We start from the raw sequence: 169243 nt of genomic DNA on the forward strand, positions 1-169243 counted from the left end.
AACCCGCTATATTCGAGGGAGTCGTATCGGTCGTCGGTGGTGGTGCATCACAGTTGATTACGGCAACCTGCACATCACGCGTCGTGAAACCCATCAGATCACCCGTCTGACGATCATAATCATAAGTCTTGAACGCAAGAACAAACTTCCCGTTGATCGTCGGCTGGAACGTTGCCGTACCGGTGCTCGGATCAAAATAATACGGATAGCTCGGATCGCTCGCTATCGGATCTGTCAATGAATAACAATATGCTGTAGCCGGCGCAGGTGGAGGACATGCGTAGGGAATATAAACGTATGGAATAAGAGTTGCCGAGTTTCCTCTGGGTTGCTGATTTACGGAAACCATACTGTCCAGATCCGGATCCTGGGGAGCATTCGGAAAGCTCACTTTATTGCCACGACAGAAATAAGGAATAGGATCAAGTGTATAACGCGGTGTGTTCACACGTGCTTTCTTCGTGATGTTGATCATCGCATCTACGAACAAGTCATATCCGCTGGGGCCTTGAAGATTTTGAATAGCACTATTTCTCGCGCCTTCATGCCACCAGAACACCCAGTCGGAACAAGGGCCGGGAAGCGTAACAACCAACTGCCAGCGGTGACGCACGAATGCAGGACGCAGCGCTACAGAAGTAGCATCGAGCGTACGGCAGGAGTTGATTTTCTTGAACGTATCACACAACTGATCCAGTGTGTCGATCTGAGGTGTACCCATATCGCGGCTGTCACCGGGAAGACATTTTGAGATAGATTCCCAGTTCAACGTCTCGGTTTTACTAAGATCGATCGCCCCGAGTTCACAGGCCTTATATACGTTCAGCGTAATTTTATAAGTATAGGGACTTGCGGCCGTGGGAACATAATCCACGCTGATATCAGCAGCCGCAAGGTGACTCGCCTTCGACTGAAAGGCTAGCATGACAGGCAGCAGATATAGCAATCCACGAAAAATATTCTTTAAAGCTATTTTCATAAAATACTATTTAAAAGGGATAGGGAGTTTAATTGTCTTATTAGCGGATCAATGTTACGTTACCTTGTTTAGAGACTTTCTTACCTGATTTGGTAACGGCTTCAACGGTATAAACATATACACCCATTGGCTGAGGCTCTCCTTTATAACTACCATCCCATCCTTCTTCAATATTGGTGGTTTCAAATACAAGCATACCCCAACGGTTGAATACCTTAAGAGAAGTAAGCGTCGCATCTCCGAGATGTGCAGCTTTGAATGTCGTATTGTCGCCGGAGCGTCCGGGAGCAAATGCATTCGGCATATCCACATAAGAATCCGGTGAAACGAATACATAAATGGAATCTTCAGCCACGCAGCCTGCTGCAGACACCGCACGTAATCTATATGTTGTATTCAACAATGGTGCAATTTTCGGACGCGAAGAAGACGAATCCCCATAATCCAGGAAACCGGTAAGCGGGAACCAGGTATAGTAGAGTGCGTTGCCTTCCGGACTTAACTCTATTACGTCACCGGGATAAATACGCGCACTGTCCGGCAGATAAATCACGGTACGCGGGAATACACTTACTTTAATGCTGGCAGAGTCCACACAAGAGTTACTGTCTGTACCGATCACCACATAATCCGTAGTAAACGTCGGTGATACACGCGGATGCAGAGAGTGGATAGAATCAATGTTCGTGGTAGGCTTCCAGGTAATTGTCTTAAGTAATGCATCACCCGCTACCAGCAGTGTGGCTGAATCACCGGGACAAATGGATGTATCATTTCCTTTTGTGAGGAACGCGCGTGGATTCACTGAATATACAGCGCTGTCTGTTGCAGAACAGTTAGCACGAGTGGTGGTCACTGTGAAATGTATTGTTTCAGAACGATATCCTGTAAAGTAAGTAACAAACGTATCTGCGCGGGATAATGCTCCTCCGGGATACCATTTGTATTTATACAGAGAGAATACATCCGGAGACGGATTAATATCCGCAAACAGGTTCAGCGTATCGCCGAAGCAGATAGATTTATCAGGACCTATATCTACAGTAGGTGTTTTGTCTACCGTGATCACAATTCGTTTCACGGAATCGGTACAACCTACACGGGAGGCTGTGAGTGTGTACACCAGTACACCGGTATCTGTTCCCGGAGGAGTGATCGTTGTTACACCGGGAATAAATTCGGTTGGCGTGGATACTCCTGTAGGAGGGTTCCAGGTATAAGTATAAGTAGAGTCGTTGGTTGCACCGCGGCTTACATCTCTCCATCCCTGAAGCACCACGGATTTGCCGCTACAGATAGCGGTATCACTTTCGCCTTTCTGCCGGAACTTATACCCCAGTCCGGTCATGGAATTCTGCAGGGTATCCCCGGTTAATATATAATATCCTTTCAGGAGATGCACGACAATTGTATCTTCTTTATAACACTCGCTTCCAGGCGTGGGAGTTACTTCCAGGCGATATACCAGTGAATCAGGTAATGTCAGCGGATCTACTCCGTTAGGGATACGCAGCACAGGCGAAGGATCAGTTGAATCGCTCAGGTAGGTACCGGGAATCCAGTGGTACGCGTACGTAAGTTCGGGTTGTGGATTCAACAGGTTTGAGTTCATTTGCAGTGTATCATAAATACACATAACAGTATCCGGACCTGCATTGATTCTCGGATTCACAACAACGATTTTCATTTCCGCCTGATTTGTATTCAGCGCGGGAAGATCCTGGCGTTTACAACCACCGGGAATAGACGGGGTCTCCACCAGATACACAGTTGTGGAGGACGGTCTCACCGAAGCACACGGAGGATAAGTGGTGATGCCGAGCGATCCAGTGGGGAAACCTGTTCCGGATGTTGTTGTGGAATAGGTATAAGTTCCTCCTGTTGCCGAAGAATCCGGTGTAGGACAGAGGTAAGATGTATCACCAAAACAGATAAACGTATCTGTGGCGACAACATTCAATGTTTCAACAATATGGAATGTGATCGTATCCCTGCGATGAACCTTCGGTGCACCCGGACGACAAACATCGCTTTCGATAATCATACGCTTTACACCCTGGTCTGTTTCGTTCGGAGTCCAGTCCAGACATCCGGTAACGACATTGGTTCCTGAACCGGCATATCCTGTAGGAGTGATTGTGGAAGAACCGGAAGTTGGTGAAAATGTAAGGTGATCGTCTTTTACATTCGTGATGGCAACTGAACCGTCAGTGGAAGCGATATTGAAACATACTCTCATGGCCACGTTGGGACAAATCTGCACACGACCGGCCGTATTCACGAATGCCTGTATCATGGAAGTAATGCTGAATGTAACATTGTTAGGAGTACATCCGTTATTTACAATAAACTGAATATCGCGCATCACCGTACCTACAACTTTTGTACCACGACGTTTAACCACATAAATAGTCATCATTGCCTGCTGAGCAGCTGAAGCCGCAGCCGGTGTAAGCGTCATTAAGCCGGAGGTTGCACCGAAATTAAAGGTACCACCGGTAGGAAAAGGATCTGTTGTTAAAGATGTTCCGGGCTTAGAACCACCGAAAGCATAACTGGTGGGAGCAGGAGGAATCAGACATGCAGACTGGTTTTCAGAAGCTGTCTGAGGATCAATAAGAGAATAAGAAAGCACATCTCCGTCAGCATCAACACCCGCATAATTAAAGGATTGTGGCACTCCGGCACACATGTATTGGATGAGATCTGTACTGAAAGCAGGAGAAGAACTCTTAGGTGCATCAATGTTATTGAGCGTAGCCTCCGTATACATATTGTTGGTGGCCAGGGCAGCATAGTTGGTGGATCCCGCATTACGCGCATCCAGCGATACAGCAAACTTCCATGTTGCACATTTTGAAGGCAATGTGACAGTGCCCTCATAAACCCATTTGCGGAATCCTTTCAAAACGGTAGCAGGAGAGGTACAGGTAGTAGCCGGTGCGGAAGTACAGCCGTTTCCGGGATCAACAATTGTACCATTGCTGCTTAAAGGAGTTTTCTTGGTCAGCAGCACACTTCCGTTATCGGTATTACAGGTATTAAAATAGCACACGCGAATATTCGCAGGCTCCGTACTACCACCGCAGTCGCGGTAGAAAGTATACGTAACCAGGTAAGTAGAGTCACTAACCCACTTATATGCCAGTTCTGCAGCTGCAACCCTGTTCGCAAGCGCATTTTCCGATGATAAAAGGAAAAACACGGCGGACAGCATTAATAATAGGGTCGAGGAAAGTCTTTTCATTACGCTAATTTTTTTCAAATGCTAACAAATTTATTCTTTCTGGAAGAGTTATGCAAGTTTTGTTAAAAAAAAATTTCACTATTCATTATACTTCCAACTAATCTAAGACGGCGTTTTTTAAAGATCGGTTGGCTACTTATACAAACTTTTTGAAAAAAGGGACTACATCATTAATTTCCAGTTGCTTCATACACTTAAAGTGCCCTTTCGGACACTTACCGTAACCCAGTTTGCTGCAAGGGTGGCAGGAAAGATTTTTTCGCTCCAGCGCAACGTGTTTTTCCGCTACATTGGAATTCATATTATTAAAACCATAATAAGGAAACATGCCCATTTCAGGACTGGTATTGCCCCACAGCGAAACAATCGGCTTTTGAAAAGCCGCGCCAATATGCATCAAGCCAGTATCATTGGAAACCAATACTTTAGCGTATTTGACAAGATCTGCCGATTCGTTCAGGGAAAATTTGCCGCAGGAATTGTAGACCTTGAACGGAGCAATACCCGCAATCTCTTCTCCAGCTTCCCGGTCTTCCGGACCTCCCAAAAGGATAACAGGTATAGGACTCAGTTCACAAAGACGACGCCACTGCTCGACAGGCAACTTTTTAGTTGCGTAAGACCCGCCGATCACAAACCCGACATACCCTGCCCAATGGCTCATAGGAATATCTTTGTGGGTCGTCTTTTCCGCCTCAGGGATAAAATAGTCCAGACCTTTGCCATCATTGTGCACTCCAAGCGGTTTTACTGCTTCAAAATAACGTTCCACGATACTTTTATCGGGCATCAGGTTTATTTTGAGGTTGACCAGCAGCCATTTCCGCACGTTGAGCTTAGGAAAATCGTATGCTGTAACGCCCAGAGCTTTGCGAACGCGTGCGGAACGGACGTTTTTATGCAGATCGATTACTACCTCAAACTGTTCCTGCCTCAATGCAGTAATCATAGTGGCCCAGTCTTCGTCCAGTGTATGGATTTTCCGGATGTACGGGTTGGCTTCCAGAACAGGTACGAACGATGCTTTGGTAAGGTAGTGTACTTCCGCTCCCGGAATCTGTTGCAGACACCGTACAATGGGAGTCGTGAGCACAATATCCCCTATGGATGAAAAGCGGATGACAAGTATTTTCATTCGGGAAAAGTAAAGATTCTGCGCTTATTTTCGTCCACCGGACCAGCGAAGCGCGTAGGAAATATAAAAATTGAAGTCGAAAGCGAGATTTTTTTCCGCGGCACCAAAACCGGCGATTCCTTCCGGCTTCAGATCGCCGACCGACTTCTGATTCAGCGCGAACTTCGACCGGACGGTCCAGCCGGCAAATACCCCTCTGAATAATTCCAGCTTCATGCCGCCGGACAGTTCCAGCCAGTGAAGGCTGAAATAGTCGGAGGGTATGGTCCCGGAGGTTTTGTTGCCGAGACCATCATCCGTATTATACGCAGCCGCTCCCCGCTTTACCACGGCAACACCATAACGCAGGCCTACAAATGCAAGACTCCAGTCGTTCGGCCTTTTCCGGGGGAACAGCGCCTTATCGATTCCTGCCTGCACGAAAAAGTTGTCTGAGTTGTAGCGCAGTACAGGATAATTTACAGTTGAACTTCCGAAACCCGCTTCTGCTGCGAAATAAAGCTCCTTTTTAAAATAGTAATCAGCGCTTAACTCATAACCATGAACTTTATCAGAAAGTACGTTACGCGCAATCCTGCTGATATCAAACCCAAGCCTTAATTGTTTCTGACTTGCCTGAACAGCGGGTGCAGCAGGCGCAGGTGTTACCGTATCGGCAACCTCCTCTGCATGCACCATTACCGGGCAAAGCAGCAAAAGCATACTAAAAAAATATCCCGACGTTCTGGACATTCGCTTTAGTGGTGATTTCAGGATTAATAATGGCAACCGAATCCAGGTTATGACGTGTATACGGAAGCTGTTTCAAATGGTAAGTGTAAGCATATCCGCAGGCATTTGAATAAAATGTCAGCTTGCTCTCGTAGATAAAAAATAACGTGTCCGTCATGCTGTACCCGGAATCAACCTGCAAGGTCCAGCGTACTGTGTCCTTCAGTGGCGCCAGCACGATAGAAAAGTTGGACAATCCCTTGGCTCCGTAATACCAGTAACGCGCAGAGTCAATATCCAGACAAACAAAATTTGCGTTCTGCAAAGCGGTATCTGCATATGTGTTACTCGTAGCGTCAAAGCGGGAACAATGCACCGCTACGGTAGATAAGGTAGGTACCAGACAAGGATTGTCAGCACTGTTGCATGCTGCCAGAAATGCAAAAAGACAAATGCCGGCAGTAGTTACTGCCGGCTTATGTGCCTGCTTATTCACCATCCAGCAGGGAAAGGATTTTATTTACATCGTCCAGAGCCTTATCGATCTGACCCTGCAATTGATTGCGCTCGGAGCTCACGCCCTGAGCCTCATCCAGAGCGGGCTTGAGGATATTGATCTGCATCTGTGCCTCGGCAAGTTGCATGTTGCGTTGTTCCAGCTCCGCTTTCAAACGATTGATCTCGTCTCTGCTTTCCTGGAATTTCTCCACCAGGACAGCCACCTTTTGGTGTAATACTTCAAGTTCTTTCATTACGATCTGATTTGTGCTTGTAACTTATTTTGATAGGTTGAAATTAATGTTTGCATGAACCCTTCGATTTCTGTGTCGGTCAGGGTTTTGTCCGTCAGCTGGAAGGTGTAGCTCAGGGCATAGGATTTCTTGCCCGCGCCCAGCTTTTCACTTTCGAAGACGTCGAACAACGAGAATGATTTTAATGCAGGAATCTGCAACTGGCGGGTCACCTTCTGAACATCTTCATACGGCGTGGCTTTGTCGAGTACAAGCGCGAGATCTCTCTGCACCTCCGGAAATCTGGGCACTTCCGTATAGCGTATCTTCACCCTGCTCATTGCATCATACCAGTTCGGCCAGCTGATCTCGGCATAATACACTTCCTGTTTAATGTCGAATTGCTTCAGTAAGGTATCATCCACGCGCTTAGCTGTTGCGCACACCTGATTTTTGATCTTCCATTCCAACACCTGTGCTTCATTTAACTGAACCGATAATTTATCGAGTCCCGATAAACGCGCCAGCTGATCTACTACCGATTTCAGAAAAAACAGGCTCCCCGCTTCTGCCTTCTGACTCCAGGATGCCGCACGGGCATTACCGCTCAGCCACATTGCCAATACAGCTGATTGCTGGTATTTACCTGTTCCTTCCGAAGCATAAATATTGCCGAACTCAAATAAAGCCAGATCGGGATTCTTCCTGTTGATGTTGTACTGTAATACTTCCAGTCCGCTTTCCAGCATTGAAGGCCTTAATACGTCCAGTTCGCTGTTCAGCGAATTGATCATCCGCACCAGCGTCTCATTACCGGGATAATACCTGCTATTCGTAATGCTATTCGTGATAATTTCCTGAAAGCCCATTCCGCAAAGCGCTTCAGCGATCTTTTCTCTCTGAGGACGATCTGAAGGCAAAGCTTTTACCAACGAAATATTCAGGCGTGCAGGTATCTCTATTTTATCAAGTCCGTCAATACGCAGTACTTCTTCAACAAGATCTGCAGCCTGGGTCACATCATTTTTACTGAAAGGAACACGCACGGTAAATCCATCTTCAGTCTCACTGACAAATTCAAATTGCAGTGAGCTCAGGATATTTCTGATCGCTGTATTGCTGTATGCTTTACCGCTCAGCGTGCGGATGTAATTATATGTTGCAGCTACTTCCACAGGGGTCAAAGGCTGAGGATAAACATCCTGTAAGCCGCCGTTTACAGACCCTCCGGCCACCGCAATAATCAGGCTCGCAGCCCGCTGTAAAGCAGGAACCACGTTTCTGATGTCGACACATTTTTCAAAGTGTGTGGCAGCGTCCGTGCGGAGACCGTGGCGCAATGAAGTACGGCGGACAGATGCTCCTGAAAAATAAGCGCTCTCAAGGAAAATACGTTTCGTAGCAGATGTAACACCGCTATTGTTGCCCCCGAATACTCCTGCAATACACAAAGGTTTTTGCGCATCGCATATCATCAGATCTTCGGCAAACAGGCTGCGCTCTTTTTCATCAAGCGTCACAAATTTTGTGCCTTCCGGGAGACGACTTACATGAATCTCGTTGCCACTGATCGTATCGGCATCGAACGCATGCAGCGGCTGACCGAACTCATGGAGTACGTAGTTGGTAACATCAACGATATTATTGATAGAACGGATGCCGATCGTCGCAAGCGATTGCTTCAGCCAGTCGGGAGATTCAGCAACGCTTATTCCATCGATGCTGATGCCGGCATAGCGCGTGCAGGCGTCCGGAGCCTCGATGGATATGGTAACAGGTCCGGGGCTGCCGTTAGCAAATGCTTCAGGATCCGGCATCACAACAGAGTACGATGTGCCTTCATGATGAGACAGATAAGCACATACATCTCTTGCCACACCGATATGACTCATGGCATCACTTCTGTTGGGTGTCAATCCTATGTGAATTGCCGTATCAGGCGCAGTAAGTCCGAAATATTCGGCAGCCGGCGTACCCGGAACGGCTTCAGCCGGAAGAATCATAATTCCTTCATGGCTGTTGCCCAGACTCACTTCATCTTCCGCACAGATCATCCCCTCGCTTTCCATACCGCGGATCTTGGCCTTTTTAATTTCAAAAGGAGCGCCGTCAGAAGGGTGAACGGTTGTTCCCACAACTGCAACAATCACTTTTTGTCCGGCTGCCACATTAGCCGCTCCGCAAACGATATTCAGCGGACGCTCGCCGCCAACGTTTACAGTCGTTACTTTCAATTTATCAGCATTGGGATGCGGCTCACAGCTGAGCACTTCCCCTACAAAAATGCCCCGCAATCCACCTTTGACAGATTCCACCAATTCAGTACCCTCCACCTCAAGACCTATAGAGGTAAGGATACCCGACAGTTCGGTAACCGACAGGTTTTTGGGTAAATAGTTAAGTAACCAATTATAAGAAATCGTCATCGAAGCGAAAAAATTTTGCCAAAGATAACCCAAGCAGGGAGGAAAAGGAAGGAAATAAAATTTGACGCGGACAAATTTACGTTTCCACAATGCAAGGGGTATAAACTGTAGAAAGCAGCAAAACGCAGGTGTACAATTTGTGCAAATCTGTATAAAAATGTGAAAAAAGGAATAGCGCTGTGGATTATGTTTAAATTTATGTGGATTACTACTGGACAGTATCTGCACAAAGTGAATAAAACAAAATGCGAGAAATCATTCGGCAGGCGTCCTTTTTGTATCTAATTTAGCAGCCCCGCGGAAAAAACCGGCGAATAATTAATGATTTTTTTACATTGATTTTTCCGTTAAAGTTTCAGCGTACAGCACCGATCATAACCGTAAAAACAGAACGAACGCAGCGATGGCAGTGAATGTAAAAAAAGACTTCGGCAACTACAGAAAAAACAAAACAGATATTTCCTCCTCCCTGGTATATGGCAAGATTCCGCCACAGGCCAACGAGCTTGAGGAAGCTGTACTGGGCGCCATCATGCTGGAAAAGGATAAAATGGCAGAAGTACTGGAAATTATCCAGAGCCCGGATTGCTTTTACGTAAGCGCACATCAGAAAATATACGCATCTATCCGCTCTCTTTTTGATAAGGGTATGCCTGTGGATCTGCTTACAGTGACCGAGGAACTGCGTAAAACAGGAGATCTTGAGTTTGTAGGCGGCCCGTACTTTCTTACCAAACTTACGATGAGCGTTGTCTCAAGTGCGCACGTGGAAGCCCATGCGCGTATTGTAATGGAGAAATTTATCCAGCGCGAACTGATCCGTATATCCGGAGAAGTGATCAGCGATGCCTACGAAGACAGCACCGATGTATTCGACCTGCTGGACAAAGCGGAGACAGGATTATATGAGATCACGGACAAACACCTTCGCAAAAACTTCAAAAGCCTTACCGATGTACTGGTGGAAACAGTCAAGGAAATTGAAGCTGCAAAAAACAACAAATCCGATCTTACCGGTGTACCGAGCGGCTTTGTGGAACTGGACCGGGCTACTGCAGGCTGGCAGAAAAATGCGCTGATCATTGTGGCAGCACGTCCCGCAGTCGGTAAAACAGCATTCACGCTGAACCTTGCGATGAATGCCGCAAAAAACTCGGAAAAGCCTTATCCTGTTGCTTTCTTCTCCCTGGAAATGGGCGCCGGTGAGCTGGTAAAAAGGATGCTTTCGGCAACCACCGAAGTAAGCATGGATGCGATCACCAAAGGACGTATGGAGGAGCATGAATTTGTACAGCTTACGCAGCGTATGACCAAGCTGGCAAATATGCCCATCTATCTCGACGACCAGGCTGCACTGAATATATTCGAATTACGCGCCAAGGCACGCCGTCTGAAGCAACGCCACAACATACAGATGATCATCATCGATTACCTGCAATTGATGAGCGCCGGTAACGATAAAGGACCCGGCAACCGCGAACAGGAGATCAGTAAGATCTCACGTGATCTGAAAGCACTGGCAAAAGAACTTGAGATTCCGATTATCGCACTTTCCCAGTTGAACCGTGCCGTGGAAAACCGTAAAGAATCCAAAGTTCCGCAGCTGAGCGACCTCCGGGAATCGGGAGCAATCGAACAGGATGCCGATATGGTTATGTTCCTGTATCGTCCGGAATATTATGGCATTGAAAACAACGAAATGGGTGAAGCAGTTGAAGGCGAAACGCACATCCACATTGCCAAAAACCGTAGTGGCAGCACAGCAACCATCAAATTGCAGTTTATCAAGGAATACCAGAAATTTGTGGATCTGCCGGACACAAGTTTTGGTAGCTTTCAACCGATGGACAATCCTCAGGCAGGCATCCGCCGCGATCCGGACGGGTTTGGTGACTCCAAATTTTTCATCGCCGGAGGCAATAATGGCGGATTCCAGACGATGCCTTCCAAGGCGAATAATGTAAACTGGGATGATGAGGAAGACCCGAACGGCGGATCAAAAAATACGCGTCGCGGCGGCCTCGGCAACAGCTTCGGAAGCGGTCAGGATGAAGAAGCTCCTTTCTAAATGAAACAGTAAACAAAAGCAATGACGAAACAATACTGGCTTGTAAAATCAGAACCTTTCAAATACAGTTGGGACAATTTTGTACAGGAAGGTCAGACAATGTGGAATGGTGTGCGCAACTACGCTGCCCGTAATAATCTCAGGAATATGCAGATCGGAGATCAGGTATTGTTCTACCACTCCAACGAAGGGCTCTGCGTGGTAGGCATCGCGGAAGTTATTACAACTGCATACCAGGATCCAACCACTGAAGAAACTGCATGGGTGGCAGTGGATCTGAAACCGGTAAAAGCACTGAAGCACCCGGTGACACTGAAAGCAATCAAAGAAGAGCCGGAACTGGCTGAGATTTCGCTTTTAAGACTGGCCCGCCTTTCCGTGCATGCGCTTACACCGGCAGAGTTTAAGCATATTGTAAAAATGGGCGCTTAATACGCAAAAACAACTTTATAAACGAAAGGGCTCTATCCACCGGATGAGCCCTTTTTATGTTTATTGCAATTCTGTACAATTACCGGCCAAGTACAACACTGATGCCGCCTTTCACGTACGTGACCGCCGGGTTAATTGCGTAATCGGCTCCCAGCGTGAGGTACACGGTTTGTGACCTCGTCAGGTTAATATCAAATCCTCCTCCGACTGAAATGCCACGTGATGTAGTGTTGCCGTCTCCGTATCGGTAGTCTCTCGTATCAAATTACATAATTGTGCCCGTAAAGCGCATCGAAAAAAGGCGAAAATATAAATTCAGGAAAAGGCCGCAATTTAATTCCCAGATTGTACGTGAGCATAGACAAGGTGATACCTGTACCTAATGTACATCCGATATGCCGCTCGGGGAATATCGCTAAACGCGCACCTATCGTAGCTCCGAACTCCAATCCCGTACCAATGCCGAAACTCAGAACATTATCAGACAAACTGTGCTTTTTTACAGCAGGCTGATCTTTGGCATAAACATGAGTACAGAGACAAAACGCAGGGAAGATTACTTTGATGATTTTTTTCATGATGTGGTGACTTGTATTGAAAATTAACGTGAAGATTTTCGAGAACGTCCGCCCAGTCCCAGCGCCCCCAGGAGCGAACGGGTAATGATGCTGGCTGCTGTGCGGCCCACCTGCCGCATGATCGGGTTATCAAGTATTTTATCCAGTGCCGAGTCTTCCGCATCCTTTTTTTCCGGTGCAGCAGATTTTGCCTCAGACGCGCTATCAGCTGCAGTTTGCAACTTCTCCGTCAGCATTTCATAAGCACTTCGCGAATCTATTTCCTGAGCGTATTTTGACGCAAGTACGGATTTAGCTGCAATACTGCGTATTTCATCATCGCTCAGAATATCCATACGACTCTTCGGTGCAATGAGCATTACATGTGCAAGCGGTGTGGGGATTCCTTTTTCATTCAGCATAGTGATCAATGCTTCGCCGATACCCATCTGCGTGATCAGCTCGTCTGTCTGATAGAATTTTGTTTCCGGATAATTCTCCGCCGTCTGTCTGATGACTTTACGGTCCGCCGCAGTAAATGCGCGCAATGCATGCTGCACTTTTAATCCGAGTTGCCCCAATACCGATGCCGGAATATCCATCGGGTTCTGCGTGCAGAAAAACACACCTATGCCTTTAGAACGGATGAGTTTGATAATCGTCTCTATCTGCTGCAGCAAAGCGGTTCCGGCATTCTGGAAAATAAGGTGTGCTTCGTCGATAAACAACACCAGCTTCGGACGATCGAGATCTCCCTCTTCAGGAGATACTGCATAGAGTTCTGCCAGCAACTGCAACATGAAAGTGGCAAACAGTTTCGGACGGTCCTGCAATTCGGTAACACGAAGTATATTGATCATTCCCCTGCCATCATCACTGATACGCATCAGGTCTTCCACTTCAAAACTTTTTTCCCCGAAGAACAGATCCGCTCCCTGTTGTTGCAGTTCTATCACTTTACGCAATATCGTACCCGTAGACGTGGTAGCGATTTTACCATACTCCTGCTCTATATCTTTTTTACCCTCGTTGCTGATGAACTGAAGAACCTTAATAAAATCTTTCAGATCGAGCAGGGGGAGCTGATGATCGTCGCAGTATTTGAAGATCATCGAAACAAGCCCCGATTGCGTGTCATTCAATTCAAGAATTTTACTCAGCAGCACCGGTCCGAATTCCGTTACCGTCGCGCGCAACTGTATCCCCTGTTTCCGGCTGAGCGTGAGCAACTCCACGGGATATGCCTTTGGCTGATACTCCATTTCCAGTAAGTGGTAGCGTTCTGCCAGCCGTTCATTCAACGCACCTGCAGCCGCTATGCCACTCAGATCTCCTTTGATATCCAGCAGCAGCACCGGCACACTATTGTCGCTCAGCACTTCGCTGATCACCTGCAGTGTTTTTGTCTTCCCGGTACCTGTTGCACCGGCAATTAGCCCGTGCCTGTTCATGGAACGTAAAGGCAGCAGTATATCGGCTCCGGAAACAACCTGTCCGTCCAGCATACCTACGCCGATCTTCGCCGCTACGCCTTTAAACGCGTAACCCGATTGTATTTCCGATAAAAACTGAGTAGCGTCTGATGCCATAATATGATCTGTTTATTTATAAATGTAAATATCCCGCGTGCCCGAGAAACGCAAAAAATTCCATCAGGTAGGCAATACCCAGATGCACGATCACACCTCCGTATATAGAGCGTGTACGATACGCGATCACACCCAGCAATAAGCCGCCGAAAAAAGAACTGATCGTTTCTCCAAGAGGCTTTCCGTAATGAATGGTCACGTAATACGCGCACATAGGCAGGATCGCCTTATGCCCGAAGCGGGATGCAAAAGCAAGAATGATAAACCCGCGGAAGAAAAATTCTGTTACAAGAAAATCGGAACCATATACCAGTTCGTAAATGCCCACACAACGTGCATAATCCGGTGCTGTTGCATCCACTCCTATTTTTGAATAGCGTGGATAGGTATTCAGAAAATCGGGCTGTGTACCGGCCCAGAACAACAGGGGTACCATAATGGCAAGCATCATGAAGTACGGAGACAACACAACGCCTTTGACCTTAAAGCCATAAAAATTCTGTCTTGTCCTGTCTGCAAAAAACCAATAAACAAAGCAGGGAATCATCAGTGTGACAAACCCTCCGAGATTGTAAGCAACCTTGTGCTGAAAAGTAGACCTGTCCGTAATCCCGTCTCCGAACATCCAGGATTTGAAATCGAAGTCTGATCCGCGGAACGCAAATAATCCGATTGCCAGCGCAATAAGCAGCCACCAGTTGCCGCTTTTGAGGAACCTGAAATCACGTTCCGCAACCCCCTGCAGCACAAATGATCCGATAAAAGCAATGGCATACAGACCACAATAACGGATCACCTGTGTGGAAAGAGGTGATGCACTTTCAATGTAGCTTTCGTAAAAATGATTGCGGTAGGCAAAAAAAGTAAGAACCGTTGCCAACAGCGCCGTGAGGATAAAGGAAGCCCATTTGAAATCTTCCCGGTAATAGGAACCCAGGATTCCGAACAGTTTTTTCAAAACGTGTGGATTTTATTGCCAGAAAGATAATACCTGATCGGCATGTATTTTGCTTTTCACCTTATCGATGATCTCCGCAATGATGCCTTTTTCATCGATCAGAAAACTCGTACGGTGTGTCCCGGTGATCGTACGCCCCATGAACTGCTTTTCACCCCATACACCGTATAAATTCACAATGTGCAGCTCTTCGTCCACCAATAATGTAAAGGGCAGCTGATGCTTTGTCTCAAACTTTTTATGTTTCTGCTCAGAATCCACGCTCACACCGAGTACGGTGATTCCGGCAGCCTTCAACGCACCGAAATTATCGCGCAGATTACAGGCCTGAACCGTGCAGGTGGGGGTATCGTCATGCGGATAGAAGTACAGTAACACTCTTTTACCTTTAAAATCTGCAAGCGATACGGGATTACCGTTCTGGTCCTTTGCCGTGAAGTCCGGCGCCTTATCTCCGGCCTTTAGGTGTTTCATACTATAAAAAATTTCACGCAATATAAGATCATTGAGCTGATGTACGATTTAATGATACTTTTGCAGGAAACGAAATAATACCGAATGAAGATCACTCCCGGTTCTATCAAAACAGCAGATTTACACGCTTTCCTGCTCGGCTCTATCGCTCCCCGCCCTATTTGCTTTGCAGGTACGGTAGACGAACAGGGCAATCATAACTTATCTCCCTTTTCTTTTTTCAATGTTTTCGGCAGTAAACCGCCGATACTGATATTTTCCCCTGCACGCCGGGTCCGCGACAACACGATCAAGCATTCTCTCGAAAATGCGATTGCCACGAAAGAAGTGGTCATTAATGTAGTCAGCTACGCGATGGTGCAACAGATGAGTCTTGCCAGCTGCGAATACCCTAAAGGTGTGAGCGAGTATGAAAAGGCGGGTTTTACACCAATTCCTTCCGATATGGTAAAACCATACCGCATTAAAGAATCTCCGGTAAGCCTTGAGTGTAAAGTGCTGCAGGTGATCGAAACCGGCAATGAAGGTGGGGCGGGCAACCTGGTAATCTGTGAGGTTCTGTGCATGCACATAGACGACAGCGTGCTGAACGAGCAGGGTAAAATCGATCCGCATAAAATAGACCTTGTCGCACGTATGGGCGGAGATTATTATTGCCGTGCATCCGGGAACGCGGTTTTTGAAGTCGCAAAGCCGAATCTGAAATTAGGTGTGGGGGTGGATGCGCTTCCGGAATCTATCAGAAACAGCCATATTCTTACCGGGAATCACCTTGGCATTCTTGGCAATTGCACCACTATCCCTGCCACTTCGGACATTGAGAACGATGGCCGCCTGGAGCAGATATTAAGCGACTTTCAGGCCGGTCCGCAAAGAAGAGAGGCATTACACCATTATGCCAAAGAACTGCTGGATGAAGGAAATATCGATAAGGCCTGGCAGATATTGCTGGTCTGAAAAATCCGCCTTCCGGCGGATTTTTTTTTGTTGTTTCAGAATAAAATATCATTAGTTAACATGTGCTTAGCGCCACGCCATCTGCTTTCCGCACATTTTTGAAGCATGAAAAAGATCATCACTTTATCAGCTTTCAGCGCCGCAATCCTGTTAATGGCCACCACCGGCTGTAAAAAAAGCGATAGCTCATCCGCCAATTGCAACACAACATGGAGCTTTTCCAAAGACATCCAACCGATACTGGCAGGCAACTGTACCTTATCAGGATGTCACGACGGATCCACGATGCCGCTGCTCACCAATTATCCTAATGTAAAAGACGCGGCAGCTCAGATCAAATCTGCCGTGTCCAGCGGCAGTATGCCGCGCGGACGCAGCATATCCACTGCAGACAAAGATGCATTGCTCTGCTGGATCGCTGCAGGCGCGGAGAACAACTAACTTCCGTAGCGCGATAAAAAGGGCTATCTTTGACAGGCAACTCAATCATGGAAAATCCGAATCTTCGAGCGAACAACTCCTCCCCTGGCGATAAGGAATACGAAAACAGTATCCGGCCGCAGAGCGTGGAGGATTTTTCCGGTCAGCCGCAGCTGGTCGAAAATCTGAAGATATTTGTCAAAGCTGCCAATCAGCGCGGCGAAGCACTGGATCATATACTTTTTCACGGACCTCCCGGTCTCGGAAAAACAACGCTTTCACGTATTGTCGCAAATGAACTGGGTGTAAATATCAAGGAGACAAGCGGACCGGTGATTGAAAAACCGGGAGACCTTGCCGGCATCCTGATCGGACTGGAGGCACGCGATGTGCTGTTTATCGACGAGATTCACCGTCTCAGTACCGTAGTGGAAGAATATCTGTACGCGGCTATGGAAGATTACCGGCTGGACATCATGATCGACAGTGGCCCTGCTGCACGTTCGGTGCAGATTGGCTTAAAACCCTTTACCCTCGTGGGGGCTACCACCCGGTCGGGATTGCTCACTACACCATTGCTGTCGCGATTCGGGATCAAATTCCGGCTCGACTATTATCCTGCCGATGTACTGCAGCGGATCATTTTGCGGTCTTCAGACCTCCTTCAGGTGAAAACAACTTCCGACGCAGCAATGGAGATTGCACGACGCAGCCGCGGTACGCCACGTATCGCAAACGGATTGCTGCGCCGCATGCGCGATTTTGCACAGGTACTCGGTAAAGGTATAGTGGACCTCGGTATTGCGGAGCATGGATTACGCGCACTGAATGTAGATGCCAACGGACTGGACGAAATGGATAACCGTATTTTATCCACGCTCATCGACAAATTCAAAGGCGGGCCTACCGGCATCAATAATATAGCAACAGCCGTGGGAGAAGAAGCCGGCACAATTGAGGAAGTGTATGAGCCATTCCTGATCCAGGAAGGCTATATTGTACGCACGCCCAGAGGAAGGGAAGCAACCGAGAAAGCTTATAAGCACCTGGACAGAAGCGGCTGGAAGGGCAATATGAACTCTTTATTCTAGGGGCTTTACCAAGTCCCTAACATTTGCCTGATAACGCTTATTATAGTTTTTTATAGCTTTGCGGCATGATTATGCATGCAAAACATTCTGAAAAGACACAATATTTCCTTGACCTCGAAGACCGTCATGGTGCCCACAACTACCATCCGCTGCCCGTGGTCCTGGAAAAAGGTGAAGGTGTGCATGTCTGGGATGTAGACGGTAAACGCTATTTCGATTTTCTGTCCGGTTATTCCGCAGTAAACCAGGGCCATTGCCATCCCCGTATCATACAGGCGATGATCGCACAGGCACAGAAACTCACGCTTACTTCCCGCGCATTTCATAATAATCAGCTTGGAGAATATGAACGCTACATCACCGGTTTATTCGGATACGACAAAGTGTTGCCGATGAACAGTGGGGTGGAAGCGGTGGAAACAGCCGTCAAGCTGGCGCGCCGCTGGGGGTATGAAATAAAAGGTATTCCGCAGGGGCAGGCTAAGATCCTTGTATGTGAAAATAATTTTCACGGTCGCACCCTTAATGTTATTTCCTTCAGCAACGACCCGTCTGCCCGGATCAATTACGGCCCTTTTATGCCCGGCTATGAAACGGTCCGTTACAATGACATCAGCAGTCTCGCAGAGGCATTGAAAGACAAAAATGTAGCTGGCTTCCTGATCGAACCTATCCAGGGAGAGGCGGGAGTGGTAGTGCCGGATGAAGGCTACCTTTCCAAAGCAGCGGCAATGTGCAAAGAAGCCAATGTGCTGTTTATCGCCGATGAAATACAAACAGGGCTGGGCCGCACCGGGAAAATGCTCGCCTGCGAACACGAAGCAGTACGCCCGGATATGATAATCCTCGGGAAAGCCTTATCCGGTGGCACTATGCCGGTGTCTGCTGTATTGGCTGATGATGAAATCATGATGACCATCAAACCCGGAGAACACGGAAGTACCTATGGCGGCAATCCATTGGCCTGTGCTGTTGCTGTTGAGTCGCTAAAAGTATTGCAGGAAGAAGGTATGTGCGAAAACGCGGCAGTGCAGGGCGACTATTTCCGCTCCTGCCTGCTTAACCTGAGTAGCCCGCATATAAAAATCGTAAGAGGCAAAGGCTTATTTACGGCTGTTGTAGTGAATACGGACAGTGGAAACAAAGATGCGGCATATACACTTTGCATGGAAATGATGGGAAACGGCCTGCTCGCAAAACCGACTCATGGTGATAAAATACGCTTTGCGCCACCTTTGGTCATCACGAAAGATCAGATCGATGAATGTGTCGCGATCATTGCGAAAAGCCTCAATGCACTATAATAAAAAAGCCGGTTCAGAACCGGCTTTTTTATTGCGATCAGTTTCGCTTGTCAATACCCCAGTATAATTTCTGACGAATCGTTTTCAGAAAATTATGCTCGTGCGGCCGCACAAGCGATATCGTGAAATGTTCTTTACGGATAGCAAGCTGCGTTTCGCTGGTAATCGCTTCAGACCGGGAGTCGAGCGTACACAGGAATGTATCGGAACGTCCTTCCACCTCAAATGAAATAATTCCGTCGTCAGGCACCACAATACTCCGCACATTCAGGTTATGCGGTGCCACAGGAGTAATCACAAAGTTTGAAGCCTGCGGGAACACAACCGGTCCGCCACAGCTCAGAGAATAGCCGGTAGAACCCGTGGGCGTAGCCACAATCAGCCCGTCAGCCCAATAGGTGTTCAGGAATTCACCGTTGAGATACGTGTGGATCTTGATCATCGAAGAAGAGTCTTTCCGGTGAATCGTAAATTCATTGAGCCCGAAAGGACTGTCGCCAAACAATGGAATATTGGCATCAAGGTGCAGCAGGCTGCGCTTTTCAATCGAATAAGAACCCTGCATCAGCGAACTCAGGGCATCATCCACCTCATCCTCGGAGATTGCCGCCAGAAAGCCCAGGCGACCGAGATTGATTCCGATCAGCGGGATATTGGACCCTCCCACGAAAGTAACCGTATCCAGCATGGTGCCATCGCCACCGAAACTAAACATCATTTCCACACGCGCGGGCAGATCGTCTGAACCGCTGAAAAAGCCTTTGGGAACGTCTTTCAGCTGCAGAAAACTTTTGATGCGCTGGTAAAAATCATCGTAGAACAACATATGCAGGCCATAGCCCTCAAGCTTATGGATGATGCGCTGAAGCGTCGGTATATCTTCAGGCTCAAAGCTTCGGTTATAGAGTGCTACTAGCATAATTCGATTTACTCACTGTTGGCGTGCAAATATATTCCATTTTCTCCCAAATGATTCCAGGCAAACTCAATACGCAGTTTCAGATCATAGGCGGTGATAATATCCACGCCCACACCAGCAGAATACAAAACGCGGTTCGCAAATGTATTGGATGCCGGTACATTATTGTTGGCAGCATACCCCGCATCAAAAAATACTTTAGGATAAATCCAGAGTGGAATTTCCGGCAGGTACCGGAATCCCAGTTTGCGGAATCGCTTATGCACCAGCTCATACTTCAGGTTGCAGCGCACAATACCAAAATGCTGTGCCTCCACAACGTAGTATTCGTAACCCCTGACCACATTGGATTTATATCCGAGCCCGGAGGCGAGTGCATAGGGCTGTGCGCCACCAAAATTAGTCCGCCCGCGTACGATCAGCGAAGCGAGCAAATCGTGGGGTAAACGCTTAAAATAACCAAATTCAACGGCAGCCAATATTTGCTGCTGCTGCATCCCCTCCTGGCCATAACGCGCATTCAGCATCGATACCAGCTTCACTCCCTTGCGCGGATAGTTCCAGTTGTCGACCCCGTTGTATTCAAAACGGTATGCCAGTTCCGCATAACGGAGATTGCGGGAGCCGCCTTCAAAGTAAGCCGGATTGAGTTGCACAACCGAATCGCCGACTTCCGTACTGTTGAGTCCCAGCGAGACAATATGGCGTATCGCGTATGCGGGCCGGTAGATCCAGGATACGGCAGCATAGCTGTTGCGGTAGATAAACCGGTCTGCTTCGTGCGCAAACAGCAGTTTGTTATCAACGGTAGCATAGGCCAGTTCGCGACTCCGGGAATAACCTCCCGACAATGCGATACCGTGTTTTTGTTTGCGATCAAGATAAGGGAATGTGTAAGTACCTGTGAGCTGCTGGGTATAACCTGCGTGCACACTCAATGTAAGACGATCCAGATTGCCGGTAACATTTTTATGTTGAACGTAAATGCCCAGATTGATCCGGTCCAATGCATGATGCTGCTCCTCCCACCATACATTGAAGTTGCGGTCGGCCAGCTGCAGATCTGCCTGGGGAAGCAGGAACCATTGCTCCTTCAGGCGTATCAGCAAAGAGTAATATCCGGGATCGGAAGTATCGGCCTGTACTTCGATAGCTGAGAACAGGTTGAGATTATACAAACGCTGGTAAGCCAAACGGCATAGGAACGGAATGGAATCCGCAGCGATCGTTTGCCCTTCCGGAAGATTGATCTCCCGCAGAATAACATAAGTGCGTGTATGCTTATTCCCTTCAACAGAAACCGACTGCAGAACCCGGCGGGGTGTGCCGGCTGTGGCAGGTTCCTGCGCATTCGCGAAGGACATAATGGTACAAACCAGTAAGTACAGCAAAAGAGTGCGCTTCCCGGCAGGCAATTTCCCGGTGAATGTCTGCAGGTGACTTACCATTCATATTCGCGCTCTACCCTGTTCTTCAATCGTCGGACGAGATTGTAGGTTGCAGGGCAATAAGCCAGGTTTTGGATAAAAGTATCATTATAATTGTCGAACGGCTTTTTATGGTGATGCGGGAATTCAGCGCAGTCGACAGGACGTACTTCATAAATGCTGCATTTATTATCTGCCTGTAAAAACTGACAGGGTTGCGTAACATTTACCCAGTCTCCGGCGTCAGGCTCTTTATACAGCCACTTAGCCTTGAATTCTTTAGGCGTCATTTGCAGGTGGGCGGAAATGCGGATGATGTCCTCCTTCGTGAAGGTAGGAGTCATTGTCTTGCAACAATTGGCGCAGGAAAGGCAATCCGTTTCTGCCCAGGCCTTTTTATCTTCTTCAGCCACAAGTTCCGGCATTTCTTCCGGAACAATATCATCCAGCTTTTTCAGGAAAGCGGTCAGTTCAAGGTGTTCGGAAGCAAGCCTCCGTTTGAATTGTGGAAATTTCATTTAGTTATGGTTGGAACGCCCGAGAGGATTTTGCAGTAGTTCGTTGAATTCTTTCATGATGGTGTCGACGATCTCCCCTGCCGGACGGATATCTCCGATCAATGCACTCACCTGCCCTATTTCAAGTTCACCTTCTTCCATATCTCCGTTCAGCATACCCTGCTTGGCCCTGCCTCTGCCCAGCATTGCTTCAAGTGCTTCGGTAGACGCTCCATTTTTTTCGGCATCCTGTATACGTTCTGCGAAAGGATTGTGCAGCAGCCGTACCGGCGTGAGCTTCTTGATGCTGAGCATCGTGTCTCCTTCCTTCGCTTTTACGATCGCTTCTTTAAATGCTTCGTGAGAAGATGCTTCCGGTGTTGCTACAAACCTGCTGCCGATCTGTACACCATCCGCACCGAGAATCATTGTTGCCAGCATCGTACGGGCATCATAAATACCACCGGCTGCAATCAGGGGAATAGTGAGCTGCTTGCGCACAGCGGGGATCAGGCAAAGCGTTGTCGTTTCCTCACGACCGTTATGACCACCCGCTTCAAAGCCTTCGGCCACAACTGCATCGCAGCCTGCGTCCTGGCACTTCAATGCAAATTTGGCGCTGGAAACAACGTGTACTACCGTAATACCTTTTTCCTTGAGCCAATGCGTCCATGTTTTGGGATTGCCTGCAGAGGTAAATACGATCGGCACCTTTTTTTCAACGATGATCTGCATGATCTCATCAATATTCGGATACAGCAGCGGTACATTCACCCCGAAAGGTTTCTGCGTTGCCGCTTTGCATTTACGGATATGTTCGCGCAGGACATCGGGATACATACTGCCCGCTCCGATCAAACCCAGTCCGCCTGCATTTGATACTGCAGCTGCGAGGCGCCAACCACTGGCCCATATCATACCTGCCTGGATAATCGGATATTGAATACCCAGCAATTGTGTTATTCTGTTTGAAAACATGTAAGAGAATTAGGGATTCTTAACAGATGCAATAGTGAACATCTGCACGTAATTATCGGCGATCGCTGAAGAAGTCGGGCTGGTAGAAGTGATGATACCAACCGCTGAAAAGCCCGGGAAACCAGGTGCCGCAAACCAGGTGTTCAGATTGGCATTCAGCTGCACATTCGTTTCCTTATTATTTGCCACAATTGCATTTGTGGAAAGTGGCAAAGTCACTTTGCGTATACCGTAATACGGTTTTGAGAAACCGGCAATGTGATAAATGAGCGGGAAACCGTTGCTCTGCAGCGTACCTTCCATCTTGGCCATAATGTAACCTGTTTTCCAGGTCCAGAACATACCATAGTCGGGGCTAAGATCTCCCGTCTGCGCGCCGCTTACGTTCCGGGCGCTATCCACTCCTATCAGGAATTCCATGGCAACATAATTACCTGACGGCATCTGCGAAATGGAAAAACTAAGTGAAGACGGTTCTTCTGCCCGTACCAGGTGATAACTCTCTTTCTCGGCAAACCTGTTTCCGGATGCATCAACGAACACAACATTGCTGATATAATAATTGAACGTCCGAACCGAATATTCGTCTCCATCAGGTGCAGTGTAAGGTTCTGTCCGGTTCAGTACCAGATCCTGCGAATCTACCTTATTGTGAAAACTGACTTTCATCGTACCTGCTCCCACAGAGTCTATAGGCGTGTTCGATACCGGATTTTCGGGCAGCGCTTTTTTTCTGCAGGAAGCAAGAGCCAGCGCCATAAGCGCAAAAGAAAACAACTTTTTCATAACAAGGTTTTGATTCAGATCATCCAAAAATACAAACAAGCCCAGTAAAAGCGGGGTCTTTTTTCGAAATGTATCCATATTAATCGCCAACCCGGGAGTAACTTTGCAGCCATGCATTACCTGAGCGTCGAAAATCTGAGTAAGTCCTTCGGGATCAGACCCCTGTTTAGCAATATCAGCTTTCATATCAATGAGGGAGATAAAATTGCCCTTATCGCCCGCAACGGGAGCGGTAAATCCACATTACTGAAAATCCTTTCCGGTCTGGACCAGCCCGACAGCGGAAAGGTGTGGGTACATAAAGACGTGAACGTAGCTCTGTTTGAACAGGATCCCAGGTTCGACGAAGAAAAAACCGTGGCAGAAAACATTTTTCATGCGGACCATCCGGTTGCCAAAGCAATCGCAGCGTATGAAATGGCATTGGAACAGGGAGACGCAGGAGCGGAAGCACTCGCAGTTGCGCTGATGAAAATGGACGAATTAAGTGCCTGGGATTTTGAAGCGAAAGTGAAACAGATATTGGGCAAACTGAATATTCATCAGCTGAATCAACCTGTGGGCACACTTTCCGGAGGTCAGCGTAAGCGCGTCGCGCTCGCCCAGACGCTTATAGATATCGGATTCGAACACCGCCATATCCTGCTGATTATGGACGAACCCACCAACCATCTGGATGTGGAAATGGTGGAATGGCTCGAATACTACCTGAACCAGGAAAAAATCACACTGCTGCTCGTAACGCACGACCGTTATTTCCTGGATGCCGTGTGTACGGAAATATGGGAACTGGATGGCAGCAATCTCTACGTCTATAAAGGCGATTATGAACGCTATATGGAACAGAAGGCCGCCCGCATCGAAAGTGAGCAGGCGAGCATCGACAAGGCAAAGAACCTGTACCGCAAAGAACTGGAGTGGATGCGCAAGCAGCCAAAAGCCCGCACCACCAAATCCAAAAGCAGGCAGGATAATTTTTATGATGTAGAGGCAAAAGCAAAACAAAAGATAACGGATACCCGGGTGAGCCTTCAGATGAAAATGAACCGGCTCGGAGGAAAGATCGCAGAGATGAAAAAGGTATATCAGTCTTTCGGTGATAAAGTGATCCTGAAAGGCTTTGACTATACTTTCAGTAAAGGCGAGCGACTGGGTGTGATCGGGAAGAACGGTGCAGGCAAATCCACATTCCTACAATTGCTGCAGGGGCATATGCAACCGGACTCCGGTAAGATCAATATCGGAGATACGGTGGTCTTCGGGAATTTTTCCCAGCAGGGACTCGAGTTTAAAGAGGACATGCGTGTAATCGAATTTGTCAGGAACATTGCAGAAAATTTCCCGCTGGCCCAGGGCGGAACGCTCAGCGCAGCACAATTCCTGGAATTGTTTCTGTTCGGTCCTGAACAGCAATATACTTATCTGTCTAAATTAAGCGGCGGGGAAAAGAAGCGACTTCAGCTGCTTACCGTGCTGTTCCGCAATCCGAATTTCCTGATACTCGATGAGCCGACGAATGACCTCGATCTTCCGACCCTGGGAGTACTCGAAAGTTTTCTTTCCGATTATCCGGGATGCCTCCTGATCGTTTCCCACGACCGGTATTTTATGGACCGGCTCGTAGACCACCTGCTGGTATTTGAAGGCGACGGAAAAATATCCGACTTTCCCGGAAACTACAGCGATTACCGGATATGGGAACGCATAAAGGAGCGGGAAGGGCAGGTGCAGCAAAAGGCTGTTGCGGAAACAATTCCCACCGAAACCCAAACGACCGCTCAACGCCCTGCTGTAAAAAAGAAATTGTCATACAAAGAACAAAAAGAGCTGGAACAGATAGAGCGCGAAATGCCCTTGCTGGAAAAAGAGAAAGAAGAAATTGCACAGAAAATGAGCAGTACCACCGGCTACGACGAGCTGCAGAAACTAAGTTTGCGCGCCCAGGAAATCAGCGACACACTTGATATCTATGAGTTGCGCTGGCTCGAGCTTAATGACTAAGGATTAACAATCCGGCAGAGTCTAAAAACATTATATTTGGATAAAGAAATATCAAACTTATGAAACCCTCTCCTATAATGCTGTTGCTGTCTGCCCTCGCGCTAAGCACCGCTTCCTGCAGCAGGAAAGACGATACTTCCGCGGGCAAAGGCGGCAATGCGACATTGGTATGTGCTCCGGCCCATCACGGCGTTTATAAGAATATCACTAACGCAAAGGTGTATATCAAGTACAATGCTCAGGACAAACCGGCAGGCTATGATGATTCTGCAACCTGCGTATGGACCGACGGTAAGCCTACGGCAACCTTCAGCGGACTGAAAACAGGAAATTATTATCTGTATTCCAATGGTTATGACACCACCATTAACTCCGTTGTGGAAGGAGGGATCAGCTACCAGATAAAGACAGAAACCAATCAGACCGTCACAATCCCCGTTACAGAAGGGGATTAATAAGGACAGCATGTTGCGATGTGCATAACATGTGAATTTCTTTATAGCGTCATAGTGATTGGAAATGCGGCACTGATTGCCTTTTTAATAACTTTGAGTAAAACCGGTTTATATGTACGACGACGATAACATGGACGAAGAGCGCAGACCGATAGAAGTATTGATCGAGCGATATGAACAAATAAAAAACGGCGATGGTGCCGGTATGATGGACGAAGAGGATTATGAACGCATCATCGAATATTTTTTCCAGAACAGTAACGACGCAGAGGCATTGCTTGCCTGCGACATTGCGGCCACTTACTACCCTTTTTCCAGCGCCATTCTGCTCTTAAAAGCTGAAATCCTTACCCAGACTCAAAAGTACGGCCAGGCACTCAATACACTCGATGATCTTGAGAAATATGACAACGCCAATCTGGGAGCTGTACTGTTGAAATCAGACATATTACTGAGCCAGTCGAAATATGAGTTTGCAGCCTCCTACCTTGCGGAAAGTGCGGAAAAATTCGAGGGGAAAGATAAAATTGAAATACTGCTTGAGCTGGCCGATGTATACGACGAATGCGAATCATTTGAAGAAGTGTACCGGACACTGAAACAGGTGCTGAAACTGGACTCGCGGAATGAAGAGGCGTTGCAGAAAATCAGCTTCTGGGCCGAGTTTACGGAACAACTCGAAGATTGTGTACAATTGCATCTCCAGCTCACACAGGAAGATCCGTACAGCACGCTTGCCTGGTTTAACCTGGGCGCCTGCTACCAGGGATTGAAAAAATATGAAGATGCTATAGATGCTTATCAGTATTGTGTGGCAATCGATGAAAAATTCGAATTTGCCTACCGCAACCTGGCAGACGCCTACATGCGGCTGAAGCAATATGATAATGCACTCGAGGTATTACAAAAGCACCTGGAAATAGGTAAGCCCGAAGATGTAATCTTTGAAGCGATGGGCTATTGCTGGGAAAAACAGAAAAATTTTTCCCTGGCACGGCATTATTACCGGCAGGCATCTAAGCTGAGTCCGGAGGATGATGTGATTTTCTTTAAGATCGGAGAGACCTACTCACGTGAGAAAGACTGGGAAAAAGCGATGAAAGCCTATTCGGTTGCATTGAACATCAACAAGGAAAATGCAACTTATTGCCTCGCAATCGGAAACTGCCTGATGGAAATGAATGTTCCGAACGAAGCACTGCTGTGCTACGTAAACGCAGTTCGCCTGAAACCGAATGTAAAAACCACCTGGATCGCGTTGATACGTGGCCTGTTTTTCGCAGGTCACTTCGAAGAAGCACTCACACAACTGGAAGTGGCAAAAAGTAATTGCGGCGACAAACCCGATTTTTACTATCTCCAGGCGGCGGTATTATTCGAAATCGGGAAAACCAAGGAAGCTCTGGTGCAGCTTGAAAACGGTTTGTCCGGCAGTATCTCCAGGCTGAAACTGTTCACGCAACTGAACCCGGATTTTATCAAGCGGAACGCCGTGGCGGAATTGATTTCCCGTTATAAGAAGAAATAATAAAGCGATGCGCTTCACAGCATACTTCAATGAATGCCTGTCTGTAACCGGACAGGCATTTTTGTTTGGTTTACAGCATAGTATTTGCTTCAAAACCTTACATTTGCTAAATGGCGTACATCCTAATAATTTGTTAATATCCTTAAAACCCACAAAGTACCCAACCTTTTTCCACATCGCTTCGTCTTTTCTATTGTATGATTTTTTTAAAACCCTAAATCAAATTGCCTATAGAAATATCATACACACAAGCACCTGAACCTGAAGATCTTACCGCCATTATTGCCCGATGTGCATGTAATGACCGGGGAGCTCAGGAAAAGTTGTACAAAATGTTTCAGCCGAAGATGTTGTCCATGGCCATTCGCTACATGAACGACCGCTCTATGGCTGAGGATGTTGTGAATATGGGATTTCTGAAGTGCTTTCAAAAAATTGACAAGTATACCTTTCAGGGGTCTTTTGAAGGATGGTTGCGAAAAATTGTATTACGTACCGCGCTGGATACGCTCAGAAGCAATGAACGGTACAATGAAAAAGTAATATTTGTTGAAAAAGAACAGCTTATAGAGAAAGACCATGGAGACCGGATGTATTACGATCAGTTGATACAACTCGTAAATACATTACCGAAAACAACCAGATTAGTATTCAATTTAAGTGTTATGGAAGGAATGCAGCATAAGGAGATAGCGGAAGAATTAGGAATAAGTGAAGGGACTTCCAAATGGCATTTGAGTGAGGGACGGAGAATTCTCAAAGAGAAAATTGAAAAATTGAATTTACACCATTAAAAATGTACTGCCTTAATGAGTAAGGAGATGATGAACATAGATGATTTCGTGCGGGAAAGGCTCGGGATGCATTCCGAAAAGGAAGATCCCAATGCCTGGCTCAAAATGAAAGCATTATTGGATGAGGAGATGCCTGAGCGGGCGGTACCGTTCTACTTCAGGCTAAGAAAGCCCTTGGCATTCATGGGCGTGGCACTGCTTTTAGGCGCACTTTGTGTGGGCGGATATGAAGTAAGCGGACTACGCTCACGCAGAGCTGGCAGCCCCGGAGGTTCGGCAGAAATGTCTTCATCGGTAAGATCTGCAGCAAGCGGAAACGGAATAGCACCTGCTGCTTCTCAAAATAATAATAATAATAGTACTACAGCCCCTGTTAACAGCCCCATCACACCATCTGCGGACGAAAACCGCATTGCGGATGCAGGTAATCCCACCCGCTCCACCAATGCCCACACCAACGTCGGCAACCATTTGCCGGTGTCACCAGATCATCACAGACAACCTGATCACGCTAAAAACAAAGAGGCTCATTCAGCCCCTGTAAACCCTACCCCTGAACACAATACAGTAACAGCGTCTGCTCAACCGGATGGTGTAGTTGCAGACAACACGCTCCGGAAAATCAGACAGGCAATTGATCTGGCAAAGCAATCCGGAGCAGCAACAACCACAGAAAAGCAAAGTACGGCAGCTACTGCCGAATCATATGCAAACAGCGATGCTCCCGGAGCTGTTACCGGAAAACAAATTGCAAAGCAAACTACTGCGGCGGCCCACAACAAGCGGCACCCTGCCGGAAATATTGCACAGGCCGGAAAACCCACGACTGCTTCCGGATCGGACAAACCGGTTCAACCGAACAGCTCAGTTCTTCCTGAAGCTGATAACGCATCAGCGCAGGATGCACGCCGTCGCGACTCCATGAACACCCTGAGCGTTGTGAACAAACCGGTAATGACAGATCGCAGATCCAAAACCGTCTCCTTTGTAACCGACACAGTACAGGAATCGAAAATTGCGCTGCCGGAAACACCATCGACAGCTGCCGAAAATAAAGGATATGCAATCGGCAACACTGAAGCTACACCTGATAAAAAAGAACTGAAACAGGCCGAAAAAGAAAGTAAAAAAGTCAACAAAACTTTGTCTCAGACAGAAGCAAAGCATCAGGCTGACGTATTTAACGGTGCTACTCCTAAAGGACTGTCGACTGCTGACAACACAGTTGCTGCATCTGCTCAGAATACAACGGTGAGCGGAAAACGGAAAAATGCTATTGCTAAATTCATAGAGCAGCTGGATATACCGGGCAAAGCGGAAGAAGCCAAACGCAGCGTTCGCAACGCTGACTATTATTTCGGATTCTCTGCGGGCGGCAACTATTCGCTCTCATCAGCCAATGAATTCAAAGGATTCCAGTTCGGCCCCACAGGCGAAATCGTATTCAACAAACGTTGGAGCTTCTTTGCAGCATTGCGTTATTTTAACCGGAGCGGCGCAAACCATCAGGTAAATGACAATTACTCGAAAGAGGTTTCGAGCAACGTCGCCGACAGTATACGCGGAGCGAATTATTATTTCACCATATTCAACGATTCCACATCACGGCACTTTACATTCTCTACTGTGCAAAGCCTGGAATTGCCGCTTACTTTCCGCTATGCGATCCGGAATTTTTACCTGATGACCGGGATGAACGTGGTATTTACGCTTCCCGTAAACGTAGAACTGTACGAGAAAAATGAAGGAGTGCAAAGCTCCCGTGTGATAGCCACAAACAGCACCAACAAACCGATACTTGAAGAAAACAGCGGTACCTATTCCACTAAGGACTTTAAAGGCCGCCTGGGACTTGGCTATATCGTTGGAGCAGGATATCGTTTTGCGCCTGCCTGGCACGCAGACCTGCAACTGACAAATACCTTCTGGGATGCATCCGGTCAGGCAACAGCAAAAGAAGTATCGAAAAACTTCTTCCGTATCCCGTCTGTGCAGTTATCCATTGGCTTCCAGTTCAACAGAGGCAGCAAACGCACGACATTCGGGCCGACGGATAACCAGACACGATAGTTTATTCTTGTTTTTGTATAAAGGTTGAAGAGGCGGAGCAGGTAGCGATACCTGCTTTGTCTTTTTAATATCTTGCAGATAGATATGCAATCTGCTATTTCGGCGAAGCGCATGTCAGAAAAAAACACCACTTTTACGGTATGGTCACAGTAAGAAACCTGGTCAGGAGATTTGGTGCATTAAGTGTCGTGAACGACGTGTCGCTTGATATAGCAAAAGGAGAGCTGGTGGCAATCACCGGCGCATCGGGAGCCGGGAAGAGTACATTGCTGCATCTGATGGGCGCGCTGGACAGCCCGGATGGTGGTACCGTACGCATTAATGGAGTCGATGTGTTCGGCTTATCCGCAAAAAAGCAGGCAAAGTTCAGGAATGAGCAACTGGGGTTTGTATTCCAGTTTCACCATCTGCTGCCGGAATTTACGGCTATAGAAAACGTGGCCATGCCGGTATGGATAGCCGGAAAATCCAGACAGGAAGGATTGGATCGCGCTCAGGAGCTACTGGAGCTTGTGGGATTAGGTGCGCGTACCAAACATAAACCTTCAGCGTTATCCGGAGGGGAGCAGCAACGGGTGGCGATTGCACGGGCGCTGGCCAATAAGCCTGCTGTGATCATGGCAGACGAGCCTACGGGAAACCTGGACAGCGCCAATGCAGAAGCTGTACACAACCTTTTCGTCGATTTACAGCGGCAATTGGGTCAGACCTTCATTTTAGTGACCCATAATACGGGTCTGGCTGCTATGGCCGACCGTCATCTGGAAATGCGTGACGGCAGGATCGTTTCCGAAAGCCGCGATAGAGGCGCATAAGAGTTACCGATTGTTTTTAAAGAAAGATGGAAAAATCCTTTTTGAATACGCCAAAAAGTATATTTTTGCACTCATAAATTTTAAATGCACAAGCTATGTCTGAAATTGCAAACCGCGTAAAGAAAATTATCGTTGACAAATTAGGAGTTGACGAATCAGAAGTAAACAACGAGGCCAGCTTCACCAACGATCTCGGCGCAGATTCTTTGGATACAGTTGAGCTGATCATGGAGTTCGAAAAAGAATTCAACATTTCTATTCCTGATGAACAAGCTGAAACTATTACCACTGTAGGTCAGGCAGTTTCATATCTGGAAGAACACGTAAAGTAATTTAACCCCCTCTTTTTTTATTTGATGAAGTTTCCGTTTAAACGAGTAGTCGTTACCGGTATCGGTGCCCTTACTCCATTGGGCAATAATGTACCTGCATATTGGGAAAACCTGGTCAATGGTGTATCGGGCTCCGATTTCATCAAGCAATTCGATGCCTCTAAATTCAAGACTCGTTTTGCTTGTGAGTTGAAAAATTTCAACCCTGAAGATTATTTCGAACGTAAAGAAGCCCGGAAACTCGATCGCTTCACTCAGATCGCAATGGTTGCGACCGATGAAGCGGTTAAAATGGCTGGTCTGGATACGGCAGACGTCGACAAAAACCGTATTGGCGTGATCTTCGGATCCGGTATCGGCGGGATGATCACCTTCATTGAAGAAATGAAGAATTTCGCATCCGGAGACGGAACCCCACGCTTCAATCCTTTCTTTATTCCCAAGCTTATTCTCGACATTGCTGCCGGTCATATTTCCATGAAATACGGCTTCCGCGGTCCGAATTTTGCCACAGTAAGCGCCTGCGCCACCTCCACAAACGCCCTGATCGACGCTTTTACCTATGTACGCATCGGTAAAGCAGACGCGATCATCTGCGGCGGTTCTGAAGCGGTGGTTACGGAAGCCGGAATCGGCGGATTCAATGCAATGAAAGCGCTCAGCGAACGCAACGATGATCCTAAAACAGCCAGCCGCCCCTTTGATGTGGATCGTGACGGGTTTGTACTGGGAGAAGGAGCGGGAGCGATCGTTGTTGAAGAATACGAACATGCGAAGCGCCGCGGCGCAACCATCCTTGCCGAAATTGCAGGCGGTGGTATGAGCGCCGACGCCTATCATCTGACAGCACCTCATCCGGAGGGGCTCGGAGTGATCAATGTGATGCGCAATGCACTGGAAGATGCGGATATGCAGGCTTCTGATATCGACTACATCAACGTTCACGGTACATCCACGCCACTCGGCGACGTAGCGGAGATCGGCGCGATCCTGAATGTCTTCGGAGAGCATACTTACAACATGAACATCAGCTCTACAAAATCCATGACGGGTCACCTCCTGGGAGCCGCCGGAGCTATTGAAGCAGTTGCCAGTATCAAAGCGGTGATGCACGACATCATCCCTCCTACCATCAACCTGTTCAACCTGGATCCTCAAATCGACAGCCGGCTGAATCTCACCCCAAATGTGGCACAAAAACGCACCGTACGTGCTGCGGTTTCCAACACATTCGGATTCGGTGGACACAACGCCTCTGTAATTTTCAAAAAAATCCAAGACTAAACGTTTGTGCGGCGGGTACTTACACGGTTAAAGAATCTGTTTCTCCCCGATAAAGAACTGTCTGCCCAACTCGAACACCTGCTGGGGTTCAAACCCAAGCATCTGCCGTATTATCAGCTGGCCTTGCTGCACCGCAGTAAGAACGATGAACTTGCGCGCAATAACGAGCGGTTGGAATTCCTCGGAGATGCCTACCTGGGCGCAATTGTGGCAGAATACCTGTTCAAAAAGTACCCCACACAGTCGGAAGGCTATCTGACGGAAATGCGCTCGCGTATCGTACGCCGCGAAACCCTGAACAATGTAGCGAACCGAATGGGCCTTCAGAAGCTTGTACAGTACAATACACAGGACAGGGGCATCGAACGCAGTCACATCTTCGGTAATGCGCTGGAAGCGCTTGTAGGGGCCGTTTATCTCGATCAGGGGTATACACGCACCCGCACCTTTGTGATCAAGCAGTTCCTCCACGCGTATGTAGACGTGGAAATGATGGCCAGCACAGACACCAACTACAAAAACCAACTCCTGAACTGGGCTCAGACCAACCGGCAGAGCCTCAGCTTCGAACTCATGACCGATAAACGGGAGGGTGCCCGGCGCATGTTTACGGTAGGAATCTTCCTCAATGACGCATTATTTTGCGAGGGAACGGCTTACAGCAAAAAAGAAGCCGGCCAGGTGGCTGCACGTAAAGCGCTGGAACTTATTGCCGGCAACCATTAATATCCGAAAACAATCAATTTTTATTGCGCAGGTAATATATCGATCACTCTCATCTGGAGTGCGGTATTGCCGTTAAATTCATTTTCGTCGAGCGTAAACACGATGTCAAACGGGCCTGCCTGTGTGTATGAGAATTTATCCGCAAGGCGGAATCCGATTCCCTCCATAATAATCCCCCTGCGGTTATGTACGCTGAAACGGATATGCTGGTCCTTTACAATGCGCGTTCCGTTCTGATAGTCCCATACATGCCTCACGCGAAAAACCGGACGCATATTGGTGGGGCCGAAAGGTGCGAATTGTTTGAGGATATTATAAAAAGCGGGCTTTATGTCCTCCAGCAGAATATCCGCATCTATCGCGATTTCGGGCGTCAGCAGGCGTCTGTCGATACGGCGCGAAACCACTTCTTCAAAGCGCTGTACAAACTCTCCGTATTTACCGTCTTTAAGCGTAACACCGGCGGCGTAGAAGTGTCCTCCGAAATTCTCCAGCAGATCGGCACACTCGCACAATGCTTCGTATACATTGAACCCCTGTACAGACCGGGCAGAGCCCGATATCTTTCCGCTGCTGCCGGTAAGTATAATCGTGGGACGGTAGCAATAATCAAGCAACCGGCTCGCGACAATGCCCACCACTCCTTTATGCCAGTTTTCGCGGTATAAAACGGTGGAAACCTTACGCGGGAGCAAGGGATCGCCTTCGAGAATACCCATCGCTTCTTCCGTTATCGCTTTATCCACTTCCTTACGCTCGTCGTTATCAGAGATCAATTCCCCTGCAAGCGCATAAATTTTCCCGGGATCCTGTTCAATGAACATGTCCACAGCTTTGCGGGCATCATCCATACGCCCGGCGGCATTTATCTTCGGACCGATAGCAAAAACCAGATCCGACAGGCAGATCCGTTTACTGAGTCCCGATATATCTTTCAGGGTTTTGATCGAAAGGCTCGGATTATCGTTTGCGTTCGACAAACCGAAATAAGCCAGGAGCCGGTTTTCGCCGTCTACCGGAACGATATCTGCCGCAATGCTTGTTGCAACAAGATCCAGGTATTGGTATACCGTGGAATTATCAAGTTTCCATGCAGTCGCCAGCGCGCTGATGAGCTTAAAGCCGATCCCGCATCCGGAAAGTTCTTTGTAAGGGTAAAGACAATCTTCCTGTTTCGGATTCAGGATCGCGTAAGCGGGGGGAATCTGCGCTCCGGGGGTATGGTGGTCGCAGACGATCACATCCACGCCCTTAGACTGCGCATATGCAATCAGGTCTACCGATTTGATCCCGCAATCCAGCGTGATCATCAGCGTATATCCGTTATCAATCGCAAAGTCAACACCCTGCTTCGAAATACCGTATCCTTCCCGGTAACGGTGCGGGATATAGTAAGATACATTGGTGCCTTCACGCTGTCGGAGGAAAGAGTACATCACAGCCACGGCAGTGGTTCCATCCACATCGTAGTCTCCGTAAACAAGAATACGTTCGTGCCACTCCACAGCCTCAGTTATCCGCGCAACTGCCTTATCCATTCCTTTCATCAGAAAAGGATCGTGCAGCATACCCAGCTCCGGACGGAAAAAGCGTCTGGCGGCTTCGTAGTCATCGATGCCGCGCAACACAAGCAGACGGCACAGAACGGGATGGATCTGCAATGCCTGATGCAGATCATCCACCTTGCGGGAATCGGCAGGTTTCAGTACCCAGCGTCTATTTACGAGCGGCAGGGCCAAAGTCCAGGTCTTTTACGGAAGTGTGGTATGCAGCAACCCAATCCTTCAACTGATCACCAAAAGCGGCGGTCTCAAAAATGGTTTTAAGGTTGGGGACATTCATTACGCGCTCCAGAAGTGCATCCTGGGCCTTGATACATTTCATCACCGTATCATAGGGTGTATGACTGAAGGAGACCATTTCATAAATGGAGATAAACTGTTCGGGGAACATTTTACCCAATTCTTTTTCCAATCGCTTTCTTTCCAGGAACACAGGATCTGCAACTTTATCGCGCATCTCCACGAAGTTCATGATCGCCAGTTCGCCGACTGCATCACCGTTACATTTACGCTTTTGCTCGTACGCACCTAATATTTTTTCCCAGTCGTCACCGTACTCGTCCATCAAGCCGAGCAACACCGTACAATCTTCGAAACCGGCGTTCATACCTTGTCCGTAGAAAGGCACAATCGCGTGTGCTGCATCTCCGATCAATGCGCTTTTATCACCCATATGCCATGGGAAGATGCGGGTAGTGATCAGAGAAGCTGTAGGGTTGTTCCGGAAATCTTCCAGCAGTGTAGGCATCAGCTCTACTGCATCCGGAAAATTCTTCAGGAAGAACGCCTGTACGTCGGCATCCGATTTCAATGCCGCAAACGAAGCTTCCGCCCCTTCAAACGGAAAGAAAAGCGTGCAGGTGAAACTTCCGTCGGTATTAGGCAAAGCTATCAGCATGTAATTATGCCGCGGCCAGATATGCAATGCTTCTTTTGCAAGGCGGAATCCACCGTCTTCCGCCGGCGGAATAGTAAGTTCTTTGTAACCATGCGCAAGATAAAACTGCGAAGCATCCACGCGGTCTGCAGTAACATAGCCGCTGCGCAATGCAGAGAATGCGCCATCCGCACCAAACAGCAGATCGGCCTGTACTTTCACTTCTTTATCCTCATGCTGGAAAGTCAGTTCGTTGGTATGCACATTCACGTGCGTACAGCGATGATCGAAGAATATAGTTGCCCCCGCTTCTTCTGCAACGGTCATCAGTTTCTTATTAAGCTCACCGCGACTGACAGAATAAATTGCTTCGTTGTTTTTACCATATTGCTGGTAAGCAGCACTTCCGTCGGGCATGTGCAGGCTGCGTCCGAACATCGGGATAGCGATCGGTTCTATCGCCTCTTTGATACCGGCAATTTCCAGCGCATTCCATCCACGCACACTCACAGCAAGGTTGATCGACCGACCGGCTGCGATACGTGCGCTGCGCATATCAGGACGACGTTCGTATATCGTGACTTTATAACCTTTTTTGCTGAGAATCACTGCGAGCAGCGAGCCAACGAGGCCGGCTCCCAGGATGGTGACAGATCTGGACATATCATTTGATTTTTGCGGAACAAAAGTAACAGACTATTTGCAAAAGAGGGAATGAATCGAAAAATATAGATATGATGTTTACGAACTTACGGAAACGCCATTTTTAACCATATTATCAGCGGCTTTAATAAAATGCGGATTACCTTTGCATCTCCTATTGTAAACAATATAATTTTATGCATAACGGACACTTTCATTACCATCAACCCGTAAACGAACCGGTACTTTCCTATGCTCCCGGAAGCCGCGAACGCAAAGCGTTGCAGGAAGCCCTGAAAACACTGAAAAGCAAAACCCATGATATCCCGATGTACATCGGTGGCCAGGAAGTGCGCAGCAATAAAACATTTACGCTGCGTGCACCTCATGAGACCGCTCATGAGATCGGACAGTTCCACGTAAGTGACAGAAGTCATATCAATCAGGCTATCGAAGCAGCGCTTGCAGCGCGTGAACGTTGGGCCAACACCTCATGGGAACACCGCGCTTCCATCTTTATGAAAGCTGCAGAATTGCTTGCTACCAAATACCGTTTTGTGATGAATGCGGCAACGATGCTCGGACAAAGCAAGAATGCGTTCCAGGCAGAGATCGACAGTGCCTGTGAACTCATCGACTTCCTGCGCTTCAATGTGCATTTCCTGTCCAATATTTACAGCGAGCAACCGATATCTCCGCAAGGCTTCAACAACCGTATCGAATACCGTCCGCTGGAAGGTTTCGTGGTGGCGATCACACCTTTTAACTTCACAGCTATCGGCGGAAACCTTCCGACAGCTCCGGCGATGTGCGGTAATGTAGTCGTATGGAAACCGGCCAATACGCAGGTGCTTGCCGCTTCTATTTTCATGCAGATATTGATCGAAGCAGGATTGCCTGCAGGTGTGATCAACCTGATCTATCCTTCCGGAAGCGAAATCGGTGACGTATGTTTCAATCATGCGGATTTTTCCGGCATTCACTTTACCGGATCTACGGGCGTGTTTCAGCAGATATGGAGCACAATCGGAGCGAACATCGGCAAATACAAAACGTATCCGCGTATTGTAGGCGAAACAGGTGGAAAAGACTTTGTATTTGCACACCCTACCGCCAACGCGGATGCCGTGGTGGCGAATCTGGTGCGTGGCGCATTCGAATATCAGGGACAAAAATGCTCTGCCGCCTCACGCGCTTACATACCTTCCAATCTCGCGGAAGAAATCAAATCGAAACTGATTGCAGAGATCAAAACCCTGAAAATGGGTCCTGTGGATGATTTCACCAATTTTGTAAATGCGGTGATCGACGAAAAATCGTTCGACAAACTGGCATCTTATATCGACAATGTCAAAAACAGCAATGGTGCAGCCAAAATTATTGCCGGCGGCGGCTACGATAAATCCAAAGGCTGGTTTATAGAGCCTACTGTTATTGAGGCATCCGATCCGAAATATGTAACCATGTGCGAAGAGTTGTTCGGACCCGTCCTGAGCCTCCACGTGTATGAGGCAGACCAATGGGAGGCAACACTGAAAGTGGTGGATGAAACCTCCCCTTACGCACTTACCGGTGCTATTTTTGCACAGGACCGCTACGCACTTGAGGCCATGACGCAGAAACTCACGAATGCTGCAGGTAATTTCTACATCAATGACAAACCGACCGGCGCTGTGGTAGGACAACAGCCATTCGGTGGCGCGCGTGCATCCGGAACGAATGATAAAGCCGGTGCTCCGCTGAATCTCTATCGCTGGCTGAGCTTCCGTACGATCAAGGAAACGTATGTACCGGTAACAGATTACCGTTATCCGTTTCATCAGGCAGATTAGTTTTAACACAGCCTGAACGAAATATGAACTAATTTACAGTATTATCAAATCTGATTCAATCAATGAGTACACACAATTTTTCGGATTACCGCGTGGAGGAAACAACGATCAACGTTGGTAAAACAGCGTCTGCGACGTATATGTCTCAGGTGTTCCTGTGGATGTTCGCTGCGCTTGGAATTTCCGCAGTCTTCGCATTTCTTTTCGCTTCGTCCCCTTCTTTGCTGAGTGCGCTGGTGCATTTCAATCCGGCTACGGGCCGTGGCGGGCTCAGTATCCTGGGCTGGGCGGTGATGCTTGCTCCGATCGGCTTCGTTATGATGATGAGCTTCGCTTTTCAGCGCCTGTCTTATGGAGCCCTCGTGGCATTGTTTCTCGCATACTCTGCTATCAACGGAATCAGCTTCAGCTTCATATTGCTCCAGTTTACTGCGGGTTCGGTTATTTCCTGCTTCCTTTCCGCAGCAGTAATGTTCGGGGTGATGGCAGTAATGGGCTATACAACGAAGAAAGACCTTACTTCATTCGGCCGCATTCTTTCAATGGGTCTGATAGGCATCCTTGTTGCTATGGTGATCAATTTCTTCATGCATAGCAGCGGATTGGACTACCTGATCAGTATTGTAGGCGTGGGTGTGTTTGTAGGGCTTACCGCATGGGACGTACAGAAACTGAAGAACATCGGCACCGGTGTGGAATACGGAGAGATTTCCGCTTACGACGGTAAAAAGATCGGGATCCTGGGCGCGTTGACGCTTTACCTCGACTTCATCAACATCTTCCTGTTCCTGCTTCGTTTATTCGGTTCACGCAGAGATTAAACAATCGCATTTTCAAACAATAATCTAAAAGGCCGCCGTTGGGCGGCTTTTTTATTGCCTTTACCACGTGTGGCTCCATTTTTGGTATAAAAACATTATTTTGAGAAGAATGAACGATTGAAAGGCTTGAGGACACTATGACTATGCGGCGATTCCTGTTACTACTATCACTATTACTCCTTATTTTTTTCCGGCATACCACTGCGTTTGCCCAGAGAAAGAATACCGGCTTAAAATCGCTTGATGAGCAGGCGGCCGAGATACTCGCGCGACCGGAAATCAAAGCGGAAAGAGAAAGGCTCCGGTTATTTACGGATTCCCTGCTCCGGCGCAACGAACATTCCGACAGTAGTATTGCTGCTGCGAAACATCTGAAACACATAAAGGGAATCATCCGTGATTTCAATACCGGTGAAGGTATCCCATTTGCACAGCTGCTGTTCCCGCATAGTGCGGAAGGCATTGCCACAGAGCTTAACGGAAGCTTCGACTGGCTGCCGGCTTCTATCCCCAACGACAGTTTGCGCATCAGTGCTTTGGGTTATAAAACATTGTTCCGGCGTATTGATACAAGCGGTGAGGAAATTATCCTGTCTTTTGAATTATCCCGCTCCGACAATCTGCTCAGGGAAGTGATTATACGACCGGGAGAAGACCCCGCTATCGCGCTTGTCAAAAAAGTGATCCGCAGCAAACCTCAAAACAATCCGGACAAGTATATCAACTATAAATACGAGTTGTACAATAAGCTCGAACTGGATCTGGTAAGAATGACACGCGAACAGTTCCAGAAAATTCCGATGATGAAACCTTTTGCGTTTATCTTCAACAACGTGGATTCTTTCTCGGAAGAAACGCCTTTTCTTCCCTTGTTCCTCACGGAAACTTTATCGGATTACTATTTTCAGCGCAATCCGAAAAAGAACAAAGAGATCGTGAAAGCGAGCGAAGTAAAGGGTGTCAACAATGAAAGCGTAACGCAGTTCCTCGGAGGCATGTACCAGCAGATCAACCTGTACAATAACTTCATCGATGTGTTCGGCAGGCAGTTCGTAAGTCCGGTAAATAATAATGCTCCGTTTTATTACCGTTACCAGATCAGGGACACCCAATACGCTTACGGATACCGGCTGATTCTCGTGCAGTTTGAACCCAGGCGCGATGCAGAGAACTGTTTCGTCGGCGATATGTGGATTGCAGATTCTGTTTATGCATTGCAGCGCGTGAGCCTGGATGTTTCTAAAAACGCCAACCTGAACCTGGTGAACCGCGTGAGCCTGTACCAGGAATTTGCGCCGGTGGGAGATACGCTCTGGTTCAATGTGAAGGATAAATTCATTGCAGATTTTACGGTGCCTTACGGTGGTAAAAAAATGCCCGGATTTATTGGCCGCAAAACCACCTCTTACAAAAACATCCTGCTGAATGACAGCAGTGTCGCGGAATTCGTAAACGACAAAAAACTGAAACAGGATGTGATCGTACTGGAAGACGCAAGGGAAAAAAGTGCGCAATACTGGGCATCCGCAAGACATGATTCGCTGGATAAAAATGAGAAGGCCATCTATGCCACGATCGACACTTTGAATGCCATGCCGATCTTCAACCGCACAAAAAACTTTATCCTGTTTCTCACGAAGGGTACGCAGAACTTCGGGCCTTTTGAGTTCGGCCCTTATTGGTCGGTATATAACAACAACCCGATCGAGGGAAATCGCTTCCGCTTTTCCATGGGAACCAATCCCAAATTATTCAGGGATATTTACCTCAACGGGTACCTCGCGTATGGTACCGCAGATAAACGATTTAAATACAAACTGGCAGGCTTGTGGCTCATCAACAGACACCCGAGAGAGCGGCTGTATGTATCCTATACATCAGATCTGGATCGCAGCATCAGCTACTATTCGGAAGCCGCTACAGACAACTTCCTGAGTAATATGCTGCGCAAACGTTACCTTCCGTTTAAACTCGCGTTTGTAAAAGATCTGCGTGCCGAGTATTACAAAGAATATTTCAATGGATTCAGCCATGAGCTGAGTTTGCTGCGTAAAGACTTTAATCCTTACGATCCGTTGCCCTCAGCCGGTATATTTCAGGACAATAATGGTCAGACGATTGATCATGTGACCAATACGGAAGTAGGTATCCGGTTGCGGTTTGCCTACAAAGAGAAATTCCTTGAAGGAGATTACTACCGACTGAGCCTGGGCAGTAAATACCCCATCGTATCGCTCCGGTATGCAGTAGGGCTTAAAGGCGTGCTGGGCAGCGACTACGGATACCACAAACTCACCATGAATGTTTCAGACATCCTGCATCTGCCGCATCTGGGAACGATTTCCTACAACTTTTTTGCCGGTAAACATTTCGGAGTGCTGCCGTACCCGCTGCTGGAAGTGCATCCGGGCAACGACTATTATTACTACAGTCCTTATGCATTCAGCATGATGAACCGGTTTGAATTCCTGAGCGACACGTATGCCGGATTTATGTTCGAGCACAATATCGGCAGCGGTTTATTTGGCTACGTTCCTCTGTTGAAGCGTGTAAAGCTGCGCCAGTTCTGGACCCTGAAAAGTGCGATCGGCTCACTCTCGCCAGAAAACAAGGCGTTGAATCTGAATAAAGGGTTTGAATTCAAAACCCTGCAATCTTCTCCGTACGTGGAAATAGGTACGGGTGTCGATAATATATTCCAGCTGTTCCGGATCGACTTCGTATGGCGTGTGGCGCCACATCCGCTTGCAAACGAGCCTCTGGAAAACAGGTTTGGTATCTTCGGAAGCTTCCGCGTCGGCTTTTAATATGCCCCTATGTTAGATGGTCCCTGATCATCCAGATTGGACCCGTACAAAGGAGCCATGCCGGCATTCTTCGCAGGAGATCCGTCTTTCAGACGATAGTTCCATTTGTCGGTATCGTCAAACAACGGGTCGGTGTTGAAAATACAATTCAGGAAGGTGACGGCCGTGTTATAGCTCTTGGCTTTGACCAGGCAATTTTCAATTTGTACGTCAAATGCAGTAATGCCGGCATTCTTGTTATTGCAGATCAATTCATCATCGAGCGAACCATAGATGATACAATTGCGCATCCGCGCTTTCAGATCACCGGGAATAAAACCTGTATTGCTGGTATCAAGATAATTCAGGAGACTTACGACAGGAGCGTCGGAATGCGTCACCCAGCGGCTGCCATAGTTTACAAATGTGCACTGACTGAAGTCGACGTTGCCCCCCTGATACACACCAATGTTCTGCGAACCGCAGGTAGTAATAAGTGAATTCAGCATTTTCACTTTACCGCCGAATGTCAGCAGGCCATAACCAAAAGCGTTTTGAATAGAGCAGTTCTCAATAAGAACGCCGTCGGCGGGATCGGAAACCAATGTATTATTGTCTACCTGGATAGCTGCCGGCTGCACATAAGCTGTAGTGCCGTTTGAAAAAGTAAGAGAGGTGGAAGCTCCGCCGTTCTTGATAATGGCCCAGCGCAACCGATTGTTCTTACTGTCACTTGTAAAGTAGAGTCCGCCCCATTCCCCGGGAAGATCCAGGTAAGAGAAATAAGACCTGTCGATACGGTCGCTCTGAAAGACCACACTGTCATTCTTGGTACCGTTGATGATCAGCGACCCTTCAATGAACAGACGGGAGTTGGGGTGAACATAAATGCGCGTGCCGGCTTCCACCGTCAGCACGCTGCCCTTCGTTACGTTGGGATTGTTCAGTATCACGTAAGGAAGCCGATTGTCCCATGTCTCCGTACCAATGGTGTCGTATACGTAACGGGCATTCTGACCGAACGCGACAACGGGCACTGTAAAGTCTTTTCCATTGAGCGTGGCAATGAGTTTATCTTCTACAAGAAAGGGAGACAGATCTGAATTGGGATCTATAGTCACCGTGCTGTATACATACATGCTATCGTGCGCTGCCAGGCGCTGTTGGGTGACTTCATTGCCGGAGATACCGTTTACATTCAGATGAAACGGAGAAGTGCTTCCCTTTTCCAGCCGCACAGAACTTACGGTTACCGGCTGATCCTGGTCGTTGTATAATTTGATCTTATAGGTGGCGCTGCCTACTGAGGTGAATACGGTATCGAAGAGCAAGGTATCCGCCGAAAAACGCAAAGCTCCGCCGTCTGTCAGCAAAGCCTTTTTCTTACAGCCGGAAAGCGCAACTCCGGCGATGAAAGCGAGCATTAATACAAACAAACTGTTTCTGAGTATGATCATGGTAATAGTAGTATCGGACTGCACCGTTTCGTGCGAAATTACACTTTTTGCCGCGCGCATCACTACAAAACGTTCTTTAGAGGATTTTCGTATATGATCGTTTTGAGTACCTTTGCATCAAACAAAACATATATGAAACACACTTTACGCGCTACACTCACCCTGCTGGCCATCGGCCTTTTTACCCTCAGTTCCTGTAATAAGCTGAAGGATCTTGCCAAAGTGACGCTGAACATCCAGAACGAGGACGGTGAATTTGATATTCCGGCTACCAGCAGCCTGATCGATATCGTGATTGAATCCAACGATGTATACCTGAACCTGGACAGCCTGATCTCTGCCCAAAACAGTAAAGTAAGTTCCAAAAACGTAAAGGAAGTACACATCAAATCCTGCCAGCTGAAATTAACCAACGGAACTGCAGACAATAATTTTTCTGCCCTGCAATCCTGCAAACTGGAAGTAAAATCCAATGTGAATACTACCTACACAGCACTTGCCCAGGTGGATAATAACCCGGACAGTACAGCTTATGTATTGAATCTGCCGGTGAACGACCAACTGGAACTGAAAGATTACTTTCTGAGTGCAAACACATTTTCTTACCGCATCAGCGGCAAAACAAGAAAACCTGTGACTGCTCCGCTGCATTGCCAGATAATTGTGAACTACTCGTTGGTTGCAGGTTTGTAAGCAATACAGACAATAATAGCATATTAAGGCTGTCTTCACCATAAGGCAGCCTTTTTTATAAACTACGCAGTTCAAACAGACAGCAATCGCGCCACGAAGTTTTCCCAGGAGTATTTTTGCTTCTCGAGAATAAGGGAAGCGTGCATTACAGAGTGATCCGGTAATTGCAGGAACCGGTCGATGGCGGTTGCGATGGATTCCGGTGTGGGATCGGCAACAAAACCTACCCTGCCATCGGGAACATTTTCGGCGAGCCCGCCAACATTCGTCACAACCATCGGCTTTTCGAAATGATAGGCTATCTGCGTAATGCCACTCTGTGTGGCAGTTCTGTAAGGTTGCACAATCAGGTCTGCCGCACAGAAGTAATAGCGCACCTGATCGTTTGGAATAAACTCCGTGAACAAATGCACGCGGCCTTCCAATCCTTTCGACCGGATTATATCAGTGTAAAAAGAGGCATCGCCATAAAATTCCCCGGCTACAATCAGATCGGTCTTACCCCCTCTGATACGCGGATCATCCAATGCTTCCAGCAACAAATCGAGTCCCTTATACTTCCGGATAAATCCGAAGAACAGGAGGTAGTTCCGTTCTTCAGGCAAACGCAGCTTTATCAGTGCCTCACTACGGGTTACCGGCGCACCGTAATTGTCATACAGCGGATGCGGCGTATACAATGCCGGCTTATCCGTAAACTGCTTTAAGTCCTGCAGCACGTCTTTACTCATGGTGAGAAACGCATCACAGGGTTTTAAGAAGTACTTCGTGAACTGCATATCTCCCGGTCGCTGTTCGTGCGGAATCACATTGTCCGTGATCGCGACAATACGGGTATGACCGTTACCGCGTACCCGTCTGAGAATTGTGCCGAGGCAAGGCCCCATAAATGGGAGCCAATACCGCACAATGACAAGGTCCGGCCGCTCATTTCTGATCTTATTACCCCAGTATATCCAGTTGAACGGATTGATTGAATTGATCACACTCCTGATAGTGAGTCCGGCAGGTGCAGGCTCGTCTGTAAACTGGGATTTGCCCGGGAACAGAAAAGAAGGATACTGAAGGGAAAAAGAATAGATCGTCACCTGGTGTCCCTGTTCCTGCAGCGCATAAGCCATGCGTTCGTTGAACGTGGCGATGCCACCGCCTCTCAGGGGATGTGCCGATCCGAGTATGATGATGTTCATGGTTGCTTGCTTATGGTACCGGAGCGGAAATCGCGCTGGGCTTTTTCGAAATCCGAAGGTATGCCAATATCGATAAAATAGGTATCGGCACGATAACCGGCCAGCCGCCTGAGCGGTACTGAAGGCTCGAGGTATTCCTTTTCAAAAGAAAATACGCCATCCTTTGTCTTCGCAAGGAAACTGGTTCTCTCAATAATGTATACACCACCGTTGATCAGTCCGCTTTCGCGAAAAGCCTTTTCATGGAAAGCAGTGATCAGCTGCTGATCGTCGATCGTTACGGCGCCATAGCGATCGAAATCCTCCATAGGTTTTAACGCCAGCGTCACTTCGGCATGCCGCGTCTCATGAAACCTCAGCATTTCCGAGAGATCCACCTGGAACATTGTATCCCCATTGATCACCGCTACATTAGCTTCACGCGCTTCGTTCATGGCCAGCCGGATTCCTCCGCCTGTCCCGAGCGGTTCTTTTTCTATGACGAAATCAATTATCAAGGGGAAAGTCCTGAGACCGGGATGCCCGGTGATCACTTCGTGCATATAGCCAAGCGATAGTATTACGCGGGAGCATTTTTGTGCCACAAGATAGTCGAGAAGATAAAACAGGAAGGGCTTCCCTGCAACTTCGGCCATACATTTGGGCTGTGCGCCGATCACACTGCGTAAGCGTGTTCCCAGACCTCCCGCTAAAATGATACACTCCATAATGCTAATAATTTCAGACCTGCCAGCTGGACAGTCCTTTTCCGGTAAACTGATAGTCTCTGAATTCCCCGCCGTAGCCTTGTAATGCCCGTTTTACAGCATAACGCGTATTGTCGGGACAATAGAACATCATAAAGCCGCCGCCGCCTGCACCACTGATCTTTCCACCCGTTGCACCGGCAGATAAAGCCGCTTCATAAATGCTATCCATTTTCTCGTTGGATATTCCCTGGGCCATTTGCTTTTTGTACCGGAATCCGTAATCCAGAATATGCCCGATCTCATCCACATTCCCTTTCAGCAAAGCTTCCTTCATCATGCGCGCCTGGTCCTTCAGCCGATGCATCGCTTCTATGGATTCCTGATTCTTATCCACCACATTCCGGCTCTGGGCTTCTATGATGGTGGAAGACAAGCGGCTGGTGGCAGTAAAATACAGTATCAGGTTATTCTCCAGTTCCTGCAGATACTGCGGTTTGATACTCAGCGGATTTACGATCACCTTATCATCCGCAAAAAACTCCATAAAATTCACACCTCCGAATGTAGCGGCATACTGATCCTGTTTGCCGCCGGCCATCTTCAGTTCTTCCCGTTCGATCACATAAGCCATGTGTGCAATGTCATATTCTCCGAGCGGTAACGAAAGCCATTCGGCAAATGCCCCGAGGATTGCTACCATCAACGTGGATGAGGTACCTAATCCGGAACCGGCAGGAGCATCCACGAATGTAGTGAGCCGGAACCCCTGCGGCATGGCACCATAGTGCTGTACGAGATGATTATAGACGCCTTTTGCGAGATCGAGATGTCCGTCTGCCGGAAGCACCGGCTGCAAAGTAAACTGCGCCTGTTCGTTGCGATCGATCGCATCGATGATGATATCGGAGGATGGCAGCAATTCTATTGTTGCATACGCATACAGGGAAATTGTAGCGTTGAGGATGGCACCTCCGTACTGATCGCAGTACGGACTTACATCTGTACCTCCACCGGCCAGACCTATACGTAAAGGTGCTTTACTCCGGTAAATCATTTATTGAAACTTTTCGAAGTAAGTCTGAATCTGTTGGGTACATTTCTGTGCGGCACTCTGCGACTTGTCTGCATACCATTCTGCAGTCCAGCGTATTGCTTCTTCTGCGGAAAGACGCGGTGTCCATCCGAGGATTTCTTTTGCTTTGGTGCTGTCGAGCATGAGCAAACGCGCTTCGTGCACTGCCGTGGTATCTGTGTTTTTCTGGTAGGCATCTTCCTGATGAAATACAGAAAGGAAAATGCGTGTCAGATCTTCTACCGTTTTTTCATCGGTATGATCGGGGCCAAAATTAAAAGCAGCATTGTATGCCGTCGGCTGCTGGTACATGCGCGCCGCAAGCAGCAGATAAGCGCCTATGGGCTCCAGCACATGCTGCCAGGGACGGACAGAAGAAGGGTTGCGCAAGGTTACTTTATCTCCGAACTCGATTGCACGTACGATATCCGGCACAATACGATCGACAGAGCGGTCACCGCCGCCGATCACATTTCCTGCACGAACAGAAGCCACAGATTTCTGATGTTTTGAAAAATCAGCCTCACTGAAAAAAGAACGTATATAAGATGCAATCACAATCTCCGCGGCTGCTTTACTGGCAGAATAAGGATCATGCCCGCCAAGTTTATCTTCCTCGCGGAATGCCTGTCCGCGTTCAGGATTTTCATACACCTTATCCGTAGTGATCATCACGCCGGTACAACGTCCCGGCAGACGACGCATCGCTTCAAGCACATGCGCGGTACCCATCACATTGGTAGCAAACGTATCAACAGGTTCCTGATAGCTCGGACGCACCAATGCCTGTGCTGCGAGATGAAAAACAAAGTCAGGTTCGAAACGCACCAGTTCCGTCTGCACACGATTCAGATCGCGTACGTCGGCAATCACAGAAGAACGGCACAGTTCCTCTCCGCCGATCTCATTGTACAGATCATTTTTATTTTCCGGAGCAAGGGAATAGCCTTGTACTTCGGCTCCCAGCCAGTTCAGCACCTGCAGCATCCACGCACCTTTAAAACCCGTGTGCCCCGTGAGGAATACCTTCTTTCCGGCAAATGTCTTTTTTAATAGTTCCAGCATGATCAATATGAATAAGCTTCTTTACCAATTTTTCCAGGCAGCACCTGTTGCCCACATTTCCTCCAGTTCCTCTTTCTCGCGGATGGTATCCATGCACTTCCAGAAACCGTGGTGGCGATAAGCAGCGATCTGACCATCACGTGCCAGATCATTCATCGGCTGCCGCTCCCACATGATATCATCTGCATCTGCGTGCAGATAATCTTTGACACCCGGCTCGATCACGAAAAATCCTCCGTTGATCCAGGTGCCACTATCGGCGGGCTTTTCCTCAAAACCGTTGATTGAGCCGCTTTCCTCCATGTTGATCACTCCGAAACGACTGTTGGCCTGGATCGCCGTCATGGTACAGATCTTGCCGGTTGAGCGGTGAAAATCTACCAGTTTATTGATATCCACGTTGCAAAGACCATCCCCGTAAGTGAGCATAAAAGTTTCATTACCGAGATAAGGCAAAACGCGGCGCAAACGGCCGGCTGTCATGGTATCCAGCCCCGTGTCGATCAGCGACACCTTAAACGGCTCGGCAAACTGCTGGTGCACTTCGATGGAATTGCTCGCGAGGTCCACCGTCACATCCGCGTTGTGCATAAAGTAGTTGATGAAATATTCTTTGATCATCCAGCCCTTATAACCGAGACAGATGATGAACTCATTGTGCCCGTATGCGGCATACGATTTCATAATATGCCAGAGAATCGGTTTACCGCCGATCTCGATCATAGGTTTGGGACGAAGAATGGACTCTTCTGATATACGGGTGCCGCGTCCTCCGGCAAACAGAACAACTTTCATTGTCAGGTTATTTTTCTGGTGAGTGTATGTTATTTGAAGCCGAGATCGCCACGCAGTTTCTCCGGAAGCACAGGAACCATATTCCTGGGCAGCAGGAAGGAAGTGAGCTCCGCAACCTCTTTAAAAATATAGTGTGTATCAGCTGCCGATTTGAGATAGTCTGCACCGGTGCTACCACCCGTACCCACACGCTTTCCGATGGTACGCTGTACCATATGAATATGACGATGGCGCCACATGGAAAGCATTTCATCGATCTCCAGCAGATAGCTGATCAGTTCGAACGGCAGATGCAGCATCGGATGATCACGATACAGCATAATGAACAATGCGCTTCTGTTGGCCGCACGACTGAAACTGCGTCCCTCAGGATAAGCTACAGAATTGGTAAACAGCTTTTCAAATGTGGCAAGGTTGCCCTGCTCATTTTCGGAGAGGCTTTCACGATACGCCTTTTCATACACATCCCAGAACGATTCCACGCCCATTTCCTTCCAGTAGTCCACAGAGTCTGCGAACGGCATACGCTCCAGCCAGCGATTCAGCAACACCAGCAACGACTCATCAGCCTCAGCCTGCTTCACGCGATTGATATCCGCTTCATTGAGCTGTGAGAGGTAATAACCTTTTCCGAAACGCGCGTCATAAGCCAGCCCCAGCTTTGCCTCGATCATCTTGAACTGGATACTCTGGAAACCCGAGGCCGGGCGCAGCAGGTCGCGGAAGTCCAGGAAATCCAGCGGGGTCATCGTTTCGATGATCGACATCTGCTGCACGCATAATTCAAGAATCTTGCACACGCGCCCGATGCGGTGCACAGCATTGTATATATCGGGAGAATTGTTGGAGATTTCTTTCTGACGGAAAATATCGCAGACAATGTTCACTTCGAACAATACGAGTTTAAACCACAACTCATACGCCTGATGGATCACAATGAACAGCATCTCATCGTCTGCTTTGATGCCTTCTTTTGTGCTTTCCGGGAACTGGGCATTCAGGATTTTATCCAGTTGCAGATATTCGCTGTAGTAAACAGGTTTTCGTTGCTTTAGGTCCTGCATATTTTTCGTCTGTTTTAGTGAGTACAAATTTAATCCCGAACTTCTTTTCGCGATAATATGTATTTGTTTAGAATAGCTTTTTGAGTACGTTCTGAATTACGTGCGGTTTACCCAGTGTGTAAAAGTGCAGAATGGGCACTTTGTTTTTCAGCAGATCGCGGCATTGCGTCAGCAGCCACTCCTCACCTATCTGTTCACACGCCTCATCCGTTTTTGCGGCAAGCATCTCTTTTGTAAGTTCCAGTGGGATGTCTACGTTAAATACGCTGGGCAGCACGCTCAGCTGGCGCTTGGAGGTAATGGGTTTCAGTCCCGGAATCACCGGCACATCAACACCCAGCTCGCGGCATTTATCCACGTAATGATAATAATGGCTATTATCGAAGAACATCTGGGTGGTCACATATTCGGCACCCAGATCGATTTTACGTTTCAGGAAATAGATATCCGTTTCCAGGTTCGGCGCTTCGAGATGCTTTTCCGGGTAACCGGCCACACCCACGCAAAAATCGCTTTTCAGACCATCGATGATATCCGACTCCTGGTATTTACCCTGGTTCAGTTCCATTACCTGGCGCACAAGTTCCTCGGCATAACGGTGACCGTTGGGGTGTGCCGTGAAAAACTTTTCGTTTGCAGCAGCATCCCCGCGCAGGGCAAGCACATTGCTTACGCCAAGGTAATGCAGATCGATCAATGCATTTTCTGTCTCTTCCTTACTGAATCCCCCGCAGATGATATGCGGCACTGCATCAATATTATAGCGGTTCATGATGGCCGCACAGATGCCTACAGTGCCGGGACGTTTACGGATCTCCACCCTTTCGAAACTGCCGTCCATACGTTTCTTAAATACCTGCTCAGCCCGGTGATAGGTAACATTGATAAAAGATGGTTTGAACTCAACGAATGAGTCGAGCACCTTAAAAATAGAATCAATACCTTTTCCTTTAGCCGGGGGTAAGATTTCAAGAGAAATGATGGGTTTGGATGCCTGTCTGATGTGTTCCGTAACTTTCATCTGGGATGATTATTGATAAAAAGCGCGTAAAAATAAACTTTCGCGACGAACTATACCGACTATTTTGAAAGCCGGATATGGGTAAAACCAGGGGTAAGCCGGAAAAAGGCTACTTTTGCGGTCCATATCCTTAAAAATCAGTCAAGGTGTCCATAAGACCGATCATTGCAATAGCCGTAGCCGCACTTGTTACCGCGGGTATATATTTCGGCGCGAACAGAGTACCACCACCGCCTAAAGGACAGGAAGGCCCGATGTCCGGGCGCGGTCCGATGCAACAGCAGATGCAGGCAGCTTCGCTTGACCTGGATTCATTTGAGAACGCCGTAAAACGCGGATTTCCGCAGCATGCGCTGGCGTCATTCCAGAAAGTGGAAAGACAACTGCAGTCGACCCATGATTCCAGCCAGATGCAACCACTTTTCCAGGAAATGGGCGATATCTACAAGGAGCACAAAAACCTGCCCCTTGCTGCTTATTATTATTACTTATCTGCAAAATTGGCAAATTCGGAAAAAAGTCTCACCTTTGCCGCCCAATTGTTGCTGGACCTGGCACGGAAAGAACACGAAGAAGGCCTGCAGCACTGGGAAGCAGCCAACGCAATTGCCGGTTTTGAAAAGTTACTTCAGTTAAATCCGGGTAACGATTCTGCAAGAATCAGCCTTGCCGAATGCTATTTCGGAACAGGCGAAGCAATGAAAGGTGTGGTGCTGTTGAAAGAAATCACGAATAAAGACCCTGAAAACAAAGCGGCAAACCTGCTTTTGGGACAACAGGGTTTAGTATCGGGACAGTTTGACAAAGCCAAGCAACGTTTTGAAACCGTACTGAAAAATGATCCTGAAAACCTGGAAGCGATGCTGGGACTGGCAGAAGCACTGAAGGGAACGGGAGAAAAAGAAAAAGCGATTGCGCTTTTGCAGGATTGCAAAAAACTGATCAAAAATCCTGAGTTCGCAAAGGATATTGACGAGTACATAAAAACTTTTAAATAACAAATTAAATTATTTAGATTATGCCTTGTGGTAAAAAAAGAAAACGTCATAAAATCGCTACGCACAAACGCAAAAAGCGTTTGAGAAAAAACCGTCATAAAAAAAATAAATAGTTAGTACGATTCTGTACCAACCTGGGCATATCTGCCCGGTTTTTCAATCTGCATCATATTTATAATCAGTCCCCTTGTGTATTCTTTCAAGCTGTAAAGCGACAGAGAGTACACAGGGAGGCTCTTTTATATTATCCCTTGCAGCATTGGGATCAATGGAGGATTTATTTTTTTAAACGACGGTAGCCATGACTAAAGAACTAATTATTAATGCTTCCGGCGATACGGTGGAAATCGCGTTGCTGGAAGACAAAAAGTTGGTAGAGCTACATTACGAACAAGGAAAGGATGATTTCGCCGTCGGAGATTTGTATCTGGGTAAGATCAAAAAACTGATGCCCGGTCTCAACGCGGCCTTTGTAGACGTAGGATACGAAAAAGATGCGTTCCTGCATTACACCGATCTGAGTCCTTACTTTCAATCGCTGGTTAAATTTGCCAAACAATCCGTAGACGGGAATACTTCCTGGGGACCGGATTTCAGCAAATTCAGGGTCGAACCGCTGATACAAAAAGCCGGAAAAATCACGGAAGTTGTTCACCAGAAACCGGAAATACTCGTTCAGATACTGAAAGAACCTATTTCTGCAAAAGGGCCACGCCTCAGCTGTGAAATTTCACTGCCCGGCCGTTTCCTGGTATTGACGCCTTTCGGCGATTCTGTTTCTGTTTCCCGGAAAATACACTCTGCAGAAGAGCGTAAGCGCCTGCAAAAGATCGTGGAAGCCGTGAAGCCCCGCAATTACGGTATGATCGTTCGTACCGCTGCAGAAGGAAAAGGAACGGAAGAACTGCACGCAGATGTGGAGGAACTGGTGAAAACCTGGCAGAACCTGCAATATACCCTGAAAGGCGCGAAGGCTCCCCAGAAGGTATTAGGAGAACAAACCAAGACCACTTCTATCCTGCGCGACCTGCTCAATGAAAGTTTCCAGCGTGTTGTAGCCAACGACAAAAAAATTGCGGACAGCGCCCGTGAATACATTGCGCGAATTGCCCCTGAGAAAGCAGATATCGTTTCTTATCACAGCGGCAACAATAACATTTTCGAACAATACGGTGTTGCCAAACAGGTAAAAGCTGCTTTCGGTCAGACCGTGAACATGGGAAGCGGTGCGTACCTGATCATCCAGCATACGGAAGCCCTTCATGTCATTGATGTGAACAGCGGCACCCGCAGCGCCGACGCCGGTCAGGAACAAAATGCACTCGCCACCAACCTGGAAGCAGTAGCAGAAATTGCCCGGCAAATGCGCCTGCGTGACCTTGGTGGGATTGTTATCGTGGACTTCATCGATATGAAGCTGCCCGAGAACAAGCGGCAGGTACTGGAAGCTATGGAAACGGCTATGAAACCGGATCGTGCACGCCATACCATTCTGCCCATCTCGAAATTCGGTTTGATGCAGATCACGCGTCAACGCCTGCGTCCGGAACTGAACATCAATACTTCGGAAGAATGCCCGACCTGTAAAGGCACCGGTAAAATAGGACCGACCATCCTGCTTTCCGATAATATTGAGAAAGACCTGAGTTACCTGGTAGATCAGGGACATCGCGAACTGACACTTCGTGTACACCCGATCGTGGAAGCGTATCTGACCAAAGGCTGGTTCTGGAGCTCACTGCGCCATAAATGGAGCAAACAGTACAAAACACGTCTTAAGGTGCTTGCAGACAACAGCTATCCGATGACACAATACCGTTTCTTCGACGAGAAAACGGACGACAGCATCAACCTGTAATCAGTTTGAAAGACATTTCTCCCGGCGCCCGTATCATACGGGCGCTTTTTTTGTTTAAAAACCTTGCCGTATATATACAGCAAAAAAAGGATTGTCGTCAGGTAATAAACGGTAGCCGCTCATATCCGCTTCCGGCAGGCGCTGTTTATCTAGCACGACAATATCGGCATTCACGGGTGCATTACCACTGATCTGATTCAGAGAGAACGGCGCGCCGGCGTTATGCTCATTGCATTCAAAAGCTAAAGTTTCAGCGAGATAAAAACTCATGTCGCCCGGTGTATGAGCAACGGAAGAAGCGAGACTGAATTTCGGTTCAAGACGTTTACAATAATGCGCCACAACGTAATCTATCGCGTTGCTTTCCGCATGTTTATGGATAAATCTTGCTGCGCATATAATCGCCGGTAACAGAGTAAAAGCCGCCAGGTGTGCGACGGACAGTTTACCTGCCCATTGACCGGCATACGAAAGTGCCAGCCTGCGGATCCCGTTCAACAAAAAGCCTGCTCCCAGACACAAAGGGATAATCAGGTGAATCCAGGTTCTGGTAAAAGGAATGACCCTGTGCACAAAAACAACCGGAACAGGAGAAAGCAAAAACAACAGTACCAGGAATGCCGCCCACCGCTGCCTTACTCCGGCGGTAAATAATGTAAGCAGTACCACACCCAGTATACACCACACAAGCACAAAACTCTTCGGATCTGCTCCTGTAAAGAAATCCCATATTTCATGGAGGTGAGCATTCAGATTGTTCTTCAGATAGGTTATATCCCGCGGGGTAATGCCGTTGTTTTTATAAAGAGACTCTTTACCATTTCTGAGTATCACAGGCAGGTACAACAGTAAGGTCGTCGCGGGGACCAACAGATGCGACACCACAAATTGCCGGATGTGTTCCCTGGAAGGATGCCTGCACAATACTACCAGTAAAACGGTGCTTGTGACCACCAGACAATACAGGAATGAAGGAATCGTGAAAAGACCCAGTACGGAACTGAAAGTATACACGAAGAAATATTTGCCCCTGTCTTCCCCCGCGGCAATACGAAGGACGGCATATATGCATAGAACAGCAAAAAGCAGCATCAGCGCATAACCCCTTGCCTGCGTTGCATACAGCAATACAGGCAGGGAAAAGGCGAGTAAAACACTGCATACAAGGGCTACAGACGCGGGGAAAAGCGAGCAGCTGAGCCTGAAGAAATAGTATATCCCCGCCAGTGCTGCTAACACGCTGACAATACGTATTGCAATAAGGACATTTACCGGCAGGAGCAGCGGTACCGCAGAGAACAGGTTGAACAGAATATGATTGTTCGGTAATGGATAAAAGGCCAGTGAAGCAAGCAGACCTTTTCCGGAAAAAAACCGGTACGTAAAAACCTCATCGTAATGAGAAGGCAAATGGGTGATCCCATAGAGCAGAAAGCAGGTATACAACAGTAGCAAAAAGCCTGCCAGATAGCGGATTCCGCGGGGAAGTGCAACGATAAACAATTGGTTACTGCGCCCCATTTGTGCGCAATAAAGGGAAAATGCAGCAGGTTTATATAAGCCGTTGCAATAGCCGGTGATAATCTCCGCCGCCTTTTTTATTGCCAGGAATTCCAGAGCCAGGAACAAAAGGCGCGCAAACCACAAAATGACAAGCAAAAAATCTGAAGATTTCCCCTCAGCGTCTGTTACATCCAGATAGAGCTGCCTGCGGATGCCCGACAGGATCTCCAGATAAGTGTTGGAAAAGAGGTACCATAAAATAATACCTAAAACTGCCGCCAGGACAGCACGGAAGAAACACTCAATGCCAAAAGCTATGAAAGATCCATGTTTCATGCGGAGAATCACGAGACAACATGCGGTGCTGCTGTTGTATTCTTTCTCTTATAAAACAACAGGATAGCCATTCCGATAACAATCAAAACCGCGGAAATAATCTCTGCCTGCGAAGGATGCATGAATCCCCAGTCGTACTCATAATTCACGCGGATCTTTTCGATAAGGAAACGCTCCACACCATTCAGCACCAGGTATAAACCAAATAATTTTAACGGCTGTGTGAAACGCCCGCGCACACGCCAGAGCAGAAAGAACAAACCGATACAGGTAATCGCTTCATACAATGCAGTCGGGAAAACGCTTACCGGCAATACGGTGCAATAATTGCCGGTACAACCCGGCATCATAAGTCCTTCGTTGTTTACGTTATGTGCATAGTTCATCCCGAGGAACCAGTCCGGCAACCATGATGGTGCAGGGACATAGGCATGCGGAATATTGGAAAGCTCATGCATGTTTTTGAAGTCGCTGTATCGCATGAACCAATCGGGGAAAGCTTTTACCACTTCCTGGAATTTGGTTGCCGGAGCCAGGTGCAGTGCACCCGACATATCGCTTACATAGGCACTGTTAAAAATCCCCCAGTCGCCGTCTCCGGAAAAGTGACAGCCCAGACGCCCGATGCCATAAGCCAGCATAAGACCGGGTCCCGCTGCATCGCACAATACATCAAACGGGATTTTATATTTACGGGCATAGAAATAAATCAGTACGGTAGCCGTGATCAAGCCTCCGTAAAAAGTAAGTCCGCTTCTGGAAAAGAGACTGCCGATAGGGTCCTGGAGAAAGTAGTCCCATGATTCAAAAGCATTGAAGACCTTCGCACCCACGAGTCCGCCGATTGCGGCGAGCATCAGGATGGCGCCCATACGCTCGTGCGGCCAGACCATTGCCTTTTTCTTTACCTTTTTACCGGTAACGGGATCCTTTACTTCGATCTCTCCTTCGGTAGGCACCAGCAATCCCAATTGCTGCTTTCTGCGCATTTCTTTTGTAATCACATATAGAGCCGCCATAAAAGCAAGTGCCATCAAAAAGCCAAACGTTTTGAAGACACCTACCCACTCAGGAACAGGAACATGAAACAATTCCTGGAACAAATATTGAAAATCAGGATACATATAAGGTCATTTTACCGGAAGGTCCGCCGCGAAAGTTGCGAAAATACGGAATGGAGCGAAAGATCAGGCAAAAGCGTCCAACATTAATGGCGCTTACACGTATATAGAAAAAACATTTGCGGTAAATTGGTAGCTTTGGTTTTGACATACCGCTTTGCAAGGTTATATTTGCGAAAATTTTACAAATCTGTTACAAAAGTACTTTTCTGTATGATGACTTGGAAGCAACACTTCACCTCTTCGGTCGGCAAAAAATTGGTGATGGCCTTTACCGGCTTATTTCTGATTGCATTTTTGATTGTGCACGTTTACCTGAATGCACAGATTTTCCTGCCGGACGGGCGAGAGAAGTTTCTGGCGGGTGCACATTTTATGGGAACCAATGCGCTGACGCGTGTCCTTGAGATCGGGCTGGTTGTGGGCTTCCTGGCACACATTATCCAGGGTTTGATGTTGTGGAGTCAGAACAGCAAAAAGCGCAGCAATGGCAGATACGCTGTGAAAGCAGGTAATGCCACCAGCAAATGGTACAGCCGTTCTATGGGTCTGCTGGGCACGCTGGTATTGTTGTTCCTGATCATGCATACCGCTCAGTTCTGGATCCCTAACCGTGCGAACCAGTTCGCAACCGGTGAGGAAATCGACCTGTATGAAAAAATGAAAGTTACTTTCCAGAATCCTATCGTTGTAGTGTTATACGTGGTGGGTTGCATTTCACTGTGCTTCCACCTGGTACATGGTTTTTACTCTGCATTCCAGACTTTGGGAATGGGAACGGCGCGCTATAAGACAATGATCCGCAACATTGGTGTTGCATTCGCGATCATTGTTTCTATCATGTTCGCAATGATGCCGATTGCCTTTTTCACAGGATGGGTTGCATAATCCGACTCTGTTCAATCATTGACATTAACCTTCGAGAAAAAAATTAAAATATGCCTCTTAATAATAACATTCCGGCCGGCGAATTGGCGACCAAATGGGAAAAATACAAGTCTACCTGTAAACTTGTAAACCCCGCTAACAAACGCAGCATAGAAATCATCGTGGTGGGAACCGGTCTGGCCGGTGCATCTGCAGCCGCCACACTGGGTGAACTTGGTTATAAAGTAAAAGCATTCTGCTTTCAGGATAGTCCGCGCCGTGCGCACAGTATCGCTGCTCAGGGTGGTATCAACGCTGCAAAGAACTATCAGAACGATGGTGACAGCGTATACCGTTTGTTCTACGATACGATCAAAGGCGGTGATTACCGTGCACGCGAAGCAAACGTGCACCGCCTCGCGGAAGTGAGCGGGAATATCATCGATCAGTGCGTGGCGCAGGGTGTTCCTTTTGCACGTGAATATGGCGGATTGCTCAGTAATCGTTCTTTCGGTGGTACTCAGGTACAACGTACATTCTATGCGGCCGGACAAACAGGTCAGCAATTGCTGATCGGAGCATATCAGGCGCTGGAGCGTCAGGTGGCTCTCGGTAACGTGACTATGTATTCCCGCCACGAAATGCTGGACATCGTTAAGATCGATGGAAAAGCACGTGGTATCATTGCCCGCAATCTTGTAAGCGGCGAACTGGAACGCCATTTCGGTCATGCTGTATTACTGTGCTCCGGCGGTTACGGAAACGTATTCTACCTCTCTACAAACGCTATGGGCAGCAATGTTACTGCCGCCTGGAAAGCGCATAGAAAAGGAGCTTACTTCGGTAATCCGTGTTTTACGCAGATCCACCCTACCTGTATCCCGGTAAGCGGAGATCATCAGTCGAAACTGACGCTGATGTCTGAATCCCTGCGTAATGATGGCCGTATCTGGGTTCCCAAAAAGCAGAACGACACCCGTAAGGCTAACGAAATTCCTGAAGAAGAAAGAGACTATTACCTGGAGCGCCGCTACCCTGCGTTCGGTAACCTCGTTCCACGTGACGTGGCAAGCCGCGCAGCAAAAGAAAGATGTGATGCCGGTTATGGTGTGGGCGCAAGCAAGCAGGCGGTCTACCTGGATTATGCTGCTGCGATCCAGCGTTATGGAAAAATTGAAGTGAGCAAACAAGGTATCGAGAATGCCGATGCCGCCACCATCACCCGCCTGGGTAAAGAAGTGGTAGCTTCCAAATACGGAAACCTTTTCGACATGTACGAAAAGATCACCGGAGAGAATCCTTACGAAGTTCCGATGCGTATATATCCTGCGGTACACTATACCATGGGCGGATTATGGGTGGATTACGAACTGATGACAACCGTTCCGGGCCTGTACGCACTGGGTGAAGCCAACTTCAGCGATCACGGTGCCAACCGTCTCGGTGCCTCTGCACTGATGCAGGGTCTGGCAGACGGATATTTCGTTATCCCTTACACGATCGGTAACTATCTGGCAGACGATATCCGCACCAAAGCTATCCCTACAGACCATCCTGCATTCCTGGAAACAGAAAGAGAAGTACGTTCCCGCATTGAGAAACTGATGTCGATCAAAGGAACCGAAAGCGTGGAAAGCTTCCACAAACGTCTCGGAAAAATCATGTGGGATAAATGTGGTATGGCACGTAACGCAGCGGGCCTGAAACAGGCAATTACAGAGATCCAGGCGCTGAGAAAAGAATTCTGGAGCAACGTACGCATTCCCGGAGAAATCGAGGAATATAATCCGGAACTCGACAAAGCACAACGTGTGGCGGACTTCCTGGAGCTGGGTGAACTGATGTGCCTGGATGCCCTGGAGCGCAATGAAAGCTGTGGCGGTCACTTCCGTGAAGAATACCAGACAGAAGATGGGGAAGCATTGCGCCAGGACGACAAATACATGTACGTAGCAGCGTGGGAGTATAAGGCGGACAGCCAGTTTGAACTCCACAAGGAAGACCTCGTTTACGATGTGGTACATCCAAGCCAGCGTAGCTATAAATAATCGAGAGTAAGCATTAAGAACCTTCAAATATTTTTTGTTCATGGAACATTATCATATGAATCTCACACTGAAAGTGTGGAAACAAAAAAACAGCAAAACTCCTGGCCGCTTCGAAACGTACCAGGTAAAGGATATCTCTTCGGAAATGTCTTTCCTCGAAATGTTCGATGTACTGAACGAGCAACTGATCGCTGAAGGGAAAGAACCTGTGGCATTTGATCATGACTGTCGTGAAGGTATCTGCGGTATGTGCAGTATGTATATCAACGGCCGTGCACACGGACCCTGGTCTCAGAATACCACCTGTCAGCTGCACATGCGTGAATACAAAGACGGTGATACGATCGTTGTTGAACCCTGGAGAGCAGATGCATTTCCGGTGATCAAGGATCTGGTGGTAAACCGTTCTTCCCTGGACCACATCATCCAGGCCGGAGGATATGTATCCGTAAACACAGGTAATGCGCAGGACGCCAACAGCCTTCCTATTGAAAAATTAAAAGCAGATGATGCGTTTGCCGCGGCCGCATGTATCGGATGCGGTGCCTGTGTTGCGGCGTGTCCGAATGCTTCAGCGATGCTGTTCCTTTCCGCAAAAGTGTCTCACCTGGCACAGCTACCGCAGGGTGAACCGGAAAGAAAAGAGCGCGTGGTAAACATGGTACATCAGATGGATAAAGAAGGATTCGGCTCCTGCACCAACATCGGCGCATGTGAAGCAGAATGTCCGAAAGGCATCTCCCTCGAAAACATCGCCCGTCTGAACCGCGAATACGTTGCCGCTACATTTGCGGGCAAATAATACATTCAGAAAATTTAAAGGGAATGTCTTTATAAAGGCATTCCCTTTTTTTATGTTCAGCCAATGAAGCTTCGCCTTTATTTATTCTTTCTGCTCCTGACCCACTGTGCGCTGGCCCTATGGCATCCGGATCACACACTGATGTGGGACGATGAGGCTTCGGTTGTCTGGTTTGCTAAAAACTATAACCGCGAAGGAAAAATTGTCGCTTATGATCGTCAGAACATATTTTCCTATCGTAACGGACAGCTTATAGACAATCAGCTGGGTTATAATAATCCGCCTGTCGACATCTATTATGCGGCGGCCGTAATCCGGAAGTTTGGCGACTCAGACCGCGTCCTGCGTATTGCATTTACACTTCCCGGTATCCTGGCGCTGCTCATGTATCTTGGCTGCCTGCGAAAACTCACTGATGAAGATAATACCTGGTTTGCATACACAGCTACCTTACTTACGCTGTCTGTAAACTATCTGCTCATCGAACAGAACGTACGCTATTATTCCCTGAACTTTCTTTTTGCGGCACTGAGCCTTCTGGCGACACTGAACGTTATCGGGAACACAACAAAAAGATCCCGCATTTTCTGGCTGCTGTTACAAGTTGCAGCGCTGTACCTTCTGTTTCTGTCTCATTCTCTTGCCGCCGTATGCTGGTGGGCCATGTGTCTGTGGCTGATGTATCGCGGGAAAGTGCTCCGATTTAGCTTCCGGCATCGTCTTTCAGTAACGATTGCAGCCGCAAACGCGCTGCTTTTTGTTGCTGACGCTTATTTTTTCATCTCGCAAAACAGCCTGAACAGACCGGATCTGAATAATCGTGACAATTGGATCGTTAAGTACCGGAAATTAGCGGAATGGCTATTTGTAGATCTTAATGCACTGAATGTACTACCACTTATAGCTGCTCTGATACTCCTGCTGATCTTCCTGTTCCGGCGGAAAACCCTGTCTCCGGCAATGAAGACTTTGCTCGAAGCCGAAACCATTTTTTTGCTGCTCATTCTAATTCTCAACCCGCAACCCACCTCGGCCTCTGCCCACTTCGATGTACGCTATCTGTACATTATACTTCCCTTATTGTATGCCTGGACAGCATATTTGTTAACGGTACTTCACAGAATCAACGCATGGGGAAAGGTTGCCGCGATAACTGCCACAGGTATATTCGTATGCAGCACTCTTTTCTCCTGTATTCCTTCCCCCGACGGTCCGCGCCTGCTGCTGCCATCATATATTGAGGAACGTTCAAAACCCTTCCCGACAGCTTACTCAGCATTGATTCAATACATCCATCAACATTTTGACGGCCGTAAGAAAATACTGACGCTGCCCGGCTACCACAATACGGTGTTGTTACGCTATGTGCCTGAGCTGATCGAACTGACCAATACACTTGATTCTGCCACGACGCCGCTAAGCCACCGAACAGTTGATTCTCTGAACATGCATTGTTTGTATATCGGCGCCTGCAAACCGGATTATGTTTTCCAGTTTGGGAGCACCGAAACACTGGCAGATTATCCGTTTAAGGTCACCGATTTCCGTTTTTCAGATACACTCTGGATTTATGCAGCGGAAGTGGATATAACCCGGCCGGAGCTATTCTGGCATTCCTTTGGTCCGCGCGCGCTCAGTGACAGCAGCCGGCAGGCTTTGTATATCTTTCACGACTAGAGTCATAATTTGGTATATTTGATACAAAGCCTTTCTCATGAAAGCCATACTATATTTATGCATATTGACGCTCGCATGCAGCGGCTGCAGGAAAGATCAGAAAGCTGCTTTCAATCCCGACTATTTTATCTTCGGTACCTCTTACGGCATGTGTCGCGCTGATTGCACACACCTGTTCAAGGTTTCCGGCGGACAGACATATCCCGACAGCATAGACCGTGGTCTGACACCGATGTATTTCAGCTCGGTTCCGCTTGACTCAGCAAAGGCAGCCATAGCTTCCGAAGTGCAACAGGCGTTACCTGCGAGCGTACGGTACAGCGACGCGGAAAAGGTGATCGGCTGCCCCGATTGCAGGGATCAGGGTACGATCTATATCGAATATGCTCAGGCAGGAAAAGTATATGTGATCCGTATGGACACAGATGAAACCGCTGTTCCGGCAGATCTGCGTGCATTCTGCAATCAATTGCAAAATGCCATTACGAAACTTAAATAAACCGAAGTGCACAAAAAAGGATTTCCCCCTGTTGTTCCTGCATCGCCACGCGTGTTGATTCTCGGCAGTATGCCTGGTGAACAGTCGCTTGCCGCCACACAGTATTATGCGCATCCGCACAATCTGTTCTGGCCTTTTATGGCAAGCATATGCGGAGAAACGCTACCCGGACCGTACGACGCGCGACTGGACATGCTGCACCGGCATGGCATTGCATTGTGGGACGTTTGCGATACCTGTATCCGGGAAGGAAGCCTTGATACTGCGATCCGGGAAGTAGTGCCCAATGCGCTACCTGATTTACTCCGGGAACATCCATCTATACAGTTGCTTGCGTTTAACGGACAAAAAGCAGCCGCCCTGTTCCACAAATACTTCGGTAATGCGATAGATATCGATCAGATCACTTTGCCCTCTACAAGCCCGGCAAACGCTGGAAAGTCAAGACAATTGAAAGAGGATGCATGGCTGCAACTGAAATCCTGCCTGAAAGATGAAAGCGCCGGTAAGCAGGGAAGGCTGAAAAAATAATACCTCAAAAATTATGTATTACAGGCTTGCGGAAGTACATTTACAGGACAAGAAAATAATTAAACCTCTTTTTAGGGATGAAAAAAGTTGTTACGTTAACTGCCTTACTGATGGCAGGATTCTCCGCCGTTTCGTTTGCCCAAACCTGCAAAGTAAAAAATAACCGCTGTTTTGCCGATGTGGATGGCGACGGAAAAGACGATTATATCTACCTGACGGGGTCTGCAGCAAACCCAACCGTGAATGTACGCTTCTCCAACGGACTCACATTCGATCAGATTCCCGGCATTGTGAGCCGCCCGAATATCTACCGCAAACTTGTGGAACCCAGCTATTTTGCGGATGTGAACGGAGACGGACGCGCCGACTATATCACGTTCCAGGGTAATTCCCAAACGCCCCGTATCGTGGCCTACCTCTCCACACGCGAAGGATTTTCCAATGAACATGTGGTAATGAGCGATCATTTCGACAAGGGGTATGAAGGCTTTCCCCGTGGCTTTGCCGACCTGAATGGCGATGGAAGATGGGACTATATCACTTTTCACGGTGATAAAGAACGTCCTTACATAATTGCGTATTTCGCAACAGAAAAAGGATTTGATACCAAATCATATAAAAGCTCCGTTATGCTGGAACCGGCACACGACGGTATATTAAAAGCGTTCGCGGATATAAACGGTGACGGCATAGCCGACTACATGGATTCTTATGATGGCGAAACGATCAATACTTATCTCGGCAATAAGATCGAATATAATTTCCGCTTCCTGTATCCTTACAAGAACACTTTGAGCAATCCTATACCCCAGGGATACATGGATATGCCCCGCGGTTATTATGACATTGACGGAGATCACCGTGCCGACTATGTAACGTTCAGAGGTAACGAAGACAAGCCTAATATTTACATTCACTACTCTTTCGGACAATCTTTCGAAGACCAGCCGCGTATTGCACGTAAAGTGGAGCGTGGGCTGCCTTCCATGCCCAATGGATTTGCTGATGTAAACGGAGATAAAAAATGGGATTATGTTGCTTTCCGCGGAACAGAGCAGAACCCACGCCCGGTTGTCTATTTCAGCACCGGCCATGATTTTCTCGAGCCTTGCGACGAAATGACGATCTCTCTGATCAACGACGCCGCATACAATGCGTATTTCCTCATCCGCTACGAACTGGAAGGCGTTGAAAAAGAAATCCACTCGCCCGTGGTGATTACCGGCAACACTATGAATTACAATATCCCGGAAGACGCCTACAATGTGGAAGTACAGGCTTTCTGTAATGACTGTTATGATAAGCGGCGCGTGTTTACAGACATGATCGATCGCAGCGACAACCCGCATAAAGTATGCTATCGTGTGATGGGTACCCAATTCAAGAAATCATGGGATTTCGGATCCTGCAATAAAGCGCTTCGCTGATACAAAACATCTTTCAAAACAGAAACGCCCTTCAAATGAAGGGCGTCTTTGTTTGTGCCTTTTCAGCTACCCGTTGAAATAGCGCCACACAATAGCGGCCTTGGAAGCACCGATCACGCGCGTCAGTTCCCTTTCGGTAAGCGTTCGTATCTTATTCACAGACTTAAACTCCTGCAGTAGTTCTGTAGCGGTCTTCTCGCCGATGCCCGGTATTTCCTCCAATTCATTTTTAATGGTCCCCTTGCTGCGCAGATTACGGTGGAAAGTGATACCGAAGCGATGCACCTCATCGCGTATGCGTCTTACAAGCAGGTGAGCCGGGCTGTCGTATGGTAACTGCAGCGGTGTTTTATCACCCGGGAAGAAAATGGATTCCTCCTGTTTCGCAAGTCCCACAATCGTCATTTTACCCTCAAGTTCCAGTTCACGGATACTTTTCAGTGCCGCTCCCAATTGGCCTTTTCCGCCGTCTATGATCACGAGCTGCGGTAACGTAACGCCTTCTTCTTTCAGGCGTTTGTACCGTCTGAAAACGATTTCGCTCATAGAGGCAAAATCATCTATTCCCTGAACTGTTTTTATTTTAAAATGCCGGTAATCCTGTTTGGCCGGCTGTCCGTTGCGGAAGCATACCATTGCCGCTACAGGAAACGACCCCTGGAAGTTGGAGTTATCGAAACATTCGATGTGCACCGGTAATGCAGGCAGATGCAATGCTTCCTGTAATTCCGTAAGCGCACGGTCATGCTGCACTTTTGCTGTTTCTTCCAGCATCAGCGCACTCTTCCGGCGCAGATCATCGCGGAATACAGTTGCATTCTTCAGGCTCATTTCCAGCAGTTTCAGCTTATCCCCTGCTTTGGGGATGGTCAGCTTCATACTGTCTTCGGGCAGATCCATCTCCATCGGTGCAATGAGCTCCTGCGCAATGCTGTTGAAACGTTCCCTGAAATGGGCATAAGCAAGAGAGAGCATATCCGACTCTTCTTCTTCTTCGATTTTTTTCTCGATACGCACGGTATTGGCAGAAATGATCGTTCCGTTCTGAAGCATCATAAAGTTCACCACCGCAGTTTTGGCGTCGCTGAGTATGGAGATCACATCTACATTTTTCAGTTTCGGATTCACCACCGTTGAATTGGACTGGTAGCGTTCCAGCGCCACGATTTTCTGCCGCAGGATCTCCGCCTGCTCAAACTGCATTTTTGCGGCCAGGTCCTGCATTTCCGCTTTCAATTCCCGCAGTACGATACCCACGTTACCTTTCAGGATATGCCGTATATACTGTAGCTTTTCATTATAATCTTCCTCCGACTGCAGGCCTTCGCAGGGACCTTTACAGTTGCCCAGATGATACTCCAGGCACACTTTGAATTTACCCCGTTCGATATTCTGGCGGCTTAGATTCAAGGTGCAGTTACGGAGCGGAATATTCTGCCGGATCGTATCGAGTAATTCTCTTGCTGCAAAAACAGAAGTAAACGGACCGAGATATTCAGAACCGTCACGGATAACCGTTCGCGTAAAAAAAACACGCGGGAAGCGCTCATTCTTGATAACGATATACGGATAGGTCTTATCGTCTTTGAGCTCAATATTGTAACGCGGCTGGTGATGCTTGATGAGCGAATTTTCCAGGAGGAACGCATCGTGCTCGGTCTCCGTAACCGTATATTCGATATTGCGGATGTGCGCAACCATTACCACCGTTTTGCGGTTGGCCTGACTCTTATTAAAATACGAGCTGACGCGCTTCCGGAGGTCTTTTGCCTTACCGATGTATAAGAGCTCGCCCTGTCCGTCGTAATATTTATATACGCCCGGACTATGCGGAATAGAAGGGGCAACCACACTGAATTCTTCCTTCGTCATCTTCTGTTCCCTGCTTTTTGTTGTTTACATAAACTTGTATTCGATATTAAGATCCTTTACCGATCCGATCAGCGGATCATTTGTCTCGTGGATCATCAACACCTTCATAGGAGCATACAGCAGCTTTTGCGAACGGGTGTTCCAGAAAGACTGCTTACTTGTCTCGATATAGATGGTACGGATTTTACGGGTTACGAGGTCGGCAGCGATCTGTAATTTCTGCGTATATAATTCCGGAGTACGCGCAGTGTAAATGAAATTACGCGTCTGAGTGAGTCCTTCGTCAAAAGTTTCAAAATCGTACTGACCGAGGAATTTGGGATCGCTGATATCCGTTTCGTAAAAAATTTTAAACAGCTTGCTCCACTGCATATTGAGCGCTGAAAGTGTAGCGCTGTCGGTGTTCCCTTCGAGCGTTGTATACCGGGTAATGAGTATGGGTTGGCCGTGGAACGTTTTCCACTGATCGCGGATAAAATCTTTGATCGAAAAATATACCGGCTGATTGGGAGCTGCCGTTGCCGCCGGCTGCTCTTTCCTGCAGGAGCCGGTGATCAGCGCACAAAACACAACCAGAAGAATAGAACGTTGAAACATCTTGGTAATGGTTATAAGGAACTACCGCTGTTTAGCTGCGGCGTATCTTGCACAAATATAAAAAATCAGCACTCCCAGCACAGCCCCGAGCGCATCAGCATAAATATCTTTCATGTCTTTGGCTCTGCCGAGAAACGAAAGCAGACCCTGTAATTCTTCCACAAACCAGCCAAAACCTGTCCCGAGCAGCAGCCAGAACATCAGATGGCGCCAGTGAAGGGAAGGCCGCGCGAGCAGCCAAAGGAAATTAAATATGCCGAAGAGCAGAAAATGAACCCATTTGTCCGCGAAAGGAATATCCACATCGGGAATTTCTTTACCGGGAACAAAGCAGGCAATAAAAATGAGCAAAGTCCACGCGATTGCGAAAGACTTTGCTCGTTTTTTGTAAGGAGATTCGGCAGTAAAAAAATGCCAAATGTTCATTATTCTCCGATCAGTGCTTTATAGGCAGCAGCGTCCAGAAGGCTTTCGAGTTCTGCGGTATCAGCGATGGTCATTTTGATCATCCATCCGTCACCGTAAGGATCCTGGTTTACGCTTTCAGGGCTGCCATCCAATCCGGGATTCACTTCAGTTACCGTTCCGGCAACAGGCAAAAACAGGTCAGATACTGTTTTCACAGCTTCTACGGTACCAAAGATATCGTTGGTTTGTAACGCTTTACCTACTGAATCGATATCGACAAAAACGATATCCCCCAGTTCGCGCTGTGCAAATTCCGTAATACCTACGGTGGCAGTATTACCTTCGATTTTGATCCACTCGTGATCCTTAGTGTACTTTAATGCTTCAGGAAATTGCATATTATTTTACTATTTGAGGCCGTAAAAGTAAGCCAATTTGCTGATAAAAGAAAGCGGATCATAATCTTTTAAAGGCATATTGCCCCGCACCTTTACGGATGCAGAGAAACGGACATTTTCTTTTGATTATCATCAAGATAGTACCCTGCCCCACCTATGGGAGAAGTGCTGGAGGATTTGACTTCATTTTTATAAAACAATATGCTCATGTTAGATGAGGCTACAGTTTTACCCGAAGTGGTTCTGGCTTCCACAATATGATTGCCGGAAGGAAAGTCCACTTTCAGCGCCCTGGATTCCAGTGCTGCAGAACTGAACGTAAGCGGTATATTCCAGTCGGAACCACCGATGTACGGTAAAGAACCTTTATCTACGCCGTCCAGATACAAATGCAACGGATTTTCTGACCAGACTGTACTGTCAGGTGTGTAAAAATAACCATGTACGGTGGTGGCAACTTCCTTTTTGGTGCAGGAAGCGAGCATGCCGGTCGCGGCCAGCATCAGCAGTGTTTTGGTGGATGGTTTCATGTTGAAAGATTTACAGGGAAAGAAACGCACCTGTTACAGATTTATTATCCGGGATCGCAACTCCTCTCCTAATAAATTATTAAGCCTCTGCCTGCGACGATCTGCGCTATCGGAAGAATGCACCGAAAATATTACATTTGCTACCCTTCCTTTATAAAAATAGAAATACGTGCAGTTAAAATCCCTCGAAATAAAAGGCTTTAAATCCTTCGCGGACAAGACGCACATCCTGCTGGATCATCCCATTACCGGGATCGTGGGTCCGAACGGATGTGGAAAGTCGAATATTGTGGATGCCATACGCTGGGTAATCGGAGAACATAAGATCAAATCATTGCGCTCCGACAACCTGGACGATCTGGTATTTAACGGATCCCGTACGCGCGCCGCATCCGGTATGGCTGAGGTATCGCTCACGTTTGAGAACACCAGGAATCTGCTGCCCACGGAATTTACAACAGTGACCATCACACGTAAATTTTATAAAAGCGGCGAAAGTGAATACCGCCTCAATGATGTTCCCTGCCGTCTGAAAGACATTCACAACCTGTTCCTCGACACCGGTGTGAGCAATGACTCATATGCGATCATCGAACTGGGGATGGTAGACGACATCATCAAAGACAAGGACGGATCGCGCCGCAGAATGCTGGAGCAGGCTGCAGGAATCTCTATCTATAAAACAAGGAAAAAGGAAGCCAAACAAAAACTGGAAGGGACAGAACAGGATCTTGCACGTATCGAGGATTTACTGTTTGAGATCGGAAATAATCTCCGCACGCTGGAAAGCCAGGCAAGAAAAGCAGAGCGCTATTTCCAGATCAAAGATGAATATAAGGTGGTAAGCATCGAGCTTGCGAAAGCCTCCCTCGAAGATTTCAATGAACGCTACAAAACCCTTACGGAACAACATAATACCGAGCAGGACCGGAAAGCACAGATAGATGCGGAAGTTGCCAGTGGAGAAGCTGCTATCGAAGGGGACAAAATCAAACTGATCGAAAGAGAACAGGAGCTCAGCCGCATGCAGCGCCAGTTCAACGAACTGCAGAACCGCATCGTACAATTGGAAAATGAAAAGAAACTCGCTTCGCAGAGACTCGAATACCTTCGCGAAAGAGAACGCAGCCTGAATCATTTCCTGGGTAATGCAAGCGCGCAACTGAACGAACTCGCAGCGTCAATTACTTCGGCGGACGAACTGATCGCTCAGGAACAGGCGGGGCTGGAAGATGCTAAAGATAAGCTCGAAAGCCTGCGCGAAATGGTCGCCGACAAGCGCGAAATATTCGAAGAGAAAAGAACGGTTGTGGAACAGCTGCGCAAAGAAATGATCGACGGACAGCGTCGTCAGTTTGATGCGGAAAAGAAAGTGGCAATTGCAGATTCTTCTGTAATGAATCTGCAACGCAGTATCCTGCATGCGCAGGACGAAATGGCGCAACGCAATCAGCAGATCAGCCAGATCAACAACGAGAAAGCAGAAGCGGAAGCCGAACAGCAGGATAAACAGGATACCCTTGCGGGCATGATCGAGCGGAGGGAGGACATCAAATCCAAAATACTCGAAACACAGGGCCAGATGGAAAGTCTGCGCAGCCGCCTGATCGACGAGAACAGAAGCCTTGATGCGAAAAAAGCGGAACACGATCTGCTGAAGTCGCTGGTGGAAAGCCTGGAAGGTTACCCGGACAGCATCAAGTTCCTGAGCAAAAACAAAGACTGGAAAAACGATGCTCCGCTGTTGTCTGATGTATTTGTCGTTCAGAACGAATATCGCGCGGCACTTGAAAACGTACTCGACAATTACCTGAACTATTATCTGGTCAACAGCATTGAAGATGCGGCACAGGCCATTCACCTGCTGGAATCCAACAAGAAAGGCAAGGCCAATTTCTTCGTACTCAGCAGTATTGCCCAGATGGAGGAAAGCACCACTGCAGCCGCTATTCCCGGAGCAGTGTCCGCGTTGAGCGTGCTGAATGTGGATGAACCTTATAAGGCTTTGGCGAGACACCTGCTGGGACACGTGTATATCGCGGAAAATGAATCCAGCCTGTTGCAGACTACCTTACCGAAAGGTGCGGTACTGATCGAAAAATCCGGGAAAATGCTTCGCGGCAACTATTCGCTGAGCGGTGGATCTATAGGCTCTTTCGAGGGAAATAAAATCGGGCGTGCAAAAAACCTGGAACGCCTGGCTAAAGAAATCAGTACGCTGAACGAATCCACACAGCAACTGCGTACACAGATCACAGAGACGCAGACGCTGATCACCGGATACAATCAGGAGCTGAATGATAAGGCCATCGAACAAACACAGGTAGAACTGAACAGGCTCAGCAACCATATCATCAGCCTCGGCAACCGCGCAGAGCACCTGGAGCATACAAACGAAAGCAGTAAAAAGAGACTGGAAGACCTGCAGGCTCAGCTGGCCGATACACAGGATAATATTTCCGACACGCGCAGCGAACTTGAAGAAATCATAACGGCGTTCAACGATCTGCAGGAGCGCATTACAGCTGCGGAAAATGAGTTCAGGTCGGTGGAAACAGATTTCAACCTGGCATCGCAGCAATTCAATCAGCACAATATTGAATACCTGAAACTGCAGGCTAAGTGGGACAACCTGAAGCAGGAACGCAGCTACAAACAAAATAAATCAGACGAACTCAGAGGTCAGATAGAAAATAACAAAGCACAGCTGGAAGACACATCCCAGCAGATCAGTGAGGCATCAGGAAAACTCAATTTCGGCGACACCGAGTTGTATGACATGATGCACAAACGTGAATCTGATGAAAAAATACTGATGGAAGCAGACCGGCTTTTTTATGAATTGCGGAACACCGTTAATCAGGAAGAAAGCAAACTGAATCAGAAGCGACGTGAGAAAGAAAATGCGGAAAACATTCTCAACAGCATTAAGGAGAAGCTTACGGAAATGAAACTGCAGCTGGCCGGCATGAAGGAGCGGCTCAGTGTGGAATTCAGGGTAGATCTTGAAGAGATCCTCGACCAGCCGCGCACCGGAGAGCAGAGTGTGGAAGAACTGAATGCAGAAGCAGAGAAAATGAAGCGTCGTCTGGAGAACATGGGAGAGGTAAACCCCACGGCTATTGAAGCTTACAATGAAATGAAAGTGCGCCACGACTTTATCGTGGAACAGAAGACGGATCTCGTCAATGCAAAAGAGTCGCTGCTCGCTACGATAGAAGAAGTGGAGCAGACTGCCAACAGTAAATTCCGTGAGACATTTGACAAAGTGCGGGAAAATTTCCGGGTGGTATTCAAAGCGCTGTTCACCGAAGAAGATACCGCTGATCTGCGCCTGACAGATCCGGATAACGTTGCGGATAGCGGCATTGAGATTTATGCACAACCTAAGGGTAAACGTCCGAGCACACTTACGCAATTGTCCGGAGGGGAAAAAACGCTGACATCAACAGCATTCCTGTTTGCGATCTACCTGATCAAACCGGCGCCCTTCTGTATCCTCGATGAGGTGGATGCGCCGCTGGATGATGCGAACGTAGGCAAGTTCACACAGATGATCCGTAAATTCTCAGACAATTCGCAATTCATCATCGTGACGCACAATAAGCAAACGATGGCTGCTGTGGACGTTATTTATGGGGTGACCATGCAGGAGCTTGGCGTGAGCAAGCTGGTGCCGGTGGATTTCCGGAGCCTGAACTAAATCGATCAAAACACATGTTACAAAGAAGAGGCCCGCCGACAGCGGGCCTCTTCTTTTATTATAAGACCATAATACGCCATTACAGGGATGCCTTTATTTTTTCGAGAAAGCGATCCGTATCGTGCCGCCAGAAAAATGTCTCGCGCACTTCATCCGATCCTGGCTTAACATACAAAAGTTGGAACGCAGCCATATTTCCATTGCCCGCCTTTTCGATTTTTATCACTTTTATCCCGAGTGCACGCAAAGACTGTTTGAGCTGCTGCAATTCGTCGTTTACTGAAAGAGGATACATACTTTAATCATTAGGAATAACAAAAGTAGGGCATCCGACTGTAGCGTTTGTCACTGGCGGCACAAGCATTCCTCCCGCTATCCAACAGGGACAATGCTTCCGGTCATCCCGCCAATCAATTATGAGTGTTTAAAGAACCATACATAAGTAGGGGTAATTATTCTTTCATATTGATTCGCCGGTAGATATTTTCGAAATAGGCAGATTCACTTCCAGCCTATACCTACTGTAATAACTAAATATGAAAGAGAAAAAATGGGTGCCCTTCTGCGTCAGTACAGCGCTTATTATATTCACCAAACCAATATCGATGTATTCGCTGGAACTGGACCTCTGGGTTGTATTCCCCGGTTCTTTCATCATTTTGCTTCTGCTATTGCATCGCCTGCCCCTGAGTAAGTGGTTTATTTTCAGCAGATATATGGCTGCACCTTTAGTGCTGTTCCAGTTAGACGCTGTCGTAGATTTCCTGGAGTCATTAAGCAATTCCACGAAGTTTAGCTTTACGGAAAGCTGCATCACTACGGTTATATGGCCGAATGTACTGCCTTTCTACCTGGCTCCGGTATTGGCCTACTGGTTCTATCTCGCTTCTGCAAGGGTGAAAATTCTTGTATTGACACTCAGCTCGGTACTTTACCTGGTTAATATTTTCTGGTTTGCCGAAGCAAGGTTCAATTACAGGAGTTACGGAACGATTAAGAACGATGTGTCACAACCTGTGCCAACCAACTGGAAAAGCATACTGCTGAACGGTGATACACTAAGCGCAGATAGCTTTACCAATAAGTTGGTATTGCTGGATTTCTGGAACAGCGGCTGTCCCAATTGCATTGCAGCTTTTGGCACGTTGGATAGCTTTTATCAACTGCAAAAAGACAATCAGGATGTCAGGGTACAGTCGGTCTTTATCCCCTACGCTGAACGTGACTCTGCAGGTACGGCGGCAAATATTATACAAAGGGAAGGAGCATCTTTTCCTGTCGCGACAGGGAATGGCCTCGATACCGTGTTTGGTATCAAAGTATACCCTACCGTATTGGTCATTCATCAAAATAAAATTATCTATCGGGGCAACCTTAAAGGCAGCATGCAAAAAGTACTACACTTAAAACGGCTATAGGGAGTAGCCTCATTGCAACAGTAAGGGCTGGCCGATTTCCGGCCAGCCCTTACTAAATGACTATACTATATCTATCGGTTGCTTTACAAACTCGCCATATCGATCACGAAACGGTAGCGCACATCACCTTTCAGCATACGCTCATACGCTTTATTGATATCACGCATCGGGATCAGTTCAATATCGGAAACGATATTATGTTCGGCGCAATAGTCCAGCATTTCCTGTGTTTCGGGCAAACCTCCTATCAGTGAACCGGCCAGTGTCTTCCGGCCGCCAATGAGGCTGAAGGCCATGATCTGGGAAGGTGTCGGAGGGGCACCCACACAGCACATTACGCCGTCCGTATCCAGCATTTGCAGGTATTGATTGTAATCGTGCGGAGCAGAAACGGTATCAAGGATAAAATCGAACTTGCCTGTAAGTGCCTGCATCTGCGCCGGATCTTTGGTCAGTGCAAAATGGTGCGCACCGAGATGCTTAGCATCTTTTTCCTTCTCCGGAGAGGTACTGAGCATGGTCACTTCAGCTCCGAAAGCCGCCGCAAACTTAATACCCATATGTCCGAGTCCGCCCAAACCAACGACAGCCACGCGCGTTCCTTTCCCTACATTCCAGTGACGCAACGGAGAGTAGGTGGTGATGCCCGCGCATAACAAAGGAGCAACAGCTTCCAGCGGAAGCTTTTCGGATATTTTCAGTGTAAAATGCTCATCTACCACGATGCTCTGGGAATAACCGCCATAAGTCACACCTCCGAGGTGCTTATCTTTTCCGTTATACGTTCCGGTAGACCCGTTGCGGCAGAATTGCTCCAGTCCTTTTTTGCAATTGTCGCAAGACTGGCAGGAGTCTACCAGACAGCCTACCCCGGCAAGGTCACCGGCTTTCAATTTGCGTACTTCACTGCCGACTTCCGTAACGCGCCCCACTATCTCATGTCCCGGAACGATCGGGTAAACGGTACCACCCCATTCATTACGGATCTGGTGAAGATCAGAGTGGCATACCCCACAATAGCTGATTTCGATCTTCACATCTCTGGGCCCCACTTCTCTTCTTTCAAAGGAAAACGGAGCCATATCGTCTGTCGCGTTATACGCGGCAAATGCCTTGGTTGCTGTGCTCATTTTATAACCGGGATTTTAATGTTAGGATTAATAATACCGGGCAAAGGTAGCAGGACGTTTGCTCGAACCTGCATTATTAATAGTTCTATTTCAATAATTATTGCCAATAAGGTATCGACAGACCGCATTTTCACCGATTTCCGGTCACGGGACTTCGCTCCGTTGCATCCATTTCAGGGATACAATGCTTACCTTCGCGGCTCAATTTCATTGTATATATAAATTATGGATAAAAATTCAGCCATTGGTTTTGGACTTTTGGTGGCGATCCTGATTGGTTATTTTACCTATTCGAACCATCAGCAGACCAAATACCGCGAACAGGTGCATGCCGATTCCATTGCATATGCCAAGACGCATCCCAAAGCAGCAATCGACACAAGCAAAGTAACCACTGAAGCAACGGCAGGTACCGACTCACTGTTGCCGCAGGCCTTCCATGGTATGGCGCAGGAAGTGGTCCTGGAAAACGATAAGATCGCAGTTACGCTCAACACCAAAGGCGGATACCCGACTGCTGCACGGGTAAAAGGTTATAAAACATACAACAAGCAGGATTTATACATCTTTAATGGTGCAGGCAACAGCATGAGCCTTGTAATGCCCTCCGATAAAGGAAATGTAAGCACCGCTGACCTGTATTTTGTACCGACAGTGCGAAAAGATGCGAACGGCGGACAATCAGTGGAAATGACCGCTGATATGGGCAATGGCCGGAAGGTGTCTTTCCTGTACACGCTTGCGAAGGACAATAACATGATGGATTACCAGGTGAAAGTAAGCGGGGCATCAGGCACGGCAATACCCCTGGTATGGGATATGAAAGGATTGAGCACGGAAAAAGACGTATATAACCAGCGGCTTGCGACGCAGATCTACTATCATTTCCAAGACGATGACAATGATTATTTTACCGTAAACGAAGAGAAAAACAAGACACTCGACAAACCGGTAAAATGGCTTGGTTACCGTCAGCTGTACTTCTCCACCATCCTGCAATCGGAAGAAGGATTCGCACGTACCAATATCAAATCCAACACAAAATTCCCGGATAAGGATTTTGTATCCAAAAGCTCATTCACCTTCGATCTGCCGGTTAAGGGCGGTGGCGAACAACTGTATCGCTTCCATTGGTATATCGGACCAAACGATCACAATACCCTCAAAGCATACAATGCACACTTCGAGGATATGGTTCCATACGGCTATGGCATATTCACGTTTGTAAAGTATATCAACAAGTGGTTCCTGTTGCCCCTGTTCACGTTCCTGTACAGCTCGGTTGGCAACGTAGCGATCGTGCTCGTATTGATGACTATCGTCATCCGCCTGCTGTTATCTTTCTTTACTTACAAATCTTACCTGTCTTCTGCAAAAATGAGGGTTCTGAAACCGGAACTGGATGAGCTGCGTGAGCGTTGCGGGGATGACAAGCAGAAAATGAGCATGGAGCAAATGAAACTGTACCGTGAGGCGGGAGTGAATCCGCTGGGAGGTTGTCTGCCGATGCTGTTCCAGTTGCCGATCCTGCTTTCCCTGTATTATTTCATTCCTACGGCCATCCAGATCCGTCAGGCGTCCTTCCTTTGGGCAGATGACCTGTCCACGTACGATGCGATCACAACATGGTCGACACAGATACCTTTCCTGTCTTCCGTTTACGGAAATCACATCAGCCTGTTCACTTTGCTGATGACCTTATCGAGCTTATTCCTTGCTTTGTACAATCGTAACAATACACCGCAGGATCCGAACAACCCGATGATGAAATGGATGCCTTTTGTATTCCCGATCTTCCTGATGGGCTTCTTCAACAAAATGGCAGCAGCGCTTACCTTCTACTATTTCGTGAGCAATATGCTGAGCATCCTGCAACAGTTCATCATTCAGAAGTTCTTTATCGATGAAGCTAAAGTGCATGCACAGATCCAGGAAAACAAAAAGAAACCTGCTGCTTCATCCAAATGGGCGGAACGCCTGGCTGAAATCCAGAAACAACAACAAGGCCCTAAGAATATCAAAAAATAATAAACACCTGTTTTCATTTAAGCGAGGACTTTCACCCTGAAAGTCCTCGCTTCTTTTTTACACAGGACCGTTGGACGCATTGCCGGACGGGACGATTACAGAAGCCCCTTAAGCGTTCCCGCTGCAACTATGCAGTTGGCCCACGCACCGTAATGTATGTCTGAGGAGGCGGGATATAAATCGCTCCGCTTTGCCATTTGTTTCACGGACAGCTTATGCGGTCTTCGCACAAAAAGAAAAGCCGCGGGCAAAAGACCGCGGCTTTCTGAAGAATCAACACTTCTATCGCAGATCGCTTAGCGCATCAGCGTTACATTACCATCGTAACGTTCACTGATACCGTTAGCGAATGAAACACGGATGATATAAACATATACACCCAGCGGCATCGGCTGACCTTTATAGGTGCCATCCCATCCTTTGCCGTCCAGCTTATCCGATTCGAAGATCAACTGACCCCAGCGATCAAATACCATCATGCTAAAGGTGGTCACTGATTCGGATAAGAGGTTGCGCGGCAGGAAATAGCCACTGCTGCCATTGCCCGATCCGGGATTAAATGCATTCGGAATATCGAGATAACAACCTTTACGCACTTCTACGGTATCTGCAGAACTACACTTCCAGTTCTGTGCACGCAGTGCATAAATTCCGGGAGTACTTACACGCAGGGATGGTGTGGAATCTCCGGTGTTCCAGGAGTAGTGATCCACCGGAATATTGTTCAGATTACGCAGCACCAGCGGATTGCTTCCCGGACAGAAGCTAACGTCCTCACCGAGATTGATATTGGGTAACGAAACGCTTTCGATGTTCAGACCCGCACTTACTTCGGGACATGCCGGGTAAGTTCCTTTCAGTTGCACATTGAAAATGCCGCCTTTGGTAAACGAATGCCTTACTTGTAGAGATCCGTATGCAGGGTCTCCATCACCAAAATCCCAGTAAAGACTGCGATAACCTTCCGTTGCCTTACCCGTGAAGTTTACGGCATCACCCTGACAGATACGGGTGGTATCGGATGTAACGCTGATTACCGGTACAGGGAATACTTCCACTGTCTGCTTCGTGCTGTCCTTGCAACCATGAACATTTGTCACTTTGAGATTTACAGTATAGGTTCCTCTTTTGTCTGCATAGCTGTGAGCGGTGTTGCTGTCGGTGGCTCCGGTACCATCGCCGAAAGACCAAACCGAAGTATAGCTTCCCGCTGAACTGGTGGTGGAATTATTAGTGAGCTTCAGTACTTCAGGACCGCACAGGGAATCGTCCGATTTTACAAACGCGGCTTTAGCCTCGCTTATCTCTACGTCAAGCTGTTTACGATCGCTTTCACAACCGTTGACGGTCTGTGTTACCCAGAAGCTCTGCACGCCTGCAGAAGTGTTCAGCGGAGTGGGAGGTAATGCGTAGCGGCTTCCTCCGGCCGCAGCATCATACCATTTCAGATTGGTTCCGGTTGCGGACAGCTGTTCGGTAGGCTGCCAGATACAGTACACCCTGTCGTTGACACTCGGAGTCGAAGGCTTTTTAGTGACTATCACCTGTATGCGTGCTCTGGGCGTTTCACAACCGGCACTATTGGTCTGGCTTACGTAATAATTCGTGGTATCAAAATCCGTACCGGAAATTCCTGTATATGCTGTCGACGGCGTAGGTCGGGGTACAGAACTACCGCCCGTGGGCACTGTATACCAGTTGAGCGTGGCCCCGACCGCAGGAGTGGCAGAAAGCGGTGTTGCTGTGGCTCCTTCGCAATAGCGTACCGGCGATACCACAGATGGAGGAACAGAAAAGCTGATCGTATCTACATAGAATACCAGATACTGCGTGTCACAGTTAGAGATACCCATTGCCGTGTAGGTTTTAGGCCCCCATACGGTTACCGTGAGCGAATCTCCGTACACTGCGCCATAAGGATAAGTAACGCTTCCGGTGACCGTAGGAATGGTTCCGCCGGGAGGAACCAGTGTAGACCCTCCGGTAACGCTCATATAATTCGGGAACGAAGGTGTTGTCCATATCCATTTGTATTGTCCGCCGTTGATCACTTTAAGATCTACTGTTTTTCCGGGACAAACGCGGAATGTGGAATAAGGAGAGTACGGGCTTCCACCGGATTCAAATCGCGGAGATGTTTCTCCGAGCGCAGAATCCAGGTCAGACTGTTTCAGGATGTATGTAAAGGCAAGTGATGTTTTCTGACCGGGGCTCAGGGTGCCCAGGTTGAATACGAGGCCAATTGCCCAATCCTGATTGAGCGTTACGTCTCCTACGTTGTAATAATAACCCGCCGCCGGTGCAGCAGCGCCGGATTGTGAATATACTTGTGATGGTTGTCCGAAAAACGGCCAGTTCGCATTGGTGAAAATACAACAGCGTGCACGGCAGTCTTTCGTACCGAGACCAAGATAGGCCTGATCGGGATAGCCGCGCCCGTTAGCCGTTACGAGGCAATTGCGTGATATACTGTTCGGCTGGAATACAATGCGGTTATCAGTATTGAATCCGCCCCCGGTCCAGGGTTGATCATTGTCGGGGTCAAGTCCGCGGAAGTAATAAATATTGCTGACGTTTGTGCTGCCGATATTTTCGACATCCACGTAGACCACGAAATACAACTTCTCCTTTTTCACCACTGTCTTCTGCGTTACCCGCAGATCGGCACTGCTGCCCTGCCAGGTGGTTGTCTGATCCAGAGGGGTAACAACCGTGCCGGTATGACCACAGGTCCAACCTGCCGGACAGGTTCCGCCGGATGCATCATTACGGTAGCGTGCAACCGTTGAGCCGGTGGTGGTGTACTGGAGATCCCATCCCTCGTAAGGAGATCCGGGAACGAAGTAATCTCCCATATAATTGGCGCGGCCGGGAGAGGCAACGCTCCATCCGTCCTTATCGGGGTCAGATACAAAACCAAGTACGTAGACATAGCTGCCTCCGCATACCTGAAATACATTAGGATGATATCCGGCCGGGACGGTGCAGGAGCCAAAGGCGCCGGTGGAAGCCACGCCTACGTCCACATAATCGCCCTGAACAAAAGAGCCCTGGGCATGTGCATTACGTGCCGCAAACAGCAGCAGCAACGCACTTATAAATCTGATAAATGTCGTTTTCATTATGGGATGCTTTAGGGTTATTGTTTGGCAAATTCGAAACGGTACAGTTCGTCCTGTTTACCGGCCTTAAACACGTGAACGGTATAATTGCCGGGACGGTATTTGGAAAGGTCCCAATGCGCGTAAAACCGTGTATTTGGCTGATCAGGCTTCCAGGAATGCACCTGCCTGCCGGTTTCATCGGTAACTGTTGCATGGAACAGAAAAGGATCATTGGTTTGCAGGATCACGTTCGCTTCATTGGTAAGCGTACGCGGGTACATCAGGAAAACAACGTTGTAACTGTGATTGGCATTAACGGGAAAGATAAAATGTTCCTGTCGCGCATCCATTCGCTCCTGGGCCTGCAGATTTGGATTGGGAACAGCAGACTGAGCCCTGGCCGCTGCACTTAACAAAAAAGTGCCACAGCCCAGCAATAGTAACTTTTTCATGTTCTTGCGGGTTTAAATTATTATAGGGTTACTTATACTGATAGACGCACACGTAATTAATATGGTTGGAATATTTCAAAAAAATGTACCTTAACCTCTGCTAAACTTTACTACTATGACCCAAAGAATTGAAAAGGAAAAAATCGGCCAGCTTCATTTTCAACCAGCGCCAACGGATCAGTCAGGTAAGTGGAAGAAGGAACTGGATTATGCCGTAAGGCTCGGAAACGAACACAAAGGAAAAACGGCAATTACATTTGTTACGGCAGAGGGAACATTTCAGGTCGAAACAACCGTATGGTCTGCTTCTGATAAAGGCATACAGTTAAAGGGAGGCATACATATTCCGCTGAGCAGCATTACGGAGATACACTTCTAAATAAAAAAAGCAAGAGTTTCGCTCTTGCTTTTTTATCATCAGAAATTTCTCATTTTCCATACACCAAACATCGCCTCTTTCACAATTCCGGAGCTCATCTTAGAAACTCCTTCCGTGCGATCAACGAAGGTGATAGGCACTTCTTTTATTTTGAAGCCAAGCTTCCAGGCGCGGTATTTCATTTCTACCTGAAAAGCATATCCGACAAACTGCACTTCGTCCAGCGGAATTTTTCTCAGTACTTCATCGCGATAGCATACAAAGCCTGCCGTAGGATCTTCCACAGGCATCCAGGTGATCAGCTTGGTGTAAATAGCCCCTCCTTTTGAAATCAGCTTGCGCTGAAGCGGCCAGTTGACCAGCTTTCCGCCGCGTACATACCGGGAGCCGACTGCGAGATCTGCACCGTTTTTGCAGGCGTCATACAAACGCAGCAGATCATCCGGATTATGGGAAAAATCCGCGTCCATTTCGAAGATAAAACGATAGCCTTTTTCCAGCGACCATTTGAAGCCGAAAATATAAGCGGTCCCCAGACCCAGTTTGCCCGAACGGCAAACAAGATGCAAGCGTCCGGAAAATTCGCTCTGCAGCCCGCGCACGATATCCGCAGTGCCATCGGGCGAACCGTCGTCAACTATCAGAATATGAAAATCGCCGTCTAAAGACATCACCTTACGGATGATCTTCTCGATATTCTCTTTTTCGTTATAAGTAGGTATGATGACTATTTTTTCCAATCGGCGTATTAATTAGTCGGCAAAATAACAAAATTCGTAGCTTATATATTCAAAAAGGGGCAGATCCGCTTCATTTTTCTGCAAACGCTCCTTTCTATTTCTTCATCAGACGACCGAGTTTCAGCTCGTTGTAAATTTCAGAAAGCTTCTGTTTGGTATGCAATGCAAAGTCTGAATTCATCATCCAGTCGTAGTAACTCGGCTCGGTCTGTAATATTTCCTTCACCTTGCGTCCTTTGTATTTGCCGAAATTAAACACAGGCTCTCCGTCTTTCATGATCATTCTCCGGGCATAATCGATCGTATCATTGGATCCGGAAAAATCATGCAGGGCCTTTACTTCATGCGGCAGCTGTTCGTAGCGTTCGAGCTGAGCCGCCAGCACGTCGATCGTTGCGTCAATATCTGCTTCTGCGCTATGCGCATGATCGAGGCTGCGGCCGCAATAAAAGGCCAGCGCCGCGCTCAGCGTGCGTTGCTCCATTTTGAAGAATATCTGCTGAACGTCTACCATTGCCCTCTCCGTAAAGTCGACATCAATACCGCAGCGTAAAAATTCTTCTGCAAGCAAAGGCAGATCGAAGCGCAGGGCATTATATCCGCCAAAATCACAGCCCTGCATCCAATGGTGCAGTTCATGGGCGATCTGCCTGAATGCAGGTTCATTTGCCACATCCGCATCGGTAATGCCATGAATGGCTGTAGACTCGGCCGGAATAGGCATCTGGGGATTGATGCGCTTTACATATTTCTCGCGTCTGCCGTCAGGACTGATCTTCACGAAAGCGAGTTCTACGATACGGTCTTTCGCGGTATCCGTTCCTGTGGTTTCAAGGTCAAAAAATACAATGGGACGTTTGAGTGTGAGTTTCATCGGACTGAATTGAATACCGGATTTATACCGGATATGCGAAGGTATTAAAAACAAAAAGACCGAAAGATGTCTTTCGGTCTTTATTGCACTTAATTATCCAATTAGAGGTTACCTCTTTTTGCCTGCTCTCTTTCGATGCTTTCGAATAAGGCTTTGAAGTTTCCTGCACCAAAGCTCTGTGCTCCGTGACGCTCGATAATTTCGAAGAACAGTGTCGGACGGTCTTCAACAGGTTTTGTGAAGATCTGCAACAGGTAACCTTCTTCGTCGCGGTCTACCAGGATACCCAGGCTTTGCAGTTTCGCAATATCTTCATCGATTGAACCTACACGTTCCGGCAGCATTTCGTAATAAGCATCGGGAGGAGCGCTCAGGAATTCCACACCACGCGCGCGGAGATCCGTTACTGTTTTCACGATGTCTTTTGTTGCAACAGCGATGTGCTGCACGCCTTCTCCTTCATAGAAATCGAGGTATTCTTCGATCTGGGATTTCTTCTTACCCTCAGCAGGCTCGTTGATCGGGAACTTGGCATACCCGTTGCCGTTTGCCATTACTTTACTCATCAGCGCCGAATATTCAGTGTTGATTTGTTTATCGTCGAACGACAGGATATTCACAAAGCCCATTACTTCTTCATACCATTTTACGGTAGGAATCATGCGGTTCCAACCAACATTACCCACGCAATGGTCTACATAGAGCAAACCGCAGTCGCTCGGGTTGTAGTTGCTTTCCCATACTTCGTAACCGGGCAGGAATGCGCCTTTGTAATTCTTGCGTTCGATGAACATGTGCACTGTTTCCCCGTAAGTATAAATTCCGGACATACGCACTTCTCCGAATTCATCGGTAACGGTTGTCGGCTCCATGTACGGTTTACCGCCACGTTTCGTTGTTTCTTCAAACGCGCTGTAAGCATCGTCCACCCACAAAGCAAGTATCTTAACACCATCTCCGTGTTTTTTCACGTGCTCGCTGATAGGGCTGTCGGACTTCAACGCGGTAGTCAGCACGAGGCGGATCTTACCTTGCTGCAATACGTAAGATGCACGATCGCGCATGCCCGTCTCCGGACCGGCATATGCTACTGACTGGAATCCGAAGGCTGTTTTGTAATAATGAGCGGCCTGCTTGGCATTACCGCAATAAAATTCGATATAGTCGGTACCGTTGATCGGTAAAAAGTCTGCTGCTTTAGCAATTTTCTGGGCGAAGCTTAATGTTTCTGACATTGTTATAATTTTTTTAGTTTGGAATAATGTTGCTGTTACAAAAATTAGCCACACGTACTCCACTCAGCCATCGCAAGCATGCGCAGCAAATTGCGCTTAAGGTAATAGAACGCTTTCATCTTATGGTACAAATTTACGGAAACATCGCTTGCATTTTATACGTCCCGGCCAAAAGATGGAGAAATTGCAAACGATTCAATTACTTATTTTTACCGGACAAACAATCTCCCGTATGTCTCATTACTTTCTGAAAGACAAAGCCGTAAAAATATTTGTGGTGATGGCTTCTTTCTTCGTGGCCAACGCACTCATTGCCGAATGCATCGGGGGGAAGCTGTTTTCATTGGAAACCTTGCTTGGCATGCCGGTTCATCCGTTTTCATTGCTCGGGGAAGACGGACTCACCTACACCCTTACCTGCGGGGTACTTCTGTGGCCTCTGGAATTTGTGATGACGGATATCGTCAATGAATATTTCGGACCTAAAGCCGTGCGCCGGATCAGCTATATCGCCGTATCGCTCATAGCGTATGCGTTCGCCATGTTTTACCTTGCACTGCGGGTACCGCCCGATCAGTCTTTCTGGGCAGGCAGCATGCGTGCAGCAGGCATTCCAGATATGCAGATCGCTTTCGATTCCGTGCTGGGACAGGGTATGTGGATCATTGCCGGCAGTATAGCAGCCTTCCTGTTGAGTCAGATCATCGATGTATGGGTGTTTCACCGTATCAAGCGGGTAACCGGTGAAAAAAAAGTATGGCTGCGCGCAACGGGCTCAACAATCGTTTCGCAGTTTTTCGACAGTTTCGTGGTATTGTTCATCGCATTCCATATAGGCAAAGACTGGAGTATGCAGCGTGTACTCGCCATATGCCTGGTGAACTATAGCTACAAAGCGATTATGGCACTGGTGCTCACACCCGTTATTTATGCAGTGGAGTATTTCATCGAAAAATACCTGGGGGCTGAAAGAGTGGCCGCCCTTAAAAAAGCAGCTATGGGTTTGGAAGCTGAGTAAGCATATCTGCCATTTGCCGTGCAAGCAAAGGCCCCGCAGAATACCCCCGTGTTCCCAACCCGTTGAAAAAGTAACAATGCCGATAAACTTCATGTTGCAGGAGCAGCGGACGCTGACCCGCTGTAGTAGGACGTTCTGCCACGTTGTGGCCAATGAGCGTAAAAGGAATTTTCAGCCAATGCTGCAGGCTTTGTAATGCAGCTTGTCTCCATCCGGCATCCGGTTGCATATCAGCGTATTCCCATGTATAATTGCTGCCGCACCACCAGAGATGATTGCCCTTGGGCACAAGCCTCAGCGCGCCCTGATACAGATATCGCTCGTTTAATCCTGGTATGTGCAATTCAAGATACTCCCCGCGGTTTCTGTTCATGATAGTATCCGGGAAAAGCAGATTTGCGCGGCCTGAACTTCCTTCGCAGTACACCAGCTTATCTGCCGTCAAGCCTTCCATTACCACCGGCTTACCGGCATTGATCTGCAACTTATCTGCAGTGTTTGCTTCGCTGAACACTCCGCGCTCTTTCAGGTAATTCTGCCAGCTTTCCAGCAAAAGCGAGGCATCGATCCTGTAAACAGGAGCGATCTTCGCCATACCGAAAATCGGGCTTTCGAATACGGAGGCGGCTTCCGCGTCCGTAGAATCAGTACCGTTCAGAAAAGGAGTTCCATTCCTCAAGGCTTGCTCATACAGTTCCTGCTCTGCGGCATCCGTATAAAAGCGCAACAGCGACTGTTCGTGGAGGAGGTCTGTCTGCAGGATCGCTTCAAAATCCTGGTAAACGGACCGGGCACAGGACTGCTCCGCCTCAATCTGCGGCCGCAGGTGCAGCTTACGACCGGCCAGTGGCTGTATTACCGCAGAACTGTGCATACCTGCAGACTGCCTGAGCTCACGGCCTGTCACGTATACGCTATGCCCGCGCGAAAGCAGTTCCCGGCTCAGCAGCGTCCCGGCCAGTCCTTGTCCCAATATCAGGTAATCTACATGCATAAAAAAAGCGTCCGGCAAAAATACCGAACGCTTTCTGTGCTATTGTCCTTTTTCTGATTAGTTCATTACCGGAAGCAATGAATAGCTTTTGGCATACTCCATCATTTGTCCGAAGAAAGAATCAGGATATTCGAGTTTTACATCCGTGATCTTGTCTCCGTTCATAACCGGTACCAGGCGAGGCTGGATAAATCCTTTGTAAGGTTTAATATTCAGTTTTGCAAAACGCTCCAGCACTTCCTTATGCAGTTCCGGATTCACTTTCACTCCGTATGTTTCCACCAGGTTTTTACCTGCATTGAAATCGCCCTCGGATTTGATGCGTTGAATTTCACGCAGTAATTCACCAAAGAGCGTACGCAGCTTGTTATAGTCGTTGATCTGAACATAGGTTTTACCATCTTTCTTCACAAATTCAACAACATTATCCTTCTTACCTTTTTCAAATACCCAGTACGCATTCAGCGCGCGGTTGCGCATGTGTGCCTCTTCCAGTTTATCGCCGAGTTTCAGACGCGTGAGCTGTGTCATCAGGCCATTCATCATATAACTGTCGTATTCGGCTTTACCCACTTCCAGAGAAGGCATTACGCCGATATCCACCAGTTTCTGATCCATGATGTAATACAGCGCAACGAGGTCTGCACGAGCCTCTTCAAGGCAGGATGCATAGTTTTTCAACGTCTTGTCCGGAGTGGCCACGCCGGGGTTGATCTGACCTGAGGCATGTCCGATACACTCATGCATATCCGTATGCAGGTCGCTACCCTGGTTACCGAACTCTTTCATCCGTTTCAGGGTTTCAGGATTGCTCACAAACTCATCCAGCATACCGCTTCCGGCGCTGCTTTCATTGTAGGCGTGAACGATATTGCTCAGCGAAACGGATTTGGAGCCATGCTCTTTTCTTAACCAGTCGGAGTTAGGCAGATTGATACCGATCGGTGTGCTCGGTGCAGCATCTCCTGATTCAACGATAACAGTGATCGCTTTTGCGGAAATACCTTTTACTGTTTTTTTCTTATGCTCGGGCATCAGCGGAGAATTGTCCTCAAACCATTGCGCTTCTTTAGCGATAGCGGCAATTGTTTTGGTGGTGTTCAGATCTTTCAGCGATACCACAGATTCAAAGCTTCCTTTTTTACCGATAGCATCGTTGTACACTTCGATAAAACCGTGACTGATATCAATGCGGGAAGCGGTGTCATTTACCCATGCAATGTTGTATTGATCCCAATCATGCAGGTCTCCGGTCTCATAATAACGAGCCAGCAATTCCAGTGCCTTTTTCTGTTGTTCATTCTCGGCAACGGTTGTTGCTTTTTTCAGCCAGTAGACCACTTTTTCCAGGGCCGGACCGTACATACCGCCCACTTTCCATACCTTCTCGCTTATTTTGCCGTTTTCCTTGATCACTTTGCTGTTCAGTCCCCACTCCGGCTCCTGGTCACTATGCGGGAACATGGTTGCATTACCATAGAATGCTTCCACTTCCTTCTGCGTTACCCCTTCATAGAAATTGTTGGAAGACGCCACAACGTTGTCGATACCCGCTCTCAGATCCACCATTTTAGGCTGGAAGTTCAGATCGAATACCAACGGCTTGATACGGGCAAGAAATGCATCGGCAGTCTCTCCCTGAGCAAGCGGCAGCTGGCTCTGATCACTGTTCTTCACGAGTTCGCTAAAATATTCAAAACTGCATTCAGGGATAAATTTATCCTTTGCATAATGGTGGTGATTACCCGTAGAGAACCATACACGTCCGGCATATGTCTGGAATTTCTTCCAGTCTTCGGAGTTGCGATCCCCTTTGTAGGTAGCGTACACGGCTTCAATTGTTTTACGCAGTGTAAGACCGTATTTATTTGCCTGATCGTAGTAAATGTCTCTACCGCACAATGCGGCTTCGTACAGGTAGTATGCGAGCGTTTTCTGCTGCAGGCTGAGTTCTTCCCAACCCGGAACCTGGTAACGCAGCAGCTGAAGATCAGCAAAAGATTCTGCCATTACTTTAAAATCTGCCTGTGGTGCAGCCTGTTCTGTTTTGGTTTCGGGCTTTGGTGCATCACCGGAACAGGAGGCAAGCGCAGCCGCACTAATTAAGGCCATAGCGGGTAATTTCCATTTTTGCATTAGCGAATAAATTTGAAGGAGTAAAGATAAGGTTTTGTAATCCGAAAAAAGGGCTGCTAACAAGCCGTTTACATCGAAAAAGCCGGCTCTTTGCAGAACCGGCTTTCCGATATACCAATAAAATCTACTATTTAAATTGAGGAATCAGACTGTTGACCAGTTGAGTCATTTTCGTCAGCCCTTCTTCCGGCAGATTTCCTTTTTTGAATTCAGCCAGTACGTCCGGCATTTTCAGATCCATCTCGCGCAGGAAAGCCTCTTCAAATGCTTTTACATTCTTAACAGGGATTTCGCGGATCAGGTTGTTGGTGCCCACATAGATCATAGCAACCTGCTTTTCTACGGTGTATGGAGAGAACTGAGGTTGTTTCAGGATCTCCAGGTTACGGGAACCTTTATCGATTACGTTTTTAGTAGCAGCATCCAGATCACCACCGAATTTGGAGAATGCCTCCATTTCACGGAACAGGGCCTGATCGAGCTTCAGGGTACCGGATACTTTCTTCATGGATTTGATCTGAGCGTTACCACCTACACGGCTTACGGAGATACCTACGTTGATCGCAGGACGGATACCCGCCAGGAACAGGTTGGACTCCAGGAAGATCTGACCATCAGTGATGGAGATTACGTTTGTAGGGATATAAGCAGATACGTCACCCGCCTGAGTTTCGATGATAGGCAATGCGGTCAGAGAACCACCACCTTTCACTTTATCTTTCAGGCTTTCAGGAAGATCGTTCATTGTTTTGGCGATCTCATTATTGCTGATCACTTTCGCAGAGCGCTCCAGCAAACGGCTATGCAGGTAGAATACGTCACCGGGATAAGCCTCACGTCCAGGAGGGCGACGGAGCAGCAGGGAAACCTCGCGGTAAGCCACCGCCTGCTTAGACAGATCATCATAAACCACCAGTGCAGGACGGCCAGTATCGCGGAAATACTCCCCGATAGCAGCGCCCGCAAACGGAGCGTAGAATTGCAATGGAGCAGGGTCAGAAGCAGAAGCCAGTACCACAGTGGTATAAGGCATCGCACCGTTTTCTTCCAGAGTCTTGATAACTCCGGCAACGGTTGATGCTTTCTGTCCGATTGCTACATAGATACAATAAACAGGTTTTCCTGCTTCGTAAAATTCTTTTTGGTTGATGATGGTATCGATACAGATAGCTGTTTTACCAGTTTGACGGTCACCGATTACCAGTTCACGCTGACCACGGCCAACGGGGATCATTGCATCGATCGCTTTGATACCTGTTTGCAGGGGTTCTTTTACAGGCTCACGGAACAATACGCCGGGAGCTTTACGCTCGAGTGGCATTTCATACAATTCACCACCCAGCGGACCTTTACCGTCTATAGGTTCACCCAGTGTATTTACCACGCGACCCAGCATGCTCTCTCCCACTTTGATGGAGGCGATGCGGCCGGTGCGGGTAACTTTACTACCTTCTTTAATAGTACCGCTTTCTCCCATCAATACAACCCCTACGTTATCTTCTTCGAGGTTCAGAGCGATAGCGCGAACGCCGTTCTCAAATTCTACGAGTTCCCCCTGGCGAACGCCGTTGAGACCGTAAACCAATGCGATACCGTCACCCACCTGGAGTACGGTTCCCACCTCCTCAAGATTTGCTTCAGCGTTGAAGCTGCTCAGCTGCTGACGGAGTATCGCTGATATTTCATCGGGTTTTATGTCAACCATTTTGTTTAGATTATAAAGAGTTAACGATTTTTAATTTACTAGTGTTGAATATTAATATTTAGGAACGTACAGATTGCCGGTAAACTGCTTTCTGATATCGTTCAGATCACGGGCCACGCTTGCGTCCAGCTGACGATCTCCGAGATCGAGCACGAAACCACCCAGTAAAGAAGGATCTGTTTTTGTTTCGATCTGGATACTGCTTTCGCTGAATGCAGCGGCAATTTTATTTTTCAGCACTTCGATCACTTCGCTGTCCACAGGAACCGCGGTGGTGAGTCGCACTGTTTTGATTTTTTTAATGAAGCGGTACTGTTGGATAAACGCCTGAGCAATTTCATCTAGATTCTGTTCACGGCCTTTATTGATCAACAGCTTCACGAATGCCGCAGTAAGCGGTGCAACGCGACCATTGAAAATAGCATCCACGATCGCAAATTTTTTATCTGCTTTGATAACAGGACTGCGCATCAGCATCAGGAAATCCCTGTTCTGGCGGCATACCATATCGATCATTTGCATATCCTTGAGGATATCTTCCAGCACATTCTGTTCTGTGGAGATATCTATCAGAGATTTCGCGTAACGGGATGCAAGACGTGGATTGAGCATATGAGTAAAATATTGTGTCGCGGTTAATAAAGACCGGTACGACTAATTGATTAGTTTAAGCTTACTTCTTCTGCAAGTTTCTTGGCAAATGCGCTTTGATCTGCATCGCTGCTCAGGTTTTTACGGATAACTTTTTCCGCAACCTGAAGTGCCAGATTAGCAACTTCGTTTTTCACTTCTGTCATCGCAGCCATTTTCAGGTGATCGATCTGCACGCGCGCATCTGCCATAATTTTAGCAGCTTCGGTTTTAGCCTGTTCTTTGGCATCGTTTACGATCTTATCCTTCAGTTCTTTCGCTTCTTTCAGCATTTGTGTTCTTTCTTCACGGGCTTCAGCCATGATCTTCTGGTTTTCAGCCTGCATGGTAGCCATTTCGGCTTTCACGCGCTCTGCAGAAGCGATGGAGTCTGCGATGTTTTTCTCGCGCTCGTTCAGAGAGTTCAGGATGGGTTTCCATGCATACTTTTTCAGGATCAGGAATACGATCAGAAATGCAACGAGGGTCCATACAAAGAGACCGAGGTCCGGTTGGAGCAAATCCATAAGATATAGTTTCTTTTGTTGTGTTTACTTAAAGTATGATTTTCAATTCCCAAAAGTCTGGAAAAGAACTGCATTCTCGGCCCTTTGCGTCAAATGCAGTTCAATGTGTTGTTGTGGTCCGGCAGGATTATTTCAATACAGCCAGCAGACCAGCGATAACGCCGAACAGAGCAACCCCCTCAACGAAGGCAGCAGTCAGGATCATAGCAGAGCGGATGTCGCCTGCAGCTTCTGGTTGGCGAGCGATAGACTCAACGGCACCTTTACCGATTTGTCCGATACCAACACCAGCAGCCAAAGCAGCGATACCAGCACCTACTGCGCCCAGTCCAGCGGCGCTACCATCTAACATAATTGTGTTTAAGATAGACATATATAATTGGGATTTAAAAACTACGCAATAATTTCGTTCTCAGATGTATGATAGTGCTGACCATCTTCGTGTCCGTGCCCTTCGTCCACTGCCTGACCGATAAATACCGCTGTCAGTGTAGTGAAGATAAACGCCTGGATCGCTGCTACCAGCAACTCAAGGAAGAACATGAAAATAGAGAATCCAACGGAAACAGGAGAGAAGCCCCAGCCTGCTACCGGCGACATCGCACCGAAAATGAAGATCATACAAACGATGCTCAGGATAATGATGTGACCTGCCAGGATGTTCGCAAAAAGACGAATCGTCAGTGCGACTGGCTTAATGAACAGGGAAATGATCTCAATCGGAACGAGGATGAATTTGATCGGCAATGGCACTCCCGGAGGATTCAGCAAGTGACCCCAGAAATGTCCGTTGGCACGCACCACCATTACAATGAAGGAGATCAGCGCGAGACAAGCGGTCACGGCCACGTTACCGGTAAAGTTAGCACCACCCGGGATCAGACCCAGCATGTTGTTGATCCAGATAAAGAAGAAGAATGTAAGCAGCAAAGGCATGAAGCGGTTTGCTTTGTGACCCAGGTTCGGAACAGCCACTTCGTCACGGACAAAAGTGATCACCGGCTCAATAGCATTCTGGAATCCGGTTGGCGCCTGGCCTTCACGCGCTTTATATTTTTTTGCCACGCTCAGCATGATCCACAAAAGCAGTACCACGGAGATGAGCATCGACATTACGTTCTTGGTAATGGAAAAGTCGTACACTTTGGATCCGTCTTCAGAAACGATAGTCCCCTCCTTGATCCCTTCCACTTCTTCAGCGGGTTTTCCGGCAGCGATCATTTCCTCTTTATAGTGTTCGTCCACGATACGGTAGCCGTCGTGAGCAACACGCTCTCCCTCATGACCGAAGCTGGAAGCAGAGAACATAGAAACACCTTTCTCAGGACTGTACAGGATAACAGGCAATGGAACAGAAACATGGGTATGACCGATGGTCATGAAATGCCATTCATGCGCATCTCCCACATGTTCAAAAATAATTTTCTTAATATCAAGGGATTTTCCCTCGGTTGCTTCCTCATGCACCGCTGTCTCGGTTACAGTAGGTTCTTCCTGAGCCGACGCGGAAAAAGAAGATACAAAAGCCGTGAAAATCAATACCAATAAGGAAAACAGACGATTCATAAGCGTGAAATAACCCTTAAATTTTGCGCAAAGATACTCGTTTTAAATTCATAAAAAACAACGTGTTTCATTTTTTTTCAACATACGCTTAACAAGCGCTTAAAATCAGCTTATTGCGAAAAGAAAGTCCATAAAAAAAGCCCCGCTTATAGCGGGGCTTAGATAAAGTATTTTCTGTTAGAATTTCGGACAACCGGTAACAAAACGCTGAACGGGATCAGCACGGTTGATAGCACCATTGAAAATCAGTGAAATTTCGAATGCTCCGTTTCCGTTTGTAGCGGGAGTCAGGCCGGAAAGGTTGGCATCGTAAGATACACCCAACTGGGCTTTGGAGAATTCAAAACCTACGTAAGGAATGATCGCATCTCCGTAACGGTACCAGCTACCAAGATAGAAAATAGATGCTTTGGAGAACTCCCTGTCGTAGCCCGGATTCATGATGAAACCGATGGCGCCACCTGCCATAGCAGAGGTATTGGGACCCTGGAACTGAACCAGTGCACTACCGTAGAAAACGGTGCGGTCGTTCATATCCAGCTGAGTACCTGCATATAAAGCAGAACGTCTGTACAATTTGTGATTACCTCCCAGGAAAGATTCAACAGGGCGTGTGATGTGGTACATGGAAACACCACCGAACAAAGTTGCATGCTCACTGATACGTCCGTTATACATCAGACCCAGAGCGAAATCCGGGTAAGTCATATCCTTATTGCTCAGATTGTCTTTTGTAGTTCCTACAGAGAACGTCTGATTGCGCGGATCGTATTCGTCTTCGAAAGTGAGCTTATCGTTCTGGATCGTCTTCTGAACCAATGTTCCCTGAACACCAAAAGACAAGGTATGTTGCTTATCCACACCAAATGCTTTGTGGTAGGCGGCAGAAAGTCCGATGGAGATATTCTGCAATGCAGCAGTACCCGCTTTATCATAAAGCGCCAGCACACCAAACCCCAGATAATCCCCGCTTTCAAACTGGCCACGCAGAGAAGCAACATCTACGGATGCAGTTCCTGTGGTGTAAGGAGCGTTGTTAATAGAACTCCATTGTTGACGGAAGTTAGCAGCGATACGTAAATCAGACTGTGTCAAACCGGTCAATGCAGGATTCAGCGTCATAGGAGACGTGAAATACTGCGAAAAATGCACATCCTGTGCCTGTGAAGAATTGCTGAGTGCAAATGCAGCACCCAAACAGAGTAATAATTTCTTCATCTTGTCTTGGGGTTTATTTATCTTGTAAAGGAAACGCTTCTAAATCAATGTTGGGGCAAGATAGCCATTTAATTTAATTTTCACAAATCATTGTCAATATTTTTTTGGCTGCTCAGAGTCCAAGTACATCCCTCATAGTGTAAACCCCTTTTTTGCCCGCAATAAACTCTGCCGCCACAACTGCACCCTGGGCAAAACCATCTCTGTTGTGTGCTGTATGTATCAGCTCGATATCGTCGATTGCGGAAGAATATTTAACGGAGTGCGTACCCGGCGCCTCATCTTCCCGTACCGGATGTATAGACAGCACTTCTGCCGCTCCGGGTTGGGATTCTTCCCATCTTTTTTTACGATCCAGGTGTGCAATGATGCGTTCCGCCAGTGTAATGGCCGTTCCACTTGGTTTATCTTTCTTATGAATATGATGCACCTCTTCCATACTCACCTCATATTCAGGATATTTATTCATAATATCTGCCAGCACTTCATTGATGCTGAAAAACACATTCACGCCAATGCTGAAGTTGGATGTCTGCAAAAACGCCACCCCTTTTTCCTCAGCCAGTTGCTTTGCCGCAGGCACCTCGTTGTTCCAGCCTGTAGAGCCGCAAACAACCGATACTCCGGCATCCAGGCAGGCTTTAACGTTGTCGAACGCCGCTTCAGGATTTGTCATTTCAATGACAACGTCCGCCTCTTTTATTGTTTCTGAAAACAATAACTGACGGTTCTGACTGCTGATACGCAATACAATTTCGTGTCCCCTGGACAAGGCAATACGCTCAATGGCCTTACCCATTTTGCCATATCCCACTAATGCGATTTTCATACCCAAAATAATTACTAGCTAGATAAAGAAGGATGCGATCGTAAATACCGCAAAACAAATGCTGGCCACACTGTTTGTATTGATAAAGGCAATATTCACCTTACTCAGATCGTTGGGTTTCACCAACAGATGCTGGTACAACAGCATGCCGGTGTACACAGCCGCACCCACCCAGTACAACCAGGAAAAATGGCCGGCCATTCCTGCCGTTATCACCAATGCCGCAGACCCGATGTGCAGCAGGTTGGAAACATTCAGCGCGCGACGCGCACCCAATACCGAAGGAATGGAATACAATTGCTGAGACCGGTCGAATTCCTCATCCTGCAATGCATAAATAATATCGAACCCAGACACCCATGTGAGCACGAGAAAAGAAAAAATAAGCGGAATGATGTTAAAGGAACCAGTCACCGACAAATACGCCCCTATCGGGGCCAGACTTAGTCCGAGCCCGAGCACCAGATGGCACAATGGCGTGAACCGCTTGGTATAACTGTAGAATAAAATGACGAGCAGTGCCACCGGTGACAGGTAAAAGCACAACGGGTTGATGAAAAAAGTAGTGACCACAAACAGCAGACTGCTGATGATCACAAACCACAACGCATGCTTCGGACTGATCACTCCGGCCGGTATCTCTCTTTTGGCGGTTCGCGGATTCAGAGCATCGAAACGCCTGTCCAGCCAGCGATTGAAGGCCATTGCAGCACTACGTGCAAATACCATACATAGCAGCATCAGCAACAGCAAACGGGGCTGAAACGCATAGCCATCCTTAAGAATCGCTAATGAGAAGCCCACAAATGCGAATGGCAATGCAAATACCGTATGACTGAATTTGATCAGCGACAGATAATCAGCGACTTTTTTTGACGCACTCATCCGATAATGTAAATTAGATCATTGCAGTGAATGCGCTCAGGACAGAAACGCCGTCTGTATTGGAAAGCTCTTTACTGCAGGCCCTCTCCGGATGCGGCATCATACCAAATACGTTTCTGCCGGCATTGCAGATACCCGCGATGTTTTCCATGGCGCCATTAGGGTTCGCATCGATATGATGCTCACCGTGCTCATTCACATAACGGAAAACGATCTGGTCGTTATCTTTCAATTGTTGCATCGTTGCAGCATCTGCATAATACCTGCCTTCTCCGTGGGCAACAGGAATGCGCAGGGTACGCCCCATTACAGAATGGCTGACGATATCGCGCGATGCCTCATTTTTTATAAATACGTTTTTGCAGACAAACTTCTGATGGTCGTTCTGAAGCAACGCACCTGGAAGCAATCCGGATTCACAAAGGATCTGGAAACCGTTACATACGCCCAATACTTTACCACCGGCGTTTGCGAAGTTAACCACCTGCTCCATCAGCGGACTGAAGCGGGCCAGGGCACCGCAACGCAGGTAATCTCCGTAAGAGAATCCTCCGGGTAAAACGATACAATCGTTCTTATCAAACATGCTGAGATCGCGATCCTTGTGCCACAGCATCACCACATCCTGCTGAAGGTCGTAGCGCAGTGCGTTGTACATATCACGATCACAATTGGAACCGGGGAAAACAATTACTCCGAATTTCATTATAAATAAGCTTTTTGAATTATAGCGGTAAAAATATCTGTGCAAAAATCACCAGCGCGAGTACAAAATAGAAGCTGATACGATTTACTTTTTTATTCCGTTCATGACTGAAAGCCTGGGCCAGGATCAGGCTCAGCGCAGGCAGGCAAATCATCCAACCTCCCTGTACGGAAGGTGCGGTGAAACATGCCGCAATCAGGGAAAAAAACAGTAAGAGCGTCACCACTATCCAACTGCGACGAATAAAAATAGGCGCTTTGGGCAACTGGGATTGCATATTGTACACACAGATACACAACCATACGATCAATCCTCCCGCCACACCCAGGTAATATTCGGCTGGTTTTAATTGGCGGGGCAAAGATACACCAAGCTCCGGCCATAAATGCAGCAGTTGTAATTTATCTGTGCAAAAAAGAATCACCACAAGTATATACAGCGGCATTACCAATCCGAGAAGCATCACCATCCATTCCCTGAAGCTGAATGGTCTGATTATCAATAAAGCCACAAAAGCATACAGGACGAATACCACCGCCGGAAACTCCAGAAGCGCGGCAGGCATAATCAGAAAACCTAAATTGAAGATCTGTTTATTGGCGTTCTGATGGTTTCTGGATGCCAGCAGGAGATGCATTACTCCCAAAAGCAGGAAATTACAGATAAGCGGTGCGCCAAACACGCTCAACGCCGGATTCAGACTGCTCAGTACAATGAAACAGAAAGCGGGAAGGTAATGCTGGTGCATAAACAAGCGATGGCGGATTGCCAGTCTGTTGATGATCAGTGCCTGAACGAACAGTAACAGCACAGAAAACAATGTATATGCAAAAGCGGATTTTCCGAAAATGTAGCTTAAGCCGTGCAACAGCCATCCGTAAAAAAATTGCGACGCTTCGGCATGCGGCAGCACAGCGTGTGTCAACGCCTGCAGATGCAGTGTCAGCGTCAGCAAAAAAAGTAATATAGCCGTATAAGGGCTATTGTTACGAACCAGATGAAGCAAAACGGAAAATTTGCGCTAAAGTACAATTTTCGCGAAGCATATCTGCTTCTTACGCAAACACGGAATCACAATTTCGCGGCTGTCTACCTGCTTACCCTCCCTTGGAACCCAGTCGGGATCCGTATCAGAACCGGAATCCATAAAGCCGGTATTCACACTTCCATCTGCAGCAACGGAACTGAGCTCAATTCTCGAACGACGGCTGTTGAAATCATTAAACAAAAATCCTAATGCCCCGCCGGTATTGAGCAACGTGTACGAAGAGAACATTCCGCCGTCCTCCTGTGAATACTGCTCTTTACGCACAAACGTATGCCACTCTTCTTTTTTTGCAGCGTTATAAGACAGCACGAGTATATCGTTATAGTGATATTCACGCACTGTTTGCGCCATTACAGGACTAAAGTAGTAGGAGTAAAAGCCCACACCCGGCATATAAGCGCTTTGAGTGGTCATATAATATTCTTCTGCCGCGACAAGAAATCCTCCGTCGTTTTTTATGATAAGCTGGTTGATACGGAAAAGGTTGAACGCGCGTTCGCGGCGCTTGCCTTTTGTATCCCCGCGCATTTCATCCTCAAAAGGAATAGCAGCCTTATCGTCAAACGTAAGTGTGTTCATATTAAATGTCGCCGCAGCCACTCCTTCATTATTACCGTTCTTCTCTGTGGAATAAAACGACGCGACATAAATATTTCCGTTCTGGTTATTGATCTTCTGGAACGGGTATTCCATGTAATGATCCTCAAAAGCCAGTTCAGTAACACGAAACACACTCTCATCATGCTTAATCGTGAGCATCGCGTATTCATCGGTATAACTTCTGCTTCCGATAATGGTGTAGGCTGGCAGGAAGAAGTCGCCGTTATTATTCAGGAGCGCCTGTCCGCAGTCCAGCGTATTGCCGGCTTTGTATTTCAGCTTGGCGCGCTTTATAATTTTCATTTTGTCGACGTCGAGCCAGTATCCGTCGAAATTGAGTGACTTTCCTTTCGTGTCGGCACGGTAAATCACCAGGTTCCTTTTATCCTCAGATACGGCCGAAGAGAAAAATTCATTATCGCTGGAGCCGAAAAATCCGCTTCTTTTTTCATCCACTTTCAGCGGATTTTTTATCAGGATACCGCGACTGTCGAGCATGGCTGCGTATTGTGTGATACGCGTGCCCGATTGTTGCTGGTACAATACCAGCATGCGGTCTGTATAGGAAATGAAGCGGATATTGCTTGTCTTGTCCGGAAAGAAATCCAGCACGATCGTTGCGATATGATCCATCGAGTCGTTGTAAGTATCCAGAAAATACTCCTTACCGGAAGAGCGGAAAGTGAACAGACTTCCGTTGATTTTCCCGATCACGGCCACCGACCCGTTGCGCAGGTCGAACGGATTATAATCGCTGTACATTACGCGCTGCGCCTGGGAGGGCAGGCCTGATACGATCAGTAAAAAAGAAAGCAGGAAGGAATAAAGTCTCATAATTAGTTCGGTTGTTTTCCGGTGGTATCTGATAAAGCTGCTTGGGATGCGGTATCTACGCGAACGGTATCTTTTTTCGGGACTACAGGCCGGATTGCGGGATGACGTAATGCGAGCAGTGAATCGGCTTTCACCTTTAGTTCAATGCTCATTCTGTCGCGGAGATTTTCTTCTTCTATTTCCCTTATTTCCTGCTCCCGTGCACGTACAATGGAATCGATGATCTGTTGCTTCCGTGCCTCGCTCATAGGCGCGGCTTTCTGCGGATTGCAGGCGATGCATACCAGCGGAATAAACACAAACGCAAGGGCAGAATTTTTCATATCTAAACAGTACAAAGATAGTAGCTGCATATGGCACTTTCTGTTAAATTTACTTACTGACCCGGCAGGATTTCACCCACATGTTTCCGGATATTGGAAGCTATTTTGGTCATCGGCAGATCGTTGTCGTCATTGCCAAAAGGATCTTCAATTTCTTCTGCGACCAGCTCCAGACTCCCGAGCACATAAAACACAATGGCAACAACCGGCGCGACAAAGTATCCGAGCGTAAACACATACCCCATCGGGAGTGTGCTGATGTACAGAAAAATGAACTTCTTGATAAATGCGCTGTACGATTGCGGAATGGGCGTATTCTTGATCCGCTCGCAGGCGCCGCATATATCGGTGAATGAAGACAATTCCCCGTTCAGTACGATCAGCTGATCTCCGGTAATGGCGCCGTTCTTATACAGTTCCGTTACCTTCCGGATCATCACACCTGCAATCTGATTGGGGATATGTTTCTCCGTATCGATCGCGTCCCATTCGGGGTGAGCCTGATCATCCAGTGCAAGCCTTGTCTGCTCCAGTTGTAAATGGGCCTGCAGCGAATCGGCATACAGAGGAATGGCTCTCGCGAAGAACAGCTGAGTGTCTGTATCGGGAACCATAGCCCTGATCTTTAACGCGAGGTTCCGGCTGTTATTGACCAGCGCTCCCCAAAGCTTCCGTCCTTCCCACCACCTGTCGTAGGCGGTATTGGTCCGGAACACCAGTAAGATCGAAATAGCGAATCCCAGCAGCGTATGCAATGTCGGCACATTCTTTACCCACGAATCCGGTTGTATTTTTAACACGTCGAGCTCTGCAAAAGCTACCAGCAACGAATAAAGGAATACGCCCGTAATCAGCGGCGCCAGCTTGCGTGCGGTATCTGCCCGCGACATCATAAACAAGGCTTTCGCCCATGCTTTGTTATTGTAAATCTGCATGTAAAGCGTATTTCGTCAAAAATAATCATTAATGCATTGTGTGAAAAAACCTGCCATACCGGTCTTTGAAAGGATATTATCGTAAAATTGTATGCTAAATGGAATCGAGCAAAAGAACGCTGAAAGACCTTTCTTTTACGGGCGGCGAGGGACAGGGAACAATACTGGATCTTATTGACAGAAGCAGCACGCATCTGGGAAGCAGCCTTATCAGAAAAATGGTCGTGCATACACCGTCCAGCTGTGAAAAGCTGTTGCGGCAGCAGGATGCGATACGTTTCTGGGTACAGTATCCGGGCTACTGGCCGGACGCTATCTCAAACGGAACGATCGTAATGCTCGAAAAATTTTTTGAATCGGCAGATGCTTATGCGGCGCATCCGGGCGGACTTTCGTTGTTCGGTGGAAAATGGCTGCAAAAACTGCTCAACCGGAATGAATTCCACTTCACGCAATTCTCGCTTTCGCACCTTTCCGATTTCCTGAAAGGTTGTACCGCTTTCGTGGATACAGAAACTAAGGTGCCGGGCTGCCCTCCGCTGATCCGCGAAACGTTTGCGCATATGAAGCAGCAGCTGGAGCATCCGCTCACCGACAGCATTATCCATATGGATAAAGATGCCAGCTTTAAGGAGATCGCAACGCTCAGCTTCCGCGCAAGGCGTGAAATGAAAAGCAATATCCTGCACCTGATGGATGACTTTGCAAAACTGGATGCATGGAAGGGGCTGGCAGATGCAACCAGACAACTGAAATGGCAGTTTCCTTTTATCAGTGAATCATCTCAGACATCTTTGCACGCCAGGGGACTGTTCCATCCACTGATCGCACAGCCTGTTGCTTATGATATCGACTTTACTCCCGGCAGCACATTTATGCTGCTTACAGGAGCCAACATGTCCGGGAAGACCACGCTGATGCGTGCGCTCGGCGTGGCAACACTGCTGGCAAAAATGGGGATGGGTGTTCCTGCCGCATCGTTCGGCATGTCGTTTCTGAACGGCGTACTTACGAATATGCATGTGGAAGATGATCTGCTGAAAGGTGAAAGCTTCTTTCTTGCGGAAGTAAAAACAATCAGGCAGACGATAGCGCACATCACCGAATCGGGGCCACAACTGGTGCTGATGGATGAGCTGTTTAAAGGAACAAATGTGCACGATGCCTATGAATGTACCAAGGCTATTGTAGAAGGCATGTTGCGCCATCCCGAGCATATCATGATACTGTCCACCCATCTGCATGAAGTAGCACATCATTTCGAAGGGCAGAACGGCGTCTCCTTTTACCGCTTCACCACGCATCTGGGTACAGACGGAAACTTTGTATTTGACTACCGCCTGGAACCGGGCATTTCCGACGAACGTATCGGTTACCGCATCCTGGTGAAAGAAGGGATTATAGATTTGCTCCGCAAGCGTTCCTGAGCACTACAGAATTATTGGCTAACTTTACGGCACTACTAACCGTATAAGTATTATGCTCAGATTGCTGTCTCTCTTTACCGTTCTTTCTCTCTTACTTACCCACGAAACCCAGGCACAAAAATCTCCGAAAAGAGAATTCCGTGGCGCATGGATTGCCACCGTGTCGAATATCGACTGGCCTTCCAGGCAAGGTTTACCTTCGGTACAGCAACAACAGGAACTGATCAGCAGACTGGACGCATTGAAAGCAATGGGCTGCAATGCCGTTTTTTTACAGGTACGTCCGGCTGCAGATGCACTATATGCTTCCCGCTTTGAGCCATGGAGCCGTTTCCTGAGCGGCAGGCAGGGCCAGCAGCCTTTTCCTGCTTACGATCCGCTTTCCTTCGCTATAGAGGAAGCACACAAAAGAAACATGGAACTGCATGCATGGTTCAATCCTTTCCGCGCACTCACCGACAGCAAAAAAAATCCGAACCCCAAAAATCATATCACTTACACGCACCCCGACTGGATCATCAGCTACGGAGGCAAATCCTATATAGATCCGGGTGTTCCGGAAGCAAGAGAGTATGTCATCAATGTGATCATGGATGTGGTCAACCGCTATGACGTGGACGGTATTCACCTGGACGACTATTTCTACCCCTACAGGATTGCGGGTGTGGAATTCGGCGACCAGCGCAGCTTCCAGCGTTTCAAAGGCGACTTTACACAAAAAGATGAATGGCGCCGTAATAATGTGAGCACTTTTGTGGCAACACTCTACAATAATATCAAAGGGGAAAAAGCTTACGTCAAATTCGGCATCAGTCCGTTCGGTGTCTGGCGCAATGCATCCAAAGATCCTGAAGGGTCTAATACCCGCGGTGGCCAGACCTGCTACGACGATCTGTATTCGGATATTCTGCTCTGGCAGAAAAACGGATGGGTGGATTACACGCTGCCGCAGTTGTACTGGGAGCATGGTCATCGTGCTGCCGCATTTGAAACATTATTACCGTGGTGGGAAAACCACAGTTATAAACGGCATATGTATTTCGGACTGGGCGTATACCGTATGGCAGAATCCAAAGCAGGGATATGGCAGGGCCCGCACGAGATATTGAGGCAGATACGCGATATACGTGACGCATCGCACAACCCCGGTGTGGTTTTCTACAGCACTTCCAGCTTTGATAAGATCAGCACTGCCTTACGGGACAGCCTGAGTTACGGGGCCAACAAATTCTATGCCTTCCCTCCTCAGATGCCCTGGCTTGATAAAAAAGCTCCGGAAGCACCTGTTGTAAAGATTATGGATGCCGCCTATCCGAAATTACAGTGGGATGCAGTAGACGCACCTAAAGGTGATCGTATCAGCTATGCCGTATACCGTTTCGGTCCTAATGAGCACGTAGACCTCAACGCAAATGAGCATATCATATCCGTACAAAATACAACCGGCTTCTCAGATAAGGAAGTAAGAGCAGCCGATCGTTACACGTATGTGGTCACTGCGCTGGACCGTTTGTGGAATGAAAGCAAGGCCAGCAATCAGGTAAAACTGTAGCTGATTCCGGCTTACTTCCCGAATACAGCAGCAACCTGACCGGCAAGCCGGGATGCCCAGACAGCATACTCTTTAGCCGATGGATGCAATCCGTCCGGGGCAAGATAATCTGCATGCACGCCGTTTTCCCTGGTACTCTGCGTAATTTCTATGAAATGGCAGCGATGACTTTTTGCAATGCCCATTGCAGCATTATTGTAAGCATCGATTTCTCTGGCGATCTGTGCGCGGTCTCTTTCTCCGGCGAACGGTGTTACACCCCAGTCGGGGATCGACAATACAAAAACCTTGTCGGTATGCCCTCCTGCGAAGTGTATCGCCTGGTTCAGGAGCGCTGAAAACTCCTCCCGGTAGTTTTCCAGCGACCGCCCGCGATACTGGTTGTTTACACCGATTAGCAGACTCACGAATGAAAAAGTCTCACGAATGTTATGCTCGCGTATCGCGGCCTGCAATTCATCGGTAGTCCATCCGGTAGTTGCAATAATAACCGGATCAGACACGTCCATATGTTTAGCGCGTAGTAATTGTACTGCCTGATTCGGAAAGTTCTGTTCGAAAGGTACCTGTTCTCCTATTGTATAAGAGTCGCCTAAAGCGAGATAAGAATACATAGCTTTTCTTTAAACGCGGAAATTACAAATTATCCGAGCACTACCGTTTTTATATTCACAAATTCGCGCAACGCAAAGGAGGACAATTCTCTGCCATAGCCGCTATGCTTCACTCCTCCGAACGGCAGCCTGGGATCAGAATGTACCGCTTCATTCACAAAACAACTTCCGGCATCCAGCAATTCACGCGCAATTTTTTCAGCACGCTTCCTGTTGCGGGAAAAAACCGCTCCGCCCAGGCCATATTCGGAACTGTTTGCAATGCGTATCGCATCAGCCTCATCTTTCGCTTCGATGATCACAGCAACGGGTCCAAACAATTCTTCGGAATAAGCAGGCATACCCGGCTTTACATTAGTCAGCAGTGTGGGCGGATAGTACGCACCCGGACCTTCCGGGATAAAACCGCCATGCAGCAGTCGCGCACCTGCCGCAATACTGTCAGTCACCTGGCTATGAAGTTCTTTGCGCAGATCAGGCCGGGCCATAGGACCTATCTGCTGTGCAGGGTCTTCCGGATTGCCGTAAGTCACCTGTTTGATCAATTCACTTAAAGCAGCCTCGAAAGACTTTCTCACGGATTTCACTGCAATGAAACGCTTTGCAGCCACGCAGCTCTGTCCGGTGTTAATCATCCTGGCTTCGAGACACATCCGCGCAGCTTCTGCCACGTCAGCATCTTCCAGTATAAGGTAAGCATCGCTTCCGCCCAGTTCCAGCACCTGCTTTTTGAGGTTATCGGCGGCAACCGATGCCACTTTACGTCCGGCAGCAGTACTGCCTGTAAACGTTACCGCGGCAACTTCCGGAGCAGCGATAACGGAGGCTACTGCTGACGATGCAATTAAAAGTGTCTGGTATAAATGAGCCGGAACACCTGCATCCTTCATTATTTTTTCGATCATCATAGCGCAGCCGCTTACATTGGAAGCGTGTTTCAGCACCATTGCATTGCCCGACATCAGCACCGGAGCCATTGCCCGGAATACCTGCCAGTAGGGAAAATTCCAGGGCATAACAGCGAGCACCACGCCTATCGGCTGGAACGATACATAACCTTTTCGTTTGCCTTCGGAGAAAATAAGCTCGTCCTGCAACATACGCGGGCCTTCGGTAGCGTAATATTCAAATGTCTTCGCGCACTTTTCGAGCTCCGCGCGACTCTGGGCAATCGGTTTACCCATTTCACGTGTAGCGAGCAATGCTGCCGCATCCGAATGTTTACGGATACTTTTGGCAACGGAACGCAGCAAAGCAGTTCTTTCCTTCATTGCCGATGAACGCCATTGCGTATACGCTTTGTGAGCCTTTTTCAGGTTTTTGCCAACCTGTTCTGCTGTCAGCGATTTATATTGTTTGATTTCCAGGCCGGTAGCCGGATTATAAGAGCTAAGTATCTGAGGTTCCATAGGTTGGACTTTACCTTACGCAAGGTATATGCTCTAAAGTTATGAGATTGATAAATAAAGGCTCTTCTACTATAAAGAATTGCTACCGACTTCTTTTTAGCAATTTCCGGTCGGGTATTGGATTTGTTAATACTTTTTCACTACATTTAACCTCTGGAAAAATTAACAAAATCGATGCGCTACGTATTATTATCCTTTTCTGCTATACTGTGCTTTGGTTGGATGTCATGCAAAAACAATGACAACCAAAAGACAACCCGTGAAATGTCTGCAGTGATCAAAAGAAATTCTGCCGATTCCGGATTTGCCTGGAACGCTGCGGCGGGACTTGTAAGTTCAGAAATTCCGTTTGCACGCTCGGTGCGTTTTAAAGGATCTGAATATGTAAGCAGTCCTACTACTGTAAATTTATTCATCAACAACTATAAAGGTGTTGGTACCTATAAAATTTATCAGGGCAGTGCGCTGCAAACCGACAGTAACTCTGTAGTGGTGACCTATGCAGGCCGTAACTACAGCTCCATTGCGGGTAGTGTTGAAGTTATTCAGGACAACGGCTCTTCTTACATCGGTCGTTTTGAGTTTACTGCAAAAAACCTGAACGATACACTTACCGTTAAGAACGGCTCCTTCAATATCGACAAATAATTCTGTTGTGATACACAACAAAAAGCAGGTCTCTCAACGGGACCTGCTTTTTATTTTGGTTTTATATCAGAACTACTTCCTGCGTTTCATGCAACTTTCAATTTCATCCGGTGTAACCGGTATATTTTTGAACAGATCTACGTTGCCGCTTTTTGTTATCCAGTAATTGTTTTCGAGACGGATACCCATTTGTTCTTCCTCAATGTAGATACCGGGTTCGATAGTAAACAGCATCCCCTCCTTTACAGCACCCGTTCTTGTGCCCACATCATGTACGTCGATACCCAGATGGTGTGTAATGCCGTGGTAGAAATACTTACGGTAAGCAGGATTTGCAGGATCCTGGTTTTTAATATCTGCTTTGGAGATCAGGCCAAGTTTCAGGATTTGCTTTTCCATTTCGGCATTCGTCTTGCTGACATAATCCGGAAAATTGATCCCGGGTTTCAGGATGGATTTTGCATACAAATGTGCGTTCCATACCGCATTGTACACTTCGCGCTGGCGTTTGCTGAATTTTCCGCTCACAGGAATTGTACGCGTGAGGTCCGCGCTGTAATTGCCATAGGACGCACCGAAATCCATCAGGATCAGTTCGCCGTCCCTGCACTCCTGGTTGTTCTCCACATAGTGCAGTACCCGGGCCCGGTCTCCGCTCGCAATGATCGGATCGTAAGCATGGCGCGGTGAACGGTTGCGCAGAAATTCATGCGTGATCTCAGCTTCAATCTCGTGTTCCCATACCCCCGGGCGAACGAAATTCATTACCCGGCGGAATGCCTTTTCGGTAATGTCCACAGCCTGTTGCGTTACTGCTATTTCTTCTTTTGTTTTAACAGAACGCAGTTCTTTTACAAGTACGGCTGCGCGCTCATAACGGTGTAACGGGAACCGTTTCATCCAGCTATGCACAAACTCCAGGTCGAGGCGCAACAAAGAACCGTCGAGGCGGTCATTTTCATTAGTGTTCAGGTATACGGTCTCAGCATTGTGCATCATCACCTGCAGCATCGGATCAACCGCATCCAGCCATTGTATATTGTCGATTCCTGAAATAGCTTTTGCTTCGTCCTTTCTGAGCTTATGCCCTTCCCATTTTTCCAGGGTTTCGTTGGGGCGCAGCAATACGAGCACTTCCCTTGCCGACTGATCCGGGTTGTCCGGGAAAAGAATCACCATTGTCTTTTCCTGCTCTACACCGGAAAGCCAGAGTACGTCTGAGTTCGGGCGGTTGGTATATATCGCGTCACCATTTGTCGGCAACACTTCGGTTGGGTGAAATATGGCAATGGAATTAGGTTTCATTTTTTTCATGAAACGCTGACGGTTCTGTTGTGCAAGCCGTGCCTGCAAAAGCTGATTTCTCATGTATTTTATCAGTAGGTTAGAATTCGGTTATGGAAAGTTACTATTAAATTCTTGCACGCCAGGGAAGCTCTTCCCTGCCATTCACATGTGTGATATACCGCGACAGTACAAAAAGAAAATCGGACAGCCGGTTCAGGTATTTCAGAACAATATCCGATACATGCTCTCCCTGTTCTTCCATTGCCACACAAAGACGTTCTGCCCTTCGGCAGACACAGCGTGCAACATGACAGGCGGATGCTGCCTGGTGGCCTCCCGGAATGATAAAGGAACGCATCTCCGGCAATTGTTCATTCATTTCATCAATCCGCTGTTCCAGCCATTCAATATCGGAAACGTGGAGATCGGGCAATTTCATTTTCACTTCTTTTGTCTGTGTTGTTGCCAGTTCTGCCCCCAACGTGAACAGACGGTCCTGCACTTCACGGATCCAGTCACCTATACGTCTATCCGCAGCCATATCGTTTACCAGGCCCAGATAGGAGTTAAGCTCGTCAACCGTTCCATAACTTTCGATCCGGATATGATTTTTCGATACGCGCGTTCCTCCGATCAAACTTGTTTGCCCCTTATCTCCGGTCCTGGTGTATATTTTGAATGACATAAAAATTCTTTAAGATCCTCAAAAGTAGAAACATATTTTTACATTTGGGGACGCCGGCAACAAACCGTATGAATCGCAGCGCACGCTATATCGCCACTTTCCTGCTGGCTCTCTTTATGCAACCGCTTAAAGGGGCTGCGCAGGCCAATTCCGAGTCGGACCTGCTTCGTCATATTGTGGCAAGCTTCGTTCAGGCGGACAGCGATGCTTATGCTGCTGTATTCCCTTCGGCAGATTCTATCATTGCCATCACCCTGCGACGCGCACCCGATTCAACGGAACAATATGCTCAGGCAAGGGCACTCGCCGGCAATACGATCGCACTGGCCGATCAGGATTCGCTGATCCGGAAAAATGCATTTGTTCTGTTCCGGTATATATTTTATCGCGGATCAGCACTTGGCGTACATTGGTCGGATGTGCTGATGAACCGCTATGAGCTGGAAGCATTGCACAAGACCAGAGATGCAGCTTTAGAAGCTGTTGCACCGGAACGCTTTGTCGGTTATGTTTTCCTGGAGGACATGCAGACGAGGAAGATATTTACACTTGCATTAAGCGACATCCGTAAGATGGAAGGAAAATGGTACGGCGGTGAAGCAAACTTTATTTTCGAGGCAAAAACAAAAGACGAATTCAACCAGAAACTGAAAGCTGAGAAAAAAAGGATATTGAAAGGACTCGCAGATTCTGCACTCCTGGCAAATAATGTACCGCCGGACTCTACCGATGATGAAGACGAAGTATCTATGAAGCGGAAGCAGGTTGCCGAAAGGAAATACTATATCGGCTGGCTGGACGACGATATCCCGGTAGACTTATACATCAGGTATCTCAAAGGAGACTGTCCGGGCGGCATCTGCTCCTATGATGCCATGATAAAGTTCGGAGAAGACAATTTTATACGGTACGAAGTGGTGAAAACCAAAGACGGCAAATGGACATTTACGGAAGAAGAAACAGGTGGTGTTCTTGAAGTGGATCTGAAAGGCAATATTTTTTCCGGCGTTTTTTCTGCCACTACCGACAGGATAGATTATGATGCCTACCTGAAAGAGAAAAACATGAGTAAACGCAAACTTGAATACCTCGATGAAATAATGGACGAGGACTTAAACCATTAAGAAGATGAAAGCAATAAGCACAATTGGTCTGTTAATATTATCGAACACGTTTATGACGATCGCCTGGTACGGGCACCTGAAATTTCATGAGTGGAAAGGCTTTGCAAAGCTTGGCTTATTCGCTGTAATCGCACTCAGCTGGGGGCTGGCTTTTTTTGAATATTGCTTCCAGGTGCCTGCCAATCGCATCGGCTTTAAGGAAAACGGAGGACCATTCACTATCTGGCAGCTGAAAATCATTCAGGAAGCAATTTCGCTGATCGTCTTCTCGGGTTTCACTATTATTGTGTTCCGCAATGAAAGTCTGCGTATGAATCACCTGATCGGATTCGGTTTCCTGATACTGGCGGTCTATTTCATCTTTAAAAAATAAGCGATGCTCCATTTACAAGTCTTTACGTTTAACCCGTTTTCGGAAAACACCTACCTGATTTATAACGATAATCAGGAATGCTGGATTGTCGACCCCGGGATGATCAATGAGCAGGAATGCCAGGAACTGTTCTCGTTTATCGAATCACATCAGCTGCAACCTCAGGCTATCATTAACACGCATGCGCACATCGATCATATCCTGGGTGTAGATGTAGTGGCCCAACGGTATAATATCCCATTCTATCTGCATGAGCTGGAAATGCCTGTTCTGAATAACGCTGCTAATACAGCGCGCATGTTTGGCTTTGAATATGCCGGAGTGCAGACGAAACCAGGTTTCCTGAGTGAACAGCACTTACTCCGGCTGGGGAATGATCCTGTTACGGTACTGCTCGTTCCGGGACATTCTCCGGGAAGCATCGCTTTTTACTACGAAAAAGGTGACTGGGTAATAAGCGGTGATGCACTCTTTGCTGGCAGCATCGGCAGAACAGACTTATTGCTGGGCGATCACCCCACGCTCATTCATTCTATAAAAACGCAATTATTGCCTTTACCGGCGCAGACAGCAGTACACTCCGGTCACGGACCGTCTACAACAATAGGCCAAGAGCTAAACAGCAATCCTTTTCTGAACTGATCAAATAATACTAACGGTGAACAACCAGGTCTCCTCCTTTGAGCATAGGCACAACCGGATGCACATCTGCGGTGGTGCAATAGACCATATCTGATTCCAATCCAAACCCGGAAAGCCTTTTGTAGTGTGCTCCCCTTTTAAGGTATTCAAAATAATCACCCCGTGAATCTGCGTTAAGCGAAATACAGGCCATCGCGCTGTCACAATTGATCGTAAATTCGTCTTTCAGTTGTGCAGCCACAGCGCCCGCAAAGAGGGCATCCTCCAGATTAAAGCGGTCTTTCCAGGAAGCACAGGCAAGCAATACGCGACGTTGCTCTTTTCTCAGAAATTCCACAATAGCACTGAGATTGGGAAAAGAGCCGGTAACGATTGTGTGTGCATCCTTTACCATATGGAGCAGTCGCGTGCCGTTGGTCGTTGTCAGAATCAGATCCTTCCCTTCAATAAAGGTGCGGGGATATTCTGAAGGGGAATTACCATATTCCAACCCGGGAGCCACCTTACCATCGCGTTCGCCGGCCGTAATACTATTCGGCGTTACTTTACCTATTGCGATACATTCTTCGACAGAGGCCACCGGAACAATACGTCTCGCACCGTTGTCCAGTGCCGCAGCAATGGTGGATGTGGCACGAAACACGTCAATAATAACAGTAACGGTATCCTTTGTATCAAATAAATGCAGTAATGCGGGAGAGAGGCAAACTTCAAGATTAGGTTTATCAGGCATTCTAAAATCAACTGGTTAAAAAAATAGCTTTGCGATTGCAAAGCTATTTTCAATTATTGTAAGTACAAACTTATTAGTACACCCACATATCGTGCTCACGGTTCATCATTTCTTCAGAAACGCGCTGGCCTTCGTTGAGGATATCCATATCGTTCATGTTGTAGTCTTTGAAACGGAAGTCGAACGGATTGCTCACTTTGTAGATGTAGCTTGCAAAGAAACGACCTTCAAAGTAATCGTCCCATGTCATACGTGCAACGTCGTTATCCGGGTTGAACACTTCATATTGAGCCAGCAGATCGCGGATATCCTGGTAATACAGCCAGAAGAACGGAGTGTTACCGATAAAGTCTCCGGAAGAGCTTTTCTTATCCAACAGCGGAGCGAGACCGATAATACGGGTTACTTTACGACCAAGGTTACGATCGAAAATAACGTCTTCTTTAATACGATATTTAGTGATCGTGTTAGGATCAAATTCCGTACGGGAAATACGCATTACGCGCTCTCCTGTTTCGATATCGTCTTCATAGAATGTATCCGGTTTTCCAACAAGAACATCCATGATCTGATCTTTAGTAAATGGTGTTGTAAAACGCTCATCGAAGGGAGAGTAAGCCTGGATTTTACCACGCTTGATCGCATCGATCAGTATCTCAATAAAGCTACCGCCACCTGTGTTCTCATCGCCAGGGTAGATAAATGGCATATTTTGCTTCTGACGTACATCTATTTCACGCCAAACACGCTTTTTCCAGAGTACATCGTCTTCACGCAACGGTTGCCAGGGCAACGCTTTGGACACGTGAGCAACTTTATCATATGCACCATCAGGGCGACGTGAAGGAACCCAATCTTTATTCACCGCACCATTCTCCGGTAAAGAGGCTTTATCGGCCATTGAACCGGATTGTGCGTTCGCACCTGCAGCACAACTGAGAAATAAAATTGTCGCTAACTGATATTTTTTGAGGATATTCATGATCAATCCTGGATTATTTACTTGAAAAATGAGAAACTAGGATACGTTATTGAATTGTAATGATGATAGTGTTCAGCGTACGGGTGAAACCATCCGGACCGCGAGCTTTGATATTCTCAAGGAAGATCTTATCACCTGGTTTACACTTGCCGATCACATCTGCAACCTGTTTGTTCGAAGTGAACAAAGGACCGTTAACAGATATCGGACCGATAGGATCCTGACGTTTTTGCAGGTATGTAAAGTCGTAGCTTGTTACTGTGAAGCGAACGTCGAAATCAAATGCTTTCAGTGCTGCGTTGATACCGGAAACCACTTTCATACGGTTGGAAGGCAGACCGATAGAACCGGACAAACCAGCAACTTCAGCAACAGGGTCAGGGATCATTTTTACGCGGATCTCCTGAGAACCAACCTGTTTCTTACCTTCTTTTGTGTTGGCATAGATAACAGCGGTAACCTTACCTTGCTTCTTGATCATTACATTGTATTTACCAAGAGCATCTCCTTTAGAGATAACAGCATCTGACTCAGGAATACCGAGGTCGATATCCTCCATAGAGTAACCCGCCGCTGATACAGTAACAGGGTTAGGTACACCAATGTAGAATACGTTCATTTTATCCAGCTGCATAGAAGCTCCGGTGGAACCTACCATGTAAGTGAACTCGAATGGTTTTGACTCCTGATGGCCTCCCATGTCGATAGACACAGTACCTTTCACAGTCTGAAGACCTGTACCGCCCGCAGTGTTCTCCCAGTAAGCAATACCTTGTTCAGTCTTGGTTACGTGACCGAGGTTGGAGGATACGATCGGATTAGCTGTGGTTTTATAGGCAGCCAAAGAAATCTCCGCTTCAACTTTCTGACCCGCGAGCAGGTAGCTTTGTTTTGGAACAGCGATCGCCTTAAATCCGTCGAACTTAACATCTTTTTCGTGGATCTTGTCGAACAATTGGTCGATGATCATCGCTTCTGAGTTCTTGATGTCATTCTGGAATTTAGACATCAGCGTTACGGTTGCGATCGTAGGCATGTTGTAGAAGTTACCCGCGCTCCACTCACCTTTGGGGTTCGCATCGGAAGGTTTAACTTTCTCAATTTTCAATGGCAATTGTTTTGCCAGAGCAGAAGACGTATCCAGTCCAAGAGCGTTTAACAATTTCACGCGATAGCTTTCCAGGCGCATTTTGATTGTATCACCGCCTTTGTTCTTTTCAACCAGAAGGTCAGTGGAAGCGTGCAGATCTGATTCATTCAGGATCTCACCGGCAGCTGAATCTCTCCATCCGCCGGACTGGGCTACCAGACGGCGCTTCCAGGATTCCAGGTAATTGATCAGGTCGTCAGATTCCTTTTTAACTTCCATGGCAACCTTGTAATAAGGCTCCACTTTAGGTCTTTCAGAAGGGATTTGCATGCTCTCCTCGAAGATCGCGTACTTATCAGAGTTTTTCTGAGCGATAGACTGATTAGATCGCCCGATACTCTTGTTGATCGTACGGAAAGCCGCGAGAATCTCATTGGATACGTTAAGGGCCAGCAATGCTGTCAACACCAAGTACATGAGGTTGATCATAATCTGCCGGGGCTCTTTAGGTATTGACATTCTATTATAATTTCAGTTTGTTAGAAAATTTGTTTCAGTTCAAAGCTTATCACCTGTGAAGGCATAAGTTTGCCGGCGATTAACGTCCCTGCATCGCGGTAAGCATGTTACCGTAGATGTTGTTCAGAGAAGTCAGGTTTTTAGACAATGCAGCCATTTGCTCTTTTGCAGAAATTGCATCAGCAGCACTTGAAGCCATTGCATCTGAAGCGCTCACCAGATTGCTGTAGAATTTGTTCATAGCTTTCAGGTGGTTGTTCGCATCGTTCAGCTCCACTTCATAGATCTGATTCAGGGAATTCAGGTTACCGCTCAACACCTGTACTTGCTTATGGAAGCTCATTGTATCGTCAGCAGCGCTGTTGAACGCAGACATTGTACGTGTTGCACCTGCGAAAGTGTCAGACATCTGACCCAAAGCACCGGCAGCGGTACGTGCGCTTGAAGAATATTCGTTAGTAGCAGCCGTAACATCAGACATATCTTTGATGTTGTTCACAACTTCTCCGAAACGCTGGAAGTTCTGATTGAGCTTGTTCAGGTTAGTAGGAGTAATAGCAGCCTCTTCCATCATTTTGTCGAAAGCAGCCATTGGTGACATGGAATCCGGTGTGCCGACTTTTTTCCCGCCACCTTTCATGTAATGCTCTTCTTCAGGACTTACATCCAGACCTGGGTAGATTTTCTCCCAATAGTAGTCTTTATGCGGAGGAAGGATACCGAGCATCGCGAAGATGAAAGCTTCGGTCAACATACCTGCTGTCAGAAGCGGACCACCGATAGCCCAGTGCTGGATTTTACCAAGAGCCCCGATCAGAACGACGCAGGCACCAAAACCGATGATGAAGTTTTTGATATATTTCCCTCTGCTGGTCTCAAAAAACAATGCTATTGATTTCATATGGAGTTAATTCTTTTTTTGTTAAGGTTGTAGTTGATTGTTTGCTTTTTATCTTCTGTTAGTCAGAGCCGGAGCGATTTGCTGATAAATGTTACGGAAACCGATATAAGCTTTAGCAGTATCTGCGTATTCGTAATCGCGAGTGCTCACCTGCAGGTAATAGTATACGTCTCTCCAGCTTCCGCCGCGAACCACTTTACGTTGCAGCCACTGAGGATCGGAATTTTTAGTGCGTGTATCCAGTGCAGGATTCACATCAGCAACCTGATTGTAGGTATTACCGTAGTAAGGGCTGCTGGTCCACTCTGCAACGTTTCCGGACATGTTGTACAGACCGTAATCGTTAGGCCAGTATTTATTTACAGGAACAGTGTACAAGCCACCATCTGCTGCGTAGTTACCTCTCTGAGGTTTGAAGTTAGCCAGGTAACATCCTTTTTTGTTCAGGATGTAAGGGCCACCCCAGGGATAAGGAGAAGCGTTGCGGCCTCCGCGTGCTGCCCATTCCCATTGCATTTCGTTAGGCAGCATGAAACGACCTTCGAAATATTGTTTGGTTCTTTCTCTTTCTTTTTTCCACTCGTCGGTACGCCAGTTAGAGAATGCATTGGCTTGTCTCCAGTTGATACCAACTACAGGGTAGTTATCGAAAGCACCAAACCAGTTGTACTGACGCGCGATAGGTTCGTTGTAAGAATAGCTGAACTGACGCACCCACACAGTGGTATCAGGATAAACGTTGATTTTGCTTTCTTCAATATAATTTTTAGCTGGCTGACCAGGATTTTTGATATGCTCGTCGTAGTTATAAACAGAATAACCGTAAACCAGTTTGGTATTGTCAAATTCTTTGCTTCCCCAACCAGTCTGATCAGCAGGAACGTACAGAGTGGACAATTGCTCCTGTACATCCGGATCTCTCCAGTTGATTCGCTTGCTCATATCGAGCGTTTGTGTTCCATCAGGATTATCTTTAAAATCTCCCAGAATGGTATGAGCGATTGAGTCACGGACCCAGTTAGTAAACTGACGGTATTCAGCGTTAGAGATCTCAGTGGCATCCATGTAAAAGCCTGTCATCTGAACAGTACGCACAAGGGCGTCGTTTTTGCCTCTAATGTCTTGATCACTTGCTCCCATTTTCAGAATACCGGAGGGTACGTACACCATACCCAGAGGCACAGGGGCTCTGTAAGTAGAGTAATTGGGTGCACCTACTAATTGTCCGCCACTACCCGATTGTCCGCAGCTAGCAGCCAGAGCAGCAATAGCAATAGCGGAGAGCTTCAGGGAAAGTTTTTTCATACTCATTCTTTTGTTTTTGCAATTAGGCAAATAAAGGTAAAATTTCTGTTTATTTCTAAAGTTTATCGCTAAACTGGCACACAATATTTGAAGTTTTTTTCAAAAAAACAACTGTTTGCTAAAAAATATTTTTTCTTTTCGGGCAAATCCGCTGTTAATAATTCCCTTCTGTTTGTGTTAAAGTATAGCAAAATCAATATTCTCAGGTAATCGGTCCAAAGGTGCCCGGCATGCATCCTTAGTACAAACAAAAATGTATGTTTCAGGCATGTAACCCTTTCTGAATGGCATAGTTACGAAATTTTCTTCCTTTTCAAAAAAATAAAAGCAGTTCGGCAGAAACTTCTCACAAACTTCATTTTTGACGTTTTCCTGATCGTTTCCCGTGATCACAATGCTCCGGTATCCGTAGCGCAAACGCTGTCCCAGCAAGGCCCAGTAAGCAAATGAAGTCGGGTATCGCATGGCCGCTTTTTTTTGCGAACGGATCATCTGTTCGCTCAATCCGATCCACTGTGCATTCTCCTGCAGTATACCCAGCACATGCAATACTTCTGCCATCACAGCATTGGAGGAAGGGTTTACGCCATCATAGATTTCGGGTTTACGGTAGGGCAGCATCCGGTCTGCAGACGATGTGTAATACAACAGCGGCCCGTCTTCCGCTTTAAAGCGCTGCAGCACTTCTTCACTTAAGCGGATTGCCTGCAGCAGATAAGCTTCTGAGCTCAATGCCTGTGACAGCTGGATCATCGCGCGGCATAAAAAAGCAAGGTCATCGAGCTTGGCTTCTATTCTCGCGAAGCCATCTTTCCAGGTATGTTTTGGAGACGCTGCAACTTCAAATTTTTTCAGCAGCCAGTCCATATGACTGCGTGCTTCTTCAATCAAATCTTCCCGCTTCAGCACCACTCCCGCTTTGCTGAAAGCCTGATTCAGCAGAGCATTCCAGCCGAGCAGTACCTTATCATCCGTTCCGGGACGGATACGCTTATTGCGGCTTTCGAGCAATACTGCGGACGCTTCCCGGATCACCGCTGTCAGCTCCGCTTCGGAAATGCCTTCCTGTGCGCATATCGTCTGTATATCTAACGCACGATGCAGGATGTTAGTATGCTCCCAGTTGCCTTCTTTTTCGACACCGAAATATGCGGCAACATATGCGGGGAAAGCCTGCATCAGTGCGTTCCATTCCTCAATCGTCCAACAATAAAACTTGCCTTCCACTCCTTCACTGTCTGCATCAAGAGCTGCATAATACCCTCCTTCCGGATGGCGCATCTCCCGCTGCAAAAAAGCGATTGTCTGCTCTATAACTTCCCTGTACTGCGGCTTTCCGGTAAGCTGATAGGCATCTGTAAGAACAGACAACAGCAAGGCATTATCATACAGCATTTTTTCGAAGTGCGGCACAAGCCAGACTGCATCTACGGAATAGCGCGAGAATCCGCCGCCGATCTGATCGTAAATACCACCGCCGATCATCTTATCGAGGCTCAGCAATGCCTGCCGCAAAGCCTCTTTATCGCCGGTAAACCGCGCTCTTTCCAGCAGCAGCCCTATAGCCATTGTGGAAGGAAATTTAGGCGCTCTTCCGAATCCTCCGTGAACCGTATCTGCCTGTTTCAGCAAAGCGTCTATCGCTGTTGCAATATCTTCATCTGTCCATCCGGACCCGGCATCCGCAGTTGTCTGCTTTGCTGCATTCTGTAAGTGCGCCAGCATCTGATCTGCCTGCTGCAATGCTTCTCCGGGATGCTCCTGCCATACCTGTGCCATCCGCTCCAGCAGCTGTTTCCAGGAGGGTCTGCCGTGTGCCGGAACAGGCGGAAAATACGTACCTCCGTAAAACGGTAATTTATCCGGCGTAACAAATACATTTAAAGGCCATCCGCCGCTACCCGTAAGGGTCTGGACTGCCGACATGTAAAAGTCGTCCACGTCCGGGTGCTCTTCCCTGTCTACTTTGATACACACAAACGACTGATTCATTACTGCTGCAGTTTCCGTATCCTCAAAGCTTTCCCGCTCCATCACATGGCACCAGTGACATGCCGCATAACCGATGCTCACCAGCACGGGCTTATTCTGCGCCTTCGCCTGTGCAAACGCTTCCTCACCCCATGGAAACCAGTCCACAGGATTATGCGCATGCTGCTTCAGATAAGGGCTTTGTTCATTGATCAGTCGATTGGCCATAATAGAAAAATGTATCCGCAAATGTACAGCCTATGCCAGGTAGTGGCATAAAAAAAGCGGCACTATTACAGTGCCGCCCCCGCTTGTCGCGTAACATTATTTAACCTTTGTCACCTGCACCCATCCTTCGTTCTGGTGCAGCATCATACATACGATACGGTCATTCTGTTCGGCACACTCAGATACAGGCCTGATGTTTGCCATTACAGCAACGCCGTCTTTGTAACCGCTTAGCAGCCCATCATTACAGACATGATAATCCTTTCCGTCTGCACGCAGATAAGTGCCGGTGCAATCCCGTATCACGGTCATTTTCCGCAGTGATTCTTTCTTACAGGAACACAGTGCAATGGCGGTAAATGCCAGCAGGAAAACATTTTTTTTCATAGGGTGGCTTTTTGTGGACAGGTTAATTTACCACTAAAAACGAAACCCTCAGCGCATTATTGCGTTAAAAAATCTCAGACACCGGCCCCCTGCTTTCTTACATAGATCGTCTTGATCATAATCGACTGCCCCTCAATACGCCCCTCAATATATCCCGTGTCATTGGGATCGAGCTTAATATTGCGGACTACGGTTCCCAGACGCGCATTTACGGTAGAACCTTTTACGTCAAGGGATTTTGTAAGCACGACAGTATCGCCGTGCTCGAGCACGTGACCGTTGCTGTCGCGGTGCAGATCCACGCTCGCATCATTTTCATGATCTCCTGTGGCTTTGGCCCACTCCATTGTTTCGTCGTCGAAGTACATCATGTCGATGCATTCGGCCGCCCAGGACTCGCTTCTCAGCCGGTTGAGCATACGCCAGGCGGTAACCTGCACTGCGGGAAATTCACTCCACATAGCGGACTTCAGGCATTCCCAGTGTGCTGGATCCAGCTCTTCCTTTTTGTCGATCTGGGCAATGCATTTTGCGCAGAAAAGCGCTTCATTACCGGTGATGTTCGATGCCACCGGCGCTACTTCATACACATGCAATCCGGAAGTAATGCTGCAAAGTTCGCAGCTGGTGCCGCTCCGGGCTTTCAATTGTTCTTCTGTTTTCAAAATATGGCTGTATTTGATGATTAATGATCTTATCAGGAAGTGGTAACAAAATGCCTGAGTATATACTCAGAAAACCAATTCGGTATTTTATTGGTATGCAGCAGTAATGCTCCTGCATGCACTTCTGCCACCAGGGTCATTTGTGCACCGGAATTATCAAAGAGATAAGACCGGTAACAAAGACTCATTGCCGGAAAAACATTCTGCAGGGACTTTTCGTAGCGGGATAATATTTTTTCGGAAAGAACAGGATGTCCGCCTTTTTCCACGCGGTTTTCCACTCTTTGTATATTAACGATCGGGTCGTCGGTACACACAAAATAAAGGTATGGGCGATAGCCTGCGTCAAGCGCGGTTCTGATCTCCGTGACTTTAGAGGGATGACTCATGACGGTTTCATAACTGAACCCCTTTTTGCCTGAAATCAGTATCTGGCGCAGAAACATTGCCACGAGTGCGCTCTCATAGCTATGGCTCAGTTTACTCTTATCTACAATGAAATTTTCACGGATGGAAATATCGATCTGCAAACCTTCTTTTTCCGCTTTACGCATAAGGGATTGCGCTTCCGCTGAACTTTTAAAAGCTTCGAAATCTTCCTCTGAAGCTTTTACATGAAAGTTGCTCAGATCAATAAGGCCGGAACGGATCAGTTCCTGCTCAATGAGGTCGGCATTCACAAAGGCGCCAACCTTAAATCTTGAAGCCACCTGCCGGAAGAGGGTACTTTTTCCTGATCCGTTAGGACCGGCGAATATTCTAAGCCTGCTCATTTTTCAGTTTCAAAACCATTCCCTTTTTAAGTTTCAGGTTTTGCTTCCGCTCGACAGCCCCTACGGCAATCATTTTACCATCGGGATATTTGTCGTAAATGGTGCCGTTCAGAATAAGGCGTACTACCAGTTCCAAAGCTTTTGCTTCACGTTGGGCCATCTGACTCGCGGCCTTAGCCGCTTTAATGATCTCCTGTGTTTCTTTTGCAATCGTCATAATTCCGTTATTACAAAGATACGATATATAGATGTGCAGGGAGTTTAAAACAATTGTAAACTCCCTGCACCCTGTTACATATTTCTACGATATTGACCGCCTACTTCGAAGAGGGCTTTGGTGATCTGCCCCAGGGAACAGTATTTCACGGTTTCCATGAGCTCTTCGAAGATATTTTCATTACGGACAGCGGTTTGCTGCAGACGGCGCAGCATCTCTGTGCCCTTGTCGCCACTGCGTTCCCAGAGACTGTGCACATTGCGTATCTGGAATTCTTTTTCCTCCGTTGTACTGCGGATTACTTCCGCCGGAATAACCGTTGGAGAACCTTTGGAGCTCAGGAAGGTATTTACACCTATAATAGGGAATTCTCCGGTATGCTTCAATGTTTCATAATACAGGCTCTCCTCCTGGATTTTCCCGCGCTGGTACATCGTTTCCATTGCACCGAGTACACCTCCGCGCTCAGAAATCCGATCGAACTCCGTGAGCACCGCTTCCTCTACCAGATCGGTCAGTTCCTCGATAATAAACGATCCCTGTAACGGATTTTCATTTTTTGCGAGTCCCAACTCTTTATTGATGATCAGCTGGATAGCCATAGCACGGCGCACGCTTTCTTCAGTAGGCGTGGTAATAGCTTCATCATACGCATTTGTATGGAGCGAGTTACAGTTGTCGTAAATCGCATAAAGTGCCTGAAGTGTGGTACGGATATCATTGAAGTCGATTTCCTGCGCATGCAGTGAGCGGCCTGATGTCTGAATGTGATATTTGAGCATCTGGCTGCGTTCGTTACCTCCGTATTTGAACTTGATCGCTTTGGCCCACAGACGGCGTGCCACGCGGCCGATAACGCTATACTCGGGATCCACACCGTTACTGAAGAAGAAAGACAGATTCGGTGCGAAATCATCGATATGCATACCGCGGCTCAGGTAATATTCCACGAAAGTGAAACCGTTGGACAGCGTGAACGCGAGCTGTGAAATCGGATTGGCGCCCGCTTCCGCAATGTGGTAGCCGGATATGGATACCGAGTAGAAGTTACGCACGCCTTTGTTGATGAAGTATTGTTGCACATCCCCCATGACACGCAGGGAAAATTCCGTGGAGAAAATACAGGTATTCTGAGCCTGATCTTCTTTAAGGATATCTGCCTGAACAGTACCGCGAACGGCTTTCAGAGTACGCTCCTTGATCGGCTGATACACCTCGGCCGGAAGCACCTGGTCTCCGGTAACACCCAGCAGCATTAAGCCAAGGCCATTGTTTCCCTCGGGCAAAACACCCTGTTTGCCTTCGGCAGTCTGGCCCGCTCCAACAGCCGCGCTGTAATAAGGGCGGGGAAGTCCTTTCTCTTTATAAATCGCGTCGATCTTCGCATTAACCTCTGCTTCCAGCCCATGCTCGCGGATGTACAACTCACACTGCTGATCAATAGCGGCATTCATAAAGAAAGCCGTGATAGTGGGAGCTGGTCCGTTAATGGTCATGGACACGGAAGTTTTCGGATCAGCCAGATTGAAGCCGCTGTATAATTTTTTCGCATCATCAAGGGTAGGCACACTCACTCCGGAATTACCGATCTTACCGTAGATATCCGGGCGATGATCCGGATCCTGGCCATAGAGTGTCACGCTATCAAAAGCCGTACTGAGACGGGCTGCTGGTAATCCTTTACTTACATAATGGAAACGCTTGTTGGTACGTTCAGGCCCACCCTCTCCGGCAAACATACGGGTAGGGTCTTCTCCCTCACGCTTGAAAGGATAAATACCGGCAGCATACGGAAATTCTCCGGGGAAATTCTCGCTTAATGCCCATTGCAGGATTTCACCCCATGCCTCGAATTTCGGCACGGCTACTTTCGGCACCTGCGTATGGGACAAAGATTCCGTATGCGTTTTAATTTTCAGCTCCTTGTCACGCACTTTGAATACGTAATACTCATCCTGATACTGGCGTTTCTTCATCTCCCATTGCTCCAGCAGTTGCAGGTTTTTCGGATCCAGATCGAGGCTTACTTTCTGATAGACTTCCTGTAATCCTTTGATCAGCCTGTCTTTATCTTCTATCCTGGAGTCGGTCAGTGTTTCAATCGTTTTGCGGATACCAAATAGCTTCTGGGCTACTGCCGCCTGCTCGCGGGAACGCTTATCGTATCCCCTGTTGTTTTCAGATATCTCGCTCAGGTAGCGTGATCTTGCAGGGGGTATAATGAATATTTTCTCGCTGAGTTCATCGCTCGCGTGGAATGAAGACTGCAATGTGGCCCCTGTTTTTTCAACCACCTTATCCATCAAGGCACGATACAGCGTGTTGGTACCCGGGTCGTTGAACTGAGATGCGATACTGCCGAATACAGGCATAGACTCAGCATCTTTATCGAATAATTTATGGTTGCGCTGGTATTGCTTTTTCACATCACGCAGTGCATCCATCGCACCACGTTTATCAAATTTGTTCACCGCTACGATGTCGGCAAAATCCAGCATATCGATCTTTTCCAGTTGCGTGGCAGCCCCGTATTCCGGAGTCATCACATACATGCTCAGATCGCAGTAATCGGTGATCTGCGTATCACTCTGTCCGATGCCGGATGTCTCCAGGACGATCAGATCGAAGTGCGCAGCTTTCAGGATATTCACGGCATCATTGATGTGGCGCGAAACAGCCAGGTTGCTCTGGCGTGTGGCCATGGAACGCATATACACGCGCTCACTGCGGATCGCATTCATACGGATACGGTCACCCAGCAATGCACCACCCGTCTTACGCTTGGACGGGTCTACGGAAATAATGCCGATACGCTTGTCTTTAAAATCCAGCAGGAAGCGGCGAACGATTTCGTCCACCAGCGAACTCTTACCGGCACCTCCGGTACCCGTTATTCCGAGCACCGGTGATTTACTTGCTGCTGCAAGCGATTCTATTTTCTTCAGCATCGCCTGTGTCTCCGGAAGTGTGGAATGGTTTTCCGCAGCAGAGATCAGTCGTGCAATGTCCTTAGGGTTTCTGTCGTTCAGATGACCTACTTCTCCGTTCAATTGGTTGCCTGTGGGAAAATCGCTCTGTTTCAGCAGGTCTTCGATCATTCCTTCCAGGCCCATTGCCCGGCCGTCATCCGGTGAATAGATCCTGGTAATACCGTACTGATGCAGTTCAGCTATCTCATCGGGAAGAATAACCCCACCGCCGCCGGCAAAAATTTTGATATGTCCGCATCCTTTTTCCTTCAGCAGGTCATACATGTATTTCAGGTACTCCACATGCCCGCCCTGGTAGCTGGTCATGGCTATTGCGTTGGCATCCTCCTGGATAGCGCAATCCACCACATCCTGCACGCTGCGGTCGTGCCCCAGGTGGATCACTTCCGCTCCTTTTGCCTGCATAATGCGGCGCATGATATTAATGGCCGCATCATGGCCATCAAACAAAGAGGCCGCTGTCACAATACGGATTTTATTCTGAGGTGTATACATATCTTATCCGGAATCTTTAGTATCATTTACTTCCGGGCTGCAAAATTACGCTTTATCGATCTTTTCTTAAAGTATGGCGGCATTCACAGCCTAAAAAATTATCCCGGATGCGTTTTTCAGAATAACTTTGAACTTTGTATCTGTCCCAAAACACCCTGTTTTTTCTATGATTTTTTCTTCGAGGCTGATTGAAGACGCGGTTGCAGAATTTTCCAAATTACCCGGAATCGGGAAAAAATCGGCTTTACGCATGGTGCTACACCTGCTGCGGCAGGAAACAGCGGATGTGGATGCCTTTACAGAAGCCATTTCCCGGCTGATACACCAAATCACTTATTGCAGGCAGTGTCACAATGTGTCTGACACGGAGATCTGCTCCATTTGTGTTAATACACAACGCAATCCGCGTCAGATATGTGTTGTGGAAACGATCCGCGACGTTATGGCGATTGAACAGACACAACAGTACAACGGGCACTACCATGTACTGGGAGGAATTTTATCTCCGCTGGATGGTGTAGGACCGGAGCATCTGAATATCGGCAGTCTTCTGGAACGCGTTACGAAGCAGGGAGACACCGAAGAAATTATTATGGCATTGAGTCCCACGCTGGAAGGCGACACAACCGTTTATTACATTTCCCGGCAACTGAAACATCTGCCGCTGAAAATCACGACTATCGCGAGGGGCATTGCTTTTGGCGGGGAACTTGAATATGCGGATGAAATGACCCTTGCGCGCTCCATATCGAAACGGCTGCCTGTAGACAATTACGTTAACGTAGGTCCGGCTTCCGGCCCGTCTTCCGACAGCTAAAAATATTCGGCTGGTATTGGCCGGGATAGCCTATTTTTGCGAAAATTTGTCCTTAATATTCAAATGGAATTACAAGAACTCCAATCGATGGCGTCGCAAGTGCGCCGCGATATCGTAAGAATGGTGCATAATGTGCAAAGCGGCCACCCCGGAGGCTCTCTTGGCTGTACCGATTTCCTCGTAGCACTCTATTTCAAAATAATGAAACACACACCCGTTCCGTTTGATATGGACGGGAAAGGTCAGGATCTGTTTTTCCTTTCCAACGGACATATTTCTCCGGTATTTTACAGTGTACTGGCCCGTTCGGGTTATTTTCCGATTTCGGAACTCGCAACATTCCGCAAACTGAACTCGCGTCTGCAGGGGCATCCGACCACGCATGAGCATCTGCCGGGCGTACGTATTGCCAGCGGATCCCTGGGTCAGGGACTCAGCGTGGCAAGCGGTGCGGCGTACAGCAAAAAACTGAATAAAGAAGAAGATACTTATGTTTACGTGCTGATGGGAGACGGTGAGCTCCAGGAAGGCCAGAACTGGGAAGCAGCAATGTTTGCAGCACATCACAAGCTGGACAATCTGATCGCTACGGTAGACGTAAATGGTCAGCAGATCGACGGCCCAACCCTGAACGTTATGAACATAAGTCCTTTACGTGCCAAATTCGAAGCATTTGGCTGGGAAGTAATGGAAATGGAAGGTAACGATATGGCTGCTGTACTCAAAGGTGTGGATCAGGCGCACGGACTCAGCCGCAAAGGCAAGCCGGTGATGATCCTCATGCATACTGCCATGGGTAAGGGTGTCGACTTTATGGAAGGCACACACGAATGGCATGGTATCGCTCCGAATGATGCACAACTCGAAAATGCATTGGGTCAGCTCACTATCGGACCTGGCGATTATTAATCTTTTCTGCACTAAATAATTACGAAAAGCGTTTTCATCATTGTATGAAAACGCTTTTTACTTTTTGGCCGGAATGGTACTTCCTGACACTGATCGGAATGACCCTTATTCCATGGCCCGGATGGAGTGCCTGGAGTATGTTATTATTAAGCCTTGCTGCGGTTTTCCTGCTGCAAACACGATTTCGCAATACACTGACCGGAGGTCTGCTTGTTTTCGGACTCGCATTCTGTTTATTATTACTGGATACCCAGATCATGAATGCACTCGTCTCAAAGCAAACATGGGATGTTGCACCTCTGTACCTCGGCATTTTCGCAATACTGATCAATCTGTTGACAATAGCAGCGTTGCGCAAGATGGCAATCCGCTACAGGGTAGTGAATTGGTAGGTCCTAAATATTTTATAAAAAACCATCATAATTGTGTAATAAAAACCGCGCCCAATTACAGGATTTTTGTGTCATAAATCTCCGTCAGATGAAAGAAATGGCACTTATGGGTTTTTCGGTCTATTTTATTTCCTGTTCTCTGAATGCCCCCAGGCGTGTTACCTCAGGGAACAGAACTAAAAAAACAGTTATACAGATCAAAAAGCTGGAGACCATCACCAGGCATCTGATGGCAGCGAAGGCGAAAGCTTTCTAAAAACGGATGAATTATGCTGCTTATCTTATCTACAACAACCATACTCGCTCTGTCTGCAATCACCAGCCTTGCAGTATTCCTTCATACACCCAAACGAAAGAGGGTAAGCTCAAAAAAATAATATCTGATCTTAAGTAATAAAGCCCGTATCGTCTGATACGGGCTTTTCCTATTCAAAAGTAGCAGTTTCTATCTGAAGCGGATATTGTAAGATGCTGCAATACCCACTGTCTGGATGTCGATCATCGGCGCGCTACCGAAGATGTGATTGTAGTACGCGTAGAAATTCCAGCTGTAGTTGTGGTAGCCGAGCTCAGGCTTTACGTTGAAGCCACCGGTTTCACCGGTTACATTGGTGTAGAACGTGTAGCCGCCATCAACTCCCGCAAAGAATCCTTTTTCCTTGGGATAATAACGGAGCAGCAGATTTGCAGGGATTGTTCCGAAATCGGAGAACGGATCCTTAGCGAAGAAATGGTTGTAACCGGTACTCAGACCGAGTCCGAAGTGGTTGGTAACCATAAATTGACCGCTAACGTCCACCCCTCCTGTAAAACTGCTCCAGTCGGAAGCATCTCCGAGCGGCATGCCCGCGTTAATACCTACTTTCAGCCAGGAATTACGTTTGGTGATTTCACTGTTCGGTTCTGAATTCGTCTGTGCAGAAACCGCGCCTGTTCCCAGAATAAGGGAAGAACAGATCAGCATGATTCTTTTCATAAATTAATCGTTTTGGTTGCCCCAAAAGTAAAACGCGTATGCAATACACACTGTTGTGAGTATCTTAAAGACGATACGAACGACATTTTGAAAGCCGCTGAAAAAACAGTTACTTTTGCAGGTTCTGCAACTAGATAAACTTTGATCTCTCCCGCCTCTATACAGGAAGTTATGAACCGCGCCGACATTGTCGAAGTGGTAGGCCAGTTTGTACGCCTGAAAAGAAGAGGAGCGAATTATATAGCCAATTGTCCTTTCCATAATGAGAAATCTCCTTCTTTTTCGGTTTCGGCAAGCAAGGGCATCTTCAAGTGCTTCGGATGCGGAAAAGGAGGCAATGCGGTAACTTTTGTGCAGGAGCACGAGCGCATCACCTATCCCGAGGCAATCCGCTGGCTGGCAGACTTCTACAAAATCGAACTGGAAGAAACCAAGGCTTCCGAAGAGCAGATACAGCATCAGCAGATAGAGGAAAGTCTGCGGATACTCAATGAGTTTGCCGCACAGTATTTTCATGATGCGCTGCTGCAATCGGAAGAAGGACAGACGATCGGTTTATCTTATTTTAAAGAGCGTGGTTTCCGCACAGAAATTATTGAACAATTCCGACTCGGATATTGTCCCGAAGACGGCTCGTCGTTTTACAAGGCAGCCATCGAAAAAGGATATGCTCCCGAGATGCTCGAAAAATCGGGCTTGTGCAAGAACAGCAACGGAAGATGGTATGATACCTATCGGGGCCGCGTGATATTCCCTATCCAGGGCATGACCGGGCGCGTGCTGGGATTCGGTGCGCGTATCCTTAAAACCAACGAAAAGTCGCCTAAGTATATCAACTCGCCGGAGAATGAACTATATGTAAAAAGCCGGGTATTGTACGGGTTGTACCAAAGCCGTCAGTCGATGGGCAAGGCAGATGAATGCTACCTTGTGGAAGGTTACACCGACGTGATCTCCCTGCACCAGGGAGGTGTGGACAATGTGGTTTCGAGCAGCGGAACTTCCCTTACCGAAGACCAATTGCGTGTAATAGGGCGCACCACGAAAAACCTGACCATCCTTTACGATGGCGATAGTGCCGGCATTAAAGCCGCTATGCGTGGAATGGACATGGCCCTTGCGCAAAGCTTTAATGTAAAGCTGGCACTGCTGCCCGAAGGCCACGATCCGGATAGTTACATTCAGGCAGTGGGTGCAAGTGCTTTCCACACCTACATCGCCGATCATAAAGAGGATATTATCGGCTTCCGCATGGAAGTAGGAATGAAGGAAGCAGCAAATGATCCGGCAAAGAAATCCAAACTTGTAAACGAGATTGCCGAAACGATATCACGGATCGACAAAGCGGAGGATTTCGCTTTGCAGGATTATTATATCAAGCAGTCTTCAGAAAGGCTGCAGGTGGATGAACAGGGCATGATCAACCTGGTCAATAAATTCATCCGCGAACGTATAGAGCAGGACAGAAGACAGGCTCAGAACAGACCCGTTGAAGAACAACAGGATTATGAATCCACCCCGCTTCCGGAAATTCCCGGGAACGATTCAAACGAGCGGCCCGACGACGCGCAGGAATGGCAGCTGATCTGTGTGCTGCTGCTTTACGGCCAAAAACCGGCAGAGGGCTTTCAGCATGTGGCGGAAATGATCTATCAGCGTGTTGACTTTGATATCATCGAACAGGCGGATGTAAAGGAATTTTACACGCTTTACTATAATTACGTTTCCGAACATGAGTCGCTTCCGGAACTGAACTATTTCACCCTGCATACCGACCAGCAGATACAGCGTAAGACCGCGAATCTGCTGCATAACAAGAATGAAGTAAGCCCTAACTGGCTGGAAAAATTCGGCATAGCGATGCTGAACGGGGAAGAAAATTACATCAATGATGTGGAAAGCACACTCTGCTATTTCGAACTGAAAAAGCTTAAAGCGCTGCAGGCCGAACTCCGGAAACAACTGCCTCAGGCAAAAGACGAACAAAGCATGTTGCAGCTCATGCAGCAATTTGTAGCACTCAAAAAAACCGAGCAGGAGATCCTCCAGCGCCAGGGAACGGTTATCGTCAAATCTGCTTCACGTTAATTTTAAATTAGTCTCTACACAAACTGAATGCCGGGCTTCTGCTTTGGCCGGATATTTATGTAGCTTTGATCTCGCTAAAAAAACCAATTATGAAAAAAGCAAACTACTACTGGAGTATCGGAGCACTTGCATTTACGGCAATGCTGAACGCATCCTGCGGACAAGGCGGCTCCGGTGATATGCATGAAATCAACGACACCGTTGAAGCACATTCTGCACGTGTAAACCTGCCTGCATTGGAACTCGTTCCTGTTGGTCAGTCTCCTGAATTTGCCAACGCACAGCTGAGCATCGCTTCCGTAAAAGGCACTCCTGCCGGTGATTCAACAAAGGTTGCTTTCACGTTCAATGTAAAGAATTATGAACTGAAAGGCCAGACCCCGGATGCAGGCTCCAAAGAGTGTAACAATTCCGACAAGGGACAACACATCCACTTCATCATGGATAATCAGCCTTACGTCGCGCTGTATGAACCTAAAAATGAAATCACTCTGGCAAAGAACACGGAACACTACCTGATGTGCTTCCTTTCCCGCTCTTACCATGAAAGTATCAAGTCTAAAGGAGCAGCGGTCGTTTATCATTTCAAAATTGATGAAGCCGGCAAACTCGTGAAGCTGGATGATCCGAAAGAGCCAATGCTGTTCTACAGCCGTCCGAAAGGAGATTACCTCGGTAAAGACACGGCAAACCTGCTGCTCGATTTTTATGTGTGGAATGCAACCCTGGGCAACGAATATAAGGTAAAAGCGCTGGTCAGCAACAGCACAAACGGTCAGGAGAAAGAATTCATGATCGACAACTGGCAATCGAATTTTATTAAAAATATGGGAACCGGCAAAGCAAGTGTTACCCTTACCCTCGTGGATAAAGATGGCAAGGAAGTGCATACCCCGGCCAACAAAATCACCCGTAATATCCGCCTCGCAGCTGCGGAACCAATGCCCTAAATTTTAAAACAGTAACAGCAAAAATGAACCATCCCAACGAAGAATGGGGTCTTGATACCCTGTGTGTTCATGGCGGCCATAAAACGGAATCCAACCGTGCACACCTTACTCCTATTTACGCAACCAGCACCTATGTATTTGAAAATACAGAGCAGGGGGTTGATGTGTTCCAGGGTAAAGAAGAAGGGTATATTTACGGCCGTTTCGGAAGTCCTACAATTGAAGAAGCAGAGCGGAAAATAGCAATGCTCGAAGCCCGCGGCCTGAAAGACGCATCCGGCAATCCACTCGAATTGTACGCTTTACTGCATGCCTCGGGCATGGCTGCGGTTACCACCTTGCTGCTCGCGAATCTGAAAAGCGGGGATAAGATCATCACCCATCCTTCGCTCTACGGAGGCACGCAGGAGATGATTGACAAGATCTTACCCGGTCTCGGCATCGGACATGTGATCGTGGATATGCATGATGAGCAGGCGGTACGCAACGCGATACAGGCAGACCCTGCTATCCGCATGATGTACCTCGAAACACCTGCGAATCCGACCTTGCAATGTGTCGACCTCAAAAAGCTAACTGCGATCGGTCGCGAAATGAATCTCGTGATCTGCGCAGATAATACGTTTGCAACGCCTTTGCTGCAGCAGCCTTTCGCTTATGATATGGATTTCGTGATCCATTCCACCACCAAGTTTCTGAATGGTCATGGAACCGCAGTAGGTGGCATACTCATAGGCCGCGATCTGCAACGCATGCAGGGAGACGTACGTAAATTTCACCGCTTACTCGGAGGAAATTCCAACGGATTTGATGCGTTCCTGCTCTGCAACGGGCTGCGTACCCTGTCGCTGCGCATGGATAAGCATTGCAGTAATGCAATGACGGTCGCCGGTTTTTTCGAAACGCATCCTAAGGTTGCCAGAGTCAATTTCCCGGGACTTGCATCGCATCCGCACCACAACATAGCGGCTGCACAAATGCAGCAATTTGGCAGCCTGATGAGCATCGAATTACATGGAGGTTTTGATGCTGCCGTAGCTTTTATGAATCGATTGCACATATGCACCAATGCGGTTTCCCTCGGCACCTGCGATACACTCGTATCTCACCCGGCATCTACCACACATGTCGGTGTACCGAAAGAACACCGGCTGGCTTCCGGTATAACTGACGGACTGATCCGTATCAGTATCGGTATTGAAGATGCGCAGGATCTGATCCGCGATTTCCAACAGGCACTTGCATAGACAGTTAGTGTAAATCTGTAAGAAGTATTTCTAAAAAAAGAAAGGCCGCAATGATATTGCGGCCTTTCTTTTAGTGTCTCTTGGAACGGGTATATCCTTCCGGACCATGCCCGTGTCGTTTGCCTCCGAAATCTCTTCCGCCTCCGCGGTTTCCGGAATATCCGCCACGACCGGAGCCGCCGCCGGGTTTGAATCCTTTGCTTTGCTCCGCTTCCTCTACACGCACCTTGCGGTGTTTGTATTTTTTACTATTGAGTGATTGCTGGATAAAGTCAGCCGCATCATGACGCACGTTGAAGAAACTGCTCATATCACGAACAGTCACACGTTCGATCATGTCAGACTCGATATCGGTGCTTTCAGCGATGAATGCGATCAGACGTTCTGTATTGAGTCCGTCTTTTTCTCCGAGATTGATAAACAAACGTCTCCATCCGCTGGTCTTACCGCCACCACCGGTGTTGCCGAATCCGGCGTTCAGATCCTGGCTATCGGAATAAGCATCGATCGCTTCTTTCAGCTGCAGCCAAACCAGGCGACGTATGAGTTCGTCTTTTTCCATCGACTCAAAACGGTCATGGATCATTTGCTGATAAGTATCTGCGAAATCCGCTTTAGGTTCTGCAGTTTCAATTTGTTCCAGATAGAAAAACAGTTTTTTGCGGATCACATCACCACCGTCAGGAATGTCTGTCTTATTAAACCGTTGTTTGACGATGCGCTCAATGTTACGAATGCTCGATATTTCACGTGGTGTAACGATCGACATACAGATACCGGATTTACCGGCACGTGCGGTACGGCCGCTTCTGTGTGTGTATACCTCAGGATCATCCGGCAGTTCATAGTTGATAACGTGTGTGATGTCGTTTACATCAATGCCACGGGCCGCTACGTCTGTAGCGACAATAGCCTGCAGGGTACGGTTTTTGAAACGCTCCATTACCTTGCTGCGCATTTTCTGGTCCATATCTCCATGCAGCGGAGACACGTGATAACCTTGTTTCATCAGGCGCTCCGCAATCTCCTGGCAGTCCTGCTTTGTGCGGGTGAAGATGATACCGTAAATACCCGGAGCAAAGTCCAGCAGTCGTTGCAGCGTTTCGAAACGGTTGTGGTGATTGGTAATGTAATACTGGTGATCGATGTTTTCGTTAGTGGTGTTGGCCACGGTAACGGAAAGCTCTTTCCACTCTTTCATGAAACGCTTGGCAATGCCACGCACCTCATTGCTCATCGTTGCAGAGAACAACCAGGTAAATTCCCTGCTGGGAGTGGTTTTCAGGATGATGTCGATGTCCTCGCGGAAACCCATGTTCAGCATTTCATCCGCCTCATCCAATACCACATAGCGCACGTTTTCGAGGCTGATCGCTTTACGCTCCAGCAAATCGATCAGACGACCGGGTGTGGCCACGATTACCTGTGGCTTGGACTTGATTTCGCGGATCTGTCCCCCTATGGGTACGCCGCCATACACAGCCACTGACCGGAAATGGTCAATATGCTGTCCGTATTTGTCAAATTCATTTTGAATTTGCATACAAAGTTCACGCGTAGGACTCAGTACCAATGCCTGAATGTCTTTTACGCTGGTGTCAATGTAGTGCAATAAAGGAAGGCCGAAAGCTGCTGTCTTACCGGTACCGGTCTGTGCAAGACCTATGATATCAGAAGGTTGAGATAAAAGCGTTGGAATTACTTTTTGTTGAATGGGCGTTGGTGATTCAAAGCCCAGGTCCGTTACTGCACGAATCAATTCTTCCCTCATAGGGAAGTCAGAAAATAATGTCATTATATGAAGAACTAATTAAGGCGCAAAGGTACAACAATTAGTTCATATAAATACAGCACAAAAACGTCCTATGCCTTATCTGAAGGAGAATTCGGCACTTTTGCCGAGGCTAATTGCCAAATGATTGTTACTTTTACCCGCTCTATTTTTTAAAAGAAAAATCAATCAATGGCACATCAACTGTTACAAGGAAAAAAAGGTCTGATCTTCGGCGCACTGGACGAGCGTTCAATTGCCTGGAAAGTGGCTGAACACGCTGTGGCTGAAGGCGCACAGATCGTATTAACCAACGCTCCTATCGCAATGCGTATGGGTAAGATCAACGAACTGGCTGCTGCATGCAATAATGCACCCGTGATTCCTGCAGATGCTACTTCCATTGCCGACCTTGAAAATCTGATCACCAGGGGTATGGAGCACGTGGGTGGTAAATTTGATTTTGTCCTGCACTCCATCGGTATGAGTCCGAACGTAAGAAAATCCATTCCTTACGATGAGACCAACTATGACAACTTCCTTAAAACACTGGATATATCCGCTTTATCATTTCACAAGGTGTTGCAGACCGCTAAAAAGCTGGATGCCATTAACGAGTGGGGATCTGTGGTGGCACTGTCTTACATAGCCGCTCAGCGCACGTTCCCTGGATACAACGACATGGCGGATGCAAAATCCGTACTTGAAAGCATCGCCCGCAGCTTTGGCTATCAGTATGGCTTTGCTAAGAAGGTGCGTGTAAATACGATCTCTCAGTCCCCTACGGTGACTACTGCGGGAAGCGGTGTTTCCGGATTCAACGCATTTATCGACTACGCAGAAAAAATGTCTCCTTTAGGAAATGCGGACGCCGAGCAGTGTGCTCAATACTGCATCTCCCTGTTCAGCGACTATACACGTATGGTCACGATGCAAAACCTGTTCCATGACGGCGGTTTCTCCAATACCGGTGTAAGCCATCTGCTTATCGAAGACCTGAACAGGCTCAACGGACAATAGCAATAATTTTCTGCCCTTTGCGTTTTGAAAACATGAATTTTAAACTATTCTGGTGCACTTCCTTACTTGCGCTTCTGTGCATCAACGCACAGGCGCAGGTAACGGGAGGACAATTCTCTTTCGAATACCTGCGTTTATCGAACAGTCCGCATGTAAGCGCCCTGGGCGGTATCAATGTGGCACATCCGGGTGCAGATGTATCGCTTGCCATGCAGAACCCCGCGTTGATGCGCCCTGAACTGCACAATAACCTGTCGTTGAACTACAATAATTTCTACGCCGACATCAGCAATGCCAATCTTGCCTACGGCTATTTTCTACCCAAGCTCAATACCGCTTTTGCGCTCGGTGTGCAATACATGAACTACGGGAACTTTGCAGCAACAGATGAAGTGGGTAATACAATAGGCAATTTCAAGGCGAACGACTATACGCTTTCTCTTGCGGCATCGCGCCAGTACAGGGAACATTGGCGCTATGGTGCGACGTTGAAGTTTGCTCAGAGTTCGCTTGCCGACTGGAAAGCAAGTGCATTACTGGCGGATATCGGTGTCTGTTATGAAGACACGGCAAATCTGCTGACAATTGGCGCAGTTGCAAAAAATATGGGAGGGATGATCAACAAATATACTCCCGGATCTGCAGCAGAACCTTTGCCTTTTGATCTTCAACTGGGTATTTCAAAACGTTTCAAGCATTTACCGCTACGCCTGTTCGGAACAGTACATCACCTGTATGAATGGGATATCCGGTATGATAATGCCGCAGACAATAATACAAACAAAGTTTTCGGCACTTCAGATACAACCCAGAGCAATCATTTCGCAGATAAGTTATTCCGGCACTTCATATTCGGTGGCGAACTCACAATAGCGAAACGTCTTACCGTCACGGTAGCTTATAATCATCTCCGTCGCAGAGAATTGTCGGTTGATTCAAAAAGAGGCGCAACCGGCTATTCGTTCGGAGGAAATATCAATCTGAATAAATTCCAGGTGTATTACGCCAGATCGTATTACAGCATTGCAGGCCCGTACAATGAATTCGGATTGAATATACAGTTGAATAAATTGTTCGGAGGAGGGCCGGTATGGAAAGCTACTTACCCTAAATGGGAGGAATGACAAGTTTATTTTCTGGTAACGATCAGCAACATTATGATCAGAAAGACCACTACCAGCAGCAAAGAAGCATAAGGAACCAGACGATTCTGCTGTTCCTTTTTTTTGCGTCTGTCTGATTCCTCCTGAAGCCGTTCTAAAACCGTTGCGTCAATATGACCGGTAAGCTCTGTGACTCTGGCTGCAATTTCCTTAAAAGAACGCAGTGCCTGAATGCCCGTGGACGCATCAAGCAGCGTTTGCACAACGCTGCTGTTCAGGTCGCTATTCTGCTGCCGTTTCATGATCGCTATATTTTCTGTGCTCAGGATGCCCATTACAAAATCCGCCAGCGCATCATAATTAATGCCCATGCCATTTGATTTGGCGACGTACATGCGCACACCTTCCGCCTGTTTCAGGATTTGCTGCACGGTGTAAATATTATCGCGCGATTGCTGCGCGGCAAAGCCGGAAGAAATGATGAATCGGTCGTAGATCTTCCGCTTCGCGGGATCTGAAAGTATTTCATAGGCTACCTGAATCTCCTGAAATCTGGTGGTAGCTTCAGCTCCCTGATTGCGATCGGGATGAAACCGGCGCGCCTGTGTGCGATAGGCCTTCTTAATATCTGCCGCGGAAGCGTGGAACGGGATTTCCAGTATCTGATAGTGGTTAAGTGCTTCCGGCATGAACGGCGTATTGATGTAATTCGGCAAAATTAAAAAAGCCGCTCATTTCTGAGCGGCTTTTCTTTTATTTTAAAGTATTAAGCTTCTTTTTCTACCTGACCGTAGTTGAGCTCAACAGGCTGGGCTCTTCCGAAAATCTTAACGGTAACTTTGAGTTTCTTTTTCTCATCGTTCACTTCTTCCACAGTACCGTTGAAGTCGTTGAACGGACCATCGATGATCTTCACCGTTTCACCAACAATAAACGGATCTGCGAATGTAACGCCGGCTTCGGAAACTTCGTCCATCTTACCGAACATTTTGTTCACTTCGTTCTTGCGTAAAGCTGTGGGCTGGTCTTTACCGAGGAAGTGGATCACGCCATTGATTCCTTTGATCTGCTGAACGATTTCATCATTCATTTTACCGTCAACGGCTTCGATCATCAGGTATCCGGGGAACAGGATTTTCTCACGAAGGGCTTTTTTACCGCCTACAACTTTGAAAATTTTCTCTACCGGGCAGAGCACCTGCAGAACCAGATTTCCCCAGTTATTGATCTTAATCTCTTTATCGATGTATTCCTTCAGCTTCTTCTCTTTACCACTTACTACGCGCAGCACGTACCACTTGGTATCCTGATTGATTACTAATTCTTCACTCATCTTACAGCGATTATTTACCCAGCAGGTTATACAACAAAGTGATTACTTTTTCAGAAGCCACGTTCATGCCGAGCATGATAAAAGTGGTAATAGCCAGAGCGACCAATACGATAACAGTAGTTTGTTGCAACTCGCTCCACGTAGGCCAGGTGACTTTATGCATCAGTTCGTCGTACGCCTCCTGAATATAGCTACCGAATTTGCTCATAATGATAAAAGTTTGGTTGTTTTTGTAAAGCTATGAAAAAGCTATGAAAAACGAAAGTGCACGGGCACTAGGATTCGAACCCAGATCAAAGGTTTTGGAGACCTCTATTCTACCATTGAACTATGCCCGTAGGAGAAAATAATCAGCTAACTAGCCAGGCTAATTAGCTGATTATGGTTTTATCTAAATCTCTGATAAACAGAATTATTTGATAATTTCAGTTACCTGACCGGCACCTACTGTACGACCACCTTCACGGATCGCGAATTTCAGACCTTTGTCCATCGCGATTGGAGCGATCAATACAACGTGCAGTGTAACGTTATCACCAGGCATTACCATTTCAACGCCTTCTGGCAGCATACACTCACCAGTTACGTCCGTAGTACGGAAGTAGAACTGAGGACGGTATTTGTTGAAGAATGGAGTGTGACGACCACCTTCGTCTTTGCTCAGAACGTACACTTCACCTTTGAATTCAGTGTGCGGAGTGATAGATTTAGGAGCAGTGATTACCATTCCACGACGGATATCTTTTTTCTCGATACCACGCAGCAGGATACCAGCGTTATCACCAGCTTCACCACGATCCAACAATTTTTTGAACATTTCAACTCCTGTACAGGTAGAAGTCAGCGGATCTTCATTGAAACCAACGATCTCAACGTTGTCTCCAACTTTGATGATACCGCGCTCGATACGACCTGTAGCAACAGTACCGCGACCAGTGATAGTGAATACGTCTTCTACAGACATCAGGAATGGTTGATCGATTGGACGGGGAGGCAGCGGAATATATTCATCAACTGCAGCCATCAGTTCGTCGATAGCAGCAACCCATTTTTCTTCACCAGCCAAAGCTCCTGTAGCAGAACCTTTGATGATTGGTGTGTTATCACCGTCGAAGCCGTTTTTAGACAGCAGATCGCGGATTTCCATTTCTACCAGTTCCAGGATCTCAGGATCATCAACCAGGTCAACCTTGTTCATGAATACTACGATACGAGGTACACCTACTTGTTTTGCCAGCAGGATGTGCTCGCGTGTTTGAGGCATAGGACCATCAGTAGAAGCTACTACCAGGATAGCACCGTCCATCTGAGCGGCACCGGTAATCATATTTTTCACATAGTCGGCGTGACCTGGACAGTCAACGTGCGCATAGTGACGATTGGCAGTTTCGTATTCTACGTGAGCGGTGTTAATGGTGATACCACGCTCTTTCTCTTCAGGAGCGGCGTCAATCTCATCATATCCTCTTTTCTCAGCCAAACCTTTGCTCGCCAGGATTGTAGTGATCGCAGCAGTCAAAGTAGTTTTACCATGATCCACGTGACCAATGGTACCAATGTTAACGTGGGGTTTCTCCCGTTTGAAGGTCTCTTTTGCCATTTTTATTCTTTTTTAAAAAGTTGTTTAAGTGTTATTGTGTTTTTGCGTTCACCGCAGCCAATTTTTTCCAAAATCTGCCGAAATGAGCGCAAATGTATTATAAATTATCGGATCAAAAAAATCCTATAATCTGTATGTACTGTTTTAATTGAAAAATAATACCGGAAAATTTTTCAATATAGCTGACAACGTGTCAAAACTACAAATCCTGCTCTACAGTCGTCTTTCGAGAGCTGTTGAGCAGGATTGAACTGCCGACCTCTTCCTTACCAAGGAAGTGCTCTACCACTGAGCTACAACAGCTTTTTTGTGCAAAAAGAGCGGGAGACGAGGCTCGAACCCGCGACCTACAGCTTGGAAGGCTGTCGCTCTACCAACTGAGCTACTCCCGCTTAACATTTTTAGGCAGTTTGTACAAAAAAAAGTGTGGGCAGGGAAGGATTCGAACCTCCGTACTCCGAAGAGAGCAGATTTACAGTCTGCCGCCTTTAGCCACTCGGCCACCTACCCATTTTCTTTAGCCTGAAAAACGACCATAAAAAAGAGCCACTTGCCGGAATCGAACCAGCGACCTACTGATTACAAATCAGTTGCTCTACCAGCTGAGCTAAAGTGGCTTATTTTTTCGCTACAAAGAACTTTCCCGTTTTGAATTCGGGATTGCAAAAGTAGGGAAGTATTTCATTTCTCCAAATTTTTTTTTCACTTTCTTGCAGATTCTTTTTGTCTCCCCTTTTGCCACTACATTTGCACTCTGAAAAAATAGTCCGCTCTTGCGTAAAACCCGGGATAACATACTGCGATTCATTGACTTCTTCCATCCGCCATTCCGGCGCTGGATCGATCTGCAGACATTCCGCTACCTAGCATGCGGTGGCTCCAACCAGCTCCTGAATATTTTTTTGTACTGGTTCTGCTTTAACATTATCCTCCTCAAACAGGATGTACCCCTGCCGGATATGAAGCCCATCGGCGGACCCATCGCTTCTTTCATTTTCGCATCCGCCTTTACCATTCCCATCGGCTTCGTTTTATCCAAATACGTCGTATTCCAGGAATCCAATCTGCGCGGACGCATCCAGCTGTTCCGCTATATGGTACTCACAGGCACCTGTTTCATACTCAACTACTGGATGCTCAAGCTGTTTGTAAACGTGATGCATATTTTCCCTACCGTTTCCCAGACAATCACGATCGTCTTACTCGCAATTTTCAGCTATATCGTACAACGCTTTTTCACTTTTCGCGTTAAGAATGCAGAACCGGAACTTCCGTTTCCCGATACCGGCGAATAAAATCACTATATTTACCTCATTATGCTGAAAAAATGGTTTGTCATCTGCCTGTTGCTGATCGGTGCTGAAAACGTCGCTCAGGCTCAGTATTTTTATCGATGGACAGAACTCGGCGTGTCCGGGGGAGCCACCCAGTATTTCGGAGATCTGAATGACAACTACGGATTCCACAACATCCGTGAGAATGTAGGTGTTTTTTGCCGTTACAATCTCAACCATTACCTCGCACTCCGTTTCTCTGCAAACTATGCGCGCGTAGGCTATGATGATAAGTACAACAAAAATCCTTACCAGAACGAACGGAACCTGAACTTTCAGAGCAATATTTTCGACGCAACGGTCCAGGCAGAATTTAATTTTTTCCGCTTCGAGACGGGCAATCTGGACAATGAATGGACACCCTATATCACGGGAGGTATCGGGGGCTTCTATTACGATCCGTACACTATTTTCAATGGAGACAAGTATTACCTGCGCGGTATCGGCACAGAAGGACAAAACCTCCCTGCTTATGCCGACCGTAAATACACCAATTTTGCGCTCTGCTTCCCGATTGGGGTGGGTGTGAAATGGTGGTTGCTTCCGGGCGTGAATATGGGCCTGGAAATAACCGACAGGCTTACCACAACCGATTACCTCGACGATGTAAGCACTACCTATGTAGGTGCCAATAATTTTGCTTCAGATCCAAGCGTTATTAATCCGACCTACTATATTCAGGACCGCTCATTGCTCAAAAATCCTTCAGACCCTCTGGGTCGTGCCGGTAAGCAGAGAGGTAATTCCGCAACCAAAGATCAGTACGTGATGCTGCAGCTACACCTGTCTGTACAACTGCGCACTTATAAGTGTCCGGTTACTCCACCTTACTGGCGGACGCATTATTAAGGCTTCCGTTTTTCCCCAAGTTCCAGACTCACGTTTATCCAGGAAGGATCAAATGCTGCTTTATAACGCTCATAAAAACGGATAGCCGGTTCATTCCAATCCAGCACCTGCCATAGCATTCCGTTGAAATTCCGCAGCCTGGCCTCTTCAATCAATGCGTCCATCAGCAGACCTCCGATACCCTTTCCACGCCAGGACTCCGATACGATGATGTCTTCAAGATACATGCGTTGCCCTTTCCAGGTGCTGTAACGGATGTAATACAATGCCATACCGCATATCACACCATCAACTTCTGCGACGAAAGCCCACCATACCGGTTGCTGGCCAAATCCGCTTGCTGCAAAATGCTCCGGAGAAACAGTTACTTCTTCCGGCGCACGCTCGTACAATGCCAGTTCCCGGATGAGCTCCAGCATTGCCGGACAATCTTCCCGTACTGCACGACGGATATGTATATTCATAAGCTTTTTATATTAACGATTATTCCTGCGCTGCGAAGCTACTTAACTTTCCAAAGATAGAGGCTGAAGCAACCAGATGACCAAGTATACATTCCAAAAGAACTTAATTGATTGTAGAATAATACTATATTTGAGGCCCAAATCTCACTGAATGAAAAAACTGTTACTAAATATAGGCATAGCTTGCTGTGCCTTCACAGCCAAAGCGCAATTCTTTATCGGCGGAGGAGCAGCCCTGAATTCTTACCGCAACGTCGGACTTTATCCTGCACTGCAACCACGTCTGGGACTGGATTACAAAGAAGGCAAAATAAGCATTATTGCCGGATTCAATTTCTCTCCGTTCAAACAAAGCAACCGTTTCGGAGTGTACTATTCCGACTCCTCCGGAAAAGAGAGCACCACCATTGCTTACACCGAGAAAATAACTATCCATAACGCTTTTGTACATGGATGCTACCGGCTTGGCAACATGGAAAATGCCTTCCGGCCCAAACTGATCATGGGCGCAAGCTCCGACCTGATCAATATCAATTACAGCACGACAAAGACTGTTCCTAAAGGGCTGAAGACGACTGAAGATCTGCAGGGTGGTCCGCTGAACGGACCGAAAGTCGATATCGGGATCGGCTTCGATTACCGCTCCAACGAAAAAGAAGATCTGAATGTGGAGCTGATACTGGGTCTGCCTGCCAACCAGGTAAACGGCCAATATGTTTACAATCCGACGGTGACCCATTTCGGCTTAAATATCACCTATTCCCATTATTTCGGGAAAAGGGAATATGCCGGCTGGTAAGCAATGAGTATTGTTTAGCTTTGCCGCATGCCACTTTTCAGAGAATGGGCTCCGGACGAACACAGCCTGGCTGCGGTATGGCATATTACCGAAGAAGAGCATTTTTTTGCGGATCAGGTACCTGTACGTGCGGACACAATCCGGCACGGGAAGAGACGTATTGAGTTTCTTGCGGGCAGATTCCTGCTGCAATACCTCAAAAACGACTTTCCGTTGCATGCTATTGCCAAAAATCCGAACGACAAGCCTGTGCTTCCGGAAGGTCCGTACCATTTCTCCATCTCACACTCCTACCCGTACGTAGCCTGTATCATAGACGAGCTCGGAGACACGGGCATTGATATAGAGTGTGAGCGGGCAAGTATTCTGTCCGTAAAACATAAATTTCTCACCCCGGAAGAGTCGGAATTATTTCCGGATACGCTTCCGGATATCCTGTTAGCCTGGACTGCCAAGGAAGCGGCTTATAAATACCAGGGGCTCCGTGGTGTGGATTTCAGACAGCATCTGCGGATTGTTGGCTGGAAAAATATTACTGAAGCAGAGAAGATCATATCTATAAAACTTCCATTAATTGACGATTCCGCGAAAAAAACCTTCAAATCGTTAATTGATAAGGATTTTTGCCTTTCTTATGCAATACGCTATAAACATTATAAAATATAAAATGTTTATTACTTTCCGAATTGCAGACAAAAATTTCTTTGAAATCGTCAAAAATAGTAAGTTTGCAAAAAAATAAATATTTTATGTCGCATTTACGTCAGATTGCTCTTGAGCAGGTAATCAAAAACGATGATGAAAAGAAGATCGGTCACTACGCCGGGAAGCGCATTACCGCTATCTTCAACTCAAATGTGTTTACGGAGCGCATCATGCGCGAATATCTGAGTGACGAAGCGTACAAAAGCCTTGTCAACTCGCGTAAAAACGGTACCCGCGTGGAGCGTCGCGTAGCCGACCAGGTTGCGAGCGGCATGAAAGCATGGGCAGAAGAGCGTGGTGTTACGCACTACACGCACTGGTTCCAGCCTCTTACCGGCACTACTGCAGAAAAACACGATTCTTTTTTTACCATTAAAAGCGATGGCACTGCAATCGAATTGTTTGACGGCGACACCCTGATCCAACAGGAGCCCGATGCATCCAGCTTCCCCAACGGTGGTATCCGTGCCACTTTTGAGGCGCGTGGATATACAGCGTGGGATCCCTCTTCCCCGGCCTTTATTATGGAATCCGGATACGGAAAAACATTATGCATCCCCACCATTTTCATCGCCTACAACGGTGAATCACTCGACTACAAAGCGCCGCTGCTGAAATCGGTGGTAGCACTGGATAAAGCCGCGGTAGATGTTTGTAATTATTTTGATAAAAACGTACAGAAAGTAAATATCACGCTGGGTTGGGAACAGGAATATTTCCTCGTGGATGAGGCGATTGCCAATGCGCGCCCTGACCTTATGATGTGTGGCCGCACCCTGGTTGGGCATGCTCCTGCAAAAGGCCAGCAGCTTGAAGACCATTACTTCGGTTCTATTCCTGACCGCGTATTTGCATTTATGCAGGATTATGAGCAGGAGTCCTATAAACTGGGTATTCCGCTGCGCACACGTCACAATGAAGTAGCTCCGAGTCAGTTTGAGTGCGCTCCTATCTTCGAAGAAGTAAACATCGCGGTTGACCACAATACACTGCTGATGGACGTAATGTCTAAGGTAGCCAAACGTCATAAACTGCGTGTATTGCTGCACGAAAAACCATTTGCAGGTGTGAACGGAAGCGGTAAACACAACAACTGGAGCATGGCTACGGATACAGGCGTAAACCTGTTGTCTCCGGGTAAAACCCCGCGTACCAATCTCATGTTCCTTACGTTCTTCGTAAACGCCATCAAGGCAGTGCATGACAATGCGGACCTGCTGCGCGCAGTGATCGCTTCTGCCAGCAACGATCACCGTCTCGGAGCGAACGAAGCACCTCCGGCCATTATTTCGGTTTACCTCGGAAAATACCTGTCTGAAGTACTCGACGAAGTGGAAACGCGTGTAGGCGATACTTTTACAGAGCAGGACGAGCAATTGCTGAAACTCGATATCCATAAACACATTCCTGAAGTATTGATGGACAATACCGACCGTAACCGCACCAGTCCTTTCGCGTTTACCGGTAACAAATTTGAATTCCGTGCCGTGGGAAGCTCTGCCAACTGCGCTTCTCCGATGACTACGCTGAATACGATGATGGCGGAAACATTGAAGCAATTCAAGAAAGATGTGGATGCGCTGATCGAAAAAGGCGAGAAAAAAGAAGTTGCGATCATGCACGTATTGCGCAACTACATCAGCGAATCCAAAAAGATCCGCTTTGAAGGTGACAATTACAGCGATGAGTGGGCAGCTGAGGCGCACAAACGCGGACTGAGCAACTTTAAAACGACTCCCGAAGCGCTGGACGCACTCGTAACCAAAAAAGCAAAAAAACTCTTCATCGAAAATAATATCTACAGCGAACGCGAGCTGGAAGCACGTTATGAAATTATGCTGGAAGATTACGTGAAGAAAGTACAGATCGAAGCACGTATCATCGGCAATATCGCCACGAACCATATCCTCCCTGCAGCCGTGAAATACCAGAGCCTGCTGGTGGAGAACGTAAAATCACTGAAAGAGATCGGTGTGCACGAAAGCAATTACAAAGCTCAGCTGAATATGATCAACGTGATCGGCGGACATATCCAGTCGCTGAACGACAACGTGGAAGCAATGATCGCCGCACGTAAAGTTGCGAACAATGAGCCGGATATGCGTAAACGTGCGGATATGTACTGCAACAATATTAAATCGTTGTTCGATAACATCCGTTACGCTGCCGACAAACTGGAGTTACTTGTAGACAACAGCCTCTGGCCGCTGCCTACTTACCATGAAATGATGTACCTCGGATAAGAGCCATCGGTACAAACAACCGGAAGAAGCACCACTTTCTGTGGTGCTTCTTCTTTTTCAGACGCTCTCCTGCCATACCCCGATATGTAAAGCGAACAAGCGGAATAATTAGCTTATTTTGCAGCAAATTGACAGCTTTTATGCAATTCAGCGCAAAACAAGTGGCCGGTATTTTAGGCGGAACCATAGAAGGCAACGACGAGGTAATGGTGAGCAGTCTTTCCAAAATAGAGGAAGGCAAACCCGGATCCATTTCTTTCCTGGCCAATCCTTTGTACACGCAGTACATCTACGATACAGAAGCTTCACTGGTGATCGTAAATGATAACCTGGAGTTAAGCGCTCCGGTAAAACACGCAACTTTGCTGCGCGTCCCCAGTGCGGAAAAAGCTTTTGCGAAATTACTGGAGATGTATAACCAGATAAAGCTGAATAAAAGCGGGATTTCCCCGCAGGCTTTTGTTTCCGACAAAGCAAGCGTCGGAGAGAACGCATACATAGGCGAATTTGCAGTGATCAGCGAAGGAGCAAGGCTTGGTAAAAACGTAAAAATATATCCGCAGGTATATATCGGCGACAATGTAGTGATCGGTGACAATACCACCATTTTTGCCGGAGTGAAGATTTATTCCGACTGTGTGGTAGGCAGTAATTGCATTTTCCACTCGGGTACGGTGATTGGCAGCGATGGCTTCCGGTTTGCAACGGGAGAGGGTGCGCAGAAAATTCCGCAGATCGGGAATGTGATTATTGAGGACGATGTGGAACTCGGTGCCAATTGCGCAATCGACAGGGCTACACTGGGTTCTACCATCCTGCGCCGGGGTGTGAAATTTGATAACTTTATTCATATAGCGCATAACGTGGAGGTAGGCGAAAACTGCTATTTTGCAGCGCATACCGTAGTTGCCGGCTCCACGCGTATCGGGAAGAATGTAATGACCAGCGGGCAGGTAGGGATTGTCGGACACTTACAGGTAGCAGACAATACGATCGTAACCGCGCAATCGGGATTATCGAAAAGCGTGACCAGGCCCGGGGAAGTCCTGATGGGTTCACCCGCTTTTGATGCGAATAAATACAGAAAAGCTTTTGTACACTTCCGCAATCTCGACGGTATTGTTAACCGGCTGACCGAGGTGGAAAAGCAGTTAAAGAATAAAGTATAATGCAGGAAAAGAAATCAAAGAACCGGGAATGGATGCAGTATGCAGGTCTGGCAACGCAATGGCTGGTAATGCTGGGTCTGGCAGTATGGGCCGGTATCTCTATAGATAAGCGCGTGGGGCCTGACAGCCGCATCTTTACTATTTCGCTGCCATTGCTGGCTCTGGGCATTTCGTTCTATAACCTGATTAAGAAATTAAATAACCCGAAAAAATAAAATGAGTCGTTTTATTACGATAACGATAGGTATCTGCTTTGTCCTGCTGCTGGCGCTGTTCTTATTAAAAGATCGGCTGGCAGGCTTTGATATTCCGGCACTGATCGGTGCGGATATATTACTTGCATTGCTCAGCATTGTTTCTTACATCATTGTCAACCGTAAAATCAAAGAAGGGCGTCCGCAGGCATTTGTGAACGGTGTTTATTCGGCTACCTTGCTGCGCTTGATGATGTGCCTGGGCGGTATTTTTATTTACGCCTATGCCACGCGTGAACATTTACATAAACCGACTGTCTTTGTGATGATGGGCTTTTACCTTGTGTACTCCTTTACGGAAACGCTCACCATGACAAGGAGAGCAAAACAATAAATCTGTCAATGAAAAAGGAACGACCTTTTTCGGAACTCATTCCATTTTTACCCGAGGGCACTTTCGATTCCGTAGTGCCTTATTTCCAGGATCATACAATCCATCTGACACTTACCCGCGAGCGGAAAAGTGTATTAGGCGATTACCGGAATCCCTCCCGGGATACGCCTTATCACCGTATTACGGTAAATGCCACACTGCATCCGTATAGTTTCCTGATTACATTGCTGCATGAACTCGCGCATATGCTGGTTTTTATCCGCTTTGGAAACAAGGTGATGCCTCACGGCAGCGAGTGGAAAAATCAGTTTAAAGAAATGCTTATACCGTATATAGGCAAAAAATTTTTCCCAAACGACATAGAACAGGCACTTTTGCGGTACATACAGAATCCGAAGGCTAGCACCTGCACTGACACTAATTTGTACAAAACCCTGTACCGGTATAACCGGACTGACGATCTGAAAACACTGGTGGAATCACTGGATATCGGCAGCATCTTTCGTACGGAGGAAGGAAGGTTGTATAAAATTCTGGAGAAACGCCGTACGCGATATCGCTGCGAAGATCTTCAGAACGGCAAAATGTACCTTTTCCCGGCTATTTACGAAGTGATCAGGGTTGTCAAAGATGAGTAAAATCATAGAAATCAGGAAGGTTTAACGGTCTCTGTAATCACATTAAAGGTTATCTTTGCAGTCATGTCTTTACCTAAATTTCCCAAATCTCAAAATTCGTTCAGTCACGAGCTTAAAGAACGCGTACACCGGTATTTTGAGGATAACAATATAGCAAGTACCGGTAACGGTCATCTTTATTTCAAAGCGATTGTTTTACCGCTTCTGTACATTTTCCTGTATGTGCATGTCGTGTTCTTCACGCCTCCCACATTCTGGGCGCTGGCAGAGTGTGCGCTTATCGGCCTTACGGTAGCGGCTATCGGTTTCAATATCATGCACGATGGTGGACACGGAAGTTTTAGCTCCAAACCCTGGCTCAACAATATTGCTTTCTTTTCGCTGAATATTCTCGGCGGAAGCAATTTCATGTGGAATATGAAGCATAATGTGATCCATCATGCTTATACCAATATTGACGGACTGGATGACGATATTGATGCGAAACCCTTTCTGCGCATGGCCACCACACAGCCCAAACTGAAAATGCATAAATACCAGCATTTGTATTTCTGGTTCCTGTATTCATTGCTGTATCTGTTCTGGGTGTTTTTCACCGATTTCCGCAAGTATTTCTCACACAGGGTGGGATCCGTGCCATTGAAAAAAATGAAAACCAAAGACCATCTTATCTTCTGGGCTTCAAAAATTTTCTTCTACGGGTACATTATGGTGCTGCCGATTATTAAGTTCGGGCTGCTTACCTGGCTCGCAGGCTTCCTCACTATGGCGCTTACCGGTGGTTTTGTGCTCAGTATCGTGTTCCAGCTGGCTCATACCGTACAGGACGCTACATTCCCGATGCCGGATGAAACAACACATAAAATGGATGACGAATGGACGGTGCATCAGCTCAAAACCACAGCTAATTTCGCTACAAACAATAAATGGATCTGCTGGTATGTAGGCGGACTGAACTTCCAGGTGGAGCATCATCTGTTCCCTAAAATTTCACACATCCATTATCCTGCAATAAGCAAGATTGTAAAGCAAACCTGCAGAGAGTTTGGCATCAGCTATATAGAATATCCGAAAATGGTGACTGCCATTGCATCGCACGTTTCGTACCTGCGCTCGGTAGGACAAGCTCATTAATCGTTCATGCGCTTCTCACAGATAGTCGGTCAGCAGGCAGCAAAGGAGCATTTTCTGAACATGTGGCACCATCAGCAATTGCCGCATGCTTTACTGATACATGGTAATGAAGGTACTGGTGTACTTCCTTTTGCGTTGGCGATCAGTCAGTTTATTCTTTGTGAAAACCGTCAATCAGCCGATGCATGCGGGCAATGCCCTGCGTGTACTCAGGCTTCAAAACTGGCCCATCCCGATTTAAATATCTCTTTTCCGTCCATTAAGCCGGAAAAAAAGAAAGAAAATCTGAGTACCTATTATATCGATGATTTTCGCAAGTTCGTCGCTCAAAGCCCTTATGGCACCACCTTCGACTGGCTTCAGTCTACAGGCGCAGAAAATAAGCAGGGAAATATTTCGGCTGAAGAGTGCCGGTCCATGATCGAAAAACTGGCTTTGAAATCCCATGTTGAAAACGGCTATAAAATACTGCTCGTATGGCGGCCCGAATTCCTGGGCAAAGAAGGGAATATCTTACTGAAACTGATTGAAGAACCCCCAGCCAGAACGATACTGATATTGGCAGCAGAAGTGCTTGAGCAGATTCTGCCGACCATTCTCTCCAGGGTGCAGCGCATCAAACTGCTTCCGCTCAGGCAGGAAGAAATCGCCCAGGCCCTCAGCGACCGGGAACAGACGGATGTGCACCAGGCTCAACGCATTGCCATGATGGCTTCCGGGAATTTCCATACGGCGCTGCAATTGCTGCACCATCCCGTAAACGACCTGCTCCCTGCTACCAAACACTGGTTCAATATGCTTTTTGTACGCCGCGGCATCGATGCGTCCAAAGCTATGGAGGAACAGGCCAAGGAAGGCCGGGAAGGAATTAAAAACTTTCTCATATACGTGGAACACCTGCTTCAGGCAGTGATCCGCTTTCGTTATACCGGTCAGTGCCGCCTCGGCGGGGAAGAACTTGATTTCATCCAGAAACTGGCAAAAACACCCCTTACTCAGGCGGCTATCGAACAAATGATCGATGCGCTGAACAGAATGGGTTTTTACATCCAGCGCAATGCCAATGCCAAGATACAGCTACAGGCGCTGAACATCGAAATGATGTATGCGATTCAGAATAAAAAGGTATCTTCGCTGAATTAACTTATTCTTTAAAAATATTCCGGTTTGGCATATATAAAATAAGCATGCTTATTTGGAGTGCCGGCCGTCAACATAAACGACATAGACACGAATGGGATGTGGAAATTGTGGCACCGGAGCCAATGGCAAGCCCGCCGGCTGTAAAAGCAATGGCGGATGCAGCAGTGGCGGGTGCAATAAACTAAATGTATTTGACTGGCTCGGCACGATACCGCTTCCCGGTACCGCCAAGCCCTTTTTAATAGTTGAAGTTTCTTTCAACAACGGAAGCCGGAAGGAATATTTCAAAAACGGCACCACGCATACGCTTCACAAAGGTCAATGGGTGACCGTGGAGGGTGTGGGCGGATTTGATATCGGCGAGGTAAGCCTTACAGGCGAACTGGTAAAGCTCCAGATGAAAAAATACGGGGTGAACGATCAGAATACGCTGAAACGTATCCTGCGTCCTTCTTCCGACGAAGACATGGAGATTTTCAACCAGAATAAATCCCGCGAGCGTGAGGTAATGGTCCGCAGCCGCGCGATTGCGAAAGAGTTGAAAATAGACATGAAGATCGGAGAAGTGGAGCTTCAGGCCGATGGCAAAAAAGCAACTTTCTTTTATACCGCAGAGCACCGTGTCGACTTCCGTGAACTGATCAAGGTTTTTGCCTCCGAATTTAAAGTTAAGGTGGAGATGAAGCAGATCGGAGCACGCCAGGAGAGTGGCAAGGTGGGCGGAATCGGCTCCTGCGGCAGGGAATTATGCTGCAGCACCTGGCTTACCGATTTCAAATCGGTAAACACTACAGCTGCCCGATATCAGTCACTATCGATCAATCAGACCAAGCTATCTGGCCAGTGCGGACGCCTGAAATGCTGCCTGAACTATGAGCTGGACACCTATATGGATGCATTGCGCCATTTTCCTACTCAGGCAGACCATATCCAAACCGCAAACGGCCGCGCCAACCTGATCAAGAAAGACATTTTCAGAAATCTGATGTGGTATGCGTTCTCCAACAGCAGTAAGCATTATCCGCTTACCATTGAGCGTGTGAAGGAAATTCTCGCAATGAACAAAGAAGGGAAATTCCCTGATGAACTGGAGCCGGTAGAACTCGAGACCAAGGAGAAAACCAAAATTGATGTTGGATTCGTTAACGATGTAGGGCAGATCTCCCTGCGCAATCTCGAAAAACGAAAGTCAAAAAATAAAAAGAAGCCTTCTTCCGGTAATAATACTCCCGGAAATGAGGCGAAACAAGCTAAAGGGCCCAGAAACAACAATAATAATCCGGGTGGCAAGCAACAGCAAGCCAGGGAAAAAGGTCAGCCCCAGCAGAACAATCAGCAAAAGCCACGTCCGCAGCAGGGTCCTAAAACGGAGCAGGTAGGAAAACCGCAGCAAGCGCAGCCGAACCAGAACAGGAACAATCCACCTTCGGCAGAAGGCGGAGCGCAGCAGCAGCAACCTAAAAACCGTCCTCCAAGGCCTAAACGGAACCCTAATAGCAGCAAACCGGAACAACCGCAGAAGGCACCTGCACAGAACAACGAAAAACCATCCTGACATTCAGGAACCTGATAAAAAAAGCGCGCTGATCATCATCAGCGCGCTTTTTTTCTATTCTTATGCCGGACTAGCGTAACAGCGTTACATTCCCGTTGTAAGATTCTGCTTTACCGTCTTCGAACGAAATGCGGATCTGGTACACATATACCCCCACAGGCTGTGCCGTTCCGTGATAATTGCCGTCCCAGCCCTTACCATTTATATTATCCGATTCAAACAGCAAAACACCCCAGCGGTCAAAAATGCGCATGGAGAAAGTGGTGATGGATTTACCCAGCAAGTTGCGCGGGAGGAAGTATGCATTGGACGGATTGTCATCGCCAGGTTTGAAGGCGTTCGGAATTTCCAGATAACAGCCCGTGCTCACGGTAATACTGTCGCTGGCAGCACAACTGCGTTCGCTTACCCGCAATGAATAGGATCCGGCATTGTAAACCGGCAGCGATTCTGTAGTATCACCGGTACTCCACATATATTTTCTGGGCATCGCGCCTACCTGCAAATTCTTCAGTGTAAGCGGCCCGTTTCCGGGACAAATGGTGGTATCAGGCCCCAGATTCACAAGCGGAATGCCTGTTACTTCCATATCCTGTGAGGTTTCCACCATACCGCAGATGGAATAGTAAGCCTGGAATGTTACAGAAAATCTGCCGCTCGTGTTGAACGCTTTACGCACATCCAGCGCATCACGCGATTGAACATCGCCGTCGTGGAAGTCCCACAATAAGCTGTAGTAACCTTCAGTAGCCCTGGCCTTAAAGTCGACCGCTTCTCCCTGGCAGATCAGTGAATCTGTCTTGGTAAAAGAAACTTCCGCCTTAGGCGCAACGTAAATATTTTTCGTGATACTATCGCTGCAGCCATGCGTATTAGACGCTACCAGACCGATATGCTTCAAGCCTTTGTCTGTATAGGAATGAACAGGGTTATCAATGGAGCTGGTATCCGAATCTCCCAGTGTCCAGAAAGATGAAAAGCTTTCTGAACTGCCGGATAAAGTATTAACCGTTCCGTTGGTCAGGGACAACAATTCAGGTCCGCAAAGCGAATCTTTAGACGTGGTGAACGCAGCCTGAATCCTGGATACATCCACCTTCAATTCTGCACGAGCGCTGACACAGCCATCCACCGTCTGCTGCGGGAAGAACGACTGAGTGGTGGACGCAGTGGTGGATGGTACGGGCACAGCAGTATATTTAGTTCCGCCGGTGGCTGCATCATACCATTGTATGGCCGTACCTGCGGCGCTTACCGGTGCAGCCGTAACACCATAACAGTAGATGGTATCGTGCACAAGAGGAGGTGCCGGCTTGGGAATCACCTGTACATTGATAGTAGTATATTGCGAATAACAGCCCGCAGCATTTTGCTGCCGGACATAATACGTAGTGGTACCGGGGGTGGTGGTAAGCGGAACAGGCGGAGCAGATGTTTCGACGCCGCCGAATGAAGTACTGAAAAAGACCTGGGCGCCATAAGCAGGGGTAGCCTTAAGTGTATCTGCGGCATCCCCCTGGCAGTATTTCACAGGCGACACCACAGATGGCGGCACGGTAAATGTAATGGTGTCCACATAGAACACGAGTATCTGCGTGTCGCAAAGAGAATAGCCGGTAGCTGTGTACATCCTGGGTCCATTAACGGTGATCAGAACGGAATCGCCGTAAGCCCCGCCTGCGGGAGGCAGCGATCCGCTGCTGATCAGACTGTCGGCATCGAGTCCCGTGCCCGGGGTCCAGGTCCACTTATAGGCATTACCACCTGCAATTTTTACCGGGATAGTTTTGCCGGGGCAAACACGGAAGGTGGTGTAAGGTTTGTAGGTTACAGAATCCGAGGAAAATAAAGGCGCGGTTTCTTCCAGCGCGGAGTCAAGGTCGGCTTGTTTCAGAATATATGCGTAAGCCAGTTCGGTAGTTTCACCGGGTGCCAGACTGCCGACATTGAATACAACGCCCATTGAAGTATTGGCAGCGGAGAATCCGTTGACATTATATATGTAACCGGATGCGCCGCCATTACCGGCATGCACATTATTCAGAGGTGCATCGGGCGTATACGTGCTGGTGATATAACATTTGGCACGGCAATCTTTCGTTCCGAGGCCGAGGTAAGCTGTCGCATAACTCTGGCCGGTAGCCACTACAAGACAATTGCGGGAAATAGGACCGGGCTGGAAAATAATCCGTTTATCAGAAGCATAGTTTCCGGAAACGGTAGCATCCGGCTCCGGGTCGAGACTGCGGTTGTAATAGATATTCGTGAGTGTTGTGGATCCGGTATTTTTGAGTACTACGCGTGTTACAAAATACAATTTGCTTTTCTTTTGCGTGGTTATCTGGCTGATGGAAAGATTACCCAGCGAGCCCTCCCATGTACCCTGCACCTGTGATCCGGTGGAGGTATAACCCGTATTGGAACCGGTTAAGCCGCCGGTAAACGAGGTGGGCCCAGTTCCACGCCATGCGAGACCGCGGGTGCCGTTTACGGAAATATCCCATCCCTCCTGGGGTGTACCCGGAAGAAAGAAATCTCCGAAATAATCAGGGAACCCGGGTGTCGATACCGACCATCCGTCTTTCTGGGGATCAGAAACGAAACCCATAGGGCCGCCGGTGAGACCCAGATCCGGCCTCGGATGGTAGCCTGTAGGGGCATTACCACCAGAGCCATAAGCACCGTTAGGTGCAATGCCTACTTCCACATAATCACCCTGCAAAAATATATCTGTACCAACCATTTGTGCATGTGTGGTGGCAGAGGCAGTAAGCAGCAATAACAGCGTAGCAATTCTTCTTAACATATCCTTAATATAAACAATCCTCAAATATACATGTTCGACGTTGACGGGAAGCGTCCGTTATCATGTTTTTTATTGCGATGCAATTATTGCCTGCTCTGAACAGGATATCGTATTTTTACTCCCTTATTCACAGCACGAATTTCACTGGATGCATCTGTCTGATAAAAAAATCGTTCTTGGTATTTCCGGCAGCATCGCTGCTTATAAGACGCCCGAATTGGTCCGGCAGTTGGTAAAAGCCGGTGCGGAAGTACAGGTAATATGTACTGATGCCGCTGCCAGCTTTGTAAGCCCTTTATCGCTGACAACTGTTTCAGGTAAAAAAGTGTTGCATAATATTAGTGAGGGAGACAGCTGGAACAACCATGTAGCACTTGGCTACTGGGCCGATATGATATTGATTGCCCCCTGCAGCGCGAATACACTGGCGAAACTGGCAAATGGCATTTGCGACAACCTGCTTTGTGCGGTATATCTCTCGGCACGGGCTCCTGTATGCATTGCTCCGGCCATGGACGAAGATATGTGGCATCATGCCTCCACACGCAATAATCTCCGCAAGCTGGAAAGCTTCGGCAATACCATTATACCCGTGGGCTATGGCGCACTTGCGAGCGGATTGACCGGAGAAGGACGCATGGCTGAACCCGCTGAAATTGTGCAGTTCCTGAGCCGGATGCTGAACAAAGAGCAACCTCTGGCCGGGAAAAAAGCACTGGTAACAGCAGGCCCTACTTACGAGCGCATTGATCCTGTGCGGTTTATCGGAAACTTCTCCACGGGCAAAATGGGCATAGCGCTCGCCGAAAGCCTTGCCAGGCAAGGCGCATCGGTACAATTGATACTGGGTCCCACACATCTGCGTCCTTCCGGCAACCAGATAAAAGTCACGCCGGTGGAGAGCGCTGCTGAAATGTTTGAACACGCAAAAGCCGCATTTGAAGAAGCGGATATCGCTATTCTTTCTGCAGCAGTTGCAGATTACCGCGCAGCCGAAATTGCTGATCAGAAAATAAAAAAGAAAGGTGAGACGTTAACAATAACGTTGGAAAAGAATAAAGATATACTCGCGTACCTCGGTAGTGTAAAGAGAAAAGACCAGATACTGGCGGGCTTTGCATTGGAGACAGAGAATGAGATCGAAAATGCAGCCCGGAAACGCGTCGAAAAAAAGGCCGATTTTATTGTTCTGAATTCCCTCAATGACAAGGGAGCCGGATTCGGAACGGACACCAATAAGGTAAGCATCCTTTCCGCCGATGGCGTGACCTCCCTGCCGTTGCTCTCAAAAGCCGATACGGCCGATGCAATTGTTACCGCAATAACCCAAACCCTGACCAATCATGCGACTTAGCTACAGCATTTTGTTTTTATTGCTTGCTTCCCTGTGCACCAATCTTGCGGACGCTCAGGAAATGAACTGCAAGGTGAGCATCCGTCATGACCGCATTACGAATGTAGATGCACAGGTATTTGTGGATATGGAAAGAGCAATTGCCACGTTCATCAATACGCGGAAATGGACCAACGATGACTACACCGTGCAGGAAAAAATTGATTGCATTATCATGTTCAACCTTACTTCGAAATTAACCGATATTGAAGGGGGTTATGAAGCGACGATGAATATACAGGCTACGCGACCCGTATTCAATACAGGATTCAATACCTCTATCATTAACTATATCGACAGGGAAGCCAACTTTAAATTCAATCAGTTCAGTCCGCTCGTTTTTGACGATAATCGGGTCGGCAGCAGTGGAGATGGCATTACAGACAACCTGTCCTGCATTGTGGCTTACTATATTTATCTCGTGCTGGGTCTCGACTACGACAGTTTCTCTATGAACGGGGGAAATATGTACTTCAAAAAAGCACAGAATATCGTCAATAATGCACCGGAAGGTAAAGGTGTAAGAGGCTGGAAAGCAGTGGACGGAACCAAAAACCGCTACTGGCTTGCCGATCAGCTACTGAATCCGCGCTTTGCCGAATTCCATAAATACTGGTATACGATGCACCGTCTTGGCTACGATCAGTTTTACGACAAACCGAACGAAGCGCGCAAAAATATCCTGAGCGGTATTTCCACCATGCAGAAAATGAACCGGGATAATCCGAATGCGATTCTGGTGCAGTTTTTCTTTAACGCTAAAAGCAGCGAATTTCTGAACATCCTTGGTGATATGCCTTCGGCAGACCGATTGCCTTATATCACACAGCTTTCTCAAGCAGACGTAACCAATGCACAAAAATATCAGGCGCTTGCGCACTAGGCTGTTGATAGTGGCCATACCGGTCCTGAACATTTTCTCTTCATGCCAGCATGAGGAGAAGCCGCCAATTCCCCGTGAACAGATGGCGCAGATCCTGATCGATATTCACCTTGCTGAAGCATATGCAGGCATACTCACTAAAGACTCTGTGCATGCCGCGGTTAAAGTGAAAAATATGGATTCGCTGGCCGTTTATTATAAAGAGATTCTTCAGAAACATCAGGTAAAACCCGACTCATTCGATTCAGCATTTAAATGGTACCGTTACCATCCGGCCCTGATGGATTCCCTCTATGAGCGCGTGGTCGCTCATTTCGACAGTCTGCAGATGATCAAATAAAAAAGGTGGGGTTATTTATCCCCACCTTTATACGTTTCGCCGGTATTGTACAGCACAAAACTCAGAATGTCTGCTGCTTCTTCTATCAGCTTGGCGGTGGGCTTTCCGGCACCATGTCCTGCTTTCTCGTCTATCCTGATCAGTACAGGGCGATCGCAACCCTGCGCTGCCTGTAGTGTTGCCGCAAACTTGAAAGAATGCGCGGGTACCACACGATCGTCATGATCAGCGGTGGTGACCATTGTCGCCGGATAGCATGTACCCTTTTTTACATTATGCAGCGGTGAATAGCGGATCAGGTATTTGAAATCATCTTCCTTATCGCTGCTTCCGTACTCCACAGCCCATCCCCACCCTACGGTGAACTTATGATAGCGCAGCATATCCAGTACTCCTACCTGCGGGATAGCTACCGCAAAAAGATCGGGTCGCTGCGTGAGACATGCCCCTACTAACAGTCCTCCGTTGGATCCTCCACGGATAGCCAGTTTAGCAGAAGAGGTGTAGCGCTGCGCAATCAGGTATTCCGCGGCTGCGATAAAATCGTCGAAAACGGTTTGCTTCCGGGAGAGCATTCCCTCCTTGTGCCATTCTTCCCCATATTCTCCACCGCCGCGCAGATTCGCCACACAATAGATACCTCCTGCTTCCAGAAAAGGTATCAGCGATACAGAGAAAGCAGGTGTGAGGCTGATATTGAATCCGCCGTATCCATAAAGGATCGTCGGATTCTGTCCGTTCATTGAGAGTCCCTTCTTGTGCACGATAAACATGGATACTTTCTTACCATCTTTGGAAGGATAGAAAACCTGTTCTGTTTCAAAAAGATTCGGATCGAAAGGCGCATCAGAGCGTTTATACAGCACCGATTTGCCGGTTGTGATATCATAACGGAAGATCGTGGGCGCGTATGTATAGGAAGTGAAGCTGTAATAAAAATAATGATCGTCCTTATGGGCACCAAAGCCGGAAGCGGTTCCCAGTCCGGGCAACTCTATTTTATGCTCCAGCGTACCCTCCATAGTATATTGCTTTACTTCGGTACATGCGTTGCGCAGGTATTGCGCAAACAGGTGCCCCCCTCCGGTGCTGACGCCTTCGAGTTTCGCATCCTGCTCCGGGATAACCACTTTCTTATCCTGCGGATGAGCAGGATCCACAGACAGCAACCTGAAGTTCGGTGCGCCTTCGTTTGTATATAACAGCAACCTGTCGCCGGCATTATCCACTACGCCCGCATTGGTGTTAAAGCCCGCAACGAGCGTAGAGAAACCGCTCTGGCTTTTGTTGTGCAGATCCCGCACTTTGATTTCCGCACCATCAGTACCTTCCGATATATTCAGGATCAGGAAACGTTCGTCTTCAGTAAGCTGAGCGGATACATAACGCAGCGGATGCTCTTTGTCTTCGTAGATCAGCACATCTTCAGACTGGGGTGTTCCGATTTTATGGTAATATACCTTTTGAAATTCCGTCTTTGCGGAATACTTCGTCGCTTCGTTCTCCGGGCGGTCATACCCGCTGTAATAGAAGCCCTCATCGCCTTTCCAGGCAATACCGGTGAATTTCACGTAAGACAGTTTATCCGACAGCAAACTGCGCGTGGCCATGTCCATTACATAAATCTCCTGCCAATCCGACCCGGAAGCAGATACCGCATAAGCGAAATATTGCTGCTTACGGGATACAGCCGTTTCCTGCAAAGCCACTGTACCATCAGACGAAAGCTTATTCGGATCGAGTAATACCAGTTGCTCCCCGTCAATACCCTTCTGTACATACAACACACTTTGGTTCTGCAGACCATCATTGCGGTAAGTCAGGAAATACGCACCTTCTTTTTGCGGTGCCGACATTTTCGGGTAATCCCATAATTTGGTCAGTCGTTCTTTAAGCTGTTGCCGGAACGGAATATTTGCGAGATAGGATTGCGTTATTTTATTCTGGGCTTTAACCCACATGGCCGTTTGCTTCGCCGTATCGTCTTCAAGCCAGCGATACGGGTCTGAAATCTCCCGTCCGAAGTAATTGTCCTTTTGCGCAACCTGTTGCGTTTGCGGATACTGAATTTTTTGTGCCATAATTGATTGTGCCGGCAGGGCGGCCAGTGCTAACAGAAATGTTTTTTTCATACAGGATGCCAGCAGAAAAAGCTGAAAAGCAAGATACTGATAAATAGGGATTTACTTTCTGGTATTATGAGTATTTTCGTGCAAACAAGCGTCAACGGAATGATCCGGATCTGCATCTATGCTTCACTGCTCATCTTTTGCTCCAGCAGCGCAACAGCACAACCTTTCGACACGGCAAGAGTCAGTCAGGGCAACGGCTGGATCACGCAGCAGGTAGTGGGCAACCATTCGATCCTTTCAGAAGGGATGTTTAAAGACGGTGTACGGGAAGGCACCTGGACTTCGTACTGGCAAACCGGTTTCCCGAAAATGATCGAAAATTATTTTCACGGAAAAAAACATGGTCTGTTTATACAGACCGGCGAAGACGGATTTATAGAACAGTTGACCACTTATGCAAACGATCTGCTGAACGGTCCTACGCGCCGGTACAATAAAGGTGCTTTTATACTGGAGGAAACCTATTACCGGAACGGCCTGAAAAATGGCAGTTATATCAAATGGTACGAAAACGGACAGAAGCAGGAGCAGGCGATTTTTACGGATGGCGTACGCAATGGCCTGTCCCTGTATTTTTACGAGAACGGGGAAAAAGCTGCCGAATACCCCTATAAAATGGGTAAGCTGGAGGGCAGGGTAACCACATGGTATGCCAACCAGCAGATCAACGAAACCGGTGCGTACATCAATGATGAGCAAAGCGGCAACTGGGAAGAGTATTATGAAAACGGCAAGCTGAAAGCAGCAGGCGCTTACGAGCACGGGGAGAAACAGGGAACCTGGAAAGAATATGCGGAACAGGGAAACAAACCCGAAATAAAACGATACAATAAAGGACAACTTATTCCATAAAATCAATCACACTACATGTCACATACAGTACTGGTCATCGACGACGAAAGAGCAATCAGGGCTTCTCTTTCCGAAATTCTCAGCTTTGAGGGTTACAAGGTGGAAGAAGCTTCCGACGGAGCAGAGGGACTTAAAAAAATCCTGGCGAATGCCTATGATTGCGTGATCTGCGACATTAAGATGCCGAAAATGGATGGCCTCGAGGTGCTGGAAAAAGTGATGGCGGAAAAACCCGACACACAGATCATCATCATATCCGGTCATGGCAATATCGAAACCGCCGTGGAGGCCGTTAAGAAAGGAGCTTTCGACTATATCTCGAAACCACCGGATCTGAACAGACTGCTGATCACGCTGCGCAATGCGATGGAACGCAAAGACCTGGTAGTGGAAACGAAACAACTGCGCAAAAAGGTAGAGCAGAAGATCTTCGGCGAATCGGACATGATCGGCAACAGTGAGCCATTACAGAAAATCAGGGAAACACTCACCAAAATTGCACCCACCGAAGCGCGCGTGCTGATCACCGGGGAAAATGGCGTAGGGAAAGAACTTGTTGCACGCAACCTGCATAAAAACAGTAACCGCGCTAAAGGTCCGATGATTGAAGTAAACTGTGCCGCTATTCCCAGCGAACTGATCGAGAGTGAATTGTTCGGTCATGAAAAGGGCTCTTTCACCTCCGCCGTGAAAACGCGCATCGGCAAATTCGAGCAGGCAAACGGAGGCACGCTGTTCCTGGATGAGATCGGCGATATGAGCCTCGACGCACAGGCAAAAGTACTACGTGCATTACAGGAAGGCAAAATAACACGCGTGGGCGGCGATACGGAAATAAAGGTGGATGTGCGCGTGATTGCCGCAACCAACAAGGATCTGCTGCAGGAAGTAAATGAAAAGCGCTTCCGCCTGGACTTGTATCATCGCCTCGGCGTAATTCTGATACATGTCCCTTCGCTCAATCAGCGCCGCGAAGACATCCCCTTACTCATCGACCATTTCCTGAATCTTATAGCGACCGACTATAACCAGCCCGTAAAAGAAATCGATAATGCAGCGGTGCAATTACTGAGTAAACATAACTGGACCGGAAATATCCGCGAACTCAAAAATGTGGTAGAGCGGCTCATTATTCTATCTGATAAAAAAATCACAAAAGATGATGTGGAGACGTACATACTGATGAAATAAAAGACATTCGCCTGTGGAAATCCATTAAGCTTTTGTCTGGAAGTAAAGTCATAACCACTATATGAATTACAAACGTCTCTCTTTGCTCGCCTGCTCACTTATTGCAGCAGGCGCTTCTTTTGCACAGAAATCACAAAAACTGAACATCGACCATATTACGGTCTTCCTCAGCGGTGCCGAAATTGAAAGCGATACACGTATTGAAGTACCGCAGGGCACTTCAGAAATCCTGCTTACCAATGTCGCCGGCAACCTGAATGCGCAAAGCATTTCAGTAGGTGCCGACAATAATGTAGTGATCCAGTCGGCTACGCCCAAGAACGATTACCTCAGCGAGCAGAACCTTTCCCCGAAAGCGAAGCAACTGGCCGACAGCCTCGACTATCTGAAAATCCGGTTGGGAGAAATCAACAACAAAAAAGCAACCGTAGACGAACAGATCAGCGTGATCCGCAGCAATCGCAATACCGGCGGCGCCAATAGCGGACTGAATGTAACGGAGTTGCAGAAGATGCTCGACCTGATTGCACTGCGTATGAATAACCTGCTGAATGAAAGCAATACGCTGCAACGCAACATCGATAAAACAAATGAACGAATTGCGCTGCTGGACAAACAATACAACGAAGAGCTGCAGAAAGGCTTTCAGCCCGGCGGCCAGCTACTCGTTAAGATTTACAGTCCTGTAGCCACCACCACCGCACTGCATGTAACCTATATTACACCCAATGCCGGATGGACACCCGTGTACGACCTTAAAGCTGCAAAGATCAATGATCCGCTGCAGCTTGTGTACAAGGCAAACATCGTGCAGCAATCAGGTATCAGCTGGGACAAAGTGAAGCTCACCCTGTCTACAGGTAATCCCAACGAAGGACTTACTGCGCCCGATATGCAGCCCTGGTTTCTGAGTTTCTATGTTCCAAAACCTGTGATGTATAAAAATATGATGGCGGCCGCGCCGCTGAGTTCGTCCATGAGAGCCAAAAGTGACGAAGTTGCCGACGGCTCTCTCGGAGCATATGTAAGCGTGAATAATAGTGGTGTGAACACACGCTTTGACATAGCGCTTACCTACACTATTCTGAGCGACGGAAAGGAATATTCCGTTGCGATACAGGACTTCCAGGTACCGGCAACCTACCGTTATTACACCGCTCCGAAACTGGATCCGGATGTATTCCTGCAGGCGCGTATTACCAATTGGGAGGAAATGAATCTGATACCGGGTAACGCAAATATTTTCTATGAAGGAACATACGTTGGTCAGCAATACCTCGATCCGGCAACCGTGAAAGACACACTGAATCTGTCTCTTGGCCGTGATAAAAAAGTAATCGTGCACCGTACGGAAGATAAGAACTACCGTTCTCAGAAAATGATCGGCAGCAATGTGCGCAGAAGCTTCCAATACACGATAGAGATCCGCAATACACGCAAGGACAATATCGACCTGCTTGTCTCCGATCAGTTCCCCGTATCTAACGACAAAGACATTGAAGTAATCGACACGGAAGCACCGGGAGCAAGTATCGGTGAAAACGGCATTATAAACTGGGAGCTGCAACTGAAACCAGCAGAAACAAAAACACTGAAGCTGCAATACGCTATCAAATATCCGAAAGACAAACGGATCATGGGATTATAAAAAGGAAGCTGCTCTGACCGGGCAGCTTTTTTTATTTCAGGTACACCTGCTTCAGGTCTATCAGATTCATGGGATTTTCCGCAAATCCATGCACGTTGTTCTGCGTAAAATGCAGGTATTGATCATAAAAAAGCGGCACCAGCGGAGCGTCTGAAATAGCCATACTATCCATCGCACGGTATGCCCGGAACCGCAGCGAATCCGGAAGATTCATGCTCTGTTCGTAGAGCAGATCGTATGCCGCATTATGATAGCGCGTGTAGTTAGGTGGTGCGGGAAAACGACTGTTGAAAAACGCAAGATACGTTTCGGCATCCGGGTAATCGGCAATCCATTGTGCACGAAAGAATACCGCCTGCGAGCGGCTCATCTGCTGCTTGAGTATATTCGGCTGCATCACTTCGATCTTTGCGGGAATGCCGACAGCCTTTAATTCGCTGGCCACAAAATTGACGATGTCGACATAGTTCTCCGGAGTAAGAATTGTCAGCTCCTTCAACCCTTTCCCATCGGGGAATCCTGCCTCGGAAAGCAGTGCGGCGGCCTTTTCCGGATCGTAATGATAACCGTAATGCGCAACCGTGTCAAACCCCGCAAGTCCCGGCGGTGTAAAGCCTCCGGTGGCGGGGATGCCGATTCCGTTTTTAAAATACGTGCTGATCTTTCCGCGGTCTATGGCGTAATTGATCGCCTGCCGCACTTTCCGGAAACGGAGGGGACTGTTGCGCACCTGCGGCAAACTGCTGTCGGTAAGAAAGCCTAAATACTCGGTATTCAGATAGCGTCCCTTCTTCAGATGAAAGCGCCGGGAAAATTCCGGCTTCAATACGCCATCTTTACGCAATACCAGATCTTTGAAAGACCCGTCGAGGCCATGGGTAAAATGCAATTTTCCCTGCAGGAATAACAGGAATTCCGTAGCCTTACTATCATAGAAGGTGATCTGAAGTGCGTCCAGGTAAGGCAACTGTTTACCCTTGCCGTCCAGTTCCCAGTACGACCCGTTCCGGTGCAGCAGTAACATGTTTCCTTCATCCCAGAGAGCGAATTGGAACGGGCCGGTACCACAAGGGTGCGAACGAAAATCTTTACCGTACCGGTTTACCACTTCATGCGGCACAACAGAGCAATACGGCATACTGAGCATGGCTAGCATCGGACGGAACGGAGCGACGAGCTTCATTACGAACGTGCTGTCGTCCGGGGCGGTAAATGCTTCAGCGCCTGAAACATGGCCATTAAATATCCACGCGCCCGAAGAAGCAACTGCCGGATCTATAATGCGACGGAAACTGTACACTACATCGGAGGCAAGCATTTTTCTTTTACCGTTGAACAGCGGATTGTCCTGAAAATACACATCCTGCCTCAGATGGAACACGTAGGTAAGCCCGTCACTGCTGATATCCCATGCGTGAGCCACAGAAGGGCGCAGGTACAGGTTGGAGTCTGTTTCCACGAGGGTATTGTAGATCATGTGGGTAGTCCACATCGTGTAGAGATCTTTCGCGTATGCAGGGTCCAGCGATTCAAGACTGCCACTGGAAAGGTTCAGGTTAAATACCTGCTCCTGCTGTCTTTCCGGAGCATGACAGGCGGTCAGCAAAAGCAGCAACAACAGAAAAGGCACAATTCGCGGGAAGCGCATGCCGCGAAGATAAGCAGCTTACGCTTTCTTCTTATATACCGGTACCGTAGAGCAGGGTTCTCCGTACATCAGCGATTTTACAACCGGCTGCAGCAAAGCAGTGATTTTTACATAGGCGCCGGCAGGAGCGGAAACATCGCCGCAGCCTTTGATCACCACACGTTTGTCTGCGTATTCCTGCAGATCGATGCTATCCAGCGCCTGCAACAGCAGCTTTTCGTTCAGCAGATCGGCAGACCCGAAATGGACAGACTGTGCGTGTCCCTGCAAACCGGATGCAACAAGCATATTGGCCCACATCGGAATGATCGCATCGGCAGAACATGTAATCGTTACATGCTTCCCGTCATATACCGTCCAATCAAACGCCTTAAGCGCTTCGCGGAAATCCTTCTCGCGCAATATCATTTCCCGGAACAGGAAAGGCCGCAGATCAAATTCAGCCATAGACGCTTCCGCAGGAAGATATTTGGTAAGATCCAGGGTGACGATTCCACTTTCCGCAACTTTATTGACGATGGTTTCCATATGTACTGCAAAATTACAACGCAGTGCCGGTAGTTTTCATTGGAATTGCGAATACAGGCGGAAGAATAACAAATACTAAAGGATGCCGGGTGACAGGAACATATTACCGCGACGCAACTTATTTTCGCAACATGAAATTCCAGCTCGACATCCGCATACCGGTCCCCGACGATACGATCCGATACGGGGACGGCATCCTGCTGATCGGTTCCTGCTTTACGGAACATATGAGCGAACGGCTCGCACAGCATCGTTTTCAGATAAGCAATAACCCGAACGGAATTCTTTTCAACCCTCTGAGTGTATCCGACAGCCTGCGGTCTTATGCCCGGGAAAAACAATATACCCGCTCCGACCTGTTTTACCTGAATGAACTCTGGAACAGCTGGGACCATCATACCCGCTTTTCCGACGTAGACCCGGAAGCGGCACTGACGCGGATCAATACGGAGATCGTACAGGCGGGCAATATGCTGCGCAAAGGCAAATGGCTGATCATCACGCTCGGCTCCGCTTTTCAGTATTATTTAAAGGAAAACGACCGCCCCGTCGCCAACAACCACCGTGCTCCGGGTCAATGGTTCGACAAGCGCCTGCTTGGTATCAGCGACATCGTTGATCACCTAAGCGAAACGATCAGCCTGCTGCGCGAAAGCAACCCTGAGCTTAGCATCCTGTTTACAATAAGCCCCGTACGGCATATCCGGGATGGTGTGATCGAGAATAACAGGAGCAAAGCGCGGTTACTGGAAGCGGTACATACCTTATGCAGCCTGCCCCGGGTGTATTACTTTCCTGCTTACGAGCTTGTGATAGATATATTGCGTGATTATCGCTTCTATGACATAGATATGGTGCATCCGAACTTTGCCGCCACGCAATTCGTATGGGAGCAATTTGCCAAACACTACTTCGCAGACGATACGCGTGCGCTGATGGAGCAGGTGGAGGAGCTGCATATTGCACGCAACCACCGGACCCGTTTTCCCCAAACGGAAGCACACCGCAATTTTATGGACAAATATCATGCAAAGGCAACAGAGCTGCAGCAGCAGCTTCCTTTCCTGGATTTTTCGGAGACGATCCGCTATTTCGCGGGCGGAGCCTAAGGCATGATTAATACCCGCCGGCGCATTGTAACGGCACCAAAATAACCGAGCGCATTACCCGAAATTGTGGAAAGAGGGTTGGCGGGCGTCTGACCATTACCCGTGGCGTTCACCAGCGTGTAGAAGAAGTTATAAATCGCCTTTTCCGTACAATACATGGTTACGGTCACGGTATCTTTACCGCTGAACAGATCTTCATCATTGACGTTGAGCGGCCGCGAATTGATTTTTCCGTCAGAGTACTGGTCATCCCATGCATCTATTGTGTTCAGCAAGGTGTCATTGATCTGGAGCTGAAATGCATAATAGTTGGGTTGCCCCGCAGGATCCTGGAACACAGGGGTAAACTGATGCAAAACACCGCCGAATGCGGAGAAACTATCAACATATAAACTGTCGAAAGGCACCGGATCGGGCATCGTACTGGTAGAAGTGAACGTTTCGTCGCCCACCTTCGCCACCAGTTGGTACGTGTGACCGGGGACCCCCGGTGTACGTTGTGTCTGGTAATTGCCGGGACTTACTTCCAGCGTAGTGTCCGATTTTCCTTCTGTCAGGTCTGTCACCACTACAAACGCACCCTGTACAAAATCCGGTTCGTTGGAGGCACTGAACGCTACGGAACGGCTGATCATGATCGTATGGTTCACCGTGCCGGATTCATCTGTAATAAACCCCTGGATCACGACCCTCTTATCCGAATTCTTTAAATCTACATTGATTACTTTTTCGCAGGACGCGAGCATCAATAGAAGGGAAGATAATATAAGTATTGCGTAACGCATAATGGTGAAAGTTGCGCGAATTTACCTGTTAACTGATGTATAAGGTTCATCATATCAAATATTTAACGTCTGAACCGGTGCAAAGCGATAAATTTTTGTAAAAAAAATGCATAATTGTTATTTTTAAGGAAATTTTTCTCCATGAACCTTTTAACAAAAAGCTTGCTGTTCTTATCGTTCCTGCTGCTCGGTAGGTCGTACGCGTACGCCCAACTTGTAGGGAGTGAACTTTATTTACAGGGAAAATATGTGGAAGTCGGAATCGCTCAGAACGGAGCTTTCGGCACATCGCACGATGCTCCTTCAGGATACCATCCCAGGGGCGTAGGTTTGTGGCTTGGCTTCGTGGCCGACCCGGATAAGGACGGATGGAGCGTCGGTACTCCCAACTATATCGGAGATTACTTTCTCCCCGGTTCTCCGCAGGAGGGCTGGGATATGGAGGTTAACGGTATCTGGGCCCAGGCATGGCGCGGGTCGGGCTCCACTTCTTTTACCGGCGGACTTACCGGCACCTGTACGACCTGGGACACAACCGGCGGCATCATAAAAGGTACATGGGAAGGAACATTAGGAACACTGAAGATAACTGCCGTAACCAGGATCAAGAAAGACAAACTGTATTTCACAACCACGGTAAAGATCAAAAACACCGGTACTACGACGCTGTATAATTTTTACTATGACCGCACCGTGGATCCCGATAACGAGGTGGCCGTTCCCGGCGGCGGATCGTATACAACTGCAAATAAAATTGAATACGCATTACCCAGCCCCAATAACAAATCGCTGGTAACCGCCATCGGAACCTCTTCCATCAAGGCCTATCTGGGTCTCGCTTCCCGCGATTGCCGTGCAAGACCTTATATCATCACGTCCAGTCTTTCCCCTATTGATTCACTGCATGAGATGTACAGCGGAAACGGGATTACCGGAACGATACTCAAAGTAGACAGTCTGTACACTAATGACGTGGGTATCGGTATCGTGTTCAAAATCGATTCTCTTCAGGGAAATGACAGTACACAGCTGTCTTACGCTTATGTATTGAGTGCGGCGGATGTGGATTCGGCATTTGAAGATCTGAAACCACAATTAAGCATTGGAGGAAAAATCTTCGCAACAGGAGATACCATCAAAGCCTGCGTTGGTTCCAAAGTAAACATCGACATCGTCGGCGGCGATTATTACCAATGGAAATGGAGTCCCACAACAGGACTTTCCGACAGCGTCGGCTCCCGCATTACAATTACAACTCCCTCTGTAAGAACAACATATACGGCAAACGCATCCAGCACCTTGTGTCCTATCGATCCGGTGAACATCGTCATCGAACCGGTTCCCGTTCCCGACAAGCCAAAGGTTACCACACCACTCTATTATTGCCAGTACGACGCTGCAGCGCCGCTTACGGCAACCCTCACGGGCATCAGTACGGAATTACGTTTCTATAACACCCCAACAGGAGGCACCGCGCTCTCCACGCTCACTCCCGTTACCATTACTCCCGGCAGTAAAAATTATTACGTTAGCCAGGTAAATGGAGGTTTGTGCGAAGGTAACCGCGAGTTGATCACCGTTATCACACGTGCAATACCGGTTATCGGCTCTTTCAAAACCACAGATCCTACTTATTGCGGTGCGCAGGACGGAACCATTACGTTTAAATCCGATTCGGCATTCACTACTTATACCCTTGACTACGACAAGAACGGTAAGCCTGTAAGCTCTGCAACGATCACTACCGATGATACGGGAGGCTATACTATCAGTGGCCTGGGCGGCGGTTCGTACACCGGCTTTGTAATCACCAACAAATACGGTTGCAAAAGCACTCCATTCCTCGGACCCGTTGAACTTAAAAATCCGGCTCCTCCCGGACCTGCCATCACGAATAACGGACCGCTTTGCGTAGACCGCGAAGCGCGTCTGACAGCGCCGTTCATTTCGGGCGCTACTTATTCCTGGACAGGGCCTGATGGATTCACATCAACAGACAGACTTCCTTCATTCACCACCACGCCAAACAGCGGCGGAACATATACGCTGGTCGTAAGCGTAGGGGAATGTGTTTACCAACCCTCATTTACCACGCTGGTAATAACACCGACACCGGATAAGCAAAAACTGAAGAATCCTTATCGCCTGTGTGAGGGTACCGATCTGATCATAGACCTGGTAAGACAGCCAAACGTGAACTACGAGTGGTCCGGAAACGGAGTTGTACAAACCAATAGTCCGCTTACACTTAAGAATATTGCTGCAGATAAAACCGGCACCTATTACCTTACTGCAAGCAGCGAAAACGGCTGCATCACGATGGATACCGCTCAGGTATATGTGGATACACGCCTGAGCTTCGCAATTGTTTCCGATACCGCTATCTGTACCGTTGATTCTGCTTTGTTGCAGGTAACCACTAACGGCACATCTGTGACCTGGGACCCGGTTGCCGGGCTCAGCAGCGCCACCGGAGCTGTGGTAATGGCAAGGCCTTCCGTGAGCACTGTATATAAAGCTACCGTGCATTCAGATAACACCTGCCCGGATCTGAGCGGATCGGTAAACGTACAGCTGATCCCCACTCCACAGGTTACCGGATATGATACACTGGTGCGGATGAACATTCCTTATACATTGCTGCCTACTTACGGTCAGGATGTGGTGAAATACAGATGGGAACCTGCCGACAGCCTTTCCTGTGCCAACTGTCCCAACCCGGTGTTCAACTCCAGCAAAGACATGACCTACATCATCTACGCTTCCAATACGCAGGGATGTACCGGACATGACACCATGATCGTTCGCGTATTCTGTGATGGCGCAAACATCACGATGCCGAATGCCTTCACCCCGAACAATGACGGGACCAACGACATCTTCTATGTACGCGGAACCGGATTCACCGTGAAGAGCTTTGCTATCTACAACCGTCTGGGTCAGGAAGTGTTCCGCAAAGAAAACTTCAATGCCAACGATCCTAAGTTCGGATGGGATGGTACCTTCAACGGACAAGCCATCAGCGATGCATCCGGATTTGTCTATATGCTCGAGGCGGTATGCCTGCATAGCAACAATGAACCGATCCTCATCAAAGGAACGGTATTGATGATCAAATAATCTTTTTTGAAAAGCCCTTCCGTCTCCAGAGACGGGAGGGCTTTCATCCTCTCTTTAAAACGACCGTTATATGAATCGCAGAAGATTATCCTTGCTTGCTTTCCTGATCAGTGCCTCTGTTACTGCGCATGCACAGGATGTGCACTACTCACAATACTTTGTTGCACCTCTTTCCGTGAATCCTGCCCTTACGGGATTTATGGATGGCACACTGCGTGCGATGGTCAACTACAGAAGCCAGTGGGCCAGTGTGAACAACGCTTTCACCACCGGCACCTTATCTGTTGACGGCAATATCCTGCAGAGCAAGATCCCCGCAAACGACAGGCTGGGTGTGGGACTGCAGGTGATCAGCGACAAAGTGGCCGACGGACTCCTCACCAACAACTATGTGAGCGCCAGCGCCGCTTACCATAAAGGCTTCGACAAAGAAGGCAATTACAGCCTCGGTATCGGCATACAGGGTACTTACTCCCAGAGAAGCATTGATGCGGCCAAACTGGTATTCAACGACCAGCTTGATGCCTACGGCAATTTCTCACAGACTTCCGCAGATGCCGCAGCCAAATCCGACGGACTCAGACGCAATTATTGGGATGTAGCCATCGGCGGGGTGTTTAAGGCACGCATCAATGAGAAGCAACAGTTTTACATCGGCATGTCGGCCTATCACCTCGCATCGCCTAAGGTTACGTTTATGAGCAACCAGCAACTGACCGTACCTACACGCATCACCTGGAACGGGGTGTATGAAGCGCGGCTCGGCGACATGGTTTCCATCAGCCTGCTGGGTATGTACTCCAAACAGGAGCAGGCATCGGAAGGCGTGTTCGGAACTATTCTTACGATCGGCAAATCCTGGAGGGAGTTCGACAAAACGCCCGTATTCTACGCCGGTATGCTGTACCGTACCAAAGATGCGCTGATACCTTACGTAGCTGCAGAATACCTGGATATACGACTCGGCGTGAGTTACGACTACAACAACTCCAGCCTGAATGCAGCCACCAAAGGCCAGGGAGGTGCAGAGATCTCCTTATCTTATCTGCTGCGTATTCCACCGAATAAAAAGATCATCTACCTCTGTCCGAACAATCCGAAGTTCTAGCACAAACACCGTATCAATAGCTCCGGTCCGCAACTTCGTTGCGGACCTTTTTTGTAGTTGCACCGGGTCTGAAGTACTTATTTACATCTCTCCGGTCAGATGACCGGCAT

Annotated in this window: 151 protein-coding genes and 5 tRNA genes; 69 read left to right on the top strand and 87 right to left on the bottom strand. The window is 47.7% G+C overall.

Annotated elements, in window-relative coordinates; all coding sequences use genetic code 11:
• The 7 genes from ABD846_RS05345 to pheT all read right to left on the bottom strand — a co-directional run.
• Positions 1-979 (bottom strand): hypothetical protein (locus tag ABD846_RS05345; protein WP_344823486.1); only part of this gene is annotated, 979 nt, incomplete at its 3' end.
• Between the two features lie 40 nt (positions 980-1019).
• Complete coding sequence (locus ABD846_RS05350) at positions 1020-4226, bottom strand: T9SS type B sorting domain-containing protein (RefSeq protein ID WP_344823489.1); 3207 nt, start codon at positions 4224-4226, stop codon at positions 1020-1022.
• Between the two features lie 136 nt (positions 4227-4362).
• Entirely contained in the window at positions 4363-5361 is a 999-nt protein-coding gene (locus ABD846_RS05355) for a glycosyltransferase family 9 protein (protein ID WP_344823493.1), read from the bottom strand.
• A 24-nt stretch (positions 5362-5385) separates the two neighbouring features.
• Positions 5386-6063 (bottom strand): DUF6048 family protein, encoded by a 678-nt coding sequence (locus ABD846_RS05360; RefSeq protein ID WP_344823496.1) that lies wholly within the window; start codon positions 6061-6063, stop codon positions 5386-5388.
• A gap of 1 nt (position 6064) precedes the next feature.
• On the bottom strand, positions 6065-6571 hold the full coding sequence (locus tag ABD846_RS05365) for a DUF6452 family protein (RefSeq protein ID WP_344823499.1): 507 nt from the start codon (positions 6569-6571) through the stop codon (positions 6065-6067).
• A complete protein-coding gene (locus tag ABD846_RS05370; RefSeq protein WP_344823502.1) occupies positions 6561-6824 on the bottom strand; it encodes a hypothetical protein in 264 nt (87 codons plus the stop codon). The genes ABD846_RS05365 and ABD846_RS05370 overlap by 11 nt, the downstream gene beginning before the upstream one ends.
• Positions 6824-9229 carry a phenylalanine--tRNA ligase subunit beta gene (gene pheT / locus ABD846_RS05375; protein ID WP_344823505.1) on the bottom strand — a complete coding sequence of 802 codons (2406 nt, stop codon included), beginning with the start codon at positions 9227-9229 and terminating at the stop codon, positions 6824-6826. The genes ABD846_RS05370 and pheT overlap by 1 nt, the downstream gene beginning before the upstream one ends.
• A gap of 403 nt (positions 9230-9632) precedes the next feature.
• On the opposite strand from pheT, the gene dnaB reads away from it, so the two are divergent.
• Both dnaB and ABD846_RS05385 read left to right on the top strand, forming a co-directional pair.
• Positions 9633-11297 (top strand): replicative DNA helicase, encoded by a 1665-nt coding sequence (gene dnaB, locus ABD846_RS05380; RefSeq protein ID WP_344823509.1) that lies wholly within the window; start codon positions 9633-9635, stop codon positions 11295-11297.
• A 21-nt stretch (positions 11298-11318) separates the two neighbouring features.
• Positions 11319-11729: an EVE domain-containing protein gene (locus ABD846_RS05385; RefSeq protein WP_344823512.1), complete on the top strand. Its 411-nt coding sequence runs from the start codon at positions 11319-11321 to the stop codon at positions 11727-11729.
• Between the two features lie 260 nt (positions 11730-11989).
• On the opposite strand, the gene ABD846_RS05390 is transcribed toward ABD846_RS05385, so the two are convergent.
• From ABD846_RS05390 to bcp, 4 genes are read right to left on the bottom strand one after another with little or no spacing between them, the layout of a single operon-like run.
• Positions 11990-12307 carry a hypothetical protein gene (locus ABD846_RS05390; protein ID WP_344823515.1) on the bottom strand — a complete coding sequence of 106 codons (318 nt, stop codon included), beginning with the start codon at positions 12305-12307 and terminating at the stop codon, positions 11990-11992.
• Positions 12308-12330: 23 nt separating this feature from the next.
• A complete protein-coding gene (locus ABD846_RS05395) occupies positions 12331-13875 on the bottom strand; it encodes a helicase HerA-like domain-containing protein (protein ID WP_344823518.1) in 1545 nt (514 codons plus the stop codon).
• 16 nt (positions 13876-13891) lie between these two features.
• Positions 13892-14833, bottom strand: coding sequence for a CPBP family intramembrane glutamic endopeptidase (locus tag ABD846_RS05400; protein ID WP_344823521.1), 942 nt, complete (start codon positions 14831-14833; stop codon positions 13892-13894).
• A 12-nt stretch (positions 14834-14845) separates the two neighbouring features.
• Positions 14846-15307, bottom strand: a complete 462-nt coding sequence (gene bcp, locus ABD846_RS05405; protein ID WP_344823524.1) for a thioredoxin-dependent thiol peroxidase — start codon at positions 15305-15307, stop codon at positions 14846-14848.
• A gap of 84 nt (positions 15308-15391) precedes the next feature.
• On the opposite strand from bcp, the gene ABD846_RS05410 reads away from it, so the two are divergent.
• The 4 genes from ABD846_RS05410 (at position 15392) to rocD (ending at position 19079) form a co-directional block, all read left to right on the top strand.
• Positions 15392-16264, top strand: coding sequence for a flavin reductase family protein (locus tag ABD846_RS05410; protein WP_344823527.1), 873 nt, complete (start codon positions 15392-15394; stop codon positions 16262-16264).
• Between the two features lie 105 nt (positions 16265-16369).
• Entirely contained in the window at positions 16370-16705 is a 336-nt protein-coding gene (locus tag ABD846_RS05415; RefSeq protein WP_344823530.1) for a hypothetical protein, read from the top strand.
• Between the two features lie 29 nt (positions 16706-16734).
• On the top strand, positions 16735-17775 hold the full coding sequence (gene ruvB / locus ABD846_RS05420; protein WP_425568020.1) for a Holliday junction branch migration DNA helicase RuvB: 1041 nt from the start codon (positions 16735-16737) through the stop codon (positions 17773-17775).
• Positions 17776-17846: 71 nt separating this feature from the next.
• Positions 17847-19079: an ornithine--oxo-acid transaminase gene (rocD, locus tag ABD846_RS05425; RefSeq protein WP_344823533.1), complete on the top strand. Its 1233-nt coding sequence runs from the start codon at positions 17847-17849 to the stop codon at positions 19077-19079.
• Between the two features lie 37 nt (positions 19080-19116).
• Here rocD and ABD846_RS05430 read toward each other — a convergent pair whose 3' ends face one another.
• From ABD846_RS05430 to ABD846_RS05450, 5 genes are all read right to left on the bottom strand, one after another.
• Positions 19117-19998 (bottom strand): NAD kinase, encoded by an 882-nt coding sequence (locus ABD846_RS05430; protein ID WP_344823535.1) that lies wholly within the window; start codon positions 19996-19998, stop codon positions 19117-19119.
• An 8-nt stretch (positions 19999-20006) separates the two neighbouring features.
• On the bottom strand, positions 20007-21362 hold the full coding sequence (locus ABD846_RS05435; RefSeq protein ID WP_344823538.1) for a BamA/TamA family outer membrane protein: 1356 nt from the start codon (positions 21360-21362) through the stop codon (positions 20007-20009).
• A 77-nt stretch (positions 21363-21439) separates the two neighbouring features.
• Positions 21440-21943: a YkgJ family cysteine cluster protein gene (locus ABD846_RS05440; protein ID WP_344823541.1), complete on the bottom strand. Its 504-nt coding sequence runs from the start codon at positions 21941-21943 to the stop codon at positions 21440-21442.
• Positions 21944-22900, bottom strand: a complete 957-nt coding sequence (locus ABD846_RS05445; RefSeq protein WP_344823544.1) for an NAD(P)H-dependent flavin oxidoreductase — start codon at positions 22898-22900, stop codon at positions 21944-21946. It lies immediately after the preceding gene.
• A 9-nt stretch (positions 22901-22909) separates the two neighbouring features.
• Positions 22910-23686: an MbnP family protein gene (locus ABD846_RS05450; RefSeq protein WP_344823547.1), complete on the bottom strand. Its 777-nt coding sequence runs from the start codon at positions 23684-23686 to the stop codon at positions 22910-22912.
• Positions 23687-23797: 111 nt separating this feature from the next.
• Between ABD846_RS05450 and ABD846_RS05455 the strand changes: the two genes are divergently transcribed.
• The 9 genes from ABD846_RS05455 (at position 23798) to rnc (ending at position 33691) form a co-directional block, all read left to right on the top strand.
• Positions 23798-25687: an ABC-F family ATP-binding cassette domain-containing protein gene (locus ABD846_RS05455; protein WP_344823550.1), complete on the top strand. Its 1890-nt coding sequence runs from the start codon at positions 23798-23800 to the stop codon at positions 25685-25687.
• A 59-nt stretch (positions 25688-25746) separates the two neighbouring features.
• Positions 25747-26142, top strand: coding sequence for a hypothetical protein (locus ABD846_RS05460; RefSeq protein WP_344823554.1), 396 nt, complete (start codon positions 25747-25749; stop codon positions 26140-26142).
• A gap of 112 nt (positions 26143-26254) precedes the next feature.
• Positions 26255-27670: a tetratricopeptide repeat protein gene (locus ABD846_RS05465; RefSeq protein ID WP_344823557.1), complete on the top strand. Its 1416-nt coding sequence runs from the start codon at positions 26255-26257 to the stop codon at positions 27668-27670.
• A 224-nt stretch (positions 27671-27894) separates the two neighbouring features.
• Positions 27895-28464 carry an RNA polymerase sigma factor gene (locus ABD846_RS05470; protein ID WP_344823560.1) on the top strand — a complete coding sequence of 190 codons (570 nt, stop codon included), beginning with the start codon at positions 27895-27897 and terminating at the stop codon, positions 28462-28464.
• 15 nt (positions 28465-28479) lie between these two features.
• On the top strand, positions 28480-30534 hold the full coding sequence (locus tag ABD846_RS05475; RefSeq protein ID WP_344823563.1) for a hypothetical protein: 2055 nt from the start codon (positions 28480-28482) through the stop codon (positions 30532-30534).
• A gap of 140 nt (positions 30535-30674) precedes the next feature.
• On the top strand, positions 30675-31349 hold the full coding sequence (locus ABD846_RS05480; protein ID WP_344823566.1) for an ABC transporter ATP-binding protein: 675 nt from the start codon (positions 30675-30677) through the stop codon (positions 31347-31349).
• Positions 31350-31444: 95 nt separating this feature from the next.
• Positions 31445-31681, top strand: coding sequence for an acyl carrier protein (locus ABD846_RS05485; RefSeq protein WP_344823569.1), 237 nt, complete (start codon positions 31445-31447; stop codon positions 31679-31681).
• Between the two features lie 24 nt (positions 31682-31705).
• Positions 31706-32965, top strand: a complete 1260-nt coding sequence (fabF, locus tag ABD846_RS05490) for a beta-ketoacyl-ACP synthase II (protein ID WP_344823572.1) — start codon at positions 31706-31708, stop codon at positions 32963-32965.
• A gap of 6 nt (positions 32966-32971) precedes the next feature.
• Positions 32972-33691 (top strand): ribonuclease III, encoded by a 720-nt coding sequence (gene rnc / locus ABD846_RS05495; RefSeq protein ID WP_344823575.1) that lies wholly within the window; start codon positions 32972-32974, stop codon positions 33689-33691.
• 20 nt (positions 33692-33711) lie between these two features.
• Here the strand turns inward: rnc and recJ are convergent, their stop codons facing one another.
• Positions 33712-35430, bottom strand: coding sequence for a single-stranded-DNA-specific exonuclease RecJ (recJ, locus tag ABD846_RS05500; RefSeq protein WP_344823578.1), 1719 nt, complete (start codon positions 35428-35430; stop codon positions 33712-33714).
• Complete coding sequence (locus ABD846_RS05505; RefSeq protein WP_344823581.1) at positions 35408-36793, bottom strand: FAD-dependent oxidoreductase; 1386 nt, start codon at positions 36791-36793, stop codon at positions 35408-35410. The genes recJ and ABD846_RS05505 overlap by 23 nt, the downstream gene beginning before the upstream one ends.
• A 176-nt stretch (positions 36794-36969) precedes the next feature.
• Between ABD846_RS05505 and pruA the strand changes: the two genes are divergently transcribed.
• The 3 genes from pruA (at position 36970) to ABD846_RS05520 (ending at position 42232) form a co-directional block, all read left to right on the top strand.
• On the top strand, positions 36970-38604 hold the full coding sequence (gene pruA / locus ABD846_RS05510) for an L-glutamate gamma-semialdehyde dehydrogenase (protein WP_344823584.1): 1635 nt from the start codon (positions 36970-36972) through the stop codon (positions 38602-38604).
• 62 nt (positions 38605-38666) lie between these two features.
• Positions 38667-39425 carry a Bax inhibitor-1/YccA family protein gene (locus ABD846_RS05515; protein WP_344823587.1) on the top strand — a complete coding sequence of 253 codons (759 nt, stop codon included), beginning with the start codon at positions 38667-38669 and terminating at the stop codon, positions 39423-39425.
• 143 nt (positions 39426-39568) lie between these two features.
• Positions 39569-42232 carry a DUF5686 family protein gene (locus tag ABD846_RS05520; RefSeq protein ID WP_344823590.1) on the top strand — a complete coding sequence of 888 codons (2664 nt, stop codon included), beginning with the start codon at positions 39569-39571 and terminating at the stop codon, positions 42230-42232.
• On the opposite strand, the gene ABD846_RS05525 is transcribed toward ABD846_RS05520, so the two are convergent.
• Positions 42229-43728: a hypothetical protein gene (locus ABD846_RS05525; protein ID WP_344823593.1), complete on the bottom strand. Its 1500-nt coding sequence runs from the start codon at positions 43726-43728 to the stop codon at positions 42229-42231. The genes ABD846_RS05520 and ABD846_RS05525 overlap by 4 nt on opposite strands.
• Positions 43729-43800: 72 nt before the next feature.
• Between ABD846_RS05525 and ABD846_RS05530 the strand changes: the two genes are divergently transcribed.
• Positions 43801-44361, top strand: a complete 561-nt coding sequence (locus ABD846_RS05530) for a hypothetical protein (RefSeq protein WP_344823596.1) — start codon at positions 43801-43803, stop codon at positions 44359-44361.
• Positions 44362-44432: 71 nt separating this feature from the next.
• Here the strand turns inward: ABD846_RS05530 and ABD846_RS05535 are convergent, their stop codons facing one another.
• The 7 genes from ABD846_RS05535 to ABD846_RS05565 all read right to left on the bottom strand — a co-directional run bounded on the left by ABD846_RS05535 (position 44433) and on the right by ABD846_RS05565 (position 51257).
• Positions 44433-45551 (bottom strand): glycosyltransferase, encoded by a 1119-nt coding sequence (locus tag ABD846_RS05535; RefSeq protein ID WP_344823599.1) that lies wholly within the window; start codon positions 45549-45551, stop codon positions 44433-44435.
• Positions 45548-46258, bottom strand: a complete 711-nt coding sequence (locus ABD846_RS05540) for a nucleotidyltransferase family protein (protein WP_344823602.1) — start codon at positions 46256-46258, stop codon at positions 45548-45550. The genes ABD846_RS05535 and ABD846_RS05540 overlap by 4 nt, the downstream gene beginning before the upstream one ends.
• Positions 46259-46271: 13 nt before the next feature.
• On the bottom strand, positions 46272-47294 hold the full coding sequence (locus tag ABD846_RS05545; protein ID WP_344823605.1) for a GHMP family kinase ATP-binding protein: 1023 nt from the start codon (positions 47292-47294) through the stop codon (positions 46272-46274).
• A complete protein-coding gene (gene rfbG, locus ABD846_RS05550; protein WP_344823607.1) occupies positions 47295-48377 on the bottom strand; it encodes a CDP-glucose 4,6-dehydratase in 1083 nt (360 codons plus the stop codon). It abuts the gene before it with no gap.
• A 21-nt stretch (positions 48378-48398) separates the two neighbouring features.
• Positions 48399-49172, bottom strand: a complete 774-nt coding sequence (gene rfbF / locus ABD846_RS05555; protein WP_344823610.1) for a glucose-1-phosphate cytidylyltransferase — start codon at positions 49170-49172, stop codon at positions 48399-48401.
• A gap of 29 nt (positions 49173-49201) precedes the next feature.
• Positions 49202-50236 carry a tryptophan 2,3-dioxygenase family protein gene (locus tag ABD846_RS05560; protein ID WP_344823613.1) on the bottom strand — a complete coding sequence of 345 codons (1035 nt, stop codon included), beginning with the start codon at positions 50234-50236 and terminating at the stop codon, positions 49202-49204.
• Positions 50237-50303: 67 nt separating this feature from the next.
• A complete protein-coding gene (locus ABD846_RS05565; protein WP_344823616.1) occupies positions 50304-51257 on the bottom strand; it encodes a methylenetetrahydrofolate reductase in 954 nt (317 codons plus the stop codon).
• Positions 51258-51403: 146 nt separating this feature from the next.
• Between ABD846_RS05565 and ABD846_RS05570 the strand changes: the two genes are divergently transcribed.
• Complete coding sequence (locus ABD846_RS05570; RefSeq protein ID WP_344823619.1) at positions 51404-52255, top strand: tetratricopeptide repeat protein; 852 nt, start codon at positions 51404-51406, stop codon at positions 52253-52255.
• A gap of 301 nt (positions 52256-52556) precedes the next feature.
• The gene (locus ABD846_RS05580) at positions 52557-54113 is read left to right on the top strand and encodes an Rne/Rng family ribonuclease (protein WP_344823624.1); all 1557 of its coding nucleotides are present in this window, start codon (positions 52557-52559) and stop codon (positions 54111-54113) included.
• Positions 54114-54167: 54 nt separating this feature from the next.
• On the opposite strand, the gene ABD846_RS05585 is transcribed toward ABD846_RS05580, so the two are convergent.
• Positions 54168-55952, bottom strand: coding sequence for a glycosyltransferase family 39 protein (locus ABD846_RS05585; RefSeq protein WP_344823627.1), 1785 nt, complete (start codon positions 55950-55952; stop codon positions 54168-54170).
• Positions 55953-55960: 8 nt separating this feature from the next.
• Complete coding sequence (locus ABD846_RS05590) at positions 55961-57076, bottom strand: prolipoprotein diacylglyceryl transferase (protein ID WP_344823630.1); 1116 nt, start codon at positions 57074-57076, stop codon at positions 55961-55963.
• A 210-nt stretch (positions 57077-57286) separates the two neighbouring features.
• Between ABD846_RS05590 and ABD846_RS05595 the strand changes: the two genes are divergently transcribed.
• From ABD846_RS05595 to ABD846_RS05625, 7 genes are all read left to right on the top strand, one after another.
• Positions 57287-57961 (top strand): succinate dehydrogenase cytochrome b subunit, encoded by a 675-nt coding sequence (locus ABD846_RS05595; RefSeq protein ID WP_344823633.1) that lies wholly within the window; start codon positions 57287-57289, stop codon positions 57959-57961.
• A 50-nt stretch (positions 57962-58011) separates the two neighbouring features.
• Positions 58012-59988: a fumarate reductase/succinate dehydrogenase flavoprotein subunit gene (locus ABD846_RS05600; RefSeq protein WP_344823636.1), complete on the top strand. Its 1977-nt coding sequence runs from the start codon at positions 58012-58014 to the stop codon at positions 59986-59988.
• A gap of 40 nt (positions 59989-60028) precedes the next feature.
• Positions 60029-60790, top strand: a complete 762-nt coding sequence (locus ABD846_RS05605) for a succinate dehydrogenase/fumarate reductase iron-sulfur subunit (RefSeq protein ID WP_344823638.1) — start codon at positions 60029-60031, stop codon at positions 60788-60790.
• Positions 60791-60853: 63 nt separating this feature from the next.
• A complete protein-coding gene (locus tag ABD846_RS05610; protein ID WP_344823641.1) occupies positions 60854-62467 on the top strand; it encodes a hypothetical protein in 1614 nt (537 codons plus the stop codon).
• 37 nt (positions 62468-62504) lie between these two features.
• Positions 62505-62966, top strand: a complete 462-nt coding sequence (locus ABD846_RS05615; RefSeq protein WP_344823644.1) for a hypothetical protein — start codon at positions 62505-62507, stop codon at positions 62964-62966.
• A 6-nt stretch (positions 62967-62972) separates the two neighbouring features.
• Positions 62973-63497, top strand: coding sequence for a DNA-deoxyinosine glycosylase (locus tag ABD846_RS05620; protein WP_344823647.1), 525 nt, complete (start codon positions 62973-62975; stop codon positions 63495-63497).
• Positions 63498-63574: 77 nt separating this feature from the next.
• Entirely contained in the window at positions 63575-64924 is a 1350-nt protein-coding gene (locus tag ABD846_RS05625) for an FG-GAP repeat domain-containing protein (protein ID WP_344823650.1), read from the top strand.
• 66 nt (positions 64925-64990) lie between these two features.
• On the opposite strand, the gene uvrC is transcribed toward ABD846_RS05625, so the two are convergent.
• The 5 genes from uvrC to ABD846_RS05650 form a co-directional block, all read right to left on the bottom strand.
• Positions 64991-66796 carry an excinuclease ABC subunit UvrC gene (gene uvrC, locus ABD846_RS05630; RefSeq protein WP_344823653.1) on the bottom strand — a complete coding sequence of 602 codons (1806 nt, stop codon included), beginning with the start codon at positions 66794-66796 and terminating at the stop codon, positions 64991-64993.
• A 24-nt stretch (positions 66797-66820) separates the two neighbouring features.
• Entirely contained in the window at positions 66821-67393 is a 573-nt protein-coding gene (locus ABD846_RS05635; RefSeq protein ID WP_344823657.1) for a hypothetical protein, read from the bottom strand.
• Between the two features lie 21 nt (positions 67394-67414).
• Positions 67415-67744, bottom strand: coding sequence for a VanZ family protein (locus tag ABD846_RS05640; RefSeq protein WP_344823660.1), 330 nt, complete (start codon positions 67742-67744; stop codon positions 67415-67417).
• Between the two features lie 74 nt (positions 67745-67818).
• The gene (gene gcvH, locus ABD846_RS05645) at positions 67819-68199 is read right to left on the bottom strand and encodes a glycine cleavage system protein GcvH (RefSeq protein ID WP_344823663.1); all 381 of its coding nucleotides are present in this window, start codon (positions 68197-68199) and stop codon (positions 67819-67821) included.
• Between the two features lie 92 nt (positions 68200-68291).
• Positions 68292-68729 carry a hypothetical protein gene (locus tag ABD846_RS05650; protein ID WP_344823665.1) on the bottom strand — a complete coding sequence of 146 codons (438 nt, stop codon included), beginning with the start codon at positions 68727-68729 and terminating at the stop codon, positions 68292-68294.
• Between the two features lie 169 nt (positions 68730-68898).
• On the opposite strand from ABD846_RS05650, the gene smc reads away from it, so the two are divergent.
• Complete coding sequence (smc, locus tag ABD846_RS05655; RefSeq protein ID WP_344823668.1) at positions 68899-72432, top strand: chromosome segregation protein SMC; 3534 nt, start codon at positions 68899-68901, stop codon at positions 72430-72432.
• Positions 72433-72511: 79 nt separating this feature from the next.
• On the opposite strand, the gene ABD846_RS05660 is transcribed toward smc, so the two are convergent.
• A complete protein-coding gene (locus ABD846_RS05660) occupies positions 72512-72727 on the bottom strand; it encodes a hypothetical protein (RefSeq protein ID WP_344823671.1) in 216 nt (71 codons plus the stop codon).
• Positions 72728-72968: 241 nt separating this feature from the next.
• Between ABD846_RS05660 and ABD846_RS05665 the strand changes: the two genes are divergently transcribed.
• A complete protein-coding gene (locus ABD846_RS05665) occupies positions 72969-73850 on the top strand; it encodes a TlpA family protein disulfide reductase (protein ID WP_344823674.1) in 882 nt (293 codons plus the stop codon).
• 83 nt (positions 73851-73933) lie between these two features.
• Here the strand turns inward: ABD846_RS05665 and ABD846_RS05670 are convergent, their stop codons facing one another.
• On the bottom strand, positions 73934-74980 hold the full coding sequence (locus tag ABD846_RS05670; protein WP_344823676.1) for an NAD(P)-dependent alcohol dehydrogenase: 1047 nt from the start codon (positions 74978-74980) through the stop codon (positions 73934-73936).
• Positions 74981-75205: 225 nt separating this feature from the next.
• Here ABD846_RS05670 and yidC point away from each other — a divergent pair, with 225 nt between their 5' ends.
• Entirely contained in the window at positions 75206-77008 is a 1803-nt protein-coding gene (yidC, locus tag ABD846_RS05675) for a membrane protein insertase YidC (protein ID WP_344823679.1), read from the top strand.
• A gap of 296 nt (positions 77009-77304) precedes the next feature.
• Here yidC and ABD846_RS05680 read toward each other — a convergent pair whose 3' ends face one another.
• Complete coding sequence (locus ABD846_RS05680; protein ID WP_344823682.1) at positions 77305-80130, bottom strand: PKD domain-containing protein; 2826 nt, start codon at positions 80128-80130, stop codon at positions 77305-77307.
• A 17-nt stretch (positions 80131-80147) separates the two neighbouring features.
• Complete coding sequence (locus ABD846_RS05685) at positions 80148-80564, bottom strand: hypothetical protein (protein WP_344823684.1); 417 nt, start codon at positions 80562-80564, stop codon at positions 80148-80150.
• Positions 80565-80679: 115 nt separating this feature from the next.
• On the opposite strand from ABD846_RS05685, the gene ABD846_RS05690 reads away from it, so the two are divergent.
• Entirely contained in the window at positions 80680-80943 is a 264-nt protein-coding gene (locus ABD846_RS05690) for a hypothetical protein (protein WP_344823686.1), read from the top strand.
• Positions 80944-80981: 38 nt separating this feature from the next.
• On the opposite strand, the gene ABD846_RS05695 is transcribed toward ABD846_RS05690, so the two are convergent.
• From ABD846_RS05695 to hppD, 3 genes are all read right to left on the bottom strand, one after another.
• Positions 80982-81683: a polyprenol monophosphomannose synthase gene (locus tag ABD846_RS05695; RefSeq protein ID WP_344823689.1), complete on the bottom strand. Its 702-nt coding sequence runs from the start codon at positions 81681-81683 to the stop codon at positions 80982-80984.
• Between the two features lie 94 nt (positions 81684-81777).
• A complete protein-coding gene (locus ABD846_RS05700; protein ID WP_344823692.1) occupies positions 81778-82557 on the bottom strand; it encodes an exonuclease domain-containing protein in 780 nt (259 codons plus the stop codon).
• A gap of 101 nt (positions 82558-82658) precedes the next feature.
• The gene (hppD, locus tag ABD846_RS05705) at positions 82659-83792 is read right to left on the bottom strand and encodes a 4-hydroxyphenylpyruvate dioxygenase (protein ID WP_344823695.1); all 1134 of its coding nucleotides are present in this window, start codon (positions 83790-83792) and stop codon (positions 82659-82661) included.
• 232 nt (positions 83793-84024) lie between these two features.
• Here hppD and ABD846_RS05710 point away from each other — a divergent pair, with 232 nt between their 5' ends.
• Positions 84025-84810, top strand: coding sequence for a queuosine precursor transporter (locus tag ABD846_RS05710; RefSeq protein WP_344823698.1), 786 nt, complete (start codon positions 84025-84027; stop codon positions 84808-84810).
• Here the strand turns inward: ABD846_RS05710 and ABD846_RS05715 are convergent.
• The 15 genes from ABD846_RS05715 to ABD846_RS05785 all read right to left on the bottom strand — a co-directional run bounded on the left by ABD846_RS05715 (position 84788) and on the right by ABD846_RS05785 (position 99746).
• On the bottom strand, positions 84788-85804 hold the full coding sequence (locus ABD846_RS05715) for an NAD(P)/FAD-dependent oxidoreductase (protein WP_344823701.1): 1017 nt from the start codon (positions 85802-85804) through the stop codon (positions 84788-84790). The two genes, ABD846_RS05710 and ABD846_RS05715, sit on opposite strands and share 23 nt — an antisense overlap.
• Before the next feature lie 57 nt (positions 85805-85861).
• Positions 85862-87916 (bottom strand): dipeptidyl-peptidase 3 family protein, encoded by a 2055-nt coding sequence (locus ABD846_RS05720; RefSeq protein WP_344823704.1) that lies wholly within the window; start codon positions 87914-87916, stop codon positions 85862-85864.
• Between the two features lie 151 nt (positions 87917-88067).
• On the bottom strand, positions 88068-89645 hold the full coding sequence (gene atpA / locus ABD846_RS05725) for a F0F1 ATP synthase subunit alpha (RefSeq protein WP_344823706.1): 1578 nt from the start codon (positions 89643-89645) through the stop codon (positions 88068-88070).
• Between the two features lie 51 nt (positions 89646-89696).
• Positions 89697-90257 (bottom strand): ATP synthase F1 subunit delta, encoded by a 561-nt coding sequence (atpH, locus tag ABD846_RS05730; protein WP_344823709.1) that lies wholly within the window; start codon positions 90255-90257, stop codon positions 89697-89699.
• 50 nt (positions 90258-90307) lie between these two features.
• Positions 90308-90802 (bottom strand): F0F1 ATP synthase subunit B, encoded by a 495-nt coding sequence (gene atpF / locus ABD846_RS05735; protein WP_344823712.1) that lies wholly within the window; start codon positions 90800-90802, stop codon positions 90308-90310.
• Positions 90803-90929: 127 nt separating this feature from the next.
• Positions 90930-91175 carry an ATP synthase F0 subunit C gene (gene atpE / locus ABD846_RS05740; protein ID WP_344823715.1) on the bottom strand — a complete coding sequence of 82 codons (246 nt, stop codon included), beginning with the start codon at positions 91173-91175 and terminating at the stop codon, positions 90930-90932.
• A gap of 20 nt (positions 91176-91195) precedes the next feature.
• Entirely contained in the window at positions 91196-92368 is a 1173-nt protein-coding gene (gene atpB / locus ABD846_RS05745) for a F0F1 ATP synthase subunit A (RefSeq protein WP_344823718.1), read from the bottom strand.
• Positions 92369-92545: 177 nt separating this feature from the next.
• Positions 92546-93586 carry a PorP/SprF family type IX secretion system membrane protein gene (locus ABD846_RS05750; RefSeq protein WP_344823721.1) on the bottom strand — a complete coding sequence of 347 codons (1041 nt, stop codon included), beginning with the start codon at positions 93584-93586 and terminating at the stop codon, positions 92546-92548.
• Between the two features lie 112 nt (positions 93587-93698).
• On the bottom strand, positions 93699-94415 hold the full coding sequence (dapB, locus tag ABD846_RS05755; protein ID WP_344823723.1) for a 4-hydroxy-tetrahydrodipicolinate reductase: 717 nt from the start codon (positions 94413-94415) through the stop codon (positions 93699-93701).
• Positions 94416-94433: 18 nt separating this feature from the next.
• On the bottom strand, positions 94434-95300 hold the full coding sequence (locus tag ABD846_RS05760; RefSeq protein ID WP_344823725.1) for a UbiA-like polyprenyltransferase: 867 nt from the start codon (positions 95298-95300) through the stop codon (positions 94434-94436).
• A gap of 13 nt (positions 95301-95313) precedes the next feature.
• Positions 95314-96006, bottom strand: coding sequence for a phosphoribosylformylglycinamidine synthase subunit PurQ (purQ, locus tag ABD846_RS05765; protein WP_344823728.1), 693 nt, complete (start codon positions 96004-96006; stop codon positions 95314-95316).
• Positions 96007-96025: 19 nt separating this feature from the next.
• Complete coding sequence (locus tag ABD846_RS05770; protein ID WP_344823731.1) at positions 96026-97012, bottom strand: hypothetical protein; 987 nt, start codon at positions 97010-97012, stop codon at positions 96026-96028.
• 15 nt (positions 97013-97027) lie between these two features.
• Positions 97028-98488 carry a hypothetical protein gene (locus tag ABD846_RS05775; protein WP_344823734.1) on the bottom strand — a complete coding sequence of 487 codons (1461 nt, stop codon included), beginning with the start codon at positions 98486-98488 and terminating at the stop codon, positions 97028-97030.
• Positions 98489-98490: 2 nt separating this feature from the next.
• Positions 98491-98811 (bottom strand): hypothetical protein, encoded by a 321-nt coding sequence (locus ABD846_RS05780; RefSeq protein WP_344823737.1) that lies wholly within the window; start codon positions 98809-98811, stop codon positions 98491-98493.
• Between the two features lie 53 nt (positions 98812-98864).
• On the bottom strand, positions 98865-99746 hold the full coding sequence (locus ABD846_RS05785) for a bestrophin family protein (RefSeq protein ID WP_344823739.1): 882 nt from the start codon (positions 99744-99746) through the stop codon (positions 98865-98867).
• A 98-nt stretch (positions 99747-99844) separates the two neighbouring features.
• Here ABD846_RS05785 and ABD846_RS05790 point away from each other — a divergent pair, with 98 nt between their 5' ends.
• Both ABD846_RS05790 and ABD846_RS05795 read left to right on the top strand, forming a co-directional pair.
• Complete coding sequence (locus ABD846_RS05790) at positions 99845-101173, top strand: MutS-related protein (protein WP_344823742.1); 1329 nt, start codon at positions 99845-99847, stop codon at positions 101171-101173.
• Between the two features lie 52 nt (positions 101174-101225).
• The gene (locus tag ABD846_RS05795) at positions 101226-102725 is read left to right on the top strand and encodes a glycoside hydrolase family 10-like protein (protein WP_344823745.1); all 1500 of its coding nucleotides are present in this window, start codon (positions 101226-101228) and stop codon (positions 102723-102725) included.
• An 11-nt stretch (positions 102726-102736) separates the two neighbouring features.
• Here the strand turns inward: ABD846_RS05795 and ABD846_RS05800 are convergent, their stop codons facing one another.
• Entirely contained in the window at positions 102737-103339 is a 603-nt protein-coding gene (locus ABD846_RS05800) for an SGNH/GDSL hydrolase family protein (protein WP_344823748.1), read from the bottom strand.
• Positions 103340-103368: 29 nt separating this feature from the next.
• Positions 103369-104748 carry an NAD-dependent succinate-semialdehyde dehydrogenase gene (locus tag ABD846_RS05805; protein WP_344823751.1) on the bottom strand — a complete coding sequence of 460 codons (1380 nt, stop codon included), beginning with the start codon at positions 104746-104748 and terminating at the stop codon, positions 103369-103371.
• Positions 104749-104970: 222 nt separating this feature from the next.
• On the opposite strand from ABD846_RS05805, the gene ABD846_RS05810 reads away from it, so the two are divergent.
• Positions 104971-105396 carry a hypothetical protein gene (locus tag ABD846_RS05810; protein ID WP_344823753.1) on the top strand — a complete coding sequence of 142 codons (426 nt, stop codon included), beginning with the start codon at positions 104971-104973 and terminating at the stop codon, positions 105394-105396.
• A 72-nt stretch (positions 105397-105468) separates the two neighbouring features.
• On the opposite strand, the gene ABD846_RS05815 is transcribed toward ABD846_RS05810, so the two are convergent.
• Together ABD846_RS05815 and ABD846_RS05820 are read right to left on the bottom strand one after the other, a co-directional pair.
• Positions 105469-106764, bottom strand: coding sequence for an aminopeptidase P family protein (locus ABD846_RS05815; protein WP_344823755.1), 1296 nt, complete (start codon positions 106762-106764; stop codon positions 105469-105471).
• Between the two features lie 43 nt (positions 106765-106807).
• Positions 106808-107368 carry a cob(I)yrinic acid a,c-diamide adenosyltransferase gene (locus tag ABD846_RS05820; protein WP_344823758.1) on the bottom strand — a complete coding sequence of 187 codons (561 nt, stop codon included), beginning with the start codon at positions 107366-107368 and terminating at the stop codon, positions 106808-106810.
• A gap of 68 nt (positions 107369-107436) precedes the next feature.
• Between ABD846_RS05820 and ABD846_RS05825 the strand changes: the two genes are divergently transcribed.
• From ABD846_RS05825 to ABD846_RS05835, 3 genes are read left to right on the top strand one after another with little or no spacing between them, the layout of a single operon-like run.
• Positions 107437-108492 (top strand): hypothetical protein, encoded by a 1056-nt coding sequence (locus ABD846_RS05825; RefSeq protein WP_344823761.1) that lies wholly within the window; start codon positions 107437-107439, stop codon positions 108490-108492.
• 4 nt (positions 108493-108496) lie between these two features.
• Positions 108497-108865, top strand: a complete 369-nt coding sequence (locus tag ABD846_RS05830) for a DMT family protein (protein ID WP_344823764.1) — start codon at positions 108497-108499, stop codon at positions 108863-108865.
• Positions 108866-108868: 3 nt separating this feature from the next.
• On the top strand, positions 108869-109507 hold the full coding sequence (locus ABD846_RS05835) for an MBL fold metallo-hydrolase (protein ID WP_344823767.1): 639 nt from the start codon (positions 108869-108871) through the stop codon (positions 109505-109507).
• A 10-nt stretch (positions 109508-109517) separates the two neighbouring features.
• Here the strand turns inward: ABD846_RS05835 and ABD846_RS05840 are convergent, their stop codons facing one another.
• From ABD846_RS05840 to ABD846_RS05890, 11 genes are all read right to left on the bottom strand, one after another.
• Entirely contained in the window at positions 109518-110240 is a 723-nt protein-coding gene (locus ABD846_RS05840; RefSeq protein WP_344823770.1) for a 2-phosphosulfolactate phosphatase, read from the bottom strand.
• 73 nt (positions 110241-110313) lie between these two features.
• Positions 110314-111222: a type IX secretion system ring subunit PorN/GldN gene (porN, locus tag ABD846_RS05845; RefSeq protein WP_344823773.1), complete on the bottom strand. Its 909-nt coding sequence runs from the start codon at positions 111220-111222 to the stop codon at positions 110314-110316.
• A 46-nt stretch (positions 111223-111268) separates the two neighbouring features.
• Positions 111269-112831, bottom strand: a complete 1563-nt coding sequence (gene porM / locus ABD846_RS05850; RefSeq protein WP_344823776.1) for a type IX secretion system motor protein PorM/GldM — start codon at positions 112829-112831, stop codon at positions 111269-111271.
• A 79-nt stretch (positions 112832-112910) separates the two neighbouring features.
• Entirely contained in the window at positions 112911-113732 is an 822-nt protein-coding gene (gene porL, locus ABD846_RS05855) for a type IX secretion system motor protein PorL/GldL (RefSeq protein WP_344823779.1), read from the bottom strand.
• A 48-nt stretch (positions 113733-113780) separates the two neighbouring features.
• Positions 113781-115037 carry a T9SS ring complex lipoprotein PorK/GldK gene (porK, locus tag ABD846_RS05860; RefSeq protein ID WP_344823781.1) on the bottom strand — a complete coding sequence of 419 codons (1257 nt, stop codon included), beginning with the start codon at positions 115035-115037 and terminating at the stop codon, positions 113781-113783.
• Positions 115038-115214: 177 nt separating this feature from the next.
• Positions 115215-117236, bottom strand: a complete 2022-nt coding sequence (locus ABD846_RS05865) for a thioredoxin domain-containing protein (protein WP_344823784.1) — start codon at positions 117234-117236, stop codon at positions 115215-115217.
• A gap of 96 nt (positions 117237-117332) precedes the next feature.
• Complete coding sequence (locus tag ABD846_RS05870) at positions 117333-117623, bottom strand: hypothetical protein (protein WP_344823786.1); 291 nt, start codon at positions 117621-117623, stop codon at positions 117333-117335.
• A 74-nt stretch (positions 117624-117697) separates the two neighbouring features.
• Positions 117698-118288 carry a PhnA domain-containing protein gene (locus ABD846_RS05875; protein ID WP_344823789.1) on the bottom strand — a complete coding sequence of 197 codons (591 nt, stop codon included), beginning with the start codon at positions 118286-118288 and terminating at the stop codon, positions 117698-117700.
• Between the two features lie 32 nt (positions 118289-118320).
• The gene (locus ABD846_RS05880; RefSeq protein WP_344823791.1) at positions 118321-119061 is read right to left on the bottom strand and encodes an ATPase; all 741 of its coding nucleotides are present in this window, start codon (positions 119059-119061) and stop codon (positions 118321-118323) included.
• Positions 119048-119278, bottom strand: a complete 231-nt coding sequence (locus ABD846_RS05885; RefSeq protein WP_344823793.1) for a hypothetical protein — start codon at positions 119276-119278, stop codon at positions 119048-119050. The genes ABD846_RS05880 and ABD846_RS05885 overlap by 14 nt, the downstream gene beginning before the upstream one ends.
• Positions 119279-119352: 74 nt before the next feature.
• Positions 119353-122733: a methylmalonyl-CoA mutase family protein gene (locus tag ABD846_RS05890; RefSeq protein WP_425568021.1), complete on the bottom strand. Its 3381-nt coding sequence runs from the start codon at positions 122731-122733 to the stop codon at positions 119353-119355.
• Positions 122734-122929: 196 nt separating this feature from the next.
• On the opposite strand from ABD846_RS05890, the gene recR reads away from it, so the two are divergent.
• The 4 genes from recR to ABD846_RS05910 all read left to right on the top strand — a co-directional run bounded on the left by recR (position 122930) and on the right by ABD846_RS05910 (position 125137).
• Positions 122930-123580, top strand: coding sequence for a recombination mediator RecR (gene recR, locus ABD846_RS05895; protein ID WP_344823798.1), 651 nt, complete (start codon positions 122930-122932; stop codon positions 123578-123580).
• 63 nt (positions 123581-123643) lie between these two features.
• Positions 123644-124489 carry a transketolase gene (locus ABD846_RS05900; protein WP_344823801.1) on the top strand — a complete coding sequence of 282 codons (846 nt, stop codon included), beginning with the start codon at positions 123644-123646 and terminating at the stop codon, positions 124487-124489.
• Between the two features lie 44 nt (positions 124490-124533).
• Positions 124534-124881, top strand: coding sequence for a hypothetical protein (locus ABD846_RS05905; RefSeq protein WP_344823804.1), 348 nt, complete (start codon positions 124534-124536; stop codon positions 124879-124881).
• An 88-nt stretch (positions 124882-124969) separates the two neighbouring features.
• Entirely contained in the window at positions 124970-125137 is a 168-nt protein-coding gene (locus ABD846_RS05910; protein WP_344823807.1) for a hypothetical protein, read from the top strand.
• Between the two features lie 189 nt (positions 125138-125326).
• Here ABD846_RS05910 and ABD846_RS05915 read toward each other — a convergent pair whose 3' ends face one another.
• Positions 125327-125857, bottom strand: a complete 531-nt coding sequence (locus ABD846_RS05915) for a hypothetical protein (protein WP_344823810.1) — start codon at positions 125855-125857, stop codon at positions 125327-125329.
• Between the two features lie 141 nt (positions 125858-125998).
• Between ABD846_RS05915 and dnaG the strand changes: the two genes are divergently transcribed.
• From dnaG to ABD846_RS05930, 3 genes are all read left to right on the top strand, one after another.
• Positions 125999-127945, top strand: a complete 1947-nt coding sequence (gene dnaG / locus ABD846_RS05920) for a DNA primase (protein WP_344823813.1) — start codon at positions 125999-126001, stop codon at positions 127943-127945.
• 89 nt (positions 127946-128034) lie between these two features.
• Positions 128035-128895 carry a hypothetical protein gene (locus tag ABD846_RS05925; RefSeq protein ID WP_344823815.1) on the top strand — a complete coding sequence of 287 codons (861 nt, stop codon included), beginning with the start codon at positions 128035-128037 and terminating at the stop codon, positions 128893-128895.
• A 23-nt stretch (positions 128896-128918) separates the two neighbouring features.
• On the top strand, positions 128919-130142 hold the full coding sequence (locus tag ABD846_RS05930; protein ID WP_344823817.1) for a trans-sulfuration enzyme family protein: 1224 nt from the start codon (positions 128919-128921) through the stop codon (positions 130140-130142).
• A 70-nt stretch (positions 130143-130212) separates the two neighbouring features.
• Here ABD846_RS05930 and ABD846_RS05935 read toward each other — a convergent pair whose 3' ends face one another.
• Complete coding sequence (locus ABD846_RS05935; RefSeq protein ID WP_344823819.1) at positions 130213-131937, bottom strand: DEAD/DEAH box helicase; 1725 nt, start codon at positions 131935-131937, stop codon at positions 130213-130215.
• A gap of 168 nt (positions 131938-132105) precedes the next feature.
• Here ABD846_RS05935 and ABD846_RS05940 point away from each other — a divergent pair, with 168 nt between their 5' ends.
• Entirely contained in the window at positions 132106-132933 is an 828-nt protein-coding gene (locus ABD846_RS05940; protein ID WP_344823821.1) for an enoyl-ACP reductase FabI, read from the top strand.
• 32 nt (positions 132934-132965) lie between these two features.
• Entirely contained in the window at positions 132966-134057 is a 1092-nt protein-coding gene (gene porQ / locus ABD846_RS05945) for a type IX secretion system protein PorQ (RefSeq protein ID WP_344823823.1), read from the top strand.
• 5 nt (positions 134058-134062) lie between these two features.
• Here the strand turns inward: porQ and ABD846_RS05950 are convergent, their stop codons facing one another.
• The 9 genes from ABD846_RS05950 to ABD846_RS05990 form a co-directional block, all read right to left on the bottom strand.
• Positions 134063-134725, bottom strand: a complete 663-nt coding sequence (locus ABD846_RS05950; protein WP_344823825.1) for a J domain-containing protein — start codon at positions 134723-134725, stop codon at positions 134063-134065.
• A gap of 77 nt (positions 134726-134802) precedes the next feature.
• The gene (nusG, locus tag ABD846_RS05955; protein WP_344823827.1) at positions 134803-135369 is read right to left on the bottom strand and encodes a transcription termination/antitermination protein NusG; all 567 of its coding nucleotides are present in this window, start codon (positions 135367-135369) and stop codon (positions 134803-134805) included.
• 10 nt (positions 135370-135379) lie between these two features.
• Positions 135380-135577, bottom strand: a complete 198-nt coding sequence (gene secE / locus ABD846_RS05960; RefSeq protein ID WP_344823829.1) for a preprotein translocase subunit SecE — start codon at positions 135575-135577, stop codon at positions 135380-135382.
• Between the two features lie 59 nt (positions 135578-135636).
• A tRNA-Trp gene (locus ABD846_RS05965) sits at positions 135637-135707 on the bottom strand.
• Positions 135708-135781: 74 nt separating this feature from the next.
• Complete coding sequence (gene tuf / locus ABD846_RS05970; protein WP_344823831.1) at positions 135782-136969, bottom strand: elongation factor Tu; 1188 nt, start codon at positions 136967-136969, stop codon at positions 135782-135784.
• Positions 136970-137200: 231 nt separating this feature from the next.
• A tRNA-Thr gene (locus ABD846_RS05975) sits at positions 137201-137272 on the bottom strand.
• 16 nt (positions 137273-137288) lie between these two features.
• Positions 137289-137361, bottom strand: a tRNA-Gly gene (locus ABD846_RS05980).
• Positions 137362-137396: 35 nt separating this feature from the next.
• Positions 137397-137479 (bottom strand) — tRNA-Tyr (locus ABD846_RS05985).
• Between the two features lie 34 nt (positions 137480-137513).
• Positions 137514-137586: transfer RNA gene (locus ABD846_RS05990), tRNA-Thr, on the bottom strand.
• Positions 137587-137742: 156 nt separating this feature from the next.
• Between ABD846_RS05990 and ABD846_RS05995 the strand changes: the two genes are divergently transcribed.
• Positions 137743-138264 carry a GtrA family protein gene (locus ABD846_RS05995; protein WP_344823834.1) on the top strand — a complete coding sequence of 174 codons (522 nt, stop codon included), beginning with the start codon at positions 137743-137745 and terminating at the stop codon, positions 138262-138264.
• A 21-nt stretch (positions 138265-138285) separates the two neighbouring features.
• Positions 138286-139152, top strand: a complete 867-nt coding sequence (gene porG / locus ABD846_RS06000; protein WP_344823836.1) for a type IX secretion system protein PorG — start codon at positions 138286-138288, stop codon at positions 139150-139152.
• Here the strand turns inward: porG and ABD846_RS06005 are convergent.
• The gene (locus ABD846_RS06005) at positions 139149-139616 is read right to left on the bottom strand and encodes a GNAT family N-acetyltransferase (RefSeq protein WP_344823838.1); all 468 of its coding nucleotides are present in this window, start codon (positions 139614-139616) and stop codon (positions 139149-139151) included. The genes porG and ABD846_RS06005 overlap by 4 nt on opposite strands.
• 151 nt (positions 139617-139767) lie before the next feature.
• Here ABD846_RS06005 and ABD846_RS06010 point away from each other — a divergent pair, with 151 nt between their 5' ends.
• The 10 genes from ABD846_RS06010 to ABD846_RS06055 all read left to right on the top strand — a co-directional run bounded on the left by ABD846_RS06010 (position 139768) and on the right by ABD846_RS06055 (position 149590).
• On the top strand, positions 139768-140415 hold the full coding sequence (locus ABD846_RS06010) for a hypothetical protein (RefSeq protein ID WP_344823841.1): 648 nt from the start codon (positions 139768-139770) through the stop codon (positions 140413-140415).
• 27 nt (positions 140416-140442) lie between these two features.
• Positions 140443-141081 carry a 4'-phosphopantetheinyl transferase family protein gene (locus ABD846_RS06015; RefSeq protein WP_344823844.1) on the top strand — a complete coding sequence of 213 codons (639 nt, stop codon included), beginning with the start codon at positions 140443-140445 and terminating at the stop codon, positions 141079-141081.
• 83 nt (positions 141082-141164) lie between these two features.
• Complete coding sequence (locus ABD846_RS06020; RefSeq protein ID WP_344823847.1) at positions 141165-143363, top strand: glutamine synthetase III family protein; 2199 nt, start codon at positions 141165-141167, stop codon at positions 143361-143363.
• A gap of 140 nt (positions 143364-143503) precedes the next feature.
• Positions 143504-144532 carry a UDP-3-O-(3-hydroxymyristoyl)glucosamine N-acyltransferase gene (gene lpxD, locus ABD846_RS06025; protein WP_344823850.1) on the top strand — a complete coding sequence of 343 codons (1029 nt, stop codon included), beginning with the start codon at positions 143504-143506 and terminating at the stop codon, positions 144530-144532.
• Positions 144532-144747 carry an AtpZ/AtpI family protein gene (locus ABD846_RS06030; protein ID WP_344823853.1) on the top strand — a complete coding sequence of 72 codons (216 nt, stop codon included), beginning with the start codon at positions 144532-144534 and terminating at the stop codon, positions 144745-144747. Before lpxD ends, ABD846_RS06030 begins: the two co-directional genes overlap by 1 nt.
• Before the next feature lies 1 nt (position 144748).
• Complete coding sequence (locus ABD846_RS06035) at positions 144749-145120, top strand: hypothetical protein (RefSeq protein ID WP_344823856.1); 372 nt, start codon at positions 144749-144751, stop codon at positions 145118-145120.
• 8 nt (positions 145121-145128) lie between these two features.
• Positions 145129-145758: a SprT-like domain-containing protein gene (locus ABD846_RS06040; RefSeq protein WP_344823859.1), complete on the top strand. Its 630-nt coding sequence runs from the start codon at positions 145129-145131 to the stop codon at positions 145756-145758.
• A 63-nt stretch (positions 145759-145821) separates the two neighbouring features.
• Positions 145822-146892 (top strand): fatty acid desaturase family protein, encoded by a 1071-nt coding sequence (locus ABD846_RS06045; RefSeq protein ID WP_344823861.1) that lies wholly within the window; start codon positions 145822-145824, stop codon positions 146890-146892.
• A 6-nt stretch (positions 146893-146898) separates the two neighbouring features.
• On the top strand, positions 146899-148035 hold the full coding sequence (locus tag ABD846_RS06050; protein WP_344823863.1) for a DNA polymerase III subunit: 1137 nt from the start codon (positions 146899-146901) through the stop codon (positions 148033-148035).
• Between the two features lie 91 nt (positions 148036-148126).
• Positions 148127-149590, top strand: coding sequence for a PSP1 domain-containing protein (locus tag ABD846_RS06055; RefSeq protein WP_344823866.1), 1464 nt, complete (start codon positions 148127-148129; stop codon positions 149588-149590).
• Positions 149591-149660: 70 nt separating this feature from the next.
• On the opposite strand, the gene ABD846_RS06060 is transcribed toward ABD846_RS06055, so the two are convergent.
• On the bottom strand, positions 149661-152396 hold the full coding sequence (locus ABD846_RS06060) for a T9SS type B sorting domain-containing protein (RefSeq protein WP_344823869.1): 2736 nt from the start codon (positions 152394-152396) through the stop codon (positions 149661-149663).
• 40 nt (positions 152397-152436) lie between these two features.
• Here ABD846_RS06060 and coaBC point away from each other — a divergent pair, with 40 nt between their 5' ends.
• From coaBC to ABD846_RS06075, 3 genes are read left to right on the top strand one after another with little or no spacing between them, the layout of a single operon-like run.
• Positions 152437-153750 (top strand): bifunctional phosphopantothenoylcysteine decarboxylase/phosphopantothenate--cysteine ligase CoaBC, encoded by a 1314-nt coding sequence (coaBC, locus tag ABD846_RS06065; protein WP_344823871.1) that lies wholly within the window; start codon positions 152437-152439, stop codon positions 153748-153750.
• On the top strand, positions 153740-154672 hold the full coding sequence (porD, locus tag ABD846_RS06070; RefSeq protein WP_344823873.1) for a type IX secretion system protein PorD: 933 nt from the start codon (positions 153740-153742) through the stop codon (positions 154670-154672). The genes coaBC and porD overlap by 11 nt, the downstream gene beginning before the upstream one ends.
• Positions 154662-155012, top strand: a complete 351-nt coding sequence (locus ABD846_RS06075) for a DUF4296 domain-containing protein (protein ID WP_344823875.1) — start codon at positions 154662-154664, stop codon at positions 155010-155012. The genes porD and ABD846_RS06075 overlap by 11 nt, the downstream gene beginning before the upstream one ends.
• A gap of 11 nt (positions 155013-155023) precedes the next feature.
• Here ABD846_RS06075 and ABD846_RS06080 read toward each other — a convergent pair whose 3' ends face one another.
• Complete coding sequence (locus ABD846_RS06080; protein WP_344823877.1) at positions 155024-157144, bottom strand: prolyl oligopeptidase family serine peptidase; 2121 nt, start codon at positions 157142-157144, stop codon at positions 155024-155026.
• A gap of 99 nt (positions 157145-157243) precedes the next feature.
• On the opposite strand from ABD846_RS06080, the gene ABD846_RS06085 reads away from it, so the two are divergent.
• From ABD846_RS06085 to ABD846_RS06095, 3 genes are all read left to right on the top strand, one after another.
• Positions 157244-157996, top strand: a complete 753-nt coding sequence (locus ABD846_RS06085; protein WP_344823885.1) for a toxin-antitoxin system YwqK family antitoxin — start codon at positions 157244-157246, stop codon at positions 157994-157996.
• Between the two features lie 15 nt (positions 157997-158011).
• Positions 158012-159187 (top strand): sigma-54-dependent transcriptional regulator, encoded by a 1176-nt coding sequence (locus tag ABD846_RS06090; RefSeq protein ID WP_344823888.1) that lies wholly within the window; start codon positions 158012-158014, stop codon positions 159185-159187.
• Positions 159188-159248: 61 nt separating this feature from the next.
• Complete coding sequence (locus ABD846_RS06095; RefSeq protein WP_344823891.1) at positions 159249-160835, top strand: DUF4139 domain-containing protein; 1587 nt, start codon at positions 159249-159251, stop codon at positions 160833-160835.
• 31 nt (positions 160836-160866) lie between these two features.
• Here ABD846_RS06095 and ABD846_RS06100 read toward each other — a convergent pair whose 3' ends face one another.
• A complete protein-coding gene (locus tag ABD846_RS06100) occupies positions 160867-162483 on the bottom strand; it encodes an ABC transporter substrate-binding protein (RefSeq protein WP_344823894.1) in 1617 nt (538 codons plus the stop codon).
• Positions 162484-162501: 18 nt separating this feature from the next.
• On the bottom strand, positions 162502-163011 hold the full coding sequence (locus ABD846_RS06105) for a DUF2480 family protein (protein WP_344823898.1): 510 nt from the start codon (positions 163009-163011) through the stop codon (positions 162502-162504).
• Between the two features lie 131 nt (positions 163012-163142).
• Here ABD846_RS06105 and ABD846_RS06110 point away from each other — a divergent pair, with 131 nt between their 5' ends.
• Positions 163143-164120: a GSCFA domain-containing protein gene (locus ABD846_RS06110; RefSeq protein WP_344823901.1), complete on the top strand. Its 978-nt coding sequence runs from the start codon at positions 163143-163145 to the stop codon at positions 164118-164120.
• Here the strand turns inward: ABD846_RS06110 and ABD846_RS06115 are convergent.
• Positions 164117-164905 (bottom strand): DUF4249 domain-containing protein, encoded by a 789-nt coding sequence (locus ABD846_RS06115; RefSeq protein ID WP_344823904.1) that lies wholly within the window; start codon positions 164903-164905, stop codon positions 164117-164119. The genes ABD846_RS06110 and ABD846_RS06115 overlap by 4 nt on opposite strands.
• 141 nt (positions 164906-165046) lie before the next feature.
• Between ABD846_RS06115 and ABD846_RS06120 the strand changes: the two genes are divergently transcribed.
• A complete protein-coding gene (locus tag ABD846_RS06120) occupies positions 165047-168025 on the top strand; it encodes an Ig-like domain-containing protein (RefSeq protein WP_344823907.1) in 2979 nt (992 codons plus the stop codon).
• Positions 168026-168095: 70 nt separating this feature from the next.
• Complete coding sequence (locus tag ABD846_RS06125) at positions 168096-169133, top strand: PorP/SprF family type IX secretion system membrane protein (RefSeq protein ID WP_344823910.1); 1038 nt, start codon at positions 168096-168098, stop codon at positions 169131-169133.
• Positions 169134-169243: the final 110 nt, after the last annotated feature.

The organism is Rurimicrobium arvi, from assembly GCF_039540495.1.
Lineage (GTDB): Bacteria > Bacteroidota > Bacteroidia > Chitinophagales > Chitinophagaceae > Rurimicrobium > Rurimicrobium arvi.

Coding starts and splice junctions, on each gene's coding strand:
- ABD846_RS05350 (WP_344823489.1), bottom strand. CDS start 4,226: ATGAAAAGACTTTCCTCGACCCTATTATTAATGCTGTCCGCCGTGTTT.
- ABD846_RS05355 (WP_344823493.1), bottom strand. CDS start 5,361: ATGAAAATACTTGTCATCCGCTTTTCATCCATAGGGGATATTGTGCTC.
- ABD846_RS05360 (WP_344823496.1), bottom strand. CDS start 6,063: ATGCTTTTGCTGCTTTGCCCGGTAATGGTGCATGCAGAGGAGGTTGCC.
- ABD846_RS05365 (WP_344823499.1), bottom strand. CDS start 6,571: ATGGTGAATAAGCAGGCACATAAGCCGGCAGTAACTACTGCCGGCATT.
- ABD846_RS05370 (WP_344823502.1), bottom strand. CDS start 6,824: ATGAAAGAACTTGAAGTATTACACCAAAAGGTGGCTGTCCTGGTGGAG.
- pheT (WP_344823505.1), bottom strand. CDS start 9,229: ATGACGATTTCTTATAATTGGTTACTTAACTATTTACCCAAAAACCTG.
- dnaB (WP_344823509.1), top strand. CDS start 9,633: ATGGCAGTGAATGTAAAAAAAGACTTCGGCAACTACAGAAAAAACAAA.
- ABD846_RS05385 (WP_344823512.1), top strand. CDS start 11,319: ATGACGAAACAATACTGGCTTGTAAAATCAGAACCTTTCAAATACAGT.
- ABD846_RS05390 (WP_344823515.1), bottom strand. CDS start 12,307: ATGAAAAAAATCATCAAAGTAATCTTCCCTGCGTTTTGTCTCTGTACT.
- ABD846_RS05395 (WP_344823518.1), bottom strand. CDS start 13,875: ATGGCATCAGACGCTACTCAGTTTTTATCGGAAATACAATCGGGTTAC.
- bcp (WP_344823524.1), bottom strand. CDS start 15,307: ATGAAACACCTAAAGGCCGGAGATAAGGCGCCGGACTTCACGGCAAAG.
- ABD846_RS05410 (WP_344823527.1), top strand. CDS start 15,392: ATGAAGATCACTCCCGGTTCTATCAAAACAGCAGATTTACACGCTTTC.
- ABD846_RS05415 (WP_344823530.1), top strand. CDS start 16,370: ATGAAAAAGATCATCACTTTATCAGCTTTCAGCGCCGCAATCCTGTTA.
- rocD (WP_344823533.1), top strand. CDS start 17,847: ATGCATGCAAAACATTCTGAAAAGACACAATATTTCCTTGACCTCGAA.
- ABD846_RS05430 (WP_344823535.1), bottom strand. CDS start 19,998: ATGCTAGTAGCACTCTATAACCGAAGCTTTGAGCCTGAAGATATACCG.
- ABD846_RS05435 (WP_344823538.1), bottom strand. CDS start 21,362: ATGTCCTTCGCGAATGCGCAGGAACCTGCCACAGCCGGCACACCCCGC.
- ABD846_RS05440 (WP_344823541.1), bottom strand. CDS start 21,943: ATGAAATTTCCACAATTCAAACGGAGGCTTGCTTCCGAACACCTTGAA.
- ABD846_RS05445 (WP_344823544.1), bottom strand. CDS start 22,900: ATGTTTTCAAACAGAATAACACAATTGCTGGGTATTCAATATCCGATT.
- ABD846_RS05450 (WP_344823547.1), bottom strand. CDS start 23,686: ATGAAAAAGTTGTTTTCTTTTGCGCTTATGGCGCTGGCTCTTGCTTCC.
- ABD846_RS05455 (WP_344823550.1), top strand. CDS start 23,798: ATGCATTACCTGAGCGTCGAAAATCTGAGTAAGTCCTTCGGGATCAGA.
- ABD846_RS05460 (WP_344823554.1), top strand. CDS start 25,747: ATGAAACCCTCTCCTATAATGCTGTTGCTGTCTGCCCTCGCGCTAAGC.
- ABD846_RS05465 (WP_344823557.1), top strand. CDS start 26,255: ATGTACGACGACGATAACATGGACGAAGAGCGCAGACCGATAGAAGTA.
- ABD846_RS05475 (WP_344823563.1), top strand. CDS start 28,480: ATGAGTAAGGAGATGATGAACATAGATGATTTCGTGCGGGAAAGGCTC.
- ABD846_RS05480 (WP_344823566.1), top strand. CDS start 30,675: ATGGTCACAGTAAGAAACCTGGTCAGGAGATTTGGTGCATTAAGTGTC.
- ABD846_RS05485 (WP_344823569.1), top strand. CDS start 31,445: ATGTCTGAAATTGCAAACCGCGTAAAGAAAATTATCGTTGACAAATTA.
- fabF (WP_344823572.1), top strand. CDS start 31,706: ATGAAGTTTCCGTTTAAACGAGTAGTCGTTACCGGTATCGGTGCCCTT.
- ABD846_RS05505 (WP_344823581.1), bottom strand. CDS start 36,793: ATGTCCAGATCTGTCACCATCCTGGGAGCCGGCCTCGTTGGCTCGCTG.
- pruA (WP_344823584.1), top strand. CDS start 36,970: ATGCATAACGGACACTTTCATTACCATCAACCCGTAAACGAACCGGTA.
- ABD846_RS05515 (WP_344823587.1), top strand. CDS start 38,667: ATGAGTACACACAATTTTTCGGATTACCGCGTGGAGGAAACAACGATC.
- ABD846_RS05520 (WP_344823590.1), top strand. CDS start 39,569: ATGCGGCGATTCCTGTTACTACTATCACTATTACTCCTTATTTTTTTC.
- ABD846_RS05525 (WP_344823593.1), bottom strand. CDS start 43,728: ATGCGCGCGGCAAAAAGTGTAATTTCGCACGAAACGGTGCAGTCCGAT.
- ABD846_RS05530 (WP_344823596.1), top strand. CDS start 43,801: ATGAAACACACTTTACGCGCTACACTCACCCTGCTGGCCATCGGCCTT.
- ABD846_RS05535 (WP_344823599.1), bottom strand. CDS start 45,551: ATGAACATCATCATACTCGGATCGGCACATCCCCTGAGAGGCGGTGGC.
- ABD846_RS05540 (WP_344823602.1), bottom strand. CDS start 46,258: ATGGAGTGTATCATTTTAGCGGGAGGTCTGGGAACACGCTTACGCAGT.
- ABD846_RS05545 (WP_344823605.1), bottom strand. CDS start 47,294: ATGATTTACCGGAGTAAAGCACCTTTACGTATAGGTCTGGCCGGTGGA.
- rfbG (WP_344823607.1), bottom strand. CDS start 48,377: ATGCTGGAACTATTAAAAAAGACATTTGCCGGAAAGAAGGTATTCCTC.
- rfbF (WP_344823610.1), bottom strand. CDS start 49,172: ATGAAAGTTGTTCTGTTTGCCGGAGGACGCGGCACCCGTATATCAGAA.
- ABD846_RS05560 (WP_344823613.1), bottom strand. CDS start 50,236: ATGCAGGACCTAAAGCAACGAAAACCTGTTTACTACAGCGAATATCTG.
- ABD846_RS05565 (WP_344823616.1), bottom strand. CDS start 51,257: ATGAAAGTTACGGAACACATCAGACAGGCATCCAAACCCATCATTTCT.
- ABD846_RS05580 (WP_344823624.1), top strand. CDS start 52,557: ATGACTAAAGAACTAATTATTAATGCTTCCGGCGATACGGTGGAAATC.
- ABD846_RS05585 (WP_344823627.1), bottom strand. CDS start 55,952: ATGAAACATGGATCTTTCATAGCTTTTGGCATTGAGTGTTTCTTCCGT.
- ABD846_RS05590 (WP_344823630.1), bottom strand. CDS start 57,076: ATGTATCCTGATTTTCAATATTTGTTCCAGGAATTGTTTCATGTTCCT.
- ABD846_RS05595 (WP_344823633.1), top strand. CDS start 57,287: ATGATGACTTGGAAGCAACACTTCACCTCTTCGGTCGGCAAAAAATTG.
- ABD846_RS05600 (WP_344823636.1), top strand. CDS start 58,012: ATGCCTCTTAATAATAACATTCCGGCCGGCGAATTGGCGACCAAATGG.
- ABD846_RS05605 (WP_344823638.1), top strand. CDS start 60,029: ATGGAACATTATCATATGAATCTCACACTGAAAGTGTGGAAACAAAAA.
- ABD846_RS05610 (WP_344823641.1), top strand. CDS start 60,854: ATGAAGCTTCGCCTTTATTTATTCTTTCTGCTCCTGACCCACTGTGCG.
- ABD846_RS05615 (WP_344823644.1), top strand. CDS start 62,505: ATGAAAGCCATACTATATTTATGCATATTGACGCTCGCATGCAGCGGC.
- ABD846_RS05625 (WP_344823650.1), top strand. CDS start 63,575: ATGAAAAAAGTTGTTACGTTAACTGCCTTACTGATGGCAGGATTCTCC.
- uvrC (WP_344823653.1), bottom strand. CDS start 66,796: ATGACGAAGGAAGAATTCAGTGTGGTTGCCCCTTCTATTCCGCATAGT.
- ABD846_RS05635 (WP_344823657.1), bottom strand. CDS start 67,393: ATGTTTCAACGTTCTATTCTTCTGGTTGTGTTTTGTGCGCTGATCACC.
- gcvH (WP_344823663.1), bottom strand. CDS start 68,199: ATGCAATTTCCTGAAGCATTAAAGTACACTAAGGATCACGAGTGGATC.
- ABD846_RS05650 (WP_344823665.1), bottom strand. CDS start 68,729: ATGAAACCATCCACCAAAACACTGCTGATGCTGGCCGCGACCGGCATG.
- ABD846_RS05660 (WP_344823671.1), bottom strand. CDS start 72,727: ATGTATCCTCTTTCAGTAAACGACGAATTGCAGCAGCTCAAACAGTCT.
- ABD846_RS05665 (WP_344823674.1), top strand. CDS start 72,969: ATGAAAGAGAAAAAATGGGTGCCCTTCTGCGTCAGTACAGCGCTTATT.
- ABD846_RS05670 (WP_344823676.1), bottom strand. CDS start 74,980: ATGAGCACAGCAACCAAGGCATTTGCCGCGTATAACGCGACAGACGAT.
- yidC (WP_344823679.1), top strand. CDS start 75,206: ATGGATAAAAATTCAGCCATTGGTTTTGGACTTTTGGTGGCGATCCTG.
- ABD846_RS05680 (WP_344823682.1), bottom strand. CDS start 80,130: ATGAAAACGACATTTATCAGATTTATAAGTGCGTTGCTGCTGCTGTTT.
- ABD846_RS05685 (WP_344823684.1), bottom strand. CDS start 80,564: ATGAAAAAGTTACTATTGCTGGGCTGTGGCACTTTTTTGTTAAGTGCA.
- ABD846_RS05690 (WP_344823686.1), top strand. CDS start 80,680: ATGACCCAAAGAATTGAAAAGGAAAAAATCGGCCAGCTTCATTTTCAA.
- ABD846_RS05700 (WP_344823692.1), bottom strand. CDS start 82,557: ATGAAACTCACACTCAAACGTCCCATTGTATTTTTTGACCTTGAAACC.
- hppD (WP_344823695.1), bottom strand. CDS start 83,792: ATGTCAGAAACATTAAGCTTCGCCCAGAAAATTGCTAAAGCAGCAGAC.
- ABD846_RS05710 (WP_344823698.1), top strand. CDS start 84,025: ATGTCTCATTACTTTCTGAAAGACAAAGCCGTAAAAATATTTGTGGTG.
- ABD846_RS05715 (WP_344823701.1), bottom strand. CDS start 85,804: ATGCATGTAGATTACCTGATATTGGGACAAGGACTGGCCGGGACGCTG.
- ABD846_RS05720 (WP_344823704.1), bottom strand. CDS start 87,916: ATGGCCTTAATTAGTGCGGCTGCGCTTGCCTCCTGTTCCGGTGATGCA.
- atpA (WP_344823706.1), bottom strand. CDS start 89,645: ATGGTTGACATAAAACCCGATGAAATATCAGCGATACTCCGTCAGCAG.
- atpH (WP_344823709.1), bottom strand. CDS start 90,257: ATGCTCAATCCACGTCTTGCATCCCGTTACGCGAAATCTCTGATAGAT.
- atpF (WP_344823712.1), bottom strand. CDS start 90,802: ATGGATTTGCTCCAACCGGACCTCGGTCTCTTTGTATGGACCCTCGTT.
- atpE (WP_344823715.1), bottom strand. CDS start 91,175: ATGTCTATCTTAAACACAATTATGTTAGATGGTAGCGCCGCTGGACTG.
- atpB (WP_344823718.1), bottom strand. CDS start 92,368: ATGAATCGTCTGTTTTCCTTATTGGTATTGATTTTCACGGCTTTTGTA.
- ABD846_RS05750 (WP_344823721.1), bottom strand. CDS start 93,586: ATGAAGAAATTATTACTCTGTTTGGGTGCTGCATTTGCACTCAGCAAT.
- dapB (WP_344823723.1), bottom strand. CDS start 94,415: ATGAAAATCGCATTAGTGGGATATGGCAAAATGGGTAAGGCCATTGAG.
- ABD846_RS05760 (WP_344823725.1), bottom strand. CDS start 95,300: ATGAGTGCGTCAAAAAAAGTCGCTGATTATCTGTCGCTGATCAAATTC.
- purQ (WP_344823728.1), bottom strand. CDS start 96,006: ATGAAATTCGGAGTAATTGTTTTCCCCGGTTCCAATTGTGATCGTGAT.
- ABD846_RS05775 (WP_344823734.1), bottom strand. CDS start 98,488: ATGAGACTTTATTCCTTCCTGCTTTCTTTTTTACTGATCGTATCAGGC.
- ABD846_RS05780 (WP_344823737.1), bottom strand. CDS start 98,811: ATGAAAAATTCTGCCCTTGCGTTTGTGTTTATTCCGCTGGTATGCATC.
- ABD846_RS05785 (WP_344823739.1), bottom strand. CDS start 99,746: ATGCAGATTTACAATAACAAAGCATGGGCGAAAGCCTTGTTTATGATG.
- ABD846_RS05790 (WP_344823742.1), top strand. CDS start 99,845: ATGGAATCGAGCAAAAGAACGCTGAAAGACCTTTCTTTTACGGGCGGC.
- ABD846_RS05795 (WP_344823745.1), top strand. CDS start 101,226: ATGCTCAGATTGCTGTCTCTCTTTACCGTTCTTTCTCTCTTACTTACC.
- ABD846_RS05800 (WP_344823748.1), bottom strand. CDS start 103,339: ATGTATTCTTATCTCGCTTTAGGCGACTCTTATACAATAGGAGAACAG.
- ABD846_RS05805 (WP_344823751.1), bottom strand. CDS start 104,748: ATGGAACCTCAGATACTTAGCTCTTATAATCCGGCTACCGGCCTGGAA.
- ABD846_RS05810 (WP_344823753.1), top strand. CDS start 104,971: ATGTCATGCAAAAACAATGACAACCAAAAGACAACCCGTGAAATGTCT.
- ABD846_RS05815 (WP_344823755.1), bottom strand. CDS start 106,764: ATGAGAAATCAGCTTTTGCAGGCACGGCTTGCACAACAGAACCGTCAG.
- ABD846_RS05820 (WP_344823758.1), bottom strand. CDS start 107,368: ATGTCATTCAAAATATACACCAGGACCGGAGATAAGGGGCAAACAAGT.
- ABD846_RS05825 (WP_344823761.1), top strand. CDS start 107,437: ATGAATCGCAGCGCACGCTATATCGCCACTTTCCTGCTGGCTCTCTTT.
- ABD846_RS05830 (WP_344823764.1), top strand. CDS start 108,497: ATGAAAGCAATAAGCACAATTGGTCTGTTAATATTATCGAACACGTTT.
- ABD846_RS05835 (WP_344823767.1), top strand. CDS start 108,869: ATGCTCCATTTACAAGTCTTTACGTTTAACCCGTTTTCGGAAAACACC.
- ABD846_RS05840 (WP_344823770.1), bottom strand. CDS start 110,240: ATGCCTGATAAACCTAATCTTGAAGTTTGCCTCTCTCCCGCATTACTG.
- porN (WP_344823773.1), bottom strand. CDS start 111,222: ATGAATATCCTCAAAAAATATCAGTTAGCGACAATTTTATTTCTCAGT.
- porM (WP_344823776.1), bottom strand. CDS start 112,831: ATGTCAATACCTAAAGAGCCCCGGCAGATTATGATCAACCTCATGTAC.
- porL (WP_344823779.1), bottom strand. CDS start 113,732: ATGAAATCAATAGCATTGTTTTTTGAGACCAGCAGAGGGAAATATATC.
- porK (WP_344823781.1), bottom strand. CDS start 115,037: ATGAAAAAACTTTCCCTGAAGCTCTCCGCTATTGCTATTGCTGCTCTG.
- ABD846_RS05865 (WP_344823784.1), bottom strand. CDS start 117,236: ATGGCCAATCGACTGATCAATGAACAAAGCCCTTATCTGAAGCAGCAT.
- ABD846_RS05870 (WP_344823786.1), bottom strand. CDS start 117,623: ATGAAAAAAAATGTTTTCCTGCTGGCATTTACCGCCATTGCACTGTGT.
- ABD846_RS05880 (WP_344823791.1), bottom strand. CDS start 119,061: ATGAGCAGGCTTAGAATATTCGCCGGTCCTAACGGATCAGGAAAAAGT.
- ABD846_RS05885 (WP_344823793.1), bottom strand. CDS start 119,278: ATGACGATTGCAAAAGAAACACAGGAGATCATTAAAGCGGCTAAGGCC.
- recR (WP_344823798.1), top strand. CDS start 122,930: ATGATTTTTTCTTCGAGGCTGATTGAAGACGCGGTTGCAGAATTTTCC.
- ABD846_RS05900 (WP_344823801.1), top strand. CDS start 123,644: ATGGAATTACAAGAACTCCAATCGATGGCGTCGCAAGTGCGCCGCGAT.
- ABD846_RS05905 (WP_344823804.1), top strand. CDS start 124,534: ATGAAAACGCTTTTTACTTTTTGGCCGGAATGGTACTTCCTGACACTG.
- ABD846_RS05910 (WP_344823807.1), top strand. CDS start 124,970: ATGAAAGAAATGGCACTTATGGGTTTTTCGGTCTATTTTATTTCCTGT.
- ABD846_RS05915 (WP_344823810.1), bottom strand. CDS start 125,857: ATGAAAAGAATCATGCTGATCTGTTCTTCCCTTATTCTGGGAACAGGC.
- ABD846_RS05925 (WP_344823815.1), top strand. CDS start 128,035: ATGAAAAAAGCAAACTACTACTGGAGTATCGGAGCACTTGCATTTACG.
- ABD846_RS05930 (WP_344823817.1), top strand. CDS start 128,919: ATGAACCATCCCAACGAAGAATGGGGTCTTGATACCCTGTGTGTTCAT.
- ABD846_RS05935 (WP_344823819.1), bottom strand. CDS start 131,937: ATGACATTATTTTCTGACTTCCCTATGAGGGAAGAATTGATTCGTGCA.
- ABD846_RS05940 (WP_344823821.1), top strand. CDS start 132,106: ATGGCACATCAACTGTTACAAGGAAAAAAAGGTCTGATCTTCGGCGCA.
- porQ (WP_344823823.1), top strand. CDS start 132,966: ATGAATTTTAAACTATTCTGGTGCACTTCCTTACTTGCGCTTCTGTGC.
- ABD846_RS05950 (WP_344823825.1), bottom strand. CDS start 134,725: ATGCCGGAAGCACTTAACCACTATCAGATACTGGAAATCCCGTTCCAC.
- nusG (WP_344823827.1), bottom strand. CDS start 135,369: ATGAGTGAAGAATTAGTAATCAATCAGGATACCAAGTGGTACGTGCTG.
- secE (WP_344823829.1), bottom strand. CDS start 135,577: ATGAGCAAATTCGGTAGCTATATTCAGGAGGCGTACGACGAACTGATG.
- tuf (WP_344823831.1), bottom strand. CDS start 136,969: ATGGCAAAAGAGACCTTCAAACGGGAGAAACCCCACGTTAACATTGGT.
- porG (WP_344823836.1), top strand. CDS start 138,286: ATGCTGAAAAAATGGTTTGTCATCTGCCTGTTGCTGATCGGTGCTGAA.
- ABD846_RS06005 (WP_344823838.1), bottom strand. CDS start 139,616: ATGAATATACATATCCGTCGTGCAGTACGGGAAGATTGTCCGGCAATG.
- ABD846_RS06010 (WP_344823841.1), top strand. CDS start 139,768: ATGAAAAAACTGTTACTAAATATAGGCATAGCTTGCTGTGCCTTCACA.
- ABD846_RS06015 (WP_344823844.1), top strand. CDS start 140,443: ATGCCACTTTTCAGAGAATGGGCTCCGGACGAACACAGCCTGGCTGCG.
- ABD846_RS06020 (WP_344823847.1), top strand. CDS start 141,165: ATGTCGCATTTACGTCAGATTGCTCTTGAGCAGGTAATCAAAAACGAT.
- lpxD (WP_344823850.1), top strand. CDS start 143,504: ATGCAATTCAGCGCAAAACAAGTGGCCGGTATTTTAGGCGGAACCATA.
- ABD846_RS06030 (WP_344823853.1), top strand. CDS start 144,532: ATGCAGGAAAAGAAATCAAAGAACCGGGAATGGATGCAGTATGCAGGT.
- ABD846_RS06035 (WP_344823856.1), top strand. CDS start 144,749: ATGAGTCGTTTTATTACGATAACGATAGGTATCTGCTTTGTCCTGCTG.
- ABD846_RS06040 (WP_344823859.1), top strand. CDS start 145,129: ATGAAAAAGGAACGACCTTTTTCGGAACTCATTCCATTTTTACCCGAG.
- ABD846_RS06045 (WP_344823861.1), top strand. CDS start 145,822: ATGTCTTTACCTAAATTTCCCAAATCTCAAAATTCGTTCAGTCACGAG.
- ABD846_RS06050 (WP_344823863.1), top strand. CDS start 146,899: ATGCGCTTCTCACAGATAGTCGGTCAGCAGGCAGCAAAGGAGCATTTT.
- ABD846_RS06055 (WP_344823866.1), top strand. CDS start 148,127: ATGGGATGTGGAAATTGTGGCACCGGAGCCAATGGCAAGCCCGCCGGC.
- ABD846_RS06060 (WP_344823869.1), bottom strand. CDS start 152,396: ATGTTAAGAAGAATTGCTACGCTGTTATTGCTGCTTACTGCCTCTGCC.
- porD (WP_344823873.1), top strand. CDS start 153,740: ATGCGACTTAGCTACAGCATTTTGTTTTTATTGCTTGCTTCCCTGTGC.
- ABD846_RS06080 (WP_344823877.1), bottom strand. CDS start 157,144: ATGAAAAAAACATTTCTGTTAGCACTGGCCGCCCTGCCGGCACAATCA.
- ABD846_RS06085 (WP_344823885.1), top strand. CDS start 157,244: ATGATCCGGATCTGCATCTATGCTTCACTGCTCATCTTTTGCTCCAGC.
- ABD846_RS06090 (WP_344823888.1), top strand. CDS start 158,012: ATGTCACATACAGTACTGGTCATCGACGACGAAAGAGCAATCAGGGCT.
- ABD846_RS06095 (WP_344823891.1), top strand. CDS start 159,249: ATGAATTACAAACGTCTCTCTTTGCTCGCCTGCTCACTTATTGCAGCA.
- ABD846_RS06100 (WP_344823894.1), bottom strand. CDS start 162,483: ATGCGCTTCCCGCGAATTGTGCCTTTTCTGTTGTTGCTGCTTTTGCTG.
- ABD846_RS06105 (WP_344823898.1), bottom strand. CDS start 163,011: ATGGAAACCATCGTCAATAAAGTTGCGGAAAGTGGAATCGTCACCCTG.
- ABD846_RS06110 (WP_344823901.1), top strand. CDS start 163,143: ATGAAATTCCAGCTCGACATCCGCATACCGGTCCCCGACGATACGATC.
- ABD846_RS06115 (WP_344823904.1), bottom strand. CDS start 164,905: ATGCGTTACGCAATACTTATATTATCTTCCCTTCTATTGATGCTCGCG.
- ABD846_RS06120 (WP_344823907.1), top strand. CDS start 165,047: ATGAACCTTTTAACAAAAAGCTTGCTGTTCTTATCGTTCCTGCTGCTC.
- ABD846_RS06125 (WP_344823910.1), top strand. CDS start 168,096: ATGAATCGCAGAAGATTATCCTTGCTTGCTTTCCTGATCAGTGCCTCT.